Annotated in this window: 167 protein-coding genes, 2 tRNA genes and 1 pseudogene (1 of these 170 cut by a window edge); 97 read left to right on the plus strand and 73 right to left on the minus strand. The window is 66.9% G+C overall.

Annotated elements, in window-relative coordinates; genetic code table 11:
* The 7 genes from ilvC to N0B15_RS08765 all read left to right on the plus strand — a co-directional run.
* Positions 1 to 651, plus strand: the 3' portion of a protein-coding gene (ilvC, locus tag N0B15_RS08735) for a ketol-acid reductoisomerase (RefSeq protein WP_263019309.1). The gene continues 393 nt to the left of window position 1, outside the view; only the last 651 of its 1044 coding nucleotides appear in the window; its start codon lies off the left edge, out of view; it ends in the stop codon at positions 649 to 651.
* A 10-nt stretch (positions 652 to 661) separates the two neighbouring features.
* The gene (locus N0B15_RS08740; RefSeq protein ID WP_263019310.1) at positions 662 to 907 is read left to right on the plus strand and encodes a DUF7989 family protein; all 246 of its coding nucleotides are present in this window, start codon (positions 662 to 664) and stop codon (positions 905 to 907) included.
* Positions 904 to 2325 carry a 3-isopropylmalate dehydratase large subunit gene (leuC, locus tag N0B15_RS08745; protein WP_263019311.1) on the plus strand — a complete coding sequence of 474 codons (1422 nt, stop codon included), beginning with the start codon at positions 904 to 906 and terminating at the stop codon, positions 2323 to 2325. The genes N0B15_RS08740 and leuC overlap by 4 nt, the downstream gene beginning before the upstream one ends.
* Positions 2322 to 2945 carry a 3-isopropylmalate dehydratase small subunit gene (gene leuD, locus N0B15_RS08750; RefSeq protein ID WP_263019312.1) on the plus strand — a complete coding sequence of 208 codons (624 nt, stop codon included), beginning with the start codon at positions 2322 to 2324 and terminating at the stop codon, positions 2943 to 2945. Before leuC ends, leuD begins: the two co-directional genes overlap by 4 nt.
* A gap of 81 nt (positions 2946 to 3026) precedes the next feature.
* The gene (gene leuB / locus N0B15_RS08755) at positions 3027 to 4010 is read left to right on the plus strand and encodes a 3-isopropylmalate dehydrogenase (protein ID WP_263019313.1); all 984 of its coding nucleotides are present in this window, start codon (positions 3027 to 3029) and stop codon (positions 4008 to 4010) included.
* Positions 4011 to 4059: 49 nt separating this feature from the next.
* A complete protein-coding gene (locus N0B15_RS08760; RefSeq protein ID WP_263019314.1) occupies positions 4060 to 4521 on the plus strand; it encodes a hypothetical protein in 462 nt (153 codons plus the stop codon).
* 83 nt (positions 4522 to 4604) lie between these two features.
* Positions 4605 to 5633, plus strand: coding sequence for an NAD(P)-dependent alcohol dehydrogenase (locus N0B15_RS08765; RefSeq protein WP_425494224.1), 1029 nt, complete (start codon positions 4605 to 4607; stop codon positions 5631 to 5633).
* Here the strand turns inward: N0B15_RS08765 and dph5 are convergent, their stop codons facing one another.
* The gene (gene dph5, locus N0B15_RS08770) at positions 5634 to 6449 is read right to left on the minus strand and encodes a diphthine synthase (RefSeq protein WP_263019316.1); all 816 of its coding nucleotides are present in this window, start codon (positions 6447 to 6449) and stop codon (positions 5634 to 5636) included.
* An 85-nt stretch (positions 6450 to 6534) separates the two neighbouring features.
* Between dph5 and N0B15_RS08775 the strand changes: the two genes are divergently transcribed.
* Together N0B15_RS08775 and N0B15_RS08780 are read left to right on the plus strand one after the other, a co-directional pair.
* On the plus strand, positions 6535 to 7530 hold the full coding sequence (locus N0B15_RS08775) for a class I SAM-dependent methyltransferase (RefSeq protein ID WP_263019317.1): 996 nt from the start codon (positions 6535 to 6537) through the stop codon (positions 7528 to 7530).
* Between the two features lie 75 nt (positions 7531 to 7605).
* A tRNA-Thr gene (locus N0B15_RS08780) sits at positions 7606 to 7678 on the plus strand.
* Positions 7679 to 7802: 124 nt separating this feature from the next.
* Here the strand turns inward: N0B15_RS08780 and N0B15_RS08785 are convergent.
* The 4 genes from N0B15_RS08785 to N0B15_RS08800 all read right to left on the minus strand — a co-directional run bounded on the left by N0B15_RS08785 (position 7803) and on the right by N0B15_RS08800 (position 12248).
* A complete protein-coding gene (locus N0B15_RS08785) occupies positions 7803 to 8945 on the minus strand; it encodes an ABC transporter ATP-binding protein (RefSeq protein ID WP_263019318.1) in 1143 nt (380 codons plus the stop codon).
* 10 nt (positions 8946 to 8955) lie between these two features.
* Entirely contained in the window at positions 8956 to 9867 is a 912-nt protein-coding gene (locus N0B15_RS08790) for a carbohydrate ABC transporter permease (protein WP_263019319.1), read from the minus strand.
* 66 nt (positions 9868 to 9933) lie between these two features.
* Positions 9934 to 10941, minus strand: a complete 1008-nt coding sequence (locus N0B15_RS08795; RefSeq protein WP_263019320.1) for a carbohydrate ABC transporter permease — start codon at positions 10939 to 10941, stop codon at positions 9934 to 9936.
* A 14-nt stretch (positions 10942 to 10955) separates the two neighbouring features.
* Positions 10956 to 12248: an ABC transporter substrate-binding protein gene (locus tag N0B15_RS08800; protein WP_263019321.1), complete on the minus strand. Its 1293-nt coding sequence runs from the start codon at positions 12246 to 12248 to the stop codon at positions 10956 to 10958.
* A 112-nt stretch (positions 12249 to 12360) separates the two neighbouring features.
* Between N0B15_RS08800 and N0B15_RS08805 the strand changes: the two genes are divergently transcribed.
* A complete protein-coding gene (locus N0B15_RS08805; protein WP_263019322.1) occupies positions 12361 to 13002 on the plus strand; it encodes a DUF4013 domain-containing protein in 642 nt (213 codons plus the stop codon).
* Positions 13003 to 13004: 2 nt separating this feature from the next.
* Here N0B15_RS08805 and N0B15_RS08810 read toward each other — a convergent pair whose 3' ends face one another.
* Genes N0B15_RS08810 through N0B15_RS08820 form a run of 3 tightly spaced genes read right to left on the minus strand, consistent with a single transcriptional unit; the run spans position 13005 to position 15070 of the window.
* Positions 13005 to 13709 (minus strand): energy-coupling factor transporter transmembrane component T family protein, encoded by a 705-nt coding sequence (locus tag N0B15_RS08810; protein ID WP_263019323.1) that lies wholly within the window; start codon positions 13707 to 13709, stop codon positions 13005 to 13007.
* A 4-nt stretch (positions 13710 to 13713) separates the two neighbouring features.
* On the minus strand, positions 13714 to 14451 hold the full coding sequence (locus tag N0B15_RS08815; RefSeq protein WP_263019324.1) for an energy-coupling factor ABC transporter ATP-binding protein: 738 nt from the start codon (positions 14449 to 14451) through the stop codon (positions 13714 to 13716).
* 37 nt (positions 14452 to 14488) lie between these two features.
* Positions 14489 to 15070: a biotin transporter BioY gene (locus N0B15_RS08820; RefSeq protein ID WP_263019325.1), complete on the minus strand. Its 582-nt coding sequence runs from the start codon at positions 15068 to 15070 to the stop codon at positions 14489 to 14491.
* A 433-nt stretch (positions 15071 to 15503) separates the two neighbouring features.
* Between N0B15_RS08820 and N0B15_RS08825 the strand changes: the two genes are divergently transcribed.
* On the plus strand, positions 15504 to 19181 hold the full coding sequence (locus N0B15_RS08825) for a DUF7282 domain-containing protein (RefSeq protein ID WP_263019326.1): 3678 nt from the start codon (positions 15504 to 15506) through the stop codon (positions 19179 to 19181).
* 81 nt (positions 19182 to 19262) lie between these two features.
* Here N0B15_RS08825 and N0B15_RS08830 read toward each other — a convergent pair whose 3' ends face one another.
* The 4 genes from N0B15_RS08830 to N0B15_RS08845 all read right to left on the minus strand — a co-directional run bounded on the left by N0B15_RS08830 (position 19263) and on the right by N0B15_RS08845 (position 21392).
* Positions 19263 to 19550 carry a DUF7545 family protein gene (locus tag N0B15_RS08830; RefSeq protein WP_263019327.1) on the minus strand — a complete coding sequence of 96 codons (288 nt, stop codon included), beginning with the start codon at positions 19548 to 19550 and terminating at the stop codon, positions 19263 to 19265.
* Between the two features lie 99 nt (positions 19551 to 19649).
* Entirely contained in the window at positions 19650 to 20099 is a 450-nt protein-coding gene (locus tag N0B15_RS08835; RefSeq protein ID WP_263019328.1) for a DUF5799 family protein, read from the minus strand.
* Positions 20100 to 20215: 116 nt separating this feature from the next.
* On the minus strand, positions 20216 to 20611 hold the full coding sequence (locus N0B15_RS08840; RefSeq protein WP_263019329.1) for an OsmC family protein: 396 nt from the start codon (positions 20609 to 20611) through the stop codon (positions 20216 to 20218).
* 52 nt (positions 20612 to 20663) lie between these two features.
* Positions 20664 to 21392 carry a metal-dependent hydrolase gene (locus N0B15_RS08845; protein WP_263019330.1) on the minus strand — a complete coding sequence of 243 codons (729 nt, stop codon included), beginning with the start codon at positions 21390 to 21392 and terminating at the stop codon, positions 20664 to 20666.
* Between the two features lie 139 nt (positions 21393 to 21531).
* On the opposite strand from N0B15_RS08845, the gene N0B15_RS08850 reads away from it, so the two are divergent.
* Entirely contained in the window at positions 21532 to 21795 is a 264-nt protein-coding gene (locus N0B15_RS08850) for a hypothetical protein (protein WP_263019331.1), read from the plus strand.
* A gap of 672 nt (positions 21796 to 22467) precedes the next feature.
* On the opposite strand, the gene N0B15_RS08855 is transcribed toward N0B15_RS08850, so the two are convergent.
* From N0B15_RS08855 to N0B15_RS08865, 3 genes are read right to left on the minus strand one after another with little or no spacing between them, the layout of a single operon-like run.
* A complete protein-coding gene (locus tag N0B15_RS08855) occupies positions 22468 to 23805 on the minus strand; it encodes a nickel pincer cofactor-dependent isomerase, group 22 (RefSeq protein WP_263019332.1) in 1338 nt (445 codons plus the stop codon).
* The gene (pdxA, locus tag N0B15_RS08860) at positions 23802 to 24869 is read right to left on the minus strand and encodes a 4-hydroxythreonine-4-phosphate dehydrogenase PdxA (RefSeq protein ID WP_263019333.1); all 1068 of its coding nucleotides are present in this window, start codon (positions 24867 to 24869) and stop codon (positions 23802 to 23804) included. The genes N0B15_RS08855 and pdxA overlap by 4 nt, the downstream gene beginning before the upstream one ends.
* Positions 24866 to 26209: a four-carbon acid sugar kinase family protein gene (locus N0B15_RS08865; RefSeq protein WP_263019334.1), complete on the minus strand. Its 1344-nt coding sequence runs from the start codon at positions 26207 to 26209 to the stop codon at positions 24866 to 24868. The genes pdxA and N0B15_RS08865 overlap by 4 nt, the downstream gene beginning before the upstream one ends.
* A gap of 209 nt (positions 26210 to 26418) precedes the next feature.
* On the opposite strand from N0B15_RS08865, the gene N0B15_RS08870 reads away from it, so the two are divergent.
* The 3 genes from N0B15_RS08870 (at position 26419) to N0B15_RS08880 (ending at position 30855) form a co-directional block, all read left to right on the plus strand.
* Positions 26419 to 28521 carry a DHH family phosphoesterase gene (locus tag N0B15_RS08870; protein WP_263019335.1) on the plus strand — a complete coding sequence of 701 codons (2103 nt, stop codon included), beginning with the start codon at positions 26419 to 26421 and terminating at the stop codon, positions 28519 to 28521.
* A 58-nt stretch (positions 28522 to 28579) separates the two neighbouring features.
* Positions 28580 to 29095 carry an SHOCT domain-containing protein gene (locus N0B15_RS08875; RefSeq protein WP_263019336.1) on the plus strand — a complete coding sequence of 172 codons (516 nt, stop codon included), beginning with the start codon at positions 28580 to 28582 and terminating at the stop codon, positions 29093 to 29095.
* A gap of 110 nt (positions 29096 to 29205) precedes the next feature.
* Positions 29206 to 30855 carry a tRNA uridine(34) 5-carboxymethylaminomethyl modification radical SAM/GNAT enzyme Elp3 gene (locus tag N0B15_RS08880; protein WP_263019337.1) on the plus strand — a complete coding sequence of 550 codons (1650 nt, stop codon included), beginning with the start codon at positions 29206 to 29208 and terminating at the stop codon, positions 30853 to 30855.
* A 261-nt stretch (positions 30856 to 31116) separates the two neighbouring features.
* On the opposite strand, the gene N0B15_RS08885 is transcribed toward N0B15_RS08880, so the two are convergent.
* A complete protein-coding gene (locus N0B15_RS08885; protein WP_263019338.1) occupies positions 31117 to 32229 on the minus strand; it encodes a response regulator in 1113 nt (370 codons plus the stop codon).
* Between the two features lie 336 nt (positions 32230 to 32565).
* Here N0B15_RS08885 and N0B15_RS08890 point away from each other — a divergent pair, with 336 nt between their 5' ends.
* The 4 genes from N0B15_RS08890 (at position 32566) to N0B15_RS08905 (ending at position 38053) form a co-directional block, all read left to right on the plus strand.
* On the plus strand, positions 32566 to 34089 hold the full coding sequence (locus N0B15_RS08890; RefSeq protein ID WP_317618594.1) for a S8 family peptidase: 1524 nt from the start codon (positions 32566 to 32568) through the stop codon (positions 34087 to 34089).
* Positions 34090 to 34162: 73 nt separating this feature from the next.
* Positions 34163 to 36301: a ribosome rescue protein RqcH gene (gene rqcH, locus N0B15_RS08895; RefSeq protein WP_263019339.1), complete on the plus strand. Its 2139-nt coding sequence runs from the start codon at positions 34163 to 34165 to the stop codon at positions 36299 to 36301.
* Positions 36302 to 36494: 193 nt separating this feature from the next.
* Positions 36495 to 36710, plus strand: a complete 216-nt coding sequence (locus tag N0B15_RS08900) for a hypothetical protein (RefSeq protein WP_263019340.1) — start codon at positions 36495 to 36497, stop codon at positions 36708 to 36710.
* 275 nt (positions 36711 to 36985) lie between these two features.
* Positions 36986 to 38053 (plus strand): mRNA surveillance protein pelota, encoded by a 1068-nt coding sequence (locus tag N0B15_RS08905; RefSeq protein WP_263019341.1) that lies wholly within the window; start codon positions 36986 to 36988, stop codon positions 38051 to 38053.
* Between the two features lie 48 nt (positions 38054 to 38101).
* Here N0B15_RS08905 and N0B15_RS08910 read toward each other — a convergent pair whose 3' ends face one another.
* The 4 genes from N0B15_RS08910 to N0B15_RS08925 form a co-directional block, all read right to left on the minus strand.
* Complete coding sequence (locus N0B15_RS08910; protein ID WP_263019342.1) at positions 38102 to 38857, minus strand: TrmB family transcriptional regulator; 756 nt, start codon at positions 38855 to 38857, stop codon at positions 38102 to 38104.
* Position 38858: 1 nt separating this feature from the next.
* Positions 38859 to 42599, minus strand: a complete 3741-nt coding sequence (locus N0B15_RS08915) for an MMPL family transporter (protein WP_263019343.1) — start codon at positions 42597 to 42599, stop codon at positions 38859 to 38861.
* Positions 42600 to 42819: 220 nt separating this feature from the next.
* Entirely contained in the window at positions 42820 to 45882 is a 3063-nt protein-coding gene (locus N0B15_RS08920) for an efflux RND transporter permease subunit (RefSeq protein WP_263019344.1), read from the minus strand.
* Positions 45883 to 46082: 200 nt separating this feature from the next.
* On the minus strand, positions 46083 to 46826 hold the full coding sequence (locus N0B15_RS08925) for an MBL fold metallo-hydrolase (RefSeq protein WP_263019345.1): 744 nt from the start codon (positions 46824 to 46826) through the stop codon (positions 46083 to 46085).
* Between the two features lie 146 nt (positions 46827 to 46972).
* Between N0B15_RS08925 and N0B15_RS08930 the strand changes: the two genes are divergently transcribed.
* Entirely contained in the window at positions 46973 to 49714 is a 2742-nt protein-coding gene (locus N0B15_RS08930) for an ATP-dependent helicase (RefSeq protein ID WP_263019346.1), read from the plus strand.
* A 63-nt stretch (positions 49715 to 49777) separates the two neighbouring features.
* Here N0B15_RS08930 and N0B15_RS08935 read toward each other — a convergent pair whose 3' ends face one another.
* Complete coding sequence (locus N0B15_RS08935) at positions 49778 to 50389, minus strand: hypothetical protein (RefSeq protein ID WP_263019347.1); 612 nt, start codon at positions 50387 to 50389, stop codon at positions 49778 to 49780.
* Positions 50390 to 50555: 166 nt separating this feature from the next.
* Here N0B15_RS08935 and N0B15_RS08940 point away from each other — a divergent pair, with 166 nt between their 5' ends.
* On the plus strand, positions 50556 to 51533 hold the full coding sequence (locus N0B15_RS08940; protein ID WP_263019348.1) for an AIR synthase family protein: 978 nt from the start codon (positions 50556 to 50558) through the stop codon (positions 51531 to 51533).
* Here the strand turns inward: N0B15_RS08940 and N0B15_RS08945 are convergent.
* The 3 genes from N0B15_RS08945 to N0B15_RS08955 form a co-directional block, all read right to left on the minus strand.
* Positions 51497 to 52657 (minus strand): ion channel, encoded by a 1161-nt coding sequence (locus N0B15_RS08945; protein WP_263019349.1) that lies wholly within the window; start codon positions 52655 to 52657, stop codon positions 51497 to 51499. The genes N0B15_RS08940 and N0B15_RS08945 overlap by 37 nt on opposite strands.
* A gap of 85 nt (positions 52658 to 52742) precedes the next feature.
* Positions 52743 to 53591, minus strand: coding sequence for a phosphatase PAP2 family protein (locus N0B15_RS08950; protein WP_263019350.1), 849 nt, complete (start codon positions 53589 to 53591; stop codon positions 52743 to 52745).
* 40 nt (positions 53592 to 53631) lie between these two features.
* Positions 53632 to 56340, minus strand: coding sequence for an AAA domain-containing protein (locus tag N0B15_RS08955; protein WP_263019351.1), 2709 nt, complete (start codon positions 56338 to 56340; stop codon positions 53632 to 53634).
* A gap of 172 nt (positions 56341 to 56512) precedes the next feature.
* Here N0B15_RS08955 and N0B15_RS08960 point away from each other — a divergent pair, with 172 nt between their 5' ends.
* Positions 56513 to 57088: an SPW repeat domain-containing protein gene (locus tag N0B15_RS08960; RefSeq protein WP_263019352.1), complete on the plus strand. Its 576-nt coding sequence runs from the start codon at positions 56513 to 56515 to the stop codon at positions 57086 to 57088.
* A 4-nt stretch (positions 57089 to 57092) separates the two neighbouring features.
* Here the strand turns inward: N0B15_RS08960 and N0B15_RS08965 are convergent, their stop codons facing one another.
* Complete coding sequence (locus tag N0B15_RS08965) at positions 57093 to 57362, minus strand: hypothetical protein (protein WP_263019353.1); 270 nt, start codon at positions 57360 to 57362, stop codon at positions 57093 to 57095.
* A 116-nt stretch (positions 57363 to 57478) separates the two neighbouring features.
* Here N0B15_RS08965 and N0B15_RS08970 point away from each other — a divergent pair, with 116 nt between their 5' ends.
* Positions 57479 to 58036 (plus strand): hypothetical protein, encoded by a 558-nt coding sequence (locus N0B15_RS08970; protein ID WP_263019354.1) that lies wholly within the window; start codon positions 57479 to 57481, stop codon positions 58034 to 58036.
* 208 nt (positions 58037 to 58244) lie between these two features.
* Positions 58245 to 58448: a hypothetical protein gene (locus tag N0B15_RS08975; protein ID WP_263019355.1), complete on the plus strand. Its 204-nt coding sequence runs from the start codon at positions 58245 to 58247 to the stop codon at positions 58446 to 58448.
* Positions 58449 to 58466: 18 nt separating this feature from the next.
* Here N0B15_RS08975 and N0B15_RS08980 read toward each other — a convergent pair whose 3' ends face one another.
* Positions 58467 to 59423 carry a zinc-dependent metalloprotease gene (locus N0B15_RS08980; protein WP_263019356.1) on the minus strand — a complete coding sequence of 319 codons (957 nt, stop codon included), beginning with the start codon at positions 59421 to 59423 and terminating at the stop codon, positions 58467 to 58469.
* A gap of 38 nt (positions 59424 to 59461) precedes the next feature.
* Positions 59462 to 59776 (minus strand): hypothetical protein, encoded by a 315-nt coding sequence (locus N0B15_RS08985; RefSeq protein WP_263019357.1) that lies wholly within the window; start codon positions 59774 to 59776, stop codon positions 59462 to 59464.
* Positions 59777 to 59905: 129 nt separating this feature from the next.
* Between N0B15_RS08985 and N0B15_RS08990 the strand changes: the two genes are divergently transcribed.
* From N0B15_RS08990 to purF, 3 genes are all read left to right on the plus strand, one after another.
* Complete coding sequence (locus N0B15_RS08990; protein ID WP_263019358.1) at positions 59906 to 60133, plus strand: LSM domain-containing protein; 228 nt, start codon at positions 59906 to 59908, stop codon at positions 60131 to 60133.
* Positions 60130 to 60306, plus strand: a complete 177-nt coding sequence (locus N0B15_RS08995) for a 50S ribosomal protein L37e (RefSeq protein ID WP_263019359.1) — start codon at positions 60130 to 60132, stop codon at positions 60304 to 60306. The genes N0B15_RS08990 and N0B15_RS08995 overlap by 4 nt, the downstream gene beginning before the upstream one ends.
* A 266-nt stretch (positions 60307 to 60572) precedes the next feature.
* Positions 60573 to 62045, plus strand: a complete 1473-nt coding sequence (purF, locus tag N0B15_RS09000) for an amidophosphoribosyltransferase (protein ID WP_263019475.1) — start codon at positions 60573 to 60575, stop codon at positions 62043 to 62045.
* 31 nt (positions 62046 to 62076) lie between these two features.
* On the opposite strand, the gene N0B15_RS09005 is transcribed toward purF, so the two are convergent.
* Positions 62077 to 62652 (minus strand): DUF420 domain-containing protein, encoded by a 576-nt coding sequence (locus N0B15_RS09005; RefSeq protein ID WP_263019360.1) that lies wholly within the window; start codon positions 62650 to 62652, stop codon positions 62077 to 62079.
* Between the two features lie 123 nt (positions 62653 to 62775).
* On the opposite strand from N0B15_RS09005, the gene N0B15_RS09010 reads away from it, so the two are divergent.
* Entirely contained in the window at positions 62776 to 63531 is a 756-nt protein-coding gene (locus N0B15_RS09010; protein WP_263019361.1) for a glycerophosphodiester phosphodiesterase, read from the plus strand.
* Positions 63532 to 63549: 18 nt separating this feature from the next.
* Here N0B15_RS09010 and N0B15_RS09015 read toward each other — a convergent pair whose 3' ends face one another.
* Together N0B15_RS09015 and N0B15_RS09020 are read right to left on the minus strand one after the other, a co-directional pair.
* The gene (locus N0B15_RS09015) at positions 63550 to 63951 is read right to left on the minus strand and encodes a DUF7344 domain-containing protein (protein ID WP_263019362.1); all 402 of its coding nucleotides are present in this window, start codon (positions 63949 to 63951) and stop codon (positions 63550 to 63552) included.
* A gap of 282 nt (positions 63952 to 64233) precedes the next feature.
* A tRNA-Leu gene (locus tag N0B15_RS09020) sits at positions 64234 to 64318 on the minus strand.
* Between the two features lie 164 nt (positions 64319 to 64482).
* Between N0B15_RS09020 and N0B15_RS09025 the strand changes: the two genes are divergently transcribed.
* The 4 genes from N0B15_RS09025 to N0B15_RS09040 all read left to right on the plus strand — a co-directional run bounded on the left by N0B15_RS09025 (position 64483) and on the right by N0B15_RS09040 (position 68278).
* Positions 64483 to 64995 carry a helix-turn-helix domain-containing protein gene (locus N0B15_RS09025; RefSeq protein WP_263019363.1) on the plus strand — a complete coding sequence of 171 codons (513 nt, stop codon included), beginning with the start codon at positions 64483 to 64485 and terminating at the stop codon, positions 64993 to 64995.
* Between the two features lie 84 nt (positions 64996 to 65079).
* Positions 65080 to 65928 carry an alanyl-tRNA editing protein gene (locus tag N0B15_RS09030; RefSeq protein WP_263019364.1) on the plus strand — a complete coding sequence of 283 codons (849 nt, stop codon included), beginning with the start codon at positions 65080 to 65082 and terminating at the stop codon, positions 65926 to 65928.
* A 284-nt stretch (positions 65929 to 66212) separates the two neighbouring features.
* On the plus strand, positions 66213 to 67007 hold the full coding sequence (locus tag N0B15_RS09035; protein WP_263019365.1) for a hypothetical protein: 795 nt from the start codon (positions 66213 to 66215) through the stop codon (positions 67005 to 67007).
* Positions 67008 to 67039: 32 nt separating this feature from the next.
* A complete protein-coding gene (locus N0B15_RS09040) occupies positions 67040 to 68278 on the plus strand; it encodes a mandelate racemase/muconate lactonizing enzyme family protein (RefSeq protein WP_263019366.1) in 1239 nt (412 codons plus the stop codon).
* A gap of 85 nt (positions 68279 to 68363) precedes the next feature.
* Here N0B15_RS09040 and N0B15_RS09045 read toward each other — a convergent pair whose 3' ends face one another.
* Positions 68364 to 68612, minus strand: a complete 249-nt coding sequence (locus tag N0B15_RS09045) for a hypothetical protein (protein ID WP_263019367.1) — start codon at positions 68610 to 68612, stop codon at positions 68364 to 68366.
* Positions 68613 to 68762: 150 nt separating this feature from the next.
* Between N0B15_RS09045 and N0B15_RS09050 the strand changes: the two genes are divergently transcribed.
* Positions 68763 to 68936, plus strand: a complete 174-nt coding sequence (locus N0B15_RS09050) for a protein translocase SEC61 complex subunit gamma (protein WP_263019368.1) — start codon at positions 68763 to 68765, stop codon at positions 68934 to 68936.
* A complete protein-coding gene (locus N0B15_RS09055; RefSeq protein ID WP_263019369.1) occupies positions 68936 to 69373 on the plus strand; it encodes a transcription elongation factor Spt5 in 438 nt (145 codons plus the stop codon). Before N0B15_RS09050 ends, N0B15_RS09055 begins: the two co-directional genes overlap by 1 nt.
* A gap of 39 nt (positions 69374 to 69412) precedes the next feature.
* On the opposite strand, the gene N0B15_RS09060 is transcribed toward N0B15_RS09055, so the two are convergent.
* Positions 69413 to 69700, minus strand: a complete 288-nt coding sequence (locus N0B15_RS09060) for a DUF7565 family protein (RefSeq protein ID WP_263019370.1) — start codon at positions 69698 to 69700, stop codon at positions 69413 to 69415.
* 193 nt (positions 69701 to 69893) lie between these two features.
* Here N0B15_RS09060 and N0B15_RS09065 point away from each other — a divergent pair, with 193 nt between their 5' ends.
* On the plus strand, positions 69894 to 70661 hold the full coding sequence (locus N0B15_RS09065) for a PHP-associated domain-containing protein (RefSeq protein WP_263019371.1): 768 nt from the start codon (positions 69894 to 69896) through the stop codon (positions 70659 to 70661).
* On the opposite strand, the gene polX is transcribed toward N0B15_RS09065, so the two are convergent.
* Entirely contained in the window at positions 70658 to 72415 is a 1758-nt protein-coding gene (gene polX, locus N0B15_RS09070) for a DNA polymerase/3'-5' exonuclease PolX (protein ID WP_263019372.1), read from the minus strand. The genes N0B15_RS09065 and polX overlap by 4 nt on opposite strands.
* Before the next feature lies 1 nt (position 72416).
* Positions 72417 to 72857 carry a DUF5788 family protein gene (locus tag N0B15_RS09075; RefSeq protein ID WP_263019373.1) on the minus strand — a complete coding sequence of 147 codons (441 nt, stop codon included), beginning with the start codon at positions 72855 to 72857 and terminating at the stop codon, positions 72417 to 72419.
* Between the two features lie 160 nt (positions 72858 to 73017).
* Here N0B15_RS09075 and N0B15_RS09080 point away from each other — a divergent pair, with 160 nt between their 5' ends.
* Together N0B15_RS09080 and N0B15_RS09085 are read left to right on the plus strand one after the other, a co-directional pair.
* Positions 73018 to 73938, plus strand: coding sequence for a rhomboid family intramembrane serine protease (locus N0B15_RS09080; RefSeq protein ID WP_263019374.1), 921 nt, complete (start codon positions 73018 to 73020; stop codon positions 73936 to 73938).
* Between the two features lie 34 nt (positions 73939 to 73972).
* Complete coding sequence (locus tag N0B15_RS09085; RefSeq protein ID WP_263019375.1) at positions 73973 to 74785, plus strand: endonuclease V; 813 nt, start codon at positions 73973 to 73975, stop codon at positions 74783 to 74785.
* A gap of 60 nt (positions 74786 to 74845) precedes the next feature.
* On the opposite strand, the gene N0B15_RS09090 is transcribed toward N0B15_RS09085, so the two are convergent.
* Positions 74846 to 75202: a DUF4234 domain-containing protein gene (locus tag N0B15_RS09090; protein ID WP_263019376.1), complete on the minus strand. Its 357-nt coding sequence runs from the start codon at positions 75200 to 75202 to the stop codon at positions 74846 to 74848.
* 117 nt (positions 75203 to 75319) lie between these two features.
* On the opposite strand from N0B15_RS09090, the gene N0B15_RS09095 reads away from it, so the two are divergent.
* A complete protein-coding gene (locus N0B15_RS09095) occupies positions 75320 to 76372 on the plus strand; it encodes an SDR family oxidoreductase (protein WP_263019377.1) in 1053 nt (350 codons plus the stop codon).
* 45 nt (positions 76373 to 76417) lie between these two features.
* On the opposite strand, the gene N0B15_RS09100 is transcribed toward N0B15_RS09095, so the two are convergent.
* The gene (locus tag N0B15_RS09100) at positions 76418 to 77095 is read right to left on the minus strand and encodes a DUF7847 domain-containing protein (protein ID WP_263019378.1); all 678 of its coding nucleotides are present in this window, start codon (positions 77093 to 77095) and stop codon (positions 76418 to 76420) included.
* A 286-nt stretch (positions 77096 to 77381) separates the two neighbouring features.
* The gene (locus N0B15_RS09105; protein ID WP_263019379.1) at positions 77382 to 78509 is read right to left on the minus strand and encodes an ArsA family ATPase; all 1128 of its coding nucleotides are present in this window, start codon (positions 78507 to 78509) and stop codon (positions 77382 to 77384) included.
* A gap of 274 nt (positions 78510 to 78783) precedes the next feature.
* Between N0B15_RS09105 and N0B15_RS09110 the strand changes: the two genes are divergently transcribed.
* The gene (locus N0B15_RS09110; RefSeq protein ID WP_263019380.1) at positions 78784 to 79071 is read left to right on the plus strand and encodes a hypothetical protein; all 288 of its coding nucleotides are present in this window, start codon (positions 78784 to 78786) and stop codon (positions 79069 to 79071) included.
* Positions 79072 to 79087: 16 nt separating this feature from the next.
* Here N0B15_RS09110 and N0B15_RS09115 read toward each other — a convergent pair whose 3' ends face one another.
* Positions 79088 to 80188 carry a pyridoxal phosphate-dependent aminotransferase gene (locus tag N0B15_RS09115; protein WP_263019381.1) on the minus strand — a complete coding sequence of 367 codons (1101 nt, stop codon included), beginning with the start codon at positions 80186 to 80188 and terminating at the stop codon, positions 79088 to 79090.
* An 89-nt stretch (positions 80189 to 80277) separates the two neighbouring features.
* Between N0B15_RS09115 and N0B15_RS09120 the strand changes: the two genes are divergently transcribed.
* Together N0B15_RS09120 and N0B15_RS09125 are read left to right on the plus strand one after the other, a co-directional pair.
* Entirely contained in the window at positions 80278 to 80808 is a 531-nt protein-coding gene (locus tag N0B15_RS09120) for a CinA family protein (protein WP_263019382.1), read from the plus strand.
* Between the two features lie 119 nt (positions 80809 to 80927).
* On the plus strand, positions 80928 to 81413 hold the full coding sequence (locus N0B15_RS09125; protein WP_263019383.1) for a metal-dependent hydrolase: 486 nt from the start codon (positions 80928 to 80930) through the stop codon (positions 81411 to 81413).
* A gap of 51 nt (positions 81414 to 81464) precedes the next feature.
* On the opposite strand, the gene N0B15_RS09130 is transcribed toward N0B15_RS09125, so the two are convergent.
* Positions 81465 to 82328 (minus strand): cell division protein CdpA domain-containing protein, encoded by an 864-nt coding sequence (locus N0B15_RS09130; protein WP_263019384.1) that lies wholly within the window; start codon positions 82326 to 82328, stop codon positions 81465 to 81467.
* A gap of 124 nt (positions 82329 to 82452) precedes the next feature.
* On the opposite strand from N0B15_RS09130, the gene N0B15_RS09135 reads away from it, so the two are divergent.
* From N0B15_RS09135 to N0B15_RS09150, 4 genes are all read left to right on the plus strand, one after another.
* Positions 82453 to 82740, plus strand: coding sequence for a DUF5789 family protein (locus N0B15_RS09135; RefSeq protein ID WP_263019385.1), 288 nt, complete (start codon positions 82453 to 82455; stop codon positions 82738 to 82740).
* Between the two features lie 6 nt (positions 82741 to 82746).
* Complete coding sequence (locus tag N0B15_RS09140; protein ID WP_263019386.1) at positions 82747 to 83445, plus strand: CPBP family glutamic-type intramembrane protease; 699 nt, start codon at positions 82747 to 82749, stop codon at positions 83443 to 83445.
* A 141-nt stretch (positions 83446 to 83586) separates the two neighbouring features.
* Positions 83587 to 84042 carry a DUF302 domain-containing protein gene (locus N0B15_RS09145; RefSeq protein WP_263019387.1) on the plus strand — a complete coding sequence of 152 codons (456 nt, stop codon included), beginning with the start codon at positions 83587 to 83589 and terminating at the stop codon, positions 84040 to 84042.
* Between the two features lie 90 nt (positions 84043 to 84132).
* The gene (locus N0B15_RS09150; protein ID WP_263019388.1) at positions 84133 to 85251 is read left to right on the plus strand and encodes an AI-2E family transporter; all 1119 of its coding nucleotides are present in this window, start codon (positions 84133 to 84135) and stop codon (positions 85249 to 85251) included.
* Positions 85252 to 85285: 34 nt separating this feature from the next.
* Here the strand turns inward: N0B15_RS09150 and N0B15_RS09155 are convergent, their stop codons facing one another.
* Complete coding sequence (locus tag N0B15_RS09155) at positions 85286 to 85507, minus strand: hypothetical protein (protein WP_263019389.1); 222 nt, start codon at positions 85505 to 85507, stop codon at positions 85286 to 85288.
* 170 nt (positions 85508 to 85677) lie between these two features.
* Here N0B15_RS09155 and N0B15_RS09160 point away from each other — a divergent pair, with 170 nt between their 5' ends.
* The gene (locus tag N0B15_RS09160; protein WP_263019390.1) at positions 85678 to 86187 is read left to right on the plus strand and encodes a GNAT family N-acetyltransferase; all 510 of its coding nucleotides are present in this window, start codon (positions 85678 to 85680) and stop codon (positions 86185 to 86187) included.
* Positions 86188 to 86229: 42 nt separating this feature from the next.
* Here the strand turns inward: N0B15_RS09160 and nreA are convergent, their stop codons facing one another.
* The gene (gene nreA, locus N0B15_RS09165; RefSeq protein ID WP_263019391.1) at positions 86230 to 87528 is read right to left on the minus strand and encodes a DNA repair protein NreA; all 1299 of its coding nucleotides are present in this window, start codon (positions 87526 to 87528) and stop codon (positions 86230 to 86232) included.
* 157 nt (positions 87529 to 87685) lie between these two features.
* Between nreA and N0B15_RS09170 the strand changes: the two genes are divergently transcribed.
* Entirely contained in the window at positions 87686 to 88174 is a 489-nt protein-coding gene (locus tag N0B15_RS09170) for a DUF4399 domain-containing protein (protein WP_263019392.1), read from the plus strand.
* Between the two features lie 111 nt (positions 88175 to 88285).
* Here the strand turns inward: N0B15_RS09170 and N0B15_RS09175 are convergent, their stop codons facing one another.
* The 3 genes from N0B15_RS09175 to N0B15_RS09190 all read right to left on the minus strand — a co-directional run bounded on the left by N0B15_RS09175 (position 88286) and on the right by N0B15_RS09190 (position 90163).
* On the minus strand, positions 88286 to 88699 hold the full coding sequence (locus N0B15_RS09175) for a type II toxin-antitoxin system VapC family toxin (protein ID WP_263019393.1): 414 nt from the start codon (positions 88697 to 88699) through the stop codon (positions 88286 to 88288).
* The gene (locus tag N0B15_RS18325) at positions 88696 to 89007 is read right to left on the minus strand and encodes an AbrB/MazE/SpoVT family DNA-binding domain-containing protein (protein ID WP_425494220.1); all 312 of its coding nucleotides are present in this window, start codon (positions 89005 to 89007) and stop codon (positions 88696 to 88698) included. Before N0B15_RS18325 ends, N0B15_RS09175 begins: the two co-directional genes overlap by 4 nt.
* A 187-nt stretch (positions 89008 to 89194) precedes the next feature.
* Positions 89195 to 90163: a transcription initiation factor IIB gene (locus N0B15_RS09190; RefSeq protein WP_263019394.1), complete on the minus strand. Its 969-nt coding sequence runs from the start codon at positions 90161 to 90163 to the stop codon at positions 89195 to 89197.
* Between the two features lie 162 nt (positions 90164 to 90325).
* Here N0B15_RS09190 and rnhA point away from each other — a divergent pair, with 162 nt between their 5' ends.
* Both rnhA and N0B15_RS09200 read left to right on the plus strand, forming a co-directional pair.
* Positions 90326 to 90919 carry a ribonuclease HI gene (rnhA, locus tag N0B15_RS09195; RefSeq protein WP_263019395.1) on the plus strand — a complete coding sequence of 198 codons (594 nt, stop codon included), beginning with the start codon at positions 90326 to 90328 and terminating at the stop codon, positions 90917 to 90919.
* A gap of 140 nt (positions 90920 to 91059) precedes the next feature.
* The gene (locus N0B15_RS09200) at positions 91060 to 91677 is read left to right on the plus strand and encodes a DUF7108 family protein (RefSeq protein WP_263019396.1); all 618 of its coding nucleotides are present in this window, start codon (positions 91060 to 91062) and stop codon (positions 91675 to 91677) included.
* Between the two features lie 33 nt (positions 91678 to 91710).
* On the opposite strand, the gene N0B15_RS09205 is transcribed toward N0B15_RS09200, so the two are convergent.
* Positions 91711 to 92070: a PadR family transcriptional regulator gene (locus N0B15_RS09205; protein WP_263019397.1), complete on the minus strand. Its 360-nt coding sequence runs from the start codon at positions 92068 to 92070 to the stop codon at positions 91711 to 91713.
* Between the two features lie 214 nt (positions 92071 to 92284).
* Here N0B15_RS09205 and N0B15_RS09210 point away from each other — a divergent pair, with 214 nt between their 5' ends.
* The 6 genes from N0B15_RS09210 to N0B15_RS09235 all read left to right on the plus strand — a co-directional run bounded on the left by N0B15_RS09210 (position 92285) and on the right by N0B15_RS09235 (position 97149).
* Positions 92285 to 92818 carry an inorganic diphosphatase gene (locus N0B15_RS09210; protein WP_263019398.1) on the plus strand — a complete coding sequence of 178 codons (534 nt, stop codon included), beginning with the start codon at positions 92285 to 92287 and terminating at the stop codon, positions 92816 to 92818.
* A 141-nt stretch (positions 92819 to 92959) separates the two neighbouring features.
* Complete coding sequence (locus tag N0B15_RS09215; protein ID WP_263019402.1) at positions 92960 to 93088, plus strand: adrenomedullin/calcitonin family protein; 129 nt, start codon at positions 92960 to 92962, stop codon at positions 93086 to 93088.
* 231 nt (positions 93089 to 93319) lie between these two features.
* Positions 93320 to 94663 (plus strand): alkaline phosphatase family protein, encoded by a 1344-nt coding sequence (locus N0B15_RS09220; RefSeq protein ID WP_263019403.1) that lies wholly within the window; start codon positions 93320 to 93322, stop codon positions 94661 to 94663.
* A gap of 129 nt (positions 94664 to 94792) precedes the next feature.
* A complete protein-coding gene (locus N0B15_RS09225; RefSeq protein WP_263019404.1) occupies positions 94793 to 95215 on the plus strand; it encodes a DUF371 domain-containing protein in 423 nt (140 codons plus the stop codon).
* Between the two features lie 98 nt (positions 95216 to 95313).
* A complete protein-coding gene (locus N0B15_RS09230; protein WP_263019405.1) occupies positions 95314 to 96210 on the plus strand; it encodes a cation diffusion facilitator family transporter in 897 nt (298 codons plus the stop codon).
* A 78-nt stretch (positions 96211 to 96288) separates the two neighbouring features.
* Positions 96289 to 97149, plus strand: a complete 861-nt coding sequence (locus N0B15_RS09235) for an endonuclease III domain-containing protein (protein WP_263019406.1) — start codon at positions 96289 to 96291, stop codon at positions 97147 to 97149.
* Here N0B15_RS09235 and N0B15_RS09240 read toward each other — a convergent pair.
* Complete coding sequence (locus tag N0B15_RS09240) at positions 97146 to 98150, minus strand: BadF/BadG/BcrA/BcrD ATPase family protein (RefSeq protein ID WP_263019407.1); 1005 nt, start codon at positions 98148 to 98150, stop codon at positions 97146 to 97148. The two genes, N0B15_RS09235 and N0B15_RS09240, sit on opposite strands and share 4 nt — an antisense overlap.
* Before the next feature lie 60 nt (positions 98151 to 98210).
* On the minus strand, positions 98211 to 99605 hold the full coding sequence (locus tag N0B15_RS09245) for an outer membrane protein assembly factor BamB family protein (protein WP_263019408.1): 1395 nt from the start codon (positions 99603 to 99605) through the stop codon (positions 98211 to 98213).
* Positions 99606 to 99935: 330 nt separating this feature from the next.
* On the opposite strand from N0B15_RS09245, the gene N0B15_RS09250 reads away from it, so the two are divergent.
* Positions 99936 to 101408 carry an RtcB family protein gene (locus N0B15_RS09250; RefSeq protein ID WP_263019409.1) on the plus strand — a complete coding sequence of 491 codons (1473 nt, stop codon included), beginning with the start codon at positions 99936 to 99938 and terminating at the stop codon, positions 101406 to 101408.
* 50 nt (positions 101409 to 101458) lie between these two features.
* Here N0B15_RS09250 and N0B15_RS09255 read toward each other — a convergent pair whose 3' ends face one another.
* On the minus strand, positions 101459 to 103384 hold the full coding sequence (locus tag N0B15_RS09255) for a beta-CASP ribonuclease aCPSF1 (protein WP_263019410.1): 1926 nt from the start codon (positions 103382 to 103384) through the stop codon (positions 101459 to 101461).
* Positions 103385 to 103722: 338 nt separating this feature from the next.
* On the opposite strand from N0B15_RS09255, the gene N0B15_RS09260 reads away from it, so the two are divergent.
* Positions 103723 to 104217 carry a DUF7984 family protein gene (locus tag N0B15_RS09260; RefSeq protein WP_263019411.1) on the plus strand — a complete coding sequence of 165 codons (495 nt, stop codon included), beginning with the start codon at positions 103723 to 103725 and terminating at the stop codon, positions 104215 to 104217.
* A 28-nt stretch (positions 104218 to 104245) separates the two neighbouring features.
* Here N0B15_RS09260 and N0B15_RS09265 read toward each other — a convergent pair whose 3' ends face one another.
* Complete coding sequence (locus tag N0B15_RS09265) at positions 104246 to 104878, minus strand: gas vesicle protein GvpG (protein ID WP_263019412.1); 633 nt, start codon at positions 104876 to 104878, stop codon at positions 104246 to 104248.
* A 128-nt stretch (positions 104879 to 105006) separates the two neighbouring features.
* Here N0B15_RS09265 and nucS point away from each other — a divergent pair, with 128 nt between their 5' ends.
* Together nucS and N0B15_RS09275 are read left to right on the plus strand one after the other, a co-directional pair.
* Complete coding sequence (gene nucS / locus N0B15_RS09270; RefSeq protein ID WP_263019476.1) at positions 105007 to 105828, plus strand: endonuclease NucS; 822 nt, start codon at positions 105007 to 105009, stop codon at positions 105826 to 105828.
* A 65-nt stretch (positions 105829 to 105893) separates the two neighbouring features.
* Positions 105894 to 106646: a hypothetical protein gene (locus N0B15_RS09275; protein ID WP_263019413.1), complete on the plus strand. Its 753-nt coding sequence runs from the start codon at positions 105894 to 105896 to the stop codon at positions 106644 to 106646.
* A gap of 71 nt (positions 106647 to 106717) precedes the next feature.
* Here the strand turns inward: N0B15_RS09275 and mutS are convergent, their stop codons facing one another.
* Entirely contained in the window at positions 106718 to 109384 is a 2667-nt protein-coding gene (gene mutS, locus N0B15_RS09280) for a DNA mismatch repair protein MutS (protein ID WP_263019414.1), read from the minus strand.
* 138 nt (positions 109385 to 109522) lie between these two features.
* On the opposite strand from mutS, the gene N0B15_RS09285 reads away from it, so the two are divergent.
* On the plus strand, positions 109523 to 110929 hold the full coding sequence (locus tag N0B15_RS09285; protein WP_263019415.1) for a winged helix-turn-helix transcriptional regulator: 1407 nt from the start codon (positions 109523 to 109525) through the stop codon (positions 110927 to 110929).
* Between the two features lie 51 nt (positions 110930 to 110980).
* On the opposite strand, the gene gvpO is transcribed toward N0B15_RS09285, so the two are convergent.
* Positions 110981 to 111487, minus strand: coding sequence for a gas vesicle protein GvpO, halophile-type (gvpO, locus tag N0B15_RS09290; RefSeq protein WP_263019416.1), 507 nt, complete (start codon positions 111485 to 111487; stop codon positions 110981 to 110983).
* A 42-nt stretch (positions 111488 to 111529) separates the two neighbouring features.
* A complete protein-coding gene (gene gvpA / locus N0B15_RS09295) occupies positions 111530 to 111811 on the minus strand; it encodes a gas vesicle protein GvpA (RefSeq protein WP_263019417.1) in 282 nt (93 codons plus the stop codon).
* A gap of 365 nt (positions 111812 to 112176) precedes the next feature.
* Between gvpA and N0B15_RS09300 the strand changes: the two genes are divergently transcribed.
* The 8 genes from N0B15_RS09300 to gvpM are packed head-to-tail and all read left to right on the plus strand — an operon-like array spanning position 112177 to position 116545.
* Entirely contained in the window at positions 112177 to 112818 is a 642-nt protein-coding gene (locus N0B15_RS09300; RefSeq protein ID WP_263019418.1) for a GvpL/GvpF family gas vesicle protein, read from the plus strand.
* The gene (gene gvpF / locus N0B15_RS09305) at positions 112819 to 113073 is read left to right on the plus strand and encodes a gas vesicle protein GvpF (protein WP_263019419.1); all 255 of its coding nucleotides are present in this window, start codon (positions 112819 to 112821) and stop codon (positions 113071 to 113073) included.
* Positions 113070 to 113615, plus strand: coding sequence for a gas vesicle protein GvpH (gene gvpH, locus N0B15_RS09310; protein ID WP_263019420.1), 546 nt, complete (start codon positions 113070 to 113072; stop codon positions 113613 to 113615). Before gvpF ends, gvpH begins: the two co-directional genes overlap by 4 nt.
* Positions 113608 to 114519: a hypothetical protein gene (locus N0B15_RS09315; RefSeq protein ID WP_263019421.1), complete on the plus strand. Its 912-nt coding sequence runs from the start codon at positions 113608 to 113610 to the stop codon at positions 114517 to 114519. The genes gvpH and N0B15_RS09315 overlap by 8 nt, the downstream gene beginning before the upstream one ends.
* On the plus strand, positions 114509 to 115021 hold the full coding sequence (gene gvpJ / locus N0B15_RS09320; RefSeq protein ID WP_263019422.1) for a gas vesicle protein GvpJ: 513 nt from the start codon (positions 114509 to 114511) through the stop codon (positions 115019 to 115021). The genes N0B15_RS09315 and gvpJ overlap by 11 nt, the downstream gene beginning before the upstream one ends.
* Complete coding sequence (locus tag N0B15_RS09325; RefSeq protein ID WP_263019423.1) at positions 115018 to 115359, plus strand: gas vesicle protein K; 342 nt, start codon at positions 115018 to 115020, stop codon at positions 115357 to 115359. The genes gvpJ and N0B15_RS09325 overlap by 4 nt, the downstream gene beginning before the upstream one ends.
* Positions 115356 to 116267, plus strand: coding sequence for a gas vesicle protein GvpL (gvpL, locus tag N0B15_RS09330; RefSeq protein ID WP_425494221.1), 912 nt, complete (start codon positions 115356 to 115358; stop codon positions 116265 to 116267). Before N0B15_RS09325 ends, gvpL begins: the two co-directional genes overlap by 4 nt.
* A complete protein-coding gene (gene gvpM, locus N0B15_RS09335) occupies positions 116264 to 116545 on the plus strand; it encodes a gas vesicle protein GvpM (RefSeq protein ID WP_263019424.1) in 282 nt (93 codons plus the stop codon). Before gvpL ends, gvpM begins: the two co-directional genes overlap by 4 nt.
* Positions 116546 to 116608: 63 nt before the next feature.
* Here the strand turns inward: gvpM and N0B15_RS09340 are convergent, their stop codons facing one another.
* Positions 116609 to 116821, minus strand: coding sequence for a hypothetical protein (locus tag N0B15_RS09340; RefSeq protein WP_263019425.1), 213 nt, complete (start codon positions 116819 to 116821; stop codon positions 116609 to 116611).
* 408 nt (positions 116822 to 117229) lie between these two features.
* Between N0B15_RS09340 and N0B15_RS09345 the strand changes: the two genes are divergently transcribed.
* Positions 117230 to 117469: a glutathione S-transferase N-terminal domain-containing protein gene (locus N0B15_RS09345; RefSeq protein WP_263019426.1), complete on the plus strand. Its 240-nt coding sequence runs from the start codon at positions 117230 to 117232 to the stop codon at positions 117467 to 117469.
* 395 nt (positions 117470 to 117864) lie between these two features.
* Here N0B15_RS09345 and N0B15_RS09350 read toward each other — a convergent pair whose 3' ends face one another.
* The gene (locus tag N0B15_RS09350; protein WP_263019427.1) at positions 117865 to 118749 is read right to left on the minus strand and encodes a ribonucleotide-diphosphate reductase subunit beta; all 885 of its coding nucleotides are present in this window, start codon (positions 118747 to 118749) and stop codon (positions 117865 to 117867) included.
* Positions 118750 to 118859: 110 nt separating this feature from the next.
* Between N0B15_RS09350 and N0B15_RS09355 the strand changes: the two genes are divergently transcribed.
* Entirely contained in the window at positions 118860 to 120641 is a 1782-nt protein-coding gene (locus tag N0B15_RS09355; RefSeq protein ID WP_263019428.1) for a MutS-related protein, read from the plus strand.
* A 159-nt stretch (positions 120642 to 120800) separates the two neighbouring features.
* Positions 120801 to 121238: a carboxymuconolactone decarboxylase family protein gene (locus tag N0B15_RS09360; protein WP_263019429.1), complete on the plus strand. Its 438-nt coding sequence runs from the start codon at positions 120801 to 120803 to the stop codon at positions 121236 to 121238.
* Between the two features lie 70 nt (positions 121239 to 121308).
* On the opposite strand, the gene N0B15_RS09365 is transcribed toward N0B15_RS09360, so the two are convergent.
* The gene (locus N0B15_RS09365) at positions 121309 to 121821 is read right to left on the minus strand and encodes a DUF6735 family protein (protein WP_263019430.1); all 513 of its coding nucleotides are present in this window, start codon (positions 121819 to 121821) and stop codon (positions 121309 to 121311) included.
* 163 nt (positions 121822 to 121984) lie between these two features.
* Between N0B15_RS09365 and N0B15_RS09370 the strand changes: the two genes are divergently transcribed.
* Complete coding sequence (locus tag N0B15_RS09370) at positions 121985 to 122635, plus strand: HAD family hydrolase (RefSeq protein WP_263019431.1); 651 nt, start codon at positions 121985 to 121987, stop codon at positions 122633 to 122635.
* Here N0B15_RS09370 and N0B15_RS09375 read toward each other — a convergent pair whose 3' ends face one another.
* A complete protein-coding gene (locus tag N0B15_RS09375) occupies positions 122636 to 123085 on the minus strand; it encodes an SRPBCC domain-containing protein (RefSeq protein WP_263019432.1) in 450 nt (149 codons plus the stop codon). It lies immediately after the preceding gene.
* Between the two features lie 148 nt (positions 123086 to 123233).
* Between N0B15_RS09375 and N0B15_RS09380 the strand changes: the two genes are divergently transcribed.
* Together N0B15_RS09380 and N0B15_RS09385 are read left to right on the plus strand one after the other, a co-directional pair.
* The gene (locus tag N0B15_RS09380; RefSeq protein ID WP_263019433.1) at positions 123234 to 124505 is read left to right on the plus strand and encodes a DUF7405 family protein; all 1272 of its coding nucleotides are present in this window, start codon (positions 123234 to 123236) and stop codon (positions 124503 to 124505) included.
* Between the two features lie 76 nt (positions 124506 to 124581).
* Positions 124582 to 124776: a DUF8106 domain-containing protein gene (locus tag N0B15_RS09385; protein WP_263019434.1), complete on the plus strand. Its 195-nt coding sequence runs from the start codon at positions 124582 to 124584 to the stop codon at positions 124774 to 124776.
* 46 nt (positions 124777 to 124822) lie between these two features.
* Here N0B15_RS09385 and N0B15_RS09390 read toward each other — a convergent pair whose 3' ends face one another.
* Positions 124823 to 125809: a glutathione S-transferase family protein gene (locus N0B15_RS09390; protein WP_263019435.1), complete on the minus strand. Its 987-nt coding sequence runs from the start codon at positions 125807 to 125809 to the stop codon at positions 124823 to 124825.
* Between the two features lie 102 nt (positions 125810 to 125911).
* The gene (locus N0B15_RS09395) at positions 125912 to 126883 is read right to left on the minus strand and encodes a calcium/sodium antiporter (RefSeq protein ID WP_263019436.1); all 972 of its coding nucleotides are present in this window, start codon (positions 126881 to 126883) and stop codon (positions 125912 to 125914) included.
* Between the two features lie 117 nt (positions 126884 to 127000).
* Between N0B15_RS09395 and N0B15_RS09400 the strand changes: the two genes are divergently transcribed.
* Positions 127001 to 127972 carry a site-specific DNA-methyltransferase gene (locus tag N0B15_RS09400; RefSeq protein WP_263019437.1) on the plus strand — a complete coding sequence of 324 codons (972 nt, stop codon included), beginning with the start codon at positions 127001 to 127003 and terminating at the stop codon, positions 127970 to 127972.
* A gap of 7 nt (positions 127973 to 127979) precedes the next feature.
* Here N0B15_RS09400 and N0B15_RS09405 read toward each other — a convergent pair whose 3' ends face one another.
* Complete coding sequence (locus N0B15_RS09405) at positions 127980 to 128642, minus strand: potassium channel family protein (RefSeq protein WP_263019438.1); 663 nt, start codon at positions 128640 to 128642, stop codon at positions 127980 to 127982.
* A 220-nt stretch (positions 128643 to 128862) separates the two neighbouring features.
* Between N0B15_RS09405 and N0B15_RS09410 the strand changes: the two genes are divergently transcribed.
* Positions 128863 to 130332, plus strand: coding sequence for an NCS2 family permease (locus N0B15_RS09410; RefSeq protein WP_263019439.1), 1470 nt, complete (start codon positions 128863 to 128865; stop codon positions 130330 to 130332).
* A gap of 92 nt (positions 130333 to 130424) precedes the next feature.
* Entirely contained in the window at positions 130425 to 130676 is a 252-nt protein-coding gene (locus N0B15_RS09415; protein WP_263019440.1) for a glutaredoxin family protein, read from the plus strand.
* A 31-nt stretch (positions 130677 to 130707) separates the two neighbouring features.
* Here N0B15_RS09415 and N0B15_RS09420 read toward each other — a convergent pair whose 3' ends face one another.
* Both N0B15_RS09420 and N0B15_RS09425 read right to left on the minus strand, forming a co-directional pair.
* Complete coding sequence (locus N0B15_RS09420; RefSeq protein WP_263019441.1) at positions 130708 to 131706, minus strand: transcriptional regulator; 999 nt, start codon at positions 131704 to 131706, stop codon at positions 130708 to 130710.
* A gap of 501 nt (positions 131707 to 132207) precedes the next feature.
* A complete protein-coding gene (locus N0B15_RS09425; RefSeq protein WP_263019442.1) occupies positions 132208 to 132441 on the minus strand; it encodes a hypothetical protein in 234 nt (77 codons plus the stop codon).
* A gap of 410 nt (positions 132442 to 132851) precedes the next feature.
* On the opposite strand from N0B15_RS09425, the gene N0B15_RS09430 reads away from it, so the two are divergent.
* The 4 genes from N0B15_RS09430 (at position 132852) to N0B15_RS09445 (ending at position 137732) form a co-directional block, all read left to right on the plus strand.
* Positions 132852 to 134045 (plus strand): eCIS core domain-containing protein, encoded by a 1194-nt coding sequence (locus N0B15_RS09430; RefSeq protein WP_317618595.1) that lies wholly within the window; start codon positions 132852 to 132854, stop codon positions 134043 to 134045.
* 1 nt (position 134046) lies between these two features.
* Positions 134047 to 135096, plus strand: coding sequence for a DUF7958 family protein (locus N0B15_RS09435; RefSeq protein WP_484549514.1), 1050 nt, complete (start codon positions 134047 to 134049; stop codon positions 135094 to 135096).
* Positions 135097 to 135216: 120 nt separating this feature from the next.
* Positions 135217 to 136524 carry a tRNA(Ile)(2)-agmatinylcytidine synthase gene (locus N0B15_RS09440; RefSeq protein ID WP_263019444.1) on the plus strand — a complete coding sequence of 436 codons (1308 nt, stop codon included), beginning with the start codon at positions 135217 to 135219 and terminating at the stop codon, positions 136522 to 136524.
* Between the two features lie 152 nt (positions 136525 to 136676).
* Complete coding sequence (locus N0B15_RS09445) at positions 136677 to 137732, plus strand: PGF-CTERM sorting domain-containing protein (protein ID WP_263019445.1); 1056 nt, start codon at positions 136677 to 136679, stop codon at positions 137730 to 137732.
* 13 nt (positions 137733 to 137745) lie between these two features.
* Here the strand turns inward: N0B15_RS09445 and N0B15_RS09450 are convergent, their stop codons facing one another.
* Positions 137746 to 137949 (minus strand): VNG_1110C family protein, encoded by a 204-nt coding sequence (locus N0B15_RS09450; protein ID WP_263019446.1) that lies wholly within the window; start codon positions 137947 to 137949, stop codon positions 137746 to 137748.
* A gap of 208 nt (positions 137950 to 138157) precedes the next feature.
* On the opposite strand from N0B15_RS09450, the gene N0B15_RS09455 reads away from it, so the two are divergent.
* From N0B15_RS09455 to N0B15_RS09465, 3 genes are read left to right on the plus strand one after another with little or no spacing between them, the layout of a single operon-like run.
* Complete coding sequence (locus tag N0B15_RS09455; protein WP_263019447.1) at positions 138158 to 139267, plus strand: OBG GTPase family GTP-binding protein; 1110 nt, start codon at positions 138158 to 138160, stop codon at positions 139265 to 139267.
* Positions 139268 to 139325: 58 nt separating this feature from the next.
* Positions 139326 to 139793 carry a TIGR04206 family protein gene (locus tag N0B15_RS09460; RefSeq protein WP_263019448.1) on the plus strand — a complete coding sequence of 156 codons (468 nt, stop codon included), beginning with the start codon at positions 139326 to 139328 and terminating at the stop codon, positions 139791 to 139793.
* A 56-nt stretch (positions 139794 to 139849) separates the two neighbouring features.
* The gene (locus tag N0B15_RS09465; protein ID WP_263019449.1) at positions 139850 to 141142 is read left to right on the plus strand and encodes a hypothetical protein; all 1293 of its coding nucleotides are present in this window, start codon (positions 139850 to 139852) and stop codon (positions 141140 to 141142) included.
* Between the two features lie 24 nt (positions 141143 to 141166).
* Here N0B15_RS09465 and N0B15_RS09470 read toward each other — a convergent pair whose 3' ends face one another.
* Positions 141167 to 142435, minus strand: coding sequence for a glycosyltransferase family 4 protein (locus N0B15_RS09470; protein ID WP_263019450.1), 1269 nt, complete (start codon positions 142433 to 142435; stop codon positions 141167 to 141169).
* A gap of 160 nt (positions 142436 to 142595) precedes the next feature.
* Here N0B15_RS09470 and N0B15_RS09475 point away from each other — a divergent pair, with 160 nt between their 5' ends.
* Together N0B15_RS09475 and N0B15_RS09480 are read left to right on the plus strand one after the other, a co-directional pair.
* Positions 142596 to 143351, plus strand: a complete 756-nt coding sequence (locus N0B15_RS09475) for a VOC family protein (RefSeq protein WP_263019451.1) — start codon at positions 142596 to 142598, stop codon at positions 143349 to 143351.
* 679 nt (positions 143352 to 144030) lie between these two features.
* Entirely contained in the window at positions 144031 to 146325 is a 2295-nt protein-coding gene (locus N0B15_RS09480; protein WP_263019452.1) for a DUF7827 domain-containing protein, read from the plus strand.
* A 332-nt stretch (positions 146326 to 146657) separates the two neighbouring features.
* On the opposite strand, the gene N0B15_RS09485 is transcribed toward N0B15_RS09480, so the two are convergent.
* On the minus strand, positions 146658 to 147980 hold the full coding sequence (locus tag N0B15_RS09485; RefSeq protein ID WP_263019453.1) for an FAD-dependent oxidoreductase: 1323 nt from the start codon (positions 147978 to 147980) through the stop codon (positions 146658 to 146660).
* 130 nt (positions 147981 to 148110) lie between these two features.
* Here N0B15_RS09485 and N0B15_RS09490 point away from each other — a divergent pair, with 130 nt between their 5' ends.
* The 4 genes from N0B15_RS09490 (at position 148111) to N0B15_RS09505 (ending at position 150422) form a co-directional block, all read left to right on the plus strand.
* Positions 148111 to 148395, plus strand: a complete 285-nt coding sequence (locus N0B15_RS09490) for a DUF357 domain-containing protein (protein ID WP_263019454.1) — start codon at positions 148111 to 148113, stop codon at positions 148393 to 148395.
* 253 nt (positions 148396 to 148648) lie between these two features.
* On the plus strand, positions 148649 to 149626 hold the full coding sequence (locus N0B15_RS09495; protein WP_263019455.1) for a transcription initiation factor IIB: 978 nt from the start codon (positions 148649 to 148651) through the stop codon (positions 149624 to 149626).
* An 80-nt stretch (positions 149627 to 149706) separates the two neighbouring features.
* Positions 149707 to 149886 carry a DUF7836 family putative zinc-binding protein gene (locus N0B15_RS09500; RefSeq protein WP_263019456.1) on the plus strand — a complete coding sequence of 60 codons (180 nt, stop codon included), beginning with the start codon at positions 149707 to 149709 and terminating at the stop codon, positions 149884 to 149886.
* 299 nt (positions 149887 to 150185) lie between these two features.
* Complete coding sequence (locus tag N0B15_RS09505) at positions 150186 to 150422, plus strand: UPF0058 family protein (protein ID WP_263019457.1); 237 nt, start codon at positions 150186 to 150188, stop codon at positions 150420 to 150422.
* Positions 150423 to 150565: 143 nt separating this feature from the next.
* Here N0B15_RS09505 and N0B15_RS09510 read toward each other — a convergent pair whose 3' ends face one another.
* Positions 150566 to 151000, minus strand: a complete 435-nt coding sequence (locus N0B15_RS09510; protein ID WP_263019458.1) for a DUF555 domain-containing protein — start codon at positions 150998 to 151000, stop codon at positions 150566 to 150568.
* Between the two features lie 199 nt (positions 151001 to 151199).
* Here N0B15_RS09510 and N0B15_RS09515 point away from each other — a divergent pair, with 199 nt between their 5' ends.
* Complete coding sequence (locus tag N0B15_RS09515; protein ID WP_263019459.1) at positions 151200 to 152111, plus strand: DNA-3-methyladenine glycosylase family protein; 912 nt, start codon at positions 151200 to 151202, stop codon at positions 152109 to 152111.
* Between the two features lie 61 nt (positions 152112 to 152172).
* Positions 152173 to 152451, plus strand: a complete 279-nt coding sequence (locus tag N0B15_RS09520) for an acylphosphatase (RefSeq protein WP_263019460.1) — start codon at positions 152173 to 152175, stop codon at positions 152449 to 152451.
* Here N0B15_RS09520 and N0B15_RS09525 read toward each other — a convergent pair whose 3' ends face one another.
* Positions 152452 to 152958: a hypothetical protein gene (locus N0B15_RS09525; protein WP_263019461.1), complete on the minus strand. Its 507-nt coding sequence runs from the start codon at positions 152956 to 152958 to the stop codon at positions 152452 to 152454.
* A gap of 87 nt (positions 152959 to 153045) precedes the next feature.
* On the opposite strand from N0B15_RS09525, the gene N0B15_RS09530 reads away from it, so the two are divergent.
* Both N0B15_RS09530 and moaC read left to right on the plus strand, forming a co-directional pair.
* A complete protein-coding gene (locus N0B15_RS09530) occupies positions 153046 to 154497 on the plus strand; it encodes an NAD(P)H-hydrate dehydratase (protein WP_263019462.1) in 1452 nt (483 codons plus the stop codon).
* Entirely contained in the window at positions 154490 to 154996 is a 507-nt protein-coding gene (moaC, locus tag N0B15_RS09535) for a cyclic pyranopterin monophosphate synthase MoaC (RefSeq protein WP_263019463.1), read from the plus strand. The genes N0B15_RS09530 and moaC overlap by 8 nt, the downstream gene beginning before the upstream one ends.
* Positions 154997 to 155080: 84 nt before the next feature.
* Here the strand turns inward: moaC and N0B15_RS09540 are convergent, their stop codons facing one another.
* From N0B15_RS09540 to N0B15_RS09560, 5 genes are all read right to left on the minus strand, one after another.
* Positions 155081 to 155824 carry a beta-ketoacyl-ACP reductase gene (locus N0B15_RS09540; protein ID WP_263019464.1) on the minus strand — a complete coding sequence of 248 codons (744 nt, stop codon included), beginning with the start codon at positions 155822 to 155824 and terminating at the stop codon, positions 155081 to 155083.
* Between the two features lie 126 nt (positions 155825 to 155950).
* The gene (gene phaC, locus N0B15_RS09545) at positions 155951 to 157372 is read right to left on the minus strand and encodes a class III poly(R)-hydroxyalkanoic acid synthase subunit PhaC (RefSeq protein ID WP_263019465.1); all 1422 of its coding nucleotides are present in this window, start codon (positions 157370 to 157372) and stop codon (positions 155951 to 155953) included.
* On the minus strand, positions 157369 to 157911 hold the full coding sequence (locus tag N0B15_RS09550) for a poly(R)-hydroxyalkanoic acid synthase subunit PhaE (protein WP_263019466.1): 543 nt from the start codon (positions 157909 to 157911) through the stop codon (positions 157369 to 157371). Before N0B15_RS09550 ends, phaC begins: the two co-directional genes overlap by 4 nt.
* Before the next feature lie 53 nt (positions 157912 to 157964).
* Positions 157965 to 158450 carry a hypothetical protein gene (locus tag N0B15_RS09555; RefSeq protein WP_263019467.1) on the minus strand — a complete coding sequence of 162 codons (486 nt, stop codon included), beginning with the start codon at positions 158448 to 158450 and terminating at the stop codon, positions 157965 to 157967.
* Between the two features lie 36 nt (positions 158451 to 158486).
* Complete coding sequence (locus N0B15_RS09560) at positions 158487 to 158795, minus strand: AbrB/MazE/SpoVT family DNA-binding domain-containing protein (RefSeq protein ID WP_263019468.1); 309 nt, start codon at positions 158793 to 158795, stop codon at positions 158487 to 158489.
* A 278-nt stretch (positions 158796 to 159073) separates the two neighbouring features.
* Here N0B15_RS09560 and N0B15_RS09565 point away from each other — a divergent pair, with 278 nt between their 5' ends.
* From N0B15_RS09565 to cdd, 3 genes are all read left to right on the plus strand, one after another.
* Positions 159074 to 159730: a MaoC family dehydratase gene (locus N0B15_RS09565; protein WP_263019469.1), complete on the plus strand. Its 657-nt coding sequence runs from the start codon at positions 159074 to 159076 to the stop codon at positions 159728 to 159730.
* A 93-nt stretch (positions 159731 to 159823) separates the two neighbouring features.
* The gene (locus tag N0B15_RS09570; RefSeq protein WP_263019470.1) at positions 159824 to 161191 is read left to right on the plus strand and encodes a phosphohexomutase domain-containing protein; all 1368 of its coding nucleotides are present in this window, start codon (positions 159824 to 159826) and stop codon (positions 161189 to 161191) included.
* An 86-nt stretch (positions 161192 to 161277) separates the two neighbouring features.
* Entirely contained in the window at positions 161278 to 161673 is a 396-nt protein-coding gene (cdd, locus tag N0B15_RS09575) for a cytidine deaminase (protein WP_263019471.1), read from the plus strand.
* A gap of 48 nt (positions 161674 to 161721) precedes the next feature.
* Here cdd and N0B15_RS09580 read toward each other — a convergent pair whose 3' ends face one another.
* Both N0B15_RS09580 and N0B15_RS09585 read right to left on the minus strand, forming a co-directional pair.
* A complete protein-coding gene (locus N0B15_RS09580) occupies positions 161722 to 162678 on the minus strand; it encodes a DUF7958 family protein (protein WP_263019472.1) in 957 nt (318 codons plus the stop codon).
* Positions 162675 to 162895: pseudogene (locus N0B15_RS09585) on the minus strand (hypothetical protein); the annotation flags it as partial. The pseudogene N0B15_RS09585 and the gene N0B15_RS09580, both read right to left, overlap by 4 nt.

Below are 162895 nucleotides of genomic sequence, written 5' to 3' on the forward strand. Positions count from 1 at the left end.
GTCGCGCCGAAGTCGCCGGGGCACCTCGTGCGGCGCAACTACGAGAACGGCGAGGGGACCCCTGGACTGCTCGCGGTCTACCAGGATACCACCGGCGAGGCAACCCAGCGCGCACTCGCTTACGCGAAGGCGATCGGCTGTGCCCGCGCGGGCGTCCTCGAGACGACCTTCCAGGAGGAAGTCGAGACGGATCTGTTCGGCGAGCAGGTCGTCCTCTGTGGCGGTGTGACCTCGCTGGTCAAGCAGGGCTACGAGACGCTCGTCGACGCGGGTTACAGCCCCGAGGCAGCCTACTTCGAGTGTATGAACGAGTTGAAGCTCATCGTCGACCTGATGTACGAGGGTGGGCTGATGGAGATGTGGAACTCCGTGAGCGACACCGCCGAGTACGGCGGTCTCACCCGCGGCGACCGCGTGGTCGACGAACACGCCCGCGAGAACATGGAGGAGATCCTCGAGGAGATCCAGAACGGCGACTTCGCCCGCGAGTGGATCCTCGAGAACCAGGCCGGACGGCCGGGCTACACCCAGATCCGTCAGGCCGAACAGGACCACGAGATCGAGGAGGTCGGCGAACGACTGCGCAGTCTCTTCTCGTGGTCGGAGGAGGCGACCGAAGACGACGCCGCGGAAGTGCCTGCGGACGACTGAGAGAGCGACAATGACAGACGACAGACAGACGATGAAAGACGTCAGCCACACCAATCCCTACACGGGTGAGAGCGCGGGACACCTGTTCTCGCGTGGCCCCGTCGTGGCGGCCGACGGTGGCCACGAGGAGGCTGACGGGACGAGACAGACCGAACAGACCATGAAAGACGTCAGCCACACGCCGCCGTACGGCTCGAGCGAGGCGAACCGTGTCTTCGAGCGCGGCGGACGCGAACACGGACGAGGCGACGAATGAGCGAGGGAACCCTCTACGACGAGGTGTGGGACCGCCACAAGGTCACCACGCTCCCGACGGGCCAGGACCAGCTGTTCATCGGCCTCCACCTCATCCACGAGGTGACGAGTCCGCAGGCGTTCGGCATGCTCAGAGAGCGCGACCTGCAGGTCGCCTACCCCGAGCTGACGCACGCGACGGTCGACCACATCGTGCCGACGGCCGACCAGTCCCGTCCCTACAGTGACGACGCGGCCGAGGAGATGATGGCCGAACTCGAGGCGAACGTCCGTGAGGCGGGCATCGACTTCTCGGACCCGGCCAGCGGCGATCAGGGGATCGTCCACGTCGTCGGTCCCGAGCAGGGACTGACCCAGCCCGGGAAGACGATCGTCTGCGGTGACAGCCACACCTCCACACACGGTGCATTCGGCGCGCTCGCCTTCGGGATCGGCACCAGCCAGATCCGCGACGTGCTCGCAACCGGGACGGTCGCGATGGAGAAACAGCAGGTCCGCAAGATCGAAGTGACGGGCGAACTCGGTGAGGGCGTCGAAGCGAAGGACGTCATCTTAGAGATTATTCGCCAGCTCGGGACCGAAGGCGGCGTCGGCTACGTCTACGAGTACGCCGGCGAGGCCATCGAGAACCTCAGCATGGAAGGGCGGATGTCCATCTGTAACATGTCGATCGAAGGCGGCGCTCGAGCGGGCTACGTCAACCCCGACGAGACCACCTACGAGTGGCTCGAAGCGACCGACTACTTCCAGGCGAACCCCGAGCGGTTCGAGGAACTGAAACCCTACTGGGAGTCGATCCGAAGCGACGAGACGGCCACGTACGACGACGTCGTCACGATCGACGGCTCGTCGCTCGAGCCGGTCGTCACCTGGGGGACGACCCCAGCACAGGGCGTCGGCATCAGCGAGCCGATTCCGAGCCCGGACGACCTGCCCGCCGACAAGCAAGAGACTGCCCGGCGCGCCCAGGAGCACATGCGTGTCGAACCCGGCGAGACCATGGAGGGCTACGAGATCGACGTCGCCTTCCTGGGTTCGTGTACGAACGCCCGCCTGCCCGACCTCCGTCGGGCGGCCGCCATCGTCGAAGGCCGCGAGGTCCACCCCGACGTTCGCGCGATGGTCGTCCCCGGCAGCCAGCGCGTCCAGCGCGCAGCCGAGGACGAGGGCCTGAAAGCGATCTTCGAGGACGCCGGCTTCGAGTGGCGAAACGCCGGCTGTTCGATGTGTCTGGGCATGAACGAAGACCAACTCGAGGGCGACGAGGCGTGTGCCTCCTCCTCGAACCGGAACTTCATCGGCCGCCAGGGCAGCAAGGACGGGCGGACGATCCTGATGAACCCGCAGATGGTCGCGGCGGCGGCGCTCGAGGGGAGCGTCACTGACGTGCGCGACCTGAAGGAGGTGACGACGGTATGACGACCGACGAGATTCCCGCCGTCGAGTCCGTCTCCGGGACGGGCGTCCCCATCCGAGGCAACGACATCGACACCGACCAGATCATCCCGGCGCGCTTCATGAAGGTGGTCACCTTCGACGGGCTGGGCGAGTTCGCCTTCTTCGATCTGCGCTTCGACGAGAACGACGACCCGAAGGCGCATCCGTTCAACGACGAGCGCTTCCAGGGCGCGTCGGTGCTGGCGGTCAACGCCAACTTCGGCTGTGGCTCCTCGCGCGAACACGCTCCCCAGGCGCTGCTGCGCTGGGGGATCGACGCGATCATCGGTGAGTCCTTCGCGGAGATCTTCGCGGGTAACTGTCTCGCACTCGGCATTCCGACGGTGACCGCCGACAGCGAGACCGTCGAGACCATCCAGGAGTGGGTCGAGGCGAACCCCGACGACGAGATCGACGTCGACGTCGCCGCCGAGACGGTCACCTACGGCGGGACGACCGCCGACGTCACCGTCGACGACGCCCAGCGAAAGGCGCTCGTCGACGGCGTCTGGGACACCACCGCGCTGATGAAGGCCAACGCGGGCGAAGTGCAGAAGACCGCGGCGTCGCTGCCCTACGTCGAAGACGGCGAGCGCGCCTGACCGCACGCTCGCACTTCGGCCGGTTCTCGAGCGGCCACACACATCGACACGCTCTTTTCACCGCCGCGTCGAACTCTCTCCATGACAGCAGAGATCACCGTCATCCCCGGTGACGGCATCGGTCAGGAAGTGACGCCAGCCGCGGTAGCCGTCCTCGAGGCGCTCGACATCGACTTCGTCTTCCACGAGGCGGACGCGGGCGACCACGTACACGCCGAGACGGGCGAGGCGCTGCCCGACGAGACCTACGAGCTGGCGGCCTCGACGGACGCGACGCTGTTCGGCGCGGCGGGCGAGACGGCGGCGGACGTGATTCTCCCGCTCCGGGAGGCGGTGGACTCGTTCGTCAACGTCCGGCCCGCGACGGCCTACCCCGGCGTCGACGCCTTACGCCCCGAGACGGACCTCGTCTTCTTACGCGAGAACACCGAGGGCGTCTACTCGGGCCACGAGGACCGACTGAGCGAGGACCTCTCGACGCTGACGCGCGTCGTGACGACCTCCGCCTCGGAACGGCTGGCCGAGTTCGCCTGCGACTTCGTCGAAGACGGCGACTACGACGGCTTCCACGTCGCTCACAAGGCGAACGTGATGCGCGAGACCGACGGCCGCTTCCGCGATGCCGTCCTCGCCGTCGCCGACGAGCGCGGCGTCGAGACCGAAGAGGTGCTGATGGACGCCTTCGCCACCCACGTCTGTCTCGACCCGACGCAGTTCGACGTCGTCGTCTGTCCGAACCTCGCCGGTGACGTGCTCTCCGACCTCGCGGCGGGTCTAGTCGGCGGCCTGGGCATGCTCCCGAGTGCGAACCTGGGTCCCGAGCGCGGCCTGTTCGAACCCGTCCACGGCTCCGCCCCCGACATCGCTGGCCAGGGCATCGCGAACCCCGCGGCGACGATCATCTCCGCGGCCATGCTCCTCGAGTACCTCGGCCACGACGCCGAGGGCGAGGCGGTGCGTGCGGCCGTCGAGGGCGTCCTCGAAGATGGGCCACGGACCCCCGACCTCGGCGGCGACGCGTCGACCGACGACGTGACCGAGGCGATCCTCGAGCGACTGGACTGATCTCCGTCCGACCACCACATATTTATTCCTTCTCTATCAAGTTGTTGCCATGAGCGACAGACCCGCCGCCGTCGAACTCACGAGCGCGTTCGGCTTTGGCGTCCTCGTTCCGGCTGGCTCGTTGTTCCTGCTGCGGTGGGCACCAGCGCTCGCGCCGGCTAGTGACGCCCTCTCGGTCGTCCTCCCGCTCGCGTGGCTCCTGCTGGTCGCGGCCGGGACGGCCCTCCTCGGCGTCGGACTCGACCTCGAGACGGGGGCGCTGGTGGGCGGCTCGCTTCCGGGGACGCTGGTCGGCTTCTGGCTGTTCGCCGTCCTCGTCGGCTGGAGTTTCGTCATGTTCGCGCCCGCGGCGTTCGCGCTGTTGGCCGTCGTACTCGGTGCGTGGGCCGCCTACGAGCGAACCCGTCGCCACCGACCCGTGGACGAACCGCCGTACGGCACCTGGCGACACGTCTTCGGTGCGCTCGCACTCGTTGCGCTCGCGATACCGTTCTTGCTAATTTTCGCCTGACACGTGGCCTGTGATCACCAGCCAGCCCTGCCTCGAGAGTCGCGTTTTTCCCGACACCGCACGAAGGCGTGTCTATGACTGACATGCGCGCGGCGGTACTCACCGAACCCGGCGAGTTCGCCCTCGAAGAGCGGCCGCGGCCGGAACCCGGTCCCACCGAGGTGCTCGTCGCGCTCGAGCGCGTCGGCATCTGTGGCTCTGACGTCCACTACTACGACCACGGCCGGATCGGCGACTACGTCGTCGAGGACCCGCTGGTCCTCGGCCACGAGAGCGCGGGTGTCGTCGCCGACTGCGGCGAGGCGGTGACGGACCTCGAACCCGGCGACCGCGTCACGCTCGAGCCAGGCATCCCCTGTCGCCGGTGTGAACACTGCTCGAGTGGCCACTACAACCGCTGTCCCGAGGTGACGTTCATGGCGACGCCGCCGCACGACGGTGCGTTCGTCGAGTACCTCACCTGGCCCGCCGATTTCGTCTACCGGCTTCCCGACTCGGTCTCGCTGGCCGAGGGCGCACTCTGTGAACCGCTGTCGGTCTGTCTCCACGTCTGTGAGCGCGCCGGCGTCGGCGTCGGCGACTCGGTGCTCGTCACCGGCGCCGGTCCCATCGGCCTGCTCGCGATGGCCGTCGCGCGCGTCCGCGGTGCGACCGAGGTCTACGTTGCCGACGTCCTCGCGGCGAAACTCGAGCGCGCGCTCGAGCGAGGGGCAGACGGCGTGGTGAACGTCGCCGACGACGACCTCGAGACGGCCGTCGACGCCTGGACCGACGGCCGGGGCGTCGACGTGGTGATCGAAGCGTCGGGTGCGCCGTCGGCGATCCAGGGTTCGCTGGGGGCGGTCCGAACCGGCGGCACCGTCGCCTTCGTCGGTCTCGCCCCCGAGGCGGAGATTCCCCTCGACGTGCTCGAGATCGTCACCCGCGAACTCGACGTCGTCGGGACGATGCGCTTCGCGAACACCTACCAGACGGCCGTCTCGCTGCTCGCCGACGGCCGCGTCGACGTGGCCGGACTGATCGACTTCGAAGCGCCGCTCGCGGAGGTGACGGCGGCGTTCGAACGCTCGAAACGCGAGGCGGTCGTCAAGGGGATGCTCACGGTCGGCTGATCAGGCGATCTCGAGGGTCTCACGGTCTGCGCCGGCGAGTTCGACCAGCGCGTCGGCCTCGAGTAGGTGGAGGTGGCCGGGAATCACGAGGAGGTGCAGCGGGTCGCCGAACTCGCGGGTGGCGAGGTCCGCCAATCGGCCCGCCTCGACGAGCGGGTCGGGACTCCCGGCGCGGGCGACGACGACGCCCGTCAGGTCGGGATACTCCTCGGCGAGCAGGCTCGCACCGACGTCGGCGGTCATGTACTCGTCGCCCTCGGGTTCGGGACTGTCCGCCCGGCGGTTCTCGGTCTCGTCGCCGACCTTGATGTCCAGGTAGACGACCGTGTGGAGGTCACGCGCGCGGTTCTCGTCGATCGTTTCGGTGACGCTCGAGGGCAGGCCGTCTGCGCCGTGAGCGTAGGGAAACGGCAGGGTCGTCGCCTTCCCGAAGCGGTAGTTCTGTAAGCCGGTGAGCGAACTGGTGGCCGTCTGGGCGGTCACGCCGTGGATCACCCGCGTCTCGATGCCCCGCTCGTGGGCGCGCAGGCGTAAGTCGACGTGGGTGGTCGAGATCATCGTATCACCCGCGGTGAGGAAGACCACGTCGTCGGTCTCTGCGGCCGCCAGGATGTCCTCGGGGTCGCGTTCGACGCCCGCGCGCTCGCGGACCTCGATCTCGATCCCGTGTGCGCGCTCGAGGTCTGCGACGGTCGCGCCGAGCAGTCGGCTGGTGTAGAACTCGGCGAAGGCGCGGTCGGCCGCCCGGAGCGCGTCCTGGCCCTCGAGCGTGATCGAGCGCTCGTCGTAGAGTCCGAGACCGATGAACGTGAGCATGGTCGCCGTAGACGCGGCCGCCGGTAGAAGCTTTCGAGTTGGCCCAAAGCGTCAGCGTTAGGACCCGTCGGCGGCGACTCGAGGTATGGAGCAGGTCCCCTGCGTTCGCGTTCGCCCGACCGACGGCGAGACGACCCGCCGGGCGCTGGCCGAGGCGAACCTCCTCGCTGACGGCTACGAGATCACCGTCGAGGACGGCTGGCTCTACGTGCCAGTGGCCGACCCCGAGGCGGCGCTCGAGGCGCTCTCGGGGGCCGAAGTCGTCGACTACGCCGCCCCGGTCCGCGAGACGCTGACGCGCCCGGCGGACCTCCTCGGGTACGAACCCTCCTACGAGCGCATCGGCGAGGTCGCGCTCCTCGACGAGGACGACCCCGAGCGAGCGATGACGATCGCGCGGGCCATCGTCGACTCGGACCTGCCGCTCGAGACCGTCCTCGACAAGGCGTCGGCGATTTCGGGTGAGACCCGCGTGCGCGAGTGGACCGTTCTGGCCGGTGAGGGCACCGAGGTCCTCCACCGCGAGTACGGCTGTACGTTCGCGCTCGATCTGGCCGAGGTGTACTTCTCGCCGCGACTCGCCACCGAGCGCCACCGGGTCGCCGAGCAGGTGGCCGCGGGCGAACGCGCCTTCGACATGTTCGCGGGTGTGGGCCCGTTCGTCATCCCGTTCGCGAAACGCGGCGCGGCGTGTGTCGGCTGTGACGTAAACGAGCGCGCCATCGAGTACCTCCGCGAGAACGCCCGGCGAAACGACGTCACAGATCGGGTGACGGCCATCTGTGCCGACGTTCGCGAGGTGGCCCCCGAGTACGAACACTGGGCCGACCGCCTCGTGATGAACCTGCCTCACAGCGCCGACGAGTTCCTCGAGTCGGCCGTCACGCTCGCCGGCGAGCGGTGTACGCTCCACTACTACGACATCCAGCACGAGGACGACCCCTTCGGTCCCGGCGAGCGCGCGATTCGTGTCGCGGCCGAACCCGACTACGAGGTGTCGGTCACCGAGCGGCGCGTAGTCCGATCCTACGCCCCCCACGAGCTAAACGTCTGTCTCGACGTCTCACTCGAGCGTTCGTGACCGGCCTGTCACCGCCGCACACGCCGGGTGCGATTCGCAATCCTTATGGCCGGTTTCGAACCTATATCAAGTAGCGCCGGTGTAGCTCAGCTGGCAGAGCGAATCCTTCGTAAGGATTAGGTCGAGGGTTCAAATCCCTCCACCGGCTTGTCTTCTGCGACGAACGGACGTGAGGAGCGAAGCGAGCCGTGGAGGGATTTGAATCAGGGAGCAGCTCCGCTGCGACCGTGGTTCAAATCCCGTGCCTCTCTTCTCGAGATGTCCCGCCTGTTTCAGCCCTGCGGCCCGAGCAGCGCCGTCTCGTCTTCGATTTCCCGGTTGTGCAGCGCCTCGCCGGTGGCTCGAGCGAACAGGTGGATCGCCGACTCGGGAATCCGCGCGAGGGAGCGCCCGCCGGGTTCGACGTGGCGCATGCCGTCGACGGTGACGGTGAGCGTCGTCTCGCCGTCGACGAGTTCGACCAGGAGGTTGTTGCCGTCGCCCATCGGTTCGACGACCTCGATTGAGACGGGGACCTCGTGGTGGCCGGGGGTCTCGCCCTCGCGTATCTCGATGTCTTCGGGGCGGACGCCGAGGGTGAGGTCGGTGTGGCCCTGGAGGTTCTCGCGGGTCGCCGCCGAGAGGGGGTAGGTGAGACCGCCGCCGACGAGGTGGCCGTCCTCGAGCGTTACGTCGACGAAGTTCATCGAAGGCTCGCCGATGAAGCCCGCGACGAAGCGGTTCGTCGGGCGGTGGTAACACTCGAGCGGGGTGGCGACCTGCTGGAGGCGGCCGCCGTCTAAGATGGCGATGCGGTCGCCCATCGTCATCGCCTCGGTCTGGTCGTGGGTGACGTAGACGGTGGTGACGCCGAGGTCGGCCTGGAGGCGCTGGAGTTCCATGCGCATCCCCGAGCGGAGTTTGGCGTCGAGGTTCGAGAGCGGTTCGTCCATCAGGAAGACGTCGGGGTCGCGGACGATGGCTCGCCCGAGGGCGACGCGCTGTTGCTGGCCGCCGGAGAGTTCCCGGGGTTTGCGCTCGAGGAGGTCGTCGATCTCGAGGAGGGTGGCGGTCTCCTCGACCGTCTCGTTCATCGCGGCTTTCGAGCGGTCGGTCGACTCCTCGAGTCCGAAGCGCATGTTCTGCCGGACGGTCATGTGCGGGTAGAGCGCGTAGTTCTGGAACACCATCGCGATGTTCCGGTGCTGGGCAGGCTGGTCGTTGACGACGGTGTCGCCGATGGCGATCGTTCCCTCGGTGATCGTCTCGAGACCGGCGATCATCCGGAGCGTGGTGGATTTGCCACAGCCGGAGGGACCGACGAGGACGAGGAACTCGCCGTCTTCGATCTCTATCGAGACGTCGTCGACCGCGACGATCTCGTCGTCGCCGTCTGCGAAGCGTTTCGTCAGGTGTTCGAGTGTGAGTGGTGCCATGTGTGTTCTCTCAGGATGCGCCGGTGATGCCCTTGGCGAACTGTCTGCCGAAGACGACGTAGACGACGATGGTGGGTAAGGCAGCGATGAACGCGCCCGCCATCTGGATGTTGTACTCCTGGACCATCGAGCCCTGGAGGACGTTCAGCGACTGGGTGACGACGTAGTTCGACCGGCTGGTGACGAGGACGAGCGCGAACAGCAGGTCGTTCCAGACCTGGGTGAACTGGTAGATGAGCGCGACGGCGAACATCGGCGCGGAGAGCGGGAGGACGATCCGCCGGTAGATAGTGAACGGACTCGCGCCGTCGAGTTTCGCCGCTTCGATCATCGCGTCGTCCATCGCCAGATAGTACGAGCGAAAGAGGATCGTACAGATGGGGACGCCGTAGGCGGTGTGGGTGATCGTCAGCTCGATCAGGTCCGCACGGTTCGCCAGAAACGGCGCGAACGAGAGCAACCCCGCGACGTCGACGGCCGACCAGAACTGGCGGAGCGGAACGAGTACCGACTGGTAGGGGAGGAACACACCCGCCAGGAAGAGGACGAGGATGGCCACCTGGCCGCGCCAGGAGAGCTTCGTGAGTCCGTAGGCGGCGAGGCTCCCGAGCGTCGCCGAGAGCACCGTCGCCGGGAGGACGAAGGTGACGCTGTTGAGCAGGCCACCCTGCATCGTCGCGAACGCGAGCTCCCACGGCTCGAGCGTGAACCCCTCCGGCATCGGTGGTGCGAGCGGACTCGTCCGGACGAACGCCGACTGGGTCTTGAACGCGGTCGTCAGCCCGCTCCACAGCGGCGAGAGGTAGAAGGCGATCAGGCCACACAGGATGGCGTAGAGGGAGATGCGTTCGAGGTCGACACCGTCGAGTCGCGTGTCTGCTCGCGTGGGGTCCGTCGTCGGTTTCACTGTGTCGTCGCTCATCGCTGGCGCACCTCGTCGGTCTCTCTGGGCTGGTGTCTCCCGTCTCGTTCGAGCGTGGCAGTCATCTCAGAGGGCACCCCGTCGGTACTGGACGTAGAGGTAGGGGGCGACGATGGCGAGGGCCATCACGAAGAGGACGGTCGCGACGGCCGCACCGTAGGCCCACTGGGCGCGGGAGAAGGCGACGCGGAACATCATCACGGCGAGGATGTCTGCCGAGCGCCCGGGGTTGTCCCCGAACATGACGAAGATGAAGTCGAACGCCTTGAGCGCGAACACCATGAGGACGACGACGGCCGACACCGTCGCGGCGCTGAGCTGGGGGATAATGACGCGCCAGTACATCCGGAGCGTGCTCGCGCCGTCGACTTTCGCCGCCTCGTAGTGTTCGTCGGGAATCGCACGCAGACCGGCGAGGTAGACGACCATCGCGTAGCCGCTGAACTGCCAGGTGAGCGCGAAGATGATCGCCCACAGGCGTGTGCGTGGATTGCCGATCCAGTCGCTCGCGAGTACGTCGAGACCGATCCCTCGCAAGACCACGTTGATCGTCCCGGTCGTCGGGTTGTACATCCACGACCAGAAGATGGCGGTGACGACGAACGAGAGCGCCATCGGCAGGAGGTAGATGGTCCTGAAGGTGTTCTCGAAGCGGATGTCCCGGTCGACGAGGATGGCGAGGACGAGACCGATGGCGAGTGAGACGCCGGTGAACGCGACGAGTAAGATCACCGTGTTTCGAAACGCCGCGCGAAAGGAGCGGTCGCCCGGCAGTTCACGGTACATCTCGAGTGAGAGGCTCGTGTACTCCGGTTGGCCGAGACCGCTCCAGTCGGTCAACGAGATGAGCAGGTTCCAGCCGACGGCGCCGTAGACGAACCAGCCCATGAGGAGCGCGGGCGGCAGCCAGAACGGAATCGCCTGGACCGCGTCGCTGTACCAGAGCTTCGAAACCGGGCTCACGGGTGCCTTCGCGCTTCCTTCGTCGAGGCCGCCGTCGGTGCGTGCCTGCTGCTCCGGTGGCCGTCGCTGGCGACGGAGGCGGGCGAGCGCCGCGGCGATGTCTGGTCCCATCGAGTGTGTCCCGATCAGAAGATGTCGATCAGTTCCTGGGTCGTCTCGTCGGGGTCCCAGTTGTCGGTGAAGACGGCGAAGGTCTCTTCGACTTCGCTCGACTGCTCCGGGTTCAGGCCACTGCCGTGGGCGATCGAGACCGTCTGTTCGCTCGAGGCTTCGAAGTCGTCCATCTGGTCCTGCGAGAAGTCGGGGAACTCGTCGGTCGGGACGTCAGTCCGCGGCGGGATCGATCCCTTGAGTGGGTTGAACCGTTCCTGGGCGTCGACCGAGGTGCAGTAGGTGAGAAACGCCTCGGTCGCGTCGGGGGTGGGGTTGTTCGAGGGCATGACGAACGAGTCCATCACCATGGTGTAGACGTCGTCGGTGCCGGGGAAGGCGATGTAGTCCCAGTCCTCGCCGTACTCGAAGTCGTCGCCCTCGGCCTGGTACTGGCCGGCGGCCCAGTCGCCGTTGTGGTGGAAGGCCGCGTCGCCGGTGATGACGTCGGCGTTGGCCTCGTCCCAGCCGACCGAGCCAGCGTCCTCGTTGAAGTACTCGCTGTACTCCTCGACGAGGGTGAGCGACTCGTGAATCTCGTCTTCGAGGTCGGCGGTCTCTCCCGCGAGGAACGACTCGAAGGCGTCGACGCCGTGTTGGCCCGTGAAGACGACCTCCCAGAGCTGGAGGACGCCCCATGGCTCCTGGGTCTGCTGGGCGAGTCCGGTGTAGCCCGCGTCGTCGGCCGCGGCGAACGCGTCGAGGAGGTCTTCGGGTGAGTCGATGTCGTCGACGTCGATGCCCGCGTCGTCGACGGCCTCGACGTTGTAGAAGACGTTGTTCAGCCGGTGGATGTTGATCGGCACCGAGACGACCTCGCCCTCGGGGCTGGCGGCATCGAGCACCGACTCGAGGTAGGCGTCCTCGGCGTCCTCGTCGTAGACGTGGCTCACGTCCTCGAGCGCGTCGGCGTCGGTGTAGGGCCTGAGTGCCTCGCCGGGCCAGATCTGGAACGTACTCGGTGGGTCCTGGTCGATGACGCGCGTCTGGATCGCGGCGTCGATCGCTGCGCCTGCGCCACCGGGTTCGGGATTGTTTTCGATCTCGATCTCCGGGTGTTCCTCGCCGAACCCATCTAACAGCGCCGTCAGCGCCTCCTCTTCGCCACCGGCGGTCCACCAGTGGACGATCTCGAGGTCGCCGTCGCCGCCCGCACCGTCGTCGTCATCGCCGTCTTCGTCGTCGGTACAGCCGGCGAGCGCGAGCGACCCGAGCGTCGCAGTCGTGAGTACGTATCGGCGGCGTGTGAGGGTCCGTGTATCGACCATGCTATTACCCTTGGAAACTTTCGTTGAAATATATGTCGATACGGCGAAACAATTCTCCGATTATGGACAATGATTTTGATATGTGGGACGGGGCCACATCTGACCGCTGAGTATGTTCGAGGCGCTCCGATATCCGGCCCGTGGCCGTACGGGCGAGAAGGCGGTGCTGGCGGCCTGGCTCTGCGTCTTCCTCCACGCGATTGCCCTCCCCGTACTCGCGCTGGTCCCGCTGGTCGGCTACCTGGCGTCGGTGCTCGTCGCGGGTGGCGAACGCACCCCGCCGCCGGTCTTCGAGCGCTCGCTCCTCGCTCGCAGCCTCGGCGCAGCGGTGCTCACCGTCGCCTACGCCGCCGGGCCGGTGGCCATCGTGCTCGTCACGGTACGGTTGCTGCTCGAGACGGCACGCGAACCGACCGGCGCGGACGTCTTCGTCGTCTTCGCCGGTTCGACGGCCGTCCTCGCTACGCTCGCCGTCGCGGCGTATCTGCTCCCCATCGCTCTCGCGAACTACGCCACGGCGGGGTCGCTTCGAGCCGGGTTCTCGACGCTCTCGCCCGTCGCGACCCACGCCGGATACTTCGTGGGCTGGTGTTCGGGGCTCGTCCTCGCGCTCGTCGGGGTAACCCTCTCGAGTGGCTTGCTCGGTGCCTCGAGCGCGCTCACCGTCGTCGGGGCGTTCGTCGGCGGCTACACGGCGCTCGTCGCCACGCGCCGGGTCGCTCGCGGCTACGCACTCGCGAGCGAGCGCCGGTGAGTTCAGACGGCTGCCGACGCCACGAGCACTACCGCGAGCGCGAGTACCGGCGCGTCGAGGCGCGTGAAGGCGAGGTGTGGCAGCGTCGGGTTCCAGGAGAAACAGCGTGCCTGCAGCGCCAGCGAGAGCCGATCCGCCCGCTCGAACGCCCGCGAGAGACCGAGGAGACCGATGGTGCCCGCGCGCTCGAGCGCACTGCGTTCGTCGCCGAGTCGGGCGGCCATCGCCTCGCGAATCGTCCGCAGGTCGGCCGTGATCACGGGGAGGAACCGGAAGACGAGGGCGACGCCGGTGGCGAGCAGGCGGCCGGCCCTCCCGGGTACGGTCCGCTGAATCGCGGCTCTGGAGTCACGAACCGGCGTCGAGCGGACGTAGGCGGCACTGACGAGCAAGATCAGGAGGACGCGGTAGCTCGCGAACGCGGGGTCGACCGCGGCCGCTGGCTCGACCCAGGGGGCACCGAGGGTGAGCGCCGCGAGCAGCGGTCCCACTGCGAGGACGACGATGGGGATCCGGTAGGCGTACAGCGTCCGTCCGAGCGCCACGCGAGCGCTCACGAGAACGACGGCGGTGAGGGCGGTGAGCGCGACGAGTGCGGACGGCGTCGTGTGTGCGAGCGCGGTGAACGCGAACCCGAACTGGAAGGCGAGTTTCGAGCGCGGATCGAGGCAGTGGGCGAGCGTCTCGTCGGGTTCGTAGACCACCATCGACTCAGCGCTCGTCTCCGCGAGCGCGGCCCGTCTCTACGCCGTCGGGAACGCGAACACCGAGACCCTCGAGTTCGGCCAGCGCCCGCGCCGGCGCGTCGTCGACGACGACTCGTCCCTCGCTCATCGCGACGACGCGGTCGGCGAGCGCGGCGAGGTCGCGCACGTCGTGGGTCGCGACGATCACTCCAGTCCCGGCGTTCGAGAGCGACTCGAGGTGGCCGAGCACCGACCGTCTGGCGGGGTCGTCGAGACCGGTGAACGGTTCGTCGAGGACGAGGTGGGTCGGTCCCATCGCCAGCGCGCCGGCGATGGCCACGCGCGACTGCTCACCGCCCGAGAGCGCGTCGATCCGTTCGTCCGCCCGGCCGGCCAGGTTGACCGCACGGAGTGCGTCCGTCACCCGGCGGTCGATCTCCGCTCTCGAGAGACCGAGGTTCTCGGGACCGAAGGCGACGTCCGCGCCGACGGTCGCGGCGACGAACTGATCGCGCGGGTGTTGAAAGACCATGGCGACGCTCGAGCGGGCGGCGACGAGGTCGGTCTCGACGGGTGTGCCGTCGACGAGGACGGTTCCGTCCGTCGGCGTCAGGAGACCGTTGCAGTGGCGAAGGAGCGTCGTTTTCCCGCTGCCGTTGGCTCCCACGAGGACGAGGAACTCACCGTCTGGAATCTCGAGGGAGATCGACCGGAGTGCGGGGACCTCCTCGAAGGCGTAGGTAACGTCGCGAAATTCGATCATGGTGGCTGGTCGGCTGGTCGGTGGGGGTGACGGCTGCTCACGTCGGATCGATCACGCCTGCGCGGACGATGGCGACCGCGGCGGCCATCTTGAGCAGGTCGGCCGGAACGAACGGAATCGCCATGACGAAGGCGGCTTCGACGAGACCGATGCCGATCAGCCACGCGTAGTAGGCGGTTCCGGCGGCGTACATGAGTACCATCGCGCACGTGAGGGCGACGGCGATGACCGGGAGGGAGACCTCGCCGGGGTCTCGCAATCCGTGGGTGCCGTGGACGAAGAGTCCGACGAGGACGACGGCGAGCGGGAACGACCAGAGGAAGCCGCCGGTCTCGGCGAACAGGTAGCCGACGCCGGCGTTCCCGTGCGAGAAGATCGGTGCCCCCGCCGCACCGGCGGTGAGGTACAGCACCATCGAGAAGCCGCCCCAGTAGGGACCCAGGTAGAGCCCCACGAGGAAGACGACGAGTATCTGCAGGGTCACCGGTGCAGGCGAGAGCGGGTACGGAATCGCCACCAGCGCCGTCGCCCCCATCAGTGCTGCCAGAATCGCCGCACGCGCGAACGGACGAACCACGCTCGCGCCGACGAGGTCGACCGACTGCCCCTCTGTTTCCATACCGCTCGTCTCTCGTAAACCGAAATGAACTATTCGGTTTACGGTCTCCGCTCCGACGGGCGGCTTCGTCCGGTGTTCGAGTCCCCCTGATCGGCTCTCCCAGACCGGCCCTGGCTGACCCCCGATTCTGCGTGCCAACACCGGACTTCCTGTCAGCTCTCGTGTCGATCTGCGGTCCCGTGGGTGGCCGAATCTGTACGCCGCGCTCGCGTCCGACCGCCGTCTCAGCACCAGTCTCGAGTCACCGGCCGGAGCCTGTGGTCTCGCTAAGCGGTGATTGTCTCGCGTTTCTAACTGAAACGACCGGCGTCGCTTATGCGCCGACTCGCATCGACACGCGTTGACATATGTCGCTGGTTAGCAAACGGTGTCGCACGCGGTGGAAGCGAGCGGAGAGGACGCGAGGGAGCCACTCTGTGGGGCGAGTGCGGCCATGAACACACGACGCGGGTTCGGCGTCGCGCTCACCGTGGCCGTCGCCGTCGCGGTCGCCTCGAGTATCGTCGTCCTTCCGTTGCTCGGCGGCGCTGGAGCCGGCGGGCCGAGCGGTGTCGAAGCCGGTGACGACGAACGCCCCGAGTCGACTGCCGGGACGCCGGCCGCCGCGTCGACGGCGGCGAACGGGTTCACCCAGGTTCCGCTCGAGCCGCTGGCGTCGCTCGGCACCGTCGAGGCGGACTCGACGGCTCACGACGCCGGCGCTGGCTCGCTCACCGCGACGCAGACCGACGGCGTAGAGGCGGGTGTCGAGGAGGGAATCGCGCTCGTCCAGGCACAGGGCGTCGAGGTGAGCCAGGAACAGCGCGCTGCCGTACTCGAGGCGGCCGAGGCAGGCGTCGCCCAGCACCAGGAGGCCGACGTCGAACAGGTGCAGGCGGCGGTCCAGGGGTCGGTCCACGGCGCGCTCGTCGCTCACCAGGCAGTGAACGTCTCGCAGACGCAGGCCGTCGTCGTCGGGGCGACCGACGGCGCGCTCTCACAGTACCAGCAGGCGAACGCGACCCAGCTCCAGAGCGGCGCGTGGGGGGCGGCCCACGGGGCGGTCGCTCAGACCCAAAAGCAGGAGGTGACCGTCGAACAGCTTCAGGTCGCGACGCGCGGTGGCGCAGCGGGCAGTGTCTACGAGGCGGGTGAGAAGGACGTCGCCAACGTTGGCAAGACCCAGGAGGCCGCACAGGGTGCCGTCTACGGCGTCCTCGAGCAGTACCAGAAACTCACCGTCGAGCAGCGCCAGCGCGTCACGCTCGAGCACGTCCAGCACGCGGCGGCGGGCGGGGCGGCGGGTGCGCTCGAGGGAGTCGTCCTCGAAGGGGAACAGATCGTCGAGGTCGAGGCGTACCAGCGGGTGTCGATCAAGGGCGTTCAGAAAGCCGCGATGGGCGGGGCGGGCGGTGCGCTCGTCCAGACGCAGACGGTCACCGTCGAGCAGACGCAGGCGGCCGCACGCGGCGGAGCGAAGGGACCGCTCGAGGGGCTGGGCCGTCTCGAGCTGGCGCAGCTCCAGCGGGTGTCGGTCACGCAGATTCAGGAGGCCTCCTTCGGTGCGGCGACGGGGGCGATCACGCAGAGCCAGGAGGCGTCGGTCGAACAGATTCAGGCGGCAGCGGTTGGTGCTGGCGGTGGGGTGCTCGTCCAGTACCAGCAGGTGACGGTCAGCCAGACGCAGTCGGCGGCGCTGGGTGCGGCGAAGGGCGCGGTCACGGCGGCGGTCCAGCACCAGGTCGTCGAGGTTACGCAGGTCCAGGCCGCGGCCTTCGGCGCTGGACACGGTACCGTCGTCCAGATGCAGGTCGTCACCGTCGTCCAGGTGCAGGCGCTCGCCGAGGGCGCGGCCGGTGGCGCACTCGTCGCCCACCAGGAGGCGACGGTCGAACAGATCCAGTACGCCGCCAGCGGGGCGTCTCTGGCGACGGCGAAGGCGGTCCAGTACCAGCGCGTGAGCGTCACGCAACTGCAGGTACTCGCTCAGTCGACGGCTGAAGACACGACCGCGCACGCGGTCGCGGAGGCGCTCGAAGAGCCTGCCGAGATCGAGACCTACGCCGACGCAGACGCCCGCGAGAAGGCCGACGAGGTCGACGAACGCGAGGGTGAGGCGTCGCTGACGTTCGACGAGCAGGTCTCGGCGGGTGAGACCGTCGTCGTCGAGTCGGCCACCCTCTCGGCGGGTGGGTTCGTCGCCATCTACGAGGGTGTCTTCGCCAGTGACCCTGTCGAGAGCGTCCGCGGCGTCTCGGCGCACCTCGAGCCAGGCGACCACGAGTCGGTCGAGATCGACCTCGACGAACCGCTCGAGGAGAACGCGACGCTGGTCGCGGTGGCCCACCACGACACGACCGGCGACGAGTCGTTCCAGTACGTCGAGCAAGACGGCGCGGAAGACGAGCCGTACGTTGGCGAGGGTGGCTCGCCGATTACGGCCAGCGCGCTGGTGGCCGTCGAGGATGACCCCGACGACCTCGAGGACCCCGAGCCAGCGCCCGCCGAGGCGACGCTCGCCGTGGACGACCAGACCGGCGACGGCACCACGCTCACCGTCGACGAGGCGACCGCGTCGGTCGGGTACACCCTCGTCGCCGAGTACGACGGCGAGCGTGTCGAGAGCGAGGGGCACGAGGCGAACGAGTCGCTCGAGAATTACACCCTCGACCTCGAGCCACCCATCGAAGAGCGTACGACGGTCGAGGTCTCGCTCGAGGCGGCCGACGACGAACTCGGTGACGACACCGACCTCGACACCGAGACGGGTGCCGACGAGACCGACGGGGTGCTCGCGAACGAGTCGATCGAGTACGATCTCGAGGCGGTGGCCGTCGACCCCGAACTCGAGTACCTGAACTGTACCGCCGTGGAGGTGACGGGTGACGTTTCGCAGGTCCGCTACACCCAGGCGTTCTACGACCCAGAAGGGACCGGCGAGGTCGTGTCGGTGCCGGAGATTCCCTGGGAGGAGTTCGCCGACGGCGAGAACGCGACGCTCCTCCGGATCGGTCCCGAGACCGACGCCGTCGAGCGCGACGACGGCACGCGCGTCGTCCAGCTCGAGGACGTGGGCGTCTTCGGTGAGACCGACGGTGGCGCGCAGTCGGTGCTGACCGCCGTCGAACTCGAAGCCGAGGACGGAAGTCTCGGCGAGCCGGTGGCCAACCCCGACGCCGAGGCGTGTCTCGAGGATGTCCGACCCGAGCGGCCCGAACTCTCCGTCGAGGCGGCGCTCGAGCGCGAGGACGGCGACGGCATCGACGTCACCTTCGGCTACGAGAACCCGAACGAGGCTGCACTGGTGGTCCCGAGCGAGTTCGTCGAGGGGACCGTCGCCGACGGGATCGAGCCGCCGACGACGCTCGAGCCCGGCGAGGGGACGTTCACGGTCCAGTGGATTCCCGAGAGCGAGGACGAACGGCTCGTCTGGGTGGTCGGCCTGGAGGCACACGGCTACGACGAGCCAGCCGTCGCCGAGACGGACCTCGCTGGCGAGATCGCCCCGCTCGCAGCGCCAGCGGAGTTCGTCATCGGTGATCTCGAGACGAACGCTCCGGTCGAGGCGGGCGAGACGCTCGAGGTGACGGCCACCGTCGAGAACGTCGGCGAGGAAGACGGCACCCAGGCGCTTACGCTCTCACTCGGTGACACGGTCGTCGACACCGACTCGCTCACACTCGATCCCGGTGAGAGCAACGTCGTCTCGCTCTCCTATCAGACGGGCGAGGCTGACGCGGGTGAGTACACGGCGACGGTCTCGAGTGCGAACGACAGCGCGTCGGTGACGGTTTCGATCACCGAGCCCGAGATTCCCGACGAGCTTCCAGGTGACGATCCTGTGCCAGAAGAAGAGCCTGGTGAGCCTGGAGAAGTGCCAGAAGAAGAGCCTGGTGAGCCTGGAGAAGAGGATCCCGGCGTGCCTGAAAATGCCCCCGGCGAGAACGAGGCGGGCGAGCCGGATGCGCCAGCGGACGGCGGACCGGACGACCCGGCGGATGGAGAATCCGACGCACCCGGAGGTGGACCCGACGAGCCAGCCGACCCCGCTCCGGACGAGTCACCTGCTGGCGAATCCGACGACCCACTCCCTGCACTCGGTGCGGTAGACGCTCCGCTCGCGAGTGTCTGAGCGGTTCTCATCCCTCTCTCGAGCCTCTGCTCGGTTCGTCGCGGTTCTCTACGCTCGAGTACGTGTGCGGTGGAGTCGCCGTCAGTGGTGGTGGCCGGTCGCCTCGGCGAAGCTGACGCCGAAGCGCGCTTCGAACAGGGCCATCGCTTCGCTCTCTGCGGCTTCGATCTCGTCGTCGACGCCGTCGCCGTGGTGGACGAGGTGGTGGGCGCGACTCGCGAACGAGAGGAGCACGATGTCGCCGACGGTCTCTGCCGGTCCCTGGTCGCCTTCGGCGAGCAGTTCGACGAGCGTCGCAGGAATCGTGACGTCGTCGCTGTCGGCTCCGGAGTCGATGGTGAACGTGATCGTCTCGATATCGTCTGCCATACCCTCCTCTGGGTGGGGACACCTAAAGGTGCTGTGGCTCTCGTTCCTTGCGTACGCTGGCCGCACGCCCCGCCTGTGACGGATTTGCCACTTCGCCCCTCACTCCTCGGCGACGAATCGACAGATTTCTTCGAAGCGACCGTTCGCCTCGAGCGTCGACTGGAGTTCGCGTGCGTACTCGGCGGTGAGTTCCTCGGCGGCCTCGCGTTCTGCCTCGTAGCCCGCCTCGCCGCCGAAGCCGAGCGTGCGTTTGAGCGAGTCGAGCAGACCGCCGCCGCTCGAGCCGCCACCGCTCGTCTCTGCGCCCATCGCCCCTAGCTGTGAGCGGACGTTCTCGAGTTCGGGGAGGACGTGTCTGACCTTCTCGGTGTTCGCGACGATGCGTGCCTGCTCGGGGTCGTCGGGGTTCTCGAGTTCGAACTCGGTGGCCGTCATGATCAGGCTCCACTCCTGGCTCGAAAAGCGCGAGGCGGCGATCCGGGCGGTGAAGTCCCGGTCGGTCGCCATCCGCTCGCCGACGATTCGGTCGGTCCACGAGTCGCTGCTCATACACGGTATTCGGGACGCGCGGTATCAGCGTTTGCCATCGCCGCGGCTCCGTTGGGTCGTCTCCGCTGTCGCTCGAAACGCGCTCGCTGTCGCCGAGTTCCGGCGGCGACTCGCCTCTAGAACGCGCCGCCCTGGAAACTCGTCTCGGCGTGGAGGCTGTCTTTCAGCGCGTCGTGGACCTTACACAGTTCGAAGGCGCGCTCGATCACCTTCTCGCCGGTCTCCTCGTCGACCTCGCTCTCGACGCTGATGTCGAAGCTGACCGACTCGAGTTTGTCGTCGTCGTTCAGTTCGCCGGTGACGTCGATTTCGATCCGGCCGAGGTCGTCGGCACCGCGCTGCTGGCCGCCGACGCGGAGGGCGGGGACGTAACACGAGCCGTAGGCCGCGAGCAGCGCCTCGAGCGTGTCCGGGGCCTCCTCGCCGGTGGCGTCGACGTCGACCTCGAACTCGCGGACCTCGTTCGTCGCACTGAATCCTTCCTCGGAGATGGTGGTGACTGCTTTCGCCATACAGTCTGGACCTCAACGAGGAAGAGTGTAAACGTTGGTCTTCGTGGCCGTCTCACGGACCGAGGTCGAACGGCTCGTCCGCCTCGAGTACGTGGACCTCGGCGTCACTGCCGGCGTCGTCGACCAGCTGTGCGAATTCCTCGGGATCCTGTTCGATGGGTGGGAAGGTGTCGTAGTGCATCGGGAAGGCGTAGTCGACGTCGAGCCAGTCGGTGGCGATGGCGGCCTGCCACGGTCCCATGGTGAAGTGATCGCCGATCGGGAGGGCAGCGGCGTCGGGTTTGAGGAAGGAGGCGACGACGTCGATCATCTCGCTCATCAGACCCGTATCACCGGCGTGGTAGAAGGTCGTCGCGTCCTCGGTCTCTCCGCGCATCGGCTCCGTATCGGAGATGACGAACCCGCCGGGCATCCCGGCGTCGACGTCGTAGGCGGTCATGATGCCGTTCGTGTGGTCGGCGCGGTGCATCGTCACGAAGGCGTCGCCACACTCGACGGTGCCGCCGATGTTCATGCCCATCCCGCCGACGGCGTCCTCGAAGCCGAACTCCTCCTGACAGTAGGAGACGAGTTCGGGCGTCGCGACCAGCGTCGCCTCCGAGAACGCCCCCGCGTCGGCGATGTGGTCGGCGTGTCCGTGCGTGAGCAACACGTAGTCGGGTGTGTCGAGGTCTGCGGCCTCGAGATCCGTCTTCGGGTTGTCGAAGAAGGGGTCGATCAGCAGGTCGGTGTCGCCGACGGTGACGTGCCAGGTCGAGTGACCGTGCCAGGTGAGTTGCATGATCCACTCCCGTCTACGGCTGTTCGGTACTAAAAACGTGCAACTTCGATCCGGGTCGCTCGAGCGCAGCCCGCTCTCTCACCTGCGCCACCCGCTCTCGAGCCGTGGCCCTTTATACTCGCTTCCCGAACCGTCGGCCATGCTGACGCTCGACATCGATCAGTTCATGCTCGAACTCAAAGACGGTGCGTTCAAGAACGTCGGCCCGGCGACGAAGTCGGCGACGGTCAAGCTCTTCGACGTAGAGGCGGCGGAGACCCGCGAGTTCGGCGATAAGCGCGTCAAACTCGTCTTCGAAGACGACGACGGCAACGAGGTGCAGGTCGCGCTGTTTCCTGAGGACGTTCGGAAGCTCGTCCGCGACGTGGAGGCGCTCGAGGACGACTCGCCCGTGTTCGAATAGCACGTGGCCGAAACAACAGGTATTATCTCAAGCGAAGTAGGGCGCTAAAACCTCGCGCTTCAGCGCGGGGATACAGCGCCCGAACGTAGTTTTAAGAGGTTCCACAGCGTACTAAATGCTAACCGAGGCGGTCTATCCGCCCTATCCCAATGAGACAATATCGGGATTCGCCCTTTCGTCATGGAAGGCACCCCTTCCAAGAGACGAACAGGGTGCAGGAAGCACAAGATAACCCTGAATCCCCGTCTTCTCGACGGTGGATAGGGGTAACGGTAGCGTGGCACTGCCAGCATTCCCTCGGGGATGTTAAACCGTAAATCTCCCAAACCAGCAAGCCTCAGCTTGTGGGAAGCCCCGCCGTTTACGGCGGGGAGGATGTCACACAGCCAGCTCGAGTACTACCTACAATGAACTGGGAGGCAGAGCGAGAGATGGCGCGTGACGTCGAGGAGAACGAGGACTTCTACGACGCGTTGGCTGATGACGCTGACTCGGAGTAATCTCCGTTTCGGACTCCCCAGATCTGTCGTCGAAGCTCTGTCTGCGATTCGTTGTATATGTTGTCGTAGTGGCTGTCTCCTAAGAGGAACGCTGTGTTCCGTACTTTGAAGTTCTCCGGCTCGAGCGACGAGAGGTCAGTGATTCGTGGTAGGTCGTCTTCGTCCATCGTCGTTACACCGTCTCGTTCTGCTGACTGTTCCACCACGCTTCTTCCAATCGTCCCTCACACACCTCGAGCGGGCGTACTTCACCGACCGTCACCTCGGGGTGGCTCTCGAGTTCGCGCGCGACGGGTTCGGAAACCACCAGCGAGTCCGGCTCGAGCGTGTTCTGGATCCGCGCGAACCGAAGCTCCTCGGGAGTGGCGACACCGGTGGTCGAACACGCGAGCAGGAGCGCCGTCTCGTCGTCGGGGACGACGAACGGCAGTTTCGCCCGGCGGGGTTCGCCGCTGGTCACGATGTTGACGTACATGTCGGAGACGGCGAGGTCCGCGAGCACGTCGCGGTGGACGAAATCGGCGAGACCGATCCCGATCCCGTTGCCGTGGGAGGCGGGGGTGATCGAGCGGGCGTAGACCCGCGTGATCGACGGCGCGTCGGGTTCGTCCTCGCCGTGGAAGTAGGTGCGCCCGAGGACGTTCGTGTCCATGCCGGTCCCCGAAACGTCCTTGCCGAGTTCGTCGACGATCAGGAGGTCGAGGTCCTCGACGGGCAGCGTCGCCAGCGTCTCGCGGGCGCGCTCGAGGAGTACGGGTTCGCGATCGAGGATGCGCTCGGCGGGAATCCCCTCGATCAGGTGCGCGCGGTGGCGGGCGTTCTCGACGAGCGCGATCCCGCCGACGATGGGCGTCTCCTCGAGCAAGATCCGTGCGCGTTCCTGGATCACCTCGCTGAAGTCCGCCGCCAGCCCGGCGTTGTGCAGCGACTCGGCACCGCGGTGGTTTCCGAGACCGATCACCGCCATCTTACAGAGGCCGCTCTCGACGAGTCCAGAGAAGTCGGTGTGGGGTTTCACGCGGTTTACGAGCAGGACGGCGTCGGTCTCGAGCGCGTCGCGGGCGGCGTACACTGGCCGGTCGAGTCCGTCGCGGCCGACCTCCTCGACCGCCATCGAACTGTGGATCGCACAGCCGAGACGCGACTCGGTGACCCCGAGCGCCGCGAGCGTCTCGCGCTGGCCCGCCGAGGTCGCCCCGCCGTGGCTGCCCATCGCGGCGAGCACGACCGGCTCGAGACCTCGCTCTCGGAGCGCCACGACGGCGGTCTCGAGCACGGCGGGCAAATCGTGGATGCCGCGGCTCCCAGCGGTGAGTCCGACCGTCGATCCGGGCGCGAGGTCCTCGAGACGGTCGATGTTGGCGAGTGCCGTGCGGGTCGCCGCCGCCACGTCGTCGATGCGCTCGACCTCGCGGTGGCGCCTCGCGTGGGCGACGAGTGGGAGGTCTGCGAACGTCGCGTCGGTCGTCGCCTGCAGGGTCTCGGCTGTGGGGATCGGAAACTCGCTCATCGGCGCCCCTCAGCGTTCACTCTCCGCTCGAGCCGTCTGGCCGCCATCTCCGCGGCCAGTACGGTCGCCTGGCGGAGGCTCCGGTCGGAGGCGACGCCCTCGCCCGCGATGTCGAAGGCCGTCCCGTGGTCGACGCTCGTGCGCACGATGGGGAGACCGATGGTGACGTTGACGCCGCTGACGGTCGTCGTCTCTCCGCCGGAGAAGCCGAGCATCTTGATCGGAATGTGTCCCTGGTCGTGGTACATCGAGACGACGCAGTCGTACGCGCCGCGGGCGGCCGCGACGTAGACGGTGTCCGGTGGCTCCGGCCCGCGGGCGTCGATGCCCTCCTCGCGGGCGGCCGCGACGGCGGGTTCGATCTCCTGCGCCTCCGTCTCGCCGAGTAAGCCGCCGTCGCTCGCGTGCGGGTTCAGCCCCGCGACCGCGATAGCTGGCTCGTCGACTCCCAGGTCGGCCAGTCCGCGCTCGGTCACCCGGATGGTCTCGAGGACCGACTCGCGGGTCACGCGCTCGCAGGCCTCGCGAAGCGGGACGTGCGTACTCACGTGGCTCACGCGGAGGTCGCCCTCGACGAGCAGCATCGAGTAGCGGTCGGTGTCGGTGCGGGCGGCGAGCATCCCGGTGTGGCCGGCGAACTCGCTGCCCGAGCGTCCCGTCGCCTGCTTGTGAATCGGCGCGGTCGTGATGGCGTCGATCTCACCCGCGAGCGCGAGCGTGATCGCGCGCTCGACGTACTCGAGGCTCGCCCGGCCGTAGGTCTCGCGGACGACGCCGTACTCGAGTTCGCCGTCGACGTTCGCGAGGTCGAGCACCGGAATCGCCGCCGGATCGCGCCGGGCGTCGGCGACCGACGCGAGCGCGTCGACTCCGAGACCGCTCCCGGCCGCCTCGATGCCCGCGCGGACGACGCTCGCGTCGCCGATCACCACGGGCCTGATCGCCCCCTCGCGACCCGCCACCTCGAAGCGCCGCTCGAGCAGGTGTGGGTACGCGCTCGCGACGATCTCGCTACCGATCCCTGCCGGATCGCCCATCGTGATCCCGACCGTGTACGTGTTCATTGGGGTTCGTCACCTCGACCCAGGCGCTTCAGCGCCATACCAATTGTCGACCCGGAGCCGAAGCCGCCGGCTTTCGTCACGACCGGTGTTCCCGCCGCCGGGCCGTCCGCGAGTCGCCCCAGCGGAATCCCCTCCTCGAGTTCGTCGCCGGTGAGTTCGAGCGCCGACGCCTCGAGCGCGTCGAAGACGGCCATCGCGACCGCGCCGCCGGTAGCGAACACCCCGGCCGGTGCTCGCCCGTCGGTCCCGGTCTCCTCGACGACGGTACGGGCGGCGACTGCGAGACTCTCGCGAACCCGCGCGCGAACCGCCCGCGTGTCGTAGCCGAGTCGGCCGCCAGCCTCGAGTGCGCGCTCGACGTCGCCGTTCACCGTCGCCGCCGTCACGACCGCGTTCTCGCCGGTGGAAATCGCCCTCGCAGCGGCCGCCCCGGCCGTCCGTCCCGCGTGGTCGGGCTCTGCGACGGCGGCTTCGGCGTCGACGACGGTGCGTTGCGCCTCGGGCACGGCTCGTAGCTGTTGCAGCGTCCGGTCGTTGACGCTGCCGACGACGCCGAGTGCGCCGGTTTCACGCCATGTAGCGGGTGGTGAGTCCCGCTCGCTCGAGTGCTCGCGTTCGCTCTCGCTCGCCGACGCGGGGAGCGTCACGTGTCGCGCGAGACCGCCGCTGCCGACGTACACCACGCGCTCTTCGCAGACCGCTGCCGCGTCGGCCAGCGAGCGGAGGTGGCGGTCGTCTGTCGCATCGCAGACCAGCACGCGCGGGCGTTCCTCGACGCGGTCGGCGCCTTCGCACAGGCGACTCGCGATGGCGTCCGCGCCAGCGGCGACCGTCTCGAGCGTGAGACCCCCGACGCGGTAGCGAGGCGAGTCGAACAGCGTCGGCAGGTGCCCCGTCTCGGGTCCCGCCTCGTCGCGCGCGTAGGCCGTCCGCTCGAGCGCGAGACCATCGACCGTGTGCTGGCCGTCTCTCGTGCGCCGTCCGGCCGCGGGAAACGCCGGGGCGACGACCGCCAGTGGCGCGCCGGTCGTCTCGAGCGTCGCCTCGAGTTCGGCGACGACGTTCCCGCGCAGCGTCGAGTCGACTTTGTCGTAGACGAGTGTCTCCGTCCCGTTCGCGCCGACGGTCTCGAGGGCCGACACGACGCGCGCTCGAGCGGTTTCTGCGTCGGCGTCTCTGCTCTCGGTGGTGAGCGCGAGGACGGCCGTGGCGGGCGGCGGCGAGTCCGGTGTTGCGTCCGCGGGTCGGAGCCAGACCGCCGTCTCGTAGCCCCGCGCGGCGAAGCCGTGCCCGGTGTCCATCGCCCCGGTCAGGTCGTCTGCGACCACCAGTGCGTTCATAGGCCGGTGTTTCTCGAGCGGGGGAATAACGGCTCGCCTCGAGACCGTTCGAACCGGTTCGGTCGGGGAGAGTGTTCGGTCTGTGTGAACCTGGCCGCCGAAACGGCCGTCGGTGGTCTCCTCGAGCGATACTGGCGGAAACGGTCCGGCGCGTTTTCGCGCGGGAGATTCGACAACCGTTTTAGGGTGAAACTGCTTGGTGGGGATAGATGGGTAACTGTATCATCTGCGGCACGCCTGTCGACGGCGCGGTCTGCGAGACTCACCAGGAGGACGTCGTCTTCAGATTCGACGGCACGTCTCCCTCGCAGCTGACCCCCGGTCGGTACTACGAGGGGTCCGTCGACGGTTACGCCGATTTCGGCGTCTTCGTCGACATCGGTGACCGCGTGACGGGCCTGCTGCACCGAAGCGAACTCGACCGCCGCCTCGAGAGCCTCGACTGGGAACCGGGCGACACGGTCTACGTTCAGGTATTAGACGTCAGAGACAACGGCAACGTCGATCTCGGCTGGTCGATCCGTCAGCGCCGACGCGAGTTCCGCGGGGTGCTGGTCGACGATCCCGACGGGGATTACGTCCTCGGCGAGGGAGACGACGAGACCGACGCCGACGAACCGAGCGCCGACGCAGGCGAACCGAGCCCCGAGACCACCTCGAGCGGTGGGTCGGGCGAGGGCGGTGCTCAGAGTGCCTCCCAGGGCGGTGCCCAGAGCGCCTCCCAGGGCGGTGCCACGGCGGCGGGTGGCGAGACAGCGGCCACGCCGCAGTACGCGGAGACGACCGCCGACGACGACGCGCTCAGTCGGGCGACCGTCGACGCCATCGACGACCAGGTCGGCAGCCTCGTCCGTCTCGAGGGTGAGATCGTCAGCGTCCGCCAGACCAGCGGCCCGACGGTGTTCGAACTGCGCGACGAGACGGCCACCGTCGAGTGCGCCGCCTTCGAGGAGGCCGGCGTTCGCGCCTACCCCGACGTCGACGTCGACGACGTCGTCCGACTCGAGGGCGAAGTCGAACGCCACCACGGCGACCTCCAGATCGAGACGGAGGCGCTCACGGTGCTCGAAGACGACGACCAAGAGACCGTCACGACCCGGCTCTCGGACGCATTCGAACAGGAGGCGAGACCGCAGTCGGTCGACCTCCTCGCCGCGGACGACGCCGTCGAGACGGTCCGCGAGGAACTGCTCGACGCCGCAACCGCGATCCGGCGCGCCGTCATGGAGGCACGACCGATCGTCGTCCGCCACAGCGCGACCGTCGACGGCTACGTCGCCGGCAGCGCCCTCGAGCGCGCCGTTCTCCCGCTCGTTCGCGAGAAGCACACCCGCGACGACGCCCAGTACCACTACTTCGAGCGCCGGCCGCTCGAGGGTGCAGTCTACGATATGGACGCCGCGACGGGCGACGTCACCACGATGCTCCAGGCGCGCGACCGCCACGGCGAGCAGGTGCCGCTGGTCGTGTTGGCCGACACCGGTGCCACCGCCGAGTCTACCGACGGCTACGAACTGCTCGAGTGCTACGGCGCACAACGGCTGGTGATCGACGACAGCCGTGGCGACGAAACCGTCGCCGAGAGCGTCTCCGTCGCCGTCAGCCCCTCCATCGCGGCGGGCGAAGACGCGACTGACCTCACCTCGAGCGTGCTCGCAGCGAACGTCGCCGCCGCCGTCAACGAGTCGGTTCGCGACGACCTCCGCCACCTCCCTGCGATCAGCTACTGGGAGACCACCCCCGACGTCTACACCGACCTCGCCGCCGAGGCGGGCTACGACGACACCGCCGTGTCGGAGCGTCGGGAAGCCGTCGCACTCGAGGCGCACTACCAGTCCTACAGCGACAAGCGCGAACTCGTCATCGACCTGCTGTTCGACGGCGCTGGCGGTCTCGCCGCCCACATCTCGGAGCAGTTCCGCGACAAACTCGAGACCGAACTCGCGACCGCGCGTGAGAACCTGACCGTCCGCGGCGTCGACGGCGTCACCATCTCCGTGCTGGACACCGACGCCTACACCCACCGCTACGACTTCCCGCCGACGGACCTCCTGTTGGACGCGCTCCACCGCGCGGAACGCGGTCGGACCGACGGCCCGGCGGTCACCCTCGGTCTCGACGACGACGAACTGCGCGTCAGAGCCACCGAGACCGTCGACGTTCGCGACCTCGGCGCAGCGATCGCCGACGCCGTCCCCGCTGGCGGCGTCTACGTCGTCGGCGGCCGCGACGGCACCGTCTCGTTCCTCCCCGGCGAGCGCGACGCCGTGCTCGAGGCGGCGGTCGACGCCCTCGGCGAGACCCTCGGCTGACCGTCGGCGCTCGACGCCGAGAGAAAGTTCTTTCCTCCCTACACGCGGAGTGTCCGCTATGAGCGACGATCCGGCGACGCGGCTTCGCGAGAACGCGACGGAGATCGCCACGACGATCGTCACGGGTGTCTGGCTCGCCGCACTGTTGACCGGGCAGGGATGGTGGCTCGGTGCGCTGTTGCTCGGCTACATCGTCGTCATCCCCATCGTCGCGTTACTCTTCGGAACCGAGGAAGACAGACGCGAGTGGTGGGACGACGACTGGTGGGGCGACTGGGAGGACGAGGACGATGCCGAGACGGCGGAGGTGGGGGAGACCGCAGACGCCGAGACGACCGCGAGCGCCGACCGGGCCGAGACGAACAACCGTGACGCCCTCGAGACCCTCCGCGAGCGCTACGCGCGCGGTGAACTGACCGACGCCCAGTTCGAGCACAAACTCGAGCGCTTACTCGAGACGGACACGATCGAGAACGCCGACGAGTGGGCCAGCGAGCGCCGCCGGGGCGAGCGAGCGCGCGAAGAGTACGAGCGCGACCGGCGGCGGGATCCGGAGTTCGAGTTCGATGCCTAGGCGTCGGCGACCGGTTCGGCTGGTGGCTTACGGGCACCGGTCGCTCGCAGACCACGGATCGCTACCCGAGGCGACACGCTTATCCGCCGTCCGCGGCGAGTACGGTACCAATGAGCGGTGCAGAAGAGCAAGAGGCGCTCGAGGCGGTCTGTGAGACGCTCGTCGGTCGGATTCTCGCGGGCGAACTCGAGCGCGAGGACGTCGAGTCGGCCAAACTCGAGGCCTGCTCCGAACACGGCGCAGCGAAGGTGCCGAAGAACTCGGCGTTGCTCGATTTCGCCCCCGACGACCACCGCGAGGAACTCGAGGCGGTGCTCCAGCGCAAGCCGGTGCGGACGGCCTCCGGCGTCTCGCCCATCGCGATCATGACCTCGCCCGAGCGCTGTCCCCACGGCAAGTGTCTCTACTGCCCGGGCGGACCCGACTCGGAGTTCTCGAGTTCCCAGAGCTACACCGGGGCGGAGCCGGCGGCCGCCCGCGGCGTCCAGAACGACTACGACCCCTACGGGCAGGTGACGCTCAGACTCGAGCAGTTGCGCAAGATCGGCCATCCGGTCGAGAAGGCCGAACTCATCCTGATGGGTGGGACGATGACCGCGCGCAGCCACGACTACCAGGAGTGGTTCGTCAAGCGCGCGCTCGAGGCGATGAACGACTTCGACGTCGAGAAAGAGCCCGAGCCAGCGGAGGGCGTCAGCTTCGCCCAGGACCCGGCGGAGTACGAGTTCCGGTACGTCGAGGACGTGATCGCCGAGAACGAGACCGCCGACGTACGCAACATCGGGACGACCTTCGAGACCAAGCCGGACTGGTGTGATCCCGAACAGATCGACCGGATGCTCGAACTCGGCGGGACGAAAGTCGAGGTCGGGGTCCAGACGACCTACGAGCGGATCAACCGCGAGATGCACCGTGGCCACGGCACGCAGGATTCGATCGACGCCAACCGCCGCCTGCGCGACTCGGCGTTCAAGGTCGGCTTCCACATGATGCCGGGCCAGCCAGGGATGTCGAAGGAGATGTGTCTCGAGGACTTCCGCGAACTGTTCGACTCGCCGGCGTGGCGACCCGACTACCTGAAGATCTATCCGACGCTCGTCGTGCGCGGGACGGCAACCTACGACTGGTGGCACCGTGGCGAGTACGACCCGCTGACCAACGAGGAGGCTGCCGAGCTGGTCGCCGAGATCAAGTCGATGATTCCTCGCTACACCCGCCTCCAGCGCGTCCAGCGCGACATTCCGGCGGACTACATCGACGCGGGCGTCTGGAAGTCGAACCTGCGCCAACTCGCCCGACAGCGCATGGACGAGCACGGCTGGAGTTGCGACTGCATCCGCTGTCGCGAGGTCGGGATGAACGACGCCGAACCCGAGTCGGTCGACCTCGACGTGTTTACCTACGAGGCCTGTGGCGGGACGGAGCACTTCATCTCGTTCGAGGACTTCGAGAACGACCTCCTGATCGGCTTCTGTCGGCTGCGCTTTCCGAACGAGCCGGTGCGCCCCGAACTCGAGTCGGCCGCGCTGGTTCGCGAACTCCACGTCTACGGCACCGAGGTCACGATGGGCGAGGACGGTGGCGACGGCCAGCACCAGCACCGTGGCTACGGCCGCAGGCTGATGGACCGCGCGGAGACGCTGGCTGCCGACGCGGGCTACGAGAAACTCAGCGTCATCTCGGGCATCGGCGCGCGCGCGTACTACCGCGAGAAGCTCGGCTACCACCAGGACGGCCCGTACGTGAGCAAGCGCCTCTGAGCCGGCCACTCGGCCGTCGCTCGGTCCCGATATACCTTACAATTTTTACTCAAAAAATTTAATGGGTGTCTCTTCGTATCGGTGTACGCCGACGAGAGTCGGCCGCGCTGTCGAAGTCCCCACGTCGGCAGCGACTACTTCGGCTGCAACCCGATCGGACGGCTCGTTGCACGTCGGTCGCGTCCGTCCCCCTCCGGACGCTACCGGGACGCGTGCGACGAGCGCGTTCTATCGACGATCTCTCTGTGAGCGCCCGCTCTCTCACTCGTGTTCGTGACGAACGATTGCGAACGCGATGCGTCCGTCCTCGAGCGGTGAGACGTTCGTGTCGATGTCGACGGCGACCGTGGCACCGCTGGCGTCGAGGACGTCGACATCCTCGAGTCGCTGGGAGTCGCCGAGTGTCTCCCGACGCTCGCCCGCGAGCCACCGCGAGTGGACCGCTCCTCGCGTCGCCGGTGGACACACTTCGCCCCACGAACTCCCGACGAGTTCCTCGCGTGATCGTTCGAGGAACGAACACGCCGCCGCGTTGACGTCGACGACTTCGGCACTCTTCGGATCGACGACGAAGACGGCGTCCGAGACCGTCTCGAGCAGGGTCCGGTAGTACGCCTGCATGTTCCTGAACCGGCTGCGAAGACGCGGTTCGTCGGGGCGTTCCCGGAGAATCACCTGTATTGCCGGTGCGCCCTGGAACGTAATCGAGGTGCCGATACCCTCGAGCGCGCGCCGGCCGTCACCGGACTCGATGTCGAACTCGATCCACTCGCTCGCGGCGTCGTCGTCGGCCGAGTCGTGCAGTCGCTCGACGACCGACGTACCCCCGGTCGGCCGTAACGCTGACTCGAGGTGGCTGCCGATCAGCGCGTTCGGTGACGCAGCGCCGACGAGTTCGGCGGCGACGTCGTTGGCGTAGACGAGTTCCCCGTCGCGGTGGACGAGGATGCCGACCGGTAGGCGGTCGACGAGGTGGCGATAGCGCCGTTCCGTTTCGATCTGTGCGGCGTGGGCCCGGTAGCGGTCGACGGCGTTCTCGATACGATTCGAGAGCATCGCGTACTGCTCGGTCCCCGAGTTCTTCTGTAAGTAGTCAGTGACGCCGGCGGAGATCGCTTCGCTCGCGATCTCTTCCGAGCCTTTCCCAGTAAAGAGGATGAACGGCATCTCGTAGCCGTCGGCTCGAATCGCCTCGAGAAACTCGAGACCGTTCATTCCGGGCATGTCGTAGTCACTGACGACGCAGTCGATCCCGCCCGCTTCTATTCGTGCGATCCCTTCCGACGTGGTCGTCGCCGTCGCGACGGTGATGTGCTCGTTCTCGCGTTCGAGGAACGTCGCGGTCAGCTCGACCAGTGCCGGATCGTCATCCACGTGTAGTACCGAAATCCCCCGGTCACTGTCAGTACCAGCGTTTTGTGGGGTGAAATAGCTATTGCTAACCGAGCAAACAGGATTGTGTTACCACACCACGCGAAAATTCACAGTGCGGGTGACAGTACGTCCGTTTTTCGCTCGAGACACCGACCGCGATGCTGGTCGGATCGACCTCGTCGACGCGCTCGAGCGATTCGACCGGGAGCGCAGCCTGTCGTCGGGCCGTTCGGTGACTTCTCGATCCGTCCAGATGGATCACCCGACCCGGCGGCCGAACGACTTGTCAAACACCATGACTTATTACTGTCCATGATCACTCTTCGAACGGAGATCATGACAGAGGACAGTCAGCACGTCCGGCGTCGATCGATTCTCGGTGCGATGGCTCTCGGCAGCGTTTCACTCACTGGTCTCGCCACCGCGAGCGCTGCACCGACCGAACGGTACGTCGTTACCGCCTCCGGCCGACACGTCCGTCGCCGACTCGAGGACGCGGGTGCCCGCGTCGACCACGAGGTCGCCGACGGCGAGTTCTACGTCGTGGGGTTCGATGGGGACCGTGAGGCGCTGGCGTCGGTTCCCGGCGTCCAGGACGTCGCACACGACGAGCGAGCCTCCTCGGAGGCGTCGATTCCGGAGCGACGCGCCACCGGCGCCGACGCGAGTAGCGTGGGCGAGGAGACCATCCCCGAGGCACCGCCGGTACCGGCGTTCGACCTCTCGACCGAGGACTCGCTGCTCGAGGAGCAGTGGGACAAACAGCGCTTGCGCGCACGCGAGGCACACGACGTCGCGACGGGTGCGGGGACGACGATTGCGGTCATCGACTCCGGAATCAACCACGCCCACCCGGACCTCACGCCGAACGTCGACGTCGACGCCGGCCGCGCCTTCGAGGACGGTGAGGTCCGTCGCGGGACCGGGCCGGTCGACATCTTCGACGCACAGGAACTCACTCGCGAGACGCACCGACACGTCGCCGACGACGTCTTCGGTCACGGAACCGACGTCGCCGGCGTCGCTGGGGCCGCCTGGCGGGACGGCCGTGGGACCGTCGGCGTCGCGCCGGATGCGAGGCTCGTGAGTCTCAGGGCGCTCCAGATGGGGACCTTCGAACTCCCCGACGGGACGCCGGTGTACGACCTGTACTGGACGCTGACTGACGTCGTGCTCGCCGTCGAGTACGCCGTCGAGATCGGTGCCGACGTCATCACGCTGAGTCTGGCCAGCGGTCCGTTCAGTCCACAGGACCGTGGCAACGGACTGTTCCCGGTCTTTCAGCGCCTGTTCCAGTACGCCGTTCGGGAGGGATCGGTCGTCGTCGTCTCCGCGGACAACGACGAGACCGACTACCAGCGCGGTGGCCACTGGACCGTCCCCGCGAGCGAGCCGGCGTCGATCACCGTCTCCGCGACGGGACCGACCGACGAACGCGCCTTCTACTCGAACTACGGGACGAACCTCGTCGATGTCGCCGCACCCGGTGGCGGCTACGAGACCCGTTCGAAGACCGGCTGTAATCCACACGGTGAGGTCTGCGTGTACGACGAGACCGGCCAACTCGAGTGTGAGCCGTGTGAGCCTCCATCCGTCCCGTACCCGTCGAACCTCGTGCTCACGCCGACGCCGAACATCCCCTTCGCGCAGGCGGACTACTGGTACGTCTACGGTACGTCGTTTGCCGCCCCACAGGTCGCCGGTCTCGCCGCGCTGGTGCGTGAACTCGAGCCGGAGCTGTCGCCGAAGCAGGTCGAGCAGGCGATCTACCACGGTGCCGTCGGCACCCGTGGCCGTGGCGACCCCGACCTCGGTGCCGGCCGAATCGACCTCGTGAACACGCTCGAGCGCGTTCGGTGATCTGCACCCGAGTGCGAGGACGGGCGGGCGCCCAGAGCGACACGCCTTTTTGACCGGGCCCGGCAGTGTGGGTATGGATCCGAAGCGGGAACTCACCAGCGTCGACCTCGCCGCCCTCGTCCGCGAACTCGGGGGGTTCGAGGGGGCGAAAGTCGACAAGGCCTACCTCTACGGCGACGACCTCCTCCGCCTGAAGATGCGCGACTTCGATCGCGGCCGGATGGAACTGCTGATCGACGTCGGCGAGACCAAACGCGTACACACCATCGCCCCCGAGCGCGTCCCCGACGCCCCCGGCCGCCCGCCGCAGTTCGCGATGAAGCTCCGCAGCCGGCTCTCCGGGGCCGACTTCGCCGGCGTCGAGCAGTTCGAGTTCGACCGCATCCTCGAGTTCGTCTTCGAGCGCGAGGACGGCACCACCCGGATCATCGCCGAACTCTTCGGGCAAGGAAACGTCGCGGTCACCGACGGCGAGTACCGGGTACTCGACTGTCTCGAGACGATCCGGCTGAAGTCGCGAACCGTCGTTCCCGGCTCTCGCTACGAGTTCCCCGACTCACGGCTCAACCCGCTCTCACTCTCGCGCGAGGCGTTCGACCACCACATGGACGACTCCGACAGCGACGTGGTCCGCACGCTCGCGACCCAGCTCAACTTCGGCGGGCTCTACGCCGAAGAGCTGTGTACCCGCGCGGGCGTCGAGAAGACCCTCGACATCGACGACGCCGACGAGGCGGTCTACGACCGGCTCTACGACGCCATCGACCGCCTCACCGCCGACCTCGAGACCGGCGCGCTCGAGCCACGGCTCTACTGTGAGACCGACGACGGCGAGGAGTCGGCCGACGAGGAGGTGACCGGCCGCGTCGTCGACGTGACGCCGTTCCCGCTCGAGGAACACGACCAGTCGGGGCTGGTTCCCGAGACCTACGAGACGTTCCCGTCGGCGCTCGACGACTACTTCTACCGGCTCGAGCGGGCCACCGACGAACCGGACCCCGCCTCCGCCCGGCCGGACTTCGAAGAACAGATCGCGACCCAACAGCGGATCATCGACCAGCAGCAGGGAGCGATCGACGGCTTCGACGAGCAGGCCGACGCAGAACGCGAGCGCGCCGAGTTGCTCTACGCGAACTACGGACTCGTCGACGAGATTCTCTCGAGCGTTCGGGCCGCCCGCGAGACCGACACGCCGTGGGACGAGATCGCCGAGACGTTCGCGGAGGGCAGAGAGCGCGGTATCGAGGCCGCCGAGGCGGTCGTCGACGTCGACGGGAGCGACGCCGCGGTGACGGTCGAGATCGACGGCGAGCGCGTTCGGCTGTTCGTCGCCGACGGCGTCGAGAAGAACGCAGACCGTCTCTACACCGAAGCCAAGCGCATCGCCGAGAAAAAAGAAGGTGCGCTCGCGGCGATCGAAGACACCCGCGAGCGTCTCGCCGAGATCGAACGCCGGCGCGAGGAGTGGACGGCCGAAGACGAGCCAGCGGAGACCTCTGCCGACGACGACCCGTCGCGCGACTGGCTCGCCGAGTCGTCGGTGCCGGTCCGGACGAACGAGATGTGGTACGAGCGCTTCCGCTGGTTCCGCACGAGTGACGGCTTTCTGGTCATCGGTGGGCGCAACGCCGACCAGAACGAAGAACTCGTCAAGAAGTATTTAGAGCCGGGCGATCGGGTCCTCCACACCCAGGCCCACGGCGGTCCCGTGACGGTCGTGAAAGCCACCGCACCGAGTGAGGCCTCCTCGAGCGACATCGAGATTCCCGAGACGAGTCTCGAGGAGGCCGCCCAGTTCGCCGTCTCCTACTCCTCGGTGTGGAAAGACGGCCACTTCGCAGGCGATGTCTACCTCGTCGACGCCGACCAGGTCTCGAAGACGCCCGAGAGCGGCGAGTATCTCGAGAAGGGTGGCTTCGCCGTCCGTGGGGATCGGACCTACTTCGATGACACGCCCGTCGGCGTCGCCGTCGGCATCGAGTGTGAGCCATACACCCGGGTCGTCGGCGGCCCGCCGTCTGCCACCGTCGACGACGCGGTGACGACGATCCGCGTCGAGCCGGGCCGGTTCGCCCAGGCCGACGCCGCAAAGCGCATCTACCGTCAGCTTCGCGAGCGCTTCGCCGACGAGTCGTTCGTCAGAAAGATCGCGAGCCCCGACCAGATCCAGCACTTCCTGCCGCCCGGTGGCAGTCGCATCGTCGACGAGTGAGCCGTCGCCCGGGGAGTGCGGCCCGGTGGCAGTCGCTCGCCCGACCAATGGCGGTGCTCGAGGACTCACTTTTCAGTGCGGTATTCGCCGCTGCTGGTAGACTCGTTTCTGTGTTGTGTGCTCTCGGTGCACACGCACAACTCGAGACAGAAATATTGATACGCCGCCACTCGCAACCCTCTCGTAGAAAGTGATGCCCATGTTCGACAGCCTCTCTGTGGCCACCGACGCGGTCTTGATGATGGATATTGCCGTCTGGATCACCGCCGTCGTCGTCGTTGCGGGGACCATCTTCACGGCCTTCATCGTGTACCTCGCCCTCTGGGCTCCCGACCCCGACGCGCCCGCGAGCGTCGACGGGCCCGCACTCGAGACCGAACCCGGACTCGAGGTCCAGGAGACGGACTGACGTTCGCGCCTCGAGGACGGCTATCGGCCGTTCGCGGGCCGATGACCGTTCGAATACCAATGTGTTTTGGCGCTGATTTTTTCACCGATATCGTTGGCCATCGAGTTGCCGCTGCCGAGCGGTGATCTGTGACGCTCAGAGGCACCCCGTCCAGCTAGCCGTTGCGGTGTCACCAGCGGTCGGGCGACGGTCGATTCCCCCGTTGGGCCGTCCCCTGCTCTCTCGTCGCGTCTTCGTTCCGTCACGCACTTACTCCCGCTCCGAAAAGGGCCACCATGCAGATCAAAGACCGGGAGCGCCTCGACAACGGTCGCGAACGGCTCACGGTCGTCCCCGAGAGTCTGGACGATCTCTGGCACCTCCAGTACGTCTTAGAGCCCGGCGACCGCGTCGCGGGCGATACGACCCGGCGGATCCAGCGCGCCGACGACCAGATGCGCGACACCGGCGGCGAGCGCGAACACCTCTGGGTCGCCATCGCCGTCGACACCGTCGAGTTCCACAAGTTCGCCAACCGGCTGCGCGTCGGCGGCGAGATCGTCGCCTGCTCCCGTGAGGACCAGCTCGGCTTCCACCACACCCTCAACGTCGAAGAGCGCGAGGAACTCTCGATCGACAAGTGGTTCAAGCCCGACCAGCGCGAGCGACTCGAGGAGGCCGAGGCCTCGACGGAGAACCCCGACGTCGCCATCGTCACCGTCGAAGAGGGCGCAGCCCACGTCCACACGGTCGCCCAGTACGGCACCGAAGAGCGTGCGACCATCGCCGGCCCGACCGGCAAGGGCGAGTACGCCCGCGAGCGCTCGGAACTGTTCGCCGACCTCTCGAAGGTGTTGCGCCGGATGGACGTCGAGGCGATCATCCTCGCCGGTCCCGGCTTCACCAAACAGGACGCGCTGAAGTACCTCGAGCGAAACGAACCCGAGGTCGCGGACCTGATCACGATGGTCGACACGGCGAGCGTCGGCGACCGAGGGGTCCACGAGGTGCTCAAACGCGGTGCGGTCGCGGAGGTCCAGAAGGAAACCCGCATCGAGGCCGAAGCCGAGTACATCGACGAGCTGACCCGCCGGATCGCCGAGGGGGCGAAAGCCGCCTACGGTCCCGAGTCGGTGGCGCAGGCGGCCGAGTACGGCGCGATCGAGCACCTCCTGATCCTCGACGAACGGCTGCGTCAGGAGCGCGGTCCCGACGGCGAGTGGTCGGTCGACGTCGACGACATCGTCCGGACGGCCGAGCAGAAAGGCGGCGAGGTGACGGTCTTCTCGAGTGAGTTCCCGCCGGGTCAACAGCTCTCGAACCTGGGTGGGGTCGCGGCGCTGTTGCGCTACCGACTCGAGTGATGCTGTCGGTTGCAGGTCACGCCCCGTCTGCGTCCGCCGCCGTCGCCCTCACTCGAAGCGCGCTTCGGCGTTGGCTTCGATCAACTGGATGAGGACGGTCGCGAACAGTGATCCGGCGCTCCAGATGGCCGTCTCGCTGCCGTCCTCGTCGATGACGCTCAACAGTACGCTGTCGTCGTCGACCAGGACGATCCGGCCGGAACGCTCGTCGTCCCTGCGATGGTCGGGCGGCGTGAAGGTGTCGACCCCCTCGAGTGAGCCGAGCCGGTCGCGGACGGTTGGGTCGTGGCTGATGGCCGAGACGTCGACGCCCTCGGCGGCCCGCGCCTCGAGCGCCCGCTCGAGGTCGGTGGTGAGCAGTGCCGGCAGTCGCGCCCCGAAGAGCACCCGCGTCTCGGCTCTCGAGAGGATGTCGATCACCCGGTCGTCGACGCGGTCGCGCCCGCGAACCGTCCAGATGTCCTCCTGGGCTTCCTCACCGCTCGGCTCCTCGCGGACGGACTCGACGTACTCGAAGGCACGTTCCTCTTCGCTCTCGAAGCGGTTGCGGAGCGTCTCACGCGCCTCCTCGACGGCCACCGGCCGGTAGCGGATCGGGCTGGATTGCTGGACCTCGAGTAGCCCACGCTCTTCGAGACTCTCGGCGACGCTGTAGACCTGCGATCGGGGGACGTCTGCGACCCGGGCGACGTCCCTGGCGGTGCCCGAGCCGAGCTGCTGGAGGGCGATGAACACCTTGGCCTCGTAGCTCGTGAGGCCCAAGCGTTCGAACGCCTCGACTGCCTCCGCCTCCGTGGGGTTCACGTCAGCGCTCACCCCCGTGTTCCTCGTCGTGGCCGCCGTCGCTGGCGGTGGGCGTGAACCCACGGCGCTCCCTCGAGACGGAAAACGACACGTCCGGGCCGAAGTAGCGCGTCCAGAGGACGAGCAGCGTCGGGAGGACGACGACGCTCGCGAGGAACGCGTAGATGATCGTCAGCCCGGTGATGATCCCGAACTGGCGCAACACGGGTAAGATGGCGAGCGCGAGCGTGCCGAAGCCGCCGACGGTCGTCGCTGCACTCCCGAGCAGTGCGCCACCGGTTCCCGTCACGGTCGTGTACATGGCGTCCCAGACGTTGCCCTGGCGCTCGAGTTCGAGCGTGTAGCGTGAACTGATGTGCACGCTGTAGGCCACGCCGAGACCGATGGTAAGACTGGTGATCATCCCCGTGAGGACGTTGAACGGCATCCCCAGCAGGTACATCGTCCCGAGGATCCAGCTCACGGTGAACGCCACCGGCAACAGCGTCACGGCCCCGAGCGTGGCGCTGTTGCCCATCGCCCGGTAGGCGAGCGTGAGGAACGCGAACACCGCGACGAGCGTGATGAGCAGGCTCTCGAGAACGGTGTCGAGGAGGTCCTGTTCGACGATGTAGCTCACGATCGGATCACCCGTGGCGGTCGCCACCCAGCGCGGGTCGGTCCCGCCGTCGTCGAAGCCGGCGGCGATCGCCCGCATCTCCGTCGTCGTCTCGCCGAAGGCCGCGTCGCCACGGATCGCGACGATCAGCCGGAGCGCTTCGTACTCGCCCTCGTCGCTCCGGTAGAGCACCTCGCTCGCGGCCGCCTCGTCGACCTCGAACAGCTCGTCGTAGAGCGCCTCGAGGTTCTCGTCGGGGACGCCGTCACCGGTGCGGTCGGCGGTGGTGAACGAGTCGTTGAACGACTCGTTGTCGCTCGCGACGTCCTCCATCACCGAGAGCGGGCTCTCGACGTCGGCGTTCCCGTTCGGGAGGATGTACGCGACGGTGCTGTTCGCCGCCGCCGTCTCCGCCTCGGACACCCGCTCCAGTGTCTCGTCGTCGGTCACCGTGCCTTCGACGAGCAGCTGCGCCTGTGAGTCCTCGCGCTGGAAGTGCTCGTTGACGAACTCGAGGTCGGCTTTCGCGTGGTACTCACCCGGACTCAGCGGGCCGAGGTGTTGGGTCCAGGCGGGCGGACTCTCGGCCAGGAAGTCCTCCTCGTCGAAACTGGTGTCGACCTGCGTCGCGCCGTAGACGCCACCGGCGGTGAGCAACAGGACCACGAGTAAGACGACCAGCGGTGCGCGTCGTGCGGCGGTCGATCCGATGGTGAGGAAGCGACCAGCGCCCCCACCGCCGGTGCCGAAGGCCCTCCGTCGCCGGTCGAACCCGCGCGCTTCGAGGAAGGTATCGATCTCGACTTTCGCGGCGGGGACGAGCGCGCCGAAGACGATCATCGCCGAGAGGATGCCGACGGCGCTGACGATGCCGAACTCGCGGATGGGACCGATCGGACTGACGAGGTTCGCCAGGAAGCCGATGGCGGTCGTCGCCGTCACCCACAGCAGCGCCACGCCGACGCCCGCGAGTGCAAGCCCCATCGATCCCCGCACGTCGCTGGTGACGCCCGCGGCCTCGCGTTGCTCGCGCTGGCGCATGAAGACGTGTATCGCGTAGTCGATCGAGAGCCCGATCAACAACACGGGGACCGCGATGAACATCTGGTTGAACGCGATTCCCGCCCAGCCCATGAAGCCGAACGTCCACACCAGGACGGCGACGATTCCGGCGACGCCGAGGACGATGTCGATCGGATCGCGGTAGGCGACCACCAGCGCGACGACGACGAACAGCAGCGCGAGCGGGCCGACGATCGCCAAACTGTCGCCCATCGAGCGGTCGATCTCGTCGGTGATCACGCCGAAGCCGAAGACGACGTACTCCTGGTCTCGGTCGTCGGCGAGACTGCGCAACTCGAGCTGGGCGTCGAGCGCCGGCCCGGCCATCCCGCCCATCTCCTCGAAGCCGCCGTCGTTGTCGGTGGTCTGCGTGATGAACGTCATCCGGGCGTCCGCCGTCAGACTTCCCGGTTCGTACGAGGAGGCCATCAGCCCGAGCGCGAAGTCGTTGTCCTCGTCGCCGAGCGTGTCGTTGATCGCCCGCTCGAAGCGCTCCTGATCGATCGACTCGAGGTAGGCGATCTGTTCGTCGACCGGCGGCGACTCGAACTCCTCGAGTTCTTCGAACGCCGCCTCGAGTTCGTCACCGCGCTCCTCGAGGTCCTCACCACGGCGCTCTAACTCGTCACCGCGCTCTTCGAGTTCCTCACCACGGCGCTCTAAGTCGTCACCCCACTCCTCGAGTTCGTCGGCGCGCTCCTCGAGACCGTCACCGCGCTCACCGAGCCACCGGCCGCGGTTCTCGAGTGATTCCGCGTCCTCCTCGAGTTGCTGTCCGCGCTGCTCGAGTTCCTGGCCGCGCTGTTCGAGGTCCGTGAACTCTTCTTCGAACACCACGAACGCCCCCTGCTGGATCGTCATCTCGGCACCGACGTTGGCGGACGCCTGTGCCTCGGCGAGCGACAGGTACTCCGCAGACGTCGTGTTGAACCGCTGTTGTTCCGTCGCATTGAGCTGTGCGTCACTGCGCGCCTCGTCGAGAGTGGCGTTGACTGCTGTGTCGATCGTACTCCGGTTGTCCTCGTACTCGCTCTGGCTGATCTGCCCGGCCTGGTACGACTGGTTCAGCGCTGCGTACTGCTCCCGGAGGTCGCCGGTCTCGTTCATCGCATCCTGGAGCACGGAAATGTTGGCCGCGTTCGCTCCAGGGTCGTCGAACACACCCTCGGTCGCGTTCTGGTAGGCCGCTTCCCGCGGTTGCTCGAGTCCCGCACTCGTGTTGACGAGGTCTCTGACCTCGTCGGCAGTCGCGTTCAGCCGGCTTTCCTGCGTCGCGTTGAGGGTCGCGTTAGCGCTCGCGTTCGCCAGCGTCGAGTTGACCTGGTCGTCGGCCTGCGCCTGGGTAATTGCCCCCTGCTCGGCCATCGTCTGGATCGTTCGCGTCTCGTTCAGCGCGTCGGTGACGTTCTCTGCGCGCACCTCGAGCGCTGCCTGATCCTGTGCGAGCGCCTCACCGTCTGCCTCGAGTTGCTCACCTCGCTCCTCGAGTTCCGCACCGCGCTGTCGCAGGCGGTCGCCCTGCCACTCGAGGTTGTCGGCTTCGGCTTCGAGTTCGTCGGCTGACTCGTTGAGTGCCTCGGCTTCGGCTTCGAGTTCGTCGGCGGATTCGTTGAGTGCCTCGGCTTCGGCTTCGAGTTCGTCGGCGGATTCGTTGAGCGCCTCGGCTTCGGCTTCGAGTTCGTCGATCCGGTCTTCGATGATCGCGGTGGTGACCAGCAGGTTCTCGACGCCGATGATCGAGTCGTTCTCGGTCAGGGTCGGCCCGATTGTCTCGTGCTCGCGGATCTGTTGCTGGAACTCGAGTGACTCGAGCAGTGACTCCTTGGTGAGGACGTTCTCCCCCCTGACAATGAGCTGGACGGTCGTCGTGTTCTCGCTCTCGTTGCTCGCCGCCCCGAAGTTCTCGGCGATGTACTCCGCTGCCTCGCCCTCCGGCGAGTCGCTCTCGAACTGCTCGAGCGAGGAGTCGTCGTCGACCATCGATGCACCCGCACCGACCAGCGCGGTGACCAGTAGCAAGGTGACGAGCACGACCTTGCTGTTCGCGACGAGGACGTCACTGAGACGCCGTGCAACCGTCACGCGACCGTACCTCCACGTGTAGGTGGGGCTGTCGACGAGGACATTTCTGTTGTTACGATCCTACAAAACACGTAGCTAAATACTTGTTGTTACGATTGTACTGACACTCCAACAGGGCCGCGGAGGAGGTGCTCATCGTGGCTGTGCGCTCGAGTGACGCGTGCGACAGAGACCCATCCGCTCACGGCCGGATACGTCTCGAAGCGGACCTGATGCGGACTCACGACCGTCCGGGTGGCGTCGATTCAGACGAGCGAGCGGGACCGGCGTAGCGCGTCCAGAGGACGAGCAGCGTCGGGAGGACGACGACGCTCGCGAGGAACGCGTAGCCGATAGCCACCGCGGTGAGCAGACCGAACTGGCGGAGGACCGGGAGCATCGCGAGCGAGAGCGTCGCGAAGCCGCCGACGGTGGTCGCCGCGCTCCCGAGTAACGCGCCCCCTGTGCCGGTGACCGTCGCCGCCATCGCCGCCTCGACGTCGCCCCGACGCTCGAGTTCGAGCGTGTAGCGCGAACTGACGTGGATGCTGTAGGCGACGCCCAGACCGACGGTGAGACTCGTGATCGTCCCGGTGAGGACGTTGAAGGGTATCTCGAGGAGGGACATCGTCCCGAGGATCCAGCTCACGGTGACCGCGACGGGCACCAGCGTCACGGCGCCGAGCGTCGCTCCCTTCCCCGCCGCCCAGTAGCCGAGCGTCAGCAGGCCGAACACCGCGACGAGCGTGACGAGTAGGCTCTCGAGGACGGTCTCGAAGAGGTCGCGCTCGACGACGTGGCTCACGACCGGATCGCCGGTCGCGGTGGCCGACCAGCGCGGGTCGCCACCGTTCGCAGGTTCGCCCTCCTCGAAGCCGGCCGCGACCGCTCGCAGCTCCGTCGACACCTCCTCGAGTGTCGCGTCGCCGCGGACCGAGACACCCACGCGAAGCGCCTCGTACTCCCCCTCCTCGTTCCGGTAGATGACCTCACGCGCGGCAGTCTCGTCGGCGTCGAACAGCGCGTCGTAGACCCGCCCGAGGTTCCGGTTCGGCACGCCGTCGCCGGTCGTGTCCGCGATGTCGACCGTCGCGGCGAACGACTCGTCTTCGGCGGCGACCGCACGGATCACCGAGAGCGGTCCCTCGACGGCGACCTGCTCGTTCGCGAGGACGTAGGCGACCGTGGCGTTCGCGGCGCTCGTTTCGGCCGCCGCGGCGCGCTCGAGCGTCTCGCTGTCGGTCACGTCACCGCGGACGAGCACGTGCGTTCGGGCGTTCTCGCGGCTGACGTGCCGGTCGACGATCTCGAGATCGGATCTGGCGTGGTACTCGCCGGGACTCAGCGGGCCGAGGTGGTCGGTCCAGGCGGGTGGCTGCTCGGCGACGAACTCCTCCTCGTCGAAACTGGTGTCGACCTGCGTCGCGCCGTAGACGCCACCGGCGGTGAGCACCAGAACGACCACTACGAGTACTGCCGGTGCGGTGTGCGCGGCGCGTGCACCGACGCCGAGGGCCGCCTCCAGCCGGCCGCCGCCGGTGCCGAAGGCCCGCCGTCGCCGGTCGACGCCACGGGACTCGAGCAGCGAGTCGAGTTCGACTTTCGCGGCGGGGACGAGCGTCCCGAAGACGACTAGCGCCGAGCAGATGCCGACGGCGCTGACGAGACCGAACTCGCGGACCGGACGGACGGGACTGACGAGGTTCGAGAGGAAGCCGGTGGCGGTCGTCGCCGTCACCCAGACGAGCGCCACGCCGACGCCGGCGAGACCGAGCGCCATCGCCTGCCGGCTCCCGATCGTTCGGACCCCACCGGCCCGGGCGGCCGTCCCGCCCTCGCGGTGTTCGCGCCCGCGCATGAAGACGTGTATCGCGTAGTCGATCGAGAGTCCGATCAGGAGGACGGGAATCGCTACGAACAGCTGATTGACCGCGATTCCCGCCCAGCCCATGAAGCCGACCGTCCAGACGAGCACGACGACGATGCCCGACACGCCCAGCACGATGTCGAGTACGTCGCGGTAGGCGACGAACAGCGCGAGCACGACGAAGACGAACGCCACGGGTCCGACGACCGCCAGGCTGTCGGCCATCGACCGGTCCAGTTCCTCGCTCACGATTCCCGCGCCGAAGACGGCGTACCGGTCGTCACTCCACCCGTTCGCGAGGTCGCGTACCTCGAGTTGCGCCTCGATCACCGACTCCTCGAGCGTGCCGACGCCCCCGCCGGTCTCGGCCGACTGTGTGAGGACGAGCGTGCGCGCTGGCGCCGTCTGGCTCCCCGGCTCGTAGGTCGACGAGACCAGTTCCAGCGTCCCCGCCGTCTCCCCCTCGCCCGAGAGCGTCTCCGCGAGCAGCGTCGCGAACTCCTCGTCGTCGAGGGCCGCGAGCGCCTCGCGCTGGTCGGCCAGCGGCGGCTGCCCGGCCGCGAGCAACGCGTCTCGGTCCGCCTCGAGCGCTCGGCGGTCTGTCTGGAGGTCGTCGTACGCCGCTGCGAGGATTCCGGAGACGCCCGACGCGTAGGCCCCGTCGCGCTCGTCTTCGTAGCGCTCACGCCGGTGCTCGTAGGTCGCACCGTCCACCTCACCAGCCTCGTGGGCGTCCTCGAGGTCCCCGATCGCTCGGGTGAGCGACCGGACGCTCGCCTGTGCTCGCTCGTAGCGCTCGACCTGGCCGGTCTCGAGGTCCGCTGTGGCGTTCGTCCGACGCTCCGCGAACGCACGCTCGAGTGCGCCCGCTCTCGCCGCGTAGCTCTCCTCGTCCACCTCGCCCGACTCGTACGAGCGGTTCAGCGCGTCGTACTCGCGCTGGATGGCGGCCGTCTCGTCGAGTCCTCGCTCGAGACGGGTCGCCGTCGCATCGAGGTCCGCCGCTCGCGCTTCGAGGTCCGTTGCGCGCGCTTCGAGCGCCTCGGCTTGCGCGCCTCGAACCACCCGCGTCGCCAGGACGTTCTCGACGCCGACGATCGGATCCTCGCCGTGGAGCGTCGGCCCGACGGTGTCGTCGTCGGCCAGCGCCTCCTGTAACCGAAGCCCGTCGAGCAGCGACTCCCGACTCAGGGCGTTCTCGCCGACGACGACCACCTGCACTGCCGTCGTGTTGGCGGCTTCCGTCCCGCTGAAGTTCGCCGCCACGTACGCCGCCGCTTCGGCTTCCGGCGAGTCGGTCTCGAACTGCTCGAGTGAGGTGTCCTCCTCGAGCGAGAGCGCACCCGCCCCGACGAGGAGCGTCACCACGCAGAGGACGACGAGGACGAGTCTACTGTGGGTCGTGACCGCGTCGGCGAGTCGGTGCGCGAGGGTCATCGGTGCTGGCGGCTCTCGGGCGCGTTCGGCGGGACCATCCTCCGTCGCGTCGTGGCTACAGACGGCCGTGAGAAATACCTGTCGTCACGGTTCCACGATCCGGACTCGAGGTGTCACGAGCACACGACCCTCGAAGGGGTCCCCGCTGGAGTGGCCCGAGACGACGACTGCGGCGTCGAGACGACCTCACTGCCGGCGTCTCAGCGCTCGGCGTCGATGGTCACCGACTCGAGGTCGTTCGCGAAGCGGACCTCGCCGTCGTAGTGGGCGCTGATCGACTCGAGCATCTCCGCGTGGTGGCCCTCCGTGTGGGGATAGAGGTGGGTGAGATACACCCGGCCGATGTCCGCTCCGGCGAGCTGTGCGCCCAGCTGGGCGGGCGTCGGGTGGTTCGAGACGTCGACCTCGTCGGGGAACGAACAGTCGTGGGCGAGCACCGCCGAGCCGTCGGCGAAACTCGCCAGTCCGGCGAACGCCTCGCTGTCGCCGCTGAAGGTGAACCGGTCGTCGAAGCGGTAGGCCAGACACGGCAGCGAGTGGCGCGTCTCGTAGGCGGCGACGTCGAACCCGGCGACCGAGAACTCGCCGGCGACCACCTCGCGGACGCTCACCTCGAGTTTTCCCTCCATGTACTCGAACAGCGAGAAGAGACCGTCGACCAGCGCTTTCGTCCCCTGCGGGCCGACGACTTCGAGGTGTTCTTCACCGGCAAGCCACCGCGCTTTCAGCAGCGGAAGGAGGTCAGCCACGTGGTCGAGGTGGTGGTGGGTCAAGAGGACGCTCGAGACCGCCTCGTAGCCGATGCCCGACTGCTCGAGACGGCCGAGGACGCCGCTGCCACAGTCGATCAGCAGCGTCCGGCCGTCTTCCTCGAGGGCGATACCGGTCTGGGCTCGCTCACCGGTCGGCATGGCACTTCCCGTACCGAGAAACGTCACGCGCATACTCGAAGGCGCGGCCGGACGAGGGATAAGCGTAGTGACTGCGGCGGCGTTCCGGTGTGTCGCGTGGGTGTGCTGTCTGCGTGCGCCGATTTTACTTTCGCTCCGGTGGCCAAACCCTCTTACCCGCGCGTGCCTACCCACCGGCCATGGACGCCACCGACCTCCCGGCCGCGCGCGCCGACCTGCCGTTCGACCCCGAGGTGGTCGACGACTGGGAGGTGTTCGAGCGCCTCGAGCCAGCGGTCAGGGAGTGGTGGCTCGCCGAGTTCGGCGCGTACGTCGCCGAGAACGGCGGCTTCTTCACCCCGCCACAGCGCGGGGCGATTCCACAGATCCACGACGGAACCAACACGCTGGTCTGTGCACCCACCGGCAGCGGGAAGACGCTCGCCGCATTCACGGCGATCCTCGACGAACTCTTCCGGCGCGAGCGCACCGCGGGTCTCGAGAACTCGGTCTACTGTCTCTATATTTCTCCCCTCAAATCCCTCGCCAACGACATCCACCGGAATCTGGAGGTACCACTCGAGGGCATCGAGGCGGTGCTCGAGGCGCGCGGCGAGTCTGTCGGCGAGATCCGCCACGCGATTCGCCACGGCGATACGCCCTCGAGCGAGCGCCAGCGGATGCTCGCCGACACCCCACACATTCTGAATACGACACCGGAGACGCTCGCCATCCTGCTCAATTCGCCGAAGTTCCGCGAGAAGCTTCGGACCGTCGAGTACGTCATCGTCGACGAGATTCACTCACTCGCCGGCGGCAAGCGCGGGACGCACCTCTCGGTGAGCCTCGAGCGCCTGGCGGCGATGGCCGACCACGAGTTCACTCGCATCGGCTGTTCGGCGACGATCGACCCGCTCTCGCGGATCGCCGAGTTTCTCGTCGGCCAGCGCGAGGACGGCACGCCCCGCGAGTGTGAGATCGTCGACGCCCGCTTCGCCCGCGAGTTCGACCTCCGCCTCGAGTGTCCGACCGACGACCTGATCGCGACGCCGCGAGACCTCGTCCAGGAGCGCTTCTACCGGCGGCTCCACGAACACATCGGGTCGCACACGAACACCATCGTCTTCACGAACACGCGCTCGGGGGCCGAACGGGTGTTGCACAACCTCAGAGAGCGCTTTCCCGACTACACCGAGGAGAACTCGGCCTGTCACCACGGCAGCCTCTCGAAGGAGGTCCGCCACCGGGTCGAAACCCGTCTGAAGGCGGGCGACCTCGACGTGGTCACCACCTCGACCAGCCTCGAGCTGGGCATCGACATGCCCTACGTCGACCTCGTGATCCAGGTCGGCTCACCGAAGAGCGTCGCCGCCTTGCTCCAGCGCGTCGGTCGGGCGGGCCACCGCGTCGGCCAGACCGTCACCGGGCGGGTGATCGCCCTCGACCGCGACGAACTGATCGAGTGTGCGGTCATGGTCGAGAAGGCTCGAGCGGGCTTCGTCGATTCGGTCTCGGTCCCCGAGAACGCCCACGACGTCGCCGCCCAGCACGTCTACGGGATGGCCATCGCCGAGGTTCGCCCCGAGCGCGAGGTGAAGGCGATCCTCCGGCGGGCCTACCCCTACCGGAACTACACCGACGCCGACTTCGAGTGTCTGCTGCGCTATCTCACCGCCGAGTACGCCGGGATGGAAGACCGTCACGTCTACGCGAAAGTCTGGCGCGACGAGAACGACCCGCCCGACGGCGAGTACCACTACCCCGACTTCCCCGTCGGTGAGCGCCTGATCGGCAAGCGCGGCCGCCTCGCCCGGGTCATCTACATGACCAACATCGGGACCATCCCCGACTCGTTCACCTGCGACGTCTCGACGCGCGCGGACAACGAGTGGGTCGGCCAGCTCGACGAGGGCTACCTCGATACGCTCACCAAAGGCGACGTGTTCGTCCTCGGCGGCGAGCACTTCGAGTACCGCTACCGCCGTGGATCGAAGGTCTACGTCGACCGCTCGAGCGCCCGCCCCACGGTCCCGACCTGGTACGCAGAACGGCTCCCGCTGTCGTACGACTTAGGCTGTGAGATCCTCTCCTTCCAGCGCGACCTCCTCGAGCGCTACGAGGCGGGTGGCTCACCGGCGGTACGGGCGTGGCTGCGCGAGTACCCGCTCGACGAGAGCAGCGTCCGTGCGCTGACGCGCCTGTTCGAGTATCAGCTTCGCTACGCCGGTCCCGAGAGCGTCAGTACCGACGCGCGACTCGTCGTCGAGGTCGAACGCGACCGCACCGCCTACGAACGGCGCTACTACGTCCACTCCTGTTACGGCCGCCAGGTCAACGACGGTCTCTCGCGGCTGCTCGCCTACGAGTGTGCGCAGGCCGCCACCGCCAACGTCGGGGTCGCCGTCGCCGACAACGGCTTCGTCCTCTCGATGCCGCTCAACCGGAAGGTCGACCTCATCGGGATTCTCGAGGACCTCGAGCCCGACCGGGTCCGCGAGACCCTGCGGGCGGCGCTCTCGGGGACCGACCTGCTCCAGCGCTACTTCCGGATCAACGCCACCCGCTCGCTGATGATCCTCAAGCGCTACAAGGGCTACGAGAAGTCCGCGAGCGAACAGCAGGTCTCGAGTGAGATGCTCCTCGGCTTCGCGGAGGGACTCGAGGAGTTCGCCGTCATCGAAGAGACCTACCGCGAAATTCTCGAGGACAAACTCAACGTCGCCGAGATCGAAGGTCTCGTCGCCGCCATCGAGACGGGCGCGATCACGCTCGAGCGCCACCTGCTCGACTCGCCGACGCCACGGGCGTTCGGGCTCGCGACGCTCTCGGCCAGCGATGTCGTGCTCGCCGAAGACGAAGCGGCCGCCCTGCAGGCGTTTCACGAGCACGTACTCGAGGAGATCGGCGAGGACGCGCTGGCGGGGCTGAGATCTGAAAACTGACCGCGACCGGTGAGAGGACGACTCGTCCTGGGGTGACTCTCTCGGTGAGAGATAGCGGTGTGATTACCGCTCGAGGACGTAGAGCGCGGCGAAGGCGAGGAAGGAGACGGTCTCTGCGGTCTTGGTCACCAGGGCGCTGGCGTCGTCGACGAGGTGGTCGATGAACACCTGGTGGGCGGGGGCGTCGTGGCTGTGGCCGTGGTCGTCACCGTGACCGTGACCGTGGTCGTCGTGTCCGTGGTCGTCACCGTGACCGTGACCGTGGTCGTCGTGGCCGTGGCCATCGTCGTGTCCGTGGTCGTCGCCGTGACCGTGATCGTCGTGGCTGTGGCTGTGGCCGTGGTCGTCGTGTGAGTGGTCGTGGCCGACGTTCTCGAGACCGAGCGTGGCTTCGGCGACACCGAAGACGTGCCAGTCGGCGTAGGCGATCACGTGCCCGAGCATCAACACTGCCCCAGCGATGTACACTATCGGTGGGGCCAGATCACCGCGGACGAACCCGGCGATGAGGGCAACGGTGAGCACCGCACCAATGAGAAACATCGGCGGCAAGATGTCGGAGGCACCGTCGAAGACGATCTCGTAGAGACCGTACGTGCCGAGGACGAGGTGGACGACGGCAGTGAGCGTGGCGAGACCGAACGCGGTGTACAGGAGCGTGGTACGCGTTTCCATAGCTGATTATCATGGCTACTAGTACTATCGGTTCTGGTACGATCGTCGAAACCCCTCGAGTCAGCCACTTTCGTCGGCTCGAGTGGTCTCTCTTCGAGGCGAACAGTCACGTCTTCGAACACCCCCGGTCGACAGCTACAAGCCGCCGACGACCCTCGAGCGCGACATGCCCGGGAAGGTACGCCCCGACGACCTCCTCACACACGTTTTCGGCCGGACTGGCGCGACTGACGAGACGGTCCTGCAAGGTCCGGCGACCGGCGAGGACGCCGCCGCCATCGACTGGCCCGGCGGGTCGCTCGTCGTCAGCTCCGACCCCATCTCGCTGGCTGCGACCCAGGTCGGCTCCCTCGGCGTTCACGTCGCCTGTAACGACGTCGCCGCCTCGGGTGCCGACCCGCGCTGGCTCACCGTCGTCCTCTTACTCCCGAGCGGCGGGCCGGAGGGGACACTCGAGACCGTCACCAGGGACCTCGATTCCGCCGCCCGCGAGGTCGGCGCGACGGTCGTCGGCGGCCACTCCGAGTACGTCGACGCCCTAGAGCGGCCGCTGGTCTCGCTGACCGCGATGGGGGCGACCGACCGGTTCGTCCCAACCGGCGGGGCAGACCCCGGTGACCGGGTGCTGCTGACGAAGGCCGCGGGACTCGAGGGCAGTGCGATCTTGGCGGCCGACTTCGGTGACGACCTCGCACTCGACTCCGCACTGCTCGAGCGAGCGAGCGGCTTCTTCGAGGAGATCAGCGTCGTCCCCGACGGCCGCTGCCTCCGCGAGTACGCGAGCGCGATGCACGACCCGACCGAGGGCGGCCTGCTCGCGGGGCTGTCAGAACTCGCCTCGGCATCGGGCGTCCGTCTCGAGGTCGACCCCGAGGCGGTTCCCGTCCGCGAGGAGACGCGCGACCTCTGTGCGGCCGCGGGCGTCGACCCCCACCGAATCTTCGGCTCCGGGGCGTTGCTCGCGACCGTCCCCGGAGACGCGCTCGAGGACGCACTCGAATCCTGTCGCGCGATCGGACTCGAGGTGGCCGACATCGGGTCCGTCACCGACGGCGAGGGCGTCGCGTTCGGCGCGGAGACGGTCGACGCGCCGCCCGAGGACGACCTCTACTCGCTCTGGGCGGCCGCCGACGCCGAGGAGTGACCGTCGTCGCCGTCTCGCGCGCCGGACCTCCCGTCCGCACCCAGCGTCTCGCCGACGGCCGTCCGAACCAGCAGGCGCTCGGGGTCGACGACGCTGTCCGCACCCGCTCGCTCGAGCGCGTCCTCGCCGCCGGTCGCGATAGCCACGACGTGTGCGTCGGCGCCCGTAGTCTCGCGAACCGCCCCGAGGGCCCGCTCACACTCGCTCGGGTCCCGCAGCGCGACCAGCACTGCATCCACGTCGGCGAGTCCCGCACGCTCGAGCGTCCGGTCCGCCGTCAGGTCGCCGTACACCGTGGAGACGGACTCGCCGCCGCCCGCGTCCGTCTCGTCGGGCATCACGAGCGTGACCGCCGTTCGCTCCGCCAGGCCGTCGGCGTACGCGCTCGCGAGCGCGCCGTCACCGACGACGGCGACCCGCTCCGGCTCTTCCCGTCCGTCTCGCGTCACCTCCCGGCCGGTGCGGCCGAAACGCGCCTCGAGTATCGGCCCGAAGAGACTGCCTGCGGCGGCAGCGAGGGTCGCCGGTCCGAGGACGACCAGTGAGATGGTGAACAGCCGCGCCCCCTCGGTCGTCGGGTGGACGTCGCCGTAGCCGACCGTGGTCGCGGTGACGAGCGTGAAGTAGAGCGCGTCGACGACGGTGTGCAGGTCGTCGAACTGTCCACGCAGGGCGTAGGAGCCAGCGACGCCGTAACAGAGGACGCCGACGATGGCGACGAGCGAGCCGACCTGTGTGGCCGTCAGCGCGCTCGAGCGGGTGAAGCGCTGGCTCGTGAAGACGAGGACGACGAAGCCGCCGAGCGAGACGACGATCAGCGGGATCGACAGCGGCCGGTACTGCGCGACGCCGTGCGCACCGGAGACGAAGACCAGCACTGCGGCGGAGACGTAGGCGAGGCGGTAGCCCCGGCGCATCCCCCAGGCACTGACGAGTAGCGCGAAGCCGACGACGGTACCGCTGAACTCCGCGACCGACTGGAGGTCACCGAGCGCGCCGCCTGCACCAACCGACGGTTCGGTGACGATCGAGACCACGCCGGTCGCGATCGAGACCAGCGCGACGGCGACGACCACCCAGACGACGGCCCGACCGCTCGGCCGGTGCCAGCGACGGTTTGGCATACCCGAGCCACCACGCCGACGGGAATAAAACCGGAATCTCAGACGCCGCGCGTGAGAGTGGCGTTCTCGGCGGCTGTGCGTTCCCCTACTGGGCTCTGAGTCCGCGCTCGAGCGGGCCGACCTCGACGCGTCCGACGGCGAGCGGTACGAGCAGGAGTCCGAGGATGAGTCCGGCGTACAGCACGAGGAGCGCGGGGGTGAACGCCGCCTCGACCGCCGACTCGAGTGCGGTCACCCCGACGATGAACCCGACGCCGACGACGGCGAGGACGGCTCCCTCGAGACGCGAGCGCAGCGCGGGGAGCGACTCGAGTCTGAGCGAGCCGAGGATGCCGCCGACGGCTCCGCCCAGGCCGAACAGCGCGTCCTGGGTCACACCGGTGATGGCGAGCAGTGCCAGGGCGATCACGAGCGCGAGCGCGAAGCCGCGGACGGGGTCGCCGTCGGTGAGTCGCCCCATCGCGAACAGGAAGGCGACGCCGAGGGCCGCGCCGACGACCACGTCGCCGAGGTGGTGCATGCCGAGGACGACCCGCGAGAGCGAGACGAGGACAACGAGCGTGGCGACGACAGCCAGCGCGAGTCGGCGCCGAGCCACTTCGAAGACCGAGTAGAGACCGCCGTAGACGACGACGGCGGCGAAGGCGTGGCCGCTCGGAAAGCCGTAGGCGTCGCCGTCGACGGCGATCAGGTGGACCGCTTCGGGCGGGCGTGGCATACCGAGCAGCGTCTTGACGACGAGGATGAAGACGTAGCCGGCGAAGGCGTAGCTGACGATTAGGGCGGTCTCGCGTCGGCGCGTCAGCCAGAACAGCAGGGCGAGAATGAACATCAGTACCGTCGAACTCCCGAGGTCGGTGACGACCACTGCGAGGTCGACGTACTCGACCGGGAAGGCGTCTCTCAGGGCGTCGCTTTCGTCGACGAGTCGCATACGACCTGCACCTCGAACGTCCGAAACGAATAGCTACCGATCAGCGGCGTGCCCACTCGAGCATCCGCGCGTAGACCGGATCCGACTCGAGCGCCCGCGCGTCGCCGACGAGCACGAGCGCGCGTTTCGGCCGGGTGAGCGCGACGTTGATCCGCCGGTAGTCCTCGAAGATCGGTCCCTCGAGATCGCCGGTGGCGACGAACGAGACGACGATCACCTCCTGGCTCGAGCCCTGGAAACGGTCGACGGTGTCGACGGCAACGCCCTCGACGTGGCTCGAGATTTCGGCGACCTGGGCGCGAAACGGGGCGATGACGCCGACCTGCTCGCGCTCGAGACCGGCCGCCTCGTAGGTCTCGACGAGGTCGGCGATCGCGGCCGCCTCCTCGCTGTCGGTGTGGCGGCTCTCGTCGCCGGCCACGTCGAGGAAGGTGACGGGGTCGCGCAGGTGTTCGGGCAGGGTCTCGAGCGAGACGCCGGGGAGGTCCGCGAGCGAGCGGCCGGCGACCTCGGGCGTGGCGGGTCTGAGCGCGCCGTCGTAGAACTCGCGGGAGGCGAACGCCTGGATGCGCTGGTTCATGCGGTACTGGCGGTCGAGCATGACGCCCGCGTCGGGGTAGCGCTCGACTAACCGCTCGAACAGCGACGCGGAGAGGTCGGTGTCGGCTCTGACGACCGGCGGTAGCTGCTGGTGGTCGCCGACGAGGACGAACCGCGAGGCGAGGTTGATCGCAGCGTAGGTGCCCGGTTCGGTCAGCTGGGCGGCCTCGTCGACGAGCGCCACGTCGAACGCCTGCTCGGCCATCACGCGCGAGCCACACGAGGCGGTCGTCGCCGCGACGACCTGTGCCTGCTGTAGCTCCCGGACGCGTGCTTCCGGATCGCCCGAGCGCTCGAGGCGGTAGGCCTGCATGTCTGCTCTGACACCGTTCTCGCTGCCGACGCGGACGAACTCGGAGACGCCCTGCTCGAGCAGCGCCTCGAGGATATTGTCGACCGCGCGGTTCGTGAACGCCGAGAGCAGGACGCGCTCGCCACGGTCGACCATCGCGCGGACCGCGCGGGCGATGGTGTAGGTCTTGCCCGTGCCCGGCGGGCCGTGGATGAGCGCGCAGTCGCGCGCGCCGACGGCCTTCCGGACCGCCTCGTCCTGGGCGGCGTTGTTCTCGACGAACGTCTCCTCGAGCGGCTCGAACTCGGGGTCGGCTCGCCCGAAGAGGACGTCCTTGCGGCGTGCGTCGCCTTTCAACAGCGCGTCGTGGAGCGCGACGAGCAGCCGACTGATCGTCAGCGCCGAGGGGTAGATATCGAGACGGGTCACCTCGACGGGTTCGTCGGCCGTCAGGACGACCTCCTCGTCGAGGCGCTCGATCCGCGCCAGTTCCGCCTCGCCCCGGACCGGGTGGCCGTCGCTCGCGAGCACCAGGTCGCCCTCACGAAGCTTCGAGGTGGCTGGCTCGCGCTGGTGCGCGCGCAACTCCCAGCGTCCGCCCTCGAGTTCGCGTTTCTCGAGGAACTCGAGGTCGATCAGCGCGCGGTCGTCGTCGGCGCGCTCCTCGGCGGTCTGCTCCCAGAGCTTGGTGTACTCGCGGTGGACCTCGCGGCGTTCGGCTTCGATCGCCTCGTAGAAGCGCTCGAAGTGGGCGCGTTCCTCCTCGGGAATCGCCTCGCCGATGGTGCCGGCTTTCGACTCCTGGCCGAGGCGGCCGGAGACGACCATGCAGGTGTCGCGCTCGAAACAGTACTCGCACTTGGCGTTGCCCTCCTCGCCGGTCGGCACCAGCCCCGTCGACTCCATCGCCGCGACCTCGTTTCGCATCCGGAGGACGTACTTCAGCAGGCCGTCGCCCATCGAGAAGTCCTTCGCGGGCGTGAGGTCGCCGGTCTCCTCGCTGCGCTCGAGCGCCGAGTTCTTCGTATACAACAGGGTGCCGGTGTCGACCGACTCGCCGCGTTCCTCGAGCAAGAGCGCGTAGAGCGCCGCCTGCACCTTGTCCTTGAACCGCGGCTCCTTGCGCAGGTTCTTCCCCGTCTTGAGTTCGACCGGCGCGCCCCGGCGGATGGCGTCGGCCCGCCCCCTGAGACCGTAGGTCTCGCTGATGAGCAACTGTTCGGAGCGCCAGCTGTCCGCCTCGGTGAGCCGACCCTGCTCGAGCCAGCCTTCGATCGCGGCGGCGTTCTTGCGCACGTCCTCGGCGACGGTCTCGGGCGACTCGCCGAGGACGCCGAGTTCGAGGCCGCGCCCGTCGATCCGGTCGGCGATCGACGCCTCGAGCGCTCGGCCGCGCAGTAAGTCGCCGAAGACCTCGTGGACGAGCGTCCCCTTCACGACGGGGTAGTTGAGCGGGACGCCCGAGAGCTTGTTCAGGTAGTAGAGCCGCGGACACTCGACCCAGGTCCGGACGTCGGTGACGGTGACGAGGACGTCCGGTTCGACCACCACGTAGGAGTCGCCGGTCGTCGAGTACTGACGCTCGCCGCGAAACTCCCGCTCTTCGGCGTTCGTGACCAGGACGTCCATGCCGGACTCGAGCAGGCGCGCCGACTCCGTCCACTTCCCCCAGAGGGTGAGGGTGGTGGGTTCCGGGCCGTCCTCGTTCACGCCGCTCGAGCCGTCGGTGACCGTCGTCTCGGCGTCCGAATCGACGCGCCCCACCAGTACCGGGACCTCCGCGAGGTCGCTCTCGCCGTAACTCGTCGTCACCGAGCGTATCGTCACGTCGCCAGTGACGGTTCCGCGCACGTTCACGCTCGTGGCTGAGGGACCGAGAGCGCAAAAGCGCTCGCACATCCAGCGCCCCACTCGCTCGCGAGCGGCGTGGATCCAACGACGGATTACCTCCCTCCCGCCCGGCCGCTCGTGGCTGGAACGGTCGGCGTCGTTTTTGTGTGACTCGAGCGCAGTACGGATTCACTACACTATGAGCCCCGCAGACCGCGGTGACGACGGTACCGACCGGACCGGGAGCGACTCGAGTGGCGACGCGGGTGGGGAGCGACGTGCCGACACCGAGACCAGCACCGGGGCGAGCGAGGAGCGCCGGGACCGCTCCGGTGTGAGTAGCGACCCGGCCGACGGGCGCGACCCGCGCGACGAACCCGAGCGGGTCGCCAACGAGGAGCGCCGCCGGAACATCGCCTTCGTGAGCGCGCTGACCGCCGTCGTCGGTGCCTGGGTCGTCGCCTCCGTCTTCCTCTACGACGTGGCTGGCTCGATCCTCCTCAACAACGTCCTCGTCGGCGCGCTCGTCGTCTTCGCAGCCAGCTACAACTACTACCGCCAGTACAGCGGCCGTCCGACGAGCGTCGGCGTCTCGACGCTCGTCGCGCTGCTCGGCATCTGGCTCATCGTCGCTGCGGTTCTCTTCGAGTTACTCGGCGGCCATCTCTGGAACACGGCGATTTCGGGCCTGCTCATCGCGGTGCTGGCCGGCTACAACGCCTACGAGATGCGCGAGGCGCGCGCGGTGGCTGGCACTCCGGACTCTTCGGAGTGACTGCTCACACCGTCTCTTCGAGTCCGACCTCCCGCTCGAGGGTCGCCTCGAGTCTGGCCAGTCGGTGCTCGGCGGCGTGGTGGCGCGTGGCGACGACGGCGAAGCCGATCATCGCGACGGCGAAGCCGACGGCGATCAGCGGCGAGACGCCGTTGAGGTAGCCGTTGAGCAACTGGCCGACTGCGAGCGCGAGCGGGCCGACCGTCAGGAGGGCGCTCTTCGCGGGTGTTTCGCGGAACAGTTCGAGGAGTGTAGGGGTCTGTCGGGTAGCCATTGATACGAGACGAACCGCGTCTGTCTGGTGCTGACGGGGGACCCCACGTAGCCCTTTTGGTTCGCCACCTGTGTGGGACCGATACGTTCTTTCTCGCTGGCTCGTAATCTACGACCATGCGGATTCGTGAGTGGCGTGACGTACTCGAGGACGTCGCCGAGCGGTCGGTCGACCCCGAGGACTGGCGCGCAGTCGCTGGCAACCGCTCCGGCGGGGTGGGAGAGGACCTCTATCTCGCACACCCACGTGCGGGCGTCTTCTTCCTGAAGACGTACGCGAAGAACCCATACCAGGTCCGGGGCGTCGGCGCGAAGGTCGCCCGGAGCCTCGACGACGAGATCGGTTCGTACTTACCGGGACGCGAACGGGGCGCGAGCGCCCGCTTCGCCATCCGCTCGCCCCCGGAGGACGAAGACCACGCCGAATCACAGGCGAGCAAACTCGAGGAGGTCGTGAAGGCCCACGCCGACGCCCCGACGACGCCGAGTGATATGTTCGACGACGTGATGGAGGTCCTCGAGAGCCCCGCGTTCGGGCCGATGGCCTACGACGGCTACGGCCGCCCCGACGAACTCGACGGTCTCGCCGACGAGTTCGACGAGGCCGAACAACTCCTCTCGGCCGAACTCGACGACCTCATCGAGACCGACGAAGTCGGCCGTGGCTTCATGTGATGGCGGACACTCCTCTCCGTGAGTGCACGCCGCTTCGGTGTGCCTTTACTCCCCGCGCTCCCAGCACAGCTATGCACGTCGAGGGGGCGGGATTCGGCCGACGGCCGGTCGAAGCCGTCGGAGCGGACGAGATAGTCGGGTGTGCGCGCTCGAGCGAGCGCGCACGTCCCGAACCGAGACGGAACGGGTCTCGCGGAGCCGTGGTCGGATGAGCGACTCGAGACGAACGTCCGTGCGAACGGCGAGCGGGATGCGCCGTCTCCAGGTCGGCTTCCTCCTGTTGGTCGCCGCCTCTGGTGGGCTGGTCTCGCTCTACGCCGACGCCTCACTCGGCGTCGTCGCCGCTGGCACGCTCGGTGGACTCTTCACCGGCGCCTGCTTGCTGTGGTATCTCCGGTGGGTGACGAGGTAGGCCCGCCCGCGCGACCGGTCAGGGGTCGATCCGCTGGAGCCAGGTCCCCGGCGCGTCGAGTTCCTCGTGTGTCGGGAGGTTCTCCGGGCGCTCCCAGACGGCGGTCGCCGCCTCGAGACCGCGGACGGCGGTGACGTGTTCGAAGAACGCCTTCCCGCGCTCGTACTGGCGGCGCTTGAGCCCGAGACCGAGCAGGCGTCGGAACAGTTTCTCGAGCGGGTTGCGCCCCTGTCTGCGCGCGTCGAGTTTCCGTCGGAGGTCCTCGTACTCGTCGTCGAAGGCGTGATCCATCAGCAGTTCCGCGTAGCCCTCGACGACGGTCATCGCGGCGTCGAGGTCCCTGAAGGCGTCCGTGTCGAACGAGCCAGCCGAGAGCGTCTCGATGCCCGCCTCCATGCGGGTCTCGAGGTGCGTCGACAGCCACGGCGCGGCGGCGAACTCGGCGGCGTGGGTCACTTCGTGGAACGCGATCCAGCGGCGAAAGCGGTCGGCGTCGACGTCGAGTGCGTCGGCGGCGTTCAAGATGTTCGGGCGGACGAAGTAGAGGGCGTGGTCTTCCGTCGGTGTGTCCGCGAGCAAGAGCGGGTCGTACTGGCCGAGGACGTTCCGTCCGAGGAAGGCGAGGAGGACGCTCATCGTCCCGGTGTTGACCGTGCGTGCGACGCCGGGGAGCATCCCTGCCTGGGACTCGATCGGCGCCATCACCCGCTCGAAGGTCTCGACGTTCGCGTCGATCCAGTGGTGACGGTTCTGGATCTCGATCGTCCCCGGAAGCTCGAACGAGAACCCCGCGACCGCGCCGACGCCGTCTCGAGCGTCTTTGACGTCGCGTGCGTAGGCCTCTTGCTCGCCCGGTTCGAGCGTGATCGACCCGGAATCGGTCGAGGCTTTCGCGGCTTCGGTGGCGGCCTGCCAGTCGATGGCGTGGTCGCCAGACGCCCCGGCAACGGCCCGGGCGCTACGGTAGAGATTCACGCGGGTGAGTACGGGAAGGTGGGCCAAAAGCGTTCGGCTCAGTCGACGATGATGTCCGGTTCGTCCACCGTCTCGAACGTCTCTTCGTCTTCGTCGTCGCCACCGCGGATCTTCTTCGCGACGAGCGCGACCGCGACGAGCGCGAGCAGGCCGGCCAGGACGGCGACCGGTTTCGCACTCGGGGACTCGTCACTCTCGACCTCGGTCTCGGTCTCCTCCGGCGTCTCCAGTGTACCCTCTTCGACGTCGACGTCGCTGCCGATCGTCGGGAGGGCGTCGCTGATCTGTTTCGGGCCGAACTGGGTGTCGCCGTCGAGATGCAACTCGATGAAGGTGAACTTCTTAGATCCCATACCTGTTCTTCACCGACCGGACACTTAGCCGTTGTGGAGGGTTCTGGTTCGACTACCCGGATGCCTCGCGTCGTTCACCGGCGCCTGACGACCGGTACGATTAAGTGTCCAACGGCAGCGCTCTGTTGTATGAGTGGACGACCGCTAGACGTCCTCGAGGCGTCACTCGGCGAACGCGTCACGGTACGGCTGAAAAGCGGCGACGAATACGTCGGTGACCTCGCTGGATACGACCAGCACATGAACCTGGTCCTCGAAGACGTCGCTATCTCGGTCGCTGCAGGTATCGACGAGGAGCCGCCGACCGAAGACACAACGATTATACGCGGCGATAACGTCGTTTCGATCACTCCATGACTGGCGCAGGAACCCCGAGCCAAGGAAAGAAGAACAAGAAAGTACACGTCAAGTGCCGCCGCTGTGGCGAGAAATCCTACCACGTGAAAAAGGGCGTCTGCTCGTCGTGTGGCTTCGGCAAGTCCGCGAAACGACGCAGCTACGCCTGGCAGGGCAAGGCTGGCGACCACTGATCGCGGCTCTCCTCTCTCGTACTCGACACCCGAGCGACCGCACTCGCCAGTGACCGCCTCGAGTCGTCACCCTGCTCCAGGTCGCTCTCTCTGGGAGCATCCTCTCCGCTCGTCTGCACCGCTTTTCCCTCCGGCCTATGCATATCCGTGCATATTCGCTTCCGCGTCGGAGACGAGGTCCGCACAAACAAGGAGATTTTTATCGGTCCGGCCCGCTACGAGAGTACATGAGCAACGGGCGGGGCGAGAGCTCCCACCGAACCGGGATGACCGAAAAGTGCGGCGTCGTCGGCGTCTCACTCGAGGGGCGGGACGCGGCGAGACCACTGTACTACGCACTCTACGCGCTCCAGCACCGCGGCCAGGAGTCCGCCGGGATCGTCACCCACGACGGCTTCCAGCAACACAGCCACGTCGGGATGGGTCTCGTGGGGGACGTCTTCGGGGAGGACGACCTCGACCAGCTCAACGGCTCGGCGGGCATCGGCCACGTCCGGTATCCGACGGCGGGGAGCGTCGACTCCTGTTGCGCCCAGCCGTTCTCCGTCTCGTTCAAGAGCGGGTCGCTCGGTCTCTCACACAACGGTAACCTGGTCAACGCAGACGAGATTCGCGACGAACTCGCGGGGATGGGCCACGCCTTCACCAGCGACGGCGACACCGAAGCGATCGCCCACGACCTCGCGCGCAACCTGCTCGACGCCGACCTCGTGCGCGCGGTGAAACGCACGATGAGCCGCATTCACGGCTCGTACTCGCTGACGATCATGCACGACGACACCGTCATGGGCGTGCGCGACCCCCAGGGCAACCGCCCGCTGTGTATCGGCAAACTCGAGGACGGCTACATCATCGCCTCCGAATCGGCGGCCATCGACACGCTCGACGGCGAACTCGTCCGCGACGTCAGACCGGGCGAACTCGTCGTCTTACAGGAAGACGGCTCCGGCTTCGACTCCTACCAGCTCGTCGAACTGGACAACACCGCCCACTGTTTCTTCGAACACGTCTACTTCGCCCGGCCCGACTCGGTCATCGACGGCAGCCTCGTCTACGAGGTTCGGCGAAACCTCGGACGGAAGCTGTGGGAAGAGAGCGGCGTCGAGTCGGACGTCGTGATGCCGGTCCCCGACTCCGGGCGCGCGTTCGCCTCCGGCTACGCCGACGCCGCGAGCGAGACCACCGCTTCCGGCGACCTCCGCGAGGAGGACGACGAGGGCGTCGAGTTCGCCGAGGGGCTGATGAAGAACCGCTACGTCGGCCGGACGTTCATCATGCCGACACAGGGCGAACGCGAGCGCGCCGTCCGCCTCAAACTCAACCCGATCAAGTCGACCGTCGAGGGCCGGACGGTCACCATCATCGACGACTCGATCGTCCGCGGGACGACCTCGACCCAACTCGTCCAGCTGCTCAGAGACTGTGGCGCGGAGGAAGTTCACATGCGCATCGGTGCGCCACCGATCGTCGCCCCCTGTTACATGGGCATCGACATGGCCACCCGCGAGGAACTGATCGCCTCCGATAAGACCGTCGACGAGATCTGTGAGGCGATTCAGGCCGACAGCCTCGCCTACCTCTCGAAAGACGCCGTCGCGGCGGTCCTCGAGACCGACCGTAGCGACCTCTGTATGGGCTGTGTCACCGGCGAGTACCCCTTCGACATCGACGGCGAGGCGAGCGACCGGGACGTCACCCGCCCGGCGGTCGACCAGACACCGCTCAGCGCTGACGACTGATTCCGACGGCCTTCCGCCCGCTTCTCCCGCCTCAATAGACGTGATACAACAGCAGGTAGACGCCGATACCGAGGGCGAACGAGACGAGCCACAGCGACGCGGCGACTCGTCCGACCTGTGCGTGGCGCGTCCGCCGCAGTTCGCGCGGCGAGTGGGTCAGCGCGAGCAACAGGGCGTAGTAGAGCAGCGGGATACAGACCACCGCCAGCAGGATGTGGACCGCGAGCATCGGCAGGTAGACCAATCGCTCGACCGACGCCGGTCCCGGAAACGACGCTGGGCCGCCGAGGGCGACGAGTCGGTAGAGATAACAGACCAGAAAGACCGCGAACAGCCCGAACGCCGCGAGCATCGCCACCCGGTGGCGCTCGACGGCACCCGCGCGAATCGCCCGCCACCCGTAGCCGATCGCACCGATCGCCGCCAGACTGAGCACCGCGTTGACGTGTGGAATCGCCTCGAGCACCCACGACGGCGTCTCGGGCACGACAGACTGCGGTATCACGCCACCCGCCGCACTGAACACCAGCGCGAGCGAGACCACGCTCAACACGCCCGTCAGGACCGGCACCCGCGCTCGCATCCCCGTCGCGTCCGTTTCGGCCATACTCGAGCGTTCGTTTCGGAGACCAAAGCCGTTTCTTCGTACCGCCGCCGGTGACCGCACGCGAGGCGCGTCCGGACCGCAGATGGGCGACGCTTTAGCCACGCGCCCGCGAACAGCCACGAGATGAGGCGTATATCGGCGGTCGTCACCGGCGGACTGGTCCTCGGAGCGCTCAGTGTGCTCTTCGCACGTGCACGGCTGCGAACGCTCACCGTCTTCGCCCACCGCGGCTTCGCGAGCGACGCTCCCGAGAACACCCTCGAGGCGGTCGCGTGGGCCGCCCCGCGGGCCGATGCGATCGAAGTCGACGTTCGCCGCTGTGGCTCGGGCGAACTCGTCTGCGTCCACGACGCGACGCTCGAGCGCGTCGCCGGCGTCTCGACCCCCGTTCGCGACCTCGAGTGGGACCACCTCAGGAAGATCGAACTCACCGCCGGCGGGACGGTGCCACGGCTCGCGGACGTGCTCGCGGCGCTCGCCGACGACCCCGACCCGCCGCTGCTCACCGTCGAACTGAAAGAATGCGGCCTGGCAGACGACCTCCTCGACGTCCTCGCCGGATACGACGGCGACGTGCTCGTCTCGTCGTTCGACGCCGCCGTCCTGGCCTCCCTCCGGCGGCGCGAGGACTCGCTCGCACTGGCGTACATCTGTCGGGACGCCCGCGGCGCGCTCTCGGTCGCCGAGCGCTACGACTGCGTGGCGATCCACCCGCGAGCGGACCTCTGCGCCCGGACGCTTCTCGTCGCGCGCGCACACCGGCACGGTCTCGCGGTCACCGCCTGGACCGTCGATTCGAGACTCGAGGCGGCGCTGGTCGCCCTCCTCGGCGTCGACGGCGTCTTCTCGGACCGGTGGCTGGCGCTCGAGTCGAGATAACGACGCCGGGAGAGCCAGTTACCGTCCGTCGACGTGCTGCGTCGAGAGTGCGACCGAGGTGTGCTTCGGAGCGTCCGCGACGCCCGTGATCGATTCCCACTGCTCGAGGAGCGATTCGAGTGTCTCCCCGCGCTCGCTCAGGACGATGTCGCCGCTGCGGCTGTCGTACTCGAGAAAGCCGTGATCGGCGAGTCGGGGCACGTGATTGTGTACCAGCGAGATTTCGACCTCTTTTCGCGCCTCTGTACTGGTCTCGTCCGACTCGGACTCCTGCTCGGCGATCTCCTGGCTCAGCTGATCGAACGACAGCACGCGCTCGTCTGCCAGCCGCCTGAGCAGATACCGCCGGCGAGCGCTTCCGAAGAGTTGGTGTACCGTTTCGAGCGAGGCGCGGTCGGCGTCGTCGGTCGGTGTCGGCATACCATGCTATGATTCCCGGGGTCTTTCAAAGGTGTCTCCAACATGTTTTGGTAATTAGCCTCTCTCCGACACTGTGTCGTACTCGAGTGTGTCACGATCACACGAGATTCACCGGGTGTCTGCGTTCGTTCTGTCTCGAGCGTGGACTGCGCTCGCCGACGGACCTCGACGGAACAGCGCACTCGCTCGGTGGAGTTGGTCTGGAAGGATTATGCGTGGGTGATGTCCACGGAGGGAGATCACCTGCATCGAGTTCGGTGGGCGTCTTGCCCACCAGTGCGATGCGTGGGACCGGATTTGAACCGGCGGACCCCTACGGGACAGCGCCCTCAACGCTGCGCCGTTGGCCTGGCTTGGCTACCCACGCTCGCGTGCTTTCGTTCGCATCTCACAGTAGACGGAGTCCTTTGATATGGGTTTCGTTTCATCCGCGCGGTGTGTCCTCCTCTCACAGCGCTGTGTTCGACGGAACTGGCTGGCGGCAACCGCTCGGAGCGGTGTATTCAAATGCGGGAGGGACCAACGTCTCGTATGGCCAAGTACTCGACGGGTTCGTCGTCGGGTGGGGGCGGAACCACCTGCGAACTCTGTGGCGCCGAGAGTGACTCGCTGCGGTCGACGACTGTCGCCGGAGCGACGCTCGAGGTCTGCGGTTCCTGTGCCTCACACGGCGACGACACCCAGCGCTCGCGCGGCGGTAGTGGTGGTGGCGGCAGACGTGACGACGAAGTGAGCAGGCGCAAGCGGGCCGCACAGAACGTCGCGAAAGCCAGTCCGACCTGGGACGGCGACACCGAACACTGGGAGAAAGAGGGAACGAACTACGACGACGACCCGCTGCCGTACCTGCGCTCGGGTTACGGCGACCTGTTGCTCGAGGCGCGCCAGGAGGCGGGCTACACGCGCGAGGAACTGGCGGACGAACTCGGCTGTCGGGAGGCGGACCTGCTCGCGGTCGAACAGGGGCGGGCGACCCAGGCCGGCGTCGGTGGCGGACTCGTCACCGCGCTCGAGGAGACACTCGACGTGACGCTCACCGAGTGACGTTCGTTCGTCGCTGGTTCGGCGCTCGACTCACCCGCTGAAACGGCGAGCAGACTTTTAGTGACGGCACGCCCACTCGCAGTGATGAGCGGACAACGGGCGGCAGACGAACCGTACACGACCCGGTTCGAAACCGAAGTCGTCGCGGTCGACGGCCGCCAGGTGTGGCTCGAGACCTCGTTCTTCTACGCGGGCGGTTGTGGGCAGCCCGCAGACCGTGGCACGGTCGGTGACGTGGCGGTCGAGGCGGTTCGGTTCGAAGACGGCGAACACGTTCACGTACTCGCCGACGAACCGCGCTTCGGTGCCGGTCAGCGTGTCCTCTGTTCGATCGACTGGGCGTATCGAATGTACTGTATGCGTGCACACACCGCCGCACACGTGTTGTACGGTGCCGGCCGGCGACTGTTCGACGACCTCGCCTACGCGGGCGTCACGGTCGACGCGGAGACGGTGACGGTCGACCTCGAGACCGCACACACCGTCGACGACGACGCGCTGGTCGAACTGGACCGTCGGCTCAACGAGGTCGTCTGGCAGTCCCGCCCGGTCTGCTGGGAGCGCGTTCCCGCAGCCGAGGTGCGCGAGCGAGACGACGTCGCGTTCGACGAGCGTGATCGCCACGACGTCTCCTCGAGCGGGTGCGTCCGACTCGTCACGGTCGGGGCAGAAGACGACAGAGCGGCCAACGGCTCGAGTGACCCGTGGGACGTCGCTGCCTGTGGCGGTACGCACGTCAGGAACACCCGTGAGATCGGACCCGTGACCGTCCTCGGCCGCCACCGGCCGGCCGACGGTGTCACCCGCGTCGAGTTCGCCGTCGGCTCGCAGGCGATCGCACGCCGCGAAGCCGAGAAACGGGCCGCGTTCGCGGTAGAAACGGCGTTCGAGGCGGACGTCAGTGCGATTCCCGACGCGGTCTCCCGACGGTGACCCGGCTCGGGTGGCAGCCGCTCGAGGGGCAGACCAGACGACGGCGGAGTCGGTGGCTCACTCGAGTGTCTCGCTTCTCGAGTGATCCCACTCCGCGTACTCGTGCTGTCCGGACGCGTCGTGTGGACGCGGGATAGGCATGACCCGACAGCAACGATATGCATCCCACGGCCGTGCCTAAACGTTGTGATTCCACTCTGAGCGGAAACCCGTACATACAATGGTGGTCGAGCAAATTTCCACCATCGATAGTGATTTATTCCAGTCATCTACTCTTCTCCTATATGCGTGCGTCTCCCACACCGCTCGAGTACGTCTTCGCCTCCGCTGCTCGACGTGAGACGCTTCGGACGCTGGCGTCGGCACCCGCTGACCGTCGGACCGTCGTCGAGCAGGTCGACGCGTGTGAGTCTGCGGTGTACGACGCGTTCGTCGGTCTCGCAGAGTTCGGACTCGTCGCTCGAACCGGCGAGCGCTGGTCGCTCACGGGACGGGGTCGGTTGATCGCCGACGCGCTGGACCACTGTCAGCGACTCGACGAGGTGACACGCACCTGCGCGCCCTTCTGGGAACGACACGACGCCGCCGTAGTGCCTCGCTCGATTCGCGCCAGTCTCGTCCGTTCGTCCTGGTCGGTCGTCGACGCGTCGTCGTCGGCTCCGCTCTCAGACCTGCTGGCGGCTGCACGCGATGTCGGGGTCATCCTCGGCAGTGACGACTCGCCGCTGGTGACGGCGCTCGAGACCGTCTCGTCTGCGCGAATAGTCATCCTGGGCGACACCGGCGCGGGCGGTCTCGAGACCGATACTGACCGCCGGGACGCGCGTTTCGATTCACGCGTTCGGACGCACCCCGACGCGACCGATTCGTACACGATGGTCGTCACCGACGACGTGGTCGCTCTCGCGCTGCCGACGACCGACGGCCGTCTCGAGCACCGACAGGTGCTCGTCGTCGACGACGGTCCCGCCCGCACTGCCTGCTGGCGACACTTCCGTGCGGTCTGGCTGACGGCCCGTCCGCTCGAGTCTGCGGATCGACAACTGTCACGGACTGACACGGACCGGCCCGCAATGTAAGCTTTTACTACAGGGCGAGTCAACCGCACACTATGGGAATCGATTACGCCGATTTGCACGATCCTAACGCCGAGTACACCATGCGTGACCTCTCCGCCGAGACGATGGGCGTCACGAACGAACGCGGGGGCGGCCGCGACGTCGAGATCACCGACATCCAGACGACGATGATCGACGGGAACTTCCCGTGGACGCTCGTCAGAATCTACACCGACGCCGGTATCGTCGGCACCGGCGAGGCCTACTGGGGCGCTGGCGTCCCGGAACTCACCGAGCGGATGAAGCCCTTCCTCGTCGGGGAGAACCCCCTCGACATCGACCGCCTCACCGAACACCTCGTCCAGAAGATGTCCGGCGAGGGGTCGATCCAGGGCGTCACCGTCACCGCCATCGCCGGCATCGAAATCGCGCTCCACGACCTCGCCGGAAAGATCCTCGAGGTCCCCGCCTACCAGCTTCTCGGTGGGAAGTACCGCGACGAGATGCGCGTCTACTGTGACTGTCACACCGCCGACGAGGCCGACCCCATCGCCTGCGCCGACGAGGCCGAGCGCGTCGTCGAGGAACTGGGCTACGACGCCCTCAAGTTCGACTTAGACGTGCCGTCGGGCCACGAGAAAGACCGCGCGAACCGCCACCTGCGCGACGTCGAGATCGAGCACAAAGCCAGCATCGTCGAGGCCGTCACCCAGCGCGTCGGCTCGCGCGCCGACGTCGCCTTCGACTGCCACTGGACCTTCTCCGCAGGCAGTGCGAACCGCCTCGCGAAGCGACTCGAGGAGTACGACATCTGGTGGCTCGAGGATCCCGTCCCGCCGGAGAACCACGACGTCCAGACGGCGGTCACCCAGAGTACGACGACGCCGATCACCGCCGGTGAGAACGTCTACCGCAAACACGGCCAGCGCCGCCTCATCGAGAACCAGGCGGTCGACATCATCGCCCCCGACATGCCGAAAGTCGGCGGGATGCGCGAGACGCGAAAGATCGCCGACCTCGCAGACACCTACTACATCCCGGTGGCGATGCACAACGTCTCCTCGCCGGTCGCGACGGTCGCGAGCGCCCACGTCGGTGCGGCCATCCCGAACGCACTCGCCGTCGAGTACCACAGCTACCAGCTCGGCTGGTGGGAGGACCTGGTCGAGGAGACCGTCATCGAGGACGGCTACATCGAGATCCCGGAAGAGCCGGGTCTCGGCATCACCCTCGACCTAGACGCCGTCGAAGAACACATGGTCACCGGCGAGACGCTCTTCGACGAGGAGTAAGCTCATCCGCCTCGAGACCGTCTCGAGCGTGACTCTCGCTGCTCTCTCGAGCGGTGCGCGCGGCCGAGAACCGGCCGCCCGCCGCTCACGCTTCGTCCGTCTCTGCGTGCTCTGTTTCTGCTGCCTCCGGTTCTCCGGTTTCCGACTCGTCGGTCTCTGGCTCGAAGTCCTCGAGCCTCTCGCCCTCCTCGCGTGGCGCGTTCTGCGTTCCGAGGGCGTCCTCCCCGTCGTCGACCTCGTCGGGGTCGCGGCCGATGCGCTCGAGTTCCTCGTCGATCTCCGCCTCGAGCTCGGCCGCGTGCTCGTCGGCGCGGTCGGTGTCGTCGTCTGCCACGCTCGGGTAGAGGGATCGAGACGGGGTGAGTGCTGGGCCGTCGTGTGCAACGACCGCCGTTCGATGCTCACTCGGTTCGGGGGCGGATCGCTCGAGACCGCGGCTGGACAGAAAGACAGATAAAAGGTGGCGCGGTGTGAACGTGTAGATATGGACGTTCCGTACGACCTCACCTCGTACGTGCGGGTGTTGAAGATGGCGACGACACCCACGCGAGAGGAGTTTATGATGGTCTCGAAGATCGCCGGTGCCGGTATCTTACTCGTCGGCTTTATCGGCTTCATTATCGGCAGTATCATGCTCTTGCTGACGGGTGGGTTCTGATGCCGATCTACGCCGTGAAGACGACGGCGAGCCAGGAGATGACCGTCGCAGACATGATTATCAACCGTGAAGAGCCGGAGGTCCACGCCGCGTTGGCCCCTGACTCGCTGACCTCCTACGTGATGGTCGAAGCCGACGACAACGCCGTCTTAGAGCGCGTCCTCGAGGATATCCCCCACGCGCGGACGATCGTTCCCGGCGAGTCGGACATCTCCGAGGTCGAGCACTTCCTCTCGCCGAAACCCGACGTCGAGGGCATCGCCGAGGGTGACATCGTCGAACTCATCGCCGGGCCGTTCAAAGGCGAGAAGGCGCAGGTCCAGCGTATCGACGAGGGGAAAGACCAGGTTACCGTCGAACTGTACGAGGCGACCGTGCCGATTCCGGTCACCGTCCGCGGCGACCAGATTCGCGTTCTCGACAGCGAAGAGCGTTAGATTCGAACGCCTGCCTCTGGCGTTCCGCAGTCGCTCGACTCAGCCGTTCGACTGTGACGTGATCGCGTTCACGTCAGTGTGTTCCTCGAGTTCTTCGATGAGTTCCTCACGCTGGCGGATGTCCGCTGCGCTCGCGCCGTAGGCGCGGACGTACTCGGCGCGACTGTGTTCGGTGAACGCGTGACGAATCGCGAGGTAGCCGTCGGGCACGACGGTTCCACACACCTTACACTCACAGCCGTCGTGGGTGTTCACCTGGTGGACGACGAGCGACTCGGGGTCGTCGAAGACCGCACCACAGCCGTCGATTCCACATTCCCAGGGCATCTCTGCAGGGTAATCGAACTACTGTGATAAAGGTCTTTTCGCCGGGTTGTCGTGTCGTCAGCACGCTGTCGCTGACTCGGCTGGTGGCCGGACTCCTCCGTCTCACACTGTGAGACCGGGGGCGTCTGGGAAACGTTCGAGTGATGCGTGGCAAATCAGAATTCATAACTCTCCACCCTCGAAACGCTCTCGCGTGACCGACCGCGAGTTCCGAGCCGACCTGCACGTGAAAGTGCTCTCAGAGCGGGTGGTCGAGCGGGCCATCGCGGCCGGACTCGACGCCATCGTCTACGCGCCGCACTTTACGCGTCTCCCCGAGATCCGCCGCCGCGCGCAGGCGTACTCGAGCGAGGAGCTGCTCGTCGTCCCCGCCCGCGAGGTCTTTACGGGGTCCTGGCGCGACCGCAAACACGTGCTGGCGCTCGGACTGACCGATCCCGTCCCGGATTTCATCTCGCTCGAGGCGGCGATGGCGGCGTTCGAACGCCAGGGGGCGGCCGTGCTCGCACCCCACCCGGAGTTTCTGAACGTCAGTCTCACCCAGACCGACATCGCGACCTACCGCGACGTGATCGACGCCGTCGAGGTCTACAACCCGAAACACCTCCGCTCGCACAATCGCCGCGCCCGCGAACTCGCCGACTCGCTCTCGCTCCCGCCGTTTTCCTCCTCCTACGCCCACCTCCCCGAGACGGTCGGGGTCACCCACACTGCCTTCGACGCCGACCTCGGTCTCGAGACCGAGGCGGACCTCGTCGCCGCCCTCCGCGGCGGCGTCGCCCGGCGGGTGGTCTACGAGAACGGCCACGCACGCTGGCTGACGAGCGCGCGCGAACTCGCCCACCTCTGTTACGAGAACACCTGGCAGAAGGTCGACCGACTGTTCTTACAGGGCACCGAGCCGACCCACCCCGAACACATCGCCTACCGGGGCGCGTTCGACGACGTCTCCGTCTACTAGTGGAGAAACGCCCGTAGCTCCTCGAGTTCCCACGTGTTGAGCACGTCCGCTGGCTCGGCCCAGCCCCGTCGCGCGGTGTGGACGCCCCAGCGGACGAACTCGAGCGTCGCGGGGCGGTGCGCGTCGGTGTTGATCGCGATCGTCGCTCCCTCGCCGATGGCCGCCTGGACGGCGCTCCCCCAGAGGTCGAGGCGGTGGGGATTGGCGTTGACCTCGAGTGCGGTGCCCGCCTCGGCGGCGGCCGCGCCGAGTTCGGCGGCGTCGAACGTCAGCCCTTCGCGCTGGTTCAGCAGCCTGCCGCTCGGGTGGCCGAGGACGTCGACGGCGGGATCGTCGATCGCGGTCAGGAGGCGCTCTGTGGCCGCCTCACTGTCCTGGTCGAGCGCGCTGTGTGGCGAGGCGACGATCAGGTCGAGTGCGTCGATCACCGCCTCGGAGAGACCGATGTCGCCCTCGGCGTCGACGTTGGCTTCGATGCCGGCGAGAACGGTGATCTCACTCGCCTCGTCGACCTCGCGAATTTCCTCGACCTGCTCGAGGATCTCCGTCTCCGAGAGACCGACGCCGCCGACCATGCCCGGCCCTTCGGCGTGGTCGGCCACGCAGTAGTACTCGTAGCCGAGTGCGGCGGCCGCCGCGACCATCTCCTCGATGTCCGTCGCGCCGTCGGACCAGTCCGTGTGGGTGTGGAGGTCGCCGCGGACGTCCTCGCGGGTGAGCAACTCCGGCAGCCGTCCCGCCGCCGCGGCGTCGATCTCACCGCGGTTCTCACGTAACTCGGGTGGGATCCACGGCAGGCCGAGCGCCTCGTACATTCCCTCCTCGGTCTCGCCGGCGACGCGCTCGCCGACGCGCTGGCCCGCGTCGGGGTCCGCTACGTCGCCCACGTCGAACGCGCCGTACTCGTTGAGTTTCATCTCGCGGGCGATGGCGTAGTTGCGCAGGCGGACGTTGTGATCTTTGCTCCCGGTGAAGTACTGGAGCGCGGAGCCGAACTCGTCGGGGACGACGACTCGCAGGTCGACGCGCACGTCGCCGACGCGCACGCTCGCCTTCTCGGGTCCGGCTTCGATCTCGTCGTCGACGGCGCTCCACTCGAGGAACGCCTCGACCACCGCCTCTGCGTGTTCGCTCGCGACCAGTACGTCGACGTCGCCGATGGTCTCGCGCCAGCGCCGGATCGAGCCCGCGACCTCACAGCGTTCGACCGCCTCGAGTGACTCGAGGTGAGCGAGGGTGTCGTCGGCGAGCGGACGGGCCTCGCCCAGTAGTTGACGCTCGCCGACGGTGCGGGCGAACTCGACGTTCTCGAGGATGTTCTCCTCGGTCTTCGGACCGAAGCCCGTGACCTCGCGGATCTCGCCCGCCTCGGCGGCCGCCTCGAGGTCGTCGAGCGTTTCGACGCCGAGTTCGCGATAGAGCGTGCCGACGGTCTTCGGACCGACGCCCTCGACGCGCGTCAGCGCGACGATGTCGACCGGCAACTCCTCGCGGAGTTCCTCGAGTTCTTCGATCGTCCCCGTCTCGACGTACTCGACGATCTTCGCGGAGATGGCGTCGCCGACGCCCTCGAGGGTCTCGAGAATCTCTTCGTTCCCCGACTCGACGGCGCTCGCCAGCGGGGCAGGGTGGGCTTTGATCGCGTCGGCCGCCCGGCGGTAGGCCCGGGGCTTGTAGGCGACGTCGTCTGCCGCTAAGAGGTCGGCGAACTCCTCGAATCTGGCGGCGAGTTCGGCGTTGGTCGCGCGGGCCATCTCACCGGCCTCCGCGGGCGTTCGCGCTCGTATCCTTGCCGAGGGCCTTCTGTAAGAAGCTCATCCAGCGTTTCGTATCCGCGGTCTCCCGGACGCGCTGTTCGCGTTCGAGGTCCGTCGGCCCGAGACTCTCGAGGGCGTTCAGCGCCCGGTCGATGCCGATGACGCTGCTGGCGAGTTCCTCGCCCTCCTCGCGGGTGATGTCTCCCGCTTCGATGCGTTCGATGCGCTCGCGGCGCTCGCGACGGAGGTTCTTCTTCGCCTGCTCGACGCGCTCGCGTTCGCCCGCCGGTACCGTCTCGCGGCGCTTGATCTCGAAGACGAACGTCCGGAGGTCGATCGCTTCGCCCTGGACCTCGATCCGGTCCGGGATGTCCGCGCCGACGGTCGCTCCCTCGCGTCCGACGCGCTCGAGCAACACCTTGCGCTCGTATGGTTTCACACTCGAGGGTGCGGGTCCGAGCGCCAAAAGTGTGCGTCTTCTACACTGTTCGCTCCTCGCTCGAGCCAGACGCCGGTCGCTGTGGGCGTGACCGAGAGCGACTCGAGGCGGACGCGTCGAACCCCAAACCCCATAGCGGTCGGCCACATACCCCCGGCCAATGGCCAAGTGCGACGTGTGTGGGAAGGCAGAGAACCTGCCGTACAACTGCCGCCACTGTGGGGGAACCTTCTGCAGTGAGCACCGGTTGCCGGAGAACCACGACTGCGTGGGACTCAAGCAGTGGAACGATCCGAGCGGGGTGTTCGACAGCGGCTTCGACGACTCCGTCTCCTCGTCGGGATCGTCCTCTTCGTCGCTGGCGTCGAAACTGCCGATCGATACGGGTCCCGGCGGGCCGCTCGCGTACTTCCGCGGGAACATGACCTACACGTTCCTCGCCCTGATGTGGGCGACCTTCTTCGCCCAGTTGCTCGTCCTCACGTTCGCCGGGCCGGACCTCCACCGGGCGCTGTTCGTCCTCACCCCGCAGAACCCCGAGTACGTCTGGACCTGGGTCACCTCTATCTTCGCACACAGTCCCGACTGGATCTTCCACATCGTCTTCAACAGCATCGTGATCTTCTTCTTCGGACCGTTGGTCGAGCGCTACGTCGGGTCGAAGAACTTCGCCATCCTCTTCGTCGCCAGCGGCGTCATCGCCGGTCTCGCACAGATCGCCGTCCAGGCCTACAGCGGGCCGCTTCCGCCGGTTGGCGGCGGCGTCCTCGGTGCGAGCGGGGCCGCCCTCGCCATCATGGGCGTCGTGACGATTCTCAACCCGAAGCTGACCGTCTACATCTTCTTCGTCCTCCCCGCACCGATCTGGCTCCTCACCGTCCTCATCGCGGTCGTGAGCATCTTCGGCTTCGGTGAGGGCATCGCCCACGAAGCACACCTGGTCGGTCTCATCTGTGGACTGGCCTACGGCGAGTACGTCCGCCGGACGAAGAACGTCCGCACGCTGAACCAGTTCCAGCTCGGCGGTGGCGGTCCGGGTGGTCCCGGCGGCCCGGGCGGTCCCGGCCGCGGGCGCTTCTGACCGCACACTGACCGTTCTCGCGTACCACTCAGCGATGACATCCTCGCCACGTCCCGACCTCGCCCCCGACCCGGCGCTCTCGCGTTCGGAGATGGAAGCCCTCCAGCGCGAGATCGCCGACGCAGCCGTCTTCGCCGACGATCTCGCGTTCGACGCGACGGCCATCACCGGTCTCGAGTCCGACACCGACGCTCGCTCGAGCGCTGTCTCTCCTCCCCAGTCACAGCCCGCCGACGTACCGCTCGTCGCCGGGGTCGACCAGGCGTTTTCACTCGCGGACGAGCGGGCCATCAGCGCCGTCGTCGTGACGCGCGCCGGCGAGGTCGTCGAACGCGTCTCGGCAGTGACGCCGCTCGAGATTCCCTACGTTCCCGGCTTGCTCTCCTTTCGCGAGGGTGGGCCGATCCTGGCGGCGCTCGAGGAACTCACCGTCGAGCCGGACCTGTATCTCTTCGACGGCAGCGGCCGGATCCACTTCCGGCAGGCGGGGCTGGCGACTCACATCGGCGCCGTCCGCGACGTGCCAGCGATCGGCGTCGCGAAACGGTTGCTGTGTGGCACTCCGGCGGGGGACCTGGAGAATCTCCCGCGGGGCGCTCGCGTGGTGATCGAAGCCGACGAGCGCGTCGACGCCCCTGCCGGGACGGCGCTCGGCTACGCGCTCCAGACCAAACAGTACGACTCGCCGAAGCGGTACGTCAATCCCCTCTACGTCAGTCCGGGCCACCGGGTCGGTCTCGAGACGGCCGCCGACGCGGTGCTCGCGCTCACGGCGGGCTACAAACTGCCGGAGCCGATCCGACTCGCCGACGCCTACGCCGCCGAGGTGAAAGCCGGACTCGAGTGAGTGCGTGTCAACTCTTCGCCCGCTCACCCCTTCGTCGCCCACTCGTGCGTTGTCGGCCGCTCAGGCGGCGTCGCCGGTGGCGACGTCGTTGATCCCCGACTGGACGAGATACCAGACGACCGGGGGGAAGACGAGTTCCGCGAGGAAGACGAGCACGCCGTCCTGGTCGACGACCGCTTCGGCGTCCTGGGAGAACCACCAGAGGATGACGATGTTGAGGACCGGAACGAACAGGCCGAGAAAGCGCAACACGGTGTTGTACTCCGCGTCCGTCCCGCGGTTCAGCTGATCGAACGTGATGTAGTACCAGTAGATCGTGTACAGCCCCAGCGTCAGGACGGCGAACAGGACCTGCTTCGCGAGCGAGCGGTGTCTGAACGCGGCCGGATCTGTGACCTGGCGGGTATCCGTGGCCATCTGTCACCTCTCGGCGACGATCACTAATAAACGTGTGTCAACTGTCCCACTTCGAGAGTGTCCGCCGGGCGCGACGAACCGTCGATACTTAGGTGTCGTCTCTCGAACCGGTCGCACATGGCCACGCCTGAGGATGTCGAGGAGAGAGACGACGGAGCCGAGGCCGACGGCGAGTCGACGACGGAACCCGCTCTCGACTCGAGCCCAGCAGAGACCGACGACGCGAGCCCAGCCGAGACGGACTCCACACGCGACTCGAGCGCGAGCGACGTGGGTCCCGACTCGAGCACAGCTGACGCCGACGGTGGCGACACAGGTACCGAGACGACGGGGACCGACCGCTACACCAGAAAGAAGTGCGTCCTCATCACGGGCTGTTCCTCCGGCATCGGCCGGGCGGCCGCCGAGGCGTTCCTCGACGCGGAGTGGACCGTCGTCGCAACCGCCCGGAACACAGATGATATCGCAGCCCTCGCCGAAGCGGGCTGTGTCACCCGTGAACTCGACGTGACCAAGCCAGAGCAGGTCGCGCGGGCGGTCGAGCGGACCGTCGAGGTCGGCGGTGCGATCGACTGTCTCGTCAACAACGCCGGCTACGCACAGATGGGACCGCTCGAGGACGTCTCCATCGCTGACCTCCACCGCCAGTTCGACGTCAACGTCTACGGCCCTCACCGACTCGCCCGCGCCGCACTCCCCCACATGCGCGCGCAGGGATCGGGGCGGATTATCAACGTCTCGAGCGTCCTCGGGCGACTGACGCTCCCGACGACGGGTGCCTACTCGGGCTCGAAGTTCGCGCTCGAGGCGATGAGCGACGCGCTGCGCGCAGAAGTCGAGGAGTTCGGCATCGACGTCGTCCTGATCGAACCCGGAACCGTCGAGACGGCCTTCGCCGACCGTGCGAGTGCCGAACTCCCTCACGAACGGACGGCCGACTACGAGGCGCTCTACGAGATCTACGACGACGCACAGCTGATCGGCCGGAGCGAGGGCCCGTTCACCGTCTCTCCGGCCGCCGTCGCTCGAGCGATCCTCGAGGCGGCGACCGCCGTCGAACCGCCAGCGCGCTATCCGGTCGGTCCGATGGCGGAGTACGGTCTGTTCGCCCGGTTCCTCCCCGACGGTGTCAGAGACGGACTGTACCGCCTCGTCAAGAAGTTCGTCTGATCGGTGTGGTTCTCCGCTCGTACGTCGGTTCACCCACCGAGTGGTCTACCGGGTGTCGCTGCCCCAGCCACCGTCGTCGGTTCGCACCGTCGAGCCGCGGTTCTCGAGGTAGACCCGTGCGTAGGCGAGCTGGACGATCGGTGCGATGATGGCCGTCAGGATCGCGCTGAGTGCGACGGTGAGACCGAGTGACTCGGTGCCGCCGACGATCAGCAGCGAGATAACGACCGAGAAGACGCCGACCAGGAAGATGATCCAGATCCCCAGGAGTTTCAGCAGGTTTCCTTTCGCGACCTCCCAGCTGGTTTCGAGCCCCTCCATCATTCCCTGGTCGTCGATGACGATCGCCGGGAACGCGAGCGAGAGACGGAGTCCGAGGTAGATGCCGGGAATGATCAGTAAGATCAATCCGATTATCACTGCGATTACGTAGACGATCGTCGCTCCGGCGAGTGAGAGGAACTTCGAGAAGACGACCTCGGTCTCTGCCACGACGTTCGTCTGCGTTCCGCGGACTTCGGCGAACGCGAACCGGTGGGCGATGCCGTCGGCGACGATTACGGCGGCGAAGCCGAGCACCGAGAACAGAAACGACGCCTCGCCGAGCGCGTCGATGACGCCAACGACGAAAAACACCGGTAGCAGTACCGGGTTTCGAACGAGCCAGTCGGCCGCCTCGGCGATCGTCCCGATCGCGCCCTTCCGCTGGAGTGTCTCACTCATACCCGCACCTTACATTCGCAGGCCGTGTTTAGACGTTCGAAATGGGGCGTCTCAGGCCCGAATACGTCATCGGTGGATTACCAGCCACCGCCAAATCATAGGCCCATCCGGAGTCTAATGCCCAGATCGGACGAGCTTGCATAATGTAGCGGCCCCAGGCAACCTCTCCCTCGGTCAAAATACAACCCCAAAATCGGAGAGAGGGTCTGAAGTGGTAGAATTTAGGCGTCTAAACAAGGCCCATTCGCACCAAATGTATCTTCCGATAAGAAATTCAGTCGGACTGTCAGCGCAGACACGCCGCGACGACCTCGAGCATCGACTCCCCGCGGACCTCCTCGGCCAGCAACGGGACGCGCTTGACGTCGGTGCCCCGGAAGAGGTCCTGGGCTTCCGCCAGCGCCCGCTGCTGGACGTCCCACCGGCGCTGGCAGAACGCACAGTCGTCCAGATTCGGGTGTAAGAACGCGCCCTCGACGTCGTCGGTGACGTCAGCCAGCGGCTCCATCACCCGGTTGACGACCAGCGTCGAGACCGGAATGTCGAAGCGCTCGAGTTGCTGGCGGAGGCGGCGGGACTCGAAGACGCTCATCTCCTCGGGGATCATGACGATGCGAAAGTCGGTCCGCTCGGGGTCGCGAAGCACCGCCCGGAGGCGTTCGATCCGCTCGCGCAGTATCTCTAGATCCTGTAAATCCGCGTCGTCGGGTGCTTCTGCCCCACCGAACATGCCCTTGACGCCCTCGATCATGCCACCGATACGCTGGCGGAAGGTGATGATCCGCCCCATCATCGTGTCCATAATCTCGGGCAACTCGAGCAACCGCAGGGTGTGGCCCGTGGGGGCGGTGTCGACGACGACGCGCTCGAATCGCGGGTCGTCGAGGTACTCGAGCAGTAGCTGCATCGCGGCGGCCTCGTCCGCGCCGGGCATCGCACCGCCGAAGAGGGCGTCCATCGGGGCCTCCTCACCGAAGAGGTCGCCGAGACCGCCGAGCGCGCCGCCTTCGGCGCTGAAGGCCGTCTGACTCTCCGCCAGGGCGGCGTCGGGGTCGATCTCCGCCCCCCAGAGCGGGTACTCCTCGTGGATGCGCTCGGGACTCGCGGGGACGTCCGTCTCGAACGTATCGGAGAGCGAGTGTGCGGGGTCAGTCGAGACGACGAGCGTGCGCACGCCGCCCGCGGCGCTGTCGAGGGCGGTCGCCGCGGCCATCGTCGTCTTCCCGACGCCGCCTTTCCCCCCGTAGAGGACGTAGCCGGGTCCGTCGACCTCGTCGACGGGGTCGACGTCGATCGTCTCGCGTTCCTCGCTCGAGGTGGGTTCCGTCGGCGTGACCTCGATGGTGTGGTCGTCTTCGGCGTCGGCCTCGGTTTCGTCCACCTCGTCGACCGGTTCGACGTCGAGTCCACTCATAGCTGGCAGTTCAGTCTCCGCACACGTGTACTCGTCGGTCTCGCCCGACGGACACCGTCGGACCTCCCTGGGGGTGTCCTCTCGGTCTCAGCTCGAGAGGTGTGCGCGCTCCTGTCGACCTTGTCGCCCTAGGCCATCGGTCTGTGTATCCATACCACCCTAGTCTCTTCGCGATACCCTAGAACCGGCTAGTCGGATTAATGGGTAGTATTAACTACGGGTTCGTGGACCACTCGAGTAGTCGCACCGACGACAGTGCGTTCGACCCCCACCCATGTCACCCGAACTCGACACCCCAGGACGGCCACCCGAGGCGGACCGACTCGACGACCCAGCGACGGCGGACGGACGCGAGCGACCGGCGTCCGTCTTCCCGTACGACGGCGAGCGAAGCGGTACCGCCCTCACCACCTCTCGCACGGGCGGACGGCTCTCGAGTGTGGAGACCGACGAGGTCGGCCCCGCCGGCTCGACGGCCTGCCCCGCCTGTGGGGCGGCGACGATCAACGGGGCGGGCCTGTTCGCCTGCCTCGAGTGTTCCTGGACCGGACGGCTTCGCTGACGCGCTCGCTGCGCTCCTACTCGAAGTACGCCGCTAGCCGTGCGGCCGCCGCTTCGACGCGCGGCGTCACCAGTGCGAACCGCAGCCACTCGCGTCGGCTCTCACCGAACGACTCGCCGGGCATCCCCGCGACGCCCGCCTCGTCGATCAGTCGCTCGACGTTCTCGAGCGTGCCCGGATAGCCCTCGAAGCGGGCCATGACGTAGAACCCGCCGTCGGGGCGGGTGTAGTCCGCTCCGGCGGTCTCGAGTGCCGCCGTGAACGTCTCGACGCGCTCGCGCAGGCGCTCGCGGTTGGCCCGGTAGTAGTCGGGGCCGGTCTCTCTGAGCGCACGCAGGACGGCGTACTGGGCGGGTCGGCTGCCGGTAACGTTGACGAGCATGTGTCTGGTTCGCGCACTGGCTGCGAGTTCGTGTGGGAAGATCGCGTAGCCGACGCGAAAGCCCGTGATCGCCATCGACTTCGAGAACGCGTTCGTCACGATCCGATTCGCCGAGTCGACCTCGAGTGCGCTCGCGAACCGCCCGCTGAGGTCGAAGTGGTCGTAGACCTCGTCGCTGAGCACGAGCGCGTCGTGTTCCTCGGCGATCGAGACGAGTTCGGCCATCGTCTCGTGCGGGTAGACCGCACCCGTCGGGTTGTTCGGCGTGTTGACCACGAGACACGCCGTCTCCTCGCTCACGACCTCACGGACGGCCCGTGGGTCGAGGTGCCCGTCGGGGTCGGTCTCGACGAAGCGCTGGCGACCGCCGAGGAGCGTCGTCTTCCCCGGGTAGTAGGGGTAGACTGGCTCGGTGAGGACGACCTCGGAGCCGGCGTCGCGCTCGAGCGCCGCGGCCATCGCCAGGTAGTTCGCCTCGCCCGCGCCGTTGGTGACGACCACCTGCTCGGGGTCGACGCCTCGGCGGGCGGCGATCTCTCCGCGAAGGTCGTCCAGCCCGGCGCTCGGTGGGTACTGGAAGCGGGCCGGTTCGAAGTCGGCGTACTCCCGGAGACCGTCTCGGAGCGCCGCGGGTGGCTCCCAGTCGGGGTTGCCGCCGACCATGTCGATCACGTCCCGGTCGGTCTCTCTGGCGTAGCGCATCACCCGGTAGAACCGCGGCGTCTCGTAGTTCATGCCGACCAGTGCGTCCGCCCGCGGTGTGGCTCTTTCGCCGTCTCCTCGCGAGAGGTGGCCTTTTCACCCGGGCAGCCGTCGGGGAGCGTATGCTCGACGAGATCGACCTCGTGTTCGCGACCCGGGTCGGTGAGACCCTCCGCGAGCGTGGCGAGACGCTAGCGGTCGCAGAGTCCTGTACCGGCGGCCTGCTCGGCGGGGCGCTGACGGCGGTTTCGGGTGCGAGCGACTACTTCGACGCGGGGCTGACCACCTACGCCTACGACGCCAAGCGCCGCCACCTCGGCGTCTCGCGCGAGGCGCTCGACGACCACGGCGCGGTCTCCGACCCCGTCGCGCGCGAGATGGCCCGCGGCGTCCGTGACGTCACCGACTCGACCTGGGGCCTGTCGGTCACCGGCGTCGCCGGGCCGACCGGCGGGAGCGAGGAGACGCCCGTCGGTACCGTCTTCGTCGGCGTCGCCTACGCCGGGCCCTGGGGCAGTGGCACCTCGTATGCGGCCGTCGAGCGCCACCAGTTCGACGGCGACCGGGAAGCGATCCGCACACAGACCGTCGAGACCGCGCTCGCTGACCTCCTCGTCCACCTCGAGCGTTCCCCACCGGACGGACGCGAGTGAGCGCTCGCGGCCCCTGTCGACAGCCCGCGCGTTCTCGTGCCGGCGGACCCTGTGAGACCGCCAGCGGGCGGCGCTCTCGGAAGAAAACTATTCGGTCTTCGCCTCACGAGGTTGGGTCGATGAACAAGAAGGGGCACGTGCTCAACGCCGCGTTGTTGGCCATCGGGCTGGGGTACTTACTCGAGCCGTCGGGGAGCGAGGAGACGTTCCGGACCATCGTCGCCATCGGCGTGCCGGTCGTCCTCGGGGCGCTGTTCCCCGACGTGGACACCGCCTTCGGCCGCCACCGCAAGACGCTCCACAACCTGCCGATTCTGGTCGGCTTCGTCGCCTTCCCACTCGTCTTCGACAACCTCTACTACGTCTGGATCGGCATCCTCACCCACTACGTCCTCGATATCGCGGGCAGTCGTCGCGGGATCGCGCTCTTCTACCCGGTCTGGAAGAAGGAGTTCGGTCTCCCTACCGGCGTCCCCGTCGTGAGCAAACACGCAGACCTCGTGACGGTGCTCATCACGGCCGCCGAACTCGTGATCGCGGCGCTGATCATCTACCGGGTCCCCCAGTACGGTCTCGAGTGGGCACGCGCCTCGGTCGGTCTCTGAGCACGGTTTCGACTGAGGGGGTGAAAACGAACGGCTGGATTCTCGAGTACGTCAGCGGTGGTTCGGCTCCCACTCCGCACAGGCGTCCATGTCGTCCATCGCCTCGTCGTAGACGCCACAGTAGGGCGTCATCCCCTGCCCGCTTCGGACGTACTCGAAGTGGCGACAGTTGCCACAGTAGCGGTCGGTCGGTTCGCGAGGGGCCGACGGCGCGTCGACGATTTCGGCGTCACGGCCCGGGCCGTCGAGCGGCGAGGTGATGTCCGCTGCACTCGTGCCGCCGTCGCTGGTCGCCCGTGCGCGCGCTGTTGGTCGTCCGCTCGAGGCTGCGGTCTGGGTTTCGACCTCGCCGTCGGGGGTCGAGCCGAGGAAGCCGACGCCGCCGAGACCGCCGTCGGCCTGGTCGGCTTCGACGACCCGCGTCTCGCCGCGTCGCGTGACGTGCATCTCGAGCATGCCGCCGGGGTCGTTTCGCGTCTTGAAGTTGACGACGCCGACGAAGAGACACCAGAAGGCGACGAACAGCCCCAGGAGGTAGACCGCCGAGACGAGAAACGTCAGGTCGTCACCCATCCCGCGCCAGTGGCTCGGGTAGGCGTGGCTGAAGAGGACGACGCCGAGCAGACAGAGGCTCGCGCCGATGGCCGCGGCGGCGCGGACGCGTTTGCCCGCCGGGAGGACGATGAAGACGCCGACGAGCGTCGCTGGCACGCCGAGTCCGGCGAGGATGCCCGCCCACCGGACGGGTCCGAAGTCGGTCCCGGTCTGGCTCACGAAGAGGTCGGTCGTCGCGACGAGGACGCCAACCACGGCCAGCACCGCGCCAGCCAGTACCAGGGCCGTGCCTGCGTACAGTCGGTGGGGGCTCGACACCTCCCGTGCGTTCCCGTCGTAGACGTCCGTCAGGCTTGTCATGCTCGGCCGTTCGTGCCCACCTCACAAAACAGTACGTCAGACAACTCCTCGCCTCACGTGATAGTTCGTCCAGCGTGTGAGACGAAGCGAAAGCTTGAATCGATGCCCTCGCAAACGAACGTCCATGAGTGACGAGGAAGGCGATTCGGAACCTGCTGTGACGCTCGGGGAGGCGACGCCGGTCGAGGGCGCACCGCTCGCCCGCGTGACGTCGCGGCTGACCTGGCCGAAGGAGGCGAGCGAGATCGACCGACTCGAGGGTGAGAGCGTCATCCGGACGCCAGACGGTCCGCGTGAACTCTCGAGCGTGATCGCCGAGGTCGAAGGGACGTACTTCGAGCGCCGACAGGAGTTCGAAACCCACGTCCACGACGTGATCGGCACCGGCGCAGTTCCGCTCGCAGACGAGTAACCGCCCGTGTCGACGGACGAGGCTCGAGGCGGGGCCCGCTGGCTCCGCGAACGGCTCCCCACGCTCTCCTGGGTGCAGAAGTCGTTGCTCCTCGGGGCCGCGTTGACGCTTCTCTGGATGACCTACCTGCCGACTGGTCTCGAACGCCGCGCCGCGTTCGAGGCGCTCGTTATGATCGGCGCGCCGCTCGCGCTGGGGCTCACCCACGGCCGTCACATCGGCTGGAGAATCGACCGCCTCGCGGTCAGAAACGCCGTCTTGCTCTCGCTGTTCGTCCTCCCCTTTTACCTCGTGGGGTCGACCCTGCCGACGATTCGCGAGTTCTACCCGATGTGGCACACCTCGACCGCCATGAGTGCGTTCCTCCCCCACGCGCTGTTGTTGTTCACCATCGCGCTCGCCACTGAAACCTACTACCGGGGACTGCTCTGTGTCGGCGTGAAGGAACTCGGCGTCGTCGCCATCTTCATCAGCCCCGTCCTCTACATGATCCACCACGCCTCGAAGCCCCCCATCGAGTTCCTGCTCTCGGGACCGACGGACGTCCTCTTCGGTGCGGTCGACTACCACTCGAACTCGATTCTCCCCTCCGTCGTCGCCCACGGCGCGGGCCTGGTCCTCCTCGACTGGCTGGTCCTCCACGACCCGCTGTTCGACCCGACGGCGGTGCTCGGTCACCTCGAGTGGCTGCCGATTCCGCTGTAACTCGAGCCACCAGGTCTGGAGACTCTCGCGTGCGCCACTCGCCTCGCGCGGCTGGCGGATTGGCGGGATGACGGGCGGGTCGATGGGGTGACAGTCTGGCAGTGCGGAGGGCCTTTCACACTCGGCCACGACCGCTCACGTATGACGCTCCCAATCGACCCGGCCGTGATCGATCCCGACGACATCGGCGAGAAACAGGCTCTCCTCGAGATGGATCACGAGACGGCCATCGAGGCGGTTCGCGAGACCTGTCTCGAGATCGGTTTCGGCATCCCGGTCGAGTTCTCCCCTTCCGAGTTGCTCAACGAGAAGGTCGACGCCGACCGCGACCCCTACTACGTCCTCGGGGCGTGCAATCCCGCGATTGCGGACCGTGCGCTCTCGGAGACGCCGCGCATCGGCGGCTTCTTCCCGTGTAACGTGATCGTCTGGGAAGAGGCACCGGGCCGCCAGCGCGTCTACCACCTCTCGATCATGAAGGCCGCTCGCCTGCTCGGGGTGGCCCCCGAGAGCGAGGCCTGGGAGGACATCGTCGCCGAGACCGGCGAGCTGACCGCCGAGCTGTTCGAGCGTCTCGAGGCGCTCGAGACCGCGTAGAGGGGCTACCTCGAGACACTGCCGTGCTCTCTCACGGGAGCAACATCTCGAGGTATCAACGTTTATGGTCGGTTCGTGTGAGTACCGAGCATGGACGTTCGAATCGGCTTCTTCGCCCTCCTCCTGGCCATCCTCGGCGCGCTCGCGACGCTGATGGTACTCCCGCTGTTGCAGTACGTCCTCGCCGCTGCGCTGCTCGCGTTCGTCCTCTACCCCGCACACGAGCGTCTCACCGGCCTGGGTGTCGAACTCGGACCCCTGGAACTGTCGGTCGGCCCACGCCTCTCTGCGACGCTCCTGACGGGGTTCGCACTGGTCGCGGCGGTCGTCCCGCTGCTCGTCTTCTCGGTCGTCATCCTCCAGACCGCCTTGTCGTACCTCGAGTCGTTCGACGAGGTCGAAGCGGTCGAGACCGCCCGCGACTTCCTCCGGGAGGCCGGCGTCGACGAGGAGGCACTCGTCGAACTCGAGACGATGCTCCTGACCGAACTCGAGGGGGTGCTCACCGGCGGTGTCGAGGTCATCTTCCAGGAGATGATCGGTCTGGTGAACACGAGCATCCAGATGGGACTGGGCTTGCTGGTGCTCGTCTTCCTCCTGTATTATCTGCTCGTCGACGGGAAGACGCTCGTCGCCTGGATCGGGAGCGTCGCCCCGCTCGAGGAGGAGGTCCGCGAGGAACTGTTCGAAGAGATCGACGTCGTCACCTGGGCGGTGATGAAGAGCCACGTCCTCGTCGCCGTCGTCGAGGGGCTACTGGGTGGTCTCGGTCTCTACCTCCTCGGCGTGCCGAACGTCACCTTCTGGACGGTCGTGATGATCGTCGTCTCCTTTCTCCCCGCCATCGGCGTCTGGCTGGTCTGGGGTCCCGCCGTCGCCTACCTCGCGGTGACCGGTGATCCGGTCCAGGCGGTCGCGCTGTTGCTCTACGGCATCGCCGTCCTCTCGGTGGTCGACAACTACCTCCGGGCGATCTTCGTCGACCGTGGCTCCGGACTCCACCCGGCGGTCGTCCTCGTCGGCGTCATCGGCGGTATCTACCTCCTGGGGATCATGGGTCTCTTCCTCGGTCCCGTCCTCCTCGCCGTCTTCAAAGCCGGGCTGACGGTCTTCGGCGACGTTTACGACGTCGACGACCCTTCCTCGAGCCTCCCCGCGGAGGCTTCACCGCCCACCCCTGAGTCGGGTGCTCCTCCCGACGCCGAGTGATGCTCGCTCTCTCCCCTGAACAGCACTCGAGCGCTTACTGCTCTCGCTCCTGTTTGAGTGACTCGACTTCGCGCTCGAGTGCTTCGATTCGTCGCTGTGCTCGCTCGTCACCGCTGCCTCGCACCCGGTGGTAAAACCAGAGGGCAGCGACGACGATCAGGAACGGAACGGCGACGTAGATCAGGAGGATGAACAGGATGATCACCAGTTCGGGAGCGCCCGGAACGGGAACGAACGCGACTGTGGAGGGATTCATACGTCGGATTCTCAGTGACGAACTGTATCTGTTCTGATTCATCGAGCGCGTGACCCCGACGGACTGGCGTCGCTTCCCGGACCTTGTGTGGCTTCGGTGTCTCGTCGGCGACGGTGGAACTATCTGCCACCGTCCAAACACTGACCCTGCTCGCGTCACTGGTCTCGAGCGTGCACACAGACCTTCACGTCCGACGCGCTCGGCCGACAGACTCCGCTCGCCTCCGCGAACTGCACGAGGAAGCGATGCGCGACGTCGGCGCGTTCGTCGAGGGAGCACCCGACGAGGACCTCGCCGACGTCGAGACGGCTTATCTCGAGTGCGGTGGTGAGTTCCTCGTCGGTGAATTCGAGGGCCGGATCGTCGCGATGGGGGCGTTTCGACCCGCTGATGGCTACGTCACGGACTTCCTCCCCGATCTCGAGGCGACGGCTGCGGAGGTCACCCGAATGCGGGTCGACCCCGCCCACCAGCGACGCGGCTACGGGCGGACGATCCTCGACGAACTCGAGCGACGGGCGCGCGAGCGCGGCGTCACGGAACTCGTCCTCGACACGACGCCGGTCCAGGCGGGGGCGATCGCCCTCTACGAGAGCCGCGGCTACGCATTGGTTCACCGTGAACGCGCAACGGACTTCGGAGAGACGCTCGAGATGCTGTTCTACCGCAAGGGGCTGTAGCCGGCCGGAGTCTTCTCTCGAAGCGGTTTCGCCGGCCGCCGGCTACTCGAGCCCGAACGCAGAGAGGTTCGACTGGACGCCCGCGGCGAGTTCGGACTTCCGTCGCAGGCAGGCGTGAGAGACCGGGAGCTGGCTCGAGACGGCGGCGACCGCCCCGTGGAAGGTCTCGGCCTCTCCGTAGTCGCCGTCGAAGGCGTTGCGGACGCTCTCGCGGATCTGCCAGACGCCGACGGGTGCCCAGTAGTCGTCCGAGACCTCCCGGAGGACGAGACACTTCGCCTGGCGGCCGATCGACTCGAGGTACTCTAAGACCCCCAGCCGGGCGGCGTAGTAGGCCCCGGCGGTCTCTTCGACGTAACTCGAGCGTCCCTCGTAGCCCTCGCTCGCACTCGCCATCCAGACCTCGCCGCTCGGGTCGGGGTTCCAGATGCTGCCGGGGGCTTTCATCTCGACGAGTTCGTACTCCCAGGTGCCCGGCGCGAGGACGATCCAGTAGCGGTTGCCGACGTACTCGTTCTCGAAGACGCGGACCTCGTCGATGCTCGGTGCGTTGCGGATCCGCCCGCGCAGGTACTGCCCGACGGTGTCGTCGACGGCGGTGATCGACCAGCGCGTCGGGACGAGGCGTCGCTGGCTCGACTCGCCGAGTGCGCCCGCCGAGAGGATGGCGTTGATCTCGTAGACGTCGAACCCGCGCCGGTAGAGGTAGGTCATCGCGCCCTGGGCCTGCCAGTCGTCGTCGGCGAGCGTCTTCTGTACCGGCCGCGGGACGTGTGGATTCTCGGTGAGGTCGGCCCGGCGGGCGGCCGCTCGCGGCCCGCGTGGGGTCGCCACGTCGGTGCCGGGGTCGAGTCCGAGGTCGGGTTTTCCCGCGAGACCGATCTCGACGTCGACCGGCCGGTCGGCGATGGCGACCTCGCGGCCGACGCCGACGAAGCCGTCCCAGACGTCGTCGACCGACGGCGCGAGGCGGCTGGCGATGCTCGGCGCGTCGACGTTGGTGCGTTTACTCGAGTTGAGCAGGCCGGTTCGGCGCTGGAGGACGTCCTCGATGGCGTAGTGCTCCTGGTACCAGGTCCCGCTCGTGACGTACTCGTCGGCGGCCGTCTCGTCGCCGACGGGTGAGAGCAAGCCGACGGGAATGTCCGGGTAGTTCGACCGGCCGACGAAGATCGATGGTGCGGTCGACCCGACGAGGGTGTCGCCGCTCAGTGCGCGTTCGAACCGGCGCTCGAACCCCTCGAGGTGGTCGGTGATCGCGTAGGACTTCTCCTTCGCGAGCCGGCGGCGCTCGGCTTCCTCGTCGGGTTCGAGCCCCTCGATGTACTCGTCGAGGCGCATTACCCGACGTAGGGGACTCGAGGGTAAGAACGTTCGTCTCGCGGCGTCCGGTCCCGCGCTCCGAGCGAAATGGATGTATTTTTATTTCACCTCCCGAAACGCGAACTCGTCGGATAGCGACTGGAAATTGCCCTGAATAACACAACCTACACGAATCATGTCTACACACACGACGCGACGACGATTTCTCACGAGTACCACGACGACGATTGCACTCGCAGCGGCGCTGGCTGGCTGTACAGGCGGTGGCTCGGACGACGACGACACGGGCGACGAGGCGGGTCCCTCCGACGACATCGACTACGAGAACCCCGACGGCTCGGTGTCGTTCGTCTCGCCCGCCGACGGCGACGAGGTGACGAGTCCGGTCAGCCTCGAGATGGAGACCGACGGCGTAGTGATCGAACCCGCTGCGGAGGGGCAGAACGACGGCCACGGCCACTTCCACGTCCTCGTCGACGTCGACTGTCTCGAACCTGGCGAGTACATCCCATTCGAAGACGGCTACAACCACTTCGGTGACGGCTCGCTCGAGGGCGAACTCGACCTCGAGCCGGGAACCTACGACCTGTGTCTGCAGGTCGCCGACGGCGGCCACTACGCCTACGCGCTGACCGACGAGATCACGATTACCGTTACCGAGTGACAGCCACCCCGCCCTCACGGCGAGGATTCTCGAAGGGAATAGTCAGGTTGCGCGTTTCCTCGGTCCCCACGCGAGAGCGCGCGAGCGGTCAGGCGAGCAGTACGGGGTAGCTCACGCAGGTTCGTCCCGGAACCGTTCTACATCGTCTTCTAGCCCGTCGAAATCATCGTCTGCTCCAACGAGTAGTGTTCCACCGACCGCAGCAGCCGTCGCGAGCGCGTATGCATCTCCAAGTGCCATCGCATACGCCTCTTTGAGCGCAGCGGCACTCTCCCAGCATTCCCGGGCGTCGTACACTGCAACCCCCAGTTCCTCGAGCCGGCCGAGACTCGCCCTGACATCGTCGGGACGAAACCCAACTCGAGAACCGACATACAGCACCTCTGTTTTCGTGACCGGGCTAACGTACCCATCAATCTCTCCGGATGCCACCCGGTCGATCCACGCTTCGACGACGTCACTCCCGGGTTCGTCGTCCAGATAGGCAACGAGTGGTTCTGCATCGAACACGATCGTGTCCGTCATTCTTCTTCTGTGTTGCCGGAAAATCGCTCGAGTAGTTCGTCGGCTCGCTGTTTGTCGCGTTCACGTTCTTCACGGAGAATCGCTGTCGCGGGACGCTCATCCTCGCTCTCGCGCTCGAGACCGCGGAACTCTCGCATCGATCCGACTGGACGGACGACGATCTCCCCATCGTCGTTTTCGACGAATTTGACCCGGCCTGGTGCAGGGATGCCGTGTTTTTCTCGGAGGTGCTTTGGGATCGTCGCCTGCCCCTTTTTTGTGACTGAGACGATACGCTCCCCACCGTCCGATGGAGTATTACTCGACACGAGTATTACTTTTCTATCGAATTACTTAGCTCTGTTCCTGGACCAAGACGGTACAACACCAGGCCGTCCGTCGTTAGCCAGAGACGAATGAGGGCAGGGATTTCTCCTCGCACTTTCGTACCGCCGCGGGCGACGAGCGCGTCGCTCGACGCGCGTTCTCGATAAAAGTGGGGGTTCTGAGACGGAGTTAGCCGTGGATGCCCATCGCTTCGATCTGTTCTTGATACCGGTTGCGGATCGTCACTTCGGTCACCTGGGCGACGTCTGCGACTTCGCGCTGGGTCTTCTTCTCGTTACACAGCAACGACGCCGCGTAGATCGCCGCGGCGGCGTAGCCGGTGGGGGATTTTCCGGAGAGCAGTCCTTTCTCGGCCGTCTTCTCGATGATCTCGTTGGCCTTCGTCTGGACCTCCTCGGAGAGTTCGAGTTCAGAACAGAAGCGTGGGACGTACTTCTTCGGGTCGACCGGCTTCATCTCTAGGGACAGTTCCTGGGAGATGTAGCGGTAGGTTCGCCCAATCTCTTTGCGCTCGACGCGGGATACCTCGGAGATCTCCTCTAAGCTGCGCGGGATGCCTTCCTTCCGGCAGGCGGCGTACAGCGCCGAGGTGGCGACGCCCTCGATCGAGCGTCCGCGGATGAGGTCCTCCTTGAGCGCGCGCCGGTAGATGACCGACGCGACCTCGCGGACCGATCGTGGGACGCCGAGTGCGGAGGCCATCCGGTCGATCTCACTGAGTGCGAACTGAAGGTTTCGTTCGCCTGCGTCTTTGGTACGGATGCGTTCTTGCCACTTGCGCAGCCGGTGCATCTGGCTGCGTTTCTTCGAGGAGATCGACCGACCGTAGGCGTCTTTGTCCTTCCAGTCGATCGTCGTCGTGAGACCCTTATCGTGCATCGTCTGCGTGGTCGGGGCCCCGACGCGTGATTTCTCCTGTCGTTCCTGGTGATTGAACGCCCGCCACTCTGGACCGGGGTCAATTTTTTCTTCTTCCACGACGAGCCCACAGTCTTCACAGATGAGCTCACCCCGGTCGGAGTCCTTAACGAGGTTGTCCGATTCACATTCGGGGCAGGCACGTACCCCTTCCTGATCTTCGGTTTCGACCTCGTCCGTCTCGCGTAATCGCTCCCGCTGGCGGGTGGACCGTGTCATCGCACTTTTATAGTAGTATCATCAAAGTATATAAATCCTTGGGAAGGGTTTTCTACGTCTGACGCTCATCCGCCGAATGTGGGCGACAGAGCACTCTCTGCCGCCCGTTTTCGGATCGAAATCACAAAGGTTTTACGGGGTTTCGAACCCCGGATAAAACGTATGCCGGTCATCGAGTGCGACGTCGACGAAGCGAGAGACCGACTCGAGAACGCGGATATCGACGTCGAAGCGGGCAATACACCCCACGAACGCTGGCGCGCGAGCCACGGCGACGCGACGGCCATCGCCTACGACGGGAAAGTCGTCGTCCAGGGCGCCCAGCCACGGGACCTCGAGGCGCTCCTGCGCGAGGGTGGCGGGCGCGCTCACGTCTACTTCGACGGTGGCGCGCGCGGCAATCCGGGTCCCGCCGGTATCGGCTGGGTGATCGTCTCGAGCGAGGGCATCGTCGCCGAGGGGGGCGAGACCATCGGGCGCGCGACGAACAACCAGGCCGAGTACGCGGCGCTCATCACCGCACTCGAGGCTGCGACCGACTACGGCTACGACGAGGTCCACGTCAGGGGTGACTCGGAGCTAATCGTCAAACAGGTCCGCGGCGAGTACGACACGAACAACCCGACGCTACGCGAGAAACGTGTTAGTGCCCTCGAGTTGCTCTCCGGGTTCGAGACGTGGACGCTCGAGCACATCCCGCGCGAGGTCAACGCTCGTGCGGACGCGCTGGCGAACGAGGCGCTCGACGACGCCTGATACCGTCGGCCGTCAGTCGGTACCGGTGGGGTCGCGCACCGTCGTGTGGACTCGTCGAAATACCGTCACGGCCGACAGTACGAGGTCCCGCAAAACCGATAGCGGGAAACCCACGAGCGGCGTACCCACCCACCAGCGACATGCCCGAGACGAGCGATTCCACCGACCGTGACGGCTCGGCTGACGAGACGGACGAGGGCGAACTTCCGCCGGCCGTCGTCGAGGAGTGTGAGCGCCTGACGCGGCTGGCGCTCGAGGCGGTCGACGAGGATGAGACCGACGCCTACCGCGAGCGGCGAGCGGCCGTCCTCGAGGACCACGCGTTCACCGCGCGGGTCAGAGACGACGACGCGGGCGATGTCCTCGTTCTCCACCCCGCCGAGTGGCACGACGGCGAGGTGATCCGCACCGACCGGATCGAGGACCTCTCGAGAGCGTTCGAGGTGCCACTCGAGGGACCTGGCGACCCCGATAGCTGGGCGGACCTCGACGCGTCGAACCGTGCGCTCGCGGCGGCCGTCCGTGAGCGCCACGGTGAGGTCCACGGCGAGAACGCCGAGACGTTCGCCGACTTCATGGGGAACCACTGTGCGAAGCCGATGGCGTCGGCGACGCGAGGCGAGATAGCGGAGTTCCTCGAGGAGTATTTTGTCCGGAATGCGTGGCCGTCTCCGTCACAGCGAGCGGCGATCGAGGAGTCGATCGAACTCGTGTTCGAGACGGCCGGTGAATCCGCGTCCGATGCGGACGTGTCGTAGCTCCGGGGTGCCGCCGGTGCTACGTCTACGCGTTCAGTAGCTGTCGTCGACGAGGTCGCGGATCTCGTCTGCGCGGTCGTCGTCGGTGACGACCTTCGAGAACGTCCAGCTAACCTGGTCGAGGACGGCGTCGTAGCCGTCGTCGGTCAGCGAGTACTGGTTCGTTCGCTTGTCGAGTTCGCTCTTCTTGACGAGTCCGAGGTCGACGAGTTCGTCGAGGTTCGGGTAGAGCCGTCCGTGGTTTACCTCGGTTCCGTAGTACTCCTCGAGTTCGCGTTTGATCGCGAGACCGTACATCGGCTCCTTCGCGAGGATGACGAGGATGTTGTTCTGGAACGCGGTCAAGTCGCGTGCAATGCTTTTCTGCCCGGTTACCGATTGTGCCTCTGACATGGATGTGTAAATGTCACCAAACTATTTAAGACTTGCCAACTATTCTCCGATCTTCTCTGGGTTGTCGTGTCTCGCCCGGTGTCGGCGGTCCCGCGTTGCGACCGGTGCCCGGTTGGTGACGGATCGTGTCGGCCGGACGCACGGGTGCCGTCATCTACAACGTGACACTCGATTACGAAAGTACTTTTCCATCGGCCACAGAGTCGCAACCTGCATGACGAATCTCTGGGAAGACCTCGAGACGGGTCCGAACGCGCCAGAAGAGATCTATGCAGTCGTCGAGTGTCTGAAAGGCGACCGCAACAAGTACGAGTACGACAAGGACATTCCGGGTGTGATGCTCGATCGCGTCCTCCACTCGAACGTCCACTACCCCGCAGATTACGGCTTCATCCCCCGCAGTTACTACGACGACGAGGACCCCTTCGACGTGCTCGTCCTCGTCGAGGACTCGACGTTCCCCGGCTGTGTCATCGAGGTACGGCCGGTCGCGATGATGAAGATGAACGACGACGGCGAACAGGACGACAAGGTCATCGCGGTGCCCATCGAAGACCCGCGCTTCGACCACATCGAAGACGTCGACGACATCCCCCAGCAGACGAGAGACGAAATCGACGAGTTCTTCTCGACCTACAAGAACTTAGAGGCCGGAAAGGAAGTCGAAACCGAGGGCTGGGAGGACCGTGCGGCCGCCCTCGAGGCGATCGAGCACGCACAGGACCTCTACGACGAACACTTCGGCTGAGTCGGTAGCCGCCCTCGAGCGGGAACCGACGCCTCACCCGGTCACCACCGGGCGAAATTCTCACGGGTTATCACGCCCGTTCGAGTGATGCGTTATGCGTATGGGTAATTTTACGGTGCCGTCGCCCGTCTAGCTACCCGTATGTCCGCACACCACACCCACCAGTCGGCCGACGACGCCGTCGAGCAGCCGTGTGCCATTGGTCTGGCACACCTCACGGTCGTCCCGACGAACTTCGACCCCGACGCGCCGGGTCGACGGCGTGACTGACGTGCGTCGCTCGAGCGACGCCGCAGGTCGTCCGTCGCCACGAGTGGACGAGCGGCTGAGCGACCGGCAAGCGGACGAGCAATCCGGTGAGCCAGCGAGTGGACGAGCAGTGGCCGTGCGGCGGTGGTCCCACCCTCGAAGCGCTCGTCTGTTCCCGACAGCGGTTTCGTAACTCTCAGAACTCGCGTCTCGAAACGAACCTTCTTGTATCCGGTCGGACTATCCGGAGGCATGGGTCTATTCGATCGATTACGGGGCGACGACGATCCTCGAGTCGCGTTCATCGGGGTCGACGGCGTACCGTACAGTTTGCTCTCCGACCATCCCGAGGAGTTCCCGAACTTCGCGGCGATCGCGGCCGACGGGAGCGCCGGCGAGATCTCGAGTATCGTCCCGCCGGAGTCGAGCGCCTGCTGGCCCTCGCTGACGACGGGTGTCAACCCCGGTGAGACTGGCGTCTACGGCTTCCAGGACCGCGAAGTCGGTACCTACGACACCTACGTCCCGATGGGCCGGGAGGTCCAGGCGACGCGCGTCTGGGACCGCGTCCAGAGCGCGAACCGCAAGGCGACCGTCCTCAACGTTCCGGTGACGTTCCCGCCACAGCGGAACGTCCAGCGGATGGTCTCCGGCTTTCTCTCACCCGACCTCGAGAAGGCGGCCTATCCCGACGACGTCGCCGAGACGCTCGGCTCGTTCGACTACCGCATTGACGTCAACCCGAAACTCGGCCACGACGAGAACAAGGCACCGTTCATCCAGGACGCTCACGAGACGCTCGACGCCCGCTTCGCCGCGTTCGAACACTACATCGAGGAAGACGACTGGGACCTCTTCTTCGGCGTCTTCATGACGACCGACCGGGTCAACCACTTCCTCTTCAAAGACTACGAGCGCGACGGCGAGTACCGCGACGAGTTCGTCGAGTTCTACCGGAAGGTCGACGACTACATCGGCCGCCTGCGCGAGGCGCTCGCCGACGACGTCACCCTGATCGTCGCCTCGGACCACGGCTTCACCAGCCTCGACTACGAGGTCCACTTCAACGCCTGGCTCCGCGAGGAGGGCTGGCTCGACTTCGACACCGACGAGCCATCCGAACTCGGCGACATCACCACCGACACGCTCGCCTACTCCTTTATCCCCGGACGGTTCTACCTCAACGTCGAGGGCAGAGAACCCCGCGGGAGCGTCACCGAAGCCGAGTACGAAGCCGTCCGCGACGACCTCAAAGGCATGCTCGAGGAACTCGAGGGACCCGACGGCCGGAAGGTCGTCGACCGCGTCGTCGAGAAGGAGAAGGCCTTCCGCGGCGACCACGACGACATCGCCCCCGACCTCGTCGCCATCCCCGCGAAGGGCTTCGACTTCAAAGCCGGCTTCAAAGGCGACGCCGAGGTGTTCGACGTCGGCCCGCGAAACGGCATGCACAGCTTCGACGACACCTCGCTGTACATCGACGACCCCGACGCAACTATCGACGAGGCGGACCTCTTCGACATCGCGCCGACCATCCTCGACCTGATGGAGATCGAGTACAGTCGCGGCGAGTTCGACGGCGCGAGTCTCGTCTGAGACCGTCTGTCGTGACGCCGTTTCAGCAGCCGACCCCCACGGCAGTACGTGGTCGGCTGCGGGACGAACGCACCGGAGACTGTCTGGCCGATTCGATTCCGTTTTCCCGTTCCCCGCCCGCGTTGGCGTATGAGCCGACTCGAGGAAGTCATCCACGCCCGCGGCCACGAACACGTCCGCGCCGAACACGCGAGCACGTTCGAGGTGACGACAGACGACTACCTCACGCCCGCCGGCGACTGTATCCTCGCCGTCGAGGCCGACCGCGCACCCGCCGACTTCGACCCCGCGTTCGTCGACGCCTGCCGTGACGAGTCGGCGACGATCACGGTCACACTCGAGACCGCAGACCACGTGGTGTCTGTCACCGGACGCGGCGACCCGCGACTCGAGTTCTCGAACGAGCGAAGCGCCGTCGGCCGGACGAGTGACTACGTCGACGACCGGACGGTTCTCGTCGGGGCGGCACACGCAGCGGCGGGGTTCGACCGCAACCTCGTCGCGGCGCTGGCCGACGGCGAAGCGGTGACGGTTCGCCTGGCCGTCGAGTGATCGTTCGCTTACCCGCCCGATTCGATTAGCCCCGTCCAATCTCTCGATGTGAGTCGGACAACGACAACACTGAAGTTTAGATTCGATCTAATACGCCTATGGCAACCAGCGAGGACCGGCGCAGGTTCGCTCGCGCCTCCTGGGCCAACATTCTCGGCAACGCCGTCAAAATCGTCGTCGAGGGGGCCGCAGGCGTCGCCTTCGGGAGTGTCGCCCTCGTGGCCGACGCCGCCCACTCCATCGCCGACCTCGTCGCGAGCGTCGTCGTCCTCGTCTGGGGGGACACCCGCTTCGACGACCCCGACTCGAGTCACCCACACGGTCACGCCCGGATCGAGCCGCTGACCGCGCTGTTCGTCGGCGCGGTGATCGTCCTCCTCGGACTCAACTTACTCTACGAGTCGGTCCACGGCCTGCTCTACGGCACGGACGCGACCTTCAGCTACATCTTACTGGGTGCGCTCGCCTTCGCGATGGCCGATATGTACCTCGTCTACCGCTACACCGACCACGTCAACGCCGACCTGAACTCGACGGCGCTGACCGCGCTCGCGAAAGACTGTCTGAACGACCTCTACACCTCCTTCGCGGCGCTCGTCGGCGTCGTCGGCCTGATGCTCGGCTACCCCATCTTCGACCCCATTGCGGGCGCACTCGTCAGTCTCCTCGTCGTCTACCAGGGCGTCGAAATCGGCCGCGAGAACGTCTCCTACCTCGTCGGAACTGCCGCTCCCGAGGAACACCGCGAACGCGTCAACGAGACGCTCCTCGCTCACCCCGAGGTCGTCGGCGTCCACGACCTCGTCGTCTACTACGACGGCACCGTCCTCGAGGTCGAAGCCCACGCCGAAGTCGGCGGTGAGATGACCCTCCGGGAGGCCCACGACGTCGAGACCGAACTCATCGACGACCTCCGGGCGCTCGAGGCCGTCGGCGACGCCCACGTCCACCTCGACCCCTCGGGCATCGGCGAGTGGAAAGACGCGGCGGAGTGACCGGCCAGCCTCGGGTTCTCGCGTCGACGGCGCGCTCGAGTCACCGGCGTTTTCACCCACCGCCGCCTACAACCAGCCATGCGCGAGGACCCCGAACCCGCCCAGAACATCAGCGGCGGTGCGGACGGTGGTGGCCACCCGGCCACCTTCGACCCGGCGACCGCCGAGACGCGCACCGAAGCCGTCGTCGACCGACTCGGCGAGCTGTACTGGCAGAAGTCCTACGGCGGCCAGGACGCCTTCACCTGCCTCGTCAGAACGATCCTGAGCCAGAACACGAGCGACGTGGCGAGCCAGCCCGCCCACGACGCCCTCCTCGAGCGCTACGCTCCCGACGGGTCCCTGTCTGGCGGAGACCAGGCGGGCGACCGGCCCGGAACGGGGGCGACCGACCTCGCCGAGGCGCTCGCCGCCGCCGACCGCGAGACGCTCGCCGAGACCATCTCGAGTGCCGGTCTCTACAACCAGAAGTCGCGGATGTTGATCGACGCCGCCGCGTGGGTGTGTGAGGCGTTCGGCTCCGCGGCAGCGTTCGACGCCTTCGTCGCCGAGGAAGCCCCGGCGACCGTCCGCGAGACGCTGCTCGAGGTCCGCGGCGTCGGCCCGAAAACCGCCGACTGCGTCCTGCTCTTCGCGGGCGGACGCGACGGCGTCTTCCCCGTCGACACACACGTCCACCGGATCGCCAGACGCCTCGGCGTCGCCCCGAAGGCGGCCGACCACGAGGGCGTCCGCGAGGCGCTCGAGCGCGACGTGCCGCCGGAGAAGTGCGGCTTCGGCCACACCGCGATGATCCAGTTCGGCCGTGAGTACTGCACCGCGCGCCGACCTGCCTGTCTCGAGGACCCCGACGCCTGCCCGATGGGCGACTACTGCGAGCAGGTCGGCGTCTACCCGGCGACCGGCGACGTGGTCGACCCGGCCGACGCGCCCGATTAGCGCCTGGCTTCGGGAGCCGACTCGAGGCGGGCCACGGCGGCGTCGAAGGCGGGACCCTCACCGAGGTGGCGCTGGAGGCTGACGAACGCCGCGCCCGCGACCGGATTCATCGCGGGCTCGACGACCCGGAACTCCCTGGCCGACCCGCCCTCGAGTTCCTCCCGGAGTCGCCGGTGGAGATACGCACTGCGGAGGACGCTCCCGGTCGGCGCGACCGAGACCGGCGACTCGAGGTAACCGCCGACACACTCGATACCGACGCACACCTCGGCCAGTGCGTCGTCACAGACACGCTGGGCCAGCGTCGATCCCGAGTCGGCCGCCTCGGTGAGCAGCGGCGCGACCGCGTCGAGTCGGTTGCCCGCCGTCTCGGTCGAAAAGGCGTCGGTCTCGAGCAGCACCCGCCGCAGGTCCGCGCGTGAGTCGACTTCCCAGCGCTCGAGCAGCGCGTCGACGAGGTCGGAGTCGCCCTCCTGCCCGCGGCCCGCGACGAGTTCGTAGAGCGCCCGCTTCCCGAGGTGGCGCGCGGCGGCGTCGGCGTAGTGGCCGAGGTCGTAGTTTCTGATCACCCGTCCCTCGGCGGTGATGGCGAAGACGATCGAGCCAGTGCCGCAGATGGGGACGACTCCCGGCTCTCCACGCAGCGCTCCCGCGTGGGCGACCACCGCGTCGTTGACACACAGCGGCTCACACTCGAGTCCCTCGAGCGCGACGAACGAGGCGGCCCACTCGCGGTCCGACGGCTCGTTGAACCCGGCGAAGCCTGCGGTCAGCGCGGCCACGTCCGCGAGCGAGCGGTCGGCGCGCTCGAGGGCGAGCGTGACGGTTTCCTGGACGCGGTCGCGGGCGGCTGCTTCGGGGTTGTGCTGGGGGTTCGACCCGCCGCCCTCGGCGCTCGAGCGCACCGCCCCGGTCGTATCCGCGACGAGGGCGCTCGTGGTCGTGCCGCCGCCGTCGACGCCGACGACGACCTCGTCCGTTCGGTTCGATGCTGCTGACATTCGAGTGAGTCGACTCGAGCGAGCGACCAAGTAGGTGGGGGAAACCGACGCGAGTCGCGCTCAGTCCTCGACCGTCTGGCTGATCCTGACGACGGTGCCGTCGTCGCCGGCGTAGACGTTGTTGTCTTCGTCGACCGCGATCTCGTCGACGTTGAGGGTCCCGGTGCCAGCCCCGGCGAAGTTGTACTCCCAGACCTGGCAGTTCGCCGGTGAGACGCGGTGGAGGCGCCCGTCGTTGTTGCCGGTGTAGATGTTTCCGGCGGCGTCGACCTGGAGACCCCACTTGTCGCCGGGGAGTTCGTGGTAGGCCCAGCTCTCGGTGCCGTCGGTCTCCATCGCGACGAGTGGGCCGTCGTCCGAGACGCTGTAGAGTGTCTCCTCGACCGGGTCGTACCGGATGGCGGTGACGCCCCAGCCACCTGGCGACGTCGCTGCGCCGTGGTCGAGGTGGGCGTCGCTCGTCCACTGGCGGTCGAAGTCCACGTCGTAGGCTCTGACCTCGCCGTTTCTGTGTGCGGTGTAGATGTACTCGCCGTCGGTGGTGACGCCGTTGACGCTCGAGTCGACCTCGTTGGACTGAACAACGTCGCCGGTGTCGGTGTCGACGGTGAAGAGCCACCCCTCGTCGCCTCCGTACTGGGTTCCGACGACGATGCGGTCGTCTTCGATGACCTCGATGTCGCGAACGTCGTTCCGTGAGGCGAGGGTGTATCCCGGCTCGTCCTCGAGTTCGAGTCGCCACTCACGCGCGCTCAGTGGATCGGTAGAGCCGTCGGAGAGATTGACTTTGTGGACGTGAGGGGCTGAGTAGCCGGTCCCCACGTAGAGGTCGCCGTCGTGGTACGTGACCGGTCTGATGGCGTCCTCGAATCCGTCGCTCAGCGTCCACTCCTGTTCGCCGGTGGAGCGGTTGACGACGTGGAGGATCCCGTCGTAGTCGCCGACGAAGACGTTCTCGCCGTGTACGTCGGTCCCTCTCGCTCGAGCGTTCGGCTCGTCGTACTCCCAGCTATCGTCGAACTCGGGGACGATGTCGCTCACCGTGGTTCGCTGGAGCACCGATTCACTGCCGTCTGAGACGCCGATGACGGTCAGCTCCTCACCCATATCCGGCGAGCAGAGCAACGGAATCGTCACCGAGTCACCCTGTGCCTCCATCGTCGTTCCGTCGATTCGCTCGCCGTTGCTGTCGATGACGTAGAACTCCTCGCCGAACTGGTGTGAGAGCATCGTCACCTCGAGTTCGACTCCCGGTCGCTCCTCGAAGTCGAAACTCGCGAGCGCGGAGGGTCCCTGGAGGAGACCGGTGAACGCGAGGGCTCCGTAGCTGATCAACGCGGCCAGGAGGATGACGATCACCAGCAAGAAGGCGACGCTGACGACCTGTGAGACGCCACGCTCCTCGCGGTCCGCCTCTCGAGTTCTGACAGCGTCGGTTTCGGACTCGCGAAACATAGGATAGCTCTCACGTCCACCTACAATAATATTTCCATTGGATATTCGCAACTGCACGATAGTCGCCGACTGACGTACGTTTCTGCTACCGGTCCCAGGCGGCGACTGTGCGTCTGTCTGGGGCGGTGGACCCGGCTACGCACTCGGGACAGATTCCGACTGCTTCCACCCCCTCGTAGAAAACCCTCGCCACTTCTGTCAAATCCCATTTACGAATACGTAGGATAGATAACAATCGTTCGTATTATTCGCCACCGTCTCTAAAAAATTATCTCCCCGTGCGCCGGGAGAGTCACACGAGTTTTCCCGTCGACTCCCCTACGCAGACGCATGAATGAACTCGAGTCGACGGACGCGGACGCACGGATCATGGGCGTCGACGAGTCGGTGATCGAGCGCGGGTGTCGCGACCAGATCGCCCGTCTCGCGAGCCACGAGGCGTTCGACGGTCCAATCCGGATCATGCCCGACACCCACCGCGGGAAGGGGAGCGTCATCGGCTTCACCATGCCCCTCGGCGAGCGGGTCGTCCCGAACGTCATCGGCGTCGACATCGGCTGTGGGATGCACGCGGCGAACCTGGGGACGGACCTCGCACTCGAGGGCGAGACCGTCGACGAGGCGATTCGCGCGCGGATTCCGATGGGCTTCGGTCCCGATGGGCTACAGGCACCCGAACGCGAGTACTACCACGTCAAAGACGAGTTTCCCTTCGAGCGGACGAACGAGACACTCGAGCGCTTCATCGAGGACGCCGACGGCGGCTACGTCCCCGAGATGCGCGCCTTCCTCGAGGAGGGCGGCTACGACATCGACTACTTCGAGCGCCTCTGTACCGAGCGCGCCGGGCAGATGAGTTCCTACTTCGGACTCACGGTCGCGATCAACAGCATCGGCACCCTCGGCTCTGGCAACCACTTCATCGAACTCGGCCGGAGCGTCGAGACCGGCGCGTACTGGGTCGTCGTCCACTCCGGCAGTCGGGGTCTCGGTGCGAACACCTGCGCCTACTGGCAGGCAAAGGCGAGTACGCTCCGCGACGGCCGCATCGAACGCGCCCGCGAGCACCTCGCACGCTACCCCGAGTACCTCGCGTTCGACCTCGAGTCGACGAGCGATGGGGACCTCCTCGAGTGGCTCCAGGGCGGGAAGGGGCGCGACTTCGTCGACTACGACGCACTGAAGGCGGACTACCTCGAGACCGATCCGAGCCAGATCGAACGCATCAGCGACGACCTCAAGGCGGCGGTCCCCGACCCCGAGTCGGCGTCCGGCGAGGACGACCTGGCGTATCTCGAGGGTGCGGAGGCGGCGGGCTACCTGATCGACATGATCTTCTGTCAGCGCTACGCCGCGGAGAACCGCGCGATGATGGTTCGTGCCGTCGCCGACGTGCTCGAAGCCGAACCCACGGACACCATCTCCGCGACGCACAACTTCGTCGACTTCCGCGACCACGTCATCCGCAAGGGGGCGACCCGCGCCTACGAGGGCGAGCGCGTCGTCGTCCCGTTCAACATGCGCGACGGGATTCTCGTCTGCGAGGGAAAGTCGAATCCCGAGTGGAACTACTCGGTGGCCCACGGCGCAGGCCGGTTGATGAGTCGGACGCGAGCACGCTCGGCGTTCGACGCCGACGACGTTCGCGCGGCGTTACTCGCGGAAGGCATCCACTCGAGCGTGGTCCCCGTCGACGAGGCTCCCGGCGCGTACAAAGACAGCGCGCTGATCGAGGACGCAATCGCGGAGACGGCCGAGGTGGTCGACCGACTCGAGGTCGTCCACAACCTGAAAGCGGCCTGAGCGGGCGGTAAAAAGCGTCTCTCAGCGGTCCACTCGCGTCTGTGAGCGACTCACAGGAACCGGAACGTCTCGAGATTCTTCGGCGCGAACGTGCGCATGTTGAACTCGTGGTAGAGCGCACTCGAGAGGTCCTGGGTGGCGCGTTCGTCGCCGTGGACGCAGAGCACTTTCTCGGGGCGGGGGTTCATGGTGCGCACGAAGTCCATGAGACCGCCGCGGTCGGCGTGGCCGGAGAAGCCGTCGACGGTCTCGACCTCGAGGTTCAGTTTCAGGGTGTCGTCGCCGTCGCGGCCGCGGCCGCCGCGCATTGGAATCTCGTCCCAGCCGCTCTGGATGCGTCGGCCGAGGGTGCCCTGGGCCTGGTAGCCGACGAAGACGAGCGTCGAATCGGGGTCGGGACCGACGTGGTCGAGCCAGGACATGATCGGCCCGCCGGTGACCATCCCGGAGGTCGAGAGCACGATGCAGGGGTCGCCGCCTGCGACCGCCTCGCGTTCGTCCTCGCCGCCGTCGATGTGGTTGAACTCCTCGGCGAGGAAGGGATTCGCGTCCTCGTGGAAGATCCGACTGCGCAGGTCGTCTCTGAGGTACTCGGGGTAGGTGGTGTGGATGGCCGTCGCCTCCCAGATCATCCCGTCCAGGTGGATCGGCATCGAGGGAATCTCGCCCTCGCGCATGGCCTCCTCTAAGACGAGCATGATCTCCTGTGAGCGGCCGACGGCGAAGGCGGGGATGAGCACCTTGCCGCCTCGCTCGTGGGTGTCTCTGACGATCCGCTTGAGCTTCGCTTCGGCGTCGACCTGGTCGGTCTGGTAGTCGTTTCGCCCGCCGTAGGTCGACTCGAGGACGAGGGTTTCGACGCGCGGGAAGTCGTTGGTCGCGCCGTTGAACAGCCGCGTGTCCTTGTAGTGGATGTCGCCGGAGAAGGCGACGTTGTAGAGACCGTCGCCGATGTGGAAGTGACTCACTGCCGAGCCGAGGATGTGACCCGCGTTGTGGAAGGTGAGTTTGACGTCCGGGGCGATGTCGGTGACGTCGCCGTACTCGAGCGTGATGGTGTGTTTGATCGCCTCGCGGACCATCTCGGACTCGTAGGGTGGGGTTCGCCCCTCTTTGGCGGCGACGTCGAGGTAGTCGAGCGTGAGCAGGCCCATCAGGTCGCGTGTGGGTTCGGTACAGTAGATGGGACCGTCGTAGCCGTACTTGAACAGGAGCGGGATGAGCGCCGAGTGGTCGAGGTGGGCGTGGGTGAGCACCACCGCGTCGATGTTCTGTGGACCCGCACCGAGGGCTTCGGGGACCTGGAGGTAGGGCACCTCGCCCTCGGCACCGGGTTTGTCGCCGCAGTCGACGAGGACGCGGGTCTCGGGTGTGCTGAGGATGAACGCCGCGCGGCCGACCTCTCGACAGCAGCCGAGGGTGGTGATGCGGACGAACTGGTCGTCGGACATCTCCTCGCGGTGGATCTGTCGGCCGACGCGCTCTAAGATCGTTCGTCGGTCGTCGCGCTCCTGTTGTAAGAAATTTCTGACGTTCGAGACGGTCGAGGACTCGATCGGTGGTGTTCTGACGACTTCGGGCGTCCAGCCGACGTTCTTCGTGATCTCCCTGAGCGTCGACCCGCGCCTGCCGATGACCATTCCCGGCTTCTGAGCTTCGATGACCACCTCGCCGGTGTCGGCGTGAAAGTCGAGGTCGGTGACGCCCGCCTCCTCGGGAATCACCCGCGAAATCTCCTCGCGGGCCTGTTCGGGCCGCGAGAGGACGCTCGGGTCCGGCCGGATCGTGATCCGCTTTCTGAGTTTGCTCGCGAGCCGTCTGACCAGGTCGCCCTGCTGGGCGAACTGCTTCGGATCGCGCGTGTACACGACCAGTTCCGGTCCCTCGTACTTCACCGAGGAGACCGAGATACCGGCCGGTAGCTCGTCGGTGATCGTTGCTTCCAGTTCGTCGAGTTGCTGCTCTACAGTGCTCATAATCGCCAGATATCGCTCGCGTGAACTCGTCCTCGAGCGGACGAGCCGCTCGTCACGGCTGCTGGCCGTCGACGGTCGGCGTCTCGACGGCCGTCCACTCCGTGGCGGTGGGCGCGCTCGAACGCGCCCTCGTCTCGTCGAACCACAGAGTGTATCAGGAATCGCATACTAGCTCGGATCATCGTATGAGAGGTGCCGTGCCGTGACGAGCACGTCTCGAGGGTACAGACCTCGTCGTGCGGGAAGATTCACAGGGAGAACCCGCTTACCCGGAGCTATTCCTCGCGTGGTATAAAAGCCTTCGCAAAATTGAGGGTACGGCCGCGTGAACGACCCGTATGGACCGCCCACTCACGCTCACGCCCGAACGCGTGGCCACCGAACGCGACTGGGTTCGCGCTCGTGGCGACCGTATCGTCCCCGTGATCAACGACGTTCGCGCCGACCTCGGCGAGATTTTCGAGACCGACGTCGACGCGGTCACGACGGCGCAGTACCGCGAGGAGGTCGAGCGCGTCTTCGCCGACGGCGACCTCGCGGTCAACGTCGCCGCGATGGTGGCGATTCTCCGCGACCTCGACGTCGAGGGCGACTATCCGGGCTTCGTCGTCGACGAACTCCTCGGCCGGGAGCTCGCCGCGACCATCGCGGGCACCCAGCCGCTTCGCACCCTGGGGGAGGCGACCTTCCACTACGTCGACGTCCACCACCACGGTCGTGCCGACGAGAACGCGGGCGTCGACGACCTCGAGGCCGCGCTCGCTGCCGGCTTTCAGGAGCGTCTTCCGGGGTGGGACTGGACCGACCGCGAGAGTCCGTTCGCCGTCGAGTGACTCGAGCGTCCGCCGCCTTCCGGCTCGCTCACTCGCTCTCGTCGTCTCCGTCCGTTTCGGTCTCTCCGTCCGACTCCGCCTCGCCGTCCGGTTCGCCCTCACCCGCTTCGGCTTGCGCTTCTGCCTCGGCTTCCATCTGCGCCTCGAGCTGGGCCTGCATCTCGACCTGTTGCTGGACCATCGCGAACGTCTCTCCGGAGAGGTACGCGTTCACCGTCCCGTCGTTGAGCGCCCCGACCATCGCCTCGGCGTCGCCGTCGACCAGGACGACCCCGCCCTCGGGAATCGCGTCGGCCGCCGTGACACCCTCCGTCTCCTCGAGCGCGCTCTCGAGCGTCTCGACCGCCTCGTCGGCGAGTTCGAGTTCCCGTTCCTGGTAGGCGCCAGCGGCTTCCTCCTCGCTGATCTCGCCGGCTTCCAGCTGCTGGTTGAGCTCCGCCCCGTACGCCTCGAGTGCTTCCTGGTCCGGTTCGACGACCGCGGTGAGCGCCGACTCCGGGATATCGACCTCGGCGGGTTCCGATGTCTCTCCGCTCGGCTCGTCGCCGTCGTCAGGTACGTCGTCTCCGCCGCTGGTGCCGATGCTCGAGCAGCCAGCGAGTGACGCGACGCCGGTGACGCCCGCGAGCGTGAGAAACCGCCGTCGGTTGTGGCCCGTCATTGGTGTGGTTGACACCCGAGGGGCGACGCACATAAGTCCTGTCACCGAGCCTGGCGCGTGTCGGGGTCCTTTTTAGTTCGCCTCGCCTCTCTCGAGGCGTGACGAATCGCGAGCAGGAGCCGGCACCGATGGCCGCCCCACGTGCGCTCACGCGCCAGGAGCCATCGCTCGAGACAGCCGCCGAAGTTATCGAGGAGGGCATCGCCCGTGAGGCGCTGGTGACCGTCTTCGGACGCTGCCGTGTCGCCTACGACGGGCGTGCCTCGAGCCGTCTCGGACCTGGCGAGCGCCACGTGATGTGTAAACCCGACGGCGCGGCGTTGGTCCACACCGCGACGGGCCAGCGGCCGGTCAACTGGCTGCCGCCCGGTGCGAGCCACCGCGTCTCGCTCGAGCGCGTGGCCACAGACCCGGCTCCCGACGAGGACACAGCCGCCGTGACCGGGGTGGATAGCGTCGAGGACGTGAACGCCGGTACGTCGCCTGCCCGCTCGCTCCACCTCGAGTCCACCCGGCCGACACCCGAGGAGCGACTGCGCATCTCCTTCGAGCGCGTTCACCAGGTGTCTGCGTTCGTGGTGGCCGACGACGACATCTCGGTGGTCGGCACCGAAGCCGACCTTCGCGAGCGCCTTCTCGCCGACCCCGACCTCGTCGAACCCGGCTTCACGCCGCTGGCGACCGAGCGCGAGACGCCCGCCGGTGCGGTCGACATCTACGGCGAGGACCGGGCGGGCCGGGTGGTCGTCGTCGAACTCAAGCGCCGGCGTGTCGGTCCCGACGCCGTCGGCCAGCTCCGGCGCTACGTCGACGCCCTCGAGCGCGACCTCCACGCCGACGTCGACCTCAGGGGGATCCTCGTCGCCCCGTCGGTGACCGACCGCGCCGCACGCCTCCTCGAGCGCAACGGTCTCGAGTTCGTCGCACTCGAACCGACGCTCGAGGAGTGATCGGCCGCCACGGCGCAACCTTCCGAATTACCAATATATTTGTACACTCGTTCTCGTCGTAGTGTATGAAGCGACGCCGTATTCTCGCGGTCCTGGGGGGTATTCTCACCGTCGGCGGCTGTCTCGAGTCCGACGACGATCCGGGTGAGACGCGCTCCGACGACCGTGACTCGGGGGTCGACCGGGAGGCGAACCTGTCTCACCTGCAGTCGCTACTGCCGAACGAGACGGAGTCCGGTACTGCGGACATTCCGACGGAGACCGAAGTGGAGGGACCGACGCTCGCCGACCGGATCGAAGCACAGGAACCGGTACAGGCGGAGCCGGATCAGCCGGACCCGGAACTCGTCTCGATGGTCGCCTCACAGCCGCGGCTGGTGAGTACGGACCACACGGCTATCGGTGGGACCGACGAATTCTCGGCGACGATCCAGAACACGGGCGACGACGGTGACGTACAGGTACGCCTCGTCTGGGACGACGGCCGTGACGAGAACATCCCCGTCACGCCCGCTGCCGAACGGACGACCTTCTTCAGCGCCGGGGAACGGAAGACGGAGTCGTTCATCGCCGACCCGCCTGCGGACGCCGTCGGCTACCGGTTCCTCGTCCAGGCAGCCACCCGCGGCGCGTACGTGAAGAACAACGGTGTGTCGGGGAACGTCACCGCCCGACTCAGGAGCGTCGAACACGGCTGGAACGTCGACTCTCGGACCAGCTTCGTCGGCGCTGGACAGACCGAACTGTTCGAGTTCAACGACACGTACATGCTGCTCGGAGAGGAGTGGGAGATTACCGTCGAACCGGCGGCCGACTGATCCGATACTGGCGACCGCGTAATTCGGTACCGGCGGCCGCCTGGTCCGGTTCGGTGATCGCCCGAGTCGTATCACTCGAGCAGGCGCTTCAGGCGGTCGAGTTCGACGAGCGCGTCCATCGGCGTCAGGTGCGCGGTCTCGAGCGCGCGCAGTTCGTTCGCGACGGTCACGAGGTCGTCGCCGCCGTCGGTGCTCGCCGGAGTTCTCACAGCCGTCTCCTCACCGACGTCACCCGTCTCGCGTTCGGCGAGTGCACGCGAGCGCTCGAGGACGGTCTCGGGAACGCCTGCGGCGGTCGCGACCTCGATGCCGTAGGAACCCGTGGCTGCGCCGGGTTCGATCTCGTGGTGAAAGCGGACCGCACCGTCTTCGTCCTGGCTCGCCTCGAAGTGGAGGGTGAAGGCCCGCGGGAGGTCGGCTGCGAGTTCGGTCAGCGGGTGGTGGTGGGTCGCAAAGAGCGTCGTCGCGCCCACCTCGTCGTGGAGGTGTTCGACGATGGCCTGGGCGATGGCGAGACCGTCGGCCGTCGAGGTGCCCCGCCCGACCTCGTCGAGTAAGACGAGCGAGCGCTCGGTCGCCTCGCGTAAGATGGTCGCGAGTTCGTCCATCTCGACCATGAACGTCGAGCGTCCGCCCGCGATATCGTCGCTCGCTCCGACGCGGGTGAACAGGCGCTCGAGCGGCGTCAATCTCGCCGCCTTCGCGGGGACGAAACTGCCGACCTGGGCGAGCAGCGAGATCGTCGCCACCTGGCGCATGTAGGTCGACTTCCCGGACATGTTGGGGCCCGTGATCACCGCGAGGCGTTGTTCGTCGTCGAAGCGGGCGTCGTTGGGGACGAACGACTCCTGGGTGCGCTCGACGACGGGGTGGCGGCCGCCGTCGACTTCGAGCGTCGGCTCCGTCGTCTCGGGGTCGAGAACCTCGGGGCGACAGTAGTCGTACTGGGCGGCGACGCTCGCGAGCGAGGCGAGTGCGTCGAGCGTCGCGATGGCGTCGGCGAGCGCCTGGACGCGTTCGACCTCGTCGGCGACCTCGCGGCGAACCGTACAGAAGAGGTCGTACTCGCGCTGTTCGGCCCGGCGCTCGGCACCGACGATCTCATCTTCGCGTTCCCGTAACGCGGGCGTGACGAAGCGCTCAGACCGTTTGAGCGTCTGGCGGCGCTCGTACTCCGCGGGCACGTCCTCGAGATTCGGGTTCGTCACCTCGATGTAGTAGCCGTGGACGGAGGTGTAGCCCACCTTGAGCGAGTCGATGCCGGTGCGCTCGCGTTCGGTCTCTTCGAGGTCGTCGATCCAGGCCTTTCCGTCGCGGGCGGCCGTCCGAATCGCGTCGAGATCCGCGTCGTAGCCCTCCGCGATGATGCCGCCCTCGGTGATCTCGAGCGGCGGGTCCGCGACGATGGCTCGCTCGAGCAGGTCGCGGACGTCTGCGAGTGGGTCGAGTGCGGCGTGTATCTCCCGGAGGCGCTCGCTCGTCGCCCCGTCGAGCGTCTCGCGAATCTCGGGGACGACGGCGAGCGTCGCCGCGAGCGAGCGCAGGTCGCGGGCGTTCGCCCGTTCGCGAGAGATCCGCCCGATCAGGCGCTCGAGGTCGTAGACGCGCTCGAGGTGGGCGGCGATCGATTCGCGGACCGTCACCGCACGCGAGAGTTCCTCGACGGCGTCGAGACGCCGCTCGATCGTCTCGGGGTCGAGCAGCGGGCGCCGCAGCCAGTCTTTGAGCCGGCGGCCGCCGAGTGCGCTCGCGGTCTCGTCGACGACGCCGACGAGCGTCGCGTCGTCCCGGCCGTCGACCGCCCGCGGTTCGAACACCTCGAGACTGCGCAGCGCGACGGCATCGAGGACGAGGTACTCCTGCGGGTCGTAGCGGGTGAGGTTCGTGAGGTACTCGAGGTGGGTGTCGCGCTGCTCGTCCGCTCGCTCCGTCGGCTCGCCCTCGGGGATCTCGCTCGCGACGCCGCCGCGGGCGTACTCGGCGTAGGAGAGCAACGCCCCGCAGGCGACCACCTCGTCGTCGCTCGCCAGCACGGTATTCGGATCGCCGAAGTACTCGTTGACCAGCCCCCGCGCGCGCTCGTAGTCGAACGCCGCCTCGTCGTACGGCGTCACCATGTGCGGGCCGTCGAGGAGGTCACTCGAGACGCCGGGACCGACGATCACTTCGGCGGGGGTGAACCGGCTCACCTCGTCTGCGAGCCGTGTGCGCGAGCGCGTCGCGGTCACGAGGAAGTCGCCGGTCGAAACGTCGAGGACGGCGAGACCGAAGCGTCGTTCGCGACCGGCGGCGTCGGCGCTCCCACGGGCGACCGCGGCGACGAAGTTGTTGTCGTCGCTCGCGAGCAGTTCGTCCTCGGTGAGCGTCCCCGGCGTGACGACGCGGGTCACCGCACGCTCGACGACGCCCTCGCTCGCGCCCGCCGCTTCGACCTGGTCGGCGACGGCGACGCGGTAGCCCGCCTCGAGCAGCCCTTCGATGTAGCTCGCGGCGCTGTCGACGGGGATGCCCGCCATCGGGTACTCGCCGGTGCTGTCTGTCCGGCTGGTGAGGGTGATCTCGAGGACGCGTGCACAGGTTTCGGCGGCCTCACAGAAGGTCTCGTAGAAGTCGCCGACCTGGAAGAGGACGAGCGCCTCGTCGTAGCGCGTACAGAGTTCGAGGTACTGGCGCATCATCGGCGTCAGGTCGTCTCGTCTCTCGGCCATCATCTCGGGCGGCCCGAGCCCCTGCTCCATACTACGTATCCGCCCGCCGACGGCCAAATACCTGTTGTCGTCCGCGTTCGTCGATGTTCACTCACAGATCAATCAACGAGCTGGAGGGAAGGGGAAAACGTATTACGTCCCATCAGAAATCGGGAGGCTGATCCGGACATGTCTCGCCCCCGTCGGTCACGTCCGCCCCGGTGGCTCGCCGCTGCCCTGGGTTGTCTGTGTGTCTGCTTCGCGCTGACACCTGCGGCCAGCGCCGGCGCGGTGGCCGCACATCCGCTCTCGCTCGAGGAAGCGAGTTCCCTCGAGTCGGCCGATATCGTCGACCTCGACGAGGAGAACGACACCGCGGAGGCTGCCCTCGACGTCGACGCGTCGGTGCTCGAGGGCGCGAGCGATGGCGACGAGACCGACGAACGTGAAGGGGCGGACGGGACGAGCGAAACCGACGAGCGAGAGCGCACCGGCGACCGCAGCGACGACGGGAGCGGTTCGCTCTCGGTGACGGCCGACCGCGAGCGAACCGCCACGCTGTCGGCGAACGCCACGGCCAGCGGGGCGCTGGCGAACACGACCGGCACGCTGTCGGCGACCGCTTCCACCGATACGGGCGGGGTGACACTCGAGACGACGACGGACTCACTCGGGGAGCGCTTCGGTGGCGACCTGGCCGACGCGGGTACGCTCGGACTCCTCGAAGACGCGACCGGTAGTGAGGTGGGGGCGCTCCTCGAGACCGTCGGCCACGCCGAGAGGGTGGGTCTCGATTCGAGCACAGATAGCAACGAGACAGGCGAGACCGACTCGAACGACCGTGAGTCCTCGAGCGAGCGGGCTCGCGGTGAGCGGCCGTCCGGTCACTCCGCTGCTGACGCCGCGCTCGCCGGCATTCTCGGGACGATCGCCGCGTCGGGTGCTGGCGGTCTCGCAACCGGGAGCGGTTCGGCCGCCGGCGGCGTCGGTGCGGGAGCGACCGGTCTCACGTCACCCGGCGCGAGCGGACTCCTGGGACGGCTGGGTGCACTCCTCTCTTCGAAACTCCCCGGCGGCCTGCTCTCGGTGTTGCGCTACAGTCGGTACGACGACTCCGACCCGCTCGAGCACGACGGCCGCCGGGCCATCTACGAGACCATCGAGACCGACCCGGGGACGTACCTCTCGGCGATCGGTGAGACCCACGACATCGCGCTCTCGACCGTCCGCCACCACGTCCGCGTGCTCGAGGACGAGGGGCTGATCACCTCGGCGACGGTCCGTGGAAAACGGCGGTACGTTCCCGTTGACGTGCCCGACGTCGAACTCGAGGCTGCGCTCTCGGAACCGGCGACGAGACGGGTGCTCGAGACGCTGCTCGCGGTCGGCCCGGCGTCGAACAGCCGGGTGGCGGACGCGCTCGAGTGTGACCCGAGTACGGCGTCACACCACCTCTCGGGGCTCGCAGAAGCGGGTCTCGTGGTGCGCGAACGTGACGGCCGCACCGTCGAGAGTGATCTCGCCCCGGCCGTTCGTGCGCGTCTCGAGGGAGACACGCCGGCGGCGAGCGTGGCCGCGACCCCCGGTGACGACTGATTTCGTCGCGGCTGGCGCTCGCTGGACGGCCTGCGGTGGCGGCCGAACCGGTCAGTCGAAGGCTGCGGTGTCGCCGCGACGGTAGCGGTCGATGCGCCGGTAGCCCTCGACGACGCCGTCTTCGTCGAGGTCGATTTCGTACCGTCCGAGGATGTCCTGGGTGTCGGGAACGGCGCGGCGTTCGACCACGTCGACGACCGCTCGCCAGCCGTCTCCAGTGGCGCTGATCTCGCTGACGCTGTTGAACTCGTAGCCGACGAGTTCCGTCGCCGTCGACTCGACGGTGCGCCGGATCGTGAGGACGCCCTCGATTCGGTCGTCGTCGACCTCGAGATCGACCTCGCTCACGTCGACGTCGTCCGGGTCGGTCGTCTCGGCGTCGTTCGCCTCCTGTGCCTCACTGTCTGCTGTGTCGGTTTCGGTTTCACTCACGGTCGGGTCACGCTCGTCGTGCTGGTAACAGAAGCCGTTGTCCGTCGCCGGCCGGGCGCACCGCTCACCGTCCGCGGTGAGCGCTCGACACTGCTCGTGTCGCTCCTGGGTGTCGGCGTCGGCCATCGGTGGTGGATCGGTTCGGTGAGTTCGTTCGTCACGCCGGCGTCAGCCGGCCGATACCGGCGACGACTCGGGACGGAGTTCGATCTCGAGTTCCTCTAAGTCCTCGAGGTCGCCCTCCGTCGTCGCCCGTTCTATCTTCGCGATCTCCTTCGCGTAGTGGAGGAACGTGTCGACGGAGGCGATGACGACGCGTGCCTCGACGGTGAGCAGTTCGATCCCGACGACCGAGACGCGCGCCCAGATGTCGATGACGACGCCCTTGTCGAGGATTCGATCGAGCACTTCCGCGAGACTCGAGGAATCCGGTCTTCGTTGTGATGTCATGGGTGGTCGCGTCTGCCCTCTCCACCTGCGACGCCCATCACGGTTCACACTGCCCATGCAAGCACGGAGGCGTTGCAGACGCAAGCACCACGGCGAGGGGAGTTCCCGTGGTAGCTCGAGTCGTCGTCGAGGTCGATTCGTCCGACCCGCCGCGAGCGGGTGCGCTGGGTGAAAAATATCGGATTAATGAGTGTTTTCGTCGGTAGGTTCCCACTACCGACGGACAGTCTAGCGTTTATTCACGCTCGAATAACTATCAACTCTCGACACAATGCGGCCATTTATGCGCGCGAGTCTGGTAGCACGGCTGTGATCTCTCACCGACGCCAGACGATTCTGCGAGACGGCCGGGGGGTGAACGGCACGTGACCCACCGCTACGTCTACGGCATCGTCGAACGAGACGGGAACGGCCGCACCTTCGACCTCGAGACGACGCCCGTCGGCGAGGGGGACGAGGTGTACACGATCGCCCACCGTCGGTTCGCGGCCGTCGTCTCCGACATCGAGACGACCGACCCAGAACGGACGGACGAGGACGCGACCCGCCACGACGAGGTCCTGCGCGAACTCGTGGAGGGGAGCAAGGGTGACGACGCGCAGACGGTGATCCCGATGCGCTTCGGGATGGTCTTCGAGAGCGACCGCGCGCTGAAGAACGTCTTGCGCGGCGCTGGCCCGGCGTTCAGACGCACGATGCGTGAGATCGACGGCTGCGTCGAACTCGGTGTCAAACTCGTCCGCGAGACAGACGCCGAGGTCGACACCGAGGAGATCGAGCAGGCCGTCGCGGAGCGACTCGAGCCACTCGCGGAGTCGTCGGTCGCGAACGACCGCTTCAGCGACCGCCTCGTGGTGAACCGTTCCTATCTCGTCTCCCGCGAGGAGCGCGAGGCGTTCGACACGGCAGTTGCCGACCTCGAGGCGGCGCACGACACGCTCCTCGTCCAGTACGCGGGACCGTACGCGCCGTACAACTTCGTCGATATCCAGGTCGGGGCGGTCTGAATGTTCGTCATCGACGACCTCTTGATCCGGCCGTTCGTCGGCATCGTCGACGCGTTGCACACGCTCGCGCTCGACGAACTGTACGACATCGAAGCCATCGAGAACGACCTGAAGGAGAACCAGCTCCTCTACGAACTCGGCGAGCGCTCCGAAGCCGACTACCGCGAGCGCAAGGAGGCACTCGAGACCGACCTCGAGATCGCTCGCGACGTCCACGAGGAACTCGCCAGCGGCCGCGTGGAGGTGAAGCGATGACCGAGCCACCCGACGGATCGGACTCGGCCGACCGGCGCGCCGACGACGGGGACCCCCCGTCGCGTCCGGCTCCCGACGCCTGGCTCTCGAGCCTGGTCGATGCGCTCGAGCGCTTCGGCGAGTGGAGCCGCGAGAGTGAGCGTCGGCCCGACGCGGTGTTCGAGTACGACCTCCGGGTTCGCAGCGTTCTCGATGCGTCGGACGCCCGTCGCGGGCCGCCCTCGCTCGAGCGTCCCCGGCCCGGGCGGGGACGGCCACAGCGACGCCAGGAGTCTGCACGTCCACCCGTCTACACGACCACGCGGACTCGGGCGGACGAACTGGAAGTGAGCGCCGACCTCACCGGTGTCGACCCCGACAGTGTGGTGGTCGGCTTCGACGGGCCGGACCTCGTCGTCGCCGTCGACGGCCACGAACGCGAACGCATCTCGACGCCGTGGGAAGCGCTGACGGCCGACGCGCGGGTTCGAAACGGCATTCTCACGGTTCGGGTTCGGCCGACCGACGACGAGACTGCTCACGGCGGTGAGACTCGTGACTGACGCCGACGCCGCTGGCGACCTCGGCACGCTCGTCGAATCGACCCGGTCGACGCTCGAGACGTTCGATGAGGCGGACCTCGACGCGCTCGAAGCGTCGGATCTCGAGGACCTCTTGGACCTCGTCACCGAGACGAGCGACGCGCTCGAGGCGGTCCTCGACGCGGTCGATCTCACGGCCCTGCCGGCGGTGATCGACGCGGAGGCGCTCCTCGAGGCGGTCGACACCGGGAGCGTTCCGGACGCGCTCGCCTCCGGAGAGGTGGGTGACGCCGTCGACGCCCGCCAGGTGGCTCAGGCCCTCGAACTCGCGGAGCTCTGGAGGGCGGCCGACCTGCGTGCGCTCTGGGAGGCGAAACGTGGTCTGGAGGATACTGGGAGCGACGGACTGCTCGAGTCTGGGGACGACGGACTGCTCGAGTCGGGCGGCGGCGTCCTCGAGGAGGTCGGTGAGGAACTGGCCGACGAGATGGGATCGCTCGACACCGGGGACGACGGTCTCGGTTTCGACCAGGCGGAGATGGAAGCCTACGAGACGATGATCCAGCAGACGGCCTTCGAGGGTATCGACGAGTTTCGCGACGCGGTCGTCCTGGCGCACGCAAAACTGGCTGAGGTCTACGAGTTCAACCGCGAACAGCTCGGCCGCAGCGACCGCTCGACGCACTCGCGCAACCCGACGGCCGTCTCGACGATGCCGCTCGAGCGCGCCGACGTCCCGAGTACGGCCAGACACTCGACGGTCCCGCAGGGGGTGCGCCACTCGAGCGCGCCGAGTCGCCGCCGGATCTACGGCGAGCGCTTCGAGCGCGAACTCGAGCGGATCCGCGAGGAGGGCGGGACGGCCGTCTCGACGCTCGCCGCCGACACCGACGCCGACGACGGAGGTGACCACGATGCAACGTGATTTCCAGCCGAGCCGCCAGCAGTCGGACCTCGCCGACGTCATCGAGTTGCTCCTCGAGAAGGGCGTCGTGATCAACGCGGACATCGTCGTCTCCATCGGCGACACGCAGTTACTCGGCGTCCAGGTCAGGGCGGCCATCGCCTCCTTCGAGACGGCGGCGAAGTACGGACTCGAGTTCCCCGAGGGGACGGACATGCGCCGGGTGGCCGAGGCCGTCGGCGATCCCGAACTCGCCGAAGAGCCACGGCCGAGACCGCCGATCGATCCCACTCGCGGGGTCAACGTCACGTCGGCCGAGGAGGCGTCGGAGGCTGACGAAGAGCCGGCCGACGGTAGCGAGAGCACGGCGTCGGCCGCCCCCGAGAGCGACGGTGGCGCTGACGCGCCCGAGCGCATCACGGACCGCCTCGGCGTGCGACCCGAACCGGACGATCCGACGGCCGACGGCGAGGACGCGTCCGACGACGGCGACCGAGACGAGTCCACGGAGGGCGACGAATGACCCACATCGAGGTCGGCGAGGGCGACGCCGAAAACGGGGTGCTGGCGCTCGTCGTCACCGTCGTCGAGTTGCTGGTCGACGCCCTCGAGCGCGAGGCGATCCGGCGGATGGAGTCGGGGACGCTGACCGACGAGGAGGTCGACCGCCTCGGCCGCCAGCTCGCCGCCATCGAAGCCGAACTCGAGTCGCTGAAACGCGACCAGGAACTCGAGGAGCCGGTCGATCAGCTACGCGGCGACCTCGACGGACTCGTCACCGACGCGATACAGCGTCTCGACGAGGACGCACGCTCGGTCAACCGCCCCGGCTACTCCGTCTTCGAGGGTGATGCGTCGTGACTCCGCGACGGGTGACCGACGGCGGCCGTCGGGACGCCCGGGCGGAGACGCCGACGTTCGAGGAGGGTCGCTACGTCTACTGTCTGGTCTCGCTCGAGGGAACGGACGGGACCTCCCTCGAGACCGAGGGCGTCGAGGGCGAACCCGTCCGCGTCGTCGACGCCGGCGACGTCGGCGCGGTGGTCCACGACTGTGAGGAGATCTACGACTCCGCCGACCTCGAGCGGATTCGGCGCTGGCTGGTCCGTCACCAGCGCGTCGTCGACGACGCCGGGGACGCCTTCGGCACGCCGCTGCCGTTCCAGTTCGACACCGTCTTCCGGGGTGACGACGCGGCCGTCCACGCGTGGCTCGAGCGCGAACGCGAGACGCTCGAGGCGGCGCTCTCCTCGCTCGCCGGCCACTGGGAGTATCGCGTCGAGGTCGTCCGAACCGACCCGGTCGACGAATCCACGCTCGTCCGTGCCGACGCGGACCTCACCGACCTCCGGGGACGGATCGAGGACGCACCCGAGGGTGCGGCCTTCCTCCTCGAGAAACGGTACGAGCGACGTCTCGACGAGGTGCGTGCGCGCCGGCGCGGGGACCGTGCCGACCGACTCCGCGATCGACTGGCCGACCACGCCCGGGAGGTCCACGAACTCGAGCGTACCCGTCCGCAGTCGGTCGGGGAGCTCTCGGCGGCGGCCGACGACGGGGCGGAGACGGTGTGTCGGCTCACGCTGCTGGCACACGAGGCGGCGGAGGCGGCCATCGGCGGAGTGCTCGACGAGGTCGCCGAGGAGGACGGACTCGAGGTCCGGTTTACGGGTCCGTGGCCGCCGTACACGTTCGCGCCGTCGTTCGGCGAGGGAGCGACCGGGCGAGACGGCGGGCCCGAACCGACCACCGGTACCGACGCCCGATGAAGCCCACGAAGAACGAGGACGCGCTGGTCGACGTGATCGACGTGCTCCTCAGAGACGGCGTCGTCCTGCGCGCGGACGTGATCGTCTCGGTGGCGGAGATTCCGCTCGTGGGCGTCAAACTGACGGCGGTCGTCGCCGGGATGGAGACGATGACCGACTACGGCCTGTTCGAGGAGTGGGACACCACCCGCAGGGCGCGCGCGGTCGAGCGCCGCCAGTACGGCCACCGAGACCGGGAGTCACTCGAGCGTGAGCCGTCGGCCGAAGCGGACGAGTGACGCCGTCGTCAGGGTGGTCGGCTGACGACGGAAAGAAGAGGGGAGACCGGCCAGACGTACTCGTCAGGCGAACTCGGGGCGCTCTTTCGTTTTGGTGATGTCGCCGCTGATCGAGCTCTCGCCGTCGTCGCTGTAGCTGTACATGCCCGTCCCGCCACAGAGCGTACACTCGTACTTCTCGCTGATCTCGTTGATCATCTCGCCGTCTTCGAAGTAGACACGGCTCTGGGTGATCTGGAGGAACTGTGCGGTTTTGCAGTTGTCGCACTCGATCATGTGAGAGCGCTCACCTGCACCCCTCGTAGTTATCCATCTTGTAACGTCGGAGCGCACGTCTCTATCACCTGCTTACCGGTCGTGGTGGCTCTATTATCCGGGTTCGCACGCGCCGCGGACCGACCCCGCGGTTCGGCCGGGCAGCGTCGAGGATAGGTCCCCCGTACTCGCCCGTAGGCCCTCGCTACTCGTCGCGCTCGAGCGGTTCGTCCGCGTTCCGTGCCCGCTTTCAGTCCGTGGTTACCCGTCGACTCGCCCCGGTACCGAACGATTGCCCACTGCCCGGCACTATCGGACGCCGGTCTCCTCTCACCCTCGAGTACCCTGTGGGTGTCCCGGCCGTGCTGACTACCGGCGCCTCCCGCCGACACCGGTTCCTTGTTGTGTCTGGCGGCCCACGTAGCCGGTATGGCGATCACACTGTACGAACTCGAGGGCTGTCCCTACTGTGAGAAGGTCGCAGACCGACTGACCGAACTCGACGTCGAGTACGAGAGCGTCTGGGTCGACGCGCTCCACTCGGATCGCAACGAGGTCAAACGCGTCTCGGGCCAGCGCGGCGTTCCGGTGTTGATCGACGAGGCACGCGGGGTGACGATGGCCGAATCGGCGAACATCCTCGAGTACGTCGAGCGGACGCTCGCCTGACGCCGGTGTCGCCCGCACCGTCCGCACACCGCCCCGTAGTAGCCGCCTATTCCTCGAGTAGCTGTCACCTGCTCGCGTTCTCGAGAGGCTACTGTCGCTGCAGTGGATCCATAACAAAGGGAGAGTCTCCCCTCGACTGACGTGCGGGGACGTTACACCCCCGTCGGGTCGACGTTCGGTGTGACCCCACACGCTGACCGGCCATTCGCCGTGCGTTCGTGCCCGGATCGCTCGAATGTGGACTCGCCCCCGCTTCGAGTTAGCTCATGTCTCTCAACGGGCGGGCTCCCGCCCCCGCCCGACCCCACACGCCCGAGGATTGCCTGTAGTCGGCGAACTCGCCTCTCGCCCGCCCGCGTTCCTGTCCGCGGGTGGACGCCGTGGCGGTCAGGGTGTCACCGCTCGCTCCGTTCGAGACGGACCAGTTCGTCGACCGCCGGCAGTCGCTCCTCGTCGAAGAGCTGTCCCAGTCGCTCCTCGCCCTTTCGCTCCGCGTAGGTGGCGAGTTTCTCCCCGACGTAGCCGGTCTCGTCGACGACCGACTCGCGGACGGTCGCCACCGTCAGGTCGACCAGCGGAGCGGTCGTCTCCTCGACGACGCCCGGGGAGACGCCGTCGGCCAACAGCCGCTTCAGTTTCCACATACCGAAGCCGACGTGGCGACCCTCGTCGGTGCGGATGTGGTCGAACCCCTCGAGCAGTCCCGGCAACGCCGCCGTCCCGTTCCGGCGAAGCTCCTGGTCGACGCTGTAGTAGCCCGTCTGTGCGAGGACGCCTTCGATAGTGAGGTGGTAGTGACAGTACGCACGGGCGCGGTTCTCTGGGGTATCGTCGGTCAGCAGGCGAGCCATCGCCGTCTCGGTGCGCTCGAGCAACTCGAGGTACGCCGGCGGAAACCAGCGCTCCTCGAGCAGTCCCGTCGGGTCGAGACCTCGGCGACGTTCTTCGGGGACGACGACCCGCTCCCAGTAGCGGTCGAAGAACTCGGCGTGTTTCGCCTCGTCGTAGAGCTGTGTCGTCACGTAGAGCTGATCGGTGAAGTCCTCGAGAACGACCGAGAGCGGCGCGAGTTCCTCGGTGACGGTCTCTTCGCCCGCGCCGAAGAGGGCGATGGTCCCGCGGACGCTGTCGAACGAGTCCGCCGAGAGGGCGGTGATCGACTCGCGGTCACTCGAGAGATCGATCGCCGCCGGATCCCAGTGGCGTTCGACGGCGTTTCGGTAGTAGCGATAGGACTGGCGTTCGGTGTCGAGACGGAGCCGTGGTTCCTCACTCGGCATACGGCGCGCTTTCGCCCCCGTCCGAAAAGCCGTTACGCATCGGCTACTACCAACGGCGTCCGCGGTCGGCAGGTCACAGTCTTCAAGGTACCCGCCCCGAACCATCGGCTATGCGACTCGAGGAGTTCTGGGGCGTCGGACCGAAGACGCGCGAGACGCTGGTCGAGGAACTCGGTACCGAACGGGCGATCCGGGCCATCGAGAGCGGTGACGTGCGGGCGCTCTCGGAGGCGGGACTGACCCGGGGACGAGCGACGCGTATCCTCCGGCGGGCGACCGGCGGGGCCGGCATGGAGACGCTGGCGACGAGTGACGCCCGGGCGGCCTACAAGGAACTGCTCGACCTCGCGGTCGAACACGCGGTGACCGACCGCGCCGCCGACCGCATCCGCGTGCTCACCCCGCTGACGACCACCGAGGCGATGACCGAGCGCCTCGACTCCGTGCTCGCCGCACGCGACGCCTGGGCGGCGCTCCCCGAGGCCGACCGCGAGGCCGTCCTCGAGGCCTACGCCCGCTACGACGAGCGCGACGAGAGCGAGCGCGCCGCCGTCGACACCGCCCGAACGCTGCTCGAGGCTGGCGTCGACACGGGGCCGTTCGACGCGGTTTCGACCCTCGACGCCGAGGCGCTCGAGGCGGCGAGCGAGGCACTCGCAGCGCTCGACGGGACAGGCGGGCGGGTCGAGGCGGGTGCCGACGAGGAACTCGACCGCCTGCGGACCGCTCTCGGCGGCGTCGAGGACGTCGACGCGAACGCCCTCTCGGTGATCGACGACCTCCGCGATGCGGGTGTCGCCGACGTCGCGGGCTTTCGCGACGCCTTCTGTGACCATCTCGTCTCGGAGACGGGCGTCACCCTCGAGTCCGTCCACGAGGCGATGCCGACCGAGGCGACGGACGCGACCGACTTCGTCAGCGGGACGCTCCGGACGCTGCGCGCGGACCTGACGGCGGCCATCGACGAGCGCGAGACGGCCGTCGCCACCCGGCTCGAGGAGATCCTCGAGACCGCGAGCGAGGACGTCGAACGCGCCGTCGACGCCGTCGACGCCATCGCCCTGCACCTCTCGCTGGCACGCTTCGCGCTGGCGTACGACTGTCACCGCCCGACGTTCGTCGACGCCAGCGAGGGCGAACGCGCCGCCGTCTCGGTGGTCAACGCGCGCAACCTCACGGTCGCCGCTCGAGCGGCCGAGACCGTCCAGCCGGTGACCTACGCGCTCGGCGAGCACGGCGTCTCGGACTTCCCCGAGGAGGTCGGAACGCCTGCCGACGAGCGCGTCGCGGTCCTCACGGGAGCGAACAGCGGCGGGAAGACGACGCTGCTCGAGACGCTCTGTCAGGTCGTCCTCCTCGCCTCGATGGGGCTGCCGGTGCCCGCTGACCGCGCCGAGGTGACGCCCGTCGACGCGCTCGTCTTCCACCGCCGTCACGCCAGTTTCAACGCGGGCGTGCTCGAGTCGACGCTGCGATCGATCGTCCCACCGCTCTCGAGCGGTGGGCGCACGCTCATGTTAGTCGACGAGTTCGAGGCGATCACCGAACCCGGCAGCGCGGCGGACCTCCTCCACGGTCTGGTGACGCTCACCGTCGAGCGCGAGGCGCTGGGTGTGTTCGTCACCCACCTCGCCGACGACCTCGAACCCTTACCGCCGGAGGCACGCGTCGACGGCATCTTCGCCGAGGGACTGAGTCCGGACCTCGAGTTGCTCGTCGACTACCAGCCTCGCTTCGGGACTGTCGGCCGGTCGACGCCGGAGTTCATCGTCTCGCGGCTGGTCGCGAACGCGAGCGACCGGAGCGAACGGGCGGGCTTCGAGACGCTCGCGACGGCCGTCGGCCACGACGCCGTCCAGCGGACGCTCGCGGATGCGCGCTGGAGCGAGTGAGGGGCGGTCCAGGGCCCAGTTGGTCGCCGGTCGTGCCACTGAGACGGTCTGTCTCGGCGCTCGTGAACAACGTTTAACCGCCACCTTGAGGTACGGTAACATGCACCAGTATTTTGCGTGCACACGGATTCGGTCAGCGACGACTGACCGGTGAGAGCCATGGCAGAAGGAACTACATCGGAGACGAACAGGCGGTATCGTGAGACGGTCGAAGAGGCCGAGGAGACGTTCGGAATCCTCCCGGCACCACTCAACTCGATCGGTGAGGAGGACGTCGTCAGGGAGTGGCCGACGTTCGAGACCTACACCGTCGGCGAGACGGAGATTCCCCCGAAGTACCGCGAACTCATCGGCCTGGCGGTGGCCGCGAACATCAAGTGCCCCTACTGTGCAGCCTTCCACCGGGAAGCGGCGAAACTCCACGGGGCGACCGCGGCGGAACTCGAGGAGACCTACGTTCTCGCGAGTTTCACCGCTCGCTACAGCGCGATGTTACACGCGATGAGCTACGACCAGGAGCGCTTCGAACACGAACTCGAGCGGATCGGCGAACATCTCCAGGGCGGTGCGGAGACCGACGCCGCTGGCGACGACTGACGGGGTCGTCTACGGGGATCGGCTCCGTTTTCTGTTGCAGCGTCGGATAGAACTCGTTTTTCGCCGTCGTTCACCAGGACTCGGCGGTGTTCTGCCCGTGTGGCCCGCCGTAGGTGTAGACGTAACCGTCTTCGTCCTCGCAGACGCGCGCCTCGAGGTACGACTGGGCGGCCCGTCGCGAGAGGACACCCATCTCGACGACGTCGCCGAGGACGGTCTTCGTCGCGCGAAACCAGGTTCTGACCGCCAGGTCGTCGGGACCGGGATCGACGCGGACGAGCGCGCCGCGGCCCTCCTCGCGGCCATCACCCCACTCGAGCCAGAGCACCCGGTAGGCGCTGACCTCGAAGCGCTCGGTGACGAGGTAGAACGCCTCGTGTGCGCAGGGATCGAGGTAGTCGGAGAGGACGCGCTCGAGGGCGACGGTCTCTGCGAGCGGGTCGGCGTCGACGCTGCCCCGTGCGAGTGGCGTCTCGCGCGTGAGCGAGTCGGCGAGTTCGAGACCGTCGGCGCCCCAGTGGCTGTACCGGAGGTCGTAGAGGTGGTCGGGCCGCCGGTAGGCGACCAGCGCCCTATGGCCCATCGCCCCGCTCGCGCGGGGACTCGCGGTCCCCGTCGGCGCACCCGTCCCGTCGGTATCGGTTCATCGGCCGACTCTGGTCCGCTCTTCGCACTTGAACCCTCGCGCGAGAGGTGGCCGGTCGTGTCCGAAACGGCGAAGCCCCGCGAGTGCGAACGGAGCGGTGATGGCATACGACGCCCTCGTCTTCGACAACGACGGTGTGTTGACGACGCCGACCGAGATGAGCGCCCTCCGGCGAGCGGTTCGGACGGCATTCGCCGAGGTCGGCGTCTCGGACCCCACGGACGAGTACGTCGACACGCTGATCAACCCGACGGTCGAGGCGCTCGAGCGCATCGCCGGCGAGTACGGCGTCGAACCCGAACCGCTCTGGGAGGAGCGCGAACAGGCGGCGATCGCCGTCCAGGCCGCGGAGATCCGCGCCGGCCGGAAGACGCTCTACGACGACGTGGCCACCCTCGAGTCGCTCTCGGTCCCGCGGGCGATCGTGAGCAACAACCAGCACGAGACGATCCGGACGATCGTCGAGTACTTCGATCTCACCGGGTTCGACCCCTGGATCGGCCGCGAGCCCACTATTCGGGGCATCGAGCGGAAGAAACCGACGCCGTACTACCTCGAGCGCGCCCTCTCGGAACTCGGCGTCGACGACCCGCTCTACGTCGGCGACAGCCGCGTCGACATCACCGCCGCCAACGCCTGCGGCATCGACTCGGCGTACGTCCACCGCCCACACCGCGTCGACTACGAGTTGCCCGAGCGTCCGACCCACGAGATCTACTCGCTCGAGGAACTGTCGACGCTGGTCGGCTGATCAGGCGTGTACACCCACCCGGCGCTCCGCTCGCGTCTTCAACGCCTCGTTCATCGCGTCGAAGCCCGCGCGAACGGCCTCCTCGTCGAGCAAGAGCGGGACGAGTGCGCCCCGGAACGTCTCGCGCTGGAGGAACCGGGTTCGCTCGCCGCTCTCGCCGACCGGCTCGAGACGGAACTCGTGGTAGCCGTCGAAGACGAACGGCGCGCCGAGTCGGCCCAGCCAGGCCAGCCGTCGCGGAGCCTCCGCGGCGACGACCTCGGGTTCGAACGTCATCGCTCGCGAGCGCGGCGGTTCGATCCGTACCCGGAGGTGGCTCCCCTCGACCGGCTCGCCCTCGATCGAGGTGACGAACGGATTCCACTCGGGGTAGCGCTCGAACGCGAGCAAGACCGCCCAGACGGCGGCAGGCGGGGCGTCGATCTCGACGAACCGCTCGAGCTGTTGCATGCTAGTCGATGACGCACTCGAGGACCATCCGCGTGTCGGGTGCGTGTGCCGGTTGTCCGACCGTGGCTGACACCGTCTACACACGCCGCCCACTGGCGCTCACTCCCCTCACCGTAACCCCCATTAGCGTCGAGTCCCGAATCCGGCTATGGTTCGTCCGTCTCGCGGGATTTCTCGTCGGGCGTTCGTCAGGAGCGCCGTCGCCATCGGCGGTGTGAGCGCGCTGTCGGCCTGTCTCGAGCGGGGCGACGGTGCGGAGTTGCCCCAGGCGAGCGTCGCCCTCGAGGACCTTCCCGAGCGCCAGCACGCCTGGAACGAGTACCTCGAGCGCGACGGCCACGGCAACCACGTCGCGCCCGAACACCACGTCCTGCTCGCGCTCGAGTACGTCGGCGAGGAGCCGACCGACGAGACCGACCGCGACGAACTCGAGGCGGCGTTCGAGACGCTCGAGCGCGCGTTCGAGCGCGGCAACGACGGACTCGTCTTCACCGTCGGCTACGGCCCGGCGTACTTCGAGCGCTTCGACGACGCGCTCCCCGGGGGCGTCGACCTCCCGCCGCCCGAACCGATGGCCGCGTTCGAAGACCCGGTTCTCGACGAGTACGACGCGCTGGTCCACCTCGCGAGCGACCACGGCAGCGCCGTGTTGAGTGCCGAGGAGGCACTGACGGGCGGTCTCTCCGAACTGAACGGTCTCGCCGTCGAGGGGAGTCTCGAGGGCGTCTTCACCGTGGCAGACCGCCGAACGGGCTTCATCGGACAGGGGCTCCCGGCCGAGCGCCAGGAGGAGGTCCCCGCGATCGAACGCGAGGAGCCCGTCCCCGAGGACGCGCCGATGTTCATGGGCTTCGAGTCGGGCTTCCGACGCAACCAGGCGAGCGAAGACCGCGTGACGATCCGGGAGGGACCGTTCGCCGATGGGACGACCACCCACCTCTCGCGGATCCGCCTCGACCTGCGTCAGTGGTACCTCCAGGACAGCCGCGAACAGCGCGTCAGCAAGATGTTCTGCCCTGCCCACGCCGCTGAGGGCCGCGTCGAGGGTGCCGGCCACAACCTCGGTGACGACGCCGGTGTCGACGGCTGTGCGGAGACGCTCGAGGAAGACGCCCGGTCGGGTGTCGTCGGCCACTCTCAGAAACTCGTGCGCGCACGCGAGGACGACGACCCGCTGTTGCTCCGGCGCGACGTGAGTTCGACCGACGACGGCGAGGCGGGCGTCCACTTCCTCTCACACCAGCGCGAGGTTGGCGAGTTCGCCGCAGTGCGCGAGGCGATGAACGGCTCCGGACTCTCGTCGGCGATCGGGACGCGGACGAACAACGGCATCCTCCAGTACCTCGAGGTCACCCGACGAGCGAACTTCCTCGTGCCGCCGCGACGCCACCGCTCGCTGCCCGAACCGGACCCGGGGTGAGTGGTACGTGCAGGGTGGTGACACGCCCACATCTGTCAATTAGAGTTATCACTGTCGGGGGTATAGCACCGTCACCATGTGTGATCGAACCGCCCAGAAAGTATCGACTCGTGTGCAGAAGGCGACGCTCTTCTGCCCGTCGTGTGGCCACGCCAGCCCCATCGACGGCGACTGGGTCATCGAGCGGACCGGCGGCGAAGAGGTCTACTCGTGTCCCGACTGTGCCGAACAGCTGACGACGCGACCGCTTCGCGTCCCTCTCTGCTGTTGAACTCGCCCCGGCTTCGCCCTCCTCCGCGTCTGTTCCCGTTCGTGATTCACTCGAGGAGCGCCGTTGGCGGTCCACCGGTCAAGCGGTCGCGTTCGTGCGGGGCGTCGAAGGCGAGGTCCGGCCCGCGCGCGACGATGCCGTGGGGGTTGACGTCGGGGTGGGTCGTGTAGTAGTGTTCTCTGATGTGGTCCATGTTCACCGTCTCGGCGACGCCCGGCGTCTGGTAGAGGTCGCGCAGGTACGGCCAGAGGTGGTCGTACTCGTGGATCTGGGCGACGTTACACATGAAGTGGGTGTGATAGACCGCGTCGAACCTGACGAGCGTGGTGAACATGGCGAGGTCGGCTTCGGTGAGGCGGTCGCCGACGAGGTAGCGCTGGTCGGCGAGCACCTCGTCCCAGTGGGCGAGCGCGTCGAAGAGGTCGTCGATCGCCTCGTCGTAGGGTTCCTGGCGGGTGGCGAAGCCTGCGCGGTAGACGCCGTTGTTGATCGGTTCGTAGATGGCGTCGAGGACCGCGTCGATCTCCTCGCGCCGGTCGTCTGGCGAGAGGTCGACCTCGGTTCTCGCCACCGCGCCGAATTCCGTGGCGAGCATCCGCATGATCTCGCGTGACTCGTTGTTGACGACGGTGTCCGTCTCGGTATCCCAGAGGACGGGGACCGTCACCCGGCAGGTCGCCTCGGGATCTGCGCGCACGTAGAGTTCGCGCAAGTAGTCCGCGCCGTGGACGTGATCGACGGTACAGCCCTCTTTCTCGGGCGTGAACTGCCAGCCGTCCTCGCCGCGGTAGGGGTCGACGACCGAGACAGAGATCGCCTCTTCGAGTCCGAGCAGCGAGCGCGCCAGCAGGGTCCGGTGTGCCCACGGGCAGGCGTAGGAGACGTAGAGGTGGTAGCGGCCCGCGGCGGGTTCGAACTCGCCACCCTCGCGAACCCGGTCGCGAAAGGTCGTCTGCTGGCGCTCGAACGAGCCACTGTCGTCGGTCGATTCGTACGCGTCGGTCCGCCACTCGCCGTCGACGAGTTTGTTCATACCCAGGTTTCGCTACCCAGACGTAAGGGCACTCGCTAACCCCGGCGTCACCGCCCGACGTCGACGACACTCTCACTGCCCACCACCAGCGTCGGCGACGCCCTATGCGCCGCCGACGGTCACCACCCAGTAGCCGAGGACCACGCCCGCGAGGAGCGCGCCCTCGAGTCGGTTCAGTCGCCGTCCGCTCGCGAGTGTGACGGTGGTGATGGCGGTGAGACCACCCAGGACGACGAGACCGGCCAGCGCGGCCGAGTCGGCCGCGAGCGGCTGAACGACGGCGGTGATCCCGAGGACGCCGAGGAGGTTGAAGACGTTCGAGCCGACGACGTTTCCGGCGGCGATGGCGACGGCACCGGTTCGCACGGCAGCAACCGACGTCGCCACCTCCGGGAGCGACGTTCCGAACGCCACGACCGTCACGCCGACGACCCAGGGGGAGACGCCGGCCGCTCGAGCGAGGTCGCTCGCGGTCGCGACCAGCAGGTGTCCGCCGCCGACGACGAGTCCGAGACCGACGGCCAGCGCGAGCAGTTCCCGGACGCGATCCGCCTGGGGGCGAGTCGGCCCGACGAGTGCGTCGGCGGCCGTCGACGCACTGCCTTCGGTCCGGTCACTCGCGGAGCGACGCGCGTCGAGGGCCAGACCGGTCAGGTAGACGAGCAAGACGGCGCTGAGGAGTGCTCCCTCGAGACGCGACACCCACAGGTTCGCGAGCACCACCAGTGCGAGCGCGGTCGCGACACCCATTGCCACCGCGTCGCGCCGAACCAGCGGTTCGTCGACGCGGATCGGAGCGACCAGGGCGATGCCGCCGAGGACGACCCCGAGGTTGAACAGGTTCGAACCGACGACGTTTCCGACCGAGACGTCGCTCTCCCCGGCGAGTGCGGCGTCGATCGTCACGGCGAACTCCGGCGCGGAGGTACCGAAGGCGACGACGGTCAGCCCGATCACCAGCGGTGAGACGCCCGCTCGAGCCGCGAGCGTCGCCGCCGCCTCGACGACCCACTTCGCGCCGATCCAGAGGGCACCTGCCGAGAGAGCGAACACGGCGACGTCGACGAGCACCATCGTCGGGCGTACACCGCCACGGGTGAAAATTGGAGGACCTCGTTTGCGGCAGGCGCGTGCAATGGCGGGGGACGAGAGACACCAGCGTTATGGCACCCGGGTGAGCACGTCCGAGTCATGACCGAGGACTCGAGCGACGGCGAGGGCGGCGCGTCGGCTCGACACCGTGGGCGTCCGAGCGACGCCAGCGGGGGCGACGACGGCCGGGACCTCAAAGATCACCAGACCCACCTCGAGGGCCGGGGCATCTACGACGAGCGCAACCGGGTCAACGACCTGACCGGCAGGGAGTGGAAGTTCGCGACGAAGTCGGTGATTCCGGAGTCGTATCCGCCGGACCTCCAGCACGACCTGCGCAGCGAACACGGCGGCCAGAAGCCGCCGCGGCTCTGTGCGGAGCTGATCGGCCGCTTCAGCAAGGCGGGCGAGCGCGTCCTCGACCCGTTCGCGGGCGTCGGCGGGACGCTGCTCGGGGCGAGCCTCTGTGAACACGAAGGAACCGGCCTGCGCGAGGCGGTCGGCTTCGAGCGCAACCGCCGCTGGGTCGAGTGTTACGAGACGGTCCTCGAGCGCGAGAACGAGGAGCGACTCGAGCGGGGTGCGCCACCGCTCGCGAGCCAGGACCTGCGCCACGGTGACTGCGTGGAGTTAGTCGCCGACCTCGAGACGGACTCGGTCGACCTGCTGTTGACGGACGTCCCCTACTGGAACATGGACGAACGCGAGCAGACGCGCAACCGGAAGGAAGTTCGCGAGAGCAGTCTCGGTGCGTTCGACGAGGACGAACGCGAGTCACAGAGCAAAGCCGAGTGGCTCGCGGAGATGGGCGAGACGTTCGCCCAGCTCGTGCGGGTGGTCGAACCGGGTCGCTACGTGGTGGTGTTCATCGGCGATATGTACCGCGAGCAGCGCTACGAGTTCCTCTCGGCCGACCTCGCTCGAGCGATCGAAGCCGCCGCGCCGGTGACGCTGAAGGCGACGCTCGTCTGGTACGACCCGGCGAAGAACCTCCACGTCTACGGCTATCCCTACGCGTTCGTGCCGTCGATGGTCCACCAGAACGTCCTCGTCTTCCAGGTCGACGACTGACGCCGACTCACGCCGTCGCGGGCATCAGCGCCGCACGAACGTCTTCGACGTGACTCGTCTCCGTGATGACGGCGACCTCGTCGCCTGCGGCGAGTTCGGTTCCGGGCAGCGGTATCGTCAGCGGTTCGTGCGCCCGCCCGTGGGCGTAGATCCGGGCGGCGTCGGGTAACTCGAGTTCGGTCAGCCGTTTGCCGACCGCCGGGGAGTCGTCGTGGATGTCGATCACCGTCAGCTGCAGGTTGGCGGCGAGGTCGGCGACGACGTTGAAGTCACCGCCCAGGAGGGCGGTCTTCGCCCCCGCAGCGCCCAGCCGTTCGGGGTAGATGATGTCGTCGACGTCGGCGGCGTAGCGCTCGTAAATTTCCTCGCGGTAGTCTTCGTCGATCCGCAAGACGGTTCGACAGCCGTAGTGCTTCCCGACCATGCAGGCCGCGAAGTTGACGTTGAGATCCGGGGTAAACGAGCCGACCGCGTCGGCCGTCTCGATGCCAGCGGCGATCAGGGCGTCCTCGTCGTCGCCGTCACCCTGGATCGTCTCGAAGCCGTCACTCTCGGCGCGTCCGATCCGGTCGTAGTCGTTGTCGACGACGACGAGGTCGTGACCCTCACCGTAGAGCAACCGTGCTGTGCGTGATCCGACGCGACCGTAGCCGACGATGACGAACTCCATGCCATGTGATATGCTCTCGTAGCACATATAATTGGTCCTGCAGACCGCCGTTTGCCCTCGAACCGGGCGGAGGACGCCTGCCGTGTGCCCGCCCGCTCGCGGTTTTCACTTCGTCACGCAGACGGTAATCGCCTTCAGAATGTGGGGGATAGTGACCGGTCAGACTCGCTCGAGAGAGGTGGATTTAAATAATCTGTCTTGTAACCCTCGAGCGTTCACTATGGGAGTCATCGACAGGATCGGGGCGCGTGTGGGTGAGGTTCCGGGGGTCCTCGCGGCCCGGTTCGGATTCGACGAGCACGAGACCGGGTACCGAACGGAGACTATCGCCGGGGTGACGACCTTCCTGGCGATGGCCTACATCATCGTCGTGAATCCGGCGATCTTGAGCGACGCGATCGTGATCGAGGGGTACGAACAGACCGAGGTCTACCAGATGATCGCCGTCGCGACCATCCTGGCATCGATCGTCGCCATCCTCGTCATGGCGCTCTACGCGAACCGGCCGTTCGGTCTCGCGCCGGGGATGGGGCTGAACGCCTTCTTCGCCTACACCGTCGTCATCGGTCTCGGTGTGCCGTGGGAGGTCGCACTGGTCGCCGTCTTCGTCGAAGGGATCGTCTTCATCGCGCTGACGGCCGTCGGCGCACGAAAGTACATCATCGAACTGTTTCCCGAACCGGTCAAGTTCGCCGTCGGGGCCGGTATCGGGGTCTTCTTGCTCTTTTTGGGTCTCCAGGAGATGCAGGTCGTCGTCGCCTACGACGCCACGCTCGTCACCCTCGGCAACGTCGCGACGAGTCCGATCGCCGCGCTCTCGCTCGTCGGCCTGGGACTGACGTTCGTCCTCTGGGCACGCGGGGTCAGAGGATCGATCGTCATCGGTATCGTCACCACGGCACTCGCTGGCTGGCTGTTGACGTTCGCCGGCGTCGTCTCGCCGGGCGCGCTCACGCCCGGCGACTCCTACCAGGACGTCACCGAAGACGGCATCGTCTCGATGCTGGCGTCCGCCCAGTACGACTTCTCGCCGCTCTTTTTCGGCTTTCTGGACGGCTTCGGGATGGTCGCCGAGGACCCGCTCGTCTTCCTCCTCGTCGTCTTCACGTTCTTCTTCGTCGACTTCTTCGACACCGCCGGGACGCTCATCGGCGTCTCCCAGGTCGGGGGCTTCCTCGACGAGGAGGGTGATCTCCCCGAGGTCGAGAAGCCGCTGATGGCCGACGCCGTCGGCACCACCTTCGGGTCGATGATCGGGACCTCGACGGTGACGACCTACATCGAGTCCTCGACCGGCATCGAAGAGGGCGGACGCACCGGCTTCACGGCGCTCGTCGTCGGCGTGCTGTTCCTCCTCGCGCTCCTGGTCGTCCCGCTGATGGCGCTCATCCCGCAGTACGCCACCTACATCGCGCTCGTCGTCGTCGGGATCATCATGCTCCAGGGCGTCGCCGACATCGACTGGGCAGACCCCGCCTGGGCCATCGCTGGCGGCCTCACCATCACGATCATGCCGCTGACGACCTCCATCGCGAACGGTCTCGCCGCCGGAATCATCAGCTACCCGCTGATCAAAGCCGCGATGGGCCGACGCGACGACGTCTCGCTCGGGCAGTGGACGCTCGCCGCCGCCTTCGTCGTCTACTTCGTCGTCTACTTCGCCGTCGACGCCGAACTCGTGGTGTTCTGATCCCGCCCGCTCGAGTCACGGTCCACCCTCGCTGTCTCACGGTTTCGGCCGTGACCAACACCCTCATTGTCCTCGCTCCTGTACACTCACCTATGGCAGACATCACCTATTACGAACTGCCGGGCTGTCCGTTCTGTGCCAAAGTCAGAGCCACCCTCGAGGACCTCGACCTCGAGTTCGACACCGTCGAAGTCCCTCGCTCACACGCCGAGCGCACCGAAGTCGAGGAGGTCAGCGGCCAGACGGGCGTCCCCGTCATCACCGACGAAGCCCACGGCGTCGAAGGAATGCCAGAAAGTGACGACATCGTCGCCTACCTCGAGGAGACCTACGGCGACGCCTGAGGGCTGTCTACCGGGAGAAACACTGGCGCGCTCAGACCGCTTCTTCGGGTCTGCTGCGCTCGCGGATCACTTCTCGAAGCTCTTCGGCGTCGCGCATCCCCTCGAGTTCGTCGCGCTCGACGATGGCGGTGCCGTCGACCGAGTCGCGCTTCGAGCGGTCGACGAAGTAGACCGAGCGGGTGTGAGCGACGTGGCCGATCGAGCCCATGATCCGGGCGCGCTTCTCCGCCGCCTTCGTGAACGCCGAGTTGCCGGTGAGGACGACGTCGTCGCGGTCGGTCTCCGCGCGCACCCGGTCGTCGCCTTCGGCTTCGTCGGTGCTGACGGCCTTGAACGGCGAGCGGAGCGTCGGGTGGACGCGAAAGCCCGCGCGCGTGAAGACCGCGAGGATCTCCTCGTCGTCCGGGTCCGCCGGTGGCTCTTCGGGCGTGGGTTCGCTCTCGTGGACCTCCTCGACGCCGTCGAAGACGTCGACGGGGCTGGTCAACGGCGCGTTGAACAGTTCCTCGAGCGCCATCGCGATCTCGATGGAGGCGTTCATTCCGTCTTCGTACTTCGAGATGGTTCGCCGCGAGACGCCGATCTCGCTGGCCAGACGGCCGAGGCTCCACTCGCGCTGTTCGCGTTCGTCAGCGAGGACGTCGCCGTCGATGTTGACGTAGAGACCGCCGGGTGCGGCGTAGATCAACGGCGGAATGTCCTCGATGAACAGGTCGTAGGCGGTATCCGGACTGAGGACGGGGACGCCGTGGCGGAAGTAGACGACGTCCGGCTTGAGGTTCTCGTCGCGGCTTCGTAGCCCGATCACCAGGGGCGTCGCGTGGAGGTACGAGCCGAGTCGGCGCATCTCGTGGCCGGTCGCCTCGTTGAACGCGTCGATGTTCCCCAATATCTTCACCAGAATGAGGTCTCCCCCCCGACGAGCAGCGACGTCGAAGCTCTTGGGCCTGATCGCACACTGCTCACTCACGGTAAATCCCGCATCCTCGAGCATCGCCGTGACGTTTCCGACGAGTGCTGCTCGAGACATAGGGGTAGGTAAGTCACTCCTGATATATCAGTGTTTCCCCTGTTACGCCACGCTTCCGTCGGGCGATTCGCCGGTTGGCCGGAGCTACTTTTATATACACCCGGCAGCACGGGCGGCGGTGTTCAATACTACTGTGGGTAATCTAGGGGTCGAGACACCACGAAAGCCCCTGCCCTTTCATTCCCACCCTCTGTCGGCTGATCGGTTAGCCACCGCGGGGTGGGAATGAAAGGGGCTGACTCGGTCGATCCCTCCCGGGCGATGTCTTCGCGAGCGACGGAGGAGTGAGCGAAGGCCAGCGAGACGTGAGGTACGAGCGTCTCGCTTGGCAAGCACGTGACGAAGGAGCGCGCGCAGCGAGCCCCGGAAGGTCGAGCGAGTCAGGGGCTTTCGTGGTGGTCGAAATCGTTTCGAGGGCGGTTGCACGATAATCTGAACACTGCCAGCAGGCCGATCTGAACACTGCCAGCAGGCCGAGGTAACGCCCGTCCGCTCAGCGTGCTACCTGCGTAACTCCCTCGCTTCCACCTGCGTGAGCCAACAGCCACAGGAGGCCTGGATGGTGTCCGGTCCCGTCGCCGTCACCCCGACGACGACACTCTCACAGTGGGGACAGCGCGGTGGCTTCCACTCGAGGTCGGCGTCCTCGTCGACGAACCAGGGACTCGAGTCGGTCGCCGACCCGTCCTCGGTCTGTGGGGTCTCGTCCGACGGCGAAGCGCCACCATCGTTCATCGGCGGCCCTCCGGACGGTGGCGGGTGCGCGCTCGAGTGAGAGAGTCGAAACTCAGAAAACCGCGTTTTCGCGGGCTGTACGGCGCGTTTGCGAGCCTTTTAAGGTCGCGTAGTTGGTACTGTGTCATGGCTTCGGATCCTCTGTGGATGGAAGCCGCGCCGCGGGTGCTACTACCACCCGGGGCAGTTTCTCGTGTGTGCCCCACCCGGTCGGCGGGCGCAACTTCCACGAGTGAGTTTCATGGATAGACACATATAATTTCTGGAAATGGGTGTCGGTGATGACGTTCGTTCGGGCTATCTCTCGAGTCATCGGTGTTCTCGCTCGAGTGTCCGAACACCAACAGCTAAGAGGACCGAACAGTAACGCTGCGATAATTACCAATTCGACGATACACGAGGTGGGGTGTGTGAGTTTCGACCGGGACCGGCGTGACCGGTCGAACGACGATAGTGAGAACAACGAACGAACACGGCGCGCTCGCGCGCAACCACAGACCCAGCGCGGAGCGCGGCCACACCAGTATCTCTCGAGTGTACTGCGACCGTCGCCCGAGCAGGCGGCCCAGCTTGACCAGTTAATCCAAACGCGTGGATTCGAACAGGTTCAGGCGTGGGGCGAACGGGGTGAACTCCCCGAAGGCTGTAACACCCCGATGGGCGAGCAGGTCCGTGATGCTCGAGTGCGTAGCTCCTGGAAAGCGGGTGTCGAACTCGATACGCCGAGTGCGATGCGTTCGGTCCAGGCGCAGACGGAGAGCGATTTAGCAGGTGAGACCGCGACACCCGACGTGGTGCGGCGGGTAATTTCCCAGCCAGGGCGGCCGCTCGAGGGGTCGGTTCGTGAAGAGATGGAACAACGGATGGGCGACTCCTTTGGCGATGTGCAGCTACATACGGGTCCAGAAGCCGCGAAGGCGGCGAGCGCACTCGAGGCACGCGCGTTCACGACCGGGAACCACGTGGTGTTCAACCGCGGCGAGTACAAGCCGGAGAGTCCTGAAGGAAAATATCTGCTCGCACACGAGTTGGCTCACGTGCGACAGCAGACTGGCGGCGCTATCAGTATGCTCCCCCAGGAGCGGCGTTCACTGGTGGTCGAACCGAACCCAGCACCTGAGCGCGATGCCACGGGGTACATCGTAGAGGGGAGCGAACTGGGGATTCAGCGCCTCGCCACGACGACGGTCCACGTCCAGCGAGTCGATAAAACTCGCCGAGAGGTGCTCAGCGGTAATGTTTCGACGGAGGAGATGACGGCAGGAATCGAAGACACTGACCTCCTGAGCGTCGGCCCCGACCGGTTGCGAGACGCATACAAGTATGCCGAGTACGCAGTCACACTCGGTGCGACTCAGAGCGTTGTCCAGCCGCTCGTCTCGGAGTACGGGCTGAGCCAGCCCGAGGCGATGGCGGTGACGCTCGCTGTCGGTGGAACCATCCACGTCGGTAAAGATCGACTCCACCGCGAAGACATCTACCTCACCCTCGAGGTCGCTCGAGTGCTCGGAGAAGAAGAACGAGTTCTGGCTTTCTTCCGGCGGATTGGTGCAGACCTGCCTCGCGAGGGTACGATAGAAGATGTCCACGGAGGCAACGATTAAGATGGAGGCAACGGTCTTCGACGAAACAGTTCACGATGGATCTACGCGAATCGGAATCTCTGTCGTTGATAACGACGGCATCTGCCACGAGATATCTCTAGATACAACTGGTGAAATATACATTCACGAGCAGGATGCGTATCCAGATAGAGCAACCAAACAAACACCTTCTGAGTCAGTCCACTTGCGACAGGCCCAGGAGTACGCCAAGTACTACGTCCAGCGCGAGCGCGGCTATCCAACGCTCCCCCCACGCCTAACCCCGGAGTGGATTCCCTACACCCTCGGCGCAGTGTTCGGTCTCGAGTTCGACAGTTTCGAGCGACAGTTCGGTCCCTACGCCCAGCAGTACCACAGCGCGCTCCACCCCGACGTCCCACCCATCGTGGAGATGCCCGAGGAGACCGCCCCCATCGGCGGTATCGTCTACCGCGCCGATGTGTTTCTCGCCCTCGAGTTCGACGCCTATCTCGAGAACCCGGATGCTGCCTCACCGATAGAAGCCGTCGCAGGAATCACCGACGCGTACGACCTCTACGAGGCACTGGCGGCCGAACTCGAGGCGCGCCTGCCACCGGATATCGACCCAATTTCGGAGGTCTCTGCGCTCGATCTCCAGTACCAGCGCCGCACCAACGACGGCCGCATCGAAGAGCCAGTCGTCGGCGAGCGCAGCCACACCAGTGCGGGACCACCCGACGCACAGCTCCAGATGACGCCGCCACAGGCCACCCTCGAGTCGGAACTGACGACCGAGATCGTTCAGGGTCTGCTCTGTCACCACCTCCAGTGTCAGGTCCGCGATGCGTATCTCCGGCTCGGGCTCGAGCCGCCGGAGGCATTTCGCGTGCTCGGCCAGGGCTTCGCCGAACAGACGATGCACTACCAGCACGCCGATCTCTACCCACCGTACCACCTCACCGACGCCGAGATCGAAGGCTACCGGCCGCCGGGAATCGAACACGGGGCACTGGCGAGCGGTGAATTCGCTGGCCCGGGCCAGCCCGGCCCGCTACTGCGGCGCATCGTCCGTGCGTTGTTCGGCCGGTAGATCAGTAAGTTCCGAGAAGGACAGAATGCCAACCGCATCGGTTTTCTCCACGGTGTCGCTGGTGGAGTCCTCGAGCGCGCCTCGAAACGCGTTACCCTACGCGGCCACTATGCCGACGCGATGACCGTCGTTGGGCTCGACGACACCGACTCGCGCACCGACGGCATGTGTACGACGTACGTCGCCGCGCAGATCGCCGCGCGACTGCGCCGTCACGGCCGCGTCGAGCGACTGCTGTTGATCCGCTTAAATCCCGCCGTCGAGTACAAGACGCGCGGGAACGCCGCACTCGCGATTCACATCGACTGTGATCCAGGTCTCGCCTTCGAAGTCGCCCGCGAGTGCCTCGAGTCGCTCGCCATTCGCGACGACGAGGCGACCAACCCTGGGCTGGTCGTCGCCGACCACGACCCCGACGCGACGCCCGAGGCGGTTCGCTCCTTCGCCCGCGCGGCCCTCCGCGAGCACCTCGAGATCGAGCAGGCGGCGGCGCTGTGCGAGGAGGTTGGCTACCGCCACTGGTGGCTCGGGGACGGCCGCGGCCGGATCGGTGCGCTGGCGGCGGTGGGTAGCTGGCGCAGTGATGGCGGCCCGCCGGGTGCCGAGATGCTCGAGAACGCCTGGAGCTACGAGTACATCTCCTATCGCGACGCCGACCGGTGGGGGACGCCGCGGGCGGTCGACGCCGATTCGGTCTTCGCGGCCGCGGCGGCGGGCTACCCGGCCGTCTGGGACACCGTCGACCGCGGCGAGCGCGAGACGGTCTGCGTGCCACACACGCCGGGTCCGATCCTCCACGGGATTCGTGGCGACGACCCCGACGCCGTCGAGACGGTCGCACACGCTATCGAGAGCGAACCCGTCGCCGACGCCGAACTGTTCGTCACCAACCAGGGTGCCGACGCCCACCTCGCCGACGGCACGCTCGAGACGGTCCGCGACGGGCGGGCCTACCGCGTCGAGGGCGTCGTCTCGAGCGAGCCCGAGACCCGCCGCGGCGGCCACGTCTTCTTCACGCTGGGGCCGGCCGATGGTGAGGGGGACCACAGCCTCGAGTGCGCCGCGTTCGAACCCACCAAGCGCTTTCGCCACCGCGTGCGTTCCCTCCGCGTCGGCGACCACCTCACCGTCTGCGGCGAGGTCTCGCGGGGAACGCTCAAACTCGAGAAGTTCGCGGTCCGTGACCTGGTCGACACCGAGCGGGTCACGCCGACCTGTGCGGACTGTGGGCGGACGATGGAGAGCGCCGGGCGAGACCAGGGCTATCGCTGTCGGCCCTGCGGGACGAGCGCCGACGAACGCGCCGAAGTAGCACTCGAGCGTGCGCTCGAGGTCGGCTGGTACGAGGTGCCGCCGTGTGCCAGACGCCACGTCGCCCGCCCGCTGGTTCGCGGTGGCTTCGACGCGCCGACGCATCCCGAGCGGTAGGGTCTCCGCTGTCCGCCCGCCTCTCACGCCGCCCTTCGTGTCCGCCCCTGCACTCCTAGGCACTCCGTACGTTCCGGTATGCTGATCATACCTACAACCGCCACGGCGGTAGTCCGGGGCATCGTTCGAAAAACCTTCACGAACACTGACTTATGCTCACAGACTCCCACCCACCCCGTTCGCCCGTCCCGCTCGCCGTCGGCTTCGTGTTGCTCGTCGCACTCCTCGGCGTCACCGCCACCGTCGCGGGTGGCGTCGCCGCCGGAACGCTCTTGACGGTCGACCCGGCCGCCTCGAGTGCGCTCGCCCTCGGCGAGGACGACAGTGCCGACGAGAAAAATGCCACGCCGCCGCTCGAGGACGCCTACACCGAAGCGGTTCCCGACCGTGACGACCCCTACTTCGAGGCCGAGGCGGCCGACGGGAGCTGGATCAGTTACGTCAACCCGCGTGATCGCTACCGTCAGCCGTATCTCGGTGATGGCTCCGGAAAGCTCTGCGTGACGCTGCTCAACGAAGACGGCGAGGTGATCGTCGGTGAGAGCGTGCCGGGGACGACTGTGACGGTTCCAACCGGTGACTCACTCTCCTGGCACTCGTTCGCCGATCCGATGACCGTCGAGTATCCGCTGACCGAGCACTACGACCGGCCGCTCGACGCCGACCAGTTCGGCACGACAGCCGACCTGCCACAGGGTGACGGCCTGCTCGACGCCCACTGCATCGAGTTCCACGGTCTCCCCGAGGACGGGACGGTCGAGTACGGCGAACCGGAGATTTCGGGTCCGTACGCCGACTGGATCGAGATCGTGGGATACGTCCAGCAGACTCACCAGGCGTGGGATACAAACGTCGATCCGATCGACGACGCCGTCGGCTACGAGGAGGTGGGTGGCTGGACCTACCAGACGGACGCCTCCCACGGCCAGGCGGTGATCGTCCTCCAGCTCGACCCGCCCGCCGAAGCCGACGCGGACGACGACGCGGACGAGGGCGCGGCTGACGACGAGCGAGGCGACGACCGGGACGACGATTCCACCGGGGTGGACGACGACGCACTCGAGACGCCCGACGGGACGAACGCGAGTGGGGACGACGAGTCGGACGACTCGGCGAGCGAGTCGATGCCCGGATTCGGAGCCATCGCCGCCGCTGTCGTGTTGGTGCTGGTAGCGACACTTGCCGTCGTCAGCGCGAGAAGACCGTGAGCCTCCCTGGCCGTCAGCGGACGGTCACACCGTGTCTCGCCAGGTACTGACTCGCCTCTTTAATCTCGACCGGACTGCCGATGATCCGGCAGCGCTCGTCGCCTTCGTCGAAAATCGTCACCGTAAACTCGTCGTCGAGCGGCCGCTCGAGTTCGTGCAGGCGCTCGCATGGGAGGACGATTTGCGTGCTGTCGCGCAGCGTCGACGGGTCCGGCATCTCCGAGTGGACGATTCCCCGCCCCAGCTAAATGCGTGTCGAAGTCAGGTTGGCAACGGTAATCGGGCTGGGACACACCAGGCCGACGGCCGCCCACTCGAGTGCCGACAGCGGGCCATCCGTCCCGCGTCTCCGTGGATATCGGCGAAGCGCCGACGGCGTCGGCATGGAAAGTGTTTTTCGGTGGGGACGGATACGAAGTAGGTATATGGGGCTGGAGGAGGAAATCGAGTCGATCGAGGAAGAGATCGCCAGTACGCCCTACAACAAGTCGACCGAGTCACACGTCGGTCGGCTGAAGGCGAAACTCGCCGAGAAGAAAGAGAAACTCGAGAACCAGTCCTCCGCCGGCGGCGGAACGGGCTACTCGGTCGAGAAGACTGGCGACGCGACGGTCGCGCTCGTCGGCTTTCCGAGCGTCGGGAAGTCCTCGCTGTTGAACGTGTTGACCAACGCCGAGAGCGAGACGGGTGCCTACGAGTTCACGACGCTCGACGTCAACCCTGGCATGTGTAAACACCGCGGGGCGAACATTCAGCTACTCGACGTCCCCGGACTCATCAAGGGCGCTGCCACCGGCAAGGGTGACGGAAAGCAGGTGCTCTCGGTGGTCCGCAACGCCGACCTGATTCTCTTCGTCCTCTCGGTGTTCGAGATCGAACAGTACGACCGCCTCCAGGAGGAACTCTACAACATCAAGATCCGGGTCGACCAGCAACCGCCGCGGATCACCGTGCGCTCGAAGATCAAAGACGGGATCAAGATCACTTCGAGCGCCGAACAGGAACTCGACGAGGCGACGATCAAAGAGGTCATGCGCGAGTACGGCTACGTCAACGCCGACATCAACTTCGGCGAGGCGGTCGACATCGACCGGCTCATCGACGGCCTGATGGAAAATCGCGTCTACATCCCCTCGATCACCTGCGTCAACAAGGTCGACCTCATCACGCCCGAGTACAAGGAGACGGTCGACGAACAGCTTCGCGAGCGCGATCTGGACCCCGAGGAGGTGACGTTCATCTCCGCCGAAGCCGAACGCGGGCTCGAGGCGCTGAAAGACCGTCTCTGGGAGAACCTCGGACTCATCCGCGTCTACATGGACAAACCGGGCCGCGGCGTCGACTACGATGAGCCACTGATGCTCAGAGAAGGGGCGACCATCGAGGAGGCGGTCTCGAAACTCGGCGGCGAGTTCGAAGAGCGCTTTCGCTTCGCCCGCGTCTCGGGACCGAGCGCCACCCACGACAAGCAACAGGTCGGTGACCAGCACGTCCTCGAGGACGAAGACGTCCTGAAACTCATCCTCCGGCGATGACCGTCTTCGCCGTGTTTCGGCGGGGCGGACCCCCGCCGGTGCGAGAGGACCCCTCGCCGTGACGGGGTCGCGACCCGAGGCGGCGAGTCCTGACGCGAGCGCTCGAGTGAGTGACCGCTCACAGCGTCGCCGGTCACTGCTGTGGTGGCTCGCGCTCTGTTCGCCGCTGGTCGTCCCCTGGGTGGTCGTCTGGACCACCTCCGCGACGCTCGTCTTCCCGTGGGGGATGGTGACCGTCGAGGGCTGGTACGTCATCACGCTGCCGGCCTACCTCGAGACCGCAGTCGGGATGCCGCCGTCGCTCGAGTGGTGGCCGCTCGGAACGCTCTGTTACGCGTTCGCGCTCGTCTGGGCGGCGGCCGAACGGATCGGTGCCGACCGGCGGGTCACCGCGGGACTGCTCGCGCTCGCGGCGGCCTGTTCGCTCCCCGTTGCCTCCGGTCTCGCCATCGAACCGAACCGGACGGCGATTCCGCTGGGCGTCGTCCACTTCCTGCTGTTGGCCACCTGGGCGTACGTTCGGTGACCGTACCGATCGAAACGCCGGCATAACTACCCGTCCGGGGCTGGTCGGTTCGCGTCGTGACAGGCCACTACGTTCACACACAGGGCTGTCGGACGCCGTCGGCCGCCTCGCCGGTTCGTCACGCCATCGTCGACACCCACGGCGTCGCCGACCCGCTCGAGCGCTTCTGGCGCGAGGACCGCCTCGCGAGCGAGCCGTTACCACTCGAGCGCTGGCTCGAGGACGCGCTCGCGTGTCTGTTCCGGCCGGTCGCCGAGTCGGGGTTCTGGGACGAGGGGACGGACCGGTTCGTCACCGCACTCCGTGCCAGCGACCTCGACGGACCGCCGAACGGGCGCGAGTGGTCTCCCGTGCGGGGGACCCGACTGCGCGCCGTCCCGGTCGCGTTACAGCGCGTGCTCCGCTGGCGCGCCTCCTCGATTGGGACGGCCGTCTACGACGAGCACCTGTACCGCTTGCTCGAGTACGGCCGGTCGCTGTGGGCGGACGACGTCCTCCGCGGTCGGCTCTCACCTGCGGCGCGTGGTGCGCTGCTCGAGGCGTCCTGTCTCGCCGCCGACTCCTTCGACGACCGCTGGCTCGCGGACGCCCGGGCGGGGTTCGAGGTGAGCCGGTCGACCGAGGTGACGGACCGCGCGGACGCGCCCTTCGTCACCGGGGTGGCGGCGCTCGCCGAGCGGACCGACGACGGCGCCGTCCGGGAGGCGCTCGCGGCCTACCTCGACTCGCTCGAGCGGGTTCACGTCGCGGCGGAGTGGGGCGCTCACCGGGACCTCCAGGAGACTGTCGTGGCCCTCGCTCGCGGCGCGTCCGTCCTCGGCCGTCCCGACACGCTCGCGCTCGCCGGGGAGACACTCGCCGCGACCGTCGACCGACGGTTGCGATCCGACGGCGCGTTTCGGCCGGCCGACGCCTCACTCGTCCGTCGGCTGACCTGGCGTCTACTCGCTGCCGGCCCGACCGCACCCGCCGTCCGCGAGTGGCACCTCCTCGCGCCGGTCAACCAGTCGCTGTTCGCCAGCGCCGTCGGTGCCTACACCGCTGCGGGCGGCCAGCGCTCGTTCGACGACACCGTCGACGCGGCGCTGCGGTGGCTCGTCTCGGGCAACCCGCTCGAGGCGGACCTCTTCGAGGCGAGCGGTCTCGGCGTGCCGGTCCCCGTGGTGACCGTCGACGGCCGAACGGACGTTCCCGGCCACCGGGCGAAAGGCGTCGACGAGGTCGCCGCGCTCGTCGAGGCGCTCACCACGGTGCTCACGGCGACGGACGAGACGGACTCGTCACCGCTCTCCGCGTCGCCACCGGTGTCGGATTCGGGTGACGACCACGCCGTGCGCTCGCCCGCCTGAACCGAAGCGGGACCCGTTCGCCGTTCAGGCGAGACGCCGATACTGCCGACACAGACGCTCGCCCTGTCGCTCCCAGTCGTAGCGCCGCTCGAGCGCTCGCCGGGCGTTCTCCCCGTAGCGCGCGGCGGCCGCGGGGTCGTCCAGCAGCCGACACAGCGCGTCGGCCATCGCGGCCGGGTCGCCAGCGCGGGCGACCACGCCGGCGTCCGCTTCCGTCACCGTTCGCTCGAGCGGGGCGACGTCGGTGACGACCAGCGGCGCTCCCGTCGCCATGTACTCGAGTAGCGTTCGCGGGAGCGTCGTTTCCGTGTACGGCGTCGAGACGGCGGGCGCGACCAGTACGTCAGCGCCGTTCACTCGTTCGGCGACGGTCGCGTCGTCGGCCCAGCACTCGAGTGTCACCACGTCCTCGAGACCACGCTCGCGAACCGCCTCGCCGAGTGCCCGCTCGAGTCCGTCCGTCGCGTCGACGAGCGTGAGGTGGACCTGCCGGTGCCTGCGAACGCGCTCGAGTGCGCTGAGGAGCGTCACGGGACCGCGGGGGTCGCCGAAGTCACCGACGCACGCGAGTTCGGCCGGCCTTCGCTCGTCGTCGTCGTGGTCGTCACACCCGGGTCGGTCGGCGACGGCGACACTCACTCCGCCGTCGGTACTCGCCGCGGCGAACCGGTCCCGGTCGACGCCGTGGGTGAGGACGGTCACCCGGTCGGGGTCGAGCGCACAGCGGTCGACGTAGTGGGCTTTCATCTCCGCACAGACGGTGAAGACGTGTTCGGCCCGTCGCAGACACGAGCGCTCGAGGTGGTCCCACCTCGTCGGCGGCGTGAGCGTCCGCTCGGTCGCGAGCCACGGGCGGGCGAGTGCGCCCCGGAGTCCGGTTCGCTCGCGCTGGGTACGGATGGCTGCGGCGGCGTTCTCCCGGAGGTCCGAGACCACCGCTACGTCCCGGCGTCGGCCGACGAGCAGCGCCGTCTGCAACAGCGTGAGACCGTGGACGTGTATCGCGTCGCTCCGCTCTCGTTTCACGACGCGTTCGACCGTCCGATACCACTTCGGGTGGACCCCGACGGCGAGGTTCGTCAGGGCACTCGCCGCGTACGCCACGCCGTCGCGCACGCCGTCCGTACCAACTCGAACGATGCGGGTTCCATCCACGTGGTCGCGGGTCGGTTCGCCACCGCGGTTCGCACACACCAGCGTCACCGCGTGTCCATCCGCACGAAGCGCTCGTGCTTCCCGTTCGACTCGGCCGTCCGGGGGAAACGCCCGTGGTAACACGAGACAAATGTTCATATGTGTACATTTCTACCCGGCGGCTAAACCGCACCGGTCGTTCGCAGACGCTGAGAACCCGCTTTCCGCTCGAGGTGTCGGCCGCATGGTCCCCCTCGTTCCCCTACCCGGACCGCCGCGGTCGCTACGCTTTTGGCTCGCCCGCCGTGACTAGCCTGGCATGCACGCGACACTCGATCACGTGATGATCCGCGTCGAAGACTTAGAGGCGTCACTCGAGTGGTACCAGGACCACTTCGGCTACGTCGAACACGGCCGGTGGGACGCGGACACCTTCACGAACGTCCACCTCGGGCCGCCGGAGAAACACGAGGATGGGGCGACGCTCGAGCTGACCTACAACCACGACGGGCGGAGCTACGAGATGGGCGACGGCTGGGGCCACATCGCCGTCCGCGTCGACGACGTCGAGGTCGCCTACGAGGAACTGATGGAGGCGGGCGTCGAGGACTACCGCGATCCCGAGTCCTGTCCCGGCAACTACGCCTTCGTCAAAGACCCTGACGGCCACGAGATCGAGATCGTCGAGCGTGAGTACGGCGCGCGCTGGTCGCTCGACCACACCATGATCCGCGTCGAGGACGCCACCGAGGCGCTCGGCTACTGGCTGCGGACCTTCGAGTACGAACACACCGGCCGCTGGGAGGCCGAGACCTTCGCGAACTACTTCATGACGCCCGTCGACGCCGCCCCCGAGGAGATGGCCCTCGAGTTGACCTACAACTACGACGGGCGGACCTACGATCTGGGTGACGCCTGGGGCCACCTCGCGGTGCGCGTCGAAGACTTACACGACGACTGGGAGACGTTGCTCGAGCGCGAGAGCGACGACTACCGGGATCCCGAATCGTGTGACGACCGGTACGCGTTCACCAAGGATCCGGACGGCCACGAAATCGAAGTGATCGAGCGGTAGTCCCGCGAGCGCTCGCCGGGTGCGAGCGGCTTTTTTGATCCAGATTTTTTGTACGATGGGTGAGCGGCGCGAACCCGAGTAGAAAAAAGGTGGGTCGACGAGATAGAAGTGATCGAGCGGTAGACGCTCAAGTGAGCGGTTTTTTTGGTCCAGATTTTTGTACGCGAGCGGTAAGCAGCCGGGAGCACGGAGTGCGCGCAGCAACCGGGTGGCCGCAACTGGGTACAGATTTCTGCTGATGCGTTCGGGACGCCGTCGGCCGATCCGTTCGTGGCGACTGTAGACCTCACCATCTTCGGCAGTAATAATATATTGACCGGGCGTGCGAGCGAGCGGTGCCCGCCCGCGCGAGGAAAGACGAACTTACCGGTTCTCGAGTCGGTGCGTATCGTTTCGGGAGGTGTCTGCTCGAGTGAACGCGACTCGAGGGGGGTTGGGTACACACGATTTCGTGTGAAACGGGCGGTGGTGAAAACGCCAGAGTGGTGGGAAACCCGGTCAGCGACCGGGGTGTCGGTGAATGACACACGTCGGACACCACCACAAAGCATTTATATAACCCGTACATCGGGACAGATTGTACCCCTACCCAGGGTGACAGTAGCGAGTACGGCCCCACACGTGGAAATGTGTGGTTGTGCACGAAAGTCACTGTTGCCGAACGGTAACACAACAACACATGACAGGAAAATATACGAAGAAGACCCGTGCAGTATTCCTCGCTGCGCTGATGGTCCTCTCTGTGGTTGCGATGTCTGCTACCCTCCCGGGAGCAGTCGTTGCCGATGACCACGACGTCGAGGACTTCTCAGACGGTGAGCGATACTGGCAGGGTCAGACGATCGTCGTCGAACCAGCAGACGTAGACAACGATAATGGTGGCGTGTTCGCTGCTGACGCGACCTACGAAATTATCAGCAACGACACGCAGGGTCTCGAGCGCCAGATCAGTGTCTCGAGTGGTGAGGAGAACTTCACCATCGACACGACGCGCTTCGACACCGGTCTCTACGACATCGAAGAGAGCGACGGAACGCACCACGGTGAGTTCCGCATCGACGAGCAGCGCCTCGATGTCGACATCGAAAGCGACCTCCCCGTCCAGTACGAGGGAACCGCTGAGGTCGAAGTCGACTCCCAGCGCTCCGGTTACACGCTGACCGTCCACTCCGACGACCTCGATGTCGACGAGATTACGGCTGCCTTCAGCGACTACGCAGGCACCGTCGACAACGACAGTGAGTGGCTCGACGACGACCAGATCGCTCTCGAAGGCGTGAGCAGCATCCAGTCGCTCGACATCGACTTCGACGGTCTGGACGCTGGCAACTACACGTTCGAGTTCGGCGCCGCCGACACGACGGCGAGCGACGAAGTCACGATCGAAGTCGCCGAAGAGGGCGAGATCGATGCGGCATTCACCGACCGCATCGTCTCCGTCCCACAGGGTGACGTTGCTGAGATCGGCGTCGACATCGACGGCGACCGCGACGTCCGCATCCAGATCGGTTCCAGCGACGTCAACTACATCGCGAACGCGACCATCACCGACACCGAGGATGGCCACGCGATCGTGGAATTCGACACCTTCGGTGCCGGCAACTCCACGATCAACCCGGCCCCAATCGCCGCGGGTGAAGACACCGACCTGACCTTCGACGACCAGACGCAGAATGCTCTGAGCTCGCCACTGGTTGCGGGCAACTACGACATGCGCCTGTTCATCGACGGTGACCGCGTCGACATCGGTACGCTCCGCCTCGGCGACCGCTCGACGGACGACGTCACGATCCACACGGCGCCTGAAGACGTCAACGCTGGCGACGACCTCGAGGACATCCTCGAAGCCGCCAGCGTCGACAACGAGATCGCTTACGAGGACCTCGTCATCGTGCAGGTCGAAGCCAGCGGTCTCCAGGGTCTCTGGGAATCCGGACTGAACCTCGAGGCATACGGTGTTGAGTGGGAGTTCGAACACCTGAACCCCGCACCGAACACGGAGGGTAACGACATCGACTCCGCTATCGCCGAGCACCAAGACTTCGAGAACAACAGCATCTACTTCGCGTTCGACTCCGACTCGAACGGCATCGAAGAGGATGACCAGTACGAGTTTACCTTCACTGTCGGTGAGGACAACCCGTACATCAGCAGTGACGACGACGAAGAATCGGTCAGCGCGACGTTCACCGTCGCCGAGCGATCGATCGAGTTCAGCCAGGAAGAGTTCTCCGTCGCAGCGAGTGACGGCCAGGTCATCGACGGCACCTCCAACGCCGCAGCCGGCACGGAGATCGAAGTCATCGTCGAAGGAACTGGCGACAACCCATTCTTCATGACCCAGGACACTGAGGTCGAGGATGGCGAGTGGGCTGTCGAGTTCGACTTCAGCGACGAGGCAGAAGGCGCTGAGTTCGACCTCGAAGTCTCCGACGTCTCGGGTGCTGAGGACGAGGCAACCGGTGTCATCTCCAGCGCACCTGACGACGAACCAGAAGAACTCTCCCTCTCCGTCGGTGACGTCACCGTCGAAGAAGGTGAGGACGCAACCATCTCCGGCACCGTGACCGCAGGTGACGAGGACGTCTCCGGCGAGGCTGTCCTCCTCCTCAACGGCGACGAAGTCGCCAGCGAGGACCTCGAGCTCGAGGCTGGCGAGGACGCCACGCTCGAGGCGACCATCAGCGCTGACGACCTCTCCGTCGGTACCCACGACATCGAACTGACGTTCGATGGCGAGAGCGCAACCGGTACGCTCACCGTCGAAGAGGAAGCCGCACCACCTGAAGAGGAAGACGACACGGGTGCTGACGACGAAGGCGCTGACGACGACGACGGCGCTGACGACGTCGAGACCCCCGGTACCGACGATGACGACCCAGCTGACGACGACGGTCAGCCTGGCTTCGGCATCGCCGTCGCCATCGTTGCACTCCTCGGCGCTGCTATGCTGGCACTCCGCCGCCAGGACTAAGTAGCGAGTAACCACCGGAAACGCGATTTCCGGCTCTTGCGGATCTTTTATGGCCGTCACAGCCGACCAGCGACAGCGCTCACGGTGGGTGTTCTCGTTTTCTCGAGTGTGCTCACTCGTGGTCTGTGGCAGCGTACTCGTCTCGAGCGCTGGGTTCGGTTTGCATACGTGCTTTCAGCAGCGCCCGCTCGAGTGGGGGTCGACCGTGGAGGACAATGGGCTGCTCGCGACGACCGCTCGAGTGTCGGCGCGTCCGTCGTGTGACCGTCCTGGCTCGTCGCTCGAGACCGGCCGGTCACGTTCGGGGAGTCGCGTCTGAAAAGGGAAGAGCCTCAGTCGTCGGCCGCGGGAATCGTCTCCTCGTCGCTCGCGTCGGCGCGGTCGACGCTCTCGAGGTAGTGGTCGGCGTCGATGGCGGCTTTCGAGCCCATCCCTGCCGCCGTGACGGCCTGCTGGTAGTGGTAGTCGACGACGTCGCCAGCGCCGAAGATGCCGGGGACGTCGGTTTCGGTCTGGCCGCCGCCGTCGCCGCCCTGGGTTCGGAGGTAGCCTTCCTCGTCCATCTCGACGCCGGTTCCCTCGAGGTAGTCGGTGTTGGGGGTGTGGCCGATGGCGAAGAAGACCGCGCCGACCTCGAAGTCGAACTCGTCGGTCTCGGGGTCGTCGAGGCGGTCGGTCGGGTGGCCGGCGTCGTTGTGGACGAGCGTGACGCGGTCGATGCCGCCCTCTCTCGAGCCGTGAATCTCGACCAGTTCGGTGTTTTTCATGATCTCGATCTCACCGGCTTCGACGTGTTCGTTCACGCGGTCGATCCAGTAGTCCTCGGCGCGGAACTCCTCGCGGCGGTGGGCGAGGTAGACGGTGTCTGCGAACTTGGTGAGAAACGAGGCCTCTTCCATCGCGGCGTCGCCGCCGCCGACGACGAGCATGTCCTCGTCGCGGAAGAACGCGCCGTCACAGGTCGCACAGGTCGACAGGCCGTAGCCCATCAGTTCCTCCTGGCCGGGGACGTCGAGGGTGCGTGCGCTGGCTCCCGAGGCGGCGATGACCGCGTCTGCGGTGTAGACGTCGCCGTTGGTGAGGGTGACGCGGAACGGCCGGGAGTCGGCGTCGACGGAGTCGACGATGCCGTTGACGAGGTCGGCACCGAACTGGCGGGCCTGGGCTTTCATGTTGTTGACGAGCTCGGGACCGCTGATCCCCTCGGGGAAGCCGGGGTAGTTCGCGACGTCGGTCGTCAGCGTGAGTTGGCCGCCGGGTTCGTCGCCCTCGATGACCAGCGGCTCGTTGTTCGAGCGGCCGGCGTAGATTGCGGCGGTCAGGCCGGCGATGCCGGTCCCGGCGATGATCAGGCGGCGATGCTCGACGGTGTCGTCGGTGTCGTCGCTCGAGAGGCCGAGTTTCTCGTCGAGTTCGCCCGTCTCCTCGAGCGCACTCGTGTCGTCGAAGCCGCCGATGAGTTCGTCGTCGATGAACACTTCGGGGGCGGTCTTTCGCCCGTCTGCGCGCTCGACCATCTCTTCGAAGAGGTCGTCGTCGCCGGTGACGTTGTAGGTGACGTACTCGACGCCCTTCGCGTCGAAGAGGTCTTTCGCCCGGTCGCAGTACGGACAGTCCTCTTTCGTGTAGATCTCGACTCGAGGCTGTTCGCTCATGGAGCGTAGTTGGTCCGTCTCGATTAAACGCCTTGCGTTCGCCGAGAGTGTGTCGTACGTACGCGTCGGGAGGTCTCCGGAGACGGCGGCTACCGACGCGCTTAGGCACCGCGGGACCCACGACGCCAGTATGGCCGCAGATCTCGCGGAGAAGACCGACCGCTACGGGGCGTTGCTCGAGGAAGCACTCGAGGCGGCGACGGTTGCACCGCCCGCGGAAACGCCGATGGCCGAGGCAGCCGAGGAGTGTTACGAGATGGCGGCGGCGTACCTCGAGGACGGCCGCCACTTTCGGGCGGACGGGGATCCGGTGAACGCGCTGGCGGCGTTCTCGTACGGGCACGCTTGGCTGGATGCTGGAGCGCGCATCGGTCTCTTCGACGTGCCGACCGAGGGCCACCTCTTCACCGTGTGACGTCGGTGGCCGCCGCCGTCGCTCGCCGACGCAGAACCGACGACTATTTACGCACTGGCTCGCTACGAACCTCGTCAACCGGTCACACGAGTTGCAAGAGGCCGTAAGGTTCATATCTGAACCACCACGACACTTATTGCCACAGCGAAACCTTTATATGGCTTTCGGCCTTACTCTACGTTAGCTGAGGCGGCCGGGTTTTTTCTTCTGGTTCCCCCACCCGGCAGCCTCGAGTAACCAACGAGGTCCGATAATGACAGACACAATTACCCGAACGTATACCGGCGAGACGGAGACGGAGCGCGAGACAGTATCGACCACGCGGGGTGAAGAGCGAGAGCGCTGTCCCGAGTGTGGCGGCCGACTGGTCTCCGACTCAGAGCACGCGGAGACGCTCTGTGGCGAGTGTGGACTCGTCGTCGAGGAGAACGAGATCGACCGCGGGCCGGAGTGGCGTGCGTTCGACGCCGCGGAGAAAGACCAGAAGTCCCGCGTCGGCGCACCGACGACGAAGATGATGCACGACCAGGGGCTGTCGACGAACATCGGCTGGCAGGACAAAGACGCCTACGGCAAGGCGCTCTCGAGCCGCCAGCGCCAGAAGATGCAGCGGCTTCGCACCTGGAACGAGCGCTTTCGCACGCGCGACTCGAAAGAACGCAACCTCAAGCAGGCCCTCGGCGAGATCGACCGGATGGCGAGTGCGCTCGGTCTCCCCGAGAACGTCCGCGAGACCGCGAGCGTCATCTACCGGCGCGCACTCGAGGAGGACCTCCTCCCCGGGCGCTCGATCGAGGGCGTCGCGACGGCGTCGCTGTACGCCGCCGCCCGCCAGGCCGGCACGCCACGTAGCTTAGACGAGATCTCGGCGGTCAGCCGCGTCGACAAGATGGAGCTCACCCGCACCTACCGCTACGTCGTGCGCGAGCTCAAACTCGAGGTCAAACCTGCCGACCCGGAACACTACCTCCCGCGGTTCGTCAGCGACCTCGACCTCTCGGACGAGACCGAGCGCATGGCGCGCACCCTCCTCGACAGCGCGCGTGAGGCGGGCGTCCACAGCGGCAAGTCACCGGTCGGACTCGCCGCCGCTGGCGTCTACGCGGCGGCGCTGCTGACCAACGAGAAGGTCACCCAGAACGAGGTCTCGACCGTCGCGAACATCTCGGAGGTCACCATCCGAAACCGCTACAAGGAGCTGCTCGAGGCGTCGGAGACGGCGGCCGCCTGAGCCGACGACCGGACCTCTCGGTGCCGACCGGATTCTGCTTCGCAACAACGCTTTTAGCAATTGGTGTGTACTAGCATGTCATGGAGGAAGCGACCGTCCGACTGTTGTGTCCTGAATGTACGAAAAGCTGGCAAGCACCGCCCGGTGAGCTCCCGGTGGCTGCCGGCGTGTTCCACTGCCCCAACTGTCACGCGTCTCGACGTACGTCGGAGTTCATGAGAACTGACCGCGACTTACGGACGCTAAAACAACTTGGATAGTCGCCGAATCATACACTATTTTTCACGGCAGGCGTGGCTTTCGTAAGGATTAATCACGTCCGATATCACACGAAGTCGAGACGTTTTAACTCTCTAGTAAGGTATTGTTCGAACTAGAACATAAACACGTTGTTACTGAGTAAATATTTGCTTTCCCCGCCTCTCTCGCACGTTTGGGACCACCTACTGGTTCGAAACTACCACTCGGTTAAATTACATAACGATCCATCTTTGGCGGAACCGTGTTAACGATGCTCAAGATAATAATATAACCCTGCAGTGGGTACGTGTGGATGGTTATGAAGAAGCAGGAGCTCATTCACCTTCACGGCCTTCTGGCGGAGGTATCCAATCAGTGTGCAGCGTGGGACGACTGTCGAATTTCGCTCGATGCGTACGAGTCGCTCGGTATTCGGCCGACATCGATCCACAAATCGAAAACCGACCACAAAGCCGCTGTTTTTGCACTCGCTGGGGGAATCACTGAACACATGCGCGAGGGGGAGACGGAAGTAGTCGCCGCGACTGCGGACTGAGACGATTTTGAACCCCTGGAACTGCCTACCGCTGACTGGCGAGACGGCCACCGGCAGTGCTCTCTGACGATATGCCACTCCAATGTCTGATTTCACACCCACTCTCTCGTCGACGGGGCAGTTTCCTCTCGCCCCCGTCGGGATTACTCGAGTAACTCTTCGAACTCGGGAAGAACGTCGTCCGTCTCCTCGTCGTCGTCGGCGTCCGTGCTGTCGTCGTCGGCGTCGCTCTCACCGTCGTCGTCTTCGACGACGTCGACGCGCAACACCTCGAGTGGAATGTTGGTGAGCCGCTGGCCGATCTCTTTGCGGGCGATCCGCGAGGCGTGCTCTTCGCGCTCGACGTTGAAGACGGTCATCTCGAGTTCGAGCGCGACCAGCGCCTCGTCGGCAGCGATGAACGCGGGCGGCAGCTCCTCACCCGACGGCGAGGTCCGCGACCCCATGTTGATCTCGACGTAGTTGAGGTCAGGGTTCAGCATATCGCCAGTCTTCGAGATGGCGATCCGGATCGCCTCGTCTTCCGTCCCGACGTCGTACACCGGCACTGCAGCCTCGACGACAACCCTGCAGTTCATGACGGACTATACTGCTTCTGGCGGTATGAAGGTTCGCCTCGAGTGGCCGATTTCCGGCTACGTGGCTGTTTCAGCCAGTCTGCGCTTGGTTTCAAACGTGTGGGGGTGGTGATAACTCGGCTCGTGCGCTGTACGCTCGGCGCTGTGTGGGCCCGCCGTTTCGAAACCCCCAAGCAGCTCCCAGCAGTGTGGCGAACCGATGGACGCCGGAGCGATTCCGACCGACGACTGCCCGGGTGGCGTCGACTGTTACCTGACGCTCGAGAGCGGCCAGAGCTACCTCTGGGAGCGCGACGACGGCGAGATGTACGCCGGCGAGCCGAACCCGGAGGCGTGGTACGAGACGGTCGTCGACGGCCACCTCCTCAGAGTTCGCCAGCGCGACGGGCGCCTCGAGTGGGAGTCGACGACCGACGCGGCTGACCTGGTCCGCGAGCGGCTGCGTCTCGACGACGACCTCGAGCGGATCGCCGCCCGTGCGCCGGACGACCCGCTCGTCAGGGAGGCCTACGCCGCGCACACGGGGCTGCGACTGGTCGCGGACCCACCGTTTCCGACGCTGATCTCCTTTATCTGTTCGGCGCAGATGCGCGTCCGCCGGATCCACCGGATGGTCTCGACGCTCGCCGCCGCCTACGGCGACGAACTCGTCGTCGACGGCCGGACCTACCACGCGTTTCCGACGCCCGACCAGCTTGCGGGGGCGACCGAGGACGAACTCCGTGACCTCGGTCTCGGCTACCGTGCGCCGTACGTCGTCCGCACCGCCGAGATGGTTGCGAGCGGCGAGGCCCACCCCGAAGCCGCCCGCGACCTGCCCTACGAGGAGGCACGCGACTATCTCACCCAGTTCGTCGGCGTCGGCGAGAAGGTCGCAGACTGCGTGTTGCTGTTCGCACTCGACTTCGACGAGGCCGTTCCGCTCGACACCTGGATCAAGGGAGCGATCACCGACTACTACCCCGACTGCGACCGGGGTTCCTACGCCGATACCTCGAGAGCGATCCGTGAGCGCCTCGGCTGTGTCGACGGCGACGTTCCCGACCGCTACGCCGGGTATGCACAGACATACGTCTTCCACCACCTGCGGACGGGTGCCGTCGGCGACTGAACACGTGTACTGAGACGGACAGAGGGTGGCCTTTTTACTCGCGCCGCTCGAGACGTGTCGTATGACAGAACGTACACGAGCGCACGTGTTCGTCTCCGGCAGGGTCCAGGGCGTCTTCTACCGCGCGACCACCCGCGACACCGCCCGCGAGCACGGCGTCGACGGCTGGGTGCGAAACCTCGCCGACGGGCGCGTCGAGGCTGTCTTCGAAGGCGAGACCGACGCCGTCGACGCGATGGTCGAGTGGTGCCACGAGGGCTCTCCGGCCGCCAGCGTCACCGCTGTCGACGCCGACTACGGCGAACCCGAAGGCATCTCGGGCTTCGAGATTCGGCGCTGATCACCGCTCGGACTCGAGTGCCGCCCGTTCCTCGTCGAGCCACGGCGGTTCCTCGGTGTGTGCCCACGTCGCCCACGGGGCCTTCTCGCCGGCGTAGTACGCCCGGTAGGCCGCGACCGGGTCGCCCGGCCGCCTGTAGGTGTCGGGCATCGCCTGCGGGCGCGGTGTCGGCGAACTCGAGGGAAACGTGATCTCGTCGGGGTCGATGCGGTCGATAACGCGCCAGCTCGCGTGGTCGTCGCGCTTCTCGTAGCGCTCGACGAACTCCTCGTTCAGCGCCGCCGCGTGCTCGCGCAGGCGCAGCCAGTTCGCTCTCGATTCCGTCGCCCACCGCGTCACCGGGTGAGCAGTGTGGGTCGGTCGGTAGAGAAACGCCGCCTCGTAGCCGTTGGCTCGAGCGGCCGTACACAGCACCTGTGCGGTCTCGACGAGCATCTTGTTCACGTGCTCGTCACAGTGGTACCTGGCGGCCAGCCGTGGGTCCTCGTCGAGCCAGAAGACGTTCACACCGTAGGTCAGTGCTCGTCGGTTCTCAACCTGTCGGTGGTCTCGAGAACCTCAAGGTTCAACGCTCGCGCGCTCGAAGTCCCTGGTATGATCACCGGCTCGAAGATGGCTGCGGTCGACGAGAACGCGGCGGCGCTCGGTGTCCCGCGAAAACAGCTGATGGAGTCGAGCGGACACGCTCTCGCGCGCGTCGTCCGCGAGGTGGCTCCCGAGGGCGCGCGGATCGTCATCGTCGCCGGGCGGGGCAACAACGGCGGTGATGCGTTCGTCGCCGCTCGCTTTCTCGACGAGTTCGACGTGACGACGCTCTTACTCGGCCGGCGCGAGACGATCACGACCGACATCGCCCGCGAGAACTGGGACGCCCTCCTCGAGTGTGGCTACGACGCCCGCGAGGTGCGTGACTCACGGTCGTTCTCACTGCCCGACGCCGACGTGGTCGTCGACGCGATGCTCGGTACCGGCGTCTCCGGCCCGCTTCGCGAACCCGTCGCGAGCGCCGCCCGTGCGATCGACGCGAGCGACGCCACGGTCGTCTCCGTCGACGTCCCCTCCGGCTTCGACGCCGAGACAGGCGACCATCTCGAAACCGGCATCGACGCCGACCACGTCGTCACCTTCCACGACACGAAACCGGGGCTCGAGGCGCTCGAGGTGGCCGTCACCGTCGCCGACATCGGCATCCCGGCCGCCGCAGAGCGCTTCGTCGGTCCGGGCGACCTCGAACTCGCCCGGCCGAGCGCACGCGAGGGGCGGGCGTTCGTCGTCGGCGGCGGTCCCTACACCGGTGCCCCTGCACTCGCCGCCCAGGCCGCCCTCCGTGCGGGGATGGAACTCGCGTTCGTCGCCGCCCCCGAGACCGTCGCGGGCGAGATTCAGGCGTACACACCCGACCTGATCGTCCAGCCCTACGCGGGCGAGTACCTCACCCCCGAGGGCGTCGACGGTCTCGTCGACACCGCCGAACGCTACGACGACGTCGTGATTCTCGGACCCGGACTCGGCACCGAAGACGAGACGCTCGAGGCCGCACGCGCGTTTCTCGAGCGCTACACCGGCCCGGCGGTCGTCGACGCCGATGCACTCTCGGTCGTCCCCGAGGTCGACACCGAGGCGACGCTCGTCTGTACACCGAACCGGAAGGAACTGGCGGCGATGGGCGGTCCCGACACCGACGACCTCGCCGCGGCGGCCGACGAGATCGAGACCTTCGCCGCCGACCTCGGCCACGTGGTGCTCGCGAAGGGGACCGACGACGTGATCAGCGACGGCGAGACGACCCGGATCAACCGCGCTGGCGTCCCCGGCATGGCCGTCGGCGGCACCGGCGACCTGCTGGCGGGCATCACGGCGGGGCTGCTCGAGCACGCCCCTGCGCTCGAGGCGGCTACCGCCGCCCCCTACGTCAACGGACGCGCGGGTGAGCGGATCGCTGCGCGCCACGGAACTGAGGACGGACTTGGCCTGTTCGCATCGGACCTGCTCGAGGCGATTCCGTCGGCGTTATGGGGCGCGGAGCCAGTGGTCGACCATGACTGAAGAGGGCGCAGACGAGGGCGACGACGCGGCCGGACTCACCCACACGACGGCCGACGGCGAGGTCCAGATGGTCGACGTCGGCGAGAAACCGGACACCCACCGGCGGGCCGTCGCCGCGGGCGAGATTCACCTCACCCCCGAGACCGTCGCGGCGATCCGTGCCGACGAGGTCGGCAAGGGTGACGTGCTCGCGACGGCGCGAATCGGTGCGATTCAGGCGGTGAAACACACCTGGGAGACGGTGCCGATGTGTCACCAGATTCCGATCACGAACGTCGACACCGCCTTCGAGGTCGACGCCGAGCGGGTCACACTCGAGGTGGCGGTCGAGACGACCGGCAAGACCGGCTGTGAGATGGAGGCGCTCTGTGGCGTCACCACCGGTCTCAACGTCGTCTGGGACATGGTGAAGGCGCTCGAGAAGGCCGACGACGGAGGCTATCCGGCGACACGTATCGAGAACGTCCGTGTCCTCGAGAAGCAGAAACATCGGGTGTGAGCCGCGAGCGGTCCGTTGTCCACCGTCAGCCGACGGTTGCTGTCCAGGGGCCGAGGATCACGGTTCACGGGACACCGAGCCGTCTCAGAGGTCCATGCCGCCGTTGACGTCGATCACTTCGCCGGTGATGTACGACGACTCCTCGCTCGCGAGGAAGTTGACGATGGCCGCGACGTCTTCGACCTCCGCGAGACGCTCGAGCGGGATGCCCGCGATGATCCGGTCTAACACCTTCTCGGGGACGGTCTCGAGCATGTCGGTGCGGGTGAACCCGGGGGCGACGCAGTTGGCCGTCGAGCCACCCTGGGCCAGCTCGAGGGCGATGGTTCGCGTAAAACCGAAGAGACCGCTCTTGGCGGCGGCGTAGTTCGCCTGTCCGAAGTTGCCCTGCTTGCCGACGACGCTCGAGATGTTGATCAGGCGACCCTCGTCGGCGTTCCAGATGTCGTCGTAGAACTCCTGGGTGCAGTTGAACGTCCCGCCGAGGTTGACGTCCATCACGCGGTCCCACTCCGATTGCGTCATCTCGACGAACTGGGTGTCTGCGGTGAGTCCGGCGTTGTTCACCAGGACGTCTACGGGACCGAACGCCTCGTGACAGCGCTCGCGCATCGCGACGACCGACTCCCGGTCGGTGACGTCCGCCTGGGCGGCGATGGCCGCCCCACCGGCGGCTTCGATGGCGTCGACCGCCTCGTATGCGGGTCCCTCCGAAGTCCGGTAGTTGATCACGACGTTCGCGCCCTCGCGTCCGAGGCGCTCGGCGATACCGCGACCGATGCCACGTGCGGATCCGGTGACGACGCAGGTTCGTCCCTCCATTGTCATGTGTACGTGGACGTTCCACTTCCGATGGTAAATAACGACCTGTGGAACCGACTCACTCGCTCCCGACACCCGCCGCTCGAGACCTGTCCCGTAACTAGAGTCGAAAACACTGGGCGGCCAGCCGCGTCACTTCTCGGCGGCTTGCTCGGCCCAGTTTCCGAGGTAGGTCTCCGAGATTTCGGTCTCGTCGGCGAGCGCCTCGAGGTCGGCGCTCGCGAGGTCGTCGAAGGTCGTGATGCCTGCCGATTCGAGGACCTCCGCGTAAGCGTCGCCGATACCGTCGAGTTCGGTCAGGTCGTCCGCGGACACCTCGGCCTCGCCCTCGACGGAGAGGCCATCGTCCTCGAGGTCGTCGGTGCCGGTCTCGTCGCCCGCGACGTCCTCGGCGAGGGCAGCGTCGGGGTCGGTGCTCTCGGATGGCTCGTCGCCGGTCCCATCGTCGGCCCCGGCGGCGTCGCCATCGCCGTTCGAACGCGCTTCGAACCAGTCACAGACCTCCGGCCAGAGTTCGGCGTGGCTGCGCGAGGAGACGGACATCCCGATGTGGCCGGTCGCGAACTCGAGGATCGTCGTGTCCTCGCTCGGAATCGCGTCGTTGAACGGCTTGGAGGCTCCCGGCGGGATGAGGTGGTCGTACTCGGCGACGATCTGGAGGACCGGCATCTCGACGTTCTCGATGTCGACGTGGGTGCCGTCGAGGTAGAGTTCGTTCTCGACGAGTTTGTTCCCCTGATAGACGTCACGGATGAACTGGTCGTAGGTCGCGCCGGCGACGTCGATGCCGTCGCCCAGCCAGCGCTCCATTCTGGCGAAGTTCTCGACGAAGTCCTCGTCCTCGAGGTTGTCGTAGAAGCGGACGTACTTCGTGACGTTGTTCGCGATGGGATCCATCAGGGCGAAGCCAACGTCGAGGAAGTCCGCGGGGACGTTCCCGAACGTGTCGGTGACGCGCTCTGGGTCGTAGAACTCCTCGGCTCCCCAGAGTTCGAGGACGCCGCCATCGCCGGTGAAACACAGGCCCGCAGCCATCAGCCCGAGGTTCCTGACCTTCTCGGGGAACAACGCGGCGTACATCGCCGACATCGTCCCGCCCATACAGTAGCCGAGGACGTTGATCGACTCCTGGCTCGAGCGCTCGCACACCACGTCGACGCAGTTGTCGATGTAACGCGTCACGTAATCGTCGAGCGTGAGCGAGCGGTCCAGCGCCGAGGGCTCGCCCCAGTCGATCAGGTAGACGTCGAAGCCTTCCTCGAGTAACGTCCTGACCACCGAGCGATCCGGCTGGAGGTCGAGGATGTACGGCCGGTTGATCAGCGCGTAGACGATGAGAATCGGTACGTCGTGTTGGGACTCCGTCTGGGACTCGTAGTGGAGCAGGCGGAGTTTGTTCTCCTCGTAGACGACGGTACTCGGCGTCTCACCCACCTCGACCTCGTGGAAGTTCTCGGTTCGGTCGGGCGTCTCACGGACCTTATCGGCGAGTTCGGCCGCCCCCTCCCAGGCCTGCCGTTGCATGTCCAGGGTGAGTGCGTACGGGCTCTTCATTCGGACAGTTCCTCGAGAATGCGGTCGAGTTTCGTCTCGACGGCGTGCTGGCGGCGCTCGAGTTCGACGAGACGGTCGCCGACCTCGACGACGTCGCCGCTGGTCGCGAAGCCAAGTGTCTTGAGGGTGGTCTCGGCCGCTTCGTCGGCCTGCTGTTGGGCTTCGAGGACGTCGCCGACGGTCTCCCCGGTCATCCGGGCGAACGCCGTCGTCGACATGACCTCTTTGAACGCCTCGTTGGCGGTGTTGAGCCAGATGTCGCGGAACTCCTCGAGTTCGACCTCTTCACCCTCGACGGCGTCGTTGACCCGCTCGACGAGCTGCTGTGAGGCGGTCATCCAGACCTCGTAGGCGCGGGCGTAGCCCTCGACGCCCTCGCTGATCTCGTTGTCCTCGCTGACCTGCTCGACGGTCTCGGACCAGCTCTCGACGAACTCGGCTTGCGCCTCCATGTTGGTCTCGAGCGCGTCGAGAAATTGTTCGTTCCACTGTTCGGCGAACGCGTTCCAGTTCTGTGGGTGTGTCTCTGAGTCAGCCATGTGTGTGCTCTGTGTTGGGTGATAAAAGCGCGATTCGCGTGTCTCTGCCGGTCTCAGGCCGCGACGTCGAACTCGTCGCTCGCTTCCTGGACGTTCGCGGCGACCTCTTCGACGCTCTGGCCGACCTGTTCGTGTGCCTCGAGGTAGGCGTCGAACGAGGAGTCGACGACGTCGACGTAGCCGTCGCTGAACTCGCTGTAGGCGGTCTCGGACTCCTCGACGGTGCGGACGAGCGACTCGAGCGACTCGAGCTGTGCCTCGGTCGCCGTCTCGAAGCTCTCGTCGACGAGGCTGCGGAGATCCTCGAAGTCGGCGCTCTCTTCGGGCATCGTGGCCTCGACGGCGTCGACGTAGGCGTGGAGCATGCTCCTGGTGAGGTCTGCGTTCTGCTCGACGAGCTGCTCAGAGGTCGTCAGCGCATCTGCGAGCGCGCTGAACGACGTCTTCTGTGCCTCGATCACGTCGTGGGTCATCGCCTGGCTCTGTTCGATCGCGGTGCGCTGTGCGGTGAGGACTGCGGTGAGTGGGGTTTGCGTCATGGTTGTCTGTTGGGTGGGGGTGGTTCGAACGGGGAGTTACTCGTCTCGAGTGCGTTTGACGGGGACGACGATCGTCTGCACGATGTCGCCTTCTTCGATGTCGAGGGCATCCCGCTCGGGTTCGGGGATGCTGACCCGGCCGCCGCTCTGGACGCGGGCTTTGAACGTCGCGGTGTTCGTCCCCATCGGCGGGTAGCCCGGCAGTTCGCTGAACGGCGAGGAACTCGCCTCCACGAACTGTCGGAACAGTTCCTGCTGGGACTCTGCGACTTGTTCTCCCGCTTCCTGCATCTGTCTGGTGAACATCGCAGGCATCCAGGGCGGCTGACCGGAGTCGTCCGTCATCATCCACAACCAGGACTGCCGTCGCAATAAAGCTTTCCGTCTCATACCATCTGATACCATTCAGTGCCACAGAGGTACACCAAATGGTAGACACTGGCGGCAATCGTCACACAGCTCCAGCACACCTGCTCGTAGCACCGATCCGCGTCACCCACCACTCATCAGCGAAAACCGGCCACACAGTACGGTAACAACGTCTTTCTCGACGGATGTGCCTCGATACTAACCGGTTACGTTGACCAAAGGAGTGATAACCCCGTCTCACATATCCGCTGACCATGGGAGAACAGAACACTGGGGGGAACAACTTCGCCGCGATGACCACTGCGTGGACGTCGGTAGCGAGCAGTCTGATTCAGGGAACGACCGCTGCCAACCGGGCGGCCGTCTCGGCGCTGTTTCCGTACGCGTCCTCCGCTAACGGTGTCGACGCCTGTACCGACCACGAGCCAGAGACCGTCCCCGCGTCGATTCCGTCGCTCGAGTACGAACACCTCGACTGGGCGTTCGAACGCACGGTCGACGACCCCGACCACATCAGCGTCGGTGACCTCGTCACCTTCGAGAAGACGATCACGGAGACCGACGTCCGCACGTTCGCTCGAGCCAGCGGCGACACCAACCGCCTCCACCTGGACGAAGAATTCGCCGCCGGAACCCGCTTCGGCGAACGCATCGCCCACGGAACGCTCGTCTCGGGGCTGATCAGCGCCGCGCTCGCACGCTTGCCCGGTCTCACCATCTACCTCTCGCAGGACCTCGAGTTCCGCGCCCCCGTCGCCATCGGCGACCGCGTCTCCGCACGCGTCGAAATCGTCGAAGACCTCGGCAGAGAGCAGTATCGACTCGAGACGCAGATCAGAGACGAGGACGAACAACAGGTCGTCATCGACGGCGAGGCGGTCGTCCTGATCGACGACATGCCCGAGAACTGATTCGTCTTTTTCGAGTTATTCGGCCGTCCGAGTCCACGCTGACGAGCGCCGCTCGCCAACGGGGCTAAGTAGTTCCTCGAAGAACCACCGCCAATGACGCTGTTCGGCACCGCCGGTATCCGTGGTTCCGCAGAGGAGACTGTGACCCCCGCGCTCGCCCTCTCGGTCGGCCAGGCCGTCGGCGAACCCGGGGAGACGGTCGTCGTCGGCAGGGACGGACGCGAGACGGGCGAAGCGCTCGCCGCCGCCGTCGAGGCAGGTCTCGAGAGTGCAGGTGCCGACGTCCGTCGCGTCGGCATCTGTCCCACGCCCGCACTGGCGTTCGCCTCCCGCGGCCGGACCGGCGTGATGCTCACCGCGAGTCACAACCCGCCCACCGACAACGGCATCAAACTGTTCGCCGACGGCGTCGAGTTCGACCACCACCGAGAGGAGACCGTCGAGGCGTCCGTCGCCGACGGTCCCGACCTCCCTGCCTGGGACGTCTGGGGTTCATCCTCTCGCCTCGGGGTTCTCGGTGCCTATCGCGACGCCGTCATCACCTTCGTCCGCGAGGAATTCGCGGCGGAACGCCCGCTCGAGGGACTCTCGGTCGCCGTCGACTGCGGGACCGGTGTCGGCGCGCTCGCGACCCCGCAGGTACTCGACCGGCTGGGTGCGCGGGTGGTCGCGCTCAACGCCACCGTCGACGGCCACTTCCCCGCCCGCGAGAGCAAGCCGACGCCCGAGACGCTCACCGACCTCGCCGCCTTCCTCGCCGACGGTTCGTTCGACCTGGGTCTCGCTCACGACGGCGACGCCGACCGCCTCGTCGTCCTCGGTCCCGACGGATCGGTGATCCACGAGGATACGATTCTCGCCGTCGTCGCCGCCCACTACACCCGGCGGGCGACCGCCGCGGACCCGGTCGTCGTCACCACGCCGAACGCCTCCGCGCGCATCGACGACCTCGTCACCGACGCGGGCGGGCGCGTCGAGCGCGTCCGTCTGGGCGCGCTCCACGAGGGCATCGCTCGCGTGCGCGAGTCGGGCGACGAGGACACCGCGGTCGTCTTCGCCGCCGAACCCTGGAAACACATCCACACCGCCTTCGGCGGCTGGATCGACGGTGTCGCCAGCGCGGCCGTCGTCTCGGCGCTCGTCGCCGACGTCGGAGACACCGACGCGCTCCGAGAGCCGGTCACAGAACGCCCCTACCGGAAGCTCAACGTCTCCTGTCCCCACGAGGCGAAAGCCGCTGCCACGGCTGCCCTCGAGTCCACTCTCCCGGACGCCTTCCCGGAGGCGACTCTCGAGACCGAGTACGGCATCCGGCTCACCTTCTCCGACGCCTCCTGGCTGCTCGTCCGCCCGAGCGGCACCGAACCCTACGTCCGCATCTACGCTGAGAGCGACGAGCTAGACGCCCTCCTCGAGACGGCCGAAGAACTCGTCGAGACCGCCGTTGCCGACGCCACGTAGCGCTCTGGCACCCACCCGGTGGCCGCCTTCCGGCCCGCCACCGTTCCCCCGGAGCGTTCTTTTCACCGCTCGCCGTACCTCGAGTCGTGACCCATCCACTGATCGACGCCGCCCGCGAGATTCAGGCGCGAGCGCACGTCCCCTACTCGAACTACCGCGTCGGTGCCGCCCTCGAGACGACCGACGGCGAGGTCTTCGTCGGCTGTAACCTCGAGAACGCGAACTACAGTAACAGCCTCCACGCCGAGGAGGTCGCCCTCGCCGAAGCGGTCAAGACGGGCCACGACTCCTTCACCCGCATCGCCGTCAGCTCGAGTCGCCGCGACGGCGTCACCCCCTGCGGAATGTGTCGCCAGACGCTCGCCGAGTTCTGCGACGAGTCGTTTCTCGTCATCTGTGACGAGGGCGAGGGCGAACCGCCGAGTGAGTACACGCTGGGTGAACTGTTGCCGAATACGATCACCCAGGAGATGCTCGAGTAGCGCCCTCCTCACGCCCGCAGCGCCGTTCTGACTCGAGCGCCCGCCTCCTCAGGAGAAGAGCGTCCCCTCCTCGCCGTCGCGCAGGTGCAACTGCGGGTAGAGATCGTAGTGGTCGTACCGCCGCGCGTCGTGGAGCGTCCCGAAGCCGATCACGCGGAACGGTTCCGGCGGCACCAGTCCCATGGTGACGAAGCGATCACGCACCTGACAGCGGAGGTGGTGATCGAGCGCCTCGCGGAACGCGGCGAGCGTCTCGGGTGCGTGCGGGAGCAGTTCGATCACCGCGTCAGGCTCGCGCTCGAGCGGGGTGTCGGCGCGTTCGACCTCGTGACGCCCCCGGGAATTCGGATAGCCGACGTGGATGCCCGAGACGGCGGCGACGGTCAGGTCGGCCTCGAGTCCGTCGCGCTCGACGACGTCGGCGAGGTCCTCACCGACCGCCCGCCAGCGCTCGAGGTCGCCCGCCGAAAGCGCCGAGACCGGCCGGACGTCGCTCTCCTCGGAGAGATCCAGGCCGCTCTCGGCCGCGAGCGCCTGCGCCCGCTCGGCCACCTCGCCCTCGAGCGCGAGACCCAGGTAGACCTCGAGTTCGTAGACGACTGCGTCGGGTGCGCGCACACCTGCGGGGAGGGTAACCGGCCGTTCGACGTCCGCGTCGTGGCTGCGAAGCTGCTGGTAGAGCGCGCCGAAGTAGCGTTCGAACGCCTCCTCGGAGAGGGCCGCGATGGCCCGACGCACCGCGTCGATGTACGCGGGGTTCTGCGCGTGCTCGAGGGTGTCGTAGCCGCGCTGGGTGAAGACGTAGTACTTTGCGAAGCGACGCGCCTGATTGTTGTGTTCGTTCTCCTCGCTGGTTCTCTTCTCAGGATCGTCGGAGTACCCATCCTGTTGGTGTGCGGTTATATTTCCTGAAAATTCCATTTCGATAACGTGCTCTGTACCTGCATTGTCAAGCAGGTTCACACCAACTAGTCGTTCGTTCTCTCCAGTTATCACTGCCTTCATGGCTTGACTGCCCCACTTTTTCCGACTCCTTCCAGTGGATCACCAGTTTTCTCTCGAGCCTCGAGGAACTCCTCGTACATTTCGGCCATCTCGAGGTACATGCCCTCGAGTTTGTCGGCCTGTCCGCCGGGGCGGTTGGACATCAAGGTTCCGAGGCCCTCCTTGGCGACGTCACTCGCGATGGCGCTCGCCGCGCCGATGACGGCCCCGCCGGTGG

The sequence above is a fragment of the Natronobiforma cellulositropha genome (genome assembly GCF_025629245.1).
Lineage (GTDB): Archaea > Halobacteriota > Halobacteria > Halobacteriales > Natrialbaceae > Natronobiforma > Natronobiforma cellulositropha.

Bases quoted from the DNA above. Each gene is read 5' to 3' on its own strand.
- N0B15_RS08965 (WP_263019353.1), bottom strand. From the start codon at position 57,362: ATGGCTACCCGACAGACCCCTACACTCCTCGAACTGTTCCGCGAAACA.
- N0B15_RS09100 (WP_263019378.1), bottom strand. From the start codon at position 77,095: ATGAGTGAGACACTCCAGCGGAAGGGCGCGATCGGGACGATCGCCGAG.
- N0B15_RS09400 (WP_263019437.1), top strand. From the start codon at position 127,001: ATGACCGAGGACTCGAGCGACGGCGAGGGCGGCGCGTCGGCTCGACAC.
- purF (WP_263019475.1), top strand. From the start codon at position 60,573: ATGACCGAAAAGTGCGGCGTCGTCGGCGTCTCACTCGAGGGGCGGGAC.
- N0B15_RS09375 (WP_263019432.1), bottom strand. From the start codon at position 123,085: ATGCAACAGCTCGAGCGGTTCGTCGAGATCGACGCCCCGCCTGCCGCC.
- N0B15_RS09090 (WP_263019376.1), bottom strand. From the start codon at position 75,202: ATGGCCACGGATACCCGCCAGGTCACAGATCCGGCCGCGTTCAGACAC.
- N0B15_RS09390 (WP_263019435.1), bottom strand. From the start codon at position 125,809: ATGAACAAACTCGTCGACGGCGAGTGGCGGACCGACGCGTACGAATCG.
- N0B15_RS09190 (WP_263019394.1), bottom strand. From the start codon at position 90,163: ATGACACGGTCCACCCGCCAGCGGGAGCGATTACGCGAGACGGACGAG.
- N0B15_RS09425 (WP_263019442.1), bottom strand. From the start codon at position 132,441: ATGAACGATGGTGGCGCTTCGCCGTCGGACGAGACCCCACAGACCGAG.
- N0B15_RS09385 (WP_263019434.1), top strand. From the start codon at position 124,582: ATGTGTGATCGAACCGCCCAGAAAGTATCGACTCGTGTGCAGAAGGCG.
- polX (WP_263019372.1), bottom strand. From the start codon at position 72,415: ATGGCCCGCGCGACCAACGCCGAACTCGCCGCCAGATTCGAGGAGTTC.
- N0B15_RS09370 (WP_263019431.1), top strand. From the start codon at position 121,985: ATGGCATACGACGCCCTCGTCTTCGACAACGACGGTGTGTTGACGACG.
- N0B15_RS09130 (WP_263019384.1), bottom strand. From the start codon at position 82,328: ATGACAAGCCTGACGGACGTCTACGACGGGAACGCACGGGAGGTGTCG.
- N0B15_RS08785 (WP_263019318.1), bottom strand. From the start codon at position 8,945: ATGGCACCACTCACACTCGAACACCTGACGAAACGCTTCGCAGACGGC.
- N0B15_RS09255 (WP_263019410.1), bottom strand. From the start codon at position 103,384: ATGAGCACTGTAGAGCAGCAACTCGACGAACTGGAAGCAACGATCACC.
- N0B15_RS08985 (WP_263019357.1), bottom strand. From the start codon at position 59,776: ATGGGATCTAAGAAGTTCACCTTCATCGAGTTGCATCTCGACGGCGAC.
- N0B15_RS08795 (WP_263019320.1), bottom strand. From the start codon at position 10,941: ATGGGACCAGACATCGCCGCGGCGCTCGCCCGCCTCCGTCGCCAGCGA.
- N0B15_RS09115 (WP_263019381.1), bottom strand. From the start codon at position 80,188: ATGAACTACGAGACGCCGCGGTTCTACCGGGTGATGCGCTACGCCAGA.
- N0B15_RS09155 (WP_263019389.1), bottom strand. From the start codon at position 85,507: ATGAATCCCTCCACAGTCGCGTTCGTTCCCGTTCCGGGCGCTCCCGAA.
- N0B15_RS08850 (WP_263019331.1), top strand. From the start codon at position 21,532: ATGCTGACGCTCGACATCGATCAGTTCATGCTCGAACTCAAAGACGGT.
- gvpM (WP_263019424.1), top strand. From the start codon at position 116,264: ATGAAGCCCACGAAGAACGAGGACGCGCTGGTCGACGTGATCGACGTG.
- N0B15_RS09485 (WP_263019453.1), bottom strand. From the start codon at position 147,980: ATGAGCGAACAGCCTCGAGTCGAGATCTACACGAAAGAGGACTGTCCG.
- N0B15_RS09550 (WP_263019466.1), bottom strand. From the start codon at position 157,911: ATGGCTGACTCAGAGACACACCCACAGAACTGGAACGCGTTCGCCGAA.
- N0B15_RS09580 (WP_263019472.1), bottom strand. From the start codon at position 162,678: ATGAAGGCAGTGATAACTGGAGAGAACGAACGACTAGTTGGTGTGAAC.
- N0B15_RS09445 (WP_263019445.1), top strand. From the start codon at position 136,677: ATGCTCACAGACTCCCACCCACCCCGTTCGCCCGTCCCGCTCGCCGTC.
- N0B15_RS09225 (WP_263019404.1), top strand. From the start codon at position 94,793: ATGAGCCGACTCGAGGAAGTCATCCACGCCCGCGGCCACGAACACGTC.
- N0B15_RS09440 (WP_263019444.1), top strand. From the start codon at position 135,217: ATGACCGTCGTTGGGCTCGACGACACCGACTCGCGCACCGACGGCATG.
- N0B15_RS09325 (WP_263019423.1), top strand. From the start codon at position 115,018: ATGACCCACATCGAGGTCGGCGAGGGCGACGCCGAAAACGGGGTGCTG.
- N0B15_RS09275 (WP_263019413.1), top strand. From the start codon at position 105,894: ATGAAGCGACGCCGTATTCTCGCGGTCCTGGGGGGTATTCTCACCGTC.
- N0B15_RS08865 (WP_263019334.1), bottom strand. From the start codon at position 26,209: ATGAACGCACTGGTGGTCGCAGACGACCTGACCGGGGCGATGGACACC.
- N0B15_RS09410 (WP_263019439.1), top strand. From the start codon at position 128,863: ATGGGAGTCATCGACAGGATCGGGGCGCGTGTGGGTGAGGTTCCGGGG.
- N0B15_RS09515 (WP_263019459.1), top strand. From the start codon at position 151,200: ATGGACGCCGGAGCGATTCCGACCGACGACTGCCCGGGTGGCGTCGAC.
- N0B15_RS09565 (WP_263019469.1), top strand. From the start codon at position 159,074: ATGGGAGAACAGAACACTGGGGGGAACAACTTCGCCGCGATGACCACT.
- N0B15_RS09240 (WP_263019407.1), bottom strand. From the start codon at position 98,150: ATGTCAGCAGCATCGAACCGAACGGACGAGGTCGTCGTCGGCGTCGAC.
- gvpF (WP_263019419.1), top strand. From the start codon at position 112,819: ATGTTCGTCATCGACGACCTCTTGATCCGGCCGTTCGTCGGCATCGTC.
- N0B15_RS08800 (WP_263019321.1), bottom strand. From the start codon at position 12,248: ATGGTCGATACACGGACCCTCACACGCCGCCGATACGTACTCACGACT.
- N0B15_RS09250 (WP_263019409.1), top strand. From the start codon at position 99,936: ATGAATGAACTCGAGTCGACGGACGCGGACGCACGGATCATGGGCGTC.
- N0B15_RS09380 (WP_263019433.1), top strand. From the start codon at position 123,234: ATGGTTCGTCCGTCTCGCGGGATTTCTCGTCGGGCGTTCGTCAGGAGC.
- moaC (WP_263019463.1), top strand. From the start codon at position 154,490: ATGACTGAAGAGGGCGCAGACGAGGGCGACGACGCGGCCGGACTCACC.
- N0B15_RS08940 (WP_263019348.1), top strand. From the start codon at position 50,556: ATGCCCGGGAAGGTACGCCCCGACGACCTCCTCACACACGTTTTCGGC.
- N0B15_RS08975 (WP_263019355.1), top strand. From the start codon at position 58,245: ATGAGCGACTCGAGACGAACGTCCGTGCGAACGGCGAGCGGGATGCGC.
- phaC (WP_263019465.1), bottom strand. From the start codon at position 157,372: ATGAAGAGCCCGTACGCACTCACCCTGGACATGCAACGGCAGGCCTGG.
- N0B15_RS08905 (WP_263019341.1), top strand. From the start codon at position 36,986: ATGCAGATCAAAGACCGGGAGCGCCTCGACAACGGTCGCGAACGGCTC.
- N0B15_RS08825 (WP_263019326.1), top strand. From the start codon at position 15,504: ATGAACACACGACGCGGGTTCGGCGTCGCGCTCACCGTGGCCGTCGCC.
- gvpO (WP_263019416.1), bottom strand. From the start codon at position 111,487: ATGGCCGACGCCGACACCCAGGAGCGACACGAGCAGTGTCGAGCGCTC.
- N0B15_RS09570 (WP_263019470.1), top strand. From the start codon at position 159,824: ATGACGCTGTTCGGCACCGCCGGTATCCGTGGTTCCGCAGAGGAGACT.
- leuB (WP_263019313.1), top strand. From the start codon at position 3,027: ATGACAGCAGAGATCACCGTCATCCCCGGTGACGGCATCGGTCAGGAA.
- N0B15_RS09040 (WP_263019366.1), top strand. From the start codon at position 67,040: ATGGGAATCGATTACGCCGATTTGCACGATCCTAACGCCGAGTACACC.
- N0B15_RS09010 (WP_263019361.1), top strand. From the start codon at position 62,776: ATGAGGCGTATATCGGCGGTCGTCACCGGCGGACTGGTCCTCGGAGCG.
- N0B15_RS08875 (WP_263019336.1), top strand. From the start codon at position 28,580: ATGAGCGACGATCCGGCGACGCGGCTTCGCGAGAACGCGACGGAGATC.
- N0B15_RS09135 (WP_263019385.1), top strand. From the start codon at position 82,453: ATGAGTGACGAGGAAGGCGATTCGGAACCTGCTGTGACGCTCGGGGAG.
- N0B15_RS09085 (WP_263019375.1), top strand. From the start codon at position 73,973: ATGACATCCTCGCCACGTCCCGACCTCGCCCCCGACCCGGCGCTCTCG.
- N0B15_RS08775 (WP_263019317.1), top strand. From the start codon at position 6,535: ATGGAGCAGGTCCCCTGCGTTCGCGTTCGCCCGACCGACGGCGAGACG.
- N0B15_RS09360 (WP_263019429.1), top strand. From the start codon at position 120,801: ATGGCAGAAGGAACTACATCGGAGACGAACAGGCGGTATCGTGAGACG.
- N0B15_RS09500 (WP_263019456.1), top strand. From the start codon at position 149,707: ATGGAGGAAGCGACCGTCCGACTGTTGTGTCCTGAATGTACGAAAAGC.
- gvpA (WP_263019417.1), bottom strand. From the start codon at position 111,811: ATGACATCACAACGAAGACCGGATTCCTCGAGTCTCGCGGAAGTGCTC.
- N0B15_RS08950 (WP_263019350.1), bottom strand. From the start codon at position 53,591: ATGCGACTCGTCGACGAAAGCGACGCCCTGAGAGACGCCTTCCCGGTC.
- N0B15_RS08880 (WP_263019337.1), top strand. From the start codon at position 29,206: ATGAGCGGTGCAGAAGAGCAAGAGGCGCTCGAGGCGGTCTGTGAGACG.
- N0B15_RS08925 (WP_263019345.1), bottom strand. From the start codon at position 46,826: ATGCGCGTGACGTTTCTCGGTACGGGAAGTGCCATGCCGACCGGTGAG.
- N0B15_RS08840 (WP_263019329.1), bottom strand. From the start codon at position 20,611: ATGGCGAAAGCAGTCACCACCATCTCCGAGGAAGGATTCAGTGCGACG.
- N0B15_RS09235 (WP_263019406.1), top strand. From the start codon at position 96,289: ATGCGCGAGGACCCCGAACCCGCCCAGAACATCAGCGGCGGTGCGGAC.
- gvpJ (WP_263019422.1), top strand. From the start codon at position 114,509: ATGCAACGTGATTTCCAGCCGAGCCGCCAGCAGTCGGACCTCGCCGAC.
- gvpH (WP_263019420.1), top strand. From the start codon at position 113,070: ATGACCGAGCCACCCGACGGATCGGACTCGGCCGACCGGCGCGCCGAC.
- N0B15_RS08820 (WP_263019325.1), bottom strand. From the start codon at position 15,070: ATGGAAACAGAGGGGCAGTCGGTCGACCTCGTCGGCGCGAGCGTGGTT.
- N0B15_RS09210 (WP_263019398.1), top strand. From the start codon at position 92,285: ATGACGAATCTCTGGGAAGACCTCGAGACGGGTCCGAACGCGCCAGAA.
- N0B15_RS09170 (WP_263019392.1), top strand. From the start codon at position 87,686: ATGTCTACACACACGACGCGACGACGATTTCTCACGAGTACCACGACG.
- N0B15_RS08845 (WP_263019330.1), bottom strand. From the start codon at position 21,392: ATGCAACTCACCTGGCACGGTCACTCGACCTGGCACGTCACCGTCGGC.
- N0B15_RS09420 (WP_263019441.1), bottom strand. From the start codon at position 131,706: ATGTCTCGAGCAGCACTCGTCGGAAACGTCACGGCGATGCTCGAGGAT.
- pdxA (WP_263019333.1), bottom strand. From the start codon at position 24,869: ATGAACACGTACACGGTCGGGATCACGATGGGCGATCCGGCAGGGATC.
- N0B15_RS09435 (WP_484549514.1), top strand. From the start codon at position 134,047: ATGGAGGCAACGGTCTTCGACGAAACAGTTCACGATGGATCTACGCGA.
- N0B15_RS09405 (WP_263019438.1), bottom strand. From the start codon at position 128,642: ATGGAGTTCGTCATCGTCGGCTACGGTCGCGTCGGATCACGCACAGCA.
- N0B15_RS09110 (WP_263019380.1), top strand. From the start codon at position 78,784: ATGTCACCCGAACTCGACACCCCAGGACGGCCACCCGAGGCGGACCGA.
- N0B15_RS09520 (WP_263019460.1), top strand. From the start codon at position 152,173: ATGACAGAACGTACACGAGCGCACGTGTTCGTCTCCGGCAGGGTCCAG.
- N0B15_RS09035 (WP_263019365.1), top strand. From the start codon at position 66,213: ATGCGTGCGTCTCCCACACCGCTCGAGTACGTCTTCGCCTCCGCTGCT.
- N0B15_RS09350 (WP_263019427.1), bottom strand. From the start codon at position 118,749: ATGCCGAGTGAGGAACCACGGCTCCGTCTCGACACCGAACGCCAGTCC.
- N0B15_RS08990 (WP_263019358.1), top strand. From the start codon at position 59,906: ATGAGTGGACGACCGCTAGACGTCCTCGAGGCGTCACTCGGCGAACGC.
- N0B15_RS09125 (WP_263019383.1), top strand. From the start codon at position 80,928: ATGAACAAGAAGGGGCACGTGCTCAACGCCGCGTTGTTGGCCATCGGG.
- leuC (WP_263019311.1), top strand. From the start codon at position 904: ATGAGCGAGGGAACCCTCTACGACGAGGTGTGGGACCGCCACAAGGTC.
- N0B15_RS08855 (WP_263019332.1), bottom strand. From the start codon at position 23,805: ATGAGCGAGTTTCCGATCCCCACAGCCGAGACCCTGCAGGCGACGACC.
- N0B15_RS09015 (WP_263019362.1), bottom strand. From the start codon at position 63,951: ATGCCGACACCGACCGACGACGCCGACCGCGCCTCGCTCGAAACGGTA.
- N0B15_RS09245 (WP_263019408.1), bottom strand. From the start codon at position 99,605: ATGTTTCGCGAGTCCGAAACCGACGCTGTCAGAACTCGAGAGGCGGAC.
- N0B15_RS08930 (WP_263019346.1), top strand. From the start codon at position 46,973: ATGGACGCCACCGACCTCCCGGCCGCGCGCGCCGACCTGCCGTTCGAC.
- N0B15_RS09475 (WP_263019451.1), top strand. From the start codon at position 142,596: ATGCACGCGACACTCGATCACGTGATGATCCGCGTCGAAGACTTAGAG.
- N0B15_RS08920 (WP_263019344.1), bottom strand. From the start codon at position 45,882: ATGACCCTCGCGCACCGACTCGCCGACGCGGTCACGACCCACAGTAGA.
- N0B15_RS09355 (WP_263019428.1), top strand. From the start codon at position 118,860: ATGCGACTCGAGGAGTTCTGGGGCGTCGGACCGAAGACGCGCGAGACG.
- N0B15_RS08805 (WP_263019322.1), top strand. From the start codon at position 12,361: ATGTTCGAGGCGCTCCGATATCCGGCCCGTGGCCGTACGGGCGAGAAG.
- N0B15_RS09200 (WP_263019396.1), top strand. From the start codon at position 91,060: ATGCCCGAGACGAGCGATTCCACCGACCGTGACGGCTCGGCTGACGAG.
- N0B15_RS09540 (WP_263019464.1), bottom strand. From the start codon at position 155,824: ATGACAATGGAGGGACGAACCTGCGTCGTCACCGGATCCGCACGTGGC.
- nucS (WP_263019476.1), top strand. From the start codon at position 105,007: ATGGCCGCCCCACGTGCGCTCACGCGCCAGGAGCCATCGCTCGAGACA.
- N0B15_RS09560 (WP_263019468.1), bottom strand. From the start codon at position 158,795: ATGACGGACGACTCCGGTCAGCCGCCCTGGATGCCTGCGATGTTCACC.
- N0B15_RS08740 (WP_263019310.1), top strand. From the start codon at position 662: ATGACAGACGACAGACAGACGATGAAAGACGTCAGCCACACCAATCCC.
- N0B15_RS09060 (WP_263019370.1), bottom strand. From the start codon at position 69,700: ATGCCCTGGGAATGTGGAATCGACGGCTGTGGTGCGGTCTTCGACGAC.
- N0B15_RS09340 (WP_263019425.1), bottom strand. From the start codon at position 116,821: ATGATCGAGTGCGACAACTGCAAAACCGCACAGTTCCTCCAGATCACC.
- N0B15_RS09555 (WP_263019467.1), bottom strand. From the start codon at position 158,450: ATGACGCAAACCCCACTCACCGCAGTCCTCACCGCACAGCGCACCGCG.
- N0B15_RS08970 (WP_263019354.1), top strand. From the start codon at position 57,479: ATGCGGATTCGTGAGTGGCGTGACGTACTCGAGGACGTCGCCGAGCGG.
- N0B15_RS08870 (WP_263019335.1), top strand. From the start codon at position 26,419: ATGGGTAACTGTATCATCTGCGGCACGCCTGTCGACGGCGCGGTCTGC.
- N0B15_RS08760 (WP_263019314.1), top strand. From the start codon at position 4,060: ATGAGCGACAGACCCGCCGCCGTCGAACTCACGAGCGCGTTCGGCTTT.
- N0B15_RS09205 (WP_263019397.1), bottom strand. From the start codon at position 92,070: ATGTCAGAGGCACAATCGGTAACCGGGCAGAAAAGCATTGCACGCGAC.
- N0B15_RS09265 (WP_263019412.1), bottom strand. From the start codon at position 104,878: ATGACGGGCCACAACCGACGGCGGTTTCTCACGCTCGCGGGCGTCACC.
- N0B15_RS09530 (WP_263019462.1), top strand. From the start codon at position 153,046: ATGATCACCGGCTCGAAGATGGCTGCGGTCGACGAGAACGCGGCGGCG.
- N0B15_RS09095 (WP_263019377.1), top strand. From the start codon at position 75,320: ATGGCCACGCCTGAGGATGTCGAGGAGAGAGACGACGGAGCCGAGGCC.
- N0B15_RS09480 (WP_263019452.1), top strand. From the start codon at position 144,031: ATGACAGGAAAATATACGAAGAAGACCCGTGCAGTATTCCTCGCTGCG.
- N0B15_RS08810 (WP_263019323.1), bottom strand. From the start codon at position 13,709: ATGGTGGTCTACGAACCCGACGAGACGCTCGCCCACTGCCTCGATCCG.
- N0B15_RS08890 (WP_317618594.1), top strand. From the start codon at position 32,566: ATGACAGAGGACAGTCAGCACGTCCGGCGTCGATCGATTCTCGGTGCG.
- N0B15_RS09495 (WP_263019455.1), top strand. From the start codon at position 148,649: ATGACAGACACAATTACCCGAACGTATACCGGCGAGACGGAGACGGAG.
- N0B15_RS09470 (WP_263019450.1), bottom strand. From the start codon at position 142,435: ATGAACATTTGTCTCGTGTTACCACGGGCGTTTCCCCCGGACGGCCGA.
- N0B15_RS08815 (WP_263019324.1), bottom strand. From the start codon at position 14,451: ATGATCGAATTTCGCGACGTTACCTACGCCTTCGAGGAGGTCCCCGCA.
- N0B15_RS09030 (WP_263019364.1), top strand. From the start codon at position 65,080: ATGAGCGGACAACGGGCGGCAGACGAACCGTACACGACCCGGTTCGAA.
- dph5 (WP_263019316.1), bottom strand. From the start codon at position 6,449: ATGCTCACGTTCATCGGTCTCGGACTCTACGACGAGCGCTCGATCACG.
- N0B15_RS08790 (WP_263019319.1), bottom strand. From the start codon at position 9,867: ATGAGCGACGACACAGTGAAACCGACGACGGACCCCACGCGAGCAGAC.
- N0B15_RS09345 (WP_263019426.1), top strand. From the start codon at position 117,230: ATGGCGATCACACTGTACGAACTCGAGGGCTGTCCCTACTGTGAGAAG.
- leuD (WP_263019312.1), top strand. From the start codon at position 2,322: ATGACGACCGACGAGATTCCCGCCGTCGAGTCCGTCTCCGGGACGGGC.
- N0B15_RS08960 (WP_263019352.1), top strand. From the start codon at position 56,513: ATGAGCCCCGCAGACCGCGGTGACGACGGTACCGACCGGACCGGGAGC.
- N0B15_RS09365 (WP_263019430.1), bottom strand. From the start codon at position 121,821: ATGGGCCATAGGGCGCTGGTCGCCTACCGGCGGCCCGACCACCTCTAC.
- rqcH (WP_263019339.1), top strand. From the start codon at position 34,163: ATGGATCCGAAGCGGGAACTCACCAGCGTCGACCTCGCCGCCCTCGTC.
- N0B15_RS09490 (WP_263019454.1), top strand. From the start codon at position 148,111: ATGGCCGCAGATCTCGCGGAGAAGACCGACCGCTACGGGGCGTTGCTC.
- N0B15_RS09285 (WP_263019415.1), top strand. From the start codon at position 109,523: ATGTCTCGCCCCCGTCGGTCACGTCCGCCCCGGTGGCTCGCCGCTGCC.
- N0B15_RS08835 (WP_263019328.1), bottom strand. From the start codon at position 20,099: ATGAGCAGCGACTCGTGGACCGACCGAATCGTCGGCGAGCGGATGGCG.
- rnhA (WP_263019395.1), top strand. From the start codon at position 90,326: ATGCCGGTCATCGAGTGCGACGTCGACGAAGCGAGAGACCGACTCGAG.
- N0B15_RS09055 (WP_263019369.1), top strand. From the start codon at position 68,936: ATGCCGATCTACGCCGTGAAGACGACGGCGAGCCAGGAGATGACCGTC.
- N0B15_RS09145 (WP_263019387.1), top strand. From the start codon at position 83,587: ATGACGCTCCCAATCGACCCGGCCGTGATCGATCCCGACGACATCGGC.
- nreA (WP_263019391.1), bottom strand. From the start codon at position 87,528: ATGCGCCTCGACGAGTACATCGAGGGGCTCGAACCCGACGAGGAAGCC.
- N0B15_RS09455 (WP_263019447.1), top strand. From the start codon at position 138,158: ATGGGGCTGGAGGAGGAAATCGAGTCGATCGAGGAAGAGATCGCCAGT.
- N0B15_RS09005 (WP_263019360.1), bottom strand. From the start codon at position 62,652: ATGGCCGAAACGGACGCGACGGGGATGCGAGCGCGGGTGCCGGTCCTG.
- N0B15_RS09505 (WP_263019457.1), top strand. From the start codon at position 150,186: ATGAAGAAGCAGGAGCTCATTCACCTTCACGGCCTTCTGGCGGAGGTA.
- N0B15_RS09080 (WP_263019374.1), top strand. From the start codon at position 73,018: ATGGCCAAGTGCGACGTGTGTGGGAAGGCAGAGAACCTGCCGTACAAC.
- N0B15_RS09230 (WP_263019405.1), top strand. From the start codon at position 95,314: ATGGCAACCAGCGAGGACCGGCGCAGGTTCGCTCGCGCCTCCTGGGCC.
- N0B15_RS09050 (WP_263019368.1), top strand. From the start codon at position 68,763: ATGGACGTTCCGTACGACCTCACCTCGTACGTGCGGGTGTTGAAGATG.
- N0B15_RS09025 (WP_263019363.1), top strand. From the start codon at position 64,483: ATGGCCAAGTACTCGACGGGTTCGTCGTCGGGTGGGGGCGGAACCACC.
- N0B15_RS08995 (WP_263019359.1), top strand. From the start codon at position 60,130: ATGACTGGCGCAGGAACCCCGAGCCAAGGAAAGAAGAACAAGAAAGTA.
- N0B15_RS09175 (WP_263019393.1), bottom strand. From the start codon at position 88,699: ATGACGGACACGATCGTGTTCGATGCAGAACCACTCGTTGCCTATCTG.
- N0B15_RS08765 (WP_425494224.1), top strand. From the start codon at position 4,605: ATGCGCGCGGCGGTACTCACCGAACCCGGCGAGTTCGCCCTCGAAGAG.
- mutS (WP_263019414.1), bottom strand. From the start codon at position 109,384: ATGGAGCAGGGGCTCGGGCCGCCCGAGATGATGGCCGAGAGACGAGAC.
- N0B15_RS09105 (WP_263019379.1), bottom strand. From the start codon at position 78,509: ATGAGTGGACTCGACGTCGAACCGGTCGACGAGGTGGACGAAACCGAG.
- N0B15_RS09450 (WP_263019446.1), bottom strand. From the start codon at position 137,949: ATGCCGGACCCGTCGACGCTGCGCGACAGCACGCAAATCGTCCTCCCA.
- N0B15_RS09395 (WP_263019436.1), bottom strand. From the start codon at position 126,883: ATGGTGCTCGTCGACGTCGCCGTGTTCGCTCTCTCGGCAGGTGCCCTC.
- N0B15_RS08935 (WP_263019347.1), bottom strand. From the start codon at position 50,389: ATGGAAACGCGTACCACGCTCCTGTACACCGCGTTCGGTCTCGCCACG.
- N0B15_RS09220 (WP_263019403.1), top strand. From the start codon at position 93,320: ATGGGTCTATTCGATCGATTACGGGGCGACGACGATCCTCGAGTCGCG.
- N0B15_RS08945 (WP_263019349.1), bottom strand. From the start codon at position 52,657: ATGCCAAACCGTCGCTGGCACCGGCCGAGCGGTCGGGCCGTCGTCTGG.
- N0B15_RS08900 (WP_263019340.1), top strand. From the start codon at position 36,495: ATGCCCATGTTCGACAGCCTCTCTGTGGCCACCGACGCGGTCTTGATG.
- N0B15_RS09215 (WP_263019402.1), top strand. From the start codon at position 92,960: ATGTCCGCACACCACACCCACCAGTCGGCCGACGACGCCGTCGAGCAG.
- N0B15_RS09120 (WP_263019382.1), top strand. From the start codon at position 80,278: ATGCTCGACGAGATCGACCTCGTGTTCGCGACCCGGGTCGGTGAGACC.
- N0B15_RS09415 (WP_263019440.1), top strand. From the start codon at position 130,425: ATGGCAGACATCACCTATTACGAACTGCCGGGCTGTCCGTTCTGTGCC.
- N0B15_RS08830 (WP_263019327.1), bottom strand. From the start codon at position 19,550: ATGGCAGACGATATCGAGACGATCACGTTCACCATCGACTCCGGAGCC.
- N0B15_RS09260 (WP_263019411.1), top strand. From the start codon at position 103,723: ATGGACCGCCCACTCACGCTCACGCCCGAACGCGTGGCCACCGAACGC.
- N0B15_RS09510 (WP_263019458.1), bottom strand. From the start codon at position 151,000: ATGAACTGCAGGGTTGTCGTCGAGGCTGCAGTGCCGGTGTACGACGTC.
- N0B15_RS09150 (WP_263019388.1), top strand. From the start codon at position 84,133: ATGGACGTTCGAATCGGCTTCTTCGCCCTCCTCCTGGCCATCCTCGGC.